Origin of the sequence: Streptomyces yokosukanensis, from assembly GCF_001514035.1 — a bacterium.
Taxonomy (GTDB): domain Bacteria; phylum Actinomycetota; class Actinomycetes; order Streptomycetales; family Streptomycetaceae; genus Streptomyces; species Streptomyces yokosukanensis.
The window spans coordinates 1-228205 of sequence record NZ_KQ948216.1; the positions used below are offsets into that span (position 1 = coordinate 1).

Sequence of the window (228205 nt, forward strand, 5' to 3'; positions counted from 1 at the left end):
CACTGCCCCCGTACGTCCGCTCCGCCTGTTCGGACCGACCTCCACTCGGATCCGACCATCATATGAAACGGCTTATGCGGAGTCAGAAACAGTCAGGCAACAAGTCGCCCCCGGGTGCGGGGTCCGCCATAGCTCGGGGCCGAGTCGGCGTCCATGTCCGCCGAGGCGTTGCCGTGGGCCCGTACGTCCCGTTCGGCTGTCTCCCGGGCCTCCCGGGAGACGGTGTCGGCTCGCGCGGCGTCTGCCGTGGCCAGTGCCCGTACCGCAGCTGCCAGCTGGGACCGGGCTTGCGGCCCCACCGCCGCCCGGTGCACCGTGACGAAGTCCTCCGCCCCGGCGACGGAACTCCGGGCCGTGAGCCACGCGGCGGCGTCCAGCACGCCGGAACCGCCCACCTCCAGGCGCTCGACGGCCCGGGTGATCCGGCGCAGGGCGTCCAACGGGTCGTACGGGCCCGAGGTCAGCTCCTCCCGTACGGCGGCCAGCACCCCGACCGCGTGCGCGAGCCGCGCGTGCTGTTCGCCGATGGTCAGCGGTGTCCGCGTCCGCCCCTGCCGGGCCTCCGCCAGCTTCGCCTCCGCGCCGGTCAGCGCGGCCGGTACCAGGTCCGCCGCCTCCCGCAGCTCCACCGCGAGGCGTTCCACCGCGCCGACCAGCACCGCGGCCTGGGCCACCGCCGCCTCGCCCGCCCGCAGCCGGCCCGCGGCCTCCGCCGTCCCGTCCGCGCCGTCCGACTCGCCCGCGCCGCCCGCACTGTCCGCGCTATCGGTCCTGTCCATCTTGTCCGCCTCGTCCATGTCGGCCGCCTGGCGGGCCTCGTTGAGGCGTGAGGTGGCGAACACCAGCCGGTCCTTGGCCTGTTCGAGCCAGCCGGTGACCGGCTCGGCGGCCGAGTGGGCGTACCGGTCGTGAAGCGCCGCCAGTGTGTCCTGCGCGGTGACCGTCTCGGCCGTCAGATCGCGAAAGCGGGTCTCGGCGATCTCCAGGGCCGGGCGCAGGCCGGCGCCGGCCAGGTCGCGGAGACGGTCCAGGGCCGGCGCCTCCGCGTCCAGTCGGCGCCCCGCCTCCGCGCACCGGCCGACCACCCCCACCAGTGCCTGGCGGCGGGCCACCGGATCCTGCGGCATTCCCTCCTCGTACCGCCGCCAGATCGCGTACGCGGCCGCCAGTTCGGTCTCGGCGGCCCGCAGGGCATGGACGAAGGGCTCGGTCCCGGTGTCCGTGAACCTCGCCTGGACGAAGGAGAGTTCCTCCCGGCTCGTGCGTACGCAGTCGTCGGCCAGGACCAGCGCCGCCCGGGCCTGGCGCTCGGAGTCGGCCGGGGTGGGGGTCGGCGGGGCGGCGGAGACGGTGCCGGGGGTCGTGCGGGTGCGGGCACGGCGGGTGCGGCGCAGATAGCCGTACCCGGCCAGCCCCACGGCCGCCACCAGCGCCACGAGGGGCAGCACCAGGTCCGCGGTGGACGTCCCGCCCTGCTGAGCGGCGGAGGCGGCGGAGGTGGCGGGGCCGGTGGCCGCGGTGGGAGCGCTCGCAGCCGTGACGACCGCCGCCACCGGAACCGGATCTTGCGCACCGACCGTCATCACCGGCAACACCAGCCCCCCTGTCCCGACCACGGCACCCAGCAGGGCATGCGTCACCCACACCCATATGTGCGCCGTGGCGCGCCGGGGTCGGCCGCGGATCCGGGAGGACGTCACATTTCGGAGCGTATGGGCAGGTAGACGCCTTCGCGAGCGGGACGGATACGGGTGGGGGACGAGACGGACAGGGGGTCAGGAATGGACGACAGGGGAATGGCCGAGGGAGGAAGGGCCGAGGGAGGAAGGGTCGAAGAGGGGGCGGTCGTCGAAAGCGAAGGCGACGGCGAGGGCGACGGCGAGGGCGAAGGTGAGCGCGAAGGCGACGCCGAGGCGACGAAGAGCCATCGGTGGCGCCACTGGTCCGGGCGCCGCCGCCTGCGCCGCACCGTCGCCGCCGCCCTCCTCGCCCTGCTCCTTCCCCTCCTCACCGCCGAAACAGCCCTCCGCGTCAACTACACCGGCACTCCGAAACCCGGCACCACCACCCGCCACCAGGACGCCCTGTGGCTCGGTCACGCCTGGGTCGACGGTCGCAAGAGCGAGCGCGACGTCCAGGCACTCGCCCGCCGCCTGAAGGACACCGGTGTCCGGGACCTGTACATCCACTCCGGCCCGCTGGAACACGACGGCACGCTGCCCGACTCCGCCTACCCGAAGGCCCGTTGGCTGATACCGGCCCTGCACCGTGCGGCGCCCGGCGTCCGTGTGCAGGCCTGGCTGGGTGACAAGCTGGCCTCCGAGGGGCCCGAGGGGATGCGTCTGGACCGTTCCGCCACCCGCGCCGCGATCCTCGCCTCCACCCGCCGCGTGCTCGCCGCCGGTTTCGAGGGGGTCCACTTCGACCTGGAGCCGCTGCACTCCGGCGACCGCGACTACCTCGCCCTCCTCGACGACCTGCGCGTCCTCACCCACGCCCGGCACGCCGTCCTCTCCGTCGCCGCCCACCAGATCGACCCGCTGCCCGCGTTCCACTCCTTCTGGGGCGCGACCACCGGTCACCCCAAGTGGTGGTCGCAGTCCTTCTTCGGGCAGGTGGCCCGCCGGGTGGACCAGATCGCCGTCATGTCGTACGACACCATGCAGCCGCTGCAGAGCCTGTACGGCGGCTACGTGGCCCAGCAGACGAGCCTCGCCCTGGAGGTCACCCCGGACACCACCGACCTGCTCATGGGGCTGCCCTTCTACCACGAGAACCGCTTCGGCCACTGGGCCCACGCGGAGACCGTCCCGGCCGCCGTACGCGGTGTCCGCCTCGGCCTGTCCCGCACCGACGCCGACCGTGTCCGCTTCGGTGTCGCCCTGTACGTCGACTTCGCGGCGACGGAGGCGGACTGGCGGGCCTACGAGGAAGACTGGGTCCGGTGAACGGGCTCCCTGGGGAAGACTGAGGCCGGTGCCCGAGACCCGACAGCCCCGGACCGTCGCCGACCTCGCCCCCCCTCGCCCGTGCCGCCTTCGGCCCGCGCCGCACGCTGAGCGCCCTCACCCGGCTGCGCGGCGGCTCCCACGCACGTCTCACGGCGGCGGGGGTCCGCACCCCGCGCCTGCTCCACATGGACCTGGAGGCCGGCGCGGCCGTCGTCGAGGACCTGACCGGCGGCAGTCTGGAGCAGGCCCTGCGGCGGGACCCGCAGGCGGCCGGCCCGGCGCTGCGACAGCCCGCCGAGGCCCTGCACGCCCTGCGCGGGTGCCGTTCCGCCGCCCATGGGCATGTGCGGGGCCGTGGCCGTCGTCACGGAGTGGGTGCCGCCGTTCGCCCGTCGGCGGGTGCTGCGGCCACGGCTGTGGGGGTACGGGACGCTGGTGAGCGCGGTCGGGTTCGCCCTGTTCATGTTCCTCGGGCCGCTCGCCGACGCGGGGCTGGACGTGCTTCCCGCCACCGGGTGGTGCCTGTGGATGGCGGGAATGGCGGTCCAGTACCTCGGCCGGCGTCCGGGCCGCACCGCTACGAGGACCGCCTCCTGATCTTCGAGCCGAGCCAGACCAGCGGGTCGTACTTGCGGTCGACCGCCCGTTCCTTCATCGGGATCAGGGCGTTGTCCGTGATGTGGATGCCCTCGGGGCAGACCTCTGTGCAGCACTTGGTGATGTTGCAGTAGCCGAGGCCGTGGTCGTCCTGGGCCGTGCGCCCCCGGTCCAGGCCGGATTCCGCCGCCGCGTCCAGGGGGTGCATGTCGAGTTCGGCGATCCGCATCAGGAAGCGCGGGCCCGCGAACGCGGCCTTGTTCTCCTCGTGGTCGCGCACCACATGGCAGGTGTCCTGGCACAGGAAGCACTCGATGCACTTGCGGAACTCCTGCGAGCGGTCCACGTCCTCCTGCGCCATCCGGTACTGCCCGGGGCCGAGTCCGGCCGGCGGTACGAACGCCGGAACCTCCCTGGCCTTCTGGTAGTTGAAACCGACGTCGGTCACCAGGTCCCGGACCACCGGGAAGGCGCGCAGCGGGGTGACCGTGATCGTCTCGGCGCGGTCGAAGACCGACATACGGGTCATGCACATCAGCCGGGGACGGCCGTTGATCTCCGCCGAGCAGGAGCCGCACTTGCCGGCCTTGCAGTTCCAGCGCACGGCCAGATCGGGCGCCTGGGTGGCCTGGAGGCGGTGGACGATGTCCAGGACCACTTCGCCGTCGTTGACCTCGACCGTGAAGTCCTCGAGGCCACCGCCCCGCACATCACCCCGCCACACCTTGAAACGGGCCTCGTAGCTGGTCACTCGTACAGCTCCTCTTCGGCGAGGTACTTGACCAGCTCCTCCTTCTCGAAGAGGGCGAGCAGGTCCGGGCGGATGGGGTCGGTGCTCTCCCGGGAGAGGCGGATCTGGCCGCGGCCGGGGTCGGTCACCGCGAGGCCGCCGGTGGGGTCGGCGAGCGTGCAGAGCAGGTTCACATTGCGCCAGGCGCGGTCCATCGTCGGATGGTCCTCGCGGGTGTGGCCGCCACGTGACTCGGTGCGCTCCAGCGCGGCCCGCGCCACGCACTCGCTGACCAGCAGCATGTTCCTCAGGTCGAGGGCGAGGTGCCAGCCCGGGTTGAACTGGCGATGGCCCTCGACGCCGGCCCGGCGGGCGCGCACCCGCAGCTCGCCGAGCCTGTGCAGGGCCTGCTCCATCTCGCCCTCGCGGCGGATGATGCCGACCAGGTCGTTCATGGTCTGCTGGAGTTCCTGGTGCAGGGTGTACGGGTTCTCGGACGGCCCCGCCACGCCCTCCCGCTCGGTCTCCGCGGAGAAGGGGCGCAGAGCCTCGGCGGCGGCCGTGTCGACCTGGGCGTCGGCCACCGGCGGGCGCTGCCCGGCGAGCCCCTGCGCGTGCTCCGCCGCGTGCCAGCCCGCGCGGCGCCCGAACACCAGCAGGTCCGACAGGGAGTTGCCGCCGAGCCGGTTGGAGCCGTGCATGCCGCCGGCCACCTCACCGGCGGCGAACAGCCCCGGCACCCCGCGCGCCGCCGCCGTGTCGGAGTCGACCGCGATCCCGCCCATCACGTAGTGGCAGGTCGGCCCGACCTCCATCGCCTCCGCCGTGATGTCGACGTCCGCCAGCTCCTTGAACTGGTGGTACATGGAGGGCAGTCGGCGCCGGATCACCTCGGCGGGCATCCGGGTGGACACGTCCAGGAAGACCCCGCCGTGCGGGGAGCCGCGGCCCGCCTTCACCTCGGAGTTGATGGCGCGGGCCACCTCGTCGCGGGGGAGCAGCTCCGGTGGCCGGCGGTTGTGCTCCGGGTCCTCGTACCACCGGTCGGCCTCCTCCTCCGACTCGGCGTACTTCTCCTTGAAGACGTCCGGGACGTAGTCGAACATGAACCGCTTGCCGTCGGAGTTCCGCAGGACCCCGCCGTCGCCGCGCACCGACTCGGTGACGAGGATGCCCTTCACCGACGGCGGCCAGACCATGCCCGTCGGATGGAACTGCACGAACTCCATGTTCAGCAGCTGCGCTCCGGCCAGCAGCGCCAGCGCGTGGCCGTCGCCCGTGTACTCCCAGGAGTTCGAGGTGACCTTGAAGGACTTGCCGATGCCGCCGGTCGCGACCACGACCGAGGGGGCCTGGAGGACGAAGAAGCGGCCCGTCTCGCGCTCGTAGGCGAAGACACCGCAGACGCGGTCGCCGTTCTTCAGGATCCTGGTGACCGTGCACTCCTGGAAGACCTTCAGACGGGACTCGTAGTCCCCGGTCTCCTCGAAGTCCTGCTGCTGGAGGGCGACGATCTTCTGCTGGAGGGTGCGGATCAGCTCCAGGCCCGTACGGTCGCCGACGTGGGCGAGGCGCGGGTACTCGTGGCCGCCGAAGTTGCGCTGCGAGATCCGGCCGTCCTTCGTACGGTCGAACAGCGCGCCCCAGGTCTCCAGCTCCCACACCCGGTCCGGGGCCTCCTGCGCATGCAGTTCGGCCATCCGCCACTGGTTGAGGAACTTGCCGCCACGCATGGTGTCGCGGAAGTGGACCTGCCAGTTGTCGTGCTCGTTGGCGTTGGCCATGGCCGCGGCGATGCCTCCCTCGGCCATCACCGTGTGCGCCTTGCCGAACAGCGACTTGCAGATCACCGCCGTACGGGCGCCCCGCTCGCGCGCCTCGATCGCGGCCCGCAACCCGGCGCCGCCGGCACCGACCACGACGACGTCCCACTCCTGCCGGTCGACCACGGACATCAATCAGTCCTCACTTGACTCACTAGAAGAAGCGCGGATCGTCGAAGACCCCGGACGCGACGAGATAGACGTAGAAGTCGGCGAGCGCCACGCTCAGCAGCGACGCCCAGGCCAGCTGCATGTGGCGGGCGTTCAGGCGGCCGACGAACTGCCACGCCTTGTAGCGCACGGGGTGTTTGGAGAAGTGCTTGAGCTTGCCGCCGACGATGTGTCGGCAGGAGTGGCAGGAGAGCGTGTACGCCCAGATCAGGGTGATGTTGACCAGGAAGACCACCGTGCCGAGGCCCATATGGCCCCAGCGGTAGTGGGTGTCCCGGAAGGACAGCACGGTGTCGTAGGACAACACGCCGGCGACCAGCAGGGCGGCGTAGAAGAAGTACCGGTGGACGTTCTGCAGGATCAGCGGGAAGCGCGTCTCACCGGTGTACTTCTTGTGCGGTTCGGCCACCGCGCAGGCGGGCGGGGACGCCCAGAAGCTGCGGTAGTACGCCTTGCGGTAGTAGTAGCAGGTCAGCCGGAAGCCGAGCGGGAAGATCAGGATGATGACGGCGGGGGAGATGCCCCACCAGCTGCCGAAGAGATCGGCGTTCGGGCCGGCGTGCATGGTCCGGCAGTTCTGCGCCAGGCACGGCGAGTAGAACGGCGAGACGTACGGCGCCGCGTAGTAGTGCGCGTTGGAGAAGGCCCGCCAGGTCGAGTAGACGACGAAGGCGAACAGACCGGCCGCGGTGACGGCGGGCGCCAGCCACCAGCGGTCGGTCCGCAGATGCGGGGCGGCGATCGCGGCGCGCGTACCGGTCCGTACGCCGCCGCTGTTCTGTTGGGGTTCCGTACCAGTGGCCAAGGGTTGACTCCGGTCGGTTCGGGTTGATTCAGGGTGCGCGGCGGTCCCGGGCGCCCAGGCCCTCGTCGTCCGAGTCCGTCCACAGGCTGATGTCGTACGGCGTGTCGGAGATGGTGACGAGTTCGGGTCGGCGGGGCGCGTCCGGGGCGGCGGCCGCCTCGCGCAGCAGCGCCAGGCTCTCGCGCAGATGGTCGGCGTCCAGCCGGACGCGGCGTATCTCCAGACCACCGCTGCCGATCCGGTGCTCCAGACGGCCCAGCGACCGGTACAGATCGTCGAGAGAGCGCTGGACCGAGGTGATGTCGTCGTGTACGGACATGACTTGCCCTCACTTCCGCGGGTCCGGCGGGCCCTGGGCAGCAACGTTCATGCGCCTTGGAGTGTTGCGCTTCGCACCTGCCGATGTGAAGGCATGTGCAGCGATTGGCGGAGGCGTACGGATGCACCACCGGTTGTGTTGCGCCACACGGGTGGGGTTACCACCCGTTGTCGTCGTGTCGCCCGCTGTCGCCGGATCCTTTCCTCTTCAGTGGGCCGCATAGATCTGATCAGCTCCATATACCGCCAAACGTGATCATAACGCTCGCGGCTTCCCGGAGGTAGCAGAGATGTCCCACGACGGCGTCGGCCCTCACCCGGCCACGGTCGGGCAGCGCCCCGAAGAAGCCCGGGGAACTGTGCGACCAGCCACGGCGGCGCCGCCCGCGCTCGACGGCACGTCGCGGCGCCACCGGCGTAGCGTCCTGCGCTCGGTCACCCTCCTCGCCGCGGGCGTGCTCGCCGTGCCGTCCCTCGCCGGCTGCGGCTCGGACGAGGACCAGGCGGGCAAGCCCCTCGCCGGGCCGGAGGTCGTCCCGGTCGGCCGGGACGTCGTCACCGACGGCGGGACCCTGAAGTGGGCCGTCGACGCCCTGCCCGAGACCCTCAACGCCTTCCAGGCCGACGCCGACGCCGGTACCAACCGCATCGCCCAGGCCGTACTGCCGTCTCTGTTCCGGCAGGACGCCGAGGGCCGGCCGGTGCCCAACCCGGCCTACCTGGAGTCGGCCAAGGTCATCGAGACCGAGCCGCGCCAGGTCGTGCAGTACAAGCTGAACCAGCAGGCCGTCTGGAGCGACGGCCAGGAGATCGGCGCCGCCGACTTCCTCGCCCAGTGGCGCGCCCTGTCCGGCCAGAACACCGCCTACTGGACCGCCCGCAACGCCGGCTACGACCGCATCGAGAAGATCGAGCGCGGCGCCAGCGACCTGGAGGTCCGGGTCACCTTCTCGCGCCCCTACGCCGACTGGAAGTCGCTGTTCTCGCCGCTGTACCCGAAGGACGTCATGGGCACCCCGGACGCCTTCAACGACGTGGCCCGCCGCAAGCTGAAGGTGACCGCCGGACCGTTCACGGTGGGCAAGATCGACACTGCCCGGAAGGACGTCGTCCTCACCCGCAACCCGCGCTGGTGGGGCAAGCCCGCCAAGCTGTCCGAACTGGTGCTGCACGCCGTACCCCGCGACAAGCGGGCCGAGGCGCTCGCCGCCGGCGCCGTGGACGTGGCCGACGTCGACCCCGGCGACGTCCAGCGGATCGGGCTCGCCGTCCGTGGCACCGCGAGTCCGCTGCAGGGCGCCGGCCGGACGTCCGTGAAGAAGCTGCGCGCCTGGGCGCTCGCGCACGACGTCGGCGCCGACGCGGCCAAGGCCGGCGGGGAGAAGCTGCGCAAGGCCATCGCCGCGTACCTGGACGAGCAGCTGGCACTGCGCGGCGTCGAGGTCCGCAAGTCGCTGGAGCCCGCCTACACCCAGCTCGCCCTCAACGGCGCCGAGGGCCCCCTCGCCGACGAGCGCGTGCGCCGTGCGGTCGCCCGCGCCCTGGACCGCAAGGAGCTGGCCAGGCTGGTGCTCACCCCGCTGGGCCTGCCCGCCGTCCCGGTCGGCAGCCATCTCGCCCTGTCCGGGCAGGCCGCCTACGCCGACAGCAGCGGCGCGGTCGGCGGCCCGGACACCAAGTCGGCCCAGGCGCTGCTCGCCGACGCCGGCTGGGTGCCCGGAGGCCCGATCAGAGAAGTGAAGAAGAAGGGCGGGAAGGCCGCCGGGCCGGAGAGCGACCACGAGGGGCGGCAGGGCAAGGCGAGCAAGTCCGACGGCGGCAGGGACGGCGAGTACATCGTCGGCGAGGACGACAACAGCGGGGACGGGAGCAGCGGGGACGGCAAGAACGCGGACGGCAAGAACGCGGACGGCAGGAGCGGGGACGACCGGCCCGGGGACAGCGAGCCCGGGGAAGGCACGGCCGAGGGCCGGGGCGACAGGCAGGGGGGCGCCCCCGGCGCCTACGCCCCCAAGGGCACGGCCGCGCCGGCCGCCGCACCGGCGGCCCCGCTCGCCAAGGACGGCAAGGCGCTCGCGCTGCGCTTCGTGCTTCCGTCCGGCCCCGGCTCCGAGACGCTGAACTCCGTCGCCGAGCGGATCTCGGCCATGCTGCAGCGGCTCGGCATCCGGACGACGATCACCAAAGTCTCGGACGAGAGCTACTTCAAGGATCACATCGCCTCCGGCGACTACGACCTCGCGCTGTACTCGTGGCCGTCCTCCGCGTTCCCGGCGACCGACGACCGGCCGGTCTTCGCGAAGCCGGTACCGGCCGCGGACGGCTCGGTGAACGTCGAGCAGAACTACACACGGGTGGGGACCGACCAGGTCGACCAGCTCTTCGACCAGGCCGCGGCGACGCTGGACGAGGACGAGGCGGTCTCGCTGATCCGCAAGGCGGACGCGCGGATCTGGGCGGCGGCGGGGTCGATTCCGCTGTATCAGCGGCCTCAGCTGGTGGCGGTGCGAAAGAATCTCGTCAACGTCGGCGCCTTCGGATTCCAGACGCCGGTCTACGAGGACATGGGGTTCTTGAAGAAGGGCGCGAAGGTCTCCGCCAGCCCGCAGGGGTAGCCGAGAACCGGCCCAGCGAGCCCCACTCAGCAAGGCCACGTAACATGGGGTGAGGCCGTGGCGTGTCAAGCCCGGCAGGCCCGCGTCACACGGACGTACGCAGCAGGGCCTTCTCACCACTCTGGGAGTTCGCCGCACTATGGCCACGCGCCACGACATCCGCAACGTTGCCATCGTCGCTCACGTCGACCACGGCAAGACCACCATCGTCGACGGCATGCTCAAGCAGGCCGGCGCGTTCGCCGCCCACCAGCTCGAAGGCGTCGACGACCGCATGATGGACTCGAACGACCTGGAGCGTGAGAAGGGCATCACGATCCTGGCCAAGAACACGGCGGTGAAGTACCACCCCAAGGATGGCGGCGACCCGATCACGATCAACATCATCGACACCCCGGGCCACGCCGACTTCGGCGGCGAGGTCGAGCGCGGGCTGTCGATGGTCGACGGCGTGGTGCTCCTCGTCGACGCCTCCGAGGGCCCGCTGCCGCAGACCCGCTTCGTGCTGCGCAAGGCGCTCCAGCAGCGTCTGCCCGTCATCCTGTGCATCAACAAGACGGACCGCCCGGACTCCCGGATCGACGAGGTCGTCAACGAGACGTACGACCTCTTCCTCGACCTGGACGCCGACGAGGACCAGATCGAGTTCCCGATCGTCTACGCCTGCGGCCGTGACGGCGTCGCCTCGCTGACGAAGCCGGACGACGGCACCGTCCCGGCCGACTCCACCAGCCTGGAGCCGTTCTTCTCCACGATCCTGGAGCACATCCCGGCCCCGACCTACGACGAGGACGCCCCGCTCCAGGCCCACGTCACCAACCTGGACGCCGACAACTTCCTCGGCCGTATCGCGCTGCTCCGTGTCGAGCAGGGCGAGCTGCGCAAGGGCCAGACGGTCGCCTGGATCAAGCGTGACGGCACCGTCAGCAACGTGCGCATCTCCGAGCTGATGATGACCGAGGCGCTCACCCGCAAGCCGGCCGAGATGGCCGGCCCGGGTGACATCTGCGCCGTCGCGGGTATCGCGGACATCATGATCGGCGAGACCCTCGCCGACACCGAGAACCCGATCCCGCTGCCGCTGATCACGGTCGACGAGCCCGCGATCTCCATGACCATCGGCACCAACACCTCGCCGCTGGTCGGCCGTGGCGGCACCGGCAAGGGCGCCGACAACAAGGCGGCCGTCAAGGACCGCAAGGTCACCGCCCGCCAGGTCAAGGACCGCCTCGACCGCGAGCTGATCGGTAACGTCAGCCTCCGGGTCCTGGACACCGAGCGCCCCGACGCCTGGGAGGTGCAGGGCCGCGGTGAGCTGGCGCTGGCCATCCTGGTCGAGCAGATGCGCCGCGAGGGCTTCGAGCTGACCATCGGCAAGCCCCAGGTGGTCACCAAGGATGTCGACGGCAAGACGTACGAGCCCGTCGAGCGCATGACGGTCGACGTGCCCGAGGAGCACATGGGCGCGGTCACGCAGCTCATGGGTGTTCGCAAGGGCCGGATGGACAACATGTCGAACCACGGCTCCGGCTGGGTCCGCATGGAGTTCGTCGTGCCGTCCCGCGGTCTGATCGGCTTCCGGACCGAGTTCCTGACCCAGACCCGCGGCACCGGCATCGGCCACTCGATCCACGAGGGCTTCGAGCCCTGGTTCGGCACCCTGCAGACGCGTAACAACGGCTCGCTGGTCGCCGACCGCTCCGGTGCCGTCACCGCCTTTGCGATGACGAACCTCCAGGAGCGCGGTGTGCTCTTCACGGAGCCGGGCACCGAGGTGTACGAGGGCATGATCGTCGGCGAGAACTCCCGCTCCGACGACATGGACGTCAACATCACCAAGGAGAAGAAGCTTACGAACATGCGGTCTTCGTCGGCCGACTCGTTCGAGGCGATCGTCCCGCCGCGCAAGCTCTCCCTGGAGCAGTCGCTGGAGTTCTGCCGCGACGACGAGTGTGTCGAGGTGACCCCGGAGGCCGTTCGCATCCGCAAGGTGAACCTGGACGCCCGCGAGCGGGCCCGCGCCGCGAGCCGCGCCAAGCACGGCTGATCCATCGGCAGTTGAGCCCGGGCGCCCCCATCTTGGGGGTGTCCGGGCTTTTTGCAACCCATTTTCTGGAAGCCCATGTCCGACATGCGGAGATCGTTGCCCGATACCCATGTAACAAGTCCGTTTCGCGCCTTCTTCCGTCGAACAGTTTGTCCAGATTTTGGAAGATGTAGCCGCAAGCCGTGACTGAATTGAGATCTACCGGCAGTGGTCGGTGGTCGACCCATGGCAGATAGTTAGCCGCACAGCGCTCGGGTCAATGGGTCTCGCACTGTGGGGACAGTGCGCCGACTCACGAGCACCAGGGGGTGTCTGCCTCTCCGTCAGGGGTGTCGGAGGGAAGACGGAAGCCCCTTCCAGATGGTGAACACGTGAAGTCATGAGGAGGGAATCCCAGCAACTACGCGCGTCCGACTGCGGTCACGCGCGTTCTCGGAGTACGCGGGTACCTCTCACACTCATATCTTGAAACGGACGAACCGTGACAAGTCCTATCGACATTGAGGGCGGCGGGACTTCGGTCGTCGTCGACGGCGAACCAGGGCCGGAGGCGAAGGGCGAAGCCGTCAAGCTCGAGGGCCGGTCCCCCGGCCAGCTGATGTGGGTGCGCTTCAAGCGCGACCGCACGGGCGTGATCTCGGCCTACGTCGTGGGCTTCTTCTTCCTGATCGGGGTTCTCGCCCCGCTGATATCCAAGCTGTACGGCAAGAACCCGTACACAGTGTACGCGGACGAGCGACCGGAACTCTTCGACAGCGCCGGCGTTCCCGTGCAGCCCAACGGCGGTATCAGCAGCGAGTTCTGGTTCGGCCTCGAACCCGGCAACGGCTACGACGTCTTCACCAAGCTGATCTACGGCATCCGCACCTCGCTGATGATCTCGGTGGCCGTCACCCTCGCCGTCGTCGTGACCGGCATCCTGCTCGGCGTCGCGGCCGGCTACATCGGCGGCAGGACGGACTACTTCATCGGCCGGCTCATCGACTTCCTGCTGGCCTTCCCTGCCCAGCTGTTCTTCATCGCGAGCATGCCGGTCGTGGTCTCCCTGTTCGTCAGTCCCCGTGACGAGACGCCCACCTACGTCCGGGTGGTGGCCCTGATCCTCGTCCAGTGGGTCCTGGGCTGGATGGGCCTCGGCCGTATCCTGCGCGGCACCGCACTCGCCCTGCGGGAGCGGGAGTTCATCGAGGCGGCCAAGGTCAGCGGGGCCTCGCCGTGGCGGATCATCCGCAAGGAGATCCTGCCGAACATCGTCACCCCGCTGCTGGTGCAGTCGACGTACATGCTGCCCAACTTCGTGACGGCCGAGGCCGGTCTGTCGTACCTGGGTGTCGGCATCGTCGAACCGACGCCGGACTGGGGGCAGATGTTCTCCAAGGCCTCCACCGAGCTGGTGATGCAGAACGACATCACCTACATGTTCTTCCCCGGCGTCTCGATGATCATCTTCGTCGTCGCGTTCAACCTGTTCGGGGACTCGGTCAGAGACGCCTTCGATCCCAAGACCGCGCGCTGACCGCAGTACGTCAACCACACGAAACGTCAGTTTTCAAGGATGGGTGGGAATTTCGTGATGAGTAGGGGCGGACGCCACGCACACGCCACGCTCACCGTGCTCGCCGTCGGAGCCCTCGTGCTCACCGGTTGCAGCAAGGGCGGCAGCGACTCAGGCACCAACGGCAAGAAGGACCAGCAGGACGCCAAGCGACAGCAGGCGTTGATCAAGTTCGGCAGTGCGGCCGACTCCACCGGCCCGGCGGCGCCCGTGCCCGGCGCCAAGTCCGGCGGTGCGATGGAGGTGCTGCAGCGGGACTCGTACGCACACCTCGACCCGGGCCAGATCTACGTCTCGGACATGATGTCCGTCGCACAGCTGCTGCACAGAGGCCTGACCGGCTACAAGGCCACGAGCGACGACGGCCACCAGCACGAGGTGGTCGGCGACCTCGCCACCGACTCCGGCACCACCACCGACGGCGGCAAGACCTGGAAGTACACGCTCAAGGACGGCATCAAGTTCGCGGACGGCACGCCGATCACGTCCACGGACATACGCCACACCTTCGAGCGGCTCTTCGCGCCGTTCATCAACCAGGGCCCCACCTACATCCAGCAGTGGCTCGCGAACACCTCCGGCGCCGCCTACCGCAAGCTGCTGCCGGACGGGCCGTACAAGGGCAAGCACCTGCCCGACTCCGTCCTGCAGACCCCGGACGAGAAGACGATCGTCTTCCACTTCAAGACCCCGCACCCCGACCTGCCGTACGCGCTGGCCATGGCCGGCTACTCCGCGGTCTCGGAGAAGGGCGACACGAAGGAGAAGTACGACAAGAACCCGCTTGTGACCGGCCCGTACAAGATCCAGTCCTTCAAGTCCGGCAAGTCGATGGTGCTGGTCAAGAACACCAACTGGGACCCGAAGACGGACCCGATCCGGCACCAGTACGTGGACCAGTTCAACATCACGTTCAACCAGCAGTTCGAGACGTCGACGAAGGCCCTGCTCGCCGACAGCGGCGCCGACCGGACCGGCCTCAGCTTCAACAACCAGGTCGACGCGGGCAACCTCTCCCAGGTCCTCAAGGACCCGAAGATGAAGTCCCGCACGGTCTCCGGCTATCAGCCGTACGTCGGTCAGATGAACATCAACATGAGCCACAAGGCCATGCAGGACAAGACGGTCCGCGAGGCCATCGCCTACGCGCTGCCCATCACCCCGTTCGTGCGCGCCTACGGCGGCACCGACGCCATGGAGGTCGCGGGCGGCCTGATCTCCCCGACCGTCTCCGGCTACGACCCCTCCTTCGACCCGTGGGGCAAGAAGAAGAACCCCGCCGGTGACCCGGCGAAGGCGCAGGCGCTGCTGAAGAAGGCCGGCAAGCTCAACATGAAGCTGACCTTCGGCTACATCAACACCCCCGAGGGCCAGCAGTACTCCACCGCCATGGCGGCGGGCCTGAAGAAGGCCGGCTTCGACGTCCAGCGCCAGGAGATCCCGGCCGAGACCTACTACGACCAGGTCTCCAAGCTGAACAACACCTACGACATCTTCCACACCGCGTGGGGTGCCGACTGGCCGTCCTCCTCGACCGTGATCCCGCCGCTGTACGACGGCCGGGTGATCGCCGACGGCGCGCAGAACTACTCCCAGGTCAACGACCCGAAGATCAACAGCGAGATCGACCGGATCAACAAGATCACCGACCCGGTCAAGGCGGCGGCCGAGTGGGAGAAGCTCGACGAGTACATCGTGAAGGACAGCGTCAACGTCGTCCCGACCGCGTACTACAAGCAGAGCCAGATCGCCGGTTCCAAGGTCGGCGGCCTCGTCTACGACGACGTGATCGGCGGCGTCGACCCGCGTCGCCTCTTCATCAAGTAACCGTCCCCGTCCGGTACCCGGCGCACCTCCGCGGAAGGGGGGCGCCGGGCACGGCCCAGGCCGCCGACGTCTGAGAGCTGCCCTGTCATGCTGCGCTTCCTCGTGCGCCGGTTCATCGGTGCCGTCGTCATTCTGTTCCTGCTGAGCATGGTCACGTTCGTGCTGTTCTTCGGGGTGCCCCGGGACCCGGCGCTGCTGATGTGCGGCAAGACCTGCAACCCGGACAGCATCGCGAACATCCACCATGTGCTCGGCCTGGACAAACCCATCACCGAGCAGTACGGGATCTTCCTGCACAACCTCGTCATGGGCAGCGACCAGTTCGCCCAGGGACCCTGCCCCGCCCCCTGCTTCGGGTACTCGTACCACACCAACGAGGCAGTCTGGGGCACCCTGATGGACCGGCTGCCCACCACGGTCTCCCTCACCCTGGGCGCCGCCGTGTGCTTCCTGCTCGTCGGCCTCGGCACCGGGCTGCTCGCCGCCTGGCGGCGCGGCACGCTGATCGACAAGACGGCCACCGCGGGCGCCATGGTCATCAGTGCCCTGCAGATCTACTTCCTCGGCCCGCTGGCCCTGGCGATCCTCGTCTACCAGACCCACTGGTTCGACAAGCCCGCCTACAACCCGGTCAGCCAGTCCCCGGTCAGCTGGTTCACCGGCCTGATCATCCCCTGGGTGGTGCTGTCCACGATCTTCGCCGCGCAGTACACCCGTATGGCGCGGTCCTCGATGATCGAACAGCTCCAGGAGGAACACGTGCGCACCGCCCGCGCCAAGGGCATGTCCAGGGCGTACGTCTTCTTCCGCTACGCCTGGCGCGGCTCGCTGATCCCGATCGTCACCATCTTCGGCATCGACCTCGGCTCGCTGTTCGGCGGCGCCATCATCACCGAGTACACCTTCTCCCTGCCGGGACTCGGTCAACTCGCCGTCCAGTCCGTCTTCTTCAGCGATCTGCCGCTGCTGCTCGGCGTGATGCTCTTCTCCGCCAGCATGATCCTGCTGTTCAACATCATCGTCGACGCCCTGTACGCCTTCATCGACCCGCGCGTACGGCTGTCCTAGGAGCACTGTCGTGACCACTCTGACCAAGGAAGCCGGTGCTCCGACCCCGGCCGGCGCCGGTCCCCTGCTCTCGGTGCGGGACCTGCACGTCAGCTTCAAGACCGAGGACGGCATCGTACGGGCCGTGGACGGGCTCTCCTTCGATCTGGAGCGCGGCAGGACGCTCGGCATCGTGGGGGAGTCCGGCTCGGGCAAGTCGGTGACCAATCTGACCATCCTCGGCCTGCACAACCCCATGTTCACCACGGTCGAGGGCGAGATCCTGCTCGACGGGCGGGAGTTGACGACCGCGCGCGAGTCCGAGCTGGAGAAGCTGCGCGGCAACAAGGTCGCCATGATCTTCCAGGACCCGCTCACCGCGCTCTCCCCCTACTACACCGTCGGCCGGCAGATCGCCGAGCCGTACATGAAGCACAACGGGGCCTCGAAGAAGGAGGCCTGGCAGCGTGCCGTGGAGATGCTCGGCAAGGTGGGCATCCCGAACCCCGTGGAGCGGGCGAAGGACTATCCGCACCAGTTCTCCGGCGGTATGCGCCAGCGCGCGATGATCGCCATGGCGCTGGTCTGCGACCCCGACCTGCTCATCGCCGACGAACCGACGACGGCCCTCGACGTGACGGTCCAGGCGCAGATCCTCGATCTGCTCAAGGACCTGCAACAGGAGTTCGGATCCGGCATCATCTTCATCACCCACGACCTGGGGGTGATCGCCGACATGGCCGACGACATCATGGTGATGTACGCGGGCGGTGCGGTGGAGCGGGGCACCACCGGCGAGGTGCTGCGCGCGCCCCGGCACCCGTACACCTGGGGCCTGCTGAACTCGATGCCGCGCCTGGACTCCGACCTCGGCGCCCCGCTGTCCCCGATCCCCGGCTCCCCGCCCTCGCTGCTCACCCCGCCGTCCGGCTGCCGCTTCCATCCCCGCTGCACCTTCCAGGACCGGGTCGAAGGCACGGGCCGCTGTGTGCGCGAGCGCCCGCTGCTGGCACCCGACCGCGCGTCGGCCTGCCATCTCACCGCGGACCAGAAGCGGACCATCTTCATCGAGGAGATCAAGCCCCGACTGGGCTAGTGGTCACGTCACCGTCACCGTCACTGTCACCGTCATCAGTCGTCCTAGGAGGACAACGTCATGACCGAGGACATCGTCCTCCCGGCCTCGCGCGAGAAGAACGCCGGCGTGGACGGGGAACCGCTGCTTCAGGTCTCGAAACTGACCAAGCACTTCCCCGTCAAGGGCGGCTTCCCGATCCGCCGGACGATCGGCGCGGTGCAGGCCGTGGACGGCATCGACATCACCGTGCACGCCGGGGAGAGCTTCGGCCTGGTCGGCGAGTCGGGCTGCGGGAAGTCGACCACGGGCCGGCTGATCACGCGTCTGCTGCAGCCGACGACCGGGACGATCTCGTACCGCGGCCAGGACATCAGCCACGCGAACCGCAAGCAGCTGGCGCCGATCCGCTCCGAGATCCAGATGATCTTCCAGGACCCGTACTCGTCGCTGAACCCGCGGCAGACGGTCGGCAAGATCATCTCCGGCCCGATGGAGATCAACGACATCAACCCGGAGGGCGGCCGCGAGAAGCGCGTCCGCGAACTCCTGGAGATCGTCGGCCTCAACCCGGAGCACTACAACCGCTTCCCGCACGAGTTCTCCGGCGGCCAGCGTCAACGTATCGGTGTGGCACGGGCGTTGGCCCTTGAGCCGAAGCTGATCGTGGCGGACGAGCCGGTCTCGGCGCTCGACGTCTCCATCCAGGCCCAGGTCGTCAACCTCCTCCAGAAGGTCCAGAAGGAACTCGGCATCGCGTTCCTCTTCATCGCCCACGACCTCGCGGTCGTACGGCACTTCTCGCAGCGCGTGGCCGTGATGTACCTCGGCAAGATCATCGAGGTCGGCGACCGCGACTCCATCTACACCCGGCCGCGCCACCCGTACACCCACGCCCTGCTGTCCGCCGTCCCCGAGGTGAACCTCACGGACGAGGACTCGGCCGGCGCCCGCGAGCGCATCCGCCTGGCCGGCGACGTCCCCTCACCCATCTCACCGCCCTCCGGCTGCCGCTTCCGCACCCGCTGCTGGAAGGCCCAGGACAAGTGCGCGGCGCAGGAGCCGCCACTGATCCAGATCTCCGGCAACCGCGCGGACCATCTGACGGCCTGCCACTTCCCGGAGGAGCCGACGATCGAGGGCCGGGACGAGGACATCGTGCTGGATCCGGCACTGGCGGCGCTGGAGGAGGGGCAGGCGGAGTAGGGGCCGAGAAGAGGGTTGGCGGGTTGGCGGAGCGGTGGGACCGGAGTCGGGGCATCAGCGGCGTTCGTACACCGTCACGCGCCGACCGCGGACCTGCTGGTCCGCCACCACGGTGAAGTGACGCCTCAGCACGTCGCTCTTCGTCCCGTCCCGTCGTGATGCTCGGACCGAAGCAGCTGAAGAGGCCGTGCATCAGCAGGTAGTAGAGCCCGGCCGCGCCAACCAGAGCGGGCTTCAGCTTCTCGAACCGTGCGATGTGCACGCCCTCGCCGAGCCGTGGCCGGGCATGCCGGGAATCTACCCCGGCGAGAAGGATCAAGGGCGAGTGATCAGCGGGTGTTCACCGTCACGGGCGCCGGAGGCAACCCTGCGGCACCCCCTAGGTCCGCCGGGCCACCGAGATGATCTCGGGGCTGGTGGGGGTGAGGGGCGTCCGTCGCCAGTCCCCGTACTGCTCCACGACGGTGAGACCGGACTCGGCCAGAAGGTTCGAGAGTGCCTCCGGCGCCAGGAAACGCAGGACGCTGTGGCAGACCCGAGGGACCGGCCAGTGTTCCCCGACGTAGGTCTCCGTGAACCGCACCCGGCCCCCGCGCAGCCCATTGCCCTGCACCTCGTGCCATACCCGTACCGGGGTGCCGTCGGCGGCGGTGATCTCGTGTACGCGCTCCGGGGTCCACCGCTCCCAGGCGCGGGCGGCCGGGTTGCGGGTCTCGAACACGAACCGTCCACCGGTGCCGAGAGCCGCGCGGACCGCGCGCAGGCAGCTCCGGATCTCCTCGTCCCCGACCAGCTCCTGGAACGCGTGCCCCGTCATGACGGCGAGGTCGAACTCGCCGTCCCACCGCCGCACTTGTGTGTCCCCGAGCACCCAGTCGACATCCGGCCGGGCCCGGCGGGCCTGTACGAGCATGGCGGCGGCCGGATCGAGCCCCATCAGCCGGCCCCGGTGCCCCTCCGCCCGGGCCCGCTGCAGCAGCCGCCCGGTGCCGCACCCGATGTCCAGCACTGAGCGGGCCTCCCGCACCAGACCGAGGTAGAAGTCGTCACCCGGTCCCCAGGGGTTGAGGCTGTCGTAGAGCGCGGCGAGCGTGAGATCGGTGAACGAATGATCTACCACCGCGGCAGTCTGACACACGATGCTGAACGGTGTGTCAGGTTCCGGTGCACTTCTTGAGGCTCTCTCAACTCTTGCTGGAACACACAGACTTCAGGGCCTGGATGGAGGGGGCGAAGGCGGCGAGGGGGAAGGTGAGGGTGGCGCTGGTGGGGGACTTTGAGTCGCGGATGGTTATGTGGGTGTCGAGGTCCGCGACTTCGACACATGCGTTGCCCTCGCCACCGCCGGAGTAGGACGACTTCCGCGGGTGGAGGGACCTGATGACCGCGATCCAGTACTTCTGGCGACACCCGCTGGCCGAGCAGGTACGCGAAGAAGGCCGGGAAGAGGGCCGGGAAGAGGGCCGCGTCCAAAAGAGCCGTGAGATGGTCCTCCATGTCCTGGAGTGGCGCGGTATCCCGGTTCCCGACTCTGTCCGTGAGTGTGTCGAAGCCTGCACGGACCCCGGCCAGCTGGAGGTCTGGGCCCAGCGCGCCGTGCGCGCCACGAACGCGGCGGAGTTGTTCGACACGGAGTGAGTGCGGGGCCGTTGGGCCACTCGCTTATCGGTCGGTGTCGGGCTTCCGCGAGGTGAGTCAAGGGCGCTTCCGTTCCGCTGCGCAAGCGAGCGAGCGAGCGGACCGCAAGGGTGATGGGCCTGGCCGGTACCGGGCTCTGAGGCAGCCGTTGTCCCGGCGCCGGGCGGTGGCGGCCGGGCGGGGGTGGGATTGGCAGGTTTGGGCCGGGGGGTGGGCGCCGGGGCGTGCCCTGGACGTGGCGCAGGTCTGCCAATCGTGACCGGATGGGGTGCCGGTGTCAGGCCGAAGGCCCGCGTCCGGGAAGACGCGGGCCTTCTTTCCCTGGAGCGGACGTTCAGGGGCTCGGGTCAATGGGCCGGTGAAAGTCCGTTCCGCGAGGGGCGGCTGACGGAAAAGGGGTGTGTCAGGCCGCTGCCTCGGGGTCCTTGGAGAGGCGGGGGGCCGGGACCGACTCCGTCGCCTCCGGGTAGTGGCACGCCGTGAGGTGGCCGGGCTTGTTGCCGTCCACCTGCACCAGCGGGGGTGCCTCCGACGCGCACTTCTCCATCGCCTTCCAGCAGCGGGTGCGGAAGCGGCAGCCGGAGGGCGGGTTGATGGGAGAGGGCACGTCGCCGGCCAGGCGGATGCGCTCGCGGGGCTCCGCGTCCACCGTGGCCTCGGGCACGGCGGAGAGCAGGGCCCGGGTGTAGGGGTGGCGCGGGTTGTTGTACAGGTCGTCGCGGTCGGCGATCTCGACGATCTTGCCGAGGTACATCACGGCCACGCGCTGCGAGAAGTGGCGGACGATCGCCAGGTCGTGGGCGATGAAGACGAAGGCGATGCCCAGTTCCTTCTGTACCTTCTGGAGGAGGTTGACGACCTGGGCCTGGATGGAGACGTCGAGCGCCGAGACCGGTTCGTCGGCGACGATGAGCTTCGGTTCCAGGGCGAGGGCGCGGGCCACGCCGATGCGCTGGCGCTGGCCGCCGGAGAACTCGTGCGGGAAGCGGTTGTAGTGCTCCGGGTTGAGGCCGACGATCTCCAGGAGTTCGCGGACGCGCTTCTCGCGGCCGCCCTCCGGGTTGATGTCGTTGATCTCCATCGGGCCGGAGATGATCTTGCCGACCGTCTGCCGCGGGTTCAGCGAGGCGTACGGGTCCTGGAAGATCATCTGGATCTCGGAGCGGATCGGCGCCAGCTGCTTGCGGTTCGCGTGGGTGATGTCCTGGCCGCGGTAGGTGACCTTGCCGCCGGTCGGTTCGAGGAGGCGGGTGATCAGCCGGCCGGTGGTCGACTTGCCGCAGCCCGACTCGCCGACGAGGCCGAGGCTCTCGCCCTCGGCGACCTGGAAGTCCAGGCCGTCCACGGCCTGCACCGCGCCGACCGTGCGGCGGATCGGGAAGCCGCCCTTGATCGGGAAGTGCTTTGTGAGCCCGGAGACGTCCAGGAGGGGGTTCGTGTTGCTCATGGTCGTGAAGTCCCGTCTGGTTTCCGTCAGTTGTGCCGGGTTGCGGCGAAGTCGGCGAAGAGGTCCCGCTTCTGGTCGGAGGTGAGGTGGCAGGCGGAGCCTCGGCCTTCGGTCACCTCGAGCTTCGGCTGCTCGGACGAGCACAGGCCGCCGGAGACCTTCTCGGCGAACGCGCAGCGCGGGTGGAAGCGGCAGCCGGTCGGCGGGTTGAGCAGCGAGGGCGGGGAGCCGGGGATGGGGGACAGCGGCACGTCGACCGGGCCGTCCAGGCTCGGCATCGAGTTCAGCAGGCCCAGGGTGTAGGGGTGGTCCGGGGCGCTCAGCACCTGCTTCTTGGTGCCGCGCTCCACGCACCGGCCGCCGTACATCACCAGCACGTCGTCCGCGATGTCGGCGATGACGCCGAGGTCGTGGGTGATGAAGATGATGGCGGTGCCGAACTCCTGCTGGAGGTCCTTGAGCAGGTCCATGATCTGGGCCTGGACCGTCACGTCGAGGGCCGTGGTCGGCTCGTCGGCGATCAGCAGCTCGGGGTCGCAGACCAGCGCCATGGCGATCATCGCGCGCTGGCGCATACCGCCCGAGAACTGGTGCGGGTAGTCGTCCACGCGGACGTCGGGCTGCGGGATGCCGACGCGGCGCAGCATCTCGATCGCACGGTCCCGGGCCTCCTTCTTGGAGGAGCCGGTGTGCTTGCGGTACGTCTCGGCGATCTGTGCGCCGATGGTGTGGTACGGCGAGAGAGAGGCCAACGCGTCCTGGAAGATCATGGACATCTTGTTGCCGCGGAGCTTCTCCAGCTCGGTCTCGCTGGCGCTGATCAGCTCCTTGCCGTCGAGCACGATCTCGCCGTCCATCGTGGTGTTCCGCGGGTCGTGCAGACCGAGGATCGCCATGTTGGTGACGGACTTGCCGGAGCCGGACTCGCCGACGATGCCGAGGGTCTTGCCCTTCTCCAGGTCGAAGGAGAGGCCGTCGACGGCCTTGACGACGCCGTCCTCGGTGGAGAAGTGGACCTTGAGGTCGCGCAGGGAGAGGAAGGGGGTGCTCATGATTCGCTCTCCTTACGCGAGGCGCACGCGCGGGTCGATGAGGGCGTACACCGCGTCGACGATGATGTTGAAGATGACGATTGCGGCCGCCGCGACGAGGACGACACCCAGCAGCATCGGCAGGTCGTTGGTGCCGACCGCCTTCACCGAGAGCCGGCCGATGCCCTGGAGGCTGAAGGTCGACTCGGTGATGATCGCGCCGCCGAGCAGCACGCCCAGGTCCAGGCCGAAGATGGTGATGATCGGGCCCATCGCACCGCGCCAGGCGAAGCGGAAGAACACCGTCCGGCGGGAGAGGCCCTTGGCGCGGGCCGTGCGGACGTAGTCCTCGCTGAGCGACTCGACCATCTGGGAGCGCGTCATACGGGTGTAGTTGGCGGTGAAGATCAGCGACAGCACCAGCCACGGCACCAGCAGACCGGTGAACCACTTGCCCGGGTCGTCGGTGAACGGCGTGTAGTTGGCCCGGTCCAGCAGATGCCACTGGTCCACGAGGAAGTACGTGGCGAGGACGCCGACGACGTAGATCTGCATCGAGGACGCGATCAGCGAGGCGGAGCTGGCGATCTTGTCCAGGGGCTTGCCCTGCTTCACGGCGGCGAGCATGCCGGTGCCGACACCGAAGATCAGGAAGACCACGGCGCTGCCGAGGGCGAGGGAGAGCGTGGTCGGGAAGCGGTCCTCGATGGTGGCGAGTACCGGCTCGCGGTTCTGGAACGAGTAGCCGAGGCACGGCGCGTCGCAGTGTCCGAAGGAGGCGTAGTCGCGCCCCACGAACATGCCCTTGAGCCAGTCCCAGTACTGCACGGGGAGCGAGTGGTCGATCCCCAGGTTCTTCTTCACCAGGGCCAGGGTCTCGGGGGTGCAGACCTTGCCGCACGCGATGCGGGCGGGGTCACGCGGAGCGGCGTAGAACAGGACGAACACCAGGGCGCTGATGATCAGCAGGATCACAGCGGCGCCGAGGGTCCGGCGGATGAGGAAGCGGAGCATGGCAGTTGGGTTTTCCTGACGGATGCCGGAGGGGGTGAGGCGGCGGGGCGGCACCGGGGCCGCCCCGCCAGGGGTCGTACGTCAGGCCTTCACGAAGGTCTTGTACAGCAGGGTCGCGGAGAAGTTCGGGTCGAACTGGGCACCGCCCACCTTCGAGCCGTACACGTAGAAGCGGCGGGTGAACGTCTCGGGGATGATCGGCGCCACCTCCTGCATGATCTTCTTGTCCAGGGCGGCCCAGGCCTTGCCGGCCTCGGCCTGGTCCGGGATCACCGCGTTCTTCTTGATCGCGTCGTTGATCCAGCTGATGTTGGTCTGGGAGACGTTGTTCTGGCCGTTGCCGATGGCGGCACCGTCGAACACCGGCTGGATCATCGTGTAGGCGGTCGGCCAGTCCGGGGACCAGCCGAACCACATCACGTCGTACTGGTTGTTGATCTGCTGGATCTGGTCGTAGTACGACGTGGAGTCGACCGGCTTCATGACCGGCGTGAAGCCGGCCGCCTTCAGCGCGTTCTCGATGACGACCTTGGTCTTGAGGTAGGTCGGGTCCTGCGGGAAGGCGTACACGATCTTCTGGCCCAGCTTGCCGGCTTCCTTCAGCAGAGCCTTGGCCTTCTCCGGGTCACCCTGCGGCTTGGTGAGCTTGCCGTAGAGGTCGTACTTCTCGTAGCCGATGATGTCGGGGCTGAGGATCGTGGTCGCGATGTCACCGGCGGACGGGCCGCCGTAGATCTGCCGGATCTGCTGCAGAGGCCAGGCGTGGATGAGGGCCTGGCGGACCTTGAGGTCGGTGATGCGCTTGGTGTTGATCGGGTAGTAGTAGGTGCCGGTGATCAGGCCGTTGAAGGTGCGCTTCTTCAGCTCCGGGTCGGTCAGCACCTTCTGGATGCGCTCGGCCGGGACGCCCTTGTAGATCGACACCGCGTACTGGTCGTTGCCCTGGTCGGCGATCAGGCGGTCGGTGCTGTCGAGAGTCTCGACACCGAAGATGAACTCGAAGCCGTCCGGGTAGGCGTTGCGGATCGAGTCGGTGGCCGGGTCCCAGTACTTGTTGCGGGTCAGCACCATCGACTTGTCGGTGGTGTGCGCCTTGATCTTGTACGGTCCGCTGGAGGCCGGGGTCTTGTCGTACTTCTCCTTGGTGTCCAGCTTCACCGAGGTGGCGGCGTACGAGTGCATCGCCAGCGTGAAGTTGAAGTCCGGCTTGGGCTCAGCCAGCTTGAAGGTGATCGTCCGCTTCGCCTTGTCGGTGACGACCGAGTCCAGGTGCTTGCCCTTGTAGGGACCCTCGTAGGCGTCACGCCACTTGGCGCCCTTGCCGGTCAGCGCCATCTGGACGTAGGTGGCGGACTCGGTGATGAAGGGGGCCCACAGGCGCTCGATGCCGTGGCGCACGTCGTCGACGGTCAGCTCGCTGCCGTCCTCCCACTTCAGACCCTCCTTCAGCGTGAAGGTCCAGGTCTTGTAGTCCTTGGAGGGGGTGCCGGTGTCGGTGGCGAGGTCGCCGACCAGCTTCTGGTGACCGGTGGAGTCGATCTTGTAGCTGGTCAGGCAGCGGTGCAGCAGCAGCGCCACCGTGGAGTTGTACGCGTAGTAGATGCGCTGCGGGTCCAGGTGCGAGAAGTCGTCCGGCGCGAGGCCGTAGATCGTGCCGCCCTTCTTCGCGCCGGGGATCTCCGGGGCCGGGCCGGTGGAGTCGGCCTTCGTGCCGATGGTGACCTTGGCGCCCGTGTAGCTGGTGGCGCCGGCGCTCGGGGTGCCGTTGCCGCCCCCGCCGCCGCTGCTGCACGCGGACAGCAGCGTCGAGCCCGCGGCCGCGACAGAGGTGGCGATGACGAAGTTTCTGCGGGAGAGAGACATGGCTGCCCCGTTCGTAGTGGATGACAAGAGATACGTGACCCCGGCCGAGCCCCGTCGCCGGGCCGGGGGCGGAACTCAGCGCTTGGTCTTCGGGTCCAGGGCGTCGCGGACCGAGTCACCGAGCAGGTTGAACGCGACGACGAAGATCACCATGGCCAGGCCCGGGAAGAGCATGAAGGTGATGTCGTTCTGGTAGACCTTGGCGCCGTTCTGGATCATCACGCCCCAGTCGGGGGTGGGGTCCGAGAGGCCGACGCCGACGAAGGCGAGACCCGCTTCCGCGGTCACGTAGGCGGGGAGGAGGAGTGTTGCCTGGATGAGGATCGGGGTCCACAGGTTGGGCAGCAGTTCCTTGAAGATGATGCGGGCCGGTGAGGCGCCGGTGACCTTGGCGGCCTCTACGAACTCCCGCTCACGCAGGGCGAGCACCTCGCCGCGCAGCAGACGGGCGATGGAGGCCCAGCCGAAGACGGTCATCACGATGATCAGGCTGGTGACGGTGAGCCAAACCGGGGTGTTGTCCGTCGGCGGGACGAAGATCAGCATGACCACGGGCCAGAAGGCGATGAAGAACAGCGTCTGCGGGAAGGCCAGCAGGATGTCGATCACGCGGCCGACGAAGTAGTCCGTCTTGCCGCCCAGGTAGCCGGCCGTGATGCCGATGACGACACCGAGCAGGGTCGTCAACAGCGCGGCGGCGGTGGCGATCAGCAGCGAGTTGCGGATGCCGTAGAGCAGGAAGGTGAAGACGTCCCGCCCGAGCTGCGGCTCGATGCCGAACCAGAAGTCGGAGCTGATGCCGCCGTTGGGCTTGACCGGGTAGTTGAACTCGTTGAACAGGCCCGGGATGTTCATGCCGTACGTCGTGTACGGGTCCTTGCCGTACAGCTTGGCGATCAGCGGCGCGCCGATGCCCACGACGAAGAAGAAGATCACCACGAAGGCGGATATGACGCCCGCCCGGTCCCGCTTGAAGCGGGTCCAGGCCAGCCGTCCCGGAGAGCGGCTCTCGGTGCCCTTGGGGTTGCCGGGCTTCGCCGATGTGGCGCTGTCCTCTTTGGTCACCTCGAGTGGGGCGGCCGAGGAAGGGGTTGCGGGGGTCATGATGCTCCGTGCCTTGTGGCGTCAAGGCTCCGCAGGGCGCTCCCCTACGGGCTACGCCGGACTTTTTCAACGCAATTCATTCAAGGTCAATAAATTCTCGACCCCCTTGGTTGCCTCTTTACCTTCTTTACTCGTACTTTGCCGTTCCGTAGCTACGCGGGTAGCACGCCGTAATCAATCTGTGCTTCACATCGGACTAACTGGACGAATCGGTCAATGAGTTCGATATGCGGACGGTGGTGTGCCGAAATGCGTACATCGGCACGTCGTAATCCAACGTTTCGGCATCGTTGCGTGGAGATCTGTTGCGCGGTCCTCCAGAGATCATCCAAGTGGCTCCCGCCGGTCGCCTGCATTCGGATGACGTGTCCCCCTAAAGGCCCCTCAATCCGGCAGCGGGCATGCGGTATGCGGCTCATGAGCCGATATTGGCCGGTATCGGATTCGTGATCGCGGACGAGTCTCGGACGAGCCCCGGAGGAGGCAGCCATGCGGGGAGCCACGCACGCCCGATGGGCCGCCTGTGTGATCGCCGGGGGGCTGCTGGCCACCGCCTGCGGGAGCGGTGGCGGCTTCGGCGGTGCCGGGGTGCTGACCTCCTCCTGGGGTGACCCGCAGAACCCGCTGGAGCCGGCCAACACCAACGAGGTGCAGGGCGGCAAGGTCCTCGACATGGTCTTCCGGGGCCTGAAGAAGTACGACCCGCGCACCGGCAAGGCCCAGAACATGCTCGCCGAGCGCATCGACACCCCGGACTCGCGGAACTTCACGATCCGGCTGAAGGGCGGCTGGACCTTCTCCGACGGCGAGAAGGTGACCGCCCACTCCTTCGTGGACGCCTGGAACTACGGGGCCGGCCTGAAGAACAACCAGAAGAACGCGTACTTCTTCGGCTACATCGACGGCTACGACAAGGTGCACCCCGAGAGCGGCGCGCAGAGCGCCGACACCCTGTCCGGACTGAAGGTGGTCGACGACCGCACCTTCACCGTCAAGCTCAACCAGAAGTTCTCCACCTTCCCCGACACCCTCGGCTACGCGGCCTACGCCCCGCTGCCGCGCGCCTTCTTCACCGACCACGCCGCCTGGCTGAAGAAGCCGGTCGGCAACGGGCCGTACCAGATCGAGTCGTACGCCAAGGGCTCCGCCATGTCCCTGAAGAAGTGGGACGCATACCCCGGCCCCGACCCGGCCCAGAACGTAGGGGTGACGCTGCTGGTGTACACCGACAGCAACACCGCCTACACCGATGTGCTGGCGGGCAACCTCGACCTGGTCGACGACGTGCCCGCCACCCAGCTCAAGAACGTCGACACCGACCTGAACGGCCGCTACATCAACACCCCGGCCGGCATCCTGCAGACCCTGGCCTTCCCGTACTACGACCCGAAGTGGAACACCGACGGGGCGCGGAAGGTCCGCACGGGCCTGTCCATGGCGATCAACCGCAAGCAGATCACCGAGACCATCTTCCGGGGCACCCGCACCCCGGCCACCGACTGGACCTCCCCGGTCCTCGGTGTGGCCGGCGGCTTCAAGGCCGGGCTGTGCGGCCCCGCCTGCGACTACGACCCCGCGCAGGCCAAGAAGCTGATCCAGGAGGGCGGCGGGATCCCCGGCGGGCGCTTGAGGATCACCTACAACGCGGACACGGGCTCCCACAAGCAGTGGGTGGACGCCGTGTGCAACTCCATCAACAACGCGCTCGACAACGACAAGGCCTGCGTCGGCAACCCGATCGGCACCTTCGCCGACTTCCGCAACCAGACCACCGGGCACAAGATGACCGGTCCCTTCCGGGCCGGCTGGCAGATGGACTACCCGTTGATCCAGAACTTCCTGCAGCCGCTGTACTACACGGGCGCCTCCTCCAACGACGGCCTGTGGTCCGACAAGCGGTTCGACGGGCTCGTCGACCGGGCCAACGCCGAGACCGACCGGGCCACCGCCGTCCGGCTCTTCCAGCAGGCCGAGGAGGTCGTCCGCGACAACATGGCGGCCATCCCGCTCTGGTACCAGAACGGCAGCGCCGGCTACACCGACCGGCTCTCCCACGTGGCCCTCAACCCCTTCAGCGTCCCGGTCTACAACGAGATCAAGGTCGGCTGATCCCCATGGGGCGCTATGTCGCACGGCGGCTGCTGCAGATGATCCCGGTGTTCATCGGGTCGACGCTGCTGATCTTCGTGATGGTGAACGTGATGGGCGATCCCATCGCGGGCCTGTGCGGCGAGCGCGCCTGCGACCCGGCGACGGCCGCCCAGCTGAAGCGGGAGTTCGGCTTGGACAAGCCGCTCTGGCAGCAGTACGCGACCTACATGGGCAACCTCTTCACCGGCGACTTCGGCACCGCCTTCAACGGCCAGAAGGTCACCGAGCTGATGGGCTCGGCGTTCCCCGTCACGATCCGGCTCACGATCGTCGCCATCCTCTTCGAGATCGTCATCGGCGTGACGCTGGGCGTGGTGACGGGCCTGCGCCGCGGGCGGCCCATCGACACCGGGGTGCTGCTGGGCACCCTCGTGGTGATCTCCGTGCCCACCTTCGTCACCGGCCTGCTGCTCCAGCTGCTGCTCGGCATCAAGTGGCAGTGGATCAGCCCCTCCGTCCGCTACGGAAGCTTCGACGAGCTGATCGTGCCCGGCCTGGTCCTCGCCTCCGTCTCCCTCGCCTACGTCACCCGGCTGACCCGGACGTCCATCGCGGAGAACAAGCGGTCCGACTATGTGCGCACGGCGGTCGCCAAGGGCCTGCCCGCGCGGCGGGTCGTCGTCCGTCATCTGCTGCGCAACTCGCTGATCCCGGTCGTCACCTTCATCGGCGCCGACATCGGCGCGCTGATGGGCGGTGCGATCGTCACCGAGCGGATCTTCAACATCCACGGCGTCGGCTTCCAGCTCTACCAGGGCATCCTGCGCCAGAACACCCAGACGGTCGTCGGCTTCGTGACCGTCCTCGTCCTCGTCTTCCTCGTCGCCAACCTCCTCGTCGACCTCCTGTACGCCGTACTCGACCCGAGGATCCGCTATGCCTGAGCAGCCGCACGAACCCGAGGGGGCGATCGCCGGGACCGGCATGGGCGCCGCGATGGACCTGGGCGTGAGCGAGGCGGAGACCCTGGAGGGGACTGCGGGCGGCCCCGGGGGCACGGGCCCGGCGGGCAGGCCGCACAGCCTCTGGTCCGACGCCTGGCGGGACCTGCGCCGCAACCCCGTCTTCATCGTGTCGGCGCTGGTCATCGTCTTCCTGGTCTTCATCTCCCTGTGGCCGGCGGCGATCGCCTCGGGCAGTCCCCTGAAGTGCGACCTCGCCAAGGCCCAGGACGGCGCGGGCCCCGGCGCGCCCTTCGGCTACGACGGCCAGGGCTGCAACGTCTACACGCGCACGGTCTACGGCGCCCGTACGTCCGTCACGGTCGGCGTGCTGGCGACGCTCGGGGTGGCCGTCGTCGGATCGGTGCTCGGGGCCCTGGCGGGCTACTTCGGCGGCGTCTGGGACTCGGTCCTGTCCCGGATCACCGACATCTTCTTCGCGATCCCGGTCGTCCTGGGCGGCCTCGTGCTGCTGTCGGTGGTGACGAGCAACACGGTCTGGCCGGTCATCGGCTTCATGGTGCTGCTCGGCTGGCCGCAGATCTCCCGTATCGCACGCGGCTCGGTCATCACCGTCAAGCAGAACGACTACGTCCAGGCCGCCCGCGCCCTCGGCGCCTCCGACTCCCGCATCCTGCTGCGCCACATCGCCCCGAACGCCGTGGCACCGGTGATCGTCGTGGCGACCATCGCGCTGGGCACCTACATCGCGCTGGAGGCGACCCTGTCGTACCTCGGTGTGGGGCTGAAGCCGCCCAGCGTCTCCTGGGGCATCGACATCTCCGCCGCGTCCCCCTACGTCCGCAACGCCCCGCACGCCCTGCTGTGGCCCTCGGGCGCCCTGGCCCTCACGGTGCTGGCCTTCATCATGCTCGGCGACGCGGTCCGCGACGCCCTGGATCCGAAGTTGAGGTGATGGGGTCGTGCTGCTCGAAGTACGGGATCTGCAGGTGGAGTTCCGGACGCGGGACGGGGTCGCGCACGCGGTCAACGGGGTGAGCTACCGCGTGGACGCGGGGGAGACCCTCGCCGTGCTCGGGGAGTCGGGGTCGGGCAAGTCGGTGACCGCGCAGGCCGTGATGGGGATCCTCGACATGCCGCCGGGGCGGATCACCGGCGGCGAGATCCTCTTCCAGGGGCAGGATCTGCTCAGGCTCAAAGAAGAGGAGCGACGGAGGATCCGGGGCGCCGGGATGGCGATGATCTTCCAGGACGCCCTGTCGGCCCTCAACCCCGTGATCTCCGTGGGGGATCAGCTGGGCGAGATGTTCGTCGTGCACCGCGGGATGTCGAAGAAGGACGCGCGGGCCAAGGCCGTCGAGCTGATGGAGCGGGTACGGATCCCGGCCGCCGCCCAGCGTGTGCGGGACTATCCGCACCAGTTCTCCGGCGGTATGCGCCAGCGCATCATGATCGCCATGGCGCTGGCCCTGGAGCCGGCGCTCGTCATCGCCGACGAGCCCACCACCGCCCTGGACGTCACCGTGCAGGCCCAGGTCATGGATCTGCTCGCGGAGTTGCAGCGCGAGTACCGCATGGGGCTGATCCTCATCACCCACGACCTGGGCGTCGTGGCGGATGTGGCCGACCGGATCGCCGTGATGTACGCGGGGAAGATCGTCGAGTCCGCGCCCGTGCACGACATCTACAAGGCTCCCGCCCACCCCTACACGCGCGGTCTGCTGGACTCCATCCCGCGCCTGGACCAGAAGGGCCAGGAGCTGTACGCGATCAAGGGCCTGCCGCCGAACCTGACGGACATCCCGCCCGGCTGCTCCTTCCATCCGCGCTGCCCGATGGCCCAGGACGTCTGCCGCACCGGCGAACCCCCGCTGTACGAGGTCTCCGAGGTGCGCGGCAGCGCCTGCCACTTCTGGAGGGAGTGCCTGCATGACCGCGACCAGTGAGCCGATCCTGGAGGTCGACGGGCTCGTCAAGCACTACCCGCTGACCCAGGGCGTCCTGTTCAGGAAGCAGGTCGGCGCGGTGAAGGCCGTCGACGGCGTCGACTTCACGCTCCACAGGGGCGAGACCCTCGGCATCGTCGGCGAGTCCGGCTGCGGCAAGTCGACGGTCGCCAAGATGCTCTGCAACCTGGAGCGTCCGACGGCCGGCTCCATCCGGTTCAAGGGCGAGGACATCACCCGGCTGTCCGGCCGCGCCCTGAAGGCCGTGCGCCGCAACATCCAGATGGTCTTCCAGGACCCGTACACCTCCCTCAACCCCCGGATGACGGTGGGCGACATCGTCGGGGAGCCGTACGACATCCACCCCGAGGTCGCGCCGAGGGGCGACCGCCGCCGCAGGGTCCAGGAACTGCTGGACGTGGTCGGCCTCAACCCGGAGTACATCAACCGCTACCCGCACCAGTTCTCCGGCGGCCAGCGCCAACGCATCGGCATCGCGCGGGGGTTGGCGCTGCGCCCGGAGATCATCGTCGCCGACGAACCCGTCTCCGCCCTGGACGTCTCGGTGCAGGCCCAGGTCATCAACCTGCTGGACCGGCTGCAGTCGGAGTTCGAGCTGTCGTACGTCTTCATCGCGCACGACCTGTCCATCGTGCGGCACATCTCCGACCGGGTCGGCGTCATGTACCTGGGCCGGATCGTGGAGATCGGCCGGGACGCCGAGATCTACGACCACCCCACGCACCCCTACACCCAGGCCCTGCTCTCCGCGGTCCCGGTCCCGGACCCGGAGGCCCGTGAACACCGCGAGCGGATCATCCTCACCGGAGACGTGCCGTCCCCGACGGACATCCCCTCCGGCTGCCGCTTCCGCACCCGCTGCTGGAAGGCGCAGGAGCGCTGCGCCCGGGAGGTGCCGGCCCTCGCGGTGCCGGCCGCCTTCCGTGACGTGTCCGGGCCGGCGGCCCATGACTCGGCCTGTCACTTCGCCGCGGAGGGGCAGATGGCCGCGGCGCGGGACGAGGACGGCAACGGGCCGGGATGACAACGGGCCGGGATGACATGGCGCACCCCGGCCCGTTCACGGCACCCGCACGGCCGTACGCGGATCAGCCTTCCGCGTCCGTATATCGGTGCCGATTCACCGAAGTTGCCCGTGTGTTAACGCGGTTGAGGGTCATTCGCCGCGCTGCGGAAGGGAACGCCGCAGGAAGTCCAGCTGCAGCCGCAGCAGGTTCTCGGCGACGGCCTCCTGCGGGGTCATGTGTGTCACTCCGGACAGCGGCAGCACCTCGTGCGGGCGGCCGGCGGCGAGCAGGGCGGAGGACAGCCGCAGGGAGTGGGCGACGACCACGTTGTCGTCCGCCAGCCCGTGGATGATCATCATCGGGCGGTGCGGTTCGGCCGGGTCGACCAGGCCCGCGTCGTCGATCACCGAGTTGCGGCGGTAGACCTCCGGCTGCTCGTCCGGGAGGCCGAGGTAGCGTTCCTGGTAGTGGGTGTCGTACAGCCGCAGGTCGGTGACGGGAGCGCCGACGACCGCCGCGTGGAAGACGTCCGGGCGGCGCAGCACCGCGAGGGCCGCCAGATAGCCGCCGAACGACCAGCCGCGCACGGCCACCCGGCCCAGGTCCAGCGGGAACTCCTCGGCGAGCGCGTGCAGCGCGTCCACCTGGTCCGCGAGGACGGTGGCGGCCAGTTCGTCCCGGACCGACTTCTCCCAGGTCGGCGAGTGCCCCGGGGTGCCCCGCCCGTCCGCCACGATCACCGCGAAGCCCTGGTCGGCGAACCACTGCGAGGTGAGGTGGGCGTTGTGCGCGGCGAGCACCCGCTGTCCGTGCGGGCCGCCGTAGGGGTCCATGAGGACGGGCAGGGGAGTGTCACCGGGGTAGTCCCGCGGCATAAGCACGGCGCACGGAATTCTGCGTGCGCCCCCATGGGTGAGCGTCACCCGTGGGGACATACCGGGATCTTCGGCGTACGACCGGACAGCCGACGCCGGTTTTCCGTCACGCAGCACCTGGACCCGGGTGCCCGGACGGTCCGGCGTCGCGGACACGAGCACCGTCACGCCCGCCGCCCGCACCGCCGTGTGCACGCCCGGCTCCTGGGACACGCGCTCCACGCCCAGTTCGTTCACCCGGTACACATGGACTTCGCCAATCTCGGGCTCCTCCGCCTCCGTGCCCGCCGAGGCGGAAACCAGCACGTCCTGCGCACCCACGTCCAGCACCGCACGAATGTGCAACTGAGCGCTGGTCAAAGGCCGTTCACCGACCGCCAGCACGCGGGCGCCACCCTCGTCCGCGATCCGGACGAGCTGCCCCGAGGGGCTCCAGCAGGGCACTCCAGGGAAAAGTTCCAGCCAACTTGGATCTTCGTCGGCGTGCACCATCCGGGTGGCCCCCGTGTCCGGGTCCACCGCCAGGAACAGCTGGCTGCGCTGGTCCCGCGCCTGGACGAGCAGCAGCGGCGCACCCGCCGCTGACCAGTGCGCATGGGCCAGATACGGATAGCGTGCCCGGTCCCACGCCACCTCCGTGCGCTCTCCGTCGAGGCCGATCACGAACAGCCGTACGTCCGCGTTCGGCGTGCCCGCCGCCGGGTACGCGATGTTGCGTGGCTCACGCCCCGGGTGGGCCGGGTCCGCGATCCACCACCGCCGTACCGGCGTGTCGTCCACGCGCGCGACGAGCAGCCGGCGCCCGTCGGGCGCCCACCAGAAGCCCCGGGAGCGCCCCATCTCCTCGGCCGCGATGAACTCCGCGAGCCCGTGGGTGATCTGTCCGGGCCCGTCCGCGGACTCCGGTCCGGCGAGCGCCCGGTCGTCCTCACCTGCGGCGCCCACGACCCGCAGCGCGCCCCGCGAGACGTAGGCGATGTGCCGGCCGTCGGGGGCGGGACGCGGGTCGATCACCGGTCCCGGGACCCGGAGTTCACGCGTCGTGCCGACCCGCAGATCGGCCGTGAAAAGCCGCCCTGACAAGGCGAAAGACGCCAACTCCAGGGCCGTGTCTGTGGCGTAGCCGACGATGCCCGCGCCGCCCTCGCGGCTGCGCTCGCGGCGCGCCCGCTCTTCGGTCGACAGCTCTTCGAAGGCGCCGCCGAGCAGGGCGCCGGCATCGGCCGCCAGGCGCTCTTCGCCCTCCGCAAGGTCCATGACCCAGAGGGAGTTGGTCCGGTCGGTGCCGGAGGCGGAACGCAGGAACGCGACACGCGAACCGTCCGGTGCCACGGTGAACGCACGCGGCGCGCCGAGCGTGAATCGCTGGGTCCGGGCGTGCCGACGGGGGAAGGAGTCAGACTCGGTCGTCATACCCCGACCATATTGGCCATGCGCCCCCTTGTGCGGCCGTGCGCCGAGCGATGCGCGAGCACGCATAGTTATGATCACTACCGCTGTGTGGGTATGAACCTGCCTGCGTCTGCGTGGACTTTGCTCAACTGATCTAGATCTGGCGATCTTTGGAGGTGAGCCGCCGTGGCACTCTCGATTTCGGCGGTGGTGCTGCTGGCGATCATCGTTTTCCTGTTGATCAAGAAGTCGGGGCTGAAAGGCGGTCACGCGGTCGTCTGCATCCTGCTCGGCTTCTATCTGGCCTCCTCCACCATCGCCCCCACGATCAGCGAGCTGACGACGAACGTCGCGAGCATGATCGGCAGTATCAAGTTCTGATCGGTGGCGCCGAGTTCCGAGATCGCCTCGCGCTCGGTTGGATAGTTGCACTATCTTCCAGCCGTGGACCAACTGCGCTCCGATGACCCGACTCGTATAGGCCCGTACCGACTGATCGCCCGGCTGGGCGAAGGCGGCATGGGGCTGGTCTATCTGGGGCGCGACGAGGGCGGACGCACCGTCGCCGTGAAGGTCGTCCAGGCCGACTACGCCGGGCACCACGAGTTCCGCAGGCGTTTCGCCCGTGAGGTGGCCGCCGCCCGGCGGGTGGGCGGAAGCTTCACGGCGGACGTGCTCGACGCCGACCCCGAGGCCGCCGTGCCCTGGGTCGCGACCCAGTACATTCCCGGGCCCGACCTGAGCACCGTGGTCGCCAAGGACTTCGGGCCGCTGCCCGAGCACTCGGTCCGCTTCCTCGCCAACCGGCTCGCCCTCGCCCTCCAGGCCGTGCACGCGGCGGGCCTGATCCACCGTGACCTCAAGCCCTCCAACGTGCTCGTCACCGTCGACGGCCCCCGCGTCATCGACTTCGGCATCGCACGGGCGATGGACAGCCTCTCCGGGGACAGCCTGCACACCCGCACCGGCATGCTGATCGGCTCTCCCGGCTTCATGTCGCCCGAGCAGGTCCGCGGCCTCGAACTCACCCCCGCCAGCGACGTGTTCTGCCTCGGCGCCGTCCTCGTCCACGCCGCCACCGGGCGCCTCCTCTTCGGCGCCTCGGAGACCGGCCTGAACGCCCACCTCTTCCGGATCGCCGAGGACGAGGCGGACCTGACCGGCGTACCCGAGTCGCTGATCGACCTCGTCCGCGCGTGCCTGCACAAGGACCCGGCCGAGCGGCCCACCCCGCAGCAGGTGGCCGAGCGCACGCAGACGGAACGGGACGGGGAATGGCTGCCGGGCGCGGTACTGGCCCAACTGGGCCGCCACGCCGCCGGGTTGCTGGACTTCGCCCCCGTGCCGCGCCCCGAGCCCGTCGCGGACGCGCCGGGCGCTCGGCCGGACCGCGCGCCGCGCTCGCCCAGCCCCAGGTCTGGGTCGAGCCACGGCCGCAGGCCCAGCCGCAACCCCAAGTCCCGCCTCAGCCGCAGGTGTCGGTTCCGCTGCCGCCGCCGCCCGGCTACACCCCGACGACTCCCGCCCCGGGCGTCCGGCCCCCCTCGGGCCCGCATCCTCGGCGCTGGTGGGGGCTCGCGGTGCTCGCGCTGGCGCAGCTGACCGTGCTCTTCCAGGCGCATCCGGGGTGGTGGCCGTTCGCCCAGGCCGACCTGCACCTGGGCGTCGGGGGGCCGGCGCCCCTCGCCTACGGGTTCTTCTTCGGTGGCCTGCTGCTCTTCGGCGGGCAGCTCGCCGACCGCGTCGGAGCGAGACGGACCCTGGTCGCCGGCCTGGTCGGATTCGCGCTGGCGTCCCTGCTCGGCGGCGCCTCCACCGCGGCCGGGATGCTGGCTGTCGCCCGCGCCCTGCAGGGCGTCTTCGCCGCGCTGGTCACACCGTCCGCGCTCGCCCTGGTCAACACCGCCTTCAGCGACCCGAAGGAACGCCGCAGGGCCTTCGGGATCTACGCCTCGGTCGGCGTCGGCGGTGCGGCGTGCGCGGTGCTGCCGAACACATGGCTGGCGGAGGCGACGGACTGGCGCCTGTGCCTCTTCGCCGCCGCCCCGGTGGCCACGGTCGCCCTGGTCGGCGTGCTCACCCTCGTGCACGACGCGCCGCGCCGCGCCGGCGCCCGCTTCGACGCGCTCGGCGCGCTGCTCGGTTTCGCCTCGGTCGCCGCGCTCACCTTCGGTCACTACCACGCCGAAGAACAGGACGCCTGGACGGCCCCTCTGGCCGTGATCCCGCTCGCGGGCGGCGCCCTCGCCCTGGTGACCTTCCTGTGGTGGCAGACGAGGACGTCGAGCCCGCTCATTCCGCCGTACGTCCTGCGGGACCGCGGTCGGATCGGCTGCTACCTGACCATGATCCTCTCGGGTGTCGGCACCTTCGGCCTCTTCGGGATCCTGAACTTCTACCTGCTGGCCCTGCGCGACTACGCCCCGACCGCGGCCGGAATGAACTTCCTGCTCCTCTTCATCGCGCTCGTCCTCGGCGCCACCCAGGTCTCCGCGCGCCTGCTGCACCGTGTCGCGCCCCGCGTCCTGGTCGTGGCGGGACTGCTGACGACGGCTCTCGGCCTGGTGCTCATGATCGCCACGGAGTCCGTCGACGGCCACGCGCCCGACCTGGTCGGCATGCTCGTCATCGGCTTCGGCCTCGGCACCGCCTTCATGCCGCTCTACGCTCTGGCGGCCGACGCCGTCGCCCCGGAGCACTCCGGCGCGGCGTCGGCGGCTCTCACCGTGACCCAGTACTTGGGCGGGACGATCGGTTCGGTCCTGCTCGTCACGGTTGACTCCCCCCGCATGCTCTGGGGCGCGACCGCCGCCGTCCTGCTCGCGGCCGTCCTCGCCGCCCCGCTGATCAGCGCGGGTACGCGTCCGACGCGTACGGCAGGAAGCGGGCCCACGCGTCCGGCGTGAGGGCGAGCTGGGGGCCGGTGGCGGTCTTGGAGTCACGGACGTGGATGGCGCGGGGTGCTATCGCGATTTCGACGCAGGAGTCACCGTCGGGGCCGCTGCTGTAGCTGCTCTTGAACCAGTCCAGGGCTACTTCGACGCAGGAGTTGCCGTCGTTGCCGCTGCTGTAGCTGCTCTTGAACCATGCCAGCTTCATTTCTCTCCTAGCAGGTGCTCGATGAAGGCCAGCGACTCTCGTGGAGAGAGCGCCTGAGCCCGGATCGTGCCATAGCGCAGCTCAAGGACGCGAAGCTGCCGTGGATCGGTGATCGGCCGCCCGTTGAACGCGCCGTCGGAGCGCCCCACCGCCGTACCGTCCGGGAACTTCAGCAGCTCGATCCGACCAACCAGCCCGGAGTGGGTTTCGCAGTCCAACGGCATTACTTGGAGTACGACGTTGTGCAGGCGGCCCACCTCCAGCAGGTGTTCAAGCTGGTGCCGCCACACCATTCTGCCGCCGAGGGGGCGGCGTAGCGCCGCCTCTTCCTGGACGAAACTAAGCGCGGGCGCGGGAGAACGCTCGAACACGGATCCACGAGCCGTGCGGGCGGCCACCATGCGAGCGACCTCGTCCGGCGAGTACGGGGGCTGCATGGCCTGGAACAAGGACCTGGCGTGTTCCGGTGTCTGCAACAGGCCGTTGATGCTGTGGCTCTCGTAGATGCCAATCTCCACCGCCTGAGCCTCGAGTTTCGCCAGTTCCCGAACCCTCTTCGGATACCGGACCTTGGCCACGTCCTCCTTCATGGCCGAGATGAGCCCACCCGCCCGCAACACCCTGTCGGCCTTGTCCAGATACTCCGGCCTGGGAATCCGCTTCCCGCCCTCGATCTTGTAGACCATGTCCTCGCCGTAGCCGACCGCCTTGGCGAAGTCACCGGCCTTCATCCCCACCGCTTCCCGGCGGAGCTTCAGCTGGCGTCCGACCGTGGCGATGACCGCGACACCCCACTCGTCGTCCGGATCCACCTCCCAACCCGGCTCGTCCGCCTCGCCCTTGACCTCGTCCGTCATCACCCCTCCTGACAAGCGCAGACACACCGGACAACCGCTGGACAGTCACCGTACGCAACGGCTTGGTCACTCATCACCGTAAGCGCCACCGGCCACTCTGAGTGACGTGAATCAGAAAATCGCCGAGGATCCGACCCAACTCGACGGCGGCATCCCCAACTTCACCGTCCTGCTGTCCTCCACCCCGCGAGGTGCCCGCCTGGCCCGGCTGCTCGCGGCGGACCAGCTCCGGAGCTGGGGGCTTCCGGCGGATCCCGCGACGCTGATCGTGGCCGAGCTTGCAGCCAACGCCGCGACCCACGGCCGGCTGCCCGGCCGCAGCTTCCGGCTGACGCTCTACGTCGTCGGCGCCGTCCTGCGGATCGAGGTCACCGACACGCGCGGTGAACGCCCGCCCAGACTCCAAGTGCCGGACGCGCAGGCCGAGTCCGGGCGCGGGCTGCTGCTCGTGGACGCGCTGGCGGACCGCTGGGACGTCGCCGAGGGCCGGTTCCCGCGCAAGACCGTCTGGGCCGAACTGGCCCTTCCGTCACCGGAACCCGCCCCCACGGGCTCCGGTGGCGCACGCGACTGAAAGCCAAGGACGGACCTGGGGAAAGAACCCCACCAAGCCCCACCCCTCCCGCCCGCGCCCCCATGCTCACTCGGCCGGGTGAATATGCCCGAGGCAGCTGGATTTCGCGGCCCCTGGCGGCTCTACGCTCAGCGCAACACGACACAACCGCAGACATGCGACGGCCCTCGCCGGGACTGGCATCCCAGTGCGAGGGCCTGACCACCGAGGAAGTAGGAGCTTCCCGATGGATACGCAGAACCCTAGCGTGCCCCCGTACGCCCAGCCCCCTGTCACGGGCGACAAGCACCCGAACCGGGGTCCCCGACCCCGGCATTCCGGCGGGCTCGTCCACGAGCACACCCGCCACACCGCGCGCTTCACGGTGATCGGCAACCACCTCACCCAGCACCCGGACCTCTCGCTCCTCGCGATCGGACTGGCCTGCCACATCCAGTCGTTGCCGAAGGGCGCCCGCGTCGACATCAAGAGCCTGGCCGTACGGTTCCCGGAGGGAGCGACCCGTATCGCCGCCGCGCTGCGCGAACTGGAGGCCCACGGCTACCTGCGCCGCGAGCGGGCGCGCGTCCCCGGCGGCCGTATCGTCACGCGGACGGTCTCCTGCAACCAGCCGATGGCCCGGCGCCACCCCTCCGGCAGCTCCGGCTGCCCGACCCAGCGGCCGGCCCGACCGGCGGCGGCACCGGCGACGCGCCAGCCCCGCGCCGCCCGCAAACCCCTCCCGGCCGTGCCGCAACCGTCCTGCGCGGCCCCGGCCCTCGTGCGGGCCGCCACCGACCTCCTCGCGGACCTGCGTCGCCACGACCCGTGCCTGCTCCTCTCGGCCGCCGACACGGCGCATCTGGCCCCCGGCGTCGCCGCCTGGCTGGAGCGGGACGTCAGCGCCGCCGCCGTACGGCAGGCGCTGACCGGCGACCTTCCACCCGAAGGGCCACGACGCCCGGCCGCCCTGCTGGCCCACCGGCTCGCCGCCCAGCTGCCGCCCCCACCGCCGTTCCGCGCACCGGCGGCCCCGCCGCCCGTACGCCACCCGCTCCAGACCTGCGACGGCTGCGAGCGCGTCTTCCGCTCACCTCACCCCGGCCGCTGCCGCGACTGCCGAACCGATCTCCTGGAGGCCGCCCGGCGTGAAGCCGACGAATTCCGGTCATCGGTACCGGGCCAAGTGTGACTTCGTACGTCACCATCGCCGACCGGACCATCCCGACGGACGGTCTGCCGCTCTACAAGGATGAGACGAGTGCCTCGTAGGGTGGTGCCCATGACGGAACTGCCCGCTCGGCGTCTGCTGCTGGTGCACGCGCACCCGGACGACGAGTCGATCAACAACGGCGCGACGATGGCCAGGTACGCGGCCGAAGGCGTGCACGTGACCCTGGTCACCTGCACGCTCGGGGAGCGGGGTGAGGTCATCCCGGCCGGGCTGCGGCATCTGACGGGGCCCGCGCTGGGCGCGCACCGGCGTGGGGAGCTGGCCGAGGCCGTGCGCGCACTGGGCGTCGGCGACGCCCGGCTGCTCGGCGGGGCGGGACGCTACGGCGACTCCGGGATGATGGGCATCGCGGACAACGACGACCCCGGATGCTTCTGGCAGGCCGACGTGGACCAGGCCGCGGGCCACCTCGCCGACGTGATCCTGGACGTCCGCCCCCAGGTCCTCGTCACCTACGACGACCAGGGAGGCTACGGCCACCCGGACCACATCCAGGCCCACCGCGTCGCCATGCGCGCCGTGGACCTCGCGGCCGAGCGCGGGCACCGGATCGACAAGGTGTACTGGAACCGCGTCCCGCGCACCGTCGTCGAGGCCGCCTTCGCCCGCCTGGAGGACGAGCTGCCCGTGCTGCCCTTCGACAAGAGCGCGTCCATGGACGACGTACCCGGCGTGGTCGACGACGAGCGGGTCACCACCGCCGTCGACGGCGCCGCCCACGCCGCCGCCAAGGCCGCCGCGATGCGCGCCCACGCCACCCAGATCGACGTGGCCGAGCCGTACTTCGCGCTCTCCAACGAACTGGCCCAGCCGCTGTTCACCACCGAGTACTACGAATTGGTGCGGGGCACGGCCGAGCCCGGGGAGAGCGACCTGTTCGCCGGACTCGACCTGGAGGGGACGTCATGACCGACGGGGGACAGGGCTCGCTGCTCGCCCAGCCACTGCAACGGCCCTCGGCCGCACGGGTCGCCGCACATGCCGGACTCTTCCTGCTCGGTGCCGTCACCGGTCTCGCCGGGACCCTGGTCCAGGCCGCCTGGTTCCCCGGCGGGCTGCTGCTCGCCCTCGTGGGCGCGGCCGGGCTGTTCCTCGGCGGGGCGTACGCGACCGGTGGCCGGGGCGGGGCGGTCGCACCCGTGGCGGGCTGGATCGTCGCCGTCGTCCTGCTCACCACCGCGCGGCCGGAGGGCGACTTCCTGTTCGCCGCCGGAGGCACCTCGTATCTCTTCCTGCTCGGCGGCATGGCTCTCGCTGTGATCTGTGCCACCCTTGGCGCCGGGCGGCAACCTCGCGGCGGTCCCGCCCGACTTGGCAAGTGACGTACCACTTCGCCGTGCGGCGCGCGTGCGAGTCCGGTGTGGGTTTCCTCGACGGTCCCGGGATGAGCGCCAGAAGTGGCCAGTATGGTGGTGCGCGCCGCCGAGCCTCCCGAGCAGTCAGGTCGTAACCGGCGGTGGAGCCAACTGGGAGAACCTGCCTTGAGTCGTGAAACTGACACTCCGTCCTCCGGGCCCAACGGGCACGGCGGAGCCGCGTACCCCTCCGGCACGCCGCCGTACGGGACCCCCATGGCTTCCGACGACGGTACGGACACCGGCCGTTCGGCCCCCCGGCCGGAGGAGAAGAAGACCGAGACCACGCTGACGACGCGGATCCGGATCAACATCCCCGGATCCCGGCCCATCCCGCCGGTCGTCGTGCGCAAGCCCGTCGGGGACGCCGACGGCGCCGGGGACGAGGCGCCCGCCGCCGACCCGCGGCCCGCGCCCGAGCGTACGTCCGCCCCCGCCGCCGAGGCGCCCGCCGAGCCCGGGGCCCCGGCCGGCGAGAAGACCAGCGACTGGTTCGCGCCCCGCAAGTCCTCGCCCGGCAAGGGCGGTCCGGGCGGCCCGGCGGCGAACGGGGGCGTGGGATCCGGCGGTTCGGGCGGTTCGGGCACTTCCGGCACTTCCGGCAGTTCGGGTGGTTCGGGCGCTTCCGCTCCTGGTTCCGGCGCGCCGGGCACCCGAACGGGTGGTTCGGGAGCATCCGGTGCCGCCGGTGGCACCGGCGCACGCTCCGGCGGCGGGCGTCCCGGCGGTGTGGTCGGCTCCATGAGCGTGCCGGGCGGCTCCCGCTCCGGCAGCACGAACGGCAAGGGGCTGCCCGCCGCCACCGGCGGCCCCGTCGCCCCCGGGCACGGCGGCGGCACCGGCTCCTTCGACGTCACCGAGGCGCTCGCCGCGGGACCGCTGGGCGGCGGCTCCCGCCCCGGCGCGTCCGGCGGCGAAGCGCGCCGCGACGACCTGCCGTACTTCTCGGAGAACGCCGGCCAGGACGGCTTCGGCGGCGCGGGCGCCCCCGGTGCGAACGGCCAGAACGGCTTCGCCGGTACCGGCGCGGGCGGCCCCGGCGGCCCCGGCGGTCCGGGCGGTCACGACGGCTTCGGCGGCGCGGCGGGCGCGGGCGGCACGAGCGGTCTGGGCGGCCCCGGTGGTCCCAGCGGCTTCAACGGCCCGCACGGGCGCGGCGGTCCCGGCGGCCCGCAGGGCCCGGCCGGACCCACCACCGGCCCGGTCACCGGCGACGGCCCGCTCGTCCCCTCGGGCACCGACCCCTTCGCCGACCTGCCCGGTCCGAGCGGCTCGCTCGGCACGGGCGGCTACGACGGCCCCGGCGGCCGGGGTGCCCGGGCCCCGCAGGCGCCCCACGGCGCCCTCTCGGACCTCGACCTCGAAGGCCCCGCCGGATCCGCCGGCCCGAGCGGTCTCGGCGGTCCTGCCGCCGGTCCCGCCGGCCCCGTCGGTCTGGGCCCCGGCGGCGGGCTCAGTGACGACACCGCGATCCTCACCCCGCAAAAGCCGGCCCCCGAACCGGGCACGCCCGGCTACCGCCGCGCCGACAACGTCTCCGGACACACCGTCACCAGTGGCATCCCGGTCGTCCCCGGCGCCGGTGCCGCCCCCTTCGGCGGCTCCGCGACCGACGGCAAGGCCCCGCAGTCCCCGGCCGAGCCGCAGCCGGCCCCCGCGCCCAAGGCGCAGGCCAAGCCGAAGAAGAAGGGCCGCAGCAAGGTGGTGCTGCTGGGCGTCGGCGTGGTCGTCGTCGCGGGCGGTGCCTACGGCGCCGGACTGCTGATGAACCACACCGATGTCCCCAAGGGCACCACGGTCCTCGGTGTGGACATCGGCGGCGGCACCCGTGACGACGCCGTCAAGAAGCTCGACGACGCCTTCGGCGGCCGGGTGAACAAGCCGCTGAAGCTCTCCGTCGGCGGCAGGACGGTCACCCTCACCCCGGAGAACGCCGGTCTCCAGTTCGACTTCCAGGCGACCGTGAGCAAGGCCGCGACCAGCGACTACAACCCGGTCCACGTCATCGGCTCGCTCTTCGGGCAGAAGCGCGTGATCGAGCCGGAGATGCCGGTGGACGAGGAGAAGCTCCAGGCGGCCCTCCAGCAGGCCGGCGGCGGCTCCGGCTCGGTCGTCGAGGGCGGCATCGACTTCCAGGCCGGCCGGGCCGTCGCCGTCTACGGCAAGGCGGGCAAGGCGATCGACGCGGGCCAGTCGACCCAGGCGGTCGAGCAGGCCTACCGCGCGCTGGTGGAGACGGACACGGCGGCCCCGGTCACCGTCCCGTCGGCCACCCGGCAGCCGACGGTGTCGAAGGTCGAAGTCGACCGCGAGATGAAGCAGTTCGCGGAGCCGGCGATGTCGGGCAAGGTCACGGTGCGGACGGACGCGGCGCACACGGTCCTGATGAGCCCGGAGAAATCGCTCTGGAAGTTCCTCAAGGTGGTGCCCACCTCGGACGGCAAGCTGGTCGACAAGCCCGACCTGAACGCCCTGAGGCAGCTGTACGGCAAGACCTTCGACGGTGTGCTCATCACCCGCGCCAACGGCAAGAAGACGCCGGTCACCCCGCAGGAGGTCTACATCGCCCTCCGCCAGGCCCTGATCAGCACGACGAACCGGGTCGCAGTCATCGACACGAACCCGAGCTAACCGGAACGCAGACACGGCGAAGGGGGCGTCCACCGTACGGCGGGCGCCCCTTCGCCGTGTCCGTCACCCGATCGGCATGACATCTGTCATCCGGCACTCAGGACCCCCGACACTGCCCCGCCGCGGGTCCCTGACGCGAACATGGTCACCATGACGACAACTGCGGCACCGGCCGCCACCACCCCGGTGGTCGGCTTCGATCAGGTGACCAAGACCTACGGCAGCGTGCGGGCCGTCGACGGGATCTCGCTCCGACTGCACCCCGGCGAGACCGTCGCCCTCCTCGGCCCCAACGGGGCCGGCAAGTCCACCACCCTCGACCTGCTCCTCGGCCTCAAGCACCCCGACGGCGGCACGGTGAGCCTCTTCGGCGGCACCCCGCGCGAGGCGATCGCCGACGGGCGGGTCGGCGCCATGCTGCAGAGCGGCGGCCTGATGGACGAGGTCACCGTCGCCGAGCTGGTGAAGCTGGCCTGCTCGCTGCACCCGCGGCCGTACAAGCCCGCCGAGGTGATGGCCCGCGCGGCCATCGAGCAGATCGCCGACCGCAAGGTCAACAAGCTCTCCGGCGGCCAGGCCCAGCGCGTCCGCTTCGCCCTCGCCACCGCCGGTGACAGCGACCTGATCATCCTGGACGAGCCGACCACCGGCATGGACGTCTCCGCCCGCCAGGCCTTCTGGGCCACCATGCGCGAGCAGGCCGACCAGGGCCGTACCGTCCTGTTCGCCACCCACTACCTCGAAGAGGCCGACGCCATCGCCGACCGGGTCCTGGTGCTGCACCGCGGCCGGCTCCTCGCCGACGGCACCGCCGCCGAGATCAAGGCCAAGGCTGGCGCCCGCCGGGTCGCCTTCGATCTGGAGGGCGACATCGACGGGGCCGCCCTGCGCGCCCTGCCGTTCCTCACCTCGATCGACATATCGGGCCAGACCGTCCGCATCCAGTCGTCCGACGCCGACGCCACCGTCCACGCCCTGTACGGCCTCGGCGTCTACCCCCGCAACCTCGAAGTCGCCGGCCTCGGCCTGGAGCAGGCCTTCGTCGCCATCACGGAGGCCGAGGAGGCCAAGCAGTCATGAACGCCCTGATCAAGCTCGAACTGGCCCGCGCCCTGCGCAACAAGAAGTTCCTGTTCTTCTCGGTGCTCTACCCCACGTCCCTCTTCCTGATCTTCTCCAGCAGCTCCGGCTCCGGCGAGAAGGTCGACGGCACCGGCCTGACCGTCGCCACCTACCTGATGGTCTCCATGGCCTCCTTCGGCGCCCTGACCGCCGTCCTCATGGGCAACAGCGAGCGCATCGCCAAGGAGCGCGAGAGCGGCTGGGTGCGGCAGCTGCGGCTGACCACGCTGCCCGGTCGCGGCTACGTCTTCGCCAAGATCGCCAGCGCCGCCGTGGTGAGCCTGCCGTCGATCATCGTGCTGTTCGCCGCCGCCGCCGCGATCAAGCACGTCCACCTGGGCGCCTGGCAGTGGCTGGCTCTCACCGGGGTCATCTGGGCCGGCAGCCTCGTCTTCGCCGCGCTCGGCGTCGCCATCGGCTACCTCGCCACCGGCGACGCGGTCCGCCCGATCACGATGATCATCTACTTCGGTCTGTCGATCCTCGGAGGCCTGTGGATGCCGTCCACCACCTTCCCGAAGACGCTGCAGGACATCGCGAAGTGGCTGCCCACCCACGCGTACGCTGCTCTGGGACGGGCGATCGAGCAGAGCCAGGCGCCCAGCGCGACGGACGTCGCCATCCTCGCCGTCTACTTCGTCCTCTTCGCGGGCGGCGCGGCCTGGCTGTACCGGAAGGACACGCTGAAGGCGTGAGCATGATGACGGAAGACCCGCGGACCGGCGAGGAGCCGCCGGAGACCCAGGTGCGCATCGGGCAGGCGCCTCGCAACTGGCGCGAGGCGATGGTCAAGGCGCTGTGGATCGGCGTCTGGCTGATCTTCCTCAACTCTCCGATCAAGGACCTGACCTCGGGCACCCACACCACGGGTGCCGTCGTGGCCGGCGCGCTCGGCCTGGCCGCCTTCGTCGGCACCTACCTGACGCTGGTCTTCCGGCAGATGGGCCGTCCCTTCACGCCGCGGGTCGTCGTCTCGATGCTGTCGGTCCTCGTCGTCCTCGCCCCCGTCCTGGCCTACAGCCTCGGCGGCTCCTGGCTCGGGCTCTTCGTCTACGTCTCGGTCGCCTGCGGGGCCACCCTGCCGCCCCGGGTCGCGCTCTGGGCGATCCTGTCGACGGCCGTGGCGATGTACCTGGTCGCGGTGCACGACGGCGATTCGGGCTGGGACGACTCCCTGCTCCTCGTCCCGCTCATCGGGTTCGCGATGGTCGGCGTCGGCCAACTCATCCGCACGACCACCGAGTTGCGCAAGGCCCGAGCCACCGTGGCCCATCTCGCGGCCAACGAGGAGCGGCTGCGGCTCGCCCGCGACCTGCACGACCTGCTCGGCCACTCGCTGTCCCTGATCACGCTGAAGAGCGAGCTGGCCGGCCGGATGCTGCCCGACCACCCCGACAAGGCGGCCCAGCAGGTCGCCGACATCGAACAGGTCAGCCGGCAGGCCCTGGTCGACGTCCGGGAGGCCGTCACCGGCTACCGGCGGCCCCGGCTCGTCGCCGAACTCGCCGGTACCCACGTCGCCCTGACCGCCGCCGGCGTCAGCGCCGAGGTGCCCGCCGAGCCCGATCTCACCGGCGTCCCCGAGGAGTCCGAGTCCGCGCTCGCCTGGGCGCTGCGCGAGGCCGTCACCAACGTGGTCCGGCACAGCGGCGCCGACAAGTGCCTGATCCAGCTCGCCCACCGCCAGACCCTGGACGGTCCGATGCTCGAACTCTCCGTCGAGGACAACGGATCCGGCGGCAGCGGCAACGGGCCGGGCAACGGCCTGACCGGCCTCACCGAGCGGCTGGAGAGGGCCGGCGGCACCCTGGAGGCGGGCCGGGTCAAGCACGGGTTCCGGCTGGTCGCCCGCGTCCCCGCGGTCCTGCCGGGGGACGTAGGATCCGGGGCATGACGAGCACGATCAAGGTCCTCCTCGCCGAGGACCAGTCGATGGTCCGCGAGGCCCTGGCCGCGCTGCTCGGCCTGGAGGACGACATCGAGGTCGTCGCCCAGGTCGCGCGCGGGGACCAGGTGCTGGCGGCCGTCGGCGCGCACGGCGTGGACGTGGCGCTGCTCGACATCGAGATGCCCGGCTGCACCGGCATCGAGGCCGCCGCCCAGGTCCACCGGGAGTTTCCGCGGGTCAAGCTGGTCGTCCTGACCACGTTCGGCCGCCCCGGCTATCTGCGCAGCGCCATGGAGGCGGGCGCCGACGCCTTCCTCGTCAAGGACGCCCCGGCCGCCCAGCTCGCCGAGGCGATCCGCAAGGTGCTGGCCGGCGAGCGGGTCATCGACCCCACGCTCGCCGCCGCCGCGCTCGCCGAGGGCGCGAATCCCCTCACGGAACGCGAACGCGAGGTGCTGCGCGCGGCGGCCGACGGCTCCACCAACGCCGAACTGGCCAAGTCCCTCCACCTCTCCCAGGGCACGGTCCGCAACTACCTCTCCACGGCCATCCAGAAACTGGCCGTCCGCAACAGGGCGGAGGCCGTACGGATCGCGCGGGAGAAGGGCTGGCTGTGAGCGCGCCGGGCCCGCGGCCGGGTCGGCTCAGTTGAGCATGGCCCGGGCGGTGTGCGCCTGCTGCCGCACCTTGTCCGCGGCCGGCTCGTCGACGACTTCGATCAGGTCGGCGTAGGCCTCCAGCTCCTCCGCGCCCGACATGAACGCGCCCCGCTGCACCAGCAGTTGGCCGCGTTCATAGCGCAGCCGCGCCGGATGCGCCGGCACCAGCAGCGCCAACTCCACGGCCCACAGCGCCACATCCGACCGCTCGGGCCGGGCGGTGGCCCACGCGCGGATGTTGTTCAGGATCCGCTGGACGACCTCCAGCGGCGCAGCGGGCTGCAGCATCGAGGTGTCCAGCGGCGCCCCCGTGGCCCCCACCACGAGCATCTCCGCATCGGCCCCGGTCAGCGCCCGCCCCCCGTCGAACGGATCGGCCAGCACCTGCTCGTCCGCCGCGCCGAACCCCACCACGAAGTGCCCGGGCAGCGCGACCCCGTACACCGGAGCCCCCGCGCGCCGCGCGACCTCCAGCCACACCACCGACAGCAGGATGGGCAGCCCGCGCCGCCGCCGCAGCACCTCGTGCAGCAGGGAGGACTCCAGCCGCTGGTAGTCGCCGGGCGTGCCGTGGAATTCGTAGCGGGCCCCGAGCAGCCGCCGTACGGCCTCCGCCCACTCGTGCGGCCCGCCCGGCCGGTACGGCAGCTCGCCCGCGAGCCGGTCCAGCTCCAGCTGCGCGACGTCGATCCCGGCCTCCTCCAGCGAGCCGTCCGCCGCGGCGCCGATCAGCAGGCACAGTGCCGACAGATCCGGCCGCTCGGACCGCGCCTCCTCGGCGAACCGCCGGCGCAGCTCGGCCGCCCGCTCCGGCGGGGGCGGATACGGCGGCGGCAGATACGGGTGACGCATGCGAGGCTCATGCCCTTCCACGACAGTTCTACGACAGACCCACACCGACCGCACCCGACGCCGGCCCCCGGCCGCCCGTCACGGGCCCCCGGACTCACCGCCCGCCCCCTGCGGGCCGCCGGCCGCTCCCACGGTCCGGTCCTACCCCTCGCGCTCGCTCCCCTCCCGACCGCGGTCCCGCGGGGCCCGGTAGTGGTGGTACGCGTGGTGTGGTGCGAAGCCCAGCGCGGCGTAGAGCGCACGGGCGCCCTCGTTGTCCGTCTCGACCTGCAGCCAGGCGGCCGACGCGCCCTCGTCCAGCGCGCGACGGGCCAGCGCGGCCATCACCTCCGTGGCGAGCCCCTGCCGGCGCCGCCCGGGATCCACCTCGACCGCCGCGAACCCGGCCCACCGGCCGTCCACGACACACCGCCCGATCGCCGCCGGAGGCTCGCCCGCCGCGCCGGGCACGGACGCGAACCACACCGACGGACCGCCGCCGAGCACCTTCAGGGCCACCTCGCTCACCCCCTTGCGCTGGTACCGGGCGAGCCAGGCCTCGTCCGCCCGCCGGGACAGCACCACACCCGCGCCCTCGGCCCGGTCCGCGACCGGCGCCAGGGCGCCGGTCCACACCTCGGCGGACACCTCCCGCACCCAGCCGCGCCGCTCCAGCTCGGCGCAGAGCAGCTCCTGCGTGCCCTCGCCTCCGGTGGCCGTCTGGACGTAGGCGGGCCGACCGCGCTCGCCGTACCAGCGTCGTACGGCCTGAAGGGCCGCGTCGAGCGGAAGGCCCGGATCGCCGAGCGGCAGCACGCTGTTGGCCCGCCGCGTGAAGCCGCCGGCCAGGCGCAGCTCCCAGTCGCCGAGCCGCTCGGTCTCAAGCGGCGGCCAGCCGCGCGAGGAGACGCGCGCCAGCTCCGGGTAGGTGGCGGCGGGCCCGCGGCGGCGTGCCGGGGCGGCCGGCACCACCTTGCCGGCGACCAGGGCAGATTCGACGATTCGGACACTCCGTCCGTCCCGCCGTGTGATCATGAGCACGCCATCGTTCCATGATGTGAGAACACCCACCGTGTCGGTGAACTTCTCCTGCGTTGCTCCATGTTCGCTCAAGCGCCGTACGGAGACACGTTTTCCCACGTCAGCAGGGGTGATGCGGACTTCCAGATGTCCTGTCGCCGAGATTTCCACTGGTCAGTTCACCCCTCCTGTTCGGATCATGCTCCGGAACGGAGATACTAGGGGCGGGCATCGACGACGCCGCGCTCCCGCGCGCCAGGCGGCGGAGCCTGACGAGGCCCGCCAGCGCCCTATCGAGGAGGAACGACAGCGTGACCTACGTCATCGCGCAGCCTTGTGTCGACGTGAAGGACAAGGCGTGCATCGAGGAGTGCCCGGTCGACTGCATTTACGAGGGCTCCCGGTCCTTGTACATCCACCCGGACGAATGCGTCGACTGTGGTGCCTGTGAGCCGGTCTGCCCGGTCGAGGCGATCTTCTACGAGGACGACGTCCCGGAGGAGTGGAAGGACTACTACAAGGCCAACGTCGAGTTCTTCGACGAGCTGGGTTCCCCCGGCGGTGCCAGCAAGCTGGGGCTGATCGAGCGCGACCACCCGTTCGTCGCCGCGCTGCCGCCGCAGGGCGAGTGACCGTCTAAGCACCAAGCGGCCGCCCGCAACAGCGCCGCCTCGGTCCCGTACGGCCCGATCGTCCCGATCGCCGCCGCACGGGACCGAGGCGTTTGCCGCACTGTACGAAAGTGAGCCTGATTCCCGTGTCCGCAGTCTCCGACCGGCTTCCCACCTTCCCCTGGGACAAGCTGGAGCCGTACAAGAAGACGGCCGCCACACACCCCGACGGGATCGTCGACCTGTCCGTCGGCACCCCGGTCGACCCGGTGCCCGAGCTGATCCAGAAGGCCCTGATCGACGCGGCCGACTCCCCGGGCTACCCGACCGTCTGGGGCACCCCGGCGCTGCGCGACGCGATCACCGGCTGGCTGGAGCGCCGCCTGGGCGCCCGCGGGCTCACCCACCGCCATGTCCTGCCGGTCGTCGGCTCCAAGGAACTGGTGGCCTGGCTGCCGACCCAGCTGGGCCTCGGCCCCGGCGACAGGGTGGCCTACCCGCGCCTCGCCTACCCCACCTACGAGGTCGGCGCCCGCCTCGCCCGCGCCGACTACGAGGCCTACGACGACCCCCGCGACCTCGACCCCGCCGGTCTGAAGCTCCTCTGGCTGAACTCCCCGTCCAACCCGACGGGCAAGGTCGTCTCGCAGCGGGACCTGACGGACATCGTCGCCTGGGCCCGCGAGCACGGCGTGCTGCTGTTCTCCGACGAGTGCTACCTGGAACTGGGCTGGGAGGCCGACCCGGTCTCGGTCCTGCACCCGGACGTCAACGGCGGCTCCTACGACGGCATCGTCGCCGTCCACTCCCTCTCCAAGCGCTCCAACCTGGCGGGCTACCGCGCGGCGTTCGTCGCCGGCGACCCGGCCGTCCTCGGCCCGCTGCTGGAGATCCGCAAGCACGGCGGCATGATGACCTCGGCGCCCACCCAGGCCGCCGTCGTGGCGGCGCTGGGCGACCACGCCCACGTGCAGGTGCAGCGCGAGCGCTACGCCGCCCGTCGCGAGGCCCTGCGGGCCGCCCTGCTGGGCCACGGCTTCCGCATCGAGCACAGCGAGGCGAGCCTCTACCTCTGGGCCACCCGTGACGAGTCCTGCTGGACCACGGTCGCCCACCTCGCCGACCTCGGCATCCTGGTCGCACCGGGCGACTTCTACGGCGAGGCGGGCGAGCAGTTCGTGCGCGTGGCCCTGACCGCGACGGACGAACGCGTCCGGGCCGCGGTCGGCCGCCTGTAGCCGCCACGACGCGACCGTCCGGCGGGCCCGCACCCACACGAACGCCGACGGGGCCCAGGGAACTCCCTGGACCCCGTCGGCGGTCAGCGCCTGCCGGTTAGCCGAGCGGCAGCCCACCCTGCACCGGAAGCTGCGGCAGCCCGCTCTTCGTCGTGGAGGAAGCGGCGTCTCCGACGACGCTTCCCGCCGCCCCGGTCGCTTCCCCGGCGGCCTTCCGCGCCACCGGCGCCGTCTTGTTCACGGCACCCGTGGCGGTCTTGGCAGCGCCGGGCACGGTCTTGCCGACCGCCGAGCCACCGGTGGTGGCCGCGAGAGAGGTGGCGTTCTGCGTGGCGCCGTCGACGGTGCCGCCGAGGTTCGCCGTGTCCGGGGTGGTCACACCACTCAGGTTCGGGGCCGCCGACGGCAGGGTCGTGGCCGCACCGGCGGAGCCGGCCGCACCGACCCCGGCTGCCGCTCCCGCTGCGACGAGCAGCGCGGCACGGGCGATCCGGCGGGTCAGAGGGAGGGACATGATGCTCCATTCGACGGGAGAGAACGGTGTCTGTGTCCGGACCCGGCTCCGGGCTCGGACGCCGTGACTACCGCTCGAGGCCCGCGAAGGTTGCGGACGCCCCAGGTAAAGAATGGATAACGCATCGCATTATCAGGTGTGGATAAAAACGGGCAAAGAACGTCGACAGGAAATCGCGCAGAATCCTTACGGCCCTTGATTTCCAAGGGATTCCGAAGACGACACGCGTCCGGCCCGGACAGTGCTCCGAGCCGGTGCCGCATCACCTGCCGGAGTGATGATCCGTACTACTGTCCGGTCACGATCTGCACGGCTCCAGCGGACTGCTCCGCGCCGCCGGCCCCGTCCGTGGCGGCCGTCCTCCACTGGCCGCCACCGCTCCCGGCCGTCCACTCCCGGCCCGCGTACGACACCCGCTGGATGTGCAGCGCCGAGGAGTTGGCCACGGCCCACTGCGCCAGCTGCCAGCCGCGCTCCCGCTCGCCGCGCCCGATCGCGTCGACCTTCGCGCCCTGGGGCACCGGCACGGTCACGGTCCGCCCCTGCGCGGTCGCGGTCACGCTCGGCGAGGGAGACGGCGACGGCACGGGCGTACCGCCCACCTCCGCACCGGTCTCCTGCAGTGCGTCCCGCCCGAAATCCCGGACCAGCGCGGCCCGTACCGCGTCCGGACCCGTCGCCGACGTCGTGGACCCCGTACGCCCGTCGCAGGTCAGCATGGCCGCCGCGCGCCCGGTCAGCGCCGCCGCCAGCAGCGTCGCGTCCGGCTCGTGCTTGGCGTACGCCTCCGGATAGCCGCTGCGCTGGACCTCCTGCGCCGCCTCGGTCAGCGGCAGATCGGTGTAATCCGGCACCTTGGCGAGGTGGGCGTAGAAGATGCCCGCCGCGTACGCCGGGTCCATGATCTGCCGCTGGGTGCCCCAGCCCTGGGAGGGCCGCTGCTGGAACAGGCCCAGCGAATCCCGGTCGCCGTGCTCCATGTTGCGCAGCCCGGACTCCTGCAGCGCGGTCGCCAGCGCGATGGTCACGGCCCGCTCGGGCATCCCGCGCCCGGTGCCGACGGCCGCGATCGTCGCCGCGTTCCCCGCCTGCTCCGGCGTGAACTCGTACGACGTCCCGTCGCCCGAGGCCGACATCACCTTGCAGCCGTGGGCTCCACCGCCTCCGGTGACGTACTGCACCACGAGGTACGCGGCGACGCCGCACAGGACCAACAGGGCCGCACTGAAACGAAGGAGGCGGCCGCGACGCTTGGGGCGGGTGGGGGACGGCTCTGGCACGCCTACAAGGTACTGGAGGCGCGCCCGGCCCTCGCGGGGGGCCCGGGCGTCGCGACGGGGCGAACGTCGCCTGCCGGGGCGCTAGGGTCGGATTCATGGCCGACACCTCGCTTGACCTCACGCTCGACGCCGCAGCGCTCACCGCGCAGCTCGTGGACTTCCCCTCCGAGAGCGGCACCGAGAAGCCGCTCGCGGACGCCATCGAGACCGCCCTGCGCGCCCTGCCGCACCTGACGGTCGACCGCCACGGCAACAACGTCGTCGCGCGCACGAACCTGGGCCGCGCCGAGCGCGTGATCCTCGCCGGCCACATCGACACGGTCCCGATCGCGGACAACGTGCCCTCGCGCCTGGACGAGGACGGCGTGCTGTGGGGCTGCGGCACCTGCGACATGAAGTCGGGCGTCGCGGTCCAGCTGCGCATCGCGGCCACGGTCCCCGCCCCCAACCGCGACCTGACCTTCGTCTTCTACGACAACGAGGAGGTCGCCGCCGAGCTGAACGGGCTCAGGCATGTCGCCGAGGCCCGTCCCGAGTGGCTGCAGGGCGACTTCGCGGTCCTGCTGGAGCCCTCCGACGGCGAGGTCGAGGGCGGCTGCCAGGGCACCCTGCGCATGCTGTTGAGGACCACGGGCGAGCGGGCCCACTCGGCGCGCTCCTGGCTGGGCTCCAACGCCGTCCACGCCGCCGCCCCCATCCTGGCCCGCCTCGCCGCCTACGAGCCCCGCCACCCGGTCATCGACGGCCTCGAATACCGCGAGGGCCTGAACGCGGTCGGCATCAGCGGCGGGGTCGCCGGCAACGTCATCCCCGACGAGTGCGTGGTGAAGGTCAACTTCCGCTACGCCCCCGACCGCACGGAGGAGGACGCGATCGCGCACGTCCACGAGGTGTTCGCGGACTGCGGGGTGGCGGAGTTCGTCGTCGACGACCACAGCCCGGGTGCGCTGCCCGGCCTCTCCCACCCGGCCGCGGTCGCCTTCATCGAGGCGGTGGGCGGCACCCCGCGGCCCAAGTACGGCTGGACGGACGTCTCCCGCTTCTCCGCGCTCGGCGTGCCCGCGGTCAACTACGGCCCCGGCAACCCGCACTTGGCGCACAAGCGCGACGAGCGGGTGGAGACCGCCAAGATCGTGGCGGGCGAGGAGCGCCTGCGCGACTGGCTCAGCGCGTAGAGCGCCCGCCGGTGAGCCGCACGCATGCCGGACATGCGCATGTCCCCCCGCCGTAACCTGCCTGGATCTAGTCTGAGATCGAACTACCGGCAAACGGAGGGAGCGCACATGGCTACCGGGAACCCCGAGGGGAAGAAGGTACCGCCGGACGAGCAGCGGCTCGGACCGGTCCTCCGACGGCGGGGACAGGTGACGGCCAGCACGACCGACCAGCGGCTGCTGGACGCGGGCGGCCCCTCGGACTGGGTGCACACCGACCCCTGGCGGGTGCTCCGCATCCAGTCCGAGTTCATCGAGGGCTTCGGCACGCTCGCCGAACTCCCGCCTGCCATCAGCGTGTTCGGCTCGGCCCGCACACCGGTGGACTCGGCGGAGTACGACGCGGGCGTCCGGCTCGGCCGCGGCCTCGTGGAGGCCGGCTGGGCGGTGATCACGGGCGGCGGCCCCGGGGCGATGGAGGCGGCCAACAAGGGCGCGTGCGAGGCGGGCGGCGTCTCGGTGGGGCTCGGCATCGAGCTGCCCTTCGAGCAGGGTCTCAACCCCTACGTCGACATCGGCCTGAACTTCCGCTACTTCTTCGTACGCAAGATGATGTTCGTGAAGTACGCGCAGGGCTTCGTCGTCCTGCCCGGCGGCCTCGGCACGCTCGACGAACTCTTCGAGGCCCTGACCCTGGTCCAGACCCAGAAGGTGACCCGCTTCCCGATCGTCCTCTTCGGCAGCGAGTACTGGGGCGGCCTGGTGTCCTGGCTGAAGAACACCCTGATCGCCCAGGGCAAGGCCTCCGAGAAGGACCTGCTCCTCTTCCACGTCACGGACGAGGTCGACGAGGCGGTCGCCCTGGTCTCGAAGGAGGCGGCCCGCTAGGGGGTGTCGTCAGATTCCCGCCTGCCGCGCTCCGGGCGGACGACGGGAATGTGACGACAGGTCCTAGGCCAGACCCCGCCGAGCCACCGCAGGGGCCCGGTGCCCGGCTATCGACGCGACCATCTCCAGTACCTGACGGGTCTCGGCCACCTCGTGCACCCGGTACACGTGCGCCCCGAGCCACGCCGACACCGCGGTCGTCGCGAGCGTGCCGATCAGCCGTTCCTTGACCGGCCGGTCCAACGTCTCGCCCACGAAGTCCTTGTTGGACAGCGACACCAGCACGGGCCACCCCGTCGCCACCATCTCGTCCAGCCGCCGTGTCACCTCCAGGCTGTGCCGGGTGTTCTTCCCGAAGTCGTGCCCGGGATCGATCAGCACCGACTCGCGCGGCACCCCGAGCGCCACCGCCCGCTCGGCCAGCCCCAGGGTCACGTCGAGGACGTCGGCCATGACGTCGTCGTACGTCACCCGGTGCGGACGCGTCCGCGGCTGCGCACCCCCCGCGTGCGTGCACACCAGTCCCACCCCGTACCGCGCCGCGACCTGCGCGAGGCGCGGGTCGGCGCCGCCCCACACGTCGTTCAGCAGATCCGCCCCCGCCTCGCACACCGCCTCGCCGACCTCGGCCCGCCAGGTGTCGACGCTGACGACCACGCCCGGGAATCGCCGCCGTACCTCCCTCACGAAGCCGACCGTCCGCCGCGTCTCCTCCTCGGCCGTCACCTCGTCGCCCGGCCCCGCCTTGACCCCGCCGATGTCGATGATCGCGGCGCCCTCGGCCACCGCCTGCTCCACGCGGGCAAGGGCCGGCTCGTCGCGGAACGTGGCTCCCTGGTCGTAGAAGGAGTCCGGAGTGCGGTTCACGATCGCCATGATCACCGGCTCATGGGGCCCGAATTCCCGCCCGCCCAGCCTGAGCATCCGCTGTGACCTCCCTCGGTACGTCCCGCAGTACGGCCGCCTGAGACCCTAACTGTCGGACCCGCATGGCACGATCGGTTCCTGAGAGATTCGACGGAGCGTCCGGCGGATCCGACCGGCGGAGACAATCGACGTCGGTGGTACGTCCGGCAGAGAGCGTGGGGCCCTGGCGATGGTGATGTTCTTGTTCCTGGTCGTCGCGCTGGCCGTCGTGGTCGCCGCGGTGACACTCGCCGTGGTGGGCGGCGGCGGCAGCGCCCCGCTGCCCGAGGTGGCCCCGGAGCGGCTGCAGGACCCGCTGCCCGCGGACCGCCCGGTGGACCGGGCGGACGTGGAGAGCCTGCGCTTCCCGGTCGCCCCGCGCGGCTACCGCATGGCCGACGTCGACGACGCCCTCGGCCGGCTCGGCGCCGAGCTGGCCGAGCGGGACGCCCGGATCACGGACCTGGAGTCGGCGCTCGCCGGAGCGCGGGCCGCCGCCGCGCACGCCCGTCTGGACAAGTCCGGGCAGGAGGACCAGCGATGAGCGACGGAGCCGCCCTCGCCGGGCCCGACGGCGCCCTGCGCTGCCCGTGGGCCCTGTCGACCGAGGACTACGTGGCGTACCACGACGAGGAGTGGGGCCGCCCGGTCCACGGCGACGACGCCCTCTTCGAGCGGATCAGCCTGGAGGCCTTCCAGTCGGGCCTGTCCTGGATCACGATCCTGCGCCGCCGACCGGGCTTCCGGTCGGCCTTCGCCGGCTTCCGCATCGAGAAGATCGCCGCGTTCACCGACGAGGACCGCGAGCGCCTCCTGGCGGACGCCGGCATCATCCGCAACCGCGCCAAGATCGACGCCACGCTCTCCAACGCGCGCGTGCTCGCCGACTGGGCGGACGGCGAGCTGGACGAGCTGATCTGGTCCCACGCGCCCGACCCGGCCACCCGACCGGTCCCGAAGACCCTCGCCGACATCCCGGCCGTGACCCCCGAGTCCACGGCCCTGTCCAAGGCCCTGAAGAAGCGCGGTCTCAGATTCGTCGGCCCGACCACCGCGTACGCCCTCATGCAGGCGTGCGGCCTGGTCGACGACCACCTGGAGAAGTGTGTCGCGAGAGGCGCGGGTTCCGGTTCCTGACGGCCAGGGCCCGGACCGGGCGGACCCCGGCCGACGGGTTCACCGGCCCAGGTACTTCGGCTTCTCCTTGTTCACGAACGCCTGCACCGCGATCGCGTGGTCCTCGGACTGGCCGGCCCGGGTCTGCAGCTCGTCCTCCTTCTCCAAGGTCTCGGCGAGGGAGTGCGCCAGCCCGTAGGCCACCGCCTCCTTGATCGCCGCGTACGCCACCGTCGGCCCCTCGGCCAGGGCCCGCGCCGTCTTCTCGGCCTCCGCGCGCAGTTCGGCGGCGGGTACGACGCGGTTCGCGATGCCCAGCTCCAGCGCGTCCTGGGCGCTGATGCTGCGCGGGAAGAGCAGCAGGTCGGCCGCCCGGCTCGGGCCGATCACCCGGGGCAGGGTCCAGGAGATGCCGGAGTCGGCGGTCAGTGCCACGCCCGCGAAGGAGGTGTTGAAGGCGGCCGTGTCGGCGACCAGCCGGTAGTCCGCGGCGAGCGCGAAGCCGAAGCCGGCTCCGGCGGCGACGCCGTTCACCGCGGCGAGCACCGGCTTCGCCGCTCCGGCCAGCGCCTTCACGATCGGGTTGTAGTGCTCCGCGACCGTGCTCATGGTCTGCCCGGACCCGGTCTCGCGGTCGGCCGCGAGGAGCCCGATGTGCTCCTTGAGGTCCTGGCCGACGCAGAACGCCCGGTCCCCGGCGGCGGTCAGCAGGATCGCCCGTACGGCCGTGTCCCCGGCCGCGGATTCCGCCGCCTCCCGGAGGGCGACCTTGGTCGCGATGTTCAGCGCGTTCATCGCCTCGGGGCGGTTGAGCGTGATCGTCGCGAGTCCGTCGCTCACCTCGTAGAGCACGGTGTCGGCCATGGTGCATCCCCTCCGATGTCGCGGATGACGTACCGCTCGGTACGTCCCTGCCTGAAGGACAGCATGGCGGAGATCGCCGGCCAAGGACCGGACCGGACGTGTGACCTGCGTCAAAGAAAACCTGAGCGGAGCTGTGCGACGGATGTCCGTGCGGCGGTGCAGTATCGCAGCCACTCGCCGAATTGGGTGGTTTTGCTCGCGCGCGTTGCCCAAGCGATGCCGACTGATGTTGGTCATCGGGTCGTGCGATGCGGGATAATGGCCTGGAAGCAATGTGTTCGATGCCGATGTCGCGTGTCCACCTCTGGAACCGCGGATGCCCTCCGGGGGCTCACGGCAGACGATGAGCTGGTTTCAGGAAGGGGAACGAGCATGGCGGCCATGAAGCCGCGGACGGGCGATGGCCCGCTCGAGGTGACCAAGGAGGGGCGGGGCATCGTCATGCGCGTTCCCCTCGAAGGCGGCGGTCGACTCGTCGTCGAGCTGACCCCTGACGAGGCCGAGGCACTCGGCGACGCCCTCAAGAAGGTCGTCGCCTGACGTCCCAGGGATCGTGACCTACCGGCTGCCCCGGCATCGTAAGCGGTGCCGGGGCAGCCGCGTCTCTCGCGCCGTGCGGGCCGGTCATCGCTTGACGGCGCAGAGCAGGCCGTCGCCGACCGGCAGCAGGGAGGGGACCAGCTCCTGGCTCTCGCGCACCGTGCGCAGCAGTTCCCGCAGCCGCAGCACCTCCGTGGGCTGCGGCCCCGAGTCGATCGTACGGCCGCCGGCGAAGACGCCCTCGAAGACCACCAGGCCGCCCGGCCGCAGCAGGCGCAACGATTCAGCGAGATAGTCCGGATACTCCAGCCGGTCCCCGTCGCAGAAGACGAGGTCGTATCCGGCGTCCGCGAGCCGGGGCAGCACCTCCAGGGCCCGGCCGGGGATGAAGCGGGCCCGGTTGCTGGCGAAGGCGCAGGCACGGAAGGCCTGCCGGGCGAACTGCTGGTGCTCCGGCTCCGGGTCGACCGTGGTGAGCACCCCGTCCGGGCGCATGCCGTGCAGCAGATGAATTCCGGACACCCCGCAGCCGGTGCCGATCTCGGCGACGGCCTTCGCGTCCACGGAGGCGGCGAGCAGTCGCAGCGCGGCGCCCGTGCCGGGCGACACCGAGCGCAGCCCTGCCTCGCGGGCCCGGTCACGGGCCCAGCGCAGCGCCTCGTCCTCGGCGACAAAGGCGTCGGCGAACGCCCAGCTCGTCTGCCGGTTGCCGGTAATGACCCTCTCCTGTCCCCGTGAATTCCTGGGCGTGACTGTATCCGTTGGCGTCGGGAACCCGCAGATGGGACCGGACGTTTACCGGGTTGAGACAGTGGCCGGATGCGTGACGGGGGGTAAGAGGTGGATGAGGGCGGCGAGCAACTGCTGACGCAGCCGCATGAGCCGTATCAGCGCGTATCAAATTCTCGTAAAACCGCTTATCCGGAGCTAACGGGCGAGGTGGCTATGGTAGGGGCTCCACTGGACACCACCAGAGCCGACAGGGGAGGTGCGGCTGCGCCCGGGGATCGGGGTGGAGTGCTGCGGCGCTTCCTCGGGTCGGCGGGCAGGCCGAAATCCGTGACCGACACCGCTGCTGACCACCACGCCGGTCTCGCCGCAGGCGAGGCCCAGACCGCGACCTTCTCCACCGACGCGGACGGGCAGGCGTGGACTCCGCCCACATGGGAGGAGATCGTCAGCACCCACAGCGCCCGTGTCTACCGCCTCGCCTACCGCCTGACCGGCAACCAGCACGACGCCGAGGACCTCACCCAGGAAGTCTTCGTCCGCGTCTTCCGCTCCCTGTCCACGTACTCGCCGGGCACCTTCGAGGGCTGGCTGCACCGCATCACCACCAACCTCTTCCTGGACATGGTCCGGCGCAAGCAGCGCATCCGCTTCGACGCCCTCGGCGAGGACGCGGCCGAGCGCCTGGCCAGCCGCGAGCCCACCCCGCAGCAGCTCTTCAACGACGCGCACTTCGACGCCGACGTCCAGCAGGCCCTCGACACCCTCGCGCCCGAGTTCCGTGCCGCCGTCGTCCTGTGCGACATCGAGGGACTGTCGTACGAGGAGATCGCCGCGACCCTCGGCGTGAAGCTCGGCACGGTCCGCTCCCGTATCCACCGCGGCCGCTCCCAGCTCCGCAAGGCCCTCGCGCACCGGTCTCCGGAGGCACGCGCTGCCGAGCGGCGCTCCTTCGTGGCCCGTGTGCCCGCTCTGGGGGGAGGAGGCGCGACCGCGTGAGTGGATCTCGGCCGAAACCTGCGGAGGCGCACCTCGCAGAGCAGCACCTGGGAGACCGACTCTCCGCCCTGGTGGACGGAGAGCTCGGTCATGAGTCGCGTGAGCGGGTCCTCGCGCACCTGGCCACCTGTGCCCGGTGCAAGGCGGAGGCGGACGCCCAGCGCCGGCTGAAGAACGTGTTCGCGGAGGCGGCCCCGCCGCCGCCCTCGGCGAGCCTGCTGGCCCGCCTCCAGGGCCTGCCCGGGGGCGGCGACCTGGACGGGGACGGCATGTCGCCGCCCGGAGGCGGACTCTTCGCGGGCGACCCCCACGACGGGACCGCCGCACCCGCCGACGCCTCCGGCGTCTTCGGGGGCTTCGGAGTCTTCGGGGCGCGGCGCGGCGACCGCTTCGCGTTCGGGTACGTCCCCGCCCGCCCGCACACCCCGGTCCGCCCCGACAGCCCGGTCCCCGCCGCCGAGGAGCGCGGCTTCCGCATCCATCACGTCGGCCGCCCGGACGACGGCCGCTCCGCCTCGCGCGGGCTGCGGTTCGCCGTCGCCGCCGCCGGCGCGGTGTCGCTGGCCGCGGTCGCCCTCGGCGGCATGACCACCGCCGTCCCCGGCGACACCACCGCGGACGCCCGCGGCGGCAGCGGTACCGGCAGCAACGTGCTCCCGGCGCGCTCGGCCGGCACCGGCGGGGGCAGCGTCGCCACGCCCGACAGCCAGCGCCGTCGTGCGCTGGGGCCGCTGAGCGTCCAGGGCGCCGCACAGTTCGCACCGACACCGGCCGCCCCCACGTCGATGTCCGCACCGCTGGTGCCCGGAATCCCGTCCCCCGGCACCGGCCAGAACCAGAGCGACGTCGTGCGTGGCCTGGCGGCGCCGGTCATGGCCGGTGCGGCCGCCGTCTCCCCGCTGATACGCCCGCTCGACGACACCGCGGTCTACCCCCTCAACGCCTGGTCCACGACCCCCGGAGCGACCGGCACCGGCCTGCTGCTGTCCGCCCCCGTCCCCGCCCCTGCCCCGACACCACCCCCCGCTGCCTCGCCGTCCCCCTTCGCGCCCCGGCAGACCCCCTGACCGGCCACTGCGCCTCGGCCCGCGAACCTGGTTGAATCCTGTGAGGGCCGTTCCCGCGGCGATGACCCGGGGACGTAGTCGACGTTCTGCGGCCGCCGCCGAAGCGCGCGGCCGCGGCCAGCCGTGGGGAGAGCATGAACGAGGGGAACCGTGTCCCGCCGGAGGAAGGCCCGGAGGAAGGCCCGGAGGGAGCGGCGGGGGTGACGGGCGGAACACCGGGCGGCACCGAGCGACCGGGGACCGAGCCGCCGGGGACCGAGCCGACGGGTCCGGCGTCGGCCGACTTCGAGTTGGCACGTCCGGCGCCCACGGCCGAGCCCGTGCGGACGGCCGAGGCGGAGACGGCGGACGCGGGGGCGGGCGACGCGGAAGGCGGGGAGAGCGCCGGAGCGCCCACGGCCCCGGCCGATCGGGACTTCGAGCTGGCCAAGCCGGTGTCGGTGCCGACGGACGGTGCCGGGGCGGGCGGGAGCACCGCGACCGTCGGGTCGCCCGAGCCCGGAGCAACCCCCTGGGCGGCCCCCGGCGAGCGGCCGAAGCCGCTGCACGACCCCGATCCCTACGGCACCCCGCCGTACGGCGAGCCGGGCCCCTGGGCCCCCGCACCGCCCGTCCAGCACCCCGCGACCACCCCGGCCCAGGGAACGCCTGTGCCCGCCCCCGACGCACCCGCGGCGGCGGCCCCGCCGCCCCCCGCTCCCGTCGGTTCCGCTGCCGGTCATCCCGCTGCCGGTCATCCTGTTCCCGGTCATCCTGTTCCCGGTCATCCTGTTCCCGCGCATCCCGTACCCGCGCAAGCCGTTCCTGGGTATCCGGTTCCTGGTCCTGTCGGTCTCCAGGGCTCGCCGGAAGCGTCCGGGGCGGGGGCCGTGGATCCGGCTCGGCGTTACGACCCCTGGGCCGCCGGTTCGCCCAAGGACCAGGTGCTGCAGCAGACCGGTGCAGGGGTGCTGACGGACGAGCAGCGCAACCGGCGGGCGAAGCGTTTCGTGCTCGCGTGGGCCCTGGTGATCGCCCTCGTCTCCGGCGGTATCGGCGGGATCATCGGCGCCTATGTCGAGAACGGCGGCCTCGGCGACGACGTGCATCTGCCGCAGGCCGCGGGCGTGCCCGCCGGACGTGCGCCGGGCAGCGTGGCCGGGATAGCCGCCCGCGCGCTGCCCAGCGTCGTCACCCTGCACGTGACCGGCACCGACCAGGCCGACACCGGCACGGGCTTCGTGCTCGACAGCCAGGGGCACATCCTCACCAACAACCACGTCGTCGCGCCCGCCGGCTCGGACGGCTCGATAACCGTGACCTTCAGCAGCGGCGACACCGTCAAGGCCAGGGTGGTCGGCCGGGACAGCGGCTACGACCTCGCCGTCGTCCAGGTCCATGGCGTGCGCGGACTCACCCCGCTGCCCCTCGGCAACTCCGACGACGTCCGGGTCGGCGACCCCGTCGTCGCCATCGGCGCCCCCTTCGACCTCGCCAACACCGTCACCTCCGGCATCATCAGCGCCAAGGAGCGGCCCATCACGGCCGGCGGCGAGAAGGGCGACGGGAGCGATGTGTCGTACGTCGACGCGCTCCAGACCGACGCTCCCATCAACCCCGGCAACTCCGGCGGCCCCCTGCTCGACTCCCGGGCCCAGGTGATCGGCATCAACTCCGCCATCCGCTCCGCCGACGGCGGTTCCGACTCGGACGGCGGCCAGGCCGGTTCCATCGGTCTCGGCTTCGCGATCCCCGTGAACCAGGCCCGGCGCGTCGCCGAGGAACTGATCAACGAGGGCCATGCCACCCACCCCGTGATCGGCGTCACCCTCGACATGGCGTACACCGGCGACGGCGCCCGTATCGACAGCAAGAACGCGAACGGCGGTCCGGCGGTGACCCGCGGCGGCCCCGGTGAGCGGGCCGGTCTGAAGGCGGGCGACGTCATCACCGACGTCGACGGGCAGCCCGTGCACACGGCCGAGGAGCTGATCGTCAAGATCCGCGCCCACCGGCCCGGCGACTCACTGCGGCTCACGGTCCGGCGCGGCGGCACCGACCGGGACGTGCTGCTCCGGTTGGGCGCGGCGGAGCAGAACTGACACAAGTCTCACCTCGGGACGGTACCGGTCGGACGGGAACGCCGGGTACCGTTGAGCGACCGAGGACATCGCAAGGAGCGTCAGGTGTTCAATGACATAGGACCACTCGAGCTGGTGACGATCATTGTGCTCGCCGTGCTCGTCTTCGGTCCGGACAAGCTCCCGAAGGTCATCCAGGACGTGATGCGCACGATCCGGAAGATCCGCGAGTTCTCGGAGAGCGCCAAGCAGGACATCCGCGACGAACTGGGCCCGGATTTCAAGGACTTCGAGTTCGAGGACCTCAACCCCAAGTCGTTCATCCGCAAGCAGCTGGACAACGACGAGCTGGGGCTGAAGGAGATCCGTAACGGCTTCGACCTGAAGAAGGAGATGGCCGAGGTCACGGATGTCGTGCACGGCCGGGAGAGCGAGTCGTCGTCCTCGTCCGCCTCGTCCTCCTCGACCGGTGGGCGCGTCGACATGACCAAGAAGCCCGAGGAGCCGGGCAAGGACGAGCGGCCGCCGTTCGACGCGGACGCCACCTGATCCCGTACACCACCTGATCTCGTAGACCACCTGATCCCGTACGCCTGTGACGCCGTGCGCCCCCCTGATCCGGGACGGCGCCCGGCCGGCGTCGACACGCGCGCGCGGGCATGATCCGCGCACGTGACGCGCGTCATAGCACGGACCCGTCGCACACGGCCTGATCAGGACGTTCACGCGACCCACGCATCCGGTGCCTGCCATGGGGCTCTCACCGGTGTGGATATGCTGCCGAGTTGTTGTGCGGACCGGACGAGTACGCCCGAAGGGGGGCGGGCCACCCCGGTCCGACGAGATCGAGGAGGCGTCCGGGCAGATGGACACGACGAGTCGGGTGGGCGCGCAGGCGCCGGTCGCGGAGGGCGGACAGCAGCTCCCCTTCGCCCGGCGCACGGTCGACGGTTACCTGCAGGCGCCCTTCCCGTGGTACGGCCTCGACGAGGCGTTCACCGGGCCGCGCTGGCTGATGCAGGTCGGTACGGCGGCCGACGGTGCCGTCGAGCACGGTTCGGTCGGGCACGGTGACGAGCCCTCCGTACGCGGCGAGGCCGGCTCCTCCGGGGAGCCGCGGGAGAGGTTCGCGGTGGTCGTCACCGTCGCCGCGCACCCGTCGCGCAGGAGCGCCGACGGTACGGGGCTGCTGGAGGCCACCTCGGTCTCCTCGGCCGCGTGGCTGGCCGGGGTGGGACTGCTGTCGTTCACGTGGCCGGGGCAGATGGACCACACCCTGCGGGACGACTGGCTGGAGCAGCAGACCGAGACGGCATGGGCTCTGGCCGACGATCTGGAGGGTCCGGAGTGGAGCAGGCTCTCCCTGCCGGTGGACGGGGTGGCGGCCTCGTTCCACTACCGGGAGTCGGAGTTCGGCTGGGTGCTCGCCGGGACCACCGAGACGGGGGTTCATCTGGGCGCGTACGGGCGGGGCATGAGCGCGTACGGTCTTGGCTTCGCCGTGGTGAAGGACGTCGCCGCCTACGCCTAGCGGCGCCGGGATGATCCATACGACACTCCTTGGTCGCCGTGTCCCCGGCCGCCGTGACCCCGCGGCGGCCCGGGACGGGCCTGCTAGCGGCGGGCCAGTTCGTGCCAGATGCCTACCGCCACCGCGACCTGGGCACCGATCCAGGCGATGTGGGCGGACAGGCCCCGTAGCTGGTAGATGGAGACCAGCAGTGTGAGGCGACTGGGCCAGTACTGCCGTTCCTCCCCGAAGGTCGATGCGTCGGTCCAGATGCTGGTGAGCGTCAGGATGATGAGCATGAGCACGGAGTAGAAGAGCAGGTCGCGAAAGTCCACGCCGGTGAACTTGTTGAGCAGCACGACCAGGCAGGCGGGCACGGCGTACGAGAAGGTCAGGCTCCATGCGCGAGCGGGGCTGCGGCGGCCGGGCAGCAGACGCCACAGCGCGCCCAGGACGAAACCGGCCCCGGCCCACGCCGTCTGGTAGGCGACGAAGCTTGCGACGATCCCCGGGATCGCGGTGGGCTCGAAGCTGAGCTGGATCCAGTCCCACTGATCCTTCGTGTCCAGGTAGAGCAGGGCGCCGCTGGCCGGAACTCCGAAACAGAAGGCCAGTCGCGCGGCGCGCACGCCGTTGGTCCACCAGTGGCCCTCCGGTCCCCAGGCCAGGGCCGCGTCCAGAACGGAAAGGTGGTCGGGTGGATTCTTCTTGCCGCATCCGTCCACCAGCCACTGGCGCAGCGCCCGTAGTTCCCCCTCCAGCTGCTGTTCGGTGACATCCCCGGCGCGTCCTTGGTCCAGCAACTGCAAATGGTGGTTGACGCCACGGTATTCATGGGCTTTTGCCATCAGCTCATGGCGACGCTTCTTGTTCCTCAGTCGCTTCACGCAGAAGGCATGGCCCAACTGGCTCAGCACCGACAGCCGTCGTCCTACGGCGAGAATCGCGAACAGCGAGCCCATGTTCAGGATGAGCCAGGCGCCGTACTGGGCGTTGGTGCCGGCGAAGGTGGCGCCCTGCAGCCCCACGGTGAAGACGAAGACCGACGCGGTGAGCAGCAGGTCGGGCCCTTCCGGGCCCAGAGCGGGTCTCTCCTGCCTATGGTCCGCATGTGCTCTCTGCGTCCTGACGCGAAAGTGCAGCAGGGCGAAGAGTGCGACACCTGTCAATACCCAGCTGTAGGTGAAAATCCATGACAGATCGGTGAAGGAGAAATTCGCCCGGGATGAGTTTACGTATTTCCCGTACTGGCCCCCGGTGATCCGGTCGGTGAGCCAGGTGACCCTTTTCCATTGGTTTTCGTTCACCCACCAGAAGCAGCCGAGCAGACCTCCGGCGACCCCCGTGAGCAGCGCGGAGACGACGGCGACGCAGCGCACCGGCGCCGTGTCCCATCTGCGGCCCCAGGAGGCGGGGACCAGCCCTCCCTCGCGTGCGAAGCGCCAGCACCAAGCGGCCATGGCGGCCAGCCACAACCACACGACCGCCAGGCCCATGAGCACATAGCCGACATCGCCGGAGAGGGTCGGCTCCGCACGTGACACGAGGTTGTGCGGCAGGCCGAACATCTGGGGCGCCAGGATCACCAGCAGGCCTGTCGCCGCCACCGCCGACGCCGCGCCGACCACGGCGTGCATCTGGCGGCGCCGTCGGTCGCCGACGACAGCGGGGTCATCGGTCGTGCCGTCCGGGATGGCGACGGGCATGCCATCGCACCAGGGGCGGGCGACGAGGACCAGGGCGAGTCCGGCGGCGACGCACATGAGGGCGCGCCACTGGGGACTGACCGGCCGCTGAGAGACGAGCAGCATCAGGGCGAATGCCCCACTGAGCAGCGCCCATTGGAGTACGGCCCGCGGCGGGCCGTCGCCGTCCGGGTTGCCGGGGTTTCCGGGCCGCGCCGAGGGGTTCGACGTCCCGGCCGTGGAGGCGGCACCGGCTCGTTGGGTGCGGAGCGCGGTCAGCGCGATCACGAGGGAGGCGCACACCCACCAGGCCGCGACTCCCACCTTGCTCCAGAACGACTGGCCGTAGCTCAGGATCCAGGAGCGCTGCCACGGCAGCTCGATCTCGAAGTCGATACGGGCGGGCTTCTGGTTCGTCCATTCCAGACTGTCCTCGTCGGAGGACGAGGCCAGCCCGGAGCGGTCGTTGAAATACATGCGGCTCATATCGGCCTCGACGGCCTGCCAGCGGGCATTCTGCAGCGTCTGCGGTCTGAGGCTGACCTGCCACGTTCTTTTCTGCCCTCTGGTGATGTGCCACGGGCCGATTCGAATCGGTCCGTAGTTCTTGATCCAGGCGAAGGAATCGTATTGGACCGTGACTTTCCGGCTGGTGGCGGTCACCACGGGGTCATGCGGGCGCCATTCCTCGGTCAGCTGTGAGGTGTCCCGTCCGCGCAGCAGGCAACGCATCGCGTGTTTGTATTCTGCGGACCTCTCGCTGAAGGTCAGCTGCCGCGCTTCGTGCCATTTGTCCAGAGGTACTGCGACCGTCATGTAAGAATAGATCTTGACGAAATTCTTGCTGTTCTGGTCGAATTGGATTCTGGCAGTCACGCTACTGGTGTCGAGCTGATCCGCCAGGCAGGTGTCACCGTTGTTCTGCCGCGCCTCCGCCGAGGGGGTCGACGCCCACAAAGCGGCAAAAATCATCAGCAGCAAAAGGCACCGCCACCGGATCCCCTGCATCGTCCCGACACCTCCTCTGCGAGAAGGCTAGGCCAGCGTCATATGCCATGCTCCTTGACGCGCGGAAGTCGGTGTGGCAGTCCACTCCATCGGCCTTTTTCTGTCGAATTGCAGGAAATAGGCCAGTGGTTGATAATGGAATCCGATGACAGTCAACTATTTGACGACGGAGGGGTCATGACGGACATCAACGTTTCCGCACCGAGGGCAGCCCTTCCCCGCTTCGAGGAGGCGGAGGGCCTCGGGCCCCAGGACGCGGAGTTCGTCCGGGATCTGGTGGGGGTGCTCGCGAAGCACGGGAATCTGAACCGTTTCGGCCTGTGCCTCCTGCACGACCACTTCCCGCTCGCCGCGGACGAGGTGCTCGTGGAGACCAACGACGTCAGTACCCGGACACTGCACGTTCAGGTTGAGAACGCGGGCACCACCCGGCACACCAAGGCGTCGCAATGGCGGTTCGTGCCGCATGACGGCCGCGAACCGGACGCGGGGCTCGACGGAGCCCCGTACCAGGAGATCATGCTGTGCACCACGCTCGACCTGTGCCCGGGGCGCGAGGACGGACCGGGCGACCGTTGACGTCGACCGCGGCCGGCGCAGGCCGCGCGGAGCGACGGGAAGGGCCTGCGCCGCAGCAGCCTAGAACTTGTTCTTCGGGGTGATCCCCAGCGACAGGCCCGACAGGCCCCGCTGGCGGCCGCCCAGCTTGCCGGCGATCGCGCGCAGCGCGCTGCCCGCCGGGGAGTCGGGGTCGGTCAGGACCACCGGCTTGCCCTCGTCGCCGCCCTCGCGGAGGCGGACGTCGATGGGGATGCTGCCGAGGACCGGGACCGTCGTACCGGTGGTGCGGGTGAGGCCGTCGGCGACCAGCTGGCCGCCGCCGGTGCCGAAGACGTCGACCATCTCGTCGCAGTGCGGGCAGGGCAGCCCGGACATGTTCTCGACCACGCCGACGATCTTCTGGTGGGTCTGTACGGCGATGGAGCCGGCGCGCTCGGCGACCTCGGCCGCCGCCTGCTGCGGCGTGGTCACGACCAGGATCTCGGCGTTCGGGACCAGCTGGGCCACAGAGATCGCGATGTCACCCGTGCCGGGCGGGAGGTCGAGGAGCAGGACGTCGAGGTCGCCCCAGTAGACGTCGGCGAGGAACTGCTGGAGGGCGCGGTGGAGCATCGGGCCGCGCCAGACGACCGGGGCGTTGCCCGGGGTGAACATGCCGATGGAGATGACCTTCACGCCGTTCGCGGACGGCGGCATGATCATGTTCTCGACCTGGGTGGGACGGCCGTCGGCGCCCAGCATGCGCGGCACGCTGTGGCCGTAGATGTCGGCGTCGACGACACCCACCTTGAGGCCGTCGGCGGCCATGGCGGCCGCCAGGTTCACCGTCACCGAGGACTTGCCGACGCCGCCCTTGCCGGAGGCGACCGCGTAGACCCGGGTGAGGCTGCCCGGCTTGGCGAAGGGGACCTCGCGCTCGGTCTGACCGCCGCGCAGGGCCGTCGCCAGCTCCTTGCGCTGCTCGTCGCTCATCACGTCCAGCGTGACGTCGACGCGGGTGACGCCCTCGACCCGGGAGACCGCCTCGGTCACCCGCTGGGTGATGGTGTCGCGCATGGGGCAGCCGGAGACGGTCAGGTACACGGTCACCGCGACCGCTCCGTCCGCACCGATCTCCACCGATTTGACCATCCCCAGTTCGGTGATGGGTCGGTTGATCTCGGGGTCGTTCACCGTCGCCAGCGCCTCGCGCACCGCGTCTTCCGTAGCCATAAGGACGATGGTACGGCGCCCTGCGGGCCCTTCGGGATGCCCCTCAGCGGTCGTCTGTGTCACGTCCCGGCGACCGTTCTGACCGTTCCGCCGGGAATACGACGTGCCCGTCGTGTCGCCGCCCGTCCTCCAGTTCCTTGATGAGGTCCTGCACCTCGGAACGGATCCAGTCACGGGTCGCGACCTCGCCCAGGCCCATGCGCAGTGCGGCGATCTCCCGGGTCAGGTACTCGGTGTCGGCGATGGAGCGCTCGTTCTGCTTGCGGTCCTGCTCCAGGTTGACCCGGTCGCGGTCGTCCTGTCTGTTCTGCGCGAGCAGGATCAGCGGGGCCGCGTAGGAGGCCTGGAGGGACAGCATCAGGGTCAGGAAGATGAAGGGGTAGTTGTCGAAGCGCAGGTGCGCCGGCGCGGCGATGTTCCACACCACCCACAGGATGATGACGACCGTCATCCAGACGATGAAGCGTCCCGTGCCCAGGAAGCGGGCGATCCGTTCCGACAGCCGGCCGAAGGCCTCCGGATCCCACTCGGGCAGGAACCGGCGGCGCGGTGGGCGCGGCTGGTCCAGGCGGAGCGCACGGGACCGGGTGGCCGCCGTGGCGCCCGCCGGAGTGCGCTCACGTGTGCTCTCGCGCTCAGGAGCCATGCGAGGCCGCCTCCTCTCCCTCGTCCAGATGGAACTCGGTCTCCCGCCAGTCGTCGGGGAGCATGTGGTCCAGTACGTCGTCCACGGTCACCGCACCCAGCAGCGCCCCGGCCTCGTCCACCACGGGCGCCGCCACCATGTCGTACGTGGCGAAGAACCCGGCGATGACGGGCAGGGCGGCGTCCGGGGCCAGGGTCTGCAGATCGTCGTCCACGAGCGAGCTGACCAGCGTGTAGGGCGGGTCGCGCAGCAGCCGCTGGAAGTGGACGGTGCCCAGGTACTTGCCGGTCGGGGTCTCGTCGGGCGGGCGGCAGACATAGACCTGGGCGGCGAGCGCGGGGGAGAGGTCGGGGTTGCGGACCCGGGCGAGCGCGTCGGCGACCGTGGCGTCCGGCCGCAGCACGATCGGCTCGGTGGTCATCAGACCGCCGGCCGTGTGCTCCTCGTACGACATCAGACGGCGCATGTCGGCCGCGTCGGCCGGCTGCATCAGGCTCAGCAGCCGCTCCTTGTCCTGCTCGGGCAGCTCGGAGAGCAGGTCGGCCGCGTCGTCGGGGTCCATGGCCTCCAGGACGTCCGCCGCGCGCTCCTCCTTCAGCTTGCCGAGGATCTCGATCTGGTCGTCCTCGGGCAGCTCTTCGAGCACGTCGGCCAGGCGGTCGTCGTCGAGCGCGGCGGCGACCTCGGCGCGCCGCTTGGCGGAGAGGTGGTGCAGGACGTTGGCGAGGTCGGCGGGGCGCAGCTGCTCGAAGGTGGCGAGCAGGCTCTCGGCGCCCTGCCCGTGCTCCTCCAGGGAGAACCCGGTGACGGCGGACCAGTCGACGGTCAGCGTCTCGCCCGCCCGTCTCCCCCCACCGCCCTTCCAGGGAAGCGCTACGCGCCTTTCGTCCCTGGCCCGCCGGAAGGCGCCCGCCTTCTTCCCCCGGCGCACGAAGACGCGGTCGACCTCCCAGTCCCGGCGGGCGGGCAGCTGCTGCACGGACAGGTCGAGGACGGTTACCTCCTCGCCGGTCTCCACCAGGGTCACACGCCGGTCCAGCAGCTCGCCGAAGACCAGCCGCTCGGTGGGTCGCTGCTCGAAACGCCGGACGTTCATCACGCCGGTGGTGATGACCTGCCCGGACTCGACGCCGGTGACCCGGGTCATGGGCAGGAAGATACGGCGCCGGGTGGTCAGTTCGACGACCAGCCCGAGCAGCCGCGGGGGCCTGCGGCCCACGCGCAGCATCACGACCAGGTCGCGCACGCGGCCCACCTGGTCGCCGTTCGGGTCGAAGGCGGGGACCCCGGCGAGGTGCGAGACGAAGATCCGGGGGGCGCCGGCTGCCATGGCTCTGCTTCCTCTGCTGATGTGGCGTGTGCTGATGTGGCCTGGGAATCGCCCTTTACTGGGTGTTCCGATTTCTTTGTCAATGGATCGGTGAATTGCAAGGATTTGCCCGCTCACGTGCGCTTCAGGCTAGCCCGTACCGGTCGGACACGCCCTGGTGGGGACTCCGGTGGACTGGCTCCGCCGGGCGGCCCGGGGCACCGGTACGCTGCGGTACGCCGTTCAGGAACCGTGAGAAAGGCGAGCCCACCCGTGACTGCGATTCCCCGGGGCCGTACCCGCAGGGCCGCGCTGGCGACCGCGATCTGCGCCTTCGCCGTGACGGGGACGGCGGTGCTGACCGGGTGCGGCGGCGAGGATCCGGACGCGGGGACGAACGGGGTGGGCAAGCTGCCCGCCGCCACGATCCAGTCGAAGACCCGGGCGGCCGCCCAGGGAGCGCCGGCGCTGCGGCTGTCCGGGACGGTGGTCACCAGCGGCCGGACCTACCAGTTGGACATGCAGCTGAAGGCCGACGGCGGGACCGGGTCGGTGACCTCGAAGGGGGCGACCTTCAAGCTGCTGCGGGTCGGTGAGCAGCTGTACCTGAAGGCCGACGCGGACTTCTGGAACCAGGCCGACGGCAAGGACGGCGGCGACGGCGCGGGCGGCAAGCTGAACGGCATGTACGTGAAGGTGCCGCAGGGGGATCCCGCGTACAAGAAGTTCAGCGGCTTCACCGACAAGGACGTCCTCCTCGACGGGCTGCTCACGCTGCACGGCGCACTGGCGACGGACGGCCACTACGCCGACGGGGGCACCCCCACCATCCGCATCACCGCGGGCAAGGGCTCCGGCGGCAGCCTCGACGTCTCCCTGCGGGGCACGCCGTACCCCCTCCGCCTGGTCCGTGCCGGCGGGGCCGGAACCCTCACCTTCTCCGACTGGGGCAAGGACTTCGCCGTGGCGGAGCCCGCACCGGACGAGACGGTGGACTACGGCAGGCAGCTGCCGACGTCCTAGCGTCCCTGGGGCCTCCGGCGGAGAGCGGTCCCTACTTCTTGCGGCGCTTCGCCAGCAGCCGCGGCAGTCCCGCGGGGATCGGTGTCCGTGTCGTCGCCGGTGTCGGCACCGGGGCCTCGGCCAGGCTGCCGTCGGGCAACGGCAGCACCGCCCCGGCCGGAACCAGGCGCAGCACCCGGCACTCGCGTGCCCAGCGCGCCGGCATCCGTTCGCCGTCGGGGGCGTTCAGGCGCTTGGTCTTCAGCTCGGCGACGGCCGCCTCCCACTCGGCCGAGCCGGCGGGCAGCTCGCTCACGGTCGCCGGGAACGTCACCAGCCGGCCGCCCTTGTCCTTGCTGCGCGCGGTCACCTCGGCGCGGCCTCCGTCGGCCAGCCCCTCCAGCGGCTGCTCACCGGGCCCGTCGCCGACCAGGCACACCGCGCCCTCGTGCCACACGTGCCACAGCGCACGCGCGGCGGGGCTGTCCGCGCCCCGGACCCAGATGAGGCCGGACTTCTTCGCGGCCTCCTCGATGAGGGCCCGGTCGAGCAGCTCGCTTGTCATGCGCCCAGCCTACCCAGCGCCTGCTCAGAGCCAGCCGTTGCGCTTCAGCGTGCGGTGGATGCCGAGACAGATCACGACCGTGATGCCCATGATCACCGGGTAGCCGTACTTCCAGTGCAGCTCGGGCATGTACTTGAAGTTCATGCCGTAGACACCGCACACCATCGTCGGCACGGCGATGATCGCGGCCCAGGCGGTGATCTTGCGCATGTCCTCGTTCTGCGCGACGGACGCCTGGGCGAGGTTGGCCTGGAGGATGGAGTTGAGGAGTTCGTCGAAGCCCAGCACCTGCTCCTGGACCCGGGCGAGATGGTCGGCGACGTCCCGGAAGTACTTCTGGATGTCCGGGTCGATCAGCCGCATCGGCCGCTCGCTCAGCAGCTGCATCGGGCGCAGCAGGGGAGCCACCGCGCGCTTGAACTCCAGTACCTCGCGCTTGAGTTGATAGATCCGCGCCGAGTCCACACCACGCGACACCCCGCCCTTGCGGCCCGGCGAGAAGACCTCGGTCTCCACCTCGTCGATGTCGTCCTGCACGGCGTCGGCGACCGCGATGTAGCCGTCCACGACATGGTCGGCGATCGCGTGCAGCACCGCCGAGGGGCCCTTGGCGAGCAGCTCCGGCTCGTCCTGCAGCCGGTGCCTGAGGGCGCGCAGCGAGCCCTGGCCGCCGTGCCGGACGGTGATGAAGAAGTCCCGGCCGGTGAAGCACATGACCTCGCCGGTCTCGACGACCTCACTGGTGGCGGTGAGCCGGTCGTGCTCGACGTAGTGGATGGTCTTGAAGACCGTGAAGAGCGAGTCGTCGTACCGCTCCAGCTTGGGCCGCTGGTGGGCCTGCACCGCGTCCTCGACGGCCAGCGGGTGCAGCCCGAACTCGCTCGCGATACCGGCGAATTCGGCCTCCGTCGGCTCGTGCAGCCCGATCCAGACGAAGCCGCCGTCGCGGCGCACCAGGCGCATCGCCTCGTGCGGGCTGAGCGGCCCCGCGCTCTCGACGCGGGTGCCGTCGCGGTAGACGGCGCAGTCCACTACGGCCGAGGGCGTGGCGGGGTCGCGCGTGGTGTCGTACGACGACGTGCTCGTGGTCTTGCGCAGCGAGACACGGGACGGACGGACCACGGCGCGCAGGTCGCGGATCATCGACATGGGCAGGCTCCTTCGCGACAGGCAGCGAGAGACCGCCGGCGACGGGTGGAACTACCCGGAATGGGGACGTCCTGACTGCGGGATGTTTGGTACGTCCACAAAGCGGGGAGCACCGCACCGTTGCGGTGGCGACTTCGCTACTGATGCAGAACTGATTCAGATCAGGCACAGCGAAATGAAGTGCTCTTCCGATGGGCGATACGCACGGGAAGGTGGCAGTCAGCCAGAAACCAGCCGGTGACCAGATCAGCGGGCGGAAGAGCGAGTGGTACTGCACGGTCGACTTCGATCCATGACAGCCCCACCTCCTCCTGCCGGTCCCTCGTAAGGGAGTCCTCGGTGTCGGGACTTGACGGCGCGCTATGCCTGCGTGCTGCCCCGAATCACCGGCTCAGCGTAGCAGTCGCCCGAACTGTCAAGGCGCCGCTTTGCCCGCTGCTGACGAGTTCTATGCTCACCGCATGGTTGATGTTCTTCCTCTGGTCGAGGCTCGGTTGACCACCGCACTGGGCGAACCGGACGCACGCGCCGCCGTCACCTTTCTCGGCACGGACCGCATCGAGGTGCTCCGGTTCCAGGAGGGGGACGTCGTGCGGTACGCCACCCTCGGTATGTCCGCGCACCCCATGACCGACCCCACCGCGATGCTCGCCGACCCGGTCAAGGGTCCCCGCGCCGAGCTGGTCCTCTCCGTCCGCGCGGGCCTCGCCGACACCGACAAGGTGCTCCGTCCGCTCGCCGCGCTGGCCGCGTCCCCACAGGTGGAGGGCTTGGTCGTGGCGCCGGGCGCCTCCCTGGACGTCGGTGACCCGCTGTGGCCCGGCGCCCCCTTCGCCTCGGTCCTGGTGGGTGAGCCCGGCGGTCTGGTCGAGGATCTGGACCTGGACGACCCGATGGAGCCGGTACGGTTCCTGCCGCTGCTGCCGATGACCCCGAACGAGGCCGCCTTCAAGCGGGTGCACGGCGCCCAGACCCTCCAGGAGCGCTGGCTGGCGAACGGGACGGACCTCAGGGATCCCGCCCGCAGATCCGTCCCGCTGGACTGAACGCCGGGTGGGCGCTGACGTGAGCAAGCTCACCAAGCCCCGGCCCCGACCGGCCAGTTGGCAAAGGTGCTGATGCCGCCCTCGGCGGTCCGCCTCGGATCCAGTCGGCTCGACTAATTGATGCATATTGCACCGAATTTGCCGGTCGGGTGATCGTCCTTGACGTGGGCGGGCAGGGGTAGGACCGTGGAGCCCTATGAGGGGCGAACCCAGTTGCCCGAGGTGTGGTGGCCGGGTCAGGGCTCCCGGTCTCTTCGCCGATTCGTGGCAGTGCGATGTGCACGGCACGGTGTATCCGCTGCAGCCCGTGATCCCGCCCAGCGTCGAAGCCCTCGGTGCCGTCGTGCACCGCACCCACGTCCCGCTGTGGATGCCGTGGCCGCTGCCGGTCGGCTGGCTCTTCACGGGTGTCACCTACGCGGGTGACGAACGCAGCGGCGGCCGTGCGACCGCGGTCGCCTGCTCCGGCCCCGGCCCGCTCGGCGGGCCCGGCGAACTCATCCTGGTCGCCGAGGAACTCGGCGTCGGCCTCGGTGCGCGGTACGCGGGCATCGACGGCCCCGACCCGGGGTCGTACATGAACATCGAGAAGCCGCCCCAGGCCAAGGTCCTCGCCGCCGGCCGTCCGACCCCGCTCTGGCACGTCTACCGCACCCCCGACGACCGCGCCGTCTTCGCCGGCGAGGCGCTCGGGATGTGGCTCTGGGCGGTGATGTGGCCCGAGCAGGCGGGCCTGCTCATGTACGACGAACTGGTCCTGACGGATCTGCGGGACGCGGGCGCTGAGCTGGACCTGGTGCCGTGCGGGGCGCTGTCGCCGCGCTTGCTGCGGCCGTAGCGCGGCGCGTGTGCCGGGCGGCGGTCGCGGATCGTCGTGGGCCGGGCGCGAGGTTCCCCGCACCTCTGGGGCCGGTCCGGTAAAGGGTGCTTCCCGGGTGCGGGTGTGACAGGCGGGCTCCAGGACCCCGCTATCCTTAGGTGTCCCCATCCGTAACGTCCCCGTCTGGAGTCACCGTGCGCATCGATCTGCACTGTCACTCCACGGCCTCCGACGGTACGGACACCCCCGCCGAGCTGGTGCGCAACGCCGCCGCCTGCGGGCTGGACGTCGTCGCGCTGACCGATCACGACACCACCCGCGGGTACGCCGAGGCGATCGCCGCGCTGCCCGGGGGACTCACCCTGGTCACCGGCGCCGAGTTGTCCTGCCGGGTCGACGGTGTCTCCATGCATCTGCTGGCCTACCTCTTCGACCCCGAGGAGCCCGCTCTGCTCGCCGAGCGCGAGCTGGTGCGGGACGACCGGGTGCCGCGGGCCAAGGGCATGATCGCCAAGCTCGGCGCGCTGGGCGTGCCGGTCACCTGGGAGCAGGTCGAGCGGATCGCCGCCGGCGGTTCCGTGGGGCGCCCGCACGTGGCGACCGCGCTGGTCGAGCTGGGCGTCGTGCCGACCGTGAGCGACGCGTTCACCGAGGAGTGGCTGGCCGACGGCGGCCGGGCCTACGTGGAGAAGCACGAGACCGACCCCTTCGAGGCGATCCGGCTGGTCAAGGCCGCGGGCGGGGTCTGCGTGTTCGCGCACCCGGCCGCCGCCAAGCGCGGTCGTACGGTCCCGGACTTCCGTATCGCGGAGTTGGCCGAGGCCGGCCTGGACGGCATCGAGGTCGACCACATGGACCACGACACCGATGCGCGCGAGCGGCTGAGGGGCCTCGCCAAGGAGCTGGACCTGCTGGTCACGGGCTCCTCGGACTACCACGGCAGCCGCAAGACCGTGTCGCTGGGCGCCTACACGACCGACCCCGAGGTGTACGGGGAGATCACCCGGCGGGCCACCGGCGCGTTCCCCGTCCCGGGAGCCGGCGGAGCCTGAGGCCCGCCCGGCTCACCGACAGGTGAGTCCGTACGACCCGACAGGCGAGTCCGCCGTGCCCGACAGGTGCGCTCGCTGTATCTCACAGGTGAGCCCGTCTCGCCCCCTCACGCCCGTATCACTTCTTCTGCAAGGCTTGCTGCGCAACCATGTTCGACATCGCCGTCTTCGGCTCCCTGTTCCTGACCCTCTTCGTCATCATGGATCCCCCCGGGATCACCCCGATCTTCCTCGCCCTGACCGCCGGCCGTCCGGCCAAGGTACAAAAGCGCATGGCCTTCCAGGCCGTGTGCGTGGCGGGCGGGGTCATCGCCACGTTCGGCGTCCTGGGCCACCAGATCCTGAACTATCTGCACGTCTCCGTCCCCGCGCTGATGATCGCGGGTGGTCTGCTGCTCCTGCTGATCGCGCTGGACCTGCTCACCGGCAAGACCGACGAGCCGAAGCAGACCAAGGACGTGAACGTGGCGCTCGTACCGCTCGGCATGCCGTTGCTGGCCGGGCCCGGCGCGATCGTCTCCGTGATCCTGGCCGTGCAGAAGGCCGACAGCGTGGCCACGCAGATCTCGGTGTGGTCCGCGATCCTCGCGATCCATGTCGTGCTGTGGCTGGTGATGCGCTACTCGCTGCTGATCATCCGGGTCATCAAGGACGGCGGTGTCGTGCTGGTGACGCGGCTCGCGGGCATGATGCTCTCCGCGATCGCCGTGCAGCAGATCATCAACGGTGTCACTCAGGTGATCCGGGGGAGCTGAGCCCTCGTCGGCTCGGCTCCCCCGGAAAGCTTGAGTGCCACGGCACGCGTGAGCGTTACGAGGCCTTGGCCTCGGCCGGGCGGATCCACAGGCGCTGTCCGATGGCGGCGGCCTGCTGAACGATCCGGTTGACGGAGGCGGCGTCCACGACGGTGCTGTCCACGGTCGTGCCGTCGACCTCGTCGAGTCGCATGATTTCGAAGCGCATGGGCTTCTCCCTTCGTCTGGTCATCCTCCTGCGGAGAACTACTCGTGTGACGCCTGGTCTCTCCGGCGTCACACGGTCCAACGCAGTGCACGTGGCAAACATTCCCTACGCTAAGGAAATTTTTCGAGCGCCTAATTACCGCGAGGTTAGAACCCCGTGACGGGACCGACGGGGACCAGTTGTGTTCGCAGCGTGACCACCGGGACAATGGAGGCGATGAACGACGACCTGGCGGCCCTGGGCGCCCGCATCGACCACACGAACGAGCTGCTGGAACGCATGCTCGCCGAAGTGGCGAAGACGCCCTCCACCCACGCGATCTTCGTCGACGCGGGGTATCTGTACGCGGCCGCCGGCCGACTGGTCGCCGGAACCGAGGACCGACGGGCCTTCGACCTCGACGCCGAGGGCCTGATCGAGGCCCTCATCGACCGGGCCCGCTCGGTCTTCGCGGACAGCCGCCTGCTGCGCGTCTACTGGTACGACGGCGCCCGCCGCCGCATCCACACCGCCGAGCAGCAGACCATCGCCGAACTGCCCGACGTCAAGGTCCGCCTGGGCAACCTCAACGCCAACAACCAGCAGAAGGGCGTCGATTCACTGATCCGCTCCGACCTGGAGTCGCTGGCCCGCCACCGCGCCATCAGCGACGCGGCGCTCCTCGGCGGCGACGAGGACCTGGTCTCGGCGGTCGAGGCGGCGCAGGGGTACGGCGCCCGGGTCCACCTGTGGGGCATCGAGGCCCCCGAGGGCCGCAACCAGGCCGAGCCGCTGCTCTGGGAGGTCGACAGCCAGCGCACCCTCGACCTCGACTTCTTCAAACCGTATGTCTCCCGCCGCACGGCCGCCGCCTACGAAACCACCGGCACCCGCCCCACCCGCGAGGACGTCCGCTTCGTCGGCGCCCAGATCGCCGCGAAATGGCTGTCCGCCCGGGGCCGCGAGGCCCTGGCCGACCTCCTGCCCGGCCACCCCTACCTCCCCGGCTCCGTCGACCAGGACCTGCTGGTCGAGGCCGAGGGCCTGCTCCAGTACTCCCTGCGCGGCCAGGCGGACCTCCGCCGTGCCCTCAGGGACGGCTTCTGGGACCATCTGCAGAGCCAGTACTAGTGCCGGGGCACTAGCTGGGGCAGCGGCGGGCCGTCGTCACATCCCGGCCGCCGTGCCCTCGTCCCAGAAGTCGGCGATCGCACGGGCCGTGGCCAGGGGCTGGTCGGTGTTGGGGGAGTGCTCGGCGTCCTCGATCACCGTCCGCCGCGCGCTCAGCCGTACCGCCATGTCGTCCAGCAGGGGCACCGGCCAGGTGTCGTCCCGTGAGCCGGACAGGACGTGAAACGGCAGCGGCAGGGCGACAAGTTCCGCGATCCGGTCCGGTTCCGTGCACAACTGGCGCCCGGTGGCGATGAGTTGGGCGGGTTTCGTGCCCAGCCAGCGGCGCCGCAGGTCGTCCCGGTCGTCGAGTCCGTCGTCGAGCGCCGCCGTCTCGGTCTCCTCGGGCGTCTCCATCGCCTGGATCGCCTCCCACACGTGCGCCATGCTCATCACCTCGAGCGCGTCCCGCAGCAGCTTCACGCGCTGCTGCTGGGATTCCGAGATCTGCGCGGGGCCGGAGGCCATGAGGGTCAGCGAGCGGAAGGGCGCGTGGTCGAGCAGTACGGCCGCGCGGGAGATCTGCCCGCCGAGGGAGTGGCCCAGCAGATGTACGGGCTGTCCGAGCGCCTCGGTCTGCGCCAGCACGTCACGCGCCAACTCCCCTTGCGCGTAAGCGGATTCGTCGCTCTCGGGGCCGTCCGACTCGTACTGTCCGCGCCCGTCCACGGCCACGGTCCGGTATCCGCGCCGCGCGAGCGGCACATGCAGCGGATTGAAGTCCTCCTTGCTCCCGGTGAACCCCGGCAGCAACAGCGCGACTCCCCGGGGCTCAACCCCGTCGGCCACGGGAGCGTCGACGACGGCGAACTCACCGCGCGCGGTCCGCAGGGAGTACGCACGGGCGCCGGGCGGCGGGACAAAGGTGACGGGCCTGCTCATGGGGAGAGGCTATCGGGCAGCGACGAACCGCAGCGAGGCGGCCGTGCCGGGCTGCGCCGGGCGGCGTTGCCGACCCGCCGGACGCGCGACGGCCCGGCCCACAGGAAGTGGGCCGGGCCGTCGGTGACGGGGTGCCGGATCAGCTCTCGGCGGCCTCGACGGCCGCCGCGGCCTTGCGGGTACGGCGACGCGGCTTGGCCTCCGGCTCCTCGGTGGCCTGCGCCGGAATCTCCGCGGCGACCGTCTCGGCGACGGCCTTGCGGGTCCGCCGCACCTTGGGCACGGCCACCTCGGCGGCACCGTCCACCTCGGCGACGGCAGCCGCCGTCTTCCGGGCGCGGCGCGGCTTGGCCTCGGCTTCGGGGGCCTCGGTGGTCGCTGCGGCCTTGCGCGTGCGGCGCGGCTTGGCTTCCGTGCCTTCGGCGGTCTCGACGGCGGCGGTGGCGGCCGTCTTGCGGGTCCGGCGCGGCTTGGCCTCGGCCTCGGGGGCCTCGGTGGGCTCCGGTGCGGTGGCGGCTGCCTTGCGGGTCCGGCGCGGCTTGGCCTCCGCCTCCGGGGCTTCGGCCGCCTCCGGTGCGGTGGCGGCCGTCTTCCGGGTCCGGCGCGGCTTGGCCTCGGCTTCGGGGGCCTCGGTGGTCGCTGCGGCCTTGCGCGTGCGGCGCGGCTTGGCTTCCGTGCCTTCGGCGGTCTCGACGGCGGCGGTGGCGGCCGTCTTGCGGGTCCGGCGGGGCTTGGCCTCGGCCTCGGGGGCTTCGGTCGCCTCCGGTGCGGTGGCGGCCGTCTTCCGGGTCCGGCGCGGCTTGGCCTCCGTCGCCTCGGCCGTGTCCACCGCGGCCTCGGCGGCTGCCGCCGCCTTCCGCGTGCGGCGCGGCTTGGCCGCCGGGGCGGGCTCCTCCGCGATCTCGACGGGCTCGGCCGCGGCGACGACCTTCTCCGCCGCGGGCTCGGCCGTCTTGCGGGTACGACGACGCGGCTTCGCCTCCGGCGCTTCCACGGCCGGCGTGCCGGACGCCGACACGGCCTCCGTCACCGTCGCGGTCTGCACCGGCGTGGCGGCCGGCTCGGCCACGGTCTCGACGACAGGCGCCGTCACCGTGGGCTCCGCCGACTTGCGAGTGCGGCGGCGGCGCGGCTTCTCCGGGGCCTCCAGGACCTCGGCGGCGGCCGGGGCCGCCACGGCCTCCACCGTCTCGACGACGGCCTCGGCGGCTGGCACCGACCCCGGCTGGGCCGCCGCTCCGCCGCGTGTACGGCGACGGCGGCGCAGGGTGCGGGACGTCGCCTGGGACTCCTCCGACGGGCCGGACTCGGCGGCCGGTGCCGGAGCCGTCGTGGCGGCCGGCGCGGCGGTGGCGTCCACGGGGGAGCCATTGCGCGTACGGCGGCGACGGCGCGGCGTACGGGACGGACGCTCGCGCTCGGCCGTGGCGGCACCGGAGTCGGGACGGTCACCGCGCTCACCGCGGTCACCGCGCTCGCCCCGGCCCCCGCGACCGCGCGCACCGCGGCCACCGGTCTCGCCCAGGTCCTCCAGCTCCTCCGCGTCCAGACCCGCGCGGGTCCGCTCCGAGCGCGGCAGGACGCCCTTCGTGCCCTCGGGGATGCCGAGGTCGGAGAACAGGTGCGGGGACGTGGAGTACGTCTCCACCGGGTCGTTGAAGTCCAGCTCCAGCGCCTTGTTGATCAGCTGCCAGCGCGGGATGTCGTCCCAGTCGACGAACGTGATCGCCGTACCCTTGGCGCCCGCGCGGCCGGTACGGCCGATGCGGTGCAGGTACGTCTTCTCGTCCTCGGGGGACTGGTAGTTGACGACGTGGGTCACGCCCTCGACGTCGATGCCGCGCGCGGCGACGTCGGTGCAGACCAGGACGTCGACCTTGCCGTTGCGGAAGGCGCGCAGCGCCTGCTCGCGGGCGCCCTGGCCGAGGTCGCCGTGGACCGCGCCGGAGGCGAAGCCGCGGCGCTGCAGCTGCTCGGCGATGTCGGCGGCCGTGCGCTTGGTGCGGCAGAAGATCATCGCCAGTCCGCGGCCCTCGGCCTGCAGGATGCGGGCGATCATCTCCGGCTTGTCCATGGAGTGACCGCGGTACACGAACTGCTTGATGTTCGCGACCGTCGCGCCCTCGTCGTCCGGCGCGGTGGCGCGGATGTGCGTGGGCCGGGACATGTAGCGGCGCGCGAGGCCGATGACCGCGCCCGGCATGGTGGCCGAGAACAGCATGGTCTGGCGCTTGGCCGGCAGCATGTTGATGATCTTCTCGACATCGGGCAGGAAGCCCAGGTCGAGCATCTCGTCGGCCTCGTCGAGGACCAGGGACTTGATGTGCTTCAGGTTCAGCTTCTTCTGGCCCGCGAGGTCGAGCAGCCGACCCGGGGTGCCGACGACCACGTCGACGCCCTTCTTCAGGGCCTCCACCTGCGGCTCGTAGGCCCGGCCGCCGTAGATCGCGGTCACTCGCACGTTACGGACCTTGCCGGCCGTCAGCAGGTCGTTGGTGACCTGGGTGCACAGCTCGCGCGTGGGGACGACGACGAGGGCCTGCGGGGCGTCGGTGAGCGCCTCGGGGGCGGCGCGTCCGGCCTCCACGTCGGCGGGGACGGTGACGCGCTCGAGGAGCGGGAGACCGAAGCCCAGCGTCTTGCCGGTGCCGGTCTTGGCCTGGCCGATGACGTCCGTGCCGGAAAGGGCGACGGGAAGCGTCATCTCCTGGATGGGGAAGGGATTGATGATGCCGACGGCCTCCAGGGCCTCGGCGGTCTCGGGGAGGATTCCGAGTTCTCGAAACGTCGTAGTCAGGGTCATGCCTCTTCTGTGTGCGCGGTGCGAGGCGAGCGCGGGGGTCATGACTGACCGTGCCGGGGACGTCGGCTGCCGTACGGGCGAACCACTTGGGCAAGCCGTAAAGCACGGGACCTCTGCCGACGCTCTAGCGCTCGTACCGCTGAGGGTGTCCCTCCGGTCGGTGTACGTACTGTGTCGTACGGCCACGGAGGGCTGTCGGGTCGGAGCCGATCGGGCCAACGACCGGGCATCCTCATGCGTGCGGCCTGTCGGGACACGTCGAACACCGTCGACGCACTCAGTCAGGCGCATTACCACCATACCCCGGAATCGCGCACATGCGATGGCCGATTTGGTCACGTCGTGGTGGTCACAGTGATCCAGCAGGGCCTTCCGGGGGCGCTCAAGCGGGCTATTGTGCGCCTCATGACTAGCTCTGACAAGCCTGAGAACGGCACCGCGGCGCCCACGGGCATCGCCGCCCAGAACTGGGCGCAGGCCTCCGCCGACCCGCAGTACCGAGCCGCCGTCGTGGACCTGCTCGGCGCGCTCGCGTACGGGGAGCTGGCGGCGTTCGAGCGGCTCGCGGAGGACGCGAAGCTGGCGCCGACCCTGGCGGACAAGGCGGAGCTGGCGAAGATGGCCTCGGCCGAGTTCCACCACTTCGAGCGGCTGCGGGACCGGCTGACCGAGATCGGCGAGGAGCCGACGGCCGCGATGGACCCCTTCGTCGCCGCCCTCGACGGCTTCCACAAGCAGACCGCGCCCTCGGACTGGCTGGAGGGCCTGGTCAAGGCGTACGTCGGCGACTCGATCGCGAGCGACTTCTACCGCGAGGTCGCGGCCCGACTCGATGCGGACACCCGTGAACTGGTTCTCGCCGTCCTCGACGACACCGGGCACGCCGGGTTCGCGGTGGAGAAGGTGCGGGCCGCCATCGACGCCGACCCGCGGGTGGGCGGCCGGCTGGCGCTGTGGGCGCGGCGGCTGATGGGCGAGGCGCTGTCGCAGTCCCAGCGGGTGGTCGCCGACCGGGACGCCCTCTCCACGATGCTCGTGGGCGGCGTGGCCGACGGGTTCGACCTCGCGGAGGTCGGCAGGATGTTCTCGCGGATCACGGAGGCGCACACGAAGCGAATGGCCGCGCTGGGCCTCGCGGCCTGAGCCCGGGAGCGGCGCGCCCTGCGGGGCGCGTACGGTGAGTCGCGCGGCCGCGGGTCCGTTGCCGCCGGTCGCGCAGATCCCCGCACCCCTGGGGTGCCGAGAGGTGCGTCCACCGCGAAGGCGTCGTCGCTACGCCGTCGCTGATCGGCGGAGGCGGCCCGCTGGGCGGAGCAGCAGGGACAGGGACGCGGCGGAGATGATCGCGGCGCCCAGGAGGCTCGGCCAGGCGGTGCCGGGGCCGAGTGCGGTGTGGGTGACGAAGTCGCCGAACAGGGCTCCGGCGATGCCCGTCGAGAAGACCAGGGGGCGGGTCGGCAGGCGGTGGGACAGGCGGTGCGCCGCCGCCCATGCCAGAACGAGACCGAGCACAGCGGATCCGAGTGCTTCCAGGATCATCTCGAGGTCCCTCCCACTGCAGGCCTGCCCTTGTCGGTCGTAGCCCGTCATACCCCTGACCTGCGGACGGCAATCCTCCGCTGTGCGGGAGTTGTGCGCTGTCCGTGTGCGAGACCCGCACAAAGACCGGCACGCAGAAGGGCCCGGCGGCCGATTGCCGCCGGGCCCTTCTCACTACGTCGGCCTACAGCGTGCCGAATCCCACCTTGCGCACGGTCGGCTCGCCGATCTCCACGTACGCCAGGCGGTCGGTCGGCACCAGGACCTTGCGGCCCTTCTCGTCCTTGAGGCTCAGCAGCTGCGTCTTGCCGGACAGCGCGTCGGACACCAGACGCTCGACCTCCTCGACGCTCTCACCGCTCTCCAGAACGATCTCGCGGGGCGCGTGCTGCACGCCGATCTTGACCTCCACGGCTTTGTCCCTCCGACGGTCAGTGATGAGCGCGATCTTCCGCGCCGTACGCAGCACACATTAGTCCGGTGAGGGGACGTACACGCTGCGGGCCCGCACGCCGTCAGCGAACAGCGTGCGGGAACAAAGCCAGCCGGTCAGGTGCCGTCAGTGGTGATCGTTGCCGTGCAGCGGGAACCCGGCGATGCCCCGCCAGGCCAGCGAGGCCAGCAGTTGCACCGCCTGATCGCGCGGCACGCTGCGGTCGCTGTGCAGCCAGGAGCGGGCCACCACCTGGGCGAGTCCGCCGAGTCCCGAGGCGAGCAGCATCGACTCGGCGCGCGACAGGCCCGTGTCCTCGGCGATGACCTCGCAGATGGCCTCGGCGCAGTCGTTCGTGACCTTGTCCACGCGCTCGCGGACCGCGGGCTCGTTCGTCAGGTCCGACTCGAAGACCAGGCGGAAGGCGCCGCCGTCGTCCTCGACGTACGCGAAGTAGGCGTCCATGGTGGCCCGGACGCGCTGCTTGTTGTCGGTGGTGGACGCCAGCGCCCCGCGCACGGACTGGATCAGCGCCTCGCAGTGCTGGTCCAGCAGGGCGAGATACAAGTCGAGCTTGCCGGGAAAGTGCTGGTAGAGCACCGGCTTGCTGACGCCGGCCCGCTCGGCGATGTCGTCCATCGCGGCCGCGTGATACCCCTGTGCGACGAAAACCTCCTGGGCCGCGCCCAGCAGTTGGTTCCGTCGGGCTCGGCGCGGCAGACGGGTGCCACGCGGGCGGGCCGCCTCAGTTTGCTCGATGGCTGTCACGCCGCCTCCCAAAGTCGTCCATTTCGCGGTGTCAGCCGCGCGGCCATCGTACTTTTCGGTAACCGTGGTGTGCGCGGTGCGAGCGCAGAATTTCACGTACCGGACGGCGGCGAAAGCGGCAGCGGTCTCCTTGCGCGGCCGCGGGACCCCGTCGATGTCAGCGGTAGTCGTCCTCGTCGAGTGAGACCACACGGGCCTGTTCGACCAGATCGGCCACGTTCGCCCGGTCCGGGTCCACGCCCGTCAGCGGGTCGTCACGGTCGGGCGCGATGTCGGCGTGCTGCTCGGCGGCGTCCACCTCGGGGGCCTCGACGTCGATCTCCACCGGGTCGACCTCCAGGTCGTCGGTCACGTCGGGCTCTGTGGGGTCGTAGGCCATGGTGGGCTCCCTTCCTGGTCATGTCCCTGGAGGCAGCAGGGGCCACTGCGGGTGCCCTCGGTACGAGCCTAGGAGAGTCCTGATCCGGACGCCATGCCGTGTCGTCCGTTCGTTGCCGTTGTCCACCGGCGTTCCGGATGCCCGCCGGTGTTCCGGACGCCCACCGGTCGCGTACCATCCGCCCGCGCTCGTCCGATTCGACCCTCACTCACGGTCACAATCGTCACTGACGGTGCATTCTGTGACGGCTGACACATGAATCTCGGCGTGATCACCTCGTAACATTGCCGCATGTCTTCGACCGAGTCGCCGTCCGTGTCGGCCGCCAGTGTGTTTCCCAGGGCGGCGTCCGTCAGGGTCGGTGAGGGCGAGCGGCTGCGGTCCGTGGGGCTGCCCGGAGTCACCCTGTCGATCCGTTCCCGCCGCCCCGCGAGCCAGGACCTGCCCCCCGCGCTGTACGTCCACGGGCTCGGCGGTTCCTCCCAGAACTGGTCGGTGCTGATGGCGGAGCTGGACGATGTCGTCCACAGCGAGGCACTCGACCTGCCGGGCTTCGGCGACTCCCCGCCCCCCGACGACGGGAACTACTCGATCACCGGGCACGCGCGCGCGGTGATCCGCTATCTCGACGCGGTCGGCCGCGGCCCGGTCCACCTGTTCGGCAACTCGCTCGGCGGCGCGGTCACCACGCGCGTGGCCGCCGCACGCCCCGACCTCGTCCGTACGCTCACGCTCGTGTCGCCCGCCCTGCCGGAGCTGCGCATCCAGCGCGCCGCGGCGCCGACCGCACTGCTCGGCGTGCCCGGGGTCGCCGCGCTGTTCACCCGGCTCACCAAGGAGTGGACGGCCGAGCAGCGGGTCGGCGGCGTCATGGCGCTCTGCTACGGCGATCCCTCGCGGGTCACGTCCGAGGCGTTCCAGGACGCCGTCGAGGAACTGGAGCGGCGGTTGCAACTGCCGTACTTCTGGGACGCGATGGCCCGCTCCGCGCGCGGGATCGTCAACGCCTACACGCTCGGCGGGCAACACGGGCTGTGGCGCCAGGCCGAGCGCGTGCTCGCGCCGACCCTGCTCGTGTACGGCGGTCGCGACCAGCTCGTCGGCTTCCGTATGGCCGCCCGCGCCGCCCGCGCCTTCCGTGACTCCCGGCTGCTGTCCCTGCCGGACGCCGGGCACGTGGCGATGATGGAGTACCCGGAGGTGGTGGCGACGGCGTTCCGTGAACTCCTCGCGGACACCGGGGAGTCGGGCACGGACACCGAGGGTGATGTCACCGACGTCACCGTCCCGGGCGCGGGGAGCTGAGGCCCGCGTGGGACGTCACAGCCGCCGCGGTCCGGCCCCCAAGGACGACTCCGCGGACATATCCGCCAAGCGCACGGCGCGACAACGGGGTGCCCGCTCGGGCGACGGCCGGGACTTTCCGGCACAGGGCAGTGGATCCGGGGCGCAGCATCGTGTGGACGCGCCGTACGCAGAGGGCGCGCGGGGCGCGCAGGGTGGTCCCGCGGGCGCTCTGTGGGCGCCGGGCGCGCCGGGTCCGGCGGGGGCGCCGGGTGTGCCGGGCGCCCCGGGCCGTGGGGGCGTGCCGGGTTCGTCGGGCGCTCCGGGGGCCCTGTCCGCGCCCGGTGCTGCCGCTGCGCGAGGCGGGCAGCCGCCGCTGTTGCCGGGGCAGCGACAGGCGCCGACGGGCGGCACGCCCGCGCAGGGGGTGCCGAGGTTCCCCGACGGCACTCCCGCGCACGGTGTTCCAAGGCCTCCCGACGGGACCGCGGCGCACGGCGTGCCGGGATTCGGCGCCGGTACTGCGGCTCATGGGGTGCCCCGTCTCCCCGATGGCACGCCTGCGCACGGTGTGCCCCGTTTCCCGGACGGAACCCCGGCTCATGGTGTGCCTCGTCTCCCCGACGGCACCCCTGCGCACGGTGTGCCACGTTTCGCCGACGGCACTCCCGCGCGCGGTGTCCCGACGCTTCCTGACGGCACTCCCGCGCGCGGTGTGCCCCGTCCGCATGAGGGTGGTTCCGCGCGTGGCGGGCATCCCGAGCAGCGGGAAGCCGGTGGTGGCTGGGGTGAGTTCCCGGGCGCGGCCGGGCCCGGGGTCGTGCTGCCGCGCCAGCGGACGGCGGGGCCGGGGGCCGGCGGCCCCCGGCAGGAGTACCTCGACGCCTTCTCCGGCGCGCGCGGCGGCACGGTAGGTGCCGACGACGATCTCGACGTCTTCGCGCCCCGCCCCGGGGAGCCCCGCCCCGCCGTGGAGAGCCCGGCCGACGCACCGGCGGCGGCCGGCGGCGACGCGCCTCCCGCGAGCCCGCCCGCCCAGCGCGCCGTCGGCCTGCCCGCGCAGCGTCCCGGCGGCAAGGGACGGGCGTTCACCGGTATCGCGGCGGCCGCCGTCACCACCGTGCTCGCGGTGGTCGTCGCCGGACAGGTGGCCGAGTCGCAGGACGGCGGCGGTACGCAGGCGCGCTCCGTGCCCGACCAGGCCGGTGACGCGAGCGCTCCGGGCGGCCCGAGCGCGTCCGCCTCGCCCGGCACCGTCGCGCTGTCGTACGAGCAGAAGATGGGCCGGACGTACCCGCTCAGCGCCACCCTGAAGGGCTCGGGGAAGTTCGAGACCGTGCCCGGTTTCGCCAAGGCGCCCGGCACCGGTCGGAAGTACACCTATCGCGTCGACATCGAGCAGGGCATGGGGCTGGACGGCGTGCTCTTCGCCGAGGCCGTGCAGAAGACCCTGAACGACGAACGCAGTTGGGCCCACAGCGGCGCCCGTACCTTCGAGCGGATCTCCTCCGGCAAACCCGACTTCGTGATCACGCTCGCGAGCCCCGGTACGACCGCCAAGTGGTGTGCCAAGTCTGGCCTGGACACCACGGAGGACAACGTCTCCTGCGACTCCGCCTCCACCGAACGAGTGATGATCAATGCATACAGATGGGCCCAGGGCAGCAAGACATACGGGGACAAAATCCACCCGTATCGGCAGATGTTGATCAACCACGAGGTCGGCCACCGGCTCGGGTACGGTCATGTCAGCTGCCAGAAGAGCGGCGAGCTCGCTCCCGTCATGCAGCAGCAGACCAAGTTCCTCGACCATGACGGAATCCACTGTCTGCCCAATCCCTGGCCGTATCCCAAGAGTTGACCGGCGCCACTTACGTCACATTGACATGAGTCGTAAGTTCGTTCATATTTCTGCGCATGTGGTCTAGTCATGCCGTCTCCGAGAGCGCAGCCATCGAGCTGGCGCTCATCGGCGTGACCGCACTCTGCGTGGCCGACATCGACTGTCGCTGACGCCGCCTCCCCGGCGTTCGCGTCGCGACCCTTCTTCGCCTCTTTCGTCCGTGACCGCGTCACGGACTTTTCGACGACCCGGCGCCGGGGCCGACGTCTGCTCGCAGTCGTCTCACTCCTCGTCCATTTGTCTCACTCCTTGAGAAGTCGTCATCTTCTCCTGGAGAGATCCCCCTTCGAGTAATCCTCGATCAGTTCCCCGAGAGGTCGTCATTCCGATGCGTCAACCGTCCGTCATCACGCGCCGCGTGGCAGCGGTATCCGTCAGCCTGGTCGTGGCAGCGGGCGCCGCCGCCTGCGGTCCGAAGGACAACGATGCCAAGGGCTCCGGTGGCGACTCCGCGCCCCGCAAGGGCGGCACCCTGACGGTGCTGAACTCCGAGCCGCAGACCGACTTCGACCCCGCCCGCCTCTACACCTCCGGCGGCGGAAACGTCCCTTCGCTGGTCTTCCGCACGCTCACCACGCGCAACCGCGAGAACGGCGCGGCCGGCTCCAAGGTCGTCCCCGACCTCGCCACCGACACCGGGCGCCCCAACAAGGACGCGACCGTGTGGACGTACACCCTGAAGAAGGGCCTCACGTACGAGGACGGCACGCCGATCACCTCGGCCGACATCAAGTACGGCATCGAGCGCTCCTTCGCCCCCGAGCTGTCCGGCGGCGCGCCGTACCTGCGCGACTGGCTGGTCGGCGCCGCCGACTACCAGGGGCCGTACAAGGACAAGAAGGGGCTCTCGGCGATCGAGACGCCGGACTCCCGGACCATCGTCTTCCATCTGGACAAGCCCGAGGGCGAGTTCCCGTTCCTCGCCACGCAGACGCAGTTCGCGCCGGTGCCCCAGGGCAAGGACAACGGCACCAAGTACGAGGCGCACCCGATCTCGTCCGGCCCGTACAAGGTCGTCAAGAACGAGAACGACGGCGAACATGTCGTCCTGGAGCGCAACACGCACTGGTCCGCGGCGACCGACGACGAGCGCAAGGCCTACCCGGACACCATCGACGTCCGCTCCGGCCTCGACTCCTCCGTGATCAACCAGCGGCTGTCCGCGTCCCAGGGTGCGGACGCGGCCGCGGTCACCACGGACACCAACCTCGGACCGGCCGAACTCGCCAAGGTCAGCGGCGACAAGCAACTCGCCGCGCGCGTGGGCACCGGCCACTTCGGCTACACGAACTACATCGCGTTCAACCCGACCGTGAAGCCGTTCGACAACCCCAAGGTGCGCCAGGCCGTCGCGTACGCCGTCGACCGGTCCTCGGTGGTCAACGCGGCCGGCGGCAGCGCGCTCGCCGAGCCCGCGACCACCTTCCTGCCCGACCAGAAGTCCTTCGGCTACACGCCCTACGACCCGTTCCCGGCCGGTGCCTCCGGCAACGCGGCCAAGGCCAGGGAACTGCTCGCCCAGGCCGGGTACAAGAACGGGCTCACGGTCACGCTGACCCACTCCAACGCCAAGGACTTCGAGACCAGCCCGGAGATCGCGACCGCCGTCCAGGACGCGCTCAAGAAGGCCGGTATCACGGTCAAGCTGCAGGGCCTGGAGGACAACGACTACCGGGACAAGATCCACAGTGTGAAGACCGAGCCCGGCCTCTTCCTCGCCCACTGGGGTGCCGACTGGCCCTCCGGCGGTCCCTTCCTCGCCCCGATCTTCGACGGCCGCCAGATCGTCAAGGACGGCGCGAACTTCAACACGGGCCTGCTCAATGACAAGTCGGTCAATGACGAGATTGACGCGATCAACAAGTTGACCGACCTTGACGCGGCCGCCAAGCGATGGGGTGCACTGGACCAGAAGATCGGCGACAAGGCCCTCGTCGTGCCGCTGTTCCACCCGGTCTACAAGCGCCTGTACGGCTCCGCCGTCAAGAACATCGTCATCAGCGACTGGACCGGTGTGCTGGACATCTCCCAGGTCTCGGTGAAGTGACGCCGTGAGCGAGGCACTTGTCGCCGTCGAGACCGCCGGGGCGGACACCGCCGCCCCGGCGGCCTCGGGGGCACGTCAGTTCTGGCGGCGGCTGCGCGCGCAGCGCGCCGCCCTGGTCGCCGCGGCCGTCGTCGCGCTGCTCGTCCTGATCGCACTCGGCGCGCCGCTGCTCACCGCGCTGGAGGGCCAGGACCCCACCACCTACCACCCGTCCCTGATCGACTCCGCGCGCGGGGGCGTGCCCATCGGCTCCTTCGGCGGTATCGGCGCCGACCACTGGCTGGGCGTCGAACCGCAGACCGGACGCGACATGTTCGCCCGGCTCGTCTACGGGGCGCGCGTGTCGCTGGGCGTCGCGCTCGCGGCCACGGCGGTCCAGGTGGTCCTCGGCGTCGCCATGGGCGTGGCGTCCGGCCTGGGCAGCCGCTGGGCCGATCTGGTCCTCAGCCGGATCACCGACATCTTCGTCTCGATGCCGTTGATGGTCATGGCGCTCGCGCTGCTGGCCATCGTGCCCGACGGCTTCCCGCGGCCCGTCCTGGTCGCGCTGATCATCTCCCTCGTCTCCGGCTGGAGCACGACGGCGAAGATGGTGCGCGCCCAGACCCTCACCCTGAAGAACCTCGACTACGTCGCCGCGTCCCGGCTCAGCGGCTGGAGCACCTGGCGCACCGCCGTGCGCGAGCTGCTGCCCGGGCTCGCCGCACCCGTCATCACGTACGCGGCGCTGCTGATCCCGTCGAACATCAGCGCCGAGGCCGCCCTGTCCTTCCTCGGCGTCGGCGTGAAGCCGCCCACGCCCTCCTGGGGGCAGATGCTCACCTCGGCCGACGTCTGGTACCAGGCGGCCCCGCAGTATCTGCTGCTGCCCGCCGCGGCCCTGTTCGTGACCGTGTTCGCGCTGACCGTCCTCGGCGACGGCGTCCGCGTCGCCCTCGACCCGCGCGCGGCCTCCCGCCTGCGCATCGGCACCGGCCGCAGGCGCGAGGCCCGCGCGGACAAGGCCGCACCGAAGGCCGGCACGGCGGCCACGGCCACACCGGCCACGGCCACATCGGCGAACGTGACCGCGGCGAAGAAGGAGGACCGGGCGTGAACGGCTTCACCGGCTTCGTCCTGCGGCGCGTCATCGGCGCCGTGGTCACCCTGTTCGCACTCTCGGTGATCATCTACGTCGTCTTCTACGTCACCCCCGGCAACGTCGCCCAGATCACCTGCGGCCCGCGCTGCTCCCCGGCCCAGGTCCACCAGGTGGCCCAGCAACTCCACCTCGACGACCCGCTGTACGTGCGCTACTGGCACTTCCTGCAGGGGCTCTTCGTGGGCCAGGACTTCTCCACCGGCACGTCCGTGGAGCACTGCTCGGCGCCGTGCCTCGGCCAGTCGTACCAGAGCGACCAGCAGGTCACCTCCATCATCCTGGCCAAGCTGCCGGTGAGCTTCTCGCTGGTCCTCGGGGCGATGGTGATCTGGCTGGTGCTCGGCGTCGGCACCGGTGTGCTGTCCGCCTGGCGGCGCGGCCGCTTCAGCGAGCGCGTCCTGACCGCCATCACCCTGGCGGGCACGGCCACCCCCGTCTTCGTCATCGGCCTGATCCTGATGATCGTCGTCTGCGGTGAACTGCAGCTGCTGCCCTTCCCGGAGTACGTGAACTTCACCGACGACCCCGAGCAGTGGGCGTGGAACCTGCTGCTGCCCTGGCTCTCCCTCGCCCTCGTCGAGGCGGCCGGCTTCGCGCGTCTCACGCGCGCGTCGATGCTGGAGACCCTGGCCGAGGACCACATCCGCACGTTCCGCGCGTACGGCGTCGGCGAGCGGGCGATCATCGCCCGGCACGCGCTGCGCGGTGCCACCGCCTCCGTCATCGCGCTCAACGCGGTCACCTTCGGCTCGGCCGTCGGCGGTGCCGTCCTCACCGAGACCCTGTTCGGCCTGCCCGGCATCGGCCAGGAACTGGTGCACGCGGTGAAGGTCGTCGATCTGCCGGTGGTCGTCGGCATGGTGCTGGTCATCGGCTTCTTCGTGGTCCTCGCCAACGCCGTCGCGGACGTCCTGTACGCGGTGGCCGACCGACGGGTGGTGCTCGTATGAGCCTGGTCGAAGTCACGGACCTGACGGTCGAGTTCGGCTCGCTGCGGGCCGTGGACGGACTCTCCTTCAGCCTGGCGAAGGGCGCCGCGCTGGCCCTGGTCGGCGAGTCCGGCTCCGGCAAGTCCACGGTCGCGGGCGCCCTGCTGGGCCTGCACCGGGGCACGGGGGCCGGGGTCACCGGCTCGGTGCGGGTGGCCGGCACGGACGTACAGGCCGCCACGGACGAGGAACTGCGGCGGCTGCGCGGGGCGAAGGCCGCCATGGTCTTCCAGGACCCGCTGTCCTCGCTCGACCCGTACCACGCGATCGGCGACCAGATCGCCGAGGTCTATCGCGTGCACACGCGCGTGTCCCGGCGCACCGCACGCGCGCGTGCCGTTCAGGTGCTGGAGCGGGTGGGCATTCCGGACGCGGTACGGCGGTCCCGGTCCCGGCCGCACGAGTTCAGCGGCGGCATGCGCCAGCGCGCCCTCATCGCCATGGCGCTCGCCTGCGAACCGGACCTGCTGATCGCCGACGAGCCGACCACCGCCCTCGACGTCACCGTCCAGGCGCAGATCCTCGACCTGCTGCACACGCTGCGCGAGGAGACCGGCATGGGCCTGCTGCTCGTCACGCACGACGTGGGCGTCGCCGCCGAGAGCGTGGACGACATCCTCGTGATGCGGCACGGCAGGGCCGTCGAGCGCGGGCCCGTCGGCACCGTCCTCGCGGCGCCGGCCGAGGCGTACACCCGCGAGCTCCTCGACGCCGTCCCGCGCGTCGACGCCCGCCGCACCGGCTCCCGGGCCACCGACGAGGTCGTGGTGGAGGCCACCGGGGTGCGGCGCGAGTTCGGGCGCGGCAGGCGCGCGTTCGCGGCCGTGGACGACGTCTCGCTGACCGTCCGCCGCGGCGAGACCCTCGGCGTGGTCGGCGAGAGCGGCAGCGGCAAGACCACGCTCGGCCGCATGCTGGTCGGGCTGCTGGAGCCGACCGCGGGCGCGTTCCGCTACGAGGACCGACCCCACACCGGCGTGAACCCGGCCGTCCAGATGGTCTTCCAGGACCCCGTCTCCTCCCTCAACCCCCGCCGCAGCGTGGGCGAGTCCATCGCCGACCCGCTCCGCGCGCGTGGAGACCGGGACGAGGAGCGCATCCGGGGGCGTGTGATCGAACTGCTGGAGCGCGTGGGGCTCGAAAGGGCGCACTACGACCGCTATCCGCACGAGTTCAGCGGCGGCCAGCGCCAGCGCATCGGCATCGCCCGCGCGCTCGCCGCCGAACCGCGCGTCATCGTCTGCGACGAGCCGGTCTCCGCGCTCGACGTGACCACGCAGGCCCAGGTGGTCGAGCTGCTCGGCGAACTCCAGCGGGAACTCGGGCTCGCGCTCGTCTTCATCGCCCACGACCTCGCCGTCGTACGGCAGGTCAGTGACCGGGTGGCGGTGATGCGCCAGGGCCGTGTCGTCGAGTACGGGCCGGCCGACGAGGTGTACGACAGCCCGCGCGAGCCGTACACGCGGCAACTGCTGGCCGCCGTACCCGCGCTCGACCCGGAACTGGCGGCCCGGCGGCGCGCGGCTCGGCGCGAGCCGGCCGTGGCGTAACGTTTCGTACATGGCCGATCGCCGTGTGACGCCCTAGCGCGGCCGAACGCGACCCGCACGCGAAAGTTACGACCGTTCACCCCTTTTGGTGGCGCGATGGACAACCGTCCGTCGCGCCACCGCCTTGTCCCCTTACGTTCTTCCCGCTGCGAGCCGCCGGGACAACGGCGGCTCCCCAGACGGGAGATCGGGGGTGCACACGTGCGCATCGGACTGCTTACGGAGGGTGGCTACCCGTATGTGGGCGGTGACGCCGGACTCTGGTGCGACCGGCTCGTGCGCGGGCTCGAACAGCACGAGTTCGACATCTACGCGCTCAGCCGCGACCGACGCCAGGAGGACGACGGCTGGGTCCCGCTCCCACCGCAGGTCGGCCGGGTGCGTACGGCGCCGCTGTGGACGTCCGAGGACGACGGGGTCGCCTACGGGCGGCGCACGCGCCGGCGCTTCACCGAGTACTACGGCGAACTCGTCGGAGCGATCTGCGCCGGCACCGGAGCCGATGTCACCCCAGGGGGTGGGGCCGCCGATCTGCCGGACCGTTTCGGCGCTGCGCTGTACGGACTGGCCGAACTCGCCCGTGAACAGGGCGGGCTGGTCGGCGCCCTGCGCTCGGACGCCGCCGTGCACACCCTCGAACGCGCCTGTCGCACCCCCGGCGCGCTGCGCACGGCGCACGAGGCGCGCGTACCCGACCTGCTCACCGTCACCGCGCACCTCGAACGCGCCCTGCGCCCCCTCTCGCTCGACTGGTACGGCGACGACGGCCTCGGCGCGGCCGACCTCTGCCACGCCGCCGCAGGGGGCTGCGCCGCCCTCCCCGGACTGCTCGCCCGGCACTTCTGCGACGTACCGCTGCTCGTCACCGAGTACGGCGTACAGCTCCGCTCGCACTATCTGACGCTCGGCCCCGACACCGCAGCCCCCGCCGTACGCGCGCTGCTCGGCGCCTTCCACAACCGGCTCGCCGCCGAGGTCTACCGGCGGGCCGAGATCCTCACGCCCGGCAACGCCCACGCCCGGCGCTGGCAGGAACGGTGCGGCGCCGACCGGGCCAGGATCCGCACGGTCCACCCGGGCATGGACGCCGCCCGCTTCGCGGAGGTCGGCGAGGCCCCGGACCGCGCCGACCCGGACACGCTGGTCTGGGTCGGACGCGTCGAACCCGCCAAGGACCTGATCTCGTTGCTGCACGCCTTCGCCGAGGTCCGCAAGGAGGAGCCCAAGGCGCGCCTCAGGATCGTCGGCGCGCCGTCCGGGCCCGAGGGCGAGGCCTACCTCGGCCACTGCCGGGCGCTCGCCGCCCAGCTCTTCCCGGACGAGGCGGAAGGCGCGCACGCCGTCGGCGACAACCCGGTCTCCTTCGAGGAGATCGGCGGCCCCGAGGCCCCCACGCTGCCCGACGTGTACGCCGCCGGTGCGGTCGTCGTGCTCTCCAGCGTCGTCGAGGGCTTCCCGATCGGGCTCATCGAGGCCATGCTCTGCGGCCGGGCCACGGTCTCCACCGACGTCGGCGCGGTGGTGGAGGTCATCGGGGGCACGGGACTGGTCGTGCCCCCGCGCAACCCTCGGGCGCTCGCCGAGGCGTGCGTGGCGCTGCTGCGCGACTCCGAGCGCCGTGAGCGCCTCGGCGCCGCCGCGCGCGCCCGCGCACTCGAACTGTTCACCGTCGAGCAGAACATCGCGGCATTTCACGGCATTTACCTGGAGATCGTCTCGCACTGCCCGGTGCGCCGGGTCGTCCTCGACGAGGGCGGCGCACCACTGCCCTTCGCGACCCCCGCCGAGTCCCGCGTCCCCGGCCGCTGGACCGGCCCCACGGCCCGCGTCCTGCCCCGGAGCGTCCCCGGCTGGGCCACGGCCCCACCGGTACGCGCGACACCGCTGGCCGTTGCCGAGGGGGCGTGATGAGCGGAGTTCGGGACGACCTCACCGACGGAGACGGCGAGGGCTGTGGCGGTGGCTACGGTCAGGACGCCCTCGGCGGGTCGAGCGAACGCGGGGCGGGTGCGCCGGGCGGGCTGGACCGGCCCGGGACGCCCGGTGGGGCCGAGCCCTGGGACCCGGTGCCGGGGGACCGGCCCGCGGGGGACCGCGGCGGCCAGGGAGCCCTGACCGGCGCAACGGCATGGGAGCGCACGAACTCGCCGGTGCCGTGGCCGTCCCCGGGCGTTCCGGGTTCGCCGACGCCGTGGCCGTCGCCGAGCGCTCCCGGGTCGTCGACGGCGCCCGACTCCGCGTCCGGCGCGGGCGGCTTCGCCGGCGTCCCCGAGCGGGACCGGCGGCGCGATTCCGCAGCGCTCGCCGCGAGCGCCGCGGCCGATGCGGGACCGGACGCCGCGCGGTGGCGCAACTCGCCTGCCTGGCAGGAGGATTCGGGTGGGTCCTTCGGACCGAGGGGTTCGAGCGGCCCTTCCGGGCCGAGGGGTTCGAGTGGCCCTTCCGGGCCGGAGGGAGCGGGCGGCCCGGAGTCGGACAAGCGGCGCGTCACCGCACCCCGGCGGGGGTCCGGCGACCCCGTGAAGGCGCTGCTGCACCGCCACCGTGACCTGTGCGAGCAGGCCGTGGACCCGCTGGAGATCGCCGCCGGGCTGGAGGCGCACGGCGTCACCGACCGGACCGCCGCCCGCTTCCGCCATCGTGACGTCTTCTCGCTCGCCGAGGAGCTGTACGCGCGCGTGCCGCGGGGCGGCGAGCCGGGCCCCAGGACCGAGCCCCTGCCCGTGCCCCGCGTCCGCGCCGACTGGATCCTGCTCTCCCTGCTGCCCGGCGCCCTCGGCGCGGCCACCGTGGCCGGACTGCGCCTCACCCACGGTCGGCCCCGCCTTCTGGTCGCCTTCGTCGGCGTCCTCGCGGTCGCCCTCGCCACGCGTGCCGCACTGCGCCGCGGTCCCCTCGCCGGGCCGCCCGGCACGCGCGCGTGGCGCACGGCGAACGCCACGCGTGCGTGGACCCTCTGGCTCCTCGGGTACGCCCTCCTCGGCGACGGCCTCCTCGCCGCCGCCGTCAGGGGCGGCCCCGACGCCCTGCCGACCGGTGCCCCTGGCGGCCCCTGGCCGACGGCCACCGCGCCCGTCCTGGCTCTCACACTGGCCTGCGCCCCAGCCGCCTGGTGCGCCCATCTGCTCACCGTGGGCGCCCGCCGCAGGCTTGCGGGCAGCCGTGGCCTCGAGGACTTCACGGCCGCCGTCAGACCCTTGCTGTTCGGCACGTTCGCCCTGTTCCTGGGCGTGCTCGCGGCACTGCTCCTGGTGTGCGGCACGGTCCTGCACGAGCCTACGGCCGCATGGCAGACCCTCGCCCTGGGCGCCCTGCTGCTGCTCGCCCGTCTGCTCACCGTGCACCACCACCGGCACGCGCCGACCGTGGTGCTCGGAGCCGCGGCGGTCGCGGAGGCGGTGGCCGTCGCGGCGCCGTCGGCCGCGAGACTGCCCGGCTGCGCCGCCCTCGCGGCCCCCGTACGGGCCCTCGTGAACGCCTGGGGCGCGGCCGCCGTCCCGGCCCTCGTCTGCGGCATCGCGGCGCTGGTCCTGCTGATCCACGCCGGCCGCACCCTCACCCAGGCCTCGGCACACGCGCCCACGGGAGCCCCCGAGTGAACCTTCCGCCACCGGCCCGCACCCCCGCCGGAGGCGGCCGCACCACCCCTTTTGAAGGAGAACGCCAGATGACCACCTCCCGACCCGGAGCGTCCGGAGCCCCCGGAACCGCCGGTGCGTCCGCTGCCGCAGCCGCGGGCGCGGACGCCGCCGGGACCGCCGGAGCCGGAGTCCGGGGAACCACCGGATCCGCCGGCACCGTGAGAACGGGCGGACCCACCGCACCTTCCTGTCCCACCACGGCTGCCCGTCATACCGGCGCCGTCGGTCCCGTGAGTCCTGTCGGCCACACCGGCGAGACCGCCCCCGTCGGTCTCCTGAGCCCCGTCGGCCACACCGGTCTCGCCCGCCACGCCCGTTCCCACACCCCGGGAGCCGCCCGATGAGGGTTCTGCTGATCGGAGCCAACGGATACATCGGCCGCTTCGTCGCCGACCGTCTGCTCGCCGACCCGGCCGTCCAGCTCACCGCGCTCGGTCGCGGCGACGACGCCGACGTCCGCTTCGACCTCGCCGCCGGCAGCCCCGGCGCACTCACCCGCTTCCTCGACGCGGTGCACCCCGGGGTCGTGATCAACTGCGCCGGTGCCATCCGCGGCGGCGCCCGCGAACTCACCCGGCACAACACCGTGGCCGTGGCCACCGTCTGCGAGGCGCTGCGCCGCAGCGGCTGCGGCGCGCGCCTGGTGCAGATCGGGTGCAGCGCCGAGTACGGCCCGAGCCAGCCCGGCTCCTCCACCGCCGAGGACGCCGTACCGCGCCCCGGTGGCCCGTACGGCGTCAGCAAGCTCGCCGCGACCGAACTGGTCCTCGGCGCCGGCCTGGACGCCGTCGTGCTGCGCGTCTTCTCCCCGGCCGGGCCCGGCACCCCGGCCGGCTCCCCGCTGGGCCGCCTCGCCGAGGCCATGCGGCGCGCCATGCAGTCCGGCGACGGCGAACTCAAACTCGGCGGCCTCGGCGTCCAGCGCGACTTCGTCGACGTACGCGACGTCGCCCGCGCCGTGCACGCCGCCTCGCTCTCCGCCGCCCAGGGCGTCATCAACATCGGCTCCGGCCGCGCCGTGCGCCTGCGCGACGCCGCCGCCGTCCTCGCGCGCGTGGCCGGCTACGGCGGTGCCCTGCACGAACTCGACGCCCCGCCCGGTCCGCTGCGCGGCACCATCGGGCATCCGCGCGGCGACTCCGACCACGCGGCCCCGGTGGCGTACCCGTACCCGGACGGCTGCGGCAGCTGGCAGCAGGCCGATGTGCGCACCGCACGCGATCGCCTCGGCTGGCGGCCCCGCATCAACCTCGAAGAGTCCCTGGCCGACATCTGGATGGAGGCGGCATGCCGCATCTGACCAGCACCACCGCGGGCGACACGAGCACGGGCCTGCGTACCGCCCTCGGCATCCCCGGCTACGCCCACCCGCTCGTCGCCCCCGCCCAGTGGGCCGAGCTGGCCCGCCCGGGCACCCCGCTGGACTGGGTGGTCCTCGACGTGGCCGCGGGCCCCGGCACCCGTCCGGACCCGCACTGCCTGGAAGCCGCGGGCCGGCTGCGGGGCGAGGGCGTGCGCGTCCTCGGCCACCTGGATCTCACCCATGGCGCCCGTGCCTTCGGCGACCTGCTCGCCGACGCCCACCGCCACCTCGACTGGTACCGGGTCGACGGCTTCCTGCTGGACCGCTGCCCCACCGACCGCGGCGCGCTCCCCGAGGTACGGCGGGCGGTCACCACGCTCCGGGCGATCAGTGACTCCGCCCACATCGTGCTCGGTCACGGCGGCCATCCGTACCCCGGGTACGCGGAGAGCGGCGACCAGTTGGTGACCTTCTCCGGCGCCTGGTCCGACTACCGCTGGTCCCAGGTCGCCGAGTGGACCGCCGACTATCCGCCGGACCGCTTCTGCCACTTCGTGCACAGCGTGCCCCGTGGTCATCTGGAGGAGGCGCTGCGCATCGCACGCTGGCAGGGGGCGGCGACGATCTACTTCACCGACCACACGGACCGCGGGGGCCGCACCGACCCCTGGGAGACGATGCCCGGCTACTGGGACGAAATCGTCTCGCGTGTCGGAACGGGTGTCTCGGAATGAAGAAGGCCGTGGCAGTGTTACGGGGAGAACAACTGTAGTGATTGACCGACCAACGGAGTCCCCGTGTCGCTGCCACCCCTGGTCGAGCCAGCTGCTGAGCTCACCGTAGACGAGGTCCGCCGGTACTCCCGCCACCTGATCATCCCCGATGTGGGCATGGACGGGCAGAAGCGGCTGAAGAACGCCAAGGTGCTCTGCGTGGGCGCCGGCGGCCTGGGCTCGCCCGCGCTGATGTACCTGGCCGCCGCGGGCGTGGGCACCCTCGGCATCGTGGAGTTCGACGAGGTCGACGAGTCGAACCTGCAGCGCCAGATCATCCACAGCCAGGCCGACATCGGCCGCTCCAAGGCCGAGTCCGCGCGTGACACCGTCAAGGGCATCAACCCGTACGTGAACGTGGTCCTTCACGAAGAGCGGCTCGAAGCCGAGAACGTGATGGACATCTTCAGCCAGTACGACCTGATCGTCGACGGCACCGACAACTTCGCGACCCGCTACCTGGTCAACGACGCGTGCGTGCTGCTGAACAAGCCGTACGTATGGGGTTCGATCTACCGCTTCGACGGCCAGGCCTCGGTCTTCTGGTCCGAGCACGGCCCCTGCTACCGCTGCCTCTACCCGGAGCCCCCGCCGCCCGGCATGGTCCCCTCCTGCGCCGAGGGCGGCGTCCTCGGCGTGCTGTGCGCGTCCATCGGCTCCATCCAGGTCAACGAGGCCATCAAGCTCCTCGCGGGCATCGGCGAGCCGCTGGTCGGCCGTCTGATGATCTACGACGCCCTGGAGATGCAGTACCGCCAGGTCAAGGTGCGCAAGGACCCGGACTGCGCGGTCTGCGGCGAGAACCCGACCGTCACCGAGCTCATCGACTACGAGGCCTTCTGCGGCGTCGTGTCGGAGGAGGCCCAGGAGGCCGCCCTGGGCTCGACGATCACTCCCAAGCAGCTCAAGGAGTGGATCGACGAGGGCGAGAACATCGAGATCATCGACGTCCGCGAGCCGAACGAGTACGAGATCGTCTCCATCCCGGGCGCCAAGCTGATCCCGAAGAACGAGTTCCTCATGGGCACCGCCCTGGAGGGTCTCCCGCAGGACAAGAAGATCGTCTTGCACTGCAAGACGGGTGTCCGCAGTGCGGAAGTCCTGGCCGTCCTGAAGTCCGCGGGCTTCGCCGACGCCGTGCACGTCGGCGGCGGCGTCATCGGCTGGGTCAACCAGATCGAACCGCACAAGCCGGTCTACTGATCGGCCCGCCGGCTGACCCGTACGACACCGAAGGCCCACGGCCCTGACCGAGTTCAGGGCCGTGGGCCTTTCGCGTTCCCGGCGGAGCGGTCGCGGGGAGATGCGAGGGTTTCGCACCCTGCGTCCGGCCCTGAGACATGCGCGTTGCAGTGTGATGATCGTGTCGGTTAGCGTGACATCAACATCACGCGCGAAACGGCGCGTTGACGTGGCGACCGTTGCCTGACCACGGTCACCGGGGCACCGGGCCGAAGGCGGGGCGTGACCACCCTCGCGGTCCTGTGCGGTCGCTGTCGCCACGATTCGGCAGAAGATACGGGGAGTTCCATGAACAAGCGCGTTCTCGGCAGGCTGGCGGTGGCGTTCCTCGCCCCGGCGGTGATCCTGGCAGGCGCCGGCGAGGCGTTCGCCGACGGGACCGTCACCTGGAAGAACAACCTCAACGGCAAGTGCCTGGGCTACATCCAGGGCAACGTCCAGGCGGCGGCCGACTGCGGCTCGAAGCCCTCCAAGTGGACCGAGACGAAGCAGTCCGACGGCACCTGGACGCTCAAGACGAACTACGGCGACTGCCTGGACAGCAACAAGGACGGCGACGTCTATCTGCGGCACTGCAACGGCGGTGACAACCAGAAGTGGTACGAGCTCAAGGACTCCTCGGGCTGGCGGCTGCAGGACAAGGCGACCAAGCTGACGCTCGGGCAGCACGACACCTTGCTCTACACGAACTACGACGGCGGTCTCAAGGCCCAGCGCTGGAGCTGAGCTTCGAAGGCGCTCCCGGTTGAGTCGTGGAGCGGGGGCCTCGGGCGCGACTCGCGCCCGAGGCCCCGTTCGCGTCAGGAGCAGACCGTGCCGCCCTTCGGCTCCTTCCCGTCCAGCAGATAGCCGTTCACCGCGCTCTGCACGCACTTGTCCTTGCTGTCGTACGCACCGTGCCCCTGGCCCTTGTACGTCAGCTCGACGCCGACGCCCTCGCCGAGCGCCTCGGCCATCTTCCGCGCGCCCTCGTACGGCGTGGCCGGGTCACCGGTGTTGCCGACGACGAGGATGGGCGCCGAGCCGGGCGCGCTGACATCGGGATGGTCGGCGGCGCCCGGTACGGCCCAGCCGGTGCAGCCGACCATGCCCCAGGCCAGATAGTCCCCGAACAGCGGGGAGGCGGACCGGAAGTCGGGCAGCTTCTGCTGGACGTACTCGGCGCTGTACCGCGGCTTCTCGTCGACGCAGCTGATGGCGATGTTCGCCGCCGTGAGGTTGCTGTACTCGCCGTCCTCGCTACGGCCGTTCAGCGAGTCGGACAGCAGCATCAGGACCCTGCCGTCGCCGTCGTAGGCCTGCTCCAGCCCCTCGGTGAGGTACTCCCAGAAGTCCTTGGAGTACAAGGACTGCGCGATGCCGTTGGTCGCGGCGGTCTGGGTGAGCAGGCGCGGCGGGATGCCGGAGATCGGCTTCTTGTCCAGGTCGTTCAGCAGTTTCGCGATGCGGTTCTTCACGTCCTGGGCGGTGTCGCCGACGGGGCAGTCCGTGGTCTTCGAGGTGCAGTCCTGGGCGAAGTTGTCGAGCGCGAGCTGGAAGCCCCTCGCCTGGCCGAGCGCGCTCTGTTCGGGGTTCTGCGTGGGGTCGACGACCGCGTCGAAGACGGCCCGGCCCACGTTCTTGGGGAACAAGTGGGCGTACACGCCGCCGAGTTCGGTGCCGTAGGAGATGCCGAAGTAGTGCAGCTTGTCGTCACCGAGGACCTGGCGCATCAGGTCCATGTCGCGGGCCGCGTCCGTGGTGGCCACACGCGGCAGGACCTTCTTGGAGTTCGTCTCACAGGCCGCGTTGAACTGCTTGGTGCGGTTCAGCAGCGCGGCCCGCTCGGCACTGTTGTCGGGCGTCGCGTCCTGCTGGAAGTAGGTGTCGAGCTGGGAGTCGCTCTCGCACTTGACCGGCGCGCTGCGGCCCACCCCGCGCGGGTCGAAGCTGACCAGGTCGTAGCGGGTGCGCAGGGCGGCGTAGTCCTCGCCGAACGCGGGCAGCGTGGTCACGCCGCTGCCGCCGGGCCCACCGAAGTTGAACACGAGCGAGCCGATCCGCCTGCTCGCCGGGCCGGTGGCCTTGGCGCGGATCAGGGCGATGCCGATCGTGTCGCCCTTCGGATCGTTCCAGTCCAAGGGCGCCTTCATGGTGGCGCACTGCCAGGTGGCGCCGCCCGCCAGCGGGGAGGGGGCGGTGCCGCCGCCCTCCGCCTGGGACGGAGCCGGGCAGTCCTTCCAGTCCAGCGTCTGCGCCGAGAGATCGCCGTCCTTGGTGCCGTCGCCACAACCGGCCGGCAGCGCGAACAGCAGCACGGCGGTGGTGGCCAGGGCGCAGGCGCGCAGCCGGGAGGGATTCGCCATGTCCCCCATCCTGGGGGCGTACACGCCGGTGCGCGCGGGGCGCGGGCCGTACGAGGTACGACGGGGTGCGCGGCGCGCGCCCCGCGCGGGTCGTGCGAGCCGCGGTACGCGCCCGGCGCGGGGCGCGCGAGCCCGCAGTACGCGCCCCGCGCGAGTCGCACAAGGCGTGCGCGCCCCTGCCTGGACGCACGCGCCGGCCCGCCCGGCCACGCGCGCGCCCTTGCCTACGCCTACAGGGCTCCCTTGCGGGTGAGGTGGTTGAAGGCCAGCCAGCCCGGCAGCACCGGCAGCCACAGCGTCAGCAGGCGGTACAGCAGCACGGCCGGGGCTGCGACCTCCTTGGGCAGACCGAAGGCGATCAGGCCGAGGGTGAGGCTCGCCTCCACCGCACCCACGCCGCCCGGGGTGGGCGCCGCGGACCCGAGCGCGTTGCCGGCGAGGAAGACGACGGCGACGCTGGCGATGCTCAGCGAGGAGGCCGTGCCGTCGCCGAACGCCCGGACGGAGGCGTCCAGGCACATCACGAAGCAGGCCGTCAGTAGGAGCATGCCGCCGATGCCGGTGACGAGCTTCTGCGGCCGCTGCAGCACGTCGAGCATGCGCGGTACGACACCGGCGAACAGCGACCGCACGCGCGTGACGACGAATTTGCGCAGGAACGGCACCGAGGTCACCACGAGCACCAGCACCGCCACCGTCAGCAGACCCGCGATGACCGTCCGGGACGGCGACAGCGACGGCGTCTTCTCGGTGCCGGTCAGATAGCCGAAGGACAACAGCATCAGGATGTGGCAGCCGAGCCCGAACAACTGTGACGCGCCGACGCTCGCCACCGCGAGCCCGGGGCGTACGCCGGTGCGCTGCAGGAAGCGCGTGTTGAGGGCGACACCGCCGACCGCGGCCGGCGCCACGATCTTCACGAAGGACCCGGCGACCTGCGCCGCCACCGTCCGCAGGAACGGCACCCGCTCCGGTACGAATCCGAGGAGCGCCATCGCCGCCGCGACGTAGCTGAGCGCGGAGAACAGCACCGCGGCGAGCACCCAGCCCCACTGAGCCTGCGCGAACAGCGTGCCGAACTCGATATGGGTCAGCTGCGTGAGCAGGTAGTACGCGCCGATCGCACCCGCGATGAAGCTGATGAGCGTGCGCGGTCGCACCCGCTCCAGCCGGGCGGGCTCCACGGGAGCCTGCGGCCTGATCAGCAGCACCTCGTGCCGGATCTGGGTGAGCAGGTCCTCCTCGCGGGCCTCTTCGAGGGCCTCGTCCATGGCCCGCCGCTCCGCGCGCTGCTCGGCACGGACTGTCTTCGTGCCGGGCTCGTCGAGGGCGGGCGGGCTGGTCTCGGCGGCCTCCTCCAGCCGGGCCTGCTTGGCCTGCCGGGACGCCTCCAGGACCGCTTCCCGTTCCCGCTGGGCACGCTCGCGGGCCAGCCGGCGCAGCGTCGCGCGCGTGGAGCGCGTCAGCGCGATCGGCTGGAGCATCGGCAGACAGTCGGCGACCGCGTCGGGCCCGAGCACGCCGACCGCCGAGGCCACCGCCCGCTCGGCGCCCACCCGCAGACCGAGCGTCGTGACCAGCTGCGCCACGTCCATGCGCAGCAGCAGCTCGCCGGCCGCGATCTCGCCGCCGCGCAGTTCGGTGAGGATCACCCTGCCGGAACGATCCACCAGAATCGCGTCACCCGCGAGTCTGCGGTGCGCGATACGCCGCGACTGCAGCGCCTGCACCTGGTGCCAGGTGTTGCGCAGCAGCTCGTCGGTGATCTCGTCGTCGGCCAGCGAGTCCAGCATGCGCCCGCCGGTGTGCTCGTAGACGAGCATGACCGCGTCGGGGCCGAGTTCGGAGGTGGCGATCAGCTTGGGCGCGTTGGCGCCGGCCGCGATCGCCGCGTACGCCAGCAGCGCCTCCTGTTCCAGTGCCTGGCGCAGCGACTGCAGGCTGGAGCGGGTGGCGAAGCCGCGCAGGGTGAGATTGCGCCACGCGCGGTAGAAGAAGCCCTGGGCCTGCTGCTCCCGGTCCACCACCGTGACGTCCAGCGGCGGGCCGTCCTCCAGGGTGACGAAGTAGCGGCGGCCCCGGTCGCCGTTCTCCGACTCCACGGCCTCCTCACGGGCGGCGCTGACGGGGTGGAAACCGACGTGCCTGAGGCCCGCCATCAGGGTCTGCCCGGTGGGGCGGACGTTGGGGGAGCCGACCGCGTACAGAGTGCCGTAGGCGATGGTCCAGCCGATCAGCACCGTCAGGATGATCGAGAACGGGGTCGTGTAGCCCGTGACGAGCATCGAGAACGCGTCGAGCAGCAGCACGATCCACAGCACCGCGCGCCATCTGGGCCTGCGGGACATGCCGACGGCCGTCATATAGGCGATGACGGGTGCCAGATAGCCGTGCACGGGGTCGGTCAGGGCGTGGATGTCGCCCGGCGAGGGCTGGGTGAGCGCCTCCTGGATCGAGTCCGGGGCGGCTCTCGCGACCCACAGATCGGTCGCGAGGGTCACTCCGTGGGCGAGGACGGCCGCGAGGACGCCGTCGGCGATGCGCAGCCCGTCCCGTTTGATCAGCCGCTCGATCGCGAAGGCGACCGGGACGAGCAGGATCGCGATGCTGGAGGCCAGTCCCGCGAATCTGATCAGCAGGTCGGGGGCCTGCCCGGTGCCCTTGTTGATGTCCTGTTCGAGGCCCGAGGTGGTGCCGTGCGCGAACGCGGCGATCGCGAGCAGTACGACGATGGCGAGCAGGCCCACCAGGCACCGCATGAGGTCGGAAGGGCGGTGCACGCGCGCGGGGAGCAGCGGTTCGTCGCCCTCCACGGCCTCGGCGTGCGGATCGTCGTCTGCGCCCGGACCGTGGCCAGGGGGCGGCGTGTTCTCCGGGACGTGCGCCCCCTCGTTCTCGTCGCGGCCGCTCTCACGCGCGCGCGTGCCGTTGCTCTTGCCTGCGCCGCCGGCGGTGTCGGCGCGCACGGCGGCGTCAGGAGTGCCTGCCCCGCCCTCGGGGTGCACGCCCTGCTGCTTCATGGTCTCTTCTTGGTCTCGTATCACCAGTCACCGCCCGCACGATGGTGGCATGCCCGACCGGCACACGCGGGCATCAGGGTGCGCAAGCGCGGGCGCACAGTCTGCCCGAAGCGCCGTCCCGGGGCGAGAGGGCCGCATCTCGCGGACCGCGCCGCGATGTCGGTGGGGTGCGGCAGGATGGGACGAATGAGCGAGCAGAGCCCTGCCGAGGACACCCGCGAGGAGTACGCGGAGGAGCTGCCGGAGTACGCCGAGCGGGTCCTCGAGGTCGCCGAGCGGATTCCGCCGGGGCGGGTCATGACGTACGGCGACGTCGCCGAGTGGCTCGACGGCGAGAGGGGCGAGCGCGAGGCGCTCTCCGGCAAGGGAGGCGGTGGGCGGCGGGAGGGCGGACCGCGCCAGGTCGGCCGGGTGATGTCCCTCTACGGCGGCGCCGTCCCGTGGTGGCGCGTCGTACGGGCCGACGGCGTGCTGCTGCCCGGCCACGAGCTGAGCGCGCTCGCCCGCTACCGCGCGGAGGGCACACCGCTGAAGGAGGCGGCCAGGAGCGCCGAGGGCCATCTGCCGCGACTCGACATGCGGCGGGCCCGGTGGGACGGCGGGGCGGGCGTGGAAGGTCACATCTGACAGCCTCCGCCACCGGATGCCGTCGGGGAGAGCCCGTGGCCCGTACGGGTGACATGGGGGACGTCCGTGGCATGACGTACGTTCGTGAGGTGGGGGACGCCGGTGGCGCGAGCGCCGCGAGGGAAGAAGCGGAAGCCCTGCTTCCGTCCGGCGCGGCGGCGTAGCGTCGGCGGCACGCGTCCTCCTCGCCCCGCGGCCACCGTCCTGCACGCGTGACCGCCCGCCCATCAGCACAACCACCAGGACCGGCCAACCACGTGAGCTCCTCTTCCTCCATCAGGCACCTGCCGCATCCCCCGGTGCGACAGGGGGGCCGTGGCGCTTACCGACTGGTCCGTACCCCGCCGGTCGCCGCAGACCCCCCTCGTCTGGACGCGGCACAGCGCACCGTGGTTGACCACTGCGGCGGCCCCCTGCTCGTCCTCGCCGGCCCCGGCACCGGCAAGACCACCACGCTCGTCGAGTCCGTGGCCGCGCGGATCGCCCGCGGCGCCGACCCCGATCGCATCCTGGTGCTGACCTTCAGCCGCAAGGCCGCCGTCGACCTGCGCGACCGCATGGCCCTGCGCATCGGTGCCGCCCGCGCGCCCCGGGCCACCACGTTCCACTCGTACTGCTACGCCCTGGTGCGCGCCCACCAGGAAAGCGGCCGGTTCGCCGAGCCGCTGCGCCTGCTGTCCGGCCCCGAGCAGGACGTCGCCGTCCGCGAGCTGCTCTCCGGCCAGCCCGAGCTGGAGCGGCTCGGGCTCACCCATGTGCGCTGGCCGGACGAGCTGCGCGCCTGCCTGACCACGCGCGGCTTCGCCGACGAGGTCCGCGCGGTGCTCGCCCGCAGCCGCGAGCTGGGCCTCGGCCCCGACGCGCTGGACGCCTTCGCCCGCCGGATCGGCCGCCCCGACTGGGGAGCCGCCGCCGCGTTCCTCGCCGAGTACCTCGACGTGCTCGACCTGCAGGGCGTGATCGACTACGCGGAACTGGTCCACCGCGCGGTCCTGCTCGCCCGCCGCCCCGAGACCGCCGCACGGCTCGCCGCCCGGTACGACGCCGTGTACGTCGACGAGTACCAGGACACCGATCCCGCCCAGGTACGGCTCCTGCACGCGCTGGCCGGCAACCAAGGGGTGCGGCCCGAAGGGCCTCTCCACGAGGGTGGCGGCGGGCGAGGGGCAGGCCGCACCCTGGTCGCCTTCGGCGACCCCGACCAGTCGATCTACACCTTCCGGGGCGCCGACGTGAACGGCATCCTCGACTTCCCGGCGGCCTTCCCGCGCGCGGACGGCCGCCCCGCCCCCGTCGCGGTGCTGCGCACCTCCCGCCGCTCCGGCGCCGCCCTGCTGGCCGCCACCCGCCTGATCACCCAGCGCATGCCGCTGCCCCGGCTGCCCGCCGACAAGGTCCGCGCCCACCGGGAGCCGGCCGCCGTACGGGACGGGGGCCGCGCCGAGGCCTACACGTACCCGACGGCCGGCACGGAGCTGGACAACATCGCGGACATCCTGCGCCGCGCACACCTGGAGGACGGCATCGCCTGGAGCGACATGGCCGTCCTGGTCCGGGCCGGGTCCCGCTCGCTGCCCACCATCCGCCGCGCCCTCACCGCGGCCGGCGTCCCGCTGGACATAGACGGCGACGACCTGCCCCTGCGCCACGAGCCGGCGGTGTCGCCCCTGCTGGCGGCCCTGCGCGCGGTGGCCACGGCGGAGGCCGGGCGGCACGCGGAGAAGCCCGTCGCGGCGGGCGAGCCGCCCACCCAGGACGTCGCCGACGCCGACGCCGACGCCGACGCCGACGCCGACGCCGTCGCCGACGACACGGCCGAGCCGGCCCCGGACGCCCCGGACACCTCCTGGCTCGACACCGACACCGCGCTCACCCTGCTCGCCTCCCCCCTCGCCGGCGTCGACCCGGCCGATCTGCGTCGCCTCGGGCGTGCCCTGCGCGAGGAGGAGCGGGCGGCGGGCAATCCGCTGCCGCCCCCCTCCGACGTACTGCTCGCGCGGGCGCTCGCCGAACCCGAGCGCCTGGTCGTGCACGACCAGGCGTACGCGCGCGGGGCGCAGCGTCTCGGCGCCCTGCTGCGCACGGCACGCGAGCGTCTGGCCGGCGGCGGTACGGCCGAGGAGGCGCTGTGGGACCTGTGGCAGGGCACGCCGTGGCCCGCGCGTCTGGAGCGGGCCGCCCGGCGCGGTGGCGCGGCCGGCCGCAACGCCGACCGGGACCTGGACGCCGTGTGCGCGCTGTTCGCCACCGCCGCGCGCGCCGAGGAACGCACCGGAGGCCGCGGCGCCCTGAACTTCCTGGAGGAGATCGAGGCCCAGGACATCGCCGCGGACACGCTCACACGCCGCGCGATGCGCCCCGACGCCGTCCGCCTGATGACCGCGCACCGCTCCAAGGGCCTGGAATGGCGGCTGGTCGTCGTCGCCGGCGTCCAGGAGGGCCTGTGGCCCGACCTGCGCCGCCGCGGCTCCCTCCTGGAGGCCGACCGCATCGGCCGGGACGGTCTCGCCGAACCGCTCACCCCGGGGGCGCTGCTCGCCGAGGAGCGCCGCCTGTTCTACGTCGCCGCCACGCGCGCGCGTGAACGCCTCGTCGTGACCGCGGTGAAGGCACCGGCCGACGACGGCGACCAGCCGTCCCGCTTCCTGACCGAACTCGGCGTCGAGCCGAAGGACGTCACCGGCCGCCCCCGCCGCCCGCTGTCCGTGGCCGCGCTCGTCGCCGAGCTGCGCGCCACCACGGTCGACCCGCGCGCGTCCGCCGCCCTGCGGGAGGCCGCCGCCCGCCGGCTGGCCCGGCTCGCCGCCCTCGCCGACGAGGACGGCCGTCCGCTGGTGCCGTCCGCGCACCCCTACCGCTGGTGGGGCATGTACGACCCGACCGAGAGCAAGGTGCCGCTGCGCCACCGCGACCGTCCGGTCGTGCTCTCCGGCAGCGCCCTCGACCAGCTCGCCAACACCTGCGCGCTCCAGTGGTTCCTGGGCCGTGAGGTGAAGGCCGACGCCCCGGCCACGGCCGCGCAGGGCTTCGGCAATGTCGTCCACGTCCTCGCCGACGAGGTCGCCTCCGGCCGCACCCCCGCCGACCTCGACGTCCTGATGGAACGGCTGGACTCGGTGTGGAACGCGCTCGCCTTCGACGCCCCCTGGAAGTCGCAGCAGGAGAAGGACAACGCGCGGGTGGCGCTCGAACGCTTCCTGAACTGGCATGTGCTGGACCGCACCGGGCGCACCCCGGTGGTGAGCGAGCAGGACTTCGACGTCACCCTGGAGGCGGGCGACTACCAGGTCCGCATCCGCGGCCAGATGGACCGCGTGGAGGTGGACGGCGAGGGCCGCGCCTACGTGGTCGACTTCAAGACCGGCAAGCAGGCGCCGAGCGCCGCCGAGGTGTCCCGCCACCCCCAGCTCGCTGTCTACCAGCTCGCCGTGGACGAAGGCGCCGTGGACGAGGCCTTCGACGGCGTGCGGCCCGAACCGGGCGGCGCGGAACTGGTGCACCTGCGGCAGGGCGCCGCCAAGCGTGACGGCGGCGAGGACCTGCCCAAGGTGCAGTCCCAGGAGCCCCTGTCGGGGGAGTGGGTCGGCGAGCTGCTGGCCACCGCCGCCGGCAAGGTCCTCGACGAGCGGTTCGCGCCGAACACCGGCCAGCACTGCGCACACTGCGCCTTCCGCGCCTCGTGCAGCGCCCGGCCCGAGGGGCGGCACGTGGTGGAGTGAGCCGGCGAACCAGGCACGGGAAGCACCGCAGTGACGTAAGTGACGTACGGCACCACCGGCGCTGACCTGCGCCTCTTCCACCCCGGACGGCCGTTCCGTGCCCGGTTGTCAGTCCTCGCCGCTAGCCTTTTCCGACATGCCCGCCCGTATCACCGACCCCGAACAGCTCAAAGAGCTTCTCGACATCCCGTTCACCCCGGAGCAGACGGCCTGCATCACCGCGCCGCCCGCCCCGCAGGTGATCGTGGCCGGAGCCGGATCGGGCAAGACCACCGTGATGGCCGCGCGCGTGGTCTGGCTGGTCGGCACCGGACAGGTCGCCCCGGAGCAGGTCCTGGGCCTGACCTTCACCAACAAGGCCGCAGGCGAGCTGGCCGAACGCGTCCGCAAGGCGCTGATCAAGGCCGGCGTCACCGACCCCGAGGTCATCGACCCCGACAACCCGCCCGGCGAGCCGGTCATCTCGACGTACCACGCCTTCGCCGGCCGGCTGCTCACCGACCACGGCCTGCGCCTCGGGCTGGAGCCCGCCTCCCGGCTGCTCGCCGACGCCACCCGCTACCAGCTCGCCGCACGCGTACTGCGCGAGGCCCCCGGCCCCTACCCCGCGCTGACCCGCTCCTTCGCCGACCTCGTCAGCGACCTGCTCGCCCTCGACTCCGAACTCGCCGAACACCTCGTCGAGCCCGAGGAGCTGCGCACCTGGGACGCCGATCTGCTGCACACCCTGCAGAGCGCCAAACTCACCAACGCGGACCTGCGCAAGGTCCCCGAGACGGCCACCGCCCGCCGTGCACTGGCCGACCTCGTGCGGCGCTACCGGACCGCCAAGCGCGAACGCGACCTCCTCGACTTCGGCGACCAGATCGCCCTGTCCGCCCGGCTCGCCCGCATCCCCGAGGTGGGCCGGCTGCTGCGCGAGGAGTTCCGGGTGGTGCTCCTGGACGAGTACCAGGACACCTCCGTGGCCCAACGCGTCCTGCTGGCAGGCCTGTTCGGCGACGGCACGGGCCATCCGGTGACCGCGGTCGGCGACCCCTGCCAGGCCATCTACGGCTGGCGCGGCGCCTCCGTCGCCAACCTGGACGACTTCCCCGCGCACTTCGCGCACGCCGACGGCCGCCCCGCCACCCGGCAGGCGCTCAGCGAGAACCGCCGTAGCGGCGGCCGTCTCCTCGACCTCGCCAACGGCCTCGCCGAGCCCCTGCGCGCCCTGCACGCGGGCGTGCAGGCCCTGCGCCCGGCCCCCGGCGCCGAGTACGACGGCACGGTCCGCTGCGCCCTGCTGCCCACCCACGCCGAGGAGATCGACTGGATCGCCGACTCCCTCGCCCACCTCGTGCACACCGGCACGGCACCCGGGGAGATCGCCGTGCTGTGCCGTACGGCGACCGACTTCGCCGAGATCCAGGGCGCCCTCGTGGCCCGGGACATCCCCGTCGAGGTGGTCGGCCTGTCCGGGCTGCTGCACCTGCCCGAGGTCGCCGACCTCGTCGCCGTCTGCGAGGTGCTCCAGGATCCCGGCGCCAACGCCTCCCTGGTGCGCCTGCTGACCGGCCCGCGCTGGCGCGTCGGCCCCCGCGACCTCGCCCTGCTGGGCCGCCGCGCCCGCCGGCTGGTCGCCCACGCGCGCGCGGGCGACACCGACGACGCGGACCGGCGGCTCGCGGCAGCCGTGGAAGGGGTCGACCCGGCCGAGGTGATATCGCTCGCGGACGCCCTGGACACCTTCCTGGAATCGCCCGTGGAGGCCGACGGGGAGGACGACGGACTGCCGTTCTCACCGGACGCGCGCGTGCGCTTCGCGCGCCTGGCCGCCGAGCTGCGCGACCTGCGCCGCTCGCTGTCCGACCCGCTGATGGACGTCCTGCACCGCGTCCTCGCCGTCACCGGCCTGGAGGTGGAGCTGTCGGCGTCCCCGCACGCCCTGGCCGCCCGCCGCCGCGAGACCCTGTCCAACTTCCTGGACGTCGCCGCCTCCTTCGCGGCGAACGACGGCGAGGCCGGCCTGCTCGCCTTCCTCGGGTTCCTGCGCACCGCCGCGCAGTACGAGAAGGGCCTCGACAACGCCCTGCCCGGCGGCGAGAACACCGTCAAGGTGCTCACCGCCCACAAGTCCAAGGGCCTGGAGTGGGACGTCGTGGCCGTCCCCGGACTGGTCAAGGGCACGTTCCCCAGCGCACAGGGCCGCGAGAAGTGGACCGCGCAGGCCAAGGTGATCCCACACGCCCTGCGCGGAGACACCGACACGCTGCCCGACGTCGGAGGCTGGGACGCGCGCGGCATGAAGGCCTTCCACGAGGCCATGAAGGACCACCAGCACACCGAGGAACTGCGCCTCGGCTACGTCACCTTCACGCGCCCGCGTTCCCTGCTGCTCGGCTCCGGCCACTGGTGGGGGCCCAGCCAGAAGAAGCCGCGCGGCCCCTCCGACTTCCTCCGGGCCCTGTACGACCACTGCGCCGCCGGACACGGCGAGATCGAGGCGTGGGCCGAGGAGCCCGCCGAGGGCGAGGAGAACCCCGCCCTGCACACGGCCGCCGCCGACCAGGTGTGGCCGCTCCCGCTGGACGCCGCCGCCCTGGCCCGTCGCCGCGCGGCCGCCGAGACCGTTCTCGCCCGCCTGGACGCCCTCACCGCCCAGGACGCGGGCCGCCCGCAGGCCGCGCACGACCCCGCCGCCCTCGACGACCCCGACTGGCCGACGCCACCGGAGGACGAGTCCTACGAGCCCTACGACGACGACTTCCCGTACGGCGAGGACGCCTTCCACGACCGGGAGTCCCCGCACGACCCGCAGACGCCGCCCCCGGGCGATCCGGACGATCTCACCGACTTCGACGCCTGGGCCCCCGACCGGCCGACGGTCCCGCACCAGGCCCCGGCCCCCCGGCACGACCACTCCGGCTCCACCGAGCCGCAGCCGCAGCCGCAGTTGCGCCTCACACCGGAGGAGCTGCGCGCCGTCGCCTCCTGGGACCGCGACCTGGACGCGCTCAGCGGAGAGCTGATGCGCGCCCGGCAGGCCGTCACCGACGTCCCGCTGCCCGCCACCCTCAGCGCGTCCCAGTTGCTGCGCCTGGCCGAGGACCCGGACGGGCTCGCGCAGGAACTCGCGCGCCCCATGCCGCGCCCCCCGCAACCGGCCGCGCGCCGGGGCACCCGATTCCATGCCTGGGTGGAATCCCGCTTCGAGGAGCTGACGCTGCCCCTGCTGGAACCGGACGAGCTGCCCGGCGGCGACGCCGAGATCGCCGACGAGGAGGATCTGGAAGCACTGAAGGAGGCCTTCGAACGCAGCGAGTACGCCCGGCGCACCCCCTACCGGGTCGAAGCCCCCTTCCAGCTCACCCTCGCCGGCCGCGTCGTACGGGGCCGGATCGACGCCGTCTACAAGCACGGCGACGGAGACGAGGCCACGTTCGAGATCGTCGACTGGAAGACCAACCGCGCCCGTACCGCCGATCCGCTCCAGCTCGCCGTGTACCGGCTGGCCTGGGCCGAGCAGCAGGGCGTGCCTCCCGAGTCGGTCACGGCCGTCTTCCTGTACGTCCGTAGCGGGGAGGTCGTACGACCTCCGGACCTGCCGGACCGGGCCGCCCTGGAACGGCTCCTCACGGAAGACTCCGAAGTGGCACACGCGACAGCCTGAGTGTGACGAACCGCCCGCCGAGGATGTCAGTGCGGGCCGATAGGCTCGTGAGCATGAGCCAGACCCCGGACAGCGCCGTCCGCACGTACATCGAGCAGCACCGCGCCGCCTTCCTCGACGACCTCGTGGCATGGCTGCGCATCCCGTCCGTGTCGGCCCAGCCCGACCACGCGCTCGACGTACGGCGCAGCGCCGACTGGCTCGCCGCCAAGCTCAAGGAGACCGGCTTCACGACCGCCGAGGTCTGGGAGACCCAGGGTGCCCCGGCCGTCTTCGCCGAGTGGCCCTCGGACGAGCCCGAGGCGCCCACCGTCCTCGTCTACGGCCATCACGACGTGCAGCCCGCCGCCCGCGAGGACGGCTGGGACAGCGACCCCTTCGAGCCGGTCGTCCGCGGAAACCGTCTCTACGCGCGCGGGGCGGCCGACGACAAGGGCCAGGTGTTCTTCCACACACTCGGCGTCCGCGCCCACCTCGCCGCCACCGGCCGCACTGCCCCCGCGGTCAACCTCAAGCTGCTGATCGAGGGCGAGGAGGAGTCCGGCTCCCCACACTTCCGAGCCCTGGTGGAAGAGCGCGCCGGACGGCTCGCCGCCGATGCCGTGATCGTCTCCGACACCGGCATGTGGTCCGAGGACACCCCCACCGTCTGCACCGGCATGCGCGGCCTCGCCGAGTGCGAGATCCGGATGTACGGCCCCGACCAGGACATCCACTCCGGCTCCTTCGGCGGCGCGGTGCCCAACCCGGCCACCGCGGCCGCCCGCCTGGTCACCGCCCTGCACGACGAGCACGCGCGCGTGGCGATCCCCGGCTTCTACGACGACATCGTGGAGCTGACCGACGAGGAACGCGCGCTGTTCGCCGAGCTGCCCTTCGACGAGGAGCGTTGGCTGCGCACCGCCAAGTCCCACGCCACCCACGGCGAAGCCGGATTCAGCACCCTCGAGCGCATCTGGGCCCGCCCGACCGCCGAGGTCAACGGCATCGGCGGCGGCTACCAGGGCCCGGGCAGCAAGACGATCATCCCGTCCTCGGCCATGGTGAAGCTGTCCTTCCGGCTGGTCGCCGGCCAGGACCCCGACCGCGTCGAGAAGGCCGTCCGCGCCTGGGCCGAGGCCGAGGTGCCCGCCGGGATCCGGCACGAGATCAGCTTCGCCGCGGCCACGCGCCCGTGCCTGACCCCGCTCGGTCACCCCGCTCTGCAGTCCGTGGCCCGCGCCATGGGCCGCGCCTTCGAGAAGCCGATCCGCTTCACCCGCGAGGGTGGCTCCGGACCCGCCGCCGATCTCCAGGACGTCCTCGGCGCCCCCGTGCTCTTCCTGGGCATCTCCGTCCCCTCCGACGGCTGGCACGCCCCCGACGAGAAGGTCGAGCTGGACCTCCTCCTCAAGGGCGTCGAGACCAGCGCCTACCTGTGGGGTGACCTGGCTGAGCACTGGCGTCCCATGCCCTGACCAGCAGGCGCCGTACGGAAGGGCTCGGCGCGCGGGGCACACTGGAGGGACTGCCCCGCCCCGCCCGGACCGGTGCCTGCCGTTGTACGTCCCGTCGAACCGACCGCCGAACGAACCGCTGCACTGGGGGAGTTGGAAGCACCCGTGACCACCTGGACCGACGACACAGCCGATCGCCCCATCTCGCTGACCGCACCGAGCGGCATCGACCGCGCCGCCCACCACCGGCTCGACGAAGCCTGGCTCGCAGCGGCGTGGAGCCACCCCACGACCCGCTGCTTCGTGGTCTCCGGGGGCCAGGTGCTCATCGACGAGACACCGGACGGCCGGACCGAACTCGTCATGACGCCCTCCTTCGAGGCCCCGCTCACCGAGGCGCACCGCTACTTCCTCGGCATCGACGAGGAGGGCGTCAGCTACTTCGCGCTCCAGAAGGACTCGCTGCCCGGCCGTATCGACCAGTCCGCGCGCCCCGCCGGCCTGCGCGAGGCCGGACTGCTCCTGTCGCCGAGGGACGCCGGCCTCATGGTGCACGCGGTCGGTCTGGAGAACTGGCAGCGCACCCATCGCTTCTGCTCCCGCTGCGGTGAACGCACGGTCATCGCCGCCGCCGGTCACATCCGCCGCTGCCCGGCCTGCGGCGCCGAGCACTACCCGCGCACGGACCCGGCCGTCATCATGGCGGTGACCGACGCGGACGACCGCATCCTGCTCGGCCGCCAGGTGCACTGGCCCGAGGGCCGCTTCTCCACGCTCGCCGGTTTCGTCGAACCCGGCGAGTCCATCGAGCAGGCGGTGCGCCGCGAGGTGTGCGAGGAGGTCGGCGTGAGCGTCGGCCCCGTGGAGTACGTGGCCAGCCAGCCCTGGCCGTTCCCGTCCAGCCTGATGCTCGGCTTCCTCGCCCGCGCCACCTCGACCGAGATCGACGTCGACGGCGACGAGATCCACGAGGCCCGCTGGTTCTCCCGCGAGGAACTCCACGAGGCCTTCGAGTCCGGCGAGGTGCTGCCGCCCTACGGCATCTCCATCGCCGCCCGACTGATCGAGATGTGGTACGGAAAGCCGCTTCCGACGCGCAGCTTCGTCTGAGGCGCCCCGGGTGGCGGGCGACCCGTACCGGAGCCACAACGCCCACCACCACCGGGCCGGGCCACGACCCGACGGCACGCGCGCAGGGCTGTGACGGTCGCGGCACACGAAACCCCCGATCGGCGCGGGGCCGGTCGGGGGTCGTGCGTCGAAGAAGTCGACGAGGTCAGGCGCTGAGCGCCTGCTTCACCTGGGCAAGGCTCGGGTTCGTCATGACGACCTCGGTGCCTCCCTCGGTGGGAAGCACCCGAACGGTCGGGACCGTCTGGTTTCCGCCGTTCGCCTTCTCGACGAAGGCGGCGGACTCGGGGTCCTGCTCGATGTTGATCTCGGTGTAGGCGATGCCCTCCCGGTCCAGCTGGCTCTTCAGCCGCCGGCAGTAGCCGCACCAAGTCGTGCTGTACATCGTCACAGTGCCCTGCATGTCTCTCGCGCTCCTCAGGCAGCTCGAAAAGGTCGTCCGGGGTCTGAACGTACGCGAGCCGTCCGCCATTCCCGCCCGGGGTATCCACAGGCGACTGTGACACCTGCCGCATTCATACGACTATCGATGCTCGCCTGTGGACAACCGGCACGGCAGCCCCGGGCGACCTGGCAGCATTGCGGTGTGACAGCAGCAACGCACTCCACCCTCTTCCCGCAGGGCCCCGGCGGTTCTCCGCACGCGGCTCCGCCGCGTGGGGCCGACGCGGTGCTCGAAGGGCTCGACCCCGAGCAGCGCGCGGTCGCCACCGCCCTGCACGGCCCGGTGTGCGTCCTGGCGGGAGCGGGCACGGGCAAGACCCGGGCGATCACCCACCGCATCGCCTACGGAGTGCTCGCCGGCATCCTCCAGCCGTCCAGCGTGCTCGCCGTCACCTTCACCAACCGCGCCGCCGGAGAGATGCGCGGCCGACTGCGCCAGCTCGGCGCCCAGGGCGTCCAGGCCCGCACCTTCCACTCGGCCGCCCTGCGCCAGCTGCAGTACTTCTGGCCGAAAGCGATCGGTGGCGGCATGCCCCGGCTCGTCGACCGCAAGATCCAGCTCGTCGCCGAGGCGGCCGCGACCCAGGGCACCCGACTCGACCGGGGCGAGCTGCGGGACGTCACCGGCGAGATCGAATGGTCCAAGGTCACCCAGACCATCCCCGCGGAGTACGCGTACGCGGCTGCGAAGGCCGGTCGCGAGGCCCCGCGCGACCCCACCGAGATCGCCCATCTGTACGCGGCCTACGAAGACCTCAAGCGCGACCGCTCGGTGATCGACTTCGAGGACGTCCTGCTGCTGACCGTCGCCATCCTCCAGGACCGGCACGACATCGCCGAACAGGTCCGCGCCCAGTACCAGCACTTCGTCGTCGACGAGTACCAGGACGTCAGCCCCCTGCAGCAGCGGCTGCTGGAGCTGTGGCTCGGCGACCGTGACAGCCTGTGCGTCGTCGGCGACGCCAGCCAGACGATCTACTCGTTCACGGGAGCAACGCCCGACCATCTCCTCGACTTCCGCGCCCGGCACCCCGGCGCCACCGTCGTCAAACTCGTCCGTGACTACCGCTCCACCCCTCAAGTGGTCCACCTCGCCAACGGCCTGCTCGCCCAGGCCCACGGCCGTGCCGCCGACCACCGGCTGGAACTGGTCTCCCAGCGTGCCGCCGGCCCCGAGCCGGTCTACGCCGAGTACACCGACGAGCCCGCCGAGGCCGAGGGCGCCGCCCGCCGCATCCGCGAGCTGGTCGACGCGGGCGTCCCGGCCGCCGAGATCGCCGTCCTGTTCCGTACGAACGGCCAGTCCGAGACCTATGAGCAGGCCCTCGCCGACGCCGGTGTCCCCTACCAGCTGCGCGGCGCCGAGCGCTTCTTCGACCGGCCCGAGGTGCGCAAGGCCGGCATCGCCCTGCGCGGCGCGGCCCGCTTCGGTGGCAACGACTCCTTGCTGGACGAGGCCGTGGACCTGCCCTCCCAGGTGCGTGCCGTGCTCTCCGGAGAGGGCTGGACCACCGAGCCCCCGGCCGGCTCCGGCGCCGTCAGGGAGCGCTGGGAGTCCCTCGCCGCCCTGGTCAACCTCGCCCACGACCTCGCCGCCGCCGACCCCGGCGCCACCCTGGGCGACTTCGTCGCGGAACTCGACGAGCGGGCGAACGCCCAGCACGCCCCGACCGTCCAGGGCGTCACCCTCGCCTCCCTCCACGCCGCCAAGGGCCTGGAGTGGGACGTCGTCTTCCTCGTCGGCATCGCCGAGGGGATGCTGCCCATCACCTACGCCAGGACCGACGAGCAGATCGAGGAGGAGCGCCGGCTGCTCTACGTCGGCGTCACCCGTGCGCGGGAACGGCTCCATGTTTCTTGGGCCCTGTCCCGCTCACCGGGCGGCCGCCCGAGCCGCCGCCCGAGCCGCTTCCTCGACGGGCTGCGTCCCGGCACCACCGCCACCGTCGGCCGCACCGGCGCCGGCGCCGGCGGAGGCGTCGAGCGCGGAACCCCCCAGGGCCCCGGCGCCGTTCCCCGGCGCGCCCAGCGCGTCCCCGCGCGCTGCAGGGTCTGCGGCCGCACGCTCACCGACGCGGGTGAGATGAAGCTGATGCGCTGCGAGGACTGCCCCTCGGACATGGACGAAGGGCTCTACGAACGGCTGCGGGAGTGGCGGGCGGTCCAGGCCGCGCGCAGCGGACAGCCGGACTTCTGCGTCTTCACCGACCGCACCCTGATGGCCATCGCCGAGGCGCGGCCCGAGACCCCCGCCGAACTCTCCCGCATCCCCGGCGTCCTCAGCCGCAAGCTGCGCAGCTACGGAACCGATGTTCTGGCCATCTGCGCAGGCCACGAGGGAGCAGAGGTCGACGAGGACGACTGATACGAACTCGTCGAAAAAATAGTTTGCGCATGCCCCAGCAATCCCCATAGGTTCTAGGCACGGATGCAGCGGCCTTCTCGAAGGGCCCGACTCCGTGTTGTACTTGCATATCCGAGTGGACTGGCTCACCCCAGTCCCTGAGACGCCGAGAGGAGGCGAGTCCAGTGATCAGCATCAAGACGAACATCAGCACGGCCAAACTGACCGATCGCTCGGCCGTCTCCCTGTGCATGCTCGGCGCCTCTCACCAGGGCACCGGTCTGTCCGGCATTCGTGCCGCCCGTCCGGCGTCCTCTCTCGCTCTCACGGGTCTGCCCGTCAGCGAGCGCAATGAGCGACCGACCAAGGCACTGGAAGCGGTAGAGGCACAGGCGCAGGCCTATGCCTTTGCGGCGGCCGGTGCCGGATTCCGGAAGCAGACGACGCAGCACCACCTGATGTGGGCCTTCCGTGGGCCAAAACCCTGGAGTGATCCAGCCTGATCCGATCAGGCCGGCGCCTTCAGGGCCGCGGAACCCCATCCGGGATCCGCGGCCCTTCTGTTTGTCCCGAACAGGGGCAGCGAAGCGAAGGGGCCTCGGGACAAGAGAACCCGGTACCAAGCCGACACCCGGTCAACCGGCCGGACCGACCAGACGAGGAAGACCAAACCGTGCAACTCGAAGCGCACGCCCCGTCCGTACCGCCTTCACAGACGATCCCCCCGCCCGGCCTCACGGAGGACTCCACCTTGATCCCCCTCACCGCGCTCACCGCGCTCGACGACGCCATCGAGAACCTCGGCGTACCCGTCCCCTGCCGCTCCTACGACCCGGAGGTCTTCTTCGCCGAGTCGCCGGCCGACGTCGAGTACGCCAAGTCCCTCTGCCGCACCTGCCCGCTGATCGAGGCCTGCCTCGCCGGCGCCAAGGAGCGGCGTGAGCCCTGGGGCGTCTGGGGCGGCGAGCTGTTCGTCCAGGGTGTCGTCGTTGCCCGGAAGCGGCCGCGTGGTCGCCCGCGGAAGAACCCGGTCACGGCATGAACACCGCAGGAACGATCGATCGCCCCCTCACGCACGACCCCAAGAAGCAGGCCCCGATGAAGCCGTCCACCAGCGAGCCCGCCGGCTCCGCGAATCCAGACGTCACCACCTCCGGCGCGACCGAAGCGCGCCAGAACAGGACCCGAGAGATGCAACTCATGCAAGAAGCCCTGGCTCGTGCGCATATGCACGAGCGACTCCATGACGCCGTGCGGGAACGCCAGGCCGTGAGCCTGGCGGTCGCCCAGCGGATGCAGCGCCGGGCCGAGCGCGCCTCGATGCGCGCCCGCCGCGCGCTCGCCATGGCGGTCATGCAGTAACGATCACGCTTGAGAAGCGGCGGTCTCCCGGTCCAGGGAGGCGAAGTCTTCCGCGCGGGGCCCGGTCCGTCCGAACGGACCGGGTCCCGCGGTGCGTTGCGCACGGCGATCCGCCGCCCACGGAGTTATCGTCAGCGGGTGACGAGTCTTCCCGGAGGAAGTGATCAGGGCGGCTCCACCGCGGGGCGCCGTGTGCTCGTGTGTGCCCGCTGCGGCACCCCCGCCGACGACCCCCAGCCGGCCACCTGGACCTGTTCCGTGGAGAACGGCGTCCGCCAGTACTTCTGCGACGCCTGCTCCCGCGAGAACCTTCGTGCGATCGAGGGCCGGCTGGACTCCGGCTGGTGGTGAGCCCCTCTCCGCCCCGGTCAGGCCTCCGCCGCCGTCTCCTCCTCGGCCGGCTCGTCCTGCGTGACGAAGCCCGGTAGCCACTCCTCCAGTTCCTCGCGCAGGCGTACCGTGGCGCCCAGCTGGCACAGGACGCCGATCGTGCTCAGGGTCACCCGGTGGATCAGGAGGTAGGCCGGGGGCAGGTTGAGGCGCTTGCCCAGCTGGTAGGCGGGGGAGCGGGGGTCGGCGATGCGCGCGGCCTGGCTGCGCATCCAGGTGCGGGTGAAGGTGAACGCATCGACCCGGGCCGGTTCGATGATCGGCAGCAGATAGTCGAGCACCGCGTCCGGATCCAGCTCTATGGACTCCTTCACGAACCCTTCGGTGCACAGGAGTTCGTAGACCGGCTCGGCCTCGCCGTCCAGCGTCATGCGCAAAGAGGTGCCGATCGGTGTCGGCAGACCGCCGGGCAGCCGGTCGACCGTGCCGAAGTCCAGGACGCCGAGACGCCAGTCGTCCTCGCCGTCCGGGCCGCCGGGCAGCAGCCGGAAGTTGCCGGGGTGGGGGTCGGCGTGGAGCAGGCCGGTGCGGGCCGGGCCCGAGAAGAGGAACCGGGCCAGCAACTGCCCGGCGCGGTCGCGCTGCTCCCGGGTGCCGTCCGAGATCACCTCCGACAGCGGGACGCCGTCGATCCACTCGGTCACCAGGACCTGCTCGCACTGGTGCACCACGGCCGGGACCACCACGTCCGGGTCGTCCGCGAACTCCTCCGCGTGCACGGACTGGGCCTGCGCCTCCAGCCCGTAGTCGAGTTCCTCGGAGACGCGGTCCTTCAGTTCCGTGATGAGCGGCTTGATGTCCATGCCGGGAATCAGGGGCCCCAACAGGCGTGCGAAGCGGCTCAGTTGGCTCAGGTCGGAGAGCAGGGCGTCACCGGCACCCGGGTACTGCACCTTGACCGCCACCTCGCGGCCGTCGTGCCACACGGCCCGGTGCACCTGCCCGATCGAGGCCGCGGCGGCCGGCTTGTCCTCGAACTCCTCGAACAGCTCGTGCCAGTCCGGACCCAGCCGCTGCTCGAGCACCGCGTGCACCGTGCGGGTCGGCATCGGCGGCGCCGCCTCCTGGAGCTTGGTGAGGGCCGCGCGATAGGGCCCGGCGACCTCCTCGGGCAGCGCCGACTCGAAGACGGACAGGGCCTGCCCGAACTTCATCGCACCGCCCTTCAGCTCGCCGAGTACCTTGAACAGCTGCTCCGCCGTGCGCTGTTGCAGTTCCCGGCCGACGATCTCCGCGGACTCGCCCACGATCCGCTTGCCCAGCCCCCAGGTCGCCCGGCCGGCGAAGCCGAGCGGGAGCGCGGCGAGCTTGGCGGTCCGGGTGACCGCCTTCCGGGGAAGATCAGACATGCGCCCTCCAAGTCCCAGTCGGCCGCGCCGCGCCTGCGTTGCGTCGCTCCGTCGACGGCCGTTGCACCGCCATTGTCTCGCGCGGTTCGCCGTCGGTTGCGGAGTGCTCCGGTTTAGCTCTGTCCGCATCTCTCCGCGCCGCTGCGCACCCGCAGGCCGGATGCGGCCGGACCGGCAGGGCACGCCAGTCCAGGCCGGGCACGGACGCTTCCCAGCGGGTGCCCGCGCTGGACGGCGAACCGCCGTCGAGGAAGGCCAGCGCATGCGCCGCGGCCAGCCCGGCGACCGCCGTGGCCAGCGTCAGGTCGCAGGCCCCGACCCGGCGGGCCCGGGGGCAGCGCCACTGTGCGATGAGCCGCGCCCAGTCCGGGTCCCGGTCCATGCGGTCGAGATGCAGACAGCCGGCGCACCCCGACTCGCCGGGCAGGACGAACGGACCGACGACACCGGTGCCCTCGACGACACCGGCGTACAGATGCGGCGTTCCGGACGCCATGAGCTGCTCGGCGTCGGCCGGGTCGGGTGCGTGCACGGCCACGTCGTCCCGGGGCGTGAGGATCACCAGGCAGTGCCCCGCGTCCTGGGCGCCGGATCCGGGGGAGTGGGCGTGGCGCGGTGGGCGGTCGGGTGCCGCGCGGCGCACGGCGGACCGCGCCGCCGCCTCCCGGCGCTCGCCGAGCGACTCGGCACCGAGCCCGCCCGGAGCCACGTCCCACGGCTCCACGCGTCCCACGTCGCGCACGTCGACCTCGCCGACTCCGGCGCCCGACAGCACCGACGCCAGCACGGCGCCGACCCGACCCGCGCCGCGCACCTGCACGCGCAGTGCGCGGCGGGCGGCGAGCCGGGCGAGCGCGCCGCCCGGCTCGGCCGTGGTCAGGGACAGAGCGGCGAGGTCGGGGCGCAGCCGCCGCAGGACGTGCTCCTTCGCGCGCAGCGCGCCTGCGGCCGGTCCGCCGCCGCGCGCGTCGTCGACGAGTCCCGCGCGGGTCAGCCGCTCCAGCAGGGTGTCGACCCGGCCGGCCGGCAGATCCATGCGGCGGCCCTCCTCGCGCAGCAGCGGCAGCCCGCGGGTGCCGTTGAGCAGATCCAGGAAGCCGCGTGTCGCCGAGTCCAACGGACCGAGCGTCAGCGCGTGCGCCGGGGTCATCCCGAACTGCACGGTGTCGCGATCACGCCAGCCGCGCCGCAGCGCGGGTTTCATCACCGGATGCATCACTGTCCCCCGTATCCGTCGAAGGCATCCCCGGAACCTCGCGTCGCCGGTGGAGCCGGTCACGCTCCGCCGACGTCTGCCAGCATGCCGCGCCCGCCGTTTCGGCGCCGAGAGTTGTCCACAGGCTGAGGATCTTTGTCATATAAATCGGTCGGGCGAAGCCTGCTCAATCGGTTGAAAAGCCGGTCGAGCGGAGCCCGGTAAACCAGATGTGCGGATCAGTCGTAGGAATCATAGGAATCAGACGCATGGTGGGGGATCGGCATCGAACCGTTCCGGAGCCGGGACTTTGGCCATGTCCAGCGGGTAACGTCGGGGCGTGCCCGCCGACCCACTGCACCGAGCCGGAAAGCCACAGCGCAGCACGACCAGCCAGCCGCCCGGCGGCTCGGGGGCGAGCGCGATCGAGGTCCGCAGGAGTGCCCGGCGCCGCCGGACGGTCTCCGCGTACCGCGAGGGCGATCGCACCGTCGTACTGATCCCCGCCCGGATGTCGAAGGCGGAGGAGCAGCGCTGGATCACCGTCATGCTCGACAAACTCGCCGCCCAGGAGAGCCGGCGGGTCCTCGGCGACGCCGAGTTGGCCGAGCGTGCCGAGCGGCTGTCGGAGCAGTACTTCGACGGCCGGGCGCGCCCCGCCTCCGTGCGCTGGGTCACCAACCAGAACACCCGCTGGGGTTCGTGCACCCCGGCCGAGGGCAGCATCCGGCTCTCGCACCGGCTGCAGGGGATGCCCGAGTACGTCGTCGACTACGTCCTCTGCCACGAGCTGGCCCATCTGCTGGTCCCCGGGCACGGGTCCGACTTCTGGCTGCTGCTGGAGGCGTACCCGCGCACCGAGCGGGCGCGCGGCTACCTCGAAGGGGTCGTCGCCGCGGAACGGCTGCCGCATCTGCCCGGGGCGCGCGGGGAGTGAACCGGGCGCCGCGCGTCCGCCTCCGGGCGCGGTTGTGTACCGGGTCTGTACCGGCTGCGGCCGATGTCGGTCTTTGCCGTTAGCCTGGCGCGACGCACTCGCATTCGGGATGGGGGACGGTCGTAACGCATGGCCAGGGAATTCCAACGCGGCCACAAGGCCAAGATCAGTGACCTCACGGCGGGCACGGATCTGTACGTAGGCGTGCAGATCTCCGCCCCCGGGCTGACCTTCGACATCAGCTGCTTCGGTCTGGACGCCGACGAGCGCCTCTCGGACGACCGGTACTTCGTCTTCTTCAACCAGCCGAAGTCGCCGGAGGAGTCCCTTCAGCTGCTGGGGGCGCAGGCCGGGGACACGGAGTCCTTCCGGGTCACGCTGGACCGGATCCCGTCGCACATCCGCAAGTTGTCCTTCACCGCGACCTTCGACGGCGCCGGGCAGATGTCGCAGGTCGCTCCCGGATATCTGCGGATCGTTGCGGGTGGCGAGGAGGTCGCGCGGTACTCCTTCAGCGGCGCGGAGTTCTCCACCGAGCGGGCCGTGATGCTCGGCGACATCTACTTCAAGGACGTGTGGCGGTTCGCCGCCGTCGGACAGGGCTTCGACGGCGGTCTGGAGGCGCTGCTGAAGAACTTCGGCGGCGAGGCACTGGAGGAGGAGGCGCCCGCCGCCCCGCCGCAGCCGCAGACCGGCGCCACGCCCGGATTCGCCCCGCCCGCGTTCGCCGCCCCTGCCGTGCCCGCCCCGACGCCGCCCCCGGCTCCCGCGCCGCAGCCCGCCGCCCAGAACTTCGCGCCGCCCGCCGGTGGCACGCCCGCGCAGGGCTTTCCCCCGCCCGCCGGTGGCACACCGCCGCACGGCTTCACGCCGCAGTCGGGCGCCACGCCCCCGCAGGGCTTCACGCCGTCCCCCGGCCACACGCCGCCCGGCCAGACGCCGCCCCCGGCGCCCGCGCCGAACGTGCACGGCGCGCCGACGGTCATCGCCCCCCTGGCCCCGCCCGCGGGCGGCACCGTACCGCCGCCGGCCCCGGCCCCCGCGCCGTACGGTCAGCCGCCCGGACAGCCCTACGGCCAGCCGCCCCAGCAGCCGGCGTACGGCGGTCAGCCCGGTGCGCCGATGCCCCCGGGCTACGGCCAGCAGCCGCCCGCCTACGGCGGCCAGGCCACCGCGCCCATGCCGCCCGGCTACGGGCAGCTCCTCGGCCAGCAGCCCGCCGGCTACGGCGTGCCGCAGGGCGCCCCGCAGGGTGGTGCCGGTGTGACGGCCGCGCTCCAGGCGTTCAAGGAGACACCGACCGGGCAGCGCTGGACGCAGCAGAACAAGAAGCTCATCCGCGTCGACCTCGGCATCGGCGGACAGCCCGTGCTGGCCCGCCAGGGCAGCATGGTGCTCTACCAGGGCAAGGTCGACTTCAGCTACAAGGGCGCCGGTTTCGCCGGCCGGATCGTCGGCAACGCCACCGGCCAGGAGATGCAGTTGATGCGCTGCACCGGCCAGGGCCAGGTGTTCCTCGCCGAGAACTCCACCCATCTGCACCCGGTGGAGCTGCAGGGCGACGCGATCTGCGTCTCCGCTGAGAACGTCCTCGCCTTCGACGAGAGCCTGCAGCACGAGGTCCGCCGCATCGAGGGCCACGGCATCCCCGGTGGCGCGCTGTTCACCATGCAGTTCCAGGGCACCGGCACGATCGTCGTCAAGACGCACGGCACGCCCGTGGTCCTGCCGGTCACGCCGACCACCTTCGCCGACTGCAACGCCGTCGTCGCCTGGTCGGCCGCCTCCCAGGTGATCGTCTCCAGCCAGGTCCGCATGCGCCGCAACGCCTACCCGGGCGACACCGGCGAGAGCGTCAACCTCCAGTTCCGGGGCGCGCCCGGCAACTTCATCGTCGTCCAGCCGTACGAGGTCTAGAGGGAGCCCGTCATGAACCAGCCGCTCGCGGGCTACGCCCCCGCACCCGTCACCGCCCGCATGGAGAACCACGGCAGCCACATGCTGAAGGTCGCGATGCAGACCGGGAACGACCTCCTCGCGCGCGTGGGCTCGATGGTCGCCTACGAAGGCTTCATCCAGTACGAGCCCAACCCGCCGGCCGTCCGCCAGATCGCCCGCGACTGGATCACCGGCGAGGGCGCCCCGCTGATGAAGTGCACCGGCGACGGGCTGCTCTACCTCGCCGACTACGGCGCGAACGTCGTCGTGATCAACCTCAACGGCGACGGCATCTCCGTCAACGCCACCAACCTGCTCGCCTTCGACGCCCACCTCAGCTGGGGCGTCGAGCGGGTCAAGGGGCTCGCCAAGTTCGCCGGGCAGGGCCTGTGGAACACGAGGATCTCCGGGCAGGGCTGGGTCGCGCTGACCTCCCGGGGCAAGCCGATCGTCGTCGACTGCGGCGGCGGCGAGGACGAGACGTACGTCGACCCGGACGCGCTCGTCGCCTGGTCGCCGAACCTGAAGGTGAAGGGCAAGCGCAGCTTCAAGGCGCAGTCGCTGATCGGCCGGGGCAGCGGCGAGGCCTACCAGATGGCCTTCTCCGGCCAGGGCATCGTCGTCGTCCAGCCCAGTGAGGACAGCACCGACCGCATCCGGATCCGGGGCTGAGGGGGAGCCAGAAAGTCATGCAGAGCCCACTTTTCGCACACAACGACCTCCAGACGCAGGAGCGTTGGAGTCTGCAGAACGCGCAGCTGCTCCGGGTCGTCATGGAGGGCCACGACGACATCCTGGCCCGCAAGGGCACCATGGTCGCCTACCAGGGCCTGGTGGAGTTCGACGCCGAGTACCGCAGCAACAACCAGGCACGCGCGCAGGCCTACACCGGCGAGGGCCTGGACCTGATGCGCTGTCACGGGCAGGGCACGGTGTATCTCGCCAACCTCGCCCAGCACGTGCACATCATGGACGTCGAGCAGGACGGGCTGACCGTCGACAGCTCCTACGTCCTCGCCATGGACTCCTCGCTGCACTACGAGGTCGTCGCCGTCGACAGCCTCTACGGCGTCTCCGGCTCCGGGAAGTACCAGCTGAACATCACCGGCCGCGGCAGGGTCGCCCTGATGACCTCGGGCGCGCCGCTGCTGATGCAGGTCACGCCCGACAAGTACGTCAACTGCGACGCGGACGCGATCGTCGCCTGGTCCACCGGGCTGCGTGTGCAGATGCAGGCCCAGACGCATTCGTCCGGGGTGTGGCGCCGGCGTGGGAACACCGGTGAGGGCTGGGAGCTGAGCTTCATGGGGTCCGGGTTCGCGCTCGTACAGCCCAGTGAGCTGCTGCCGCCGCAGAACGCGGTGATCGGGCAGGGCCTCGCCGCCCAGTTCGGCATGGGCCAGCACGGGGCGCGTGCGCAGAACCAGGGGAACGTCTGGAGCTGAGCGGCCGGCACGCACATGCAGCGTCCGGCAAGCACATGTAAGGGGCGCCCGACCCGTGCGGGCGCCCCTTACATGTGCCTCGGTTCAGAGGAGCGCGCGGGTCGCGTCGAGCAGTCGCACGACCGACTCGTCCGCTACGTCGCCCACCTCGTCGTAGGCGAACCAGCGCAGATCGAGGGACTCGTCGCTGATCGCCTCCACGGCCCCGCCCGGCGCGACGGCGGCGTACTGGACGTCCAGGTGCCAGGCACAGGGGGTCCGGTGGCGGTCCAGGCGGACCGGGGTGCTCCGCAACAGCTGCAGGGAGGGGATGCCCGACTCCTCCGCGGCCTCCCGCATGGCCGCTCCCGCGAGGGTGGTGTCGGTCCGCTCGCAGTGGCCGCCCATCTGCAGCCACATGCGGAGCTTCCGGTGCAGAGTGAGCAGGACGCGCCCGCCCTCCGGGTCGATCACCAGCGCGCTCGCTGTGATGTGCCCGTCGGCGCAGGCCTTCCACATGCCGTCCGGGTGGGCCGCCAGATGATCCAGATAGGTCTGGCGCAGATCGCTCTGGTCCTCGTACCCCTTCAGGACGAGGACCGCGTCGTCGTACAGGCTCACTCGGTGTCGTCGTCCTTGCCGTCGTCGTCCTTGCGCAGGTCAGGCTTGTGCGGGTCCGGCTTGTCCGTGGAGCTGCCGGCCGCCTCGCCGAGCATCTTGTCCAGCTCGGAGAAGTCCAGCTGCTCGCGGTGCACGAAGCCGTCCGGGTCGTCCAGATCGGTGGCCGTCGGCAGCATGTCCGGGTGGGCCCACAGGCCGTCCCGGCCGTCGACACCGCGCGCGTCCGTGAGCGAGGCCCACAGCCGGGAGGCGTCGCGCAGCCGACGCGGGCGCAGCTCCAGGCCGATCAGCGTGGCGAACGTCTGCTCCGCGGGGCCGCCGGTCGCGCGGCGGCGGCGCAGGGTCTCACGCAGCGCGTCCGCGGACGACAGACGCGGCTTCGCGGCCGAGTGGACCACCGCGTCCACCCAGCCCTCGACGAGCGCCAGAGCGGTCTCCAGACGGGCCAGGGCGGCCTTCTGCTCGGGCGTGTCCTCCGGCTGGAACATGCCCTGCTGGAGGGCGTCCTGCAGCTGCTCGGGGTTCTGCGGGTCGAACTGGCCGACCACGTCCTCCAGCTTGGCCGTGTCGACCTTGATCCCGCGCGCGTAGCCGTCGACCGCGCCGAACAGGTGCGAGCGCAGCCACGGCACGTGCGCGAACAGACGCTGGTGGGCGGCCTCGCGCAGGGCCAGATAGAGCCGCACCTCATCCAGCGGTACGCCGAGGTCCTTGCCGAAGGCCTCCACGTTGGCCGGGAGCAGCGCGGCCTTGCCGGCCGGGCCGAGCGGCAGGCCGATGTCGGTCGAGCCGACGACCTCGCCCGCGAGCACACCGACGGCCTGCCCGATCTGCGTACCGAACATGGCGCCGCCCATCGAGCGCATCATGCCGATCAGCGGGCCCGCCATGGCCTGCATCTCCTCCGGCAGGACGTCGCCCATGGCCGCGCCGACCCGCTCGGCGACCGGGTCGACCAGCTCCTGCCAGGCGGGCAGGGTCGCCTCGACCCACTCCGCGCGGGACCAGGCCACCGCCGACGCGGAGCCCGACGGCAGGGACGTCGCGTCGTCCAGCCACAGGTCGGCCAGCCGGACGGCCTCCTCGACCGCCTTGCGCTCGGCCGGGCCGACGCTCGCGTCCTTCGTGCCGTCCGAGGTGCCCTGGGCGACCGTCTGGCGGGCGATCTGCTTGGCCATGTCCCAGTTCACCGGGCCGCCCTCGTAGGAGAGCATCTGGCCGAGCTGCTGGAACGCGGCGCCCAGGTCGGTGGGGTTCAGGGAACCGAACATCGCTGCGAGCGGATTGTCGGCGCCCGGGCCGCCCAAGCCTCCGGCTCCGGGCAGGCCGCCGAAGCCGAACGGGTTGGCCGGTCCCTGCCCACCACCGCTCTGCTGGTCCTTCTTCTTGCCCTCGTCGCCGTCGTCCGGCTCCTCCGGCGGAAGGCCGAAACCGAATGGGGTGTCACTCACGGGATTCCTCGGCTGGTAAGGCCACCGGTCTGTCTCCGGCGGCGCGGCTGCCCGACAACACCACCCAGCGTAGACACCCGGACCCGATCGGGCCTCGGTGCTTCGCCCACGCAAGCCCTGCGGCAGGATGGATGCACCTGGTACGTACGCGTCACTCGCGCTCGTATTGAAGACAACCGCTGGAGACGCCCGGTGAGTTCCCCAGATCCACAGGTTCGCGCAGCGCGAAACCGTTCAACCCCTCCCGCCGTGCGCGGGCCCGTCGTCGCGGTCACCGGTGCCGCCGGAGGGGTCGGTGCCCTGCTCACCGAGCGGCTCGCGGCCTCCGAGGAGATCAAGCAGGTCGTCGCCATCGACGAGCGGCGCGGGGAGTGCGCGGCCGCCACGTGGCACATCCTCGACGTGCGCGACCCCGCCATCGCGGACAAGCTGCGGGGCGCCGACGCGGTCGTCCACCTCGCGCTCGACCTCGATCTGGAGACGGATCCGGCGGCTCGCACCGCTTACAACGTCCGGGGGACACAGACCGTCCTCACGGCCGCCGCGGCGGCCGGCGTGCACCGGGTCGTGCTGTGCACCTCGTCGATGGTCTACGGCGCGCTGCCGGACAACGAGCTGCCTCTTTCGGAGGACGCCGAGCTGCGCGCGACCGCCGAGGCCACCGGGGTCGGGGACCTGCTGGAGATCGAGCGGCTGGCGCGCCGGGCGCCGCGGGCGCATCCGGGGCTGAACGTGACCGTCGTACGGCCGGCCGTGCTGGTCGGAGGCACGGACACCGCGCTGACCCGGTACTTCGAGTCGCCTCGGCTGCTCGTCGTCGCCGGTTCGCGGCCCGCGTGGCAGTTCTGCCATGTCGAGGACCTGTGCAGCGCTCTGGAGTACGCCGTCCTGGAGAAGGTCGACGGGGAGCTGGCCGTGGGCTGCGACGGCTGGCTGGAGCAGGAGGAGGTCGAGGAGCTGAGCGGGATCCGGCGGATGGAGCTGCCGTCGGCGGTCGCGCTCGGCGCGGCGGCTCGGCTGCACCGGATCGGGCTCACCCCGTCTCCGGCCGGCGATCTCGCGTACACGATGTACCCCTGGGTGGTCAGCGGGAGCCGGCTGCACGACGCCGGGTGGCGGCCGGGGTGGACCAACGAGGAGGTGCTCGCGGAGCTGCTGGAGGAGGTTTCCGGGCGGCACACGGTCGCCGGGCGGCGGCTCGGCCGCAAGGACGCCACGGCCGCGGGCGCCGCCGGGGCGACGGTCGCCCTGCTGGGCGCGGCGGCGGTGGTACGGCGGGCGCGGAAGGCGCGGCGGCGCGTGTAGCGGCGCCGAGGGGCGCAGACCTTCGCAGGGGGCGCTTGCGTGGTCCTTCGGACGGGCCTGTAGAAGACTCCAAACCCGTCCGCGCGTGTGCCTGGTGAATCTCGTATTCCCCGCTGTCACGCGCGTGCGGCACGATGGGGGCATGGCGAACGCGAACGAGCACCCCGGTGAGCAGGCGGCGCAGGATCCCATCAAGCTGATCGGCGTCCGGGAGAACGCGCTCTCCGTGGACGAGGTGTTCCAGGCGGTCGGGGACGACGCGGCCGGGGGCATGGCGCTGTTCGTGGGGACCGTGCGCAACCACGATGCAGGAGCCGACGTGGACGCCCTCGGGTACTCCTGCCACCCCAGTGCCGAGGCCGAGATGCGGCGGATTGCCGAGAAGGTCGTGGCCGAGTACCCGGTGCGGGCGCTGGCCGCAGTGCACCGGGTGGGAGATCTGCGCGTCGGGGATCTCGCCGTGATCGTCGGCGTGTCGTGTCCGCACCGCGCGGAGGCCTTCGACGCCTGCCGCAAGCTGATCGACGACCTCAAGCACGAAGTGCCGATCTGGAAGCACCAGAGGTTCTCCGACGGCACCGAGGAGTGGGTCGGAGCCTGCTGAGGTCCCTCACCTGGAGCACCCTCGTCCCTCCGGTTGCGTAACCGACCCCCTGGCGTGAGCGTTGTCAGTGCGGATGGTTAATCTGCTGATCAGTCAGTGCGGACGCTCATGAGCGTTGGGAGGTCGGCATGGGGGCGCTTGTCTGGCTGCTGATTCCGCTTGTGGCCGCGATCGGCGGCGGGCTGTGGGGCAGTTGGGCCAATCGGACCCGCAGGGTGCGCGGCGACGGCCCGGAGCTGGACGGCTATGCCCGGTTCCGCGAGGCCATGGAGAAGCCCCACACGGGCGCCGGGGGCGCGTGACGGGGTGCCCTCACGGTGCGCCGACAGAGGCGTCCCGTACTGTCGTGCCATGCCACGCCGCACCGCGACGATGCTCGCCTCCACCCTGATGCTGATCGCGCTCCTGTGCGCGGGAGTGCTCATCCCCGTGCCGTACGCGGAGATGTCCCCCGGCCCGACCGTGAACACGCTGGGGGACCACGACGGCGAGCCGGTGCTGCAGATCACCGGGCACCAGACGTACAAGGCCGACGGCAACCTGAACATGACGACGGTCCGTGTGACCAGTGCGGACTACCGGATGAACCTGGTGGAGGCGGTCTACGGCTGGCTGGACCACGACACCAAGGTCGTCCCGCACGACACGCTGTACCCGAACGGCACGACGGAGCAGCAGTCCACGCAGCAGAACGCCGAGGAGTTCAGCGAGTCCCAGGAGAGCGCCAAGGTCGCCGCCCTGAAGGCGCTGGGCGTCCCGGTGAAGTCCTGGGTGATCGTCTCCACCGTGGTCAAGGACTCGCCGGCCGAGGGCAGGCTGCACGCCGGTGACGTGATCAAGGCCGTGGACGGTACGGCCGTGAAGCAGCCCTCCGACGTCGCCACGTTCGTCACCAAGCACAAGCCCGGCCAGAAGGTCGTCTTCACCGTCGTCCCCGTCAAGGAGCAGGCAGCCGCCGTGAAGGCGCACCGGACGGCGACGAAGACACAGGACGTCACCATCACCACGGCGACCTCCCACGACAGCGGCGCCAAGCGCGCCATCGTCGGGATCTCCGCCGGGACCGACCACACCTTCCCGTTCACCATCGACATCAAGCTCGCCGACGTCGGCGGGCCGAGCGCCGGTCTGATGTTCGCCCTGGGCATCTACGACAAGCTGACGCCGGGCAGTCTGACCGGCGGCAAGTTCATCGCCGGTACCGGCACGATCGACGACAACGGCACCGTCGGGCCGATCGGCGGCATCGAGATGAAGACGGTCGGCGCGCGCGACAAGGGCGCCCAGTACTTCCTGACCCCCGCCGACAACTGCGCGGCCGCCGCCAAGGACACCCCGAGCGGGCTGCGGCTGGTGAAGGTCAAGACGATAGGGGACGCGCTGGACGCGCTGAAGGACATCCGCAGCGGGAACACCGCGGCGCTGCCCCAGTGCACCACCAAGGGCTGAGCGGCTCATGACACGACTGGGGGCGCCCCTCGGGCAGGGACGCCCCCCGGCGCCGTGCGGGGAGGGACGCCCCCCGGCGCCTTACCGGAAGGGGCGCCGCAGGGACGTAGGACGTCAGGCCTCGAACGTCGACGCCAGGGCCTCCGCCAGGCCGGGCACCAGGTCAGGGCCGGTCAGGACGTCCGTGGCGGAGTCCTTCTCCCGCAGGCGCAGCGCCGACTCGCGGCCGCCGTCGCGCAGCACCGCGACCGTCATGCGCACCTCCTGGCGCTCGGGGTGCTCGGCGACCCACTTGGCCAGCTTGGCCTCGCTCAGGTTCTGCGGGACCTGTGCCTCGGCGGACGGCGGCAGCATCATGCGCTCGACGGAGAGCGCGCAGCCGGCCACCGCGTCGGGCCAGGCGATGGTGCCGAGGAACTCGTCCAGCGGCTTGCCGGACGGTAGCTCGTCCTGCTCGATCGGGGTGAGACCGGCGGACTCGGACTCGGCCTCAAGGCCCAGCTGGGCCGCGAGCGCGGGTTCCTGAGTCCGCAGCCGTGCGGTGTCGACAAGGGCGAAGAGACGAGCGGGCTGGTCCCAGCCGAGGCCGGAGACGTACTCGTCGATCTCGAGTACGGCCCGGGTGAGCGGGCTCGCTGCCATGGGAGTGTTGGACATGGTCACAATCCTGCCTCGTTCCCCGCCCGAATCGGGAACCGAGCACAGCGTGAGTAAGTTGCATAGATGTTGGCCCGCGATCACGGGGGGCCACGGCGGGTCCGCGAACACGAGGACCTGAGGGATCGACAGCGAACTTCGAGGTGCGCACCTTGGCTTTCCAGATGCCGGACCGCGGCGGAGGCCCGACGGGGCCGCGGATCAGAGCGGGCCGCCCGTCCCGGCGGGTGAGGACCCTGCTCATGACACTGGGCGTCCTGGCCGTCCTCGGCATGGCGTTCACCATGTTCGCGGGCTTCTGGACGGACTGGCTGTGGTACCGGTCGGTGCACTACTCGTCCGTGTTCACCACCGTGCTGTGGACCAAGATCGGCCTCTTCTTCGTCTTCGGTCTGCTGATGGCGGCCGCGGTGGGGGTCAACATCTGGCTGGCGCATCGGCTGCGTCCCCCGCTGAGCGCCATGTCCATGGAGCAGCAGAGTCTCGACCGCTACCGGATGGGCATCGCGCCGTACAAGAAGTGGCTGCTGCTCGCCGTCACCGCGCTCGTCGGCCTGATCGCCGGTGCCTCGGCGGCCGGCCAGTGGCGGACCTGGCTGATGTGGGTCAACGGCGTGCCCTTCCACCAGAAGGACCCCCAGTTCCACCTCGACGTCTCCTTCTACGCCTTCGATCTGCCCTGGTACCGCTTTCTGCTCGGCTTCGGCTTCGCCGCCGCCATCCTGTGCCTGATCGCCGCCGCGCTCACCCACTACCTGTACGGCGGGCTGCGTGTGACGAGCCCGGGTGCGAGGGCGACCGGCGCCGCGACCGGGCATCTGTCGGTGCTGCTCGGCATCTTCGTCGCCCTGAAGGCGGTGGCCTACTGGCTCGACCGGTACGGCCTGGCCGTCAAGTCCAGCGACTTCAAGGCGACCGGCGACTGGACGGGCCTGCGCTACGTCGACGCCAACGCCTATCTGCCGGCCAAGACGATCCTGTTCTGCATCGCCGTCATCTGCGCGCTGCTGTTCTTCGCCACGCTGTGGCGGCGCACCTGGCAGCTCCCGGTCATCGGCTTCGGCCTGATGGTGCTCTCGGCGATCCTGATCGGCGGCCTGTACCCGGCGATCGTGCAGAAGTTCCAGGTCCAGCCCAATGAGCAGGCCAAGGAAGCTCCGTACGTCCAGAAGAACCTCAAGGCCACCCGCGAGGCGTACGGCATCGACGACGCCAAGGTCACCGAGTACTCCGGTCAGTCCACGACGAAGGACAAGACCAAGCTGCGCGGCGACGCCGGCGACGCGGCGAGCATCCGGATCATGGACCCGAACGTCGTCTCGCCGACGTTCCAGCAGGCGCAGCAGATGAAGAACTACTACGCCTTCCCGACCAACCTGGACGTCGACCGGTACCCCGCGAAGGACGGCAAGGACAAGGACCAGGACACGGTCATCGGCCTGCGCGAGCTGAATCTGGACGGCATCCCGAAGAACAACTGGATCAACGACCACTTCCGCTACACGCACGGCTTCGGCGTGGTCGCCGCCAAGGGCACCGAGGCAGACGACCAGGGCCAGCCGGTCTTCACCGAGTCCAACCTGCCGTCCAAGGGCGACCTCGGCACCTACGAGCAGCGCGTCTACTACGGCGAGAAGACCACCACGTACTCCATCGTCGGCGGGCCCCAGAAGGAAGTCGACTACTCGGCGGACAACGGCGACGAGAAGACCACCAGCTACGACGGCAAGAGCGGCGTCAACCTCGACAATCCGATCAACCGGGCCGCGTACGCGGTGGCGTTCAACGAGCCGCAGATCCTCTACTCCGGCGCGATCGGCAAGAACTCGCGGATCCTGTACAACCGCACGCCCAAGGAGCGCGTGGAGGCGGTCGCCCCCTGGCTGACGATCGACGGGGACGCCTATCCGGCGGTCGTGGGCAAGCGGATCCAGTGGATCGTCGACGCGTACACGACGTCGAACGGCTACCCGTACTCCTCCCGTACGACTCTGGGCGACACGACGGCCGACTCGCTGACCGCCGCCAACAACAACCGCGCGGTGGTGGCCCAGCAGAACCAGGTCAACTACATCCGCAACTCGGTGAAGGCGACCGTCGACGCGTACACCGGCGAGGTCAAGCTGTACCAGTGGGACACCCAGGACCCGGTGCTGAAGACCTGGATGAAGGCGTTCCCGGGCACGGTGCAGCCGAAGACGGCCATCTCCTCGGACCTGATGTCCCATCTGCGCTACCCGCAGGACCTGTTCAAGGTCCAGCGCGAGCTGCTCAGCCGCTACCACGTGACGGACGCGCAGACGTTCCTCACCGGCAGCGAGGTCTGGCAGGTGCCCGACGACCCGACCAACGACTCGGGCAGCGCGGTGCCGCCGTACTACCTGAGCATGAGGATGCCGGACCAGAGTGAGCGGTCGTTCTCGCTGACGACGACGTTCACGCCGAACGGACGTGACAACCTCAGCGCGTTCATGGCGGTCGACTCCGACCCGGGCACCAGCGACTACGGCAAGATCAGAATCCTGAAACTGCCGACCAGCACGACGGCCGACGGTCCCAAGCAGGTGCAGAGCCAGTTCAACTCCCGGCCGGACATCGCGGAGACGATCAGCCTGCTCACCCGCGGGCATTCCAAAGTCCAGTACGGCAATCTGCTGACCGTGCCGCTCGACGGCGGACTGCTGTACGCGGAGCCGGTCTACGTCCTCGGCGGCAAGCTGAAGTACCCGTTGCTGGGCAAGGTGCTGGTCACCTACAACGGCAAGACGGCGTTCGAGAATACCCTCGACGAGGCGCTCGACAAGGTGTTCGGCGTGGCGGGTTCGACCACCACACCGCCGGACACCGGCACCACCAAGCCGCCGTCGTCCGACAACCCGACCGTCCAACAGGCACTGGACGACGCCCAGAAGGCGTTCGACGCGGGCCAGCAGGCCCTGAAGGGGCCGAACGGCCCGGACTGGACCGCGTACGACAAGGCCCAGAAGGATCTGAAGGCCGCGCTGAAGCGGGCCGAGGACGCACAGGCCAAGGCCGCCCAGTCCGGCGGCGGCAAGAACGCCGACAAGAGCGGTGCCGACAAGAGCGGTACGGACAAGGGCGGCGGTCAGAGAAGCGGTTGATCAACGCCGTCCCGCGCCGTGGTACGGTTACCAGGCAAACGGCGCGGGGTGGAGCAGCTCGGTAGCTCGCTGGGCTCATAACCCAGAGGTCGCAGGTTCAAATCCTGTCCCCGCTACTGCGATCGAAGGCCCGGATCCCAAGGGATCCGGGCCTTCGTGGTGTGCGAACTCATGTACTGAGGGGAGGAGCGGCCGCGCCGCGGTGGGGAGTTGAGCGGTCTGTGTTTGACTTGTCTCCCTGTGGGCATGTCGACAAAACGCTGAAGTGACCTCACAGGCTGCGGTATACCGGGTGTACCCAGGTTGCAGGTGGTGCGACGATGGACGTTATGGGGGACAAGGCAACTCTGTTCGAGTCAGGGCGATTTGTGCAGACTTCCGGTGAGGAGCCGACCCGCGACGAGTTGAGCGACATGGCGGACGCCGAGGAGGAGGTGCGCCTCGGGCTCGCCGCGCAGAGCGGTGACGCCGAGGCGGCGAGCGTCCTCGGAGCCGTGCTGCTGCGCCGTGGCGACCTCGACGGAGCCGAGTCCCATCTGCGGGCTGCCACCGCGGCCGGTGACCGGGCCGCCGCCAACAACCTCGGTGTCCTGCTGCACCAGCGCGGCTACCCCGAGGAGGCCGCCGGCTGGTGGCGTATCGCCGCCGTCGCCGGCTCGGCCGCCGCCGGGCACGCGCTGGGCCGCTACCACCGTGAGCGCGGGGACGAGCCCGCCGCCGAGTACTGGTTGCGCCAGTCCGCCGAGCAGGGCCATGTCCTCGGCGCCTACGCGCTCGCCGATCTGCTGGAGCACCGTGGAGACGTCGGCGCCGCGCACTGGATGCGGGCAGCCGCCGAGCGCGGCCACCGGGAGGCCGCCTACCGGCTGGCGCGCTCGCTCGACCGCGCCGCCGGGAACGAGGAGGGGGACGGCTCCGACAACGCTGTCGCCGAGGTCGAGCAGTGGTACCGACAGGCCGCCGCGCGCGGTCACCGGCGCGCCGCGCTGCACCTGGGCGCGATCCTGGAGAAGCGCGGGGAGCTGAAGGAGGCCGGGCGCTGGTACCTGACCTCCGCCAAGGACGGGGAGGCCCGCGCCGCCTGCGCGCTCGGCTTTCTGCTGCGCGACGCCGGGGACACCGAGAGCGCGGCCGTGTGGTGGCTGCGCGCCGCCCAGGACGGCGACGGCAACGCGGCCAACGCGCTCGGCGCGCTGCACGCCGAGCGCGGGGAGACCCAGACCGCCGAGCGCTGGTACCGGGCGGCGCTGGACGCGGGCGACGACAACGGCGCCTACAACCTCGGGCTGCTCTGCGCCGAGCAGGGGCGGACGGCGCAGGCCGAGCAGTGGTACCGGCGCGCCGCCTACGCCGGGCACCGGGAGGCCGCCAACGCCCTCGCCATCCTGCTGCTCCAGGGCGGCGACACCACCGGCGCCGAGCCGTGGTTCTCCAAGGCCGCCGAGGCCGGCAGCGTGGACGCCGCGTTCAACCTCGGGATCCTCCACTCCGGGCGGGACACCGCGCAGGACGCGCGGATGGCGCTGCGGTGGTACGAGCGGGCGGCCGCCGCCGGGCACACGGAGGCCGCGCTGCAGGTCGGCATCGCCCGGCTGCGCGAGGGCGACGAGCAGGAGGCCGAGCGGCATCTGCGGTGCGCGGCGGGCGGCGGCAGCGCGGAGGCGGCGTACCGGCTCGCCACGCTGCTCGACGCGCGCCGGCCGCCGGAGCCGGCGCACGAGCTGGGCGAGATCGTGCACGAGAAGACCGAGTGCGAGGAGTGGTACGAGCGAGCCGCCACCCAGGGGCACCGGCGGGCCCAGGTGCGGGTCGGCATGCTCGCGGCGGCGCGGGGGGACGTGGTCGAGGCGGCTCGGTGGTACCGGACGGCGGCGGAGGCGGGGTCCCGCAACGGCGCCTTCAACCTCGGGCTGCTGCTGGCACGGGAGGGGAGCGAGCCGGAGGCGGCCATGTGGTGGACGCGCGCCGCGGATGCCGGTCATGGCCGGGCGGCGCTTCGGCTGGCCCTGGTCTACGCGCGTCGTGGCGAGCTGGCGGAGGGGCAGCGGTGGGCCGACTGCGCGGTGGCGCTGGGGCCGGCTGAGGTCTCGGAGCGGGCGGGGCGGCTGAGGGATGCCCTGCGCGAGGAACTGTCCGCCTGACGCCCCTCCGGGGTCCCCTGACGCCCCTCCGGGCTCCGCCGGACCTCACCCACCCACCTCCCACCCGCCGACCCGTCTCCGTCGGCCGTGAAGTGGCCCTGGTCACGTGCCCCCCAGGCGATTTGCTTCCGTCGGCTCCTCTCGCGTAATGTTCAGTTCACCGACGCGGGGTGGAGCAGCTCGGTAGCTCGCTGGGCTCATAACCCAGAGGTCGCAGGTTCAAATCCTGTCCCCGCTACTGAAGGCCGAGGGCCGGAATCCAGAGATGGATTCCGGCCCTCAGTCGTTTCCGGATGTCGGGGCAGCGAAAAGAGGGGGCTCGCGCCCCCTCCTGCTAAGCGGCTCACGTCCTGCTCAGCGGCTCACGCGCCCGTGCAGTCCGGGCACACTCCGCGGTAGGTGACCTCGACGTCCGACACCGTGAAGCCGAAGCGCTCCGTGTCGGGGAGATCGGCGAGCGGGTTGCCCGTCGGGTGGACGTCGCGGATCGCGCCGCAGCGGGCGCAGACCAGGTGGTGGTGCGGGCGGTGCGCGTTCGGGTCGTAGCGCTTGGCGCGCTTGTCCGTCGACACTTCCAGCACCTCGCCGAGCGAGACCAGTTCACCCAGCGTGTTGTAGACGGTCGCCCGGGAGATCTCGGGCAGCTTCGCGACAGCCCGTGCGTGGACCTCGTCGGCCGTCAGATGGACGTGTTCGCCGTCGAGGACCTCGGCCACGACGCGCCGCTGCGCGGTCATCCGCCATCCGCGTCCACGCAGCCGTTCCAGAAGGTCGCTCATGGCTACCAGCCTAACAGCTAGGGGGACCAGGACGGGAATAGGTGTGAGATTGGATTGCAAGTTGACTTAGACCTTGTCCAATGTAGGATCGAGAATGCTTTGAGTTCAGGACAGGACTGGGACAGGACGAGTCAGCAATGACGCAGGAGGCGCACGTGACGCAGGGACCGCTCACCACGGAGGCCGGTGCCCCGGTCGCCGACAACCAGAACAGCGAGACGGCGGGCGTCGGCGGGCCGGTCCTCGTCCAGGACCAGCTGCTGCTGGAGAAGCTCGCCCACTTCAACCGGGAGCGCATCCCGGAGCGGGTCGTGCACGCCCGCGGCGCCGGCGCGTACGGCACCTTCACGGTGACCGCCGACGTCACGCCGTACACCCGGGCCGCCTTCCTCTCCGAGGTCGGCAAGGAGACCGAGGTCTTCCTGCGCCTGTCGACGGTGGCGGGGAACCTCGGCGCGGCCGACGCGGTCCGTGACCCGCGCGGCTTCGCGCTGAAGTTCTACACCGAGGAGGGCAACTACGACCTCGTCGGCAACAACACCCCGGTGTTCTTCATCCGGGACGCGATCAAGTTCCCGGACTTCATCCACACCCAGAAGCGCGACCCGTACACCGGCAGCCAGGAAGCCGACAACGTGTGGGACTTCTGGTCGCTGTCGCCGGAGTCGACCCACCAGGTGACCTGGCTCTTCGGTGACCGCGGCATCCCGGCGTCGTACCGGCACATGAACGGCTACGGCTCGCACACCTACCAGTGGAACAACGAGGCCGGCGAGGTCTTCTGGGTCAAGTACCACTTCAAGACCGACCAGGGGATCAAGAACCTCACCGCGGCCGAGGCGGCCCGGATCGCCGGCGCGGACCCCGACTCGCACCAGCGCGACCTGCGGCAGGCGATCGAGCGCGGCGAGTTCCCCAGCTGGACCGTGCAGGTGCAGATCATGCCGGCGGCGGACGCGGCGGCGTACCGCTTCAACCCGTTCGACCTCACCAAGGTGTGGCCGCACGAGGACTACCCGCCGATCGAGATCGGCAGGCTGGAGCTGAACCGCAACCCGCAGAACATCTTCGCCGAGGTCGAGCAGTCGATCTTCAGTCCCGCGCACTTCGTGCCGGGCATCGGCCCCTCGCCCGACAAGATGCTCCAGGGCCGGCTCTTCGCGTACGGCGACGCGCACCGCTACCGCGTCGGCATCAACGCCGACCACCTGCCGGTGAACCGCCCGCACGCCACCGAGGCGCGCACGAACTCGCGCGACGGCTTCCTGTACGACGGCCGGCACGGCGGCGCGAAGAACTACGAGCCGAACAGCTTCGGCGGGCCGCAGCAGACGGGCCGACCGCTGTGGCAGGCCACCTCCGTCGACGGTCCCACGGGTGGCCACGCCACCCCGGCGCACGCCGAGGACGACGACTTCACGCAGGCGGGCGCCCTCTACCGGCTGATGTCGGAGGAGGAGAAGGAGCGGCTGGTCGCCGGCCTCGCCGGGGCGATCGCACCGGTCTCGCGCGAGGACATCGTGGAGCGGGCGATCGGGAACTTCGGCAAGGCGGACGCCGACTTCGGCAAGCGGCTCCAGGCCGCGGTGCAGGCGCTGCGCGGCTGAGCCGACGGCGCGGCGCCCGCGCCTCCCTCGGCGTCCGAAGGGCCTGGGGGACACCCCCAGGGCGGGCCGGACCCCATGGTGCTCGGGGTCCGGCCCGTTCCGTCAGCCCGGACCGCCGGCCCGGCGCGGCCCCGGAGCGGCTCACAGCGCCGGTACGGGCTCGCGGGCCGGCGCCCAGCAGCGGATGATGTCGCGGACCGAGACGATGCCGACGACCTCGCCGCGGTCGAGGACGACCAGGTGCCGGAAGCCGCCGTGGGCCATGGCGCGGGCGGCCTGCTCCAGCGTCCAGACGGGGGCGGCGAAGACGACGTCGGTGGTGGTGTGGGCCTGGGCGCGTTCGATGTCGGGGTTCTGACCGAGGCCGACGGAGTTGAGGATGTCCCGTTCGGTGAGGATGCCGATGCCGCCCGCGTCCGGGTCGAGCACGACGGCGGCGCCGATGCGGCGGGCGGACATCAGGGCGGCTGCCTGGCGGAGAGTGTGGGCGGGGCCGACGGTGAGGATCACCGTGCTCATGGCGTCACGTACGAGCATGGATGGGGCCACCTCCTCGGAATCCTGCGCTTGCGCCTGGATTCACATGTTCACAAGTGGGGGTGGTCCCAGACTGCCAGGTAAAAGGCGGGTCAACAAGGGGGCGCGTGGAGCCTGTTGAGGGGCGTACCGGGAGTACTCCCGTTCCTCAGTGACGCTGGTTGAGGTACCCCAGCAACTCGTCGTGCAGCAGGCCGTTGGAGGCCGTCGCGTTGCCGCTGTGCGGGCCCGGGCGGCCGTCGAGGCCGGTGAAGGTGCCGCCGGCCTCCGTGACGATGATCGCGTTGGCCGCCATGTCCCAGAGCGACAGCTCAGGCTCCGCGCAGATGTCCACCGATCCCTCGGCGACCATCATGTAGGGCCAGAAGTCGCCGTACGCGCGCGTGCGCCACACCTGCCGGGTGAGGTCGAGGAAGCCGCCCAGGCGGCCCTTCTCCTCCCAGCCGGACAGGGAGGAGTACGCGAAGGAGGCGTCCGACAGTTCGGCGACGCGCGAGACATGGATGCGGCTCGCGGAGCTGAGGCTGCGGCCGGTGAACGCGCCGTGGCCCTTCGCGGCCCACCAGCGGCGGCCGAGGGCGGGGGCGGAGACGATGCCGACGACCGGTTCGTAGCCCGTCTCACCCGCCTCCATCAGCGCGATGAGCGTCGCCCAGACCGGGACGCCGCGGACGTAGTTCTTCGTGCCGTCGATGGGGTCGATCACCCAGCGGCGGGGGCCGGTGCCTTCGACGCCGTACTCCTCGCCGATGATCGCGTCCCGCGGGCGGGCGCGCTGGAGCTGGCCGCGGATGAGTTCTTCCGCCGCCTTGTCCGCCTCGCTCACCGGGGTCATGTCCGGCTTCGTCTCGACCTTCAGGTCGAGGGCCTTGAAGCGGTCCATGGCGGCGGCGTCGGCGGCGTCCGCGAGGACGTGGGCGAGTCGCAGATCGTCGAGATAGTCCGGCATGTAGGGCACGGTATCCGTAGGGGTCGGTACGGGGCCAGCACAGGCGCCGTGGCGGTACGTCGTCGGGGTGCCCGGGGTAGGGCCGTTTGCCCGCGTCGGCAGCGTTCCGGGGCCGGGACGGTCCCCGGCGTGTCCGGCGCAAAGCCGTACCCCCGACCCCACGCGAACCCTTGACAGTGCATACCGGCGCGTCAAATCTGGGCGCAGAGTCGTTCCGCCCAGGGAGGCGATGATGCCTGCTGCCCGGGAGTCCCTGCTGGACGCAGCCTGTACGGCCCTCGCGCGCCGGCCGTGGTCCGCGGTGCGGATGGTCGACGTCGCCGCGGCGGCCGGAGTGTCCCGGCAGACCCTGTACAACGAGTTCGGCAGCAAGGACGGGCTGGCCCGGGCGCTGGTGCGACGGGAGGCCGACGGCTACCTCGCCGGGGTCGAACGGGCGCTCGCCGCTCCGGGCGAGCCGAGGGAGCGGCTCACGGCCGTGGTCGAGTGGACCAGCTCCCTCGCCGGGGGGAACGCGCTGATACGGGCCATGCTCACCGGCTGCTGGAGCGAGTGGCTGCCCGCCCCGCCGCTCGCCGCCGTGCGGTCCGCCTCCTCGGTGCCGGCGCAGCGCCGCGCGGACGGGGCGCTGCCGACGCCGCGCGACTTCGTACGGATCGTGCGGGACCGCGCGGTCACCGCCCTGACGGGGCCCGCCGCCACCGCCGCCGAGCTGACCCGCCCCTGCGAACTGGTCGTACGCCTCGCGCTGTCCTGCGTCGCGGCACCACCGGCCGAGGGCGGCGGCATGGCGGAACTGGTCCGCGCGGTCGTCCCCGGCCAGGCGGTGTGAGCCTCGGGCGCGAGGGGGCCCTGCGATGCCCGTCCGCGCCGTTCCGGCCGGCGGGGCGGCGTCAGTGCGCCGAGCCCGACAGCTGCAGGCCGATCACGCCGACGATGACCAGGCTGATCGAGACGATCTTCAGGGTGGAGACCAGGTCGCCGAGGAAGATCATGCCGTAGATCGCGGTGCCGGCCGCGCCGATGCCGGTCCACACCGCGTAGGCGGGACCGACGTCGAGTTTCTTCAGGGACAGGGTCAGCAGGCCGAAGCTGCCGAGGGCGAACGACGCGAAGGCGACCGTCGGCCAGAGCCGGGTGAACCCGTGCGAGAGCTTCAGACACACGGCGAAACCGGTCTCCAGAATCCCGGCCACGACGACCAGCAGCCACGCCATGCGCTGTCCTCCCGTTGATCCGGATCTCCGGCTCGGTGCGATTATGCACTTACCGTGCCGGGGCCCCGGCAAACAAGGCGGAACGACGGGGAGCGGTGCGCAGGCGCTCAGTCGCCGTCCCTGCGCTCTCGCGTGGCCAGCAGCCGGCGCAGCGAGTACAGCCGCGAGGGGTCCGCGTGCCCCTGCTCGACGAAGGCGTCCAGCGCGCAGTCCGGCTCGTCGTGGCTGCACGCGCGCGGGCAGCCCTCCGTGCCGGGTTCGAGGTCGGGGAAGGCGTTGATGACCCGGGACGGGTCGACGTGGGCGAGACCGAAGGAGCGGACGCCCGGGGTGTCGATGACCCAGCCGTCCATCACCGTCAGCGGCAGTGCGAGCGCCGACGTGGTGGTGTGCCGGCCGCGGCCCGTCACCGCGTTCACATGGCCCGTCGAACGCCGCCGGTCCTCCGGGACCAGCGCGTTCACCAGCGTCGTCTTGCCGACGCCCGAGTGGCCCACGAACGCGGTGATCCGGCCGTCCAGGTACTCGCGCACCCGGTCCGCCGCGTCCCCGTTCTCCAGCTCGTCGCGGCTGGTGACGACGTGCGGGATGTCGAGGGCGCCGTACAGCTCCAGCAGCTCGTCGGGCGGGGCCAGGTCCGACTTGGTCATCACCAGCAGCGGCTCCAGGCCACCGTCGTAGGCGGCGACCAGGCAGCGGTCGATCAGGCGGGGCCGGGGTTCGGGATCGGCGAGGGCCGTGACGATGGCCAGCTGGTCCGCGTTGGCCACGACCACCCGCTCGAAGGGATCGTCGTCGTCGGCCGTGCGGCGCAGCACCGAGCTGCGCTCCTCGATCCGGACGATCCGGGCGAGCGTGTCCTTCCTGCCCGACAGATCGCCCACCAGGGCCACCCGGTCCCCGACCACGGCCGCCTTGCGGCCCAGCTCACGGGCCTTCATCGCCAGCACGGTCCGGTCCTCGACCAGGCAGGTGAGCCGACCGCGGTCGACCGTGAGGACCAGCCCCTCGGCCGCGTCCTCGTGCTTGGGCCGGATGTTCGTCCGCGGCCGGTTGCCCTTGCGGTTGGGACGGGTGCGGATGTCGTCCTCGTCGGTGTGCTTGCCGTAGCGGCGCATGGCGTGTCCCTACTGCCCGAGCATCCCGGTCCACAGCTCCGGGAAGTCCGGCAGGGTCTTCGCCGTCGTCGCCACGTTCTCGATCTGAACGCCCTCGACCGCCAGGCCGATGATCGCACCGGCGGTCGCCATGCGGTGGTCCTCGTAGGTGTGGAAGACGCCGCCGTGCAGCCGGCGCGGGCGGATGTGCAGGCCGTCGGCGGTCTCGGTGACATCACCGCCCAGCTCGTTGATCTCCTTGGTGAGCGCGGCCAGCCGGTCCGTCTCGTGCAGCCGCAGATGCGCCACGCCCCGCAGGGTCGAGGGGGAGTCGGCGAGGGCCGCGACGGCCGCGATGCCGGGGGTCAGCTCGCCGACGTCGCCCAGGTCGACGTCGATGCCGTGGACGGTGCCCGAGCCGGTGAACTCCAGTCCGTACTCGGTGAGTTCGCAGGAGCCGCCCATCTCGGTGAAGATCTCCCGCAGCCGGTCACCCGGCTGGGTGGTGCGCTCCGGCCAGTCCGGGACCAGCACCTTGCCGCCGGTGACGAGGGCCGCCGCCAGGAACGGCTGGGCGTTGGACAGGTCCGGCTCGACCGTCAGGTCCCGGCCGAGCAGCGCGCCCGGCGCCACCCGCCACACGTCGGGCTCGCCGCCCGACTCCGGGGTGTCGACCTGGGCGCCGACCGCGCGCAGCATGTCGACGGTCATCCGGATGTGCGGCAGGGAGGGCAGGGTCGCGCCGGTGTGCCGGACCTCGACGCCCTGGTTGAAGCGCGGGCCGGACAGGAGCAGGGCCGACACGAACTGGGAGGACGAGGAGGCGTCGACCGACACCGGGCCGCCGTCCAGGGCCCCGGCGCCGTGCACGGTCAGCGGCAGCGTGCCCCGGCCGTCGTCGTCGATCCGGGCACCGAGCTGCCGCAGCGCGTCGATCACGCCGTGCAGCGGACGCTCGTACGAGCGCGGGTCGCCGTCGAACCGGACGGGGCCGTCGGCCAGCGCGGCCACCGGCGGCAGAAAGCGCATCACCGTGCCGGCGTTGCCGACGTCGACCGTGGCCGGGCCGGTGAGGCCCGTCGGCAGCACTCGCCAGGCCTCCCCGGTGCCGTCGGGGCCGACCCCTTCCTCGATCTCCACGCCCATGGCCCTGAGGGCGCCCGCCATCAGCAGGGTGTCGCGGGAGCGCAGCGGGCGGCGCAGCCAGCCGGGCTCGGAGGCGAGGGCGGCCAGCACCAGCGCGCGGTTGGTGACCGACTTGGACCCGGGCACGTGAACGGTCGCGTCGACGGCTCCGCTCGCGTGCGGGGCGGGCCAGAGGGCGGTGGAAGCGGTGTCTGGGGCCATGGGCCCCACTTTATAGGGGCGGCCGGGGGTCGTTCTTCGGCTGCGGCCGAGTGGGGCGCCTCCTCACGCCTCCTCACGCCTCCAGCAGCCACCCGCCTCCGCCGATCAGCGAGCACAGGGTCACCGCGTGGAACAGGAACAGCCACAGGCCCGCCGGTACGTGGGTGAGCCGCGACAGCTGGTCGGCGTCGGAGTCGCCCGCCCCACCCCGTGACCGCTTCATCTGCAGCTCGAACGGCGGCCGTACCCCGCCGAGCAGCAGGAACCACACCACCGCGTACGCGAACGCCGCCTGCACCTGCGCCCCGGCCAGCCAGGACACCAGCAGGAAGGCGCCCCCGGCCAGCACCACGGTCAGGACGCCGTACGCGTTGCGGATCATCACCAGCATCGCCACGAGCAGCGCCGTCGCCACCCACAGCAGCAGCGTGATGCGCCCCGCCGCCAGCAGCGCGGCGCCGCCGAGGCCCAGCAGCGAGGGCGCCGTGTAGCCCGCGGCGGCCGTCAGGATCATGCCCAGTCCGTACGGCTTGCCCCGGCTGACCGTGAGGCCGCTGGTGTCGGAGTGCAGCCGGATGCCGGTGAGCTGGCGGCCGGTGAGCAGGGCGACCAGTCCGTGGCCGCCCTCGTGCGCGATGGTGATCGCGTTGCGCGATATGCGCCACAGCGGGTGCGGCGAGACGACGGCGAGCGCGGTGGCCAGGGTGGCGATCACCACCCACAGGGCGGGGTCGGGCTGGGTGCCGGTGAGCCGGTCCCAGAGGCCGGTCAGCGAGGTGGCGGCGAGGCTGTCCATCTGTCCGAGTGGCTCCCGGTCGTGGTGCGGAATCTGGCAGTGTGGCACGTATGTGCGGACGGTATGCATCGAGTCGTAGGCCCGAGGATCTCGCAGGAGTCTTCGAGATCGAGAAGTGGGGGGCCGAAGAGAGCCTCGAGCCGGACTACAACGTGGCTCCGACCAAAGAGGTCTACGCCGTCCTCGACCGTCCCCTGAAAGACGCGGACTCCCCCCGTCCGGTTCGCCAGCTGCGCAAATTGAAGTGGGGACTGGTGCCGTCCTGGGCCAAGACGCCCGAGGGCGGCGCCCGGATGATCAACGCGCGCGCGGAGACCGTGTACGAGAAGCCGTCCTACCGGCGCGCCTTCGCCGCCCGGCGCTGCATCCTGCCCGCCGACGGCTACTACGAGTGGGTCACCGCGGCGCAGGAGCGCGAGCTGGAGGTCGAGGGCAGGAAGAAGCGGCCGCGCAAGCAGCCGTACTTCGTGCTGCCGGCCGACGGCTCGGTGTTCGCGATGGCCGGGCTGTACGAGTTCTGGCGCGACCGGACCCTGCCCGACGACCATCCGCAGGCCTGGTGGGTCACCTGCTCGGTGATCACCACGGAGGCGGAGTCGACCCCGCTGGCCGTGGCCCCCGCCGAGGGCGGCCCGCACTCCCTGGCCGACATCCACCCCCGGATGCCGCTGATGCTCACCCCGGACCGCTGGGACGCCTGGCTCGACCCGGGCCGCACCGACCCCGACGGCCTGCGCGAGCTGCTGGCCCCGCCCCCGCCCGGTCTGATGCGCGCCTACCCGGTCTCCACGGCCGTCAGCAATGTCCGCAACAACGGCCCGGAGCTGCTGAAAGAGCTGGCGGCGCCGGAAGAGGGCACACTCTTCTGACGTGACTACAGAGATCGTCGGTACGGATGCAGGGGACGCCCGGATCACCTGGCACCGGGCGGAGAAGGCCCGGCTGGTGCTGGCCGCGGGCCATGGTGCCGGCGGCGGCGTCGAGGCGCGCGACCTCCAGGCGCTCGCACGGACGCTGCCCGCGCTCGGGGTGACCGTCGCCCTCGTCGAGCAGCCCTGGCGGGTCGCGGGCAAGAAGGTCGCGCCCGCCCCGAAGACCCTGGACGTCGGCTGGCGCGGGGTGTGGCCGACGCTCGCGAAGCCGGGGCTGCCGGTGATCTCCGCGGGCCGCAGCGCGGGGGCCCGGGTCGCCTGCCGTACGGCCGTGGAGCTGGGCGCACACGCCGTGCTCGCGCTGAGCTTCCCGCTGCACCCGCCGGGCAAACCGGAGAAGTCCCGCGCCGAGGAGCTGCTCGGCGCCGGGGTGCCCACGCTCGTCGTACAGGGCGGCAACGACCCCTTCGGAAAGCCGGCGGAGTTCCCGAAGGGCGACTTCGAACTGGTCGAGGTGGCGTACGGGGACCATGGCTTCGCGGTCCCCAAGCGCGCGGAGACCAGCCAGGAGCGAGCCCTGGAGGTCATCACCGAGGGCGTCGCGAAGTGGGTCGGGTCACTCGGGTGACCCCCGGGAATGCCGCGCCGCGGACCACTGTTGTGGCGGACAGAAGTGCTGAGGCCTCGGCACCGACGTCGTGGGGAAGGAAGTCCGCCGCATGGGTTCGACCATCTGCCAGAGCCGTGAACGCAGCGCCGACCTGGACTGGACGGTGCTGCACACGGCCAAGACCGGTCCTATTCGAGCGGCGGCGGGACCGGGTCGTGTTCTATCCTCCGAAACGAGTGGGACCGCTCTCGGTCCTGCCCGGGATCTTGAGGAGGTGGGTCCGGTCACCGGTACCGACGCAGGGACCGACAACGGCCAGGCGGAGCAGCCCGAGGGCCAGGGCGTGGGCGCGGAGGCGACTGCCGAGTCCACCGCGGAGCGCAGTGCGCGCTTCGAGCGGGACGCGCTCGAGTTCCTCGACCAGATGTACTCGGCCGCGCTGCGCATGACGCGCAACCCGGCCGACGCCGAGGACCTGGTGCAGGAGACGTACGCCAAGGCGTACGCGTCCTTCCACCAGTTCCGCGAGGGCACCAACCTCAAGGCGTGGCTGTACCGGATCCTCACCAACACCTTCATCAACTCCTACCGCAAGAAGCAGCGTGAGCCGCAGCGCTCCGCCGCGGAGGAGATCGAGGACTGGCAGCTCGCGCGCGCCGAGTCGCACATGTCGACGGGTCTGCGCTCCGCCGAGTCGCAGGCGCTCGACCACCTGCCCGACTCGGACGTGAAGGAAGCGCTGCAGGCGATCCCCGAGGAGTTCCGCATCGCCGTCTATCTCGCGGACGTAGAGGGCTTTGCGTACAAGGAGATCGCGGACATCATGGGGACACCCATCGGTACGGTGATGTCCCGGCTGCACCGGGGCCGCCGTCAACTGCGCGGCATGCTGGAGGACTACGCCCGTGACCGCGGGCTGGTCCCGGCGGGCGCGGGAGAGTCGAACGAAGCGAAAGGCTCGGGCTCATGAGCTGCGGAGATCCGCACGAGACGGACTGCAGTGAGGTCCTCGACCACCTGTACGAGTTCCTCGACAGCGAGATGCCGGACATCGATCGTGACAAGTTCCAGCACCACTTCGAGGAATGCTCTCCGTGCCTGGAGAAGTACGGCCTGGAGCAGGCCGTGAAGAAGCTGGTCAAGCGGTGCTGCGGGCATGACGACGTGCCCTCCGACCTGCGCGCCAAGGTCATGGGTCGGATCGACCTGATCCGCTCCGGCCAGACCGTTCCGGAGCACGACGTGACCGCCACCCCGCAGGACAGCTGAACGCCCCGGCGGAGCCGCGCACCGCGCCGTATCACCCGAACGTGCTAATCCTCAGGTCATAAGCCCCGCGTCCACTCCATTCCGCTCTAGGCTCCAGCCTGGTCAGGCGGGTCCGGGAGGGGCGCGATGGAGGCGGTTCCGGCGAGAGCGCACGGCTGTGTGGCCGCCGTCGCCCTGCTGGCGCTGCTCTGCCTGCTGCCGCTGCCGACGGTACGCGCCCCCTGGTGGGCGCTCGGCCTGCTCTGCGCGCTGTACGCCGTCTGCGAGCACGTCGTGCGCCGACGCTTCGGCGGCACCTTCTACCCCGTCCTGCTCGCCGGGGCGTTCCTGCTGCCCCCGCCGGCCGCCGCGCTCGTCGCGCTGCCCGCGGCCCTGCTCTCCCCGGTCGAGCACCGGCCCGCGCTGCCGCGGCGCGTGTGGCGGGCCGCCCGGCCCGCGCTCGCCGTGTGGGGCGCCGCCGAGGTCAACTGGGCGCTCGGCGGCCGGGACGCGGTCGTCGCCTCCGACTTCCCGTACGCGCTGCTGCCCGCCGGCGCGGCCGTCCTCGCCTTCTGCCTGGTCCTCACCGCCCTCGACGGCGGCATCCGCGTGCTCGCCCTGGGCGTCCCGCCGCGCCGGGCCTGGCACGGGCTGCTGTCCCGCTCGCTCGCGCCGGTCGCGGTCCACGGACTCGCCGGGCTGATGATGGCCGTGCTGTGGCGCAGCCCGTACGGCCCGGTCGCCGCGCTGCTCGTGCTGCTGCCGATGTGGGTGTCCTGGTGGATCTTCGCCCAGTACCACCGTGAACGCGCCGCCCACCAGGCCACCATCCGCGCCCTCGTGCAGGCCGTCGACATCAAGGACGGCTACACCCGCGGCCACAGCGAACGCGTCGGACAGGCCTCCGTGATGATCGCCCGGGAACTCGGCATGGACGAGGACCGCGTCGAGGTCCTGCGCTTCGCCGGCATCCTGCACGACGTCGGCAAACTCGGCGTCCCCACCCGGCTGTTGCGCAAGGACGGCCCGCTGACCCCCGAGGAACGCCGGATCATCGAACTGCATCCCGAGTACGGCCATGAGATGGTCCGCGGGATCTCCTTCCTCGGCGAGGCCCGCGCCGCGATCCTGCACCACCACGAACGCCTCGACGGCAGCGGCTACCCGTACGGTCTCGTCGGCGCCCAGATCCCCGAGTGCGCCCGGGTCGTCGCCGTCGCCGACGCCTTCGACGCCATGACCTCCACCCGCTCCTACCGCAGGGCCCGGCCCGTCGAGGCGGCCGTCACCGAGCTGGAGCGCTGTGCGGGCGCGCAGTTCGACCCCCGTATGGTCGCCGCGCTCGCCCGTGCGCTCGCCCGATGGGGGTGCCCCCGTTCCAGCGAGGGCGGGAGCGGGGGAGAGCGGCAGCCCACGGACACCACCGACGAGACGCCGCTGCGGGCCCCGGGCCGGCAGCCGGCCACCGGAACACGCCGGTGACCGCGCTGCGGCTCATCCACGGCGCCGCCGCCCTCGCCGCCGCCGGCTCCCTCGCCGGCACCCTGTGGACCGGCCTCGCGGACCGGGGCGTCGCGCTCGCCTTCGCCGTGCTCATCGCCGTCGGCGAGCTGACCCGCTGGAGCGGCGCCGGGACCCGGCAGGCCGCCCCCCTCGCCACCGCCGGCTCGCTGTCGTACGCGCTGCTCGGAGCGGACGCCGGGCGGCCCGCACAGGCCGGTCCGGCGCAGGTCGCGACCGTCGTCCTCGCCGCCACCCTGCTCGGCGCCCTGCCGCACATCTGGTCCGGGCGCACCACCACCCTCGACCACCTGGCCCGCCGCGTGCTCACCGTCGGCTTCACCGCCGTCTGCTTCCAACCCCTGTACGACAAGGGCCTGTTCGCCTCCTGGGGCGGCCCCCTCTACGCCCTCCTGCTGGTCGCCCTGCTCGGCCTCACCGCTCTGTGCGACGCCGTCCTGGCCGCCGCGCTCGCCCACTGCCGCGCCGGCTGGCCCTTCGGTCCGCTGCTGCGCGAGGAGCTGCGCGGCCTGCTCGGCATCGGCTCCGCGGTCTGCGCGACCGGCGCGGTGATGGCCCTCGCGGTGGCCGTCGTCGGGCTGTGGGCGCTGCCCGTGTTCTGTCTGCCCCTGCTGCTCACCCAGTTGTCCGAGCGGCGGTACGCGGCCGTCCGCGACACCTACCGGCAGACCATCGCCTCCCTCGCCCGCGCCACCGAGATCGCCGGATACACCCCCGCGGGGCACGCCCGCCGAGTCGCCTCCCTCAGCCTCGCCGTCGGCCGGGACCTCGGGCTGACCGAGGGTGAACTGACCGTCCTCGAGTACGCGGCCCTCATGCACGACATCGGCCAGCTCAGCCTCGTCGACCCGGTCCCGGCCGGCGCCACCGCCGGCCTGCCGGCCGCGCAGCAGCGGCGCATCGCGCTGCTCGGCGGGGCCGTCGTCCGGCAGACCGGGGTGGCCGCGGCCGTCGCCGTGATGGTGGAACGGCAGGCGGACCCCTACCGCGAACAGCCGGTCGCCGCGCGCATCGTCCGGGCGGTCAACGCCTACGAGGAGAAGACCCGGGACGCCGGCCCCGAGGCGCCGCTGCGGGCACTGGAGGACCTGCGCCTCGGCACCGCCGGTGACTACGCTCCCGAGGTGGTGGAGTCCCTCGCCCGGGTGCTGGCCCGGCCGCGGGCCCGGCGGGTGGTCGCGCAGGTGGGCGACGGCGGGTCGGGCACGTCACTGTCTGACCCCGCCCGCCGCTGGGTAACCCATGGGTAATGAGCGCCTTTCCCGCCGTACGTGGTTGGATGCGAGGGAGAGGGTGTCCGGGGGCACAAGCCAGCCCACTGTGCGGAAATGGAACTGGCAGGCGGGAATCGTGAGGATCTTCGGCAAGGGACGGCACCGGCCCTCCGCCTCCTGGCGGCAGGCCACCGACCGCGCGTTCACGCTGATCGGCGACGGCCGGTACGAGGACGCGGGCGAGCTGCTGACACGGGCCGCCGACCTGGAGCCCTGGCTGTCGGAGTCCTGGTTCAACCTCGCCCTGCTGCACAAGTTCCGGCACGACTGGGAGCAGGCCCGCGCGGCCGGGCTCCGCGCGGTCGCCCTGCTCGACCGGGAGGCCGGGGCGCCCGACTGGTGGAACGTCGGCATCGCCGCCACCGCCCTGCAGGACTGGCCGCTGGCCCGCCGCGCCTGGCAGGCGTACGGCCTGAAGGTGCCCGGCGGCACCACCGTGGCCGCGGAACCGGCCGGCATGGAGCTGGGCAGCGCGGCCGTACGGCTCTCCCCGGAGGGCGAGGCCGAAGTCGTCTGGGGCCGCAGGCTGGATCCGGCGCGGATCGAGGTGCTGTCCATTCCGCTTCCCTCGTCCGGGCGGCGCTGGGGCGAGGTCGTGCTGCACGACGGTGTCCCGCACGGCGAGCGCACGACGTCCGCCGGCCACGCCTACCCGGTCTTCGACGAGATCGAGCTGTGGGCGCCCTCACCCGTGCCGACCTGGGTGGTCCTGCTGGAGGCGGCCACGGAGGCGGACCGGGACGCGCTGGAGCAGCTGGCGGCCGACGCCGGGTTCGCCGCGGAGGACTGGTCCTCCTCGGTACGGCTGCTGTGCCGGATGTGCTCCGAGTCCCGGATGCCGTCCGACGAGGGCGACGGGATGCACCTGGATCCGCACGATCACAGTGAGCCGGGGCACCCCGGGCCGCTGGGGCATCGCACGGACGGGCAGCTGTGGGTTCCGGAGCGGGAGTGCGGGGTGTCCGCGCCCGCCTCGCTGGTCAGGGGGCTGCTGGACGGGTGGGTCGCCGACAGTCCGGACTCGCGGGACTGGCGGGACCTCGAAGAGGTTTGCTGAGCCATCGACGACCAGCCGCCTTTAGGCTGTACTCGCAGAATTTTCCAGGCTTGCAGGAAGGCGTACGTCGGTCATGGCGCAGCAGGACACCGATCAGCAGCACGCGGGCGTGCTCCCCGTCGACGACGAGGGCTATGTCGTCGACACGGAGGACTGCGAGGAGCGCGAGAAGGCCTGGCGGGAGCGGGGGACCTCGCGGCCGATCACGGTCGTCGGCAACCCGGTGCTGCACAAGGAGTGCAAGGACGTCACCGAGTTCGGTGAGGAGCTGCAGCAGCTGATCGCCGACATGTTCGCCAGTCAGCGCACCGCCGAGGGCGTGGGCCTGGCCGCCAACCAGATCGGTGTCGACCTGAAGGTCTTCGTCTACGACTGCATGGACGACGAGGGTGTCCGGCACGTCGGCGTGGTGTGCAACCCGAAGGTGGTCGAGCTGCCGGCCGACAAGCGCCGGCTGGACGACAGCAACGAGGGCTGCCTGTCCGTGCCGACGGCGTACGCGCCGCTCGCCCGCCCCGACTACGCCGAGGTCACCGGCCAGGACGAGCAGGGCAACCCGATCAAGGTCCGCGGCACCGGATACTTCGCACGGTGTTTGCAGCACGAGACCGACCACCTCTACGGCTACCTGTACATCGACCGGCTGTCCAAGCGGGAGCGCAAGGACGCGCTGCGGCAGATGGCCGAGAACGAGCCACGTTACCCGGTGGTCGCCAACGACTAGCCTCCACCGTCTCGCCGAGCGCCCGGCCGGGATCACTCCCGGTCGGGCGCCCTTCGTATGGCCGCGGCTCGCTCGTCCGTGCGTCGTACAACCGGTCCCTTCTGCGCGCGTTGTGATCCCTAATCGGTCATGTGAGGGGGGAATCTCGGCACCTTGGGGTAGTGAGTGGAGCAAATCCGTTCCCATGGCGGTCAGTTGTGGTGCTGAATGGAGAGGGCGGGGATACGCAACGGCGCACGCCCGGCACACCCGAGGGGTGTGCGCTTCAGGCGGCTGAGAGGGGTTTGTTCGTGCAAGCTCTCCCACACAGCACCACCGCAACGCCGACGGCGGTCGTCGTGCCACCCTCACTGGCACTCCCGGTGATCGAGTCCGCCTTTCCTCGGCAACTGCATCCGTATTGGCCGCGGCTCCAGGAGAAGACGCGCCGCTGGCTGCTGGAAAAGCGGTTCATGCCCGCGGACAAGGTGCATGAATATGCCGATGGACTTTGCTACACGGACCTGATGGCCGGCTACTACCTCGGCGCCCCCGAGGAGGTACTGCAGGCCATCGCCGACTACAGCGCATGGTTCTTCGTCTGGGACGACCGCCACGACCGCGACATCGTCCACGGCCGGGCCGGCGACTGGCGGCGGCTGCGGCACCGCCTGCACGCGGCACTCGACGCGCCCCGGCACCATCTGCACCATCCGGACCCGTTGGTCGCCGGGTTCGCGGACAGCGTGGTGCGGCTGTGCGGCTTCCTGCCGCGCACCTGGAACCAGCGGTTCACCCGTCACTTCCACACGGTGATCGAGGCCTACGACCAGGAATTCCGCAACCGAACCGAAGGATACATACCCGGCGTCGAAGAATATCTCGCCCTGCGCCGGCACACCTTCGCGCACTGGATTTGGACCGACCTGCTCGAACCGAGCGCCGGGTTTGAACTCCCGGATGCCGTAAGGGAAAACCCGGCCTATCGTCGACCGGCGCTGCTCAGCCAGGAATTCGCCGCCTGGTACAACGATCTCTGCTCGCTGCCGAAGGAAATTGCGGGCGATGAGGTCCACAATCTCGGAATCAGTCTCATCACCCATGAGGGGCTGAGCCTCGAGGAAGCGGTCGATGAAGTCAGGCGGCGCGTCGAGGAGTGCATCAGTGAATTCATCGAGGCCGAGCAGGAAGCCCTGCGGTTCGCCGACGGTCTCGCCGACGGAACGGTCCACGGAAAGGAATTGAGCGCCGCGGTGCGCGCCTGCATCGGCAATATGCGGAACTGGTTCAGCTCCGTCTACTGGTTCCACCACGAGTCCGGCCGGTACATGGTCGACACCTGGGACGACCGGTCCACGCCCCCGTACGTGACGAACGAAACGGCAGGTGAGAAATGACCGTCGAGTCTGTGCAGCCCCTGACCCCCGAGACCACCGAACTGCGCGAACCGCCCCTCGCGGGCGGTGCCGTACCGGGCCTCGGGCACGGCCTGAAACTGGCCCGCGACCCGCTGGCCTTCATGTCCCGGCTCCGCGACCACGGCGACGTCGTACGCCTCAGGCTCGGCCCCAAGACGGTGTACGCCGTCACCACGCCGGCCCTCACGGGCGCGCTCGCGCTCAACCCCGACTTCAAGATCGACGGCCCGCTGTGGGAGTCCCTGGAAGGGCTGCTCGGCAAGGAGGGCGTGGCCACCGCCAACGGGCCCCGGCACCGGCGTCAGCGCCGCACCATCCAGCCCGCGTTCCGACTGGACGCCATCCCGCACTACGGGCCGGTCATGGAGGAGGAGGCGCATGCGCTGACCGAGCGCTGGCGGCCCGGCGAGACCATCGACTGCACCTCGGAGTCCTTCCGGGTCGCCGTCCGCATCGCCGCTCGCTGCCTGCTGCGCGGCGAGTACATGGACGAGCGCGCCGAGCGGCTCAGCATCGACCTCGCCACCGTCTTCCGCGGCATGTACCGCCGGATGGTCATCCCGCTCGGGCCGCTGTACCGGCTGCCGTTTCCGGCCAACCGCGAATTCAACCGGGCCCTGGCCGATTTGCATCTGCTGGTCGACGAGATCGTCGCCGAGCGGAGGGCATCTGGTCAAAAGCCGGACGATTTGCTGACGGCATTGCTGGAGGCGAAGGACGACAATGGCGACCCCATCGGGGAACAGGAGATCCACGACCAGGTCGTCGCGATACTCACCCCCGGCAGCGAAACAGTCGCCTCCACGATCATGTGGCTGCTCCAGGTCCTCGCGGAACACCCGGAACACGCCGAGAAGGTACGGACCGAGGTCGAATCCGTGACCGGCGGTCGACCGGTCGGATTCGAGCACGTCCGCTCACTCACGCACACCAACAATGTCGTCGTCGAGGCCATGCGGCTCAGGCCCGCCGTATGGATATTGACGCGGCGCGCGGTCACCGACACCGAACTCGGTGGCTATCGCATTCCGGCCGGGGCGGACATCGTCTACAGCCCGTACGCGATCCAGCGTGACGCCCGCTCCTACGACCGACACCTCGACTTCGACCCCGACCGATGGCTGCCGGAGCGGTCCAAGGACGTACCGAAGTACGCCATGAGCCCCTTCAGCGTCGGCAACCGCAAGTGCCCCAGCGACCACTTCTCCATGACCCAGCTGAGCCTGATCACCGCGGCGGTCTCGGCGAAGTACCGCTTCCAGCAGGTCAGCGGGTCGAACGACACGACCCGGGTGGGCATCACCCTGCGCCCGCACGACCTGCGACTGCGGGCGATGCCCTGGTAAGTCACCTGTTACCGGCGTGCGCTCGGGCGGCCGACAGGCCCCGGAACGCACGCCGGTAGGCGTTTTTGGGCGGTGCCGAGCGCCCGGACGAACTGCAAGCAGGCTCAGAAGTCCTCGTCCAGGTCGACGGTGCCCTCGACCGCGACCTGGTACGCCGACGGGCGGCGCTCGAAGAAGTTCGTCAGCTCCTGAACGCCCTGCAGCTCCATGAAGGAGAACGGGTTCTCCGAGCCGTACACCGGGGCGAAGCCGAGACGGGTGAGCCGCTGGTCGGCGACGCACTGAAGGTACTGGCGCATCGACTCGGTGTTCATGCCCGGCAGACCGTCGCCGCACAGATCGCGGGCGAACTGCAGCTCGGCCTCGACGGCCTCCGCCAGCATGTCGGTGACCTGCTGCTGAAGCTCGCCGTCGAAGAGGTCCGGCTCCTCCTTGCGGACGGTGTCGACCACGTCGAACGCGAAGGACATGTGCATCGTCTCGTCGCGGAACACCCAGTTGGTGCCGGTGGCGAGGCCGTGCAGCAGGCCCCGGCTGCGGAACCAGTAGACGTAGGCGAACGCGCCGTAGAAGAACAGGCCCTCGATGCACGCGGCGAAGCAGATCAGGTTGAGTAGGAAGCGACGGCGGTCCGCCTTCGTCTCCAGCCGGTCGAGCCGCTCCACCGAGTCGATCCACTTGAAGCAGAACTCGGCCTTCTCGCGGATGGAGGGGATGCTTTCGACCGCCGCGAAGGCCGCCGCCCGGTCCTCGGGGTCGGGCAGGTAGGTGTCCAGCAGGGTCAGATAGAACTGGACGTGCACCGCCTCCTCGAAGAGCTGACGGCTCAGGTACAGCCGCGCCTCGGGGGAGTTGATGTGCTTGTACAGCGTCAGGACCAGGTTGTTCGCGACGATCGAGTCGCCCGTCGCGAAGAACGCGACCAGCCGGCCGATGAGGTGGTGTTCCTCCGGCGTCAGCTTCGCGAGGTCGGCGACGTCCGAGTGGAGGTCGACCTCCTCCACGGTCCAGGTGTTCTTGATGGCGTCCCGGTAGCGCTCGTAGAAGTCCGGGTAGCGCATCGGACGGAGAGTCAGTTCGAAGCCCGGGTCGAGCAGATTGGTGTTACGGGTGGTGCTGGTCATTACTGGCAGGCCTCGCAGGACTCGGGGTTCTCAAGGGAGCAGGCGACCGCGTCGGGGTCGGTGGCCTGCTGGACGGGGATGGTGGCCGGGGCCTGCGCCTGGGCGGCACGGGCGATCCGGGTCGCCGGGCGGGAGCGCAGGTAGTACGTCGTCTTCAGGCCCGCCTTCCAGGCGTACGCGTACATCGACGAGAGCTTGCCGATGGTCGGCGTCTCCAGGAACAGGTTCAGGGACTGCGCCTGGTCCAGGAACGGGGTGCGGGCCGCCGCCATGTCGATCAGACCGCGCTGCGGGATCTCCCACGCCGTGCGGTACAGCGCGCGCACGTCCTCGGGGATCCACACGAAGTCCTGCACCGAGCCGTTCGAGTCGCGCAGCGCCTCCCGGGTGCGCGCGTCCCACACGCCGAGGTTCTTCAGATCCTGCACCAGGTACGAGTTGACCTGAAGGAACTCACCGGACAGCGTCTCTCGCTTGAACAGGTTCGACACCTGCGGCTCGATGCACTCGTACACGCCCGCGATGGAGGCGATGGTGGCCGTCGGGGCGATGGCGAGGAGCAGCGAGTTGCGCATGCCGACGGACGCGATACGACCGCGCAGCGCCTCCCACCGCTCGGGCCAGGTCGGCTCGACGCCGTAGTGGTCGGGGTGCAGCACACCCTGGGCCGTACGGGTCTTCTCCCAGGCCGGCAGCGGGCCGCTGCGCTCGGCGAGGTCGGTGGAGGCCTCGTACGCGGCGAGCATGATCCGCTCGGCGATCCGCGTGGACAGGGCCTTGGCCTCCGGCGAGTCGAAGGGCAGGCGCAGCTTGAAGAAGACGTCCTGCAGCCCCATCGCGCCGAGACCCACCGGGCGCCACTTGGCGTTGGAGCGGCCCGCCTGCTCGGTCGGGTAGAAGTTGATGTCCACGACACGGTCGAGGAAGGTGACGGCGGTGCGGACCGTCTCGTCCAGCCGCTCCCAGTCGATGTCGTCGGCCGCCGGGTCGACGAAGGCGCCCAGGTTGACGGAGCCCAGGTTGCAGACCGCCGTCTCACCGTCGTCCGTGACCTCCAGGATCTCCGTGCAGAGGTTGGAGGAGTGGACCACATGACCCGGCAGGGCCGTCTGGTTGGCGGTGCGGTTGGCGGCGTCCTTGAAGGTCATCCAGCCGTTGCCGGTCTGCGCCAGGGTGCGCATCATCCGGCCGTACAGCTCACGGGCCGGCATGGTCTTCTTCGCCAGGCCCGCGGCCTCGGCCGCGCGGTAGGCGGCGTCGAACTCCTCACCCCACAGGTCCACCAGCTCGGGCACGTCGGCCGGGGAGAACAGCGACCACTCGGCGTCGGCGTTCACCCGGCGCATGAACTCGTCCGGGATCCAGTGCGCGAGGTTCAGATTGTGCGTACGGCGGGCGTCCTCACCGGTGTTGTCCCGCAGCTCCAGGAACTCCTCGATGTCGGAGTGCCAGGTCTCCAGGTAGACGGCGGCGGCCCCCTTGCGCCGGCCGCCCTGGTTCACCGCCGCGACGGAGGCGTCCAGGGTCTTCAGGAACGGCACGATGCCGTTGGAGTGCCCGTTGGTGCCCCGGATCAGCGAACCGCGGCTGCGGATCCGGGAGTACGACAGGCCGATGCCGCCGGCGTGTTTCGAGAGCCGGGCCACCTGGTGGTAGCGGTCGTAGATGGAGTCCAGCTCGTCCAGCGGGGAGTCGAGGAGGTAGCAGGACGACATCTGGGGGTGCCGGGTGCCGGAGTTGAAGAGGGTGGGTGAGGACGGGAGGTAGTCGAGGCGGCTCATGAGGCTGTAGAGCGACGCGACTTCGTCGGCGGAGCGAGGGGTGTCGTCCTCGGCCAGGCCGCTCGCCACCCGCAGCATGAAGTGCTGGGGCGTCTCGATGACCTTGCGGGTGATCGGGTGCCGCAGGAGGTAGCGGCTGTGCAGCGTGCGCAGGCCGAAGTAGCCGAAGCGGTCGTCGGCGCGGGTGTCGACGAGCGCGTCGAGGCGTGCGGCGTGCAGCCGCGCGAACTCCGCGGTGCGGTCGGCGATCAGACCCTCGCGGTGGCCCACGGTGATCGACTCGGTGAAGGACGTCACACCCTGCGAGGCGGCCTCGGCGCGGATGGAGAGGGTCAGCAGCCGGGCGGCCAGCTTCGAGTAGGCGGGGTCCTCGGAGATGAGCCCGGCGGCGGCCTCGGTGGCCAGTTCGCGCAACTCCGCCTCGTCGGCGCGGGCGGACCGGCCGCGCAGCGCGGCGCCGGCGACCCGGCCGGGGTCGGCGTCGGGGAGGTCGGCGGTCAGCTCGGTCAGGGTCCGCAGCAGCGCGGTACCGGGACCGTCGGTCTCCAGGCCGGTGGCTGAAGCCGGATCTGCTGGCGCGATGGTCACGTGGGGCTCTCCCTCGCTCGGCACGGGGGCCTTGCGGAGGGCAGGGGCAGCCACGAGCGCACAGGGCGTCGCGTCCACCGGCCCATTCCACGAGGCCCGGACGTCTCAGGGCACCCGGACCGGACGGCCGGGCGCGCTGCGGCAGGTCCTCGGACTGACTCCTGTGCGATGCGCTCCGTTTCGGGGGCGGACATGCACAAGTACACCGTTGCGGGACAGTTCCGGATTCGCACCGGATTCCCCTGCGACGACAGCGAGGACGAGCATACATCTAGTGCCGGGCTGTCGTGGCACCCCCAGATGTTGTGTCGCGCCGGTCTCAGAGCGTCAACTGATAGGTGAGCAGAGTGATGTCGAGCAGCTCGGGCATCGGATTCCAGTCGCGCTCGGGTGTGCGAACGAAGCCGAGGCGTTCGTAGATGCGGTGGGCGGCGTGCATGGTGCGCTGCGTCGACAGCACGACGGCCCGACAGCCCTCGACGGCCCGCGCGCGCTCGACGCACGCCCGCACGAGGGCCTCGCCGGCACCGCGGCCGCGGCCCGCGCGCGCCACGGCCAGCATGCGGATCTCGGCCTCCTCGGGGCGGGCGATGTCGGCCATGGGGCCGGGGCGGGGGACGAAGGTGACACCGCCGAGGAGGATGCCGTCGCGCGTGGCCACGAGGACGTCCGAGGCGGCGGCCCGCTTGGCCACGTCCCGGAGTTCGGCGAGGTACACGTCGCCTTCGCCGAAGTCGAGGAGGCCGTCCTGGAGGTAGGCCTGGGCGGTGATCTCGCCGAGTTCCGCGTACTCGGCGGGAACGGCGGGGCGGATCAGTATGTCCATGGTGCGAGTGTGCACGACAGCGGGCCGCCGGAGGTGCTCGATCCCGGCGGCCCGCTGCGGACGGTGACGGGCTACGCGGTCGGTGCCAGCTCCTTCTGCACGCGCGGGGCGCCCGCGTCCGCCGTGTAGTCGTCCGGACGCGTCTCGTCGATGCCCTCGGGGGCCTTCACGGCCTTGAGGACGAAGGTGAGGACCACGGTGACCGCGATGTTCAGGACGAACGCCGTGAGGCCGATGTAGCCGATCTCACCGATGCCGGGGATCTCCTTCGCCGACCCGCCGAAGTGCTGCTGGGTCGGGGAGGCGACGCCGTACGCGGCGACGGTGCCGTACGCCATGCCGACCGCCCAGCCGGCGAGCAGGGCCCAGCGGTGGAACCAGCGGGTGAACAGGCCGCCGACCAGGGCCGGGAAGGTCTGCAGGATCCAGATGCCGCCCAGCAGCTGGAAGTTGATCGCGACCGTCTTGTCCATGGTGAGGACGAAGACCAGGGCGCCGACCTTGACCAGCAGTGAGACGATCTTGGAGACCTGGGCCTCCTGCCGCGGTGTGGCGTCCGGCTTGATGAAGTCCTTGTAGATGTTGCGCGTGAAGAGGTTCGCCGCCGCGATCGACATGATCGCCGCCGGTACGAGCGCGCCGATGCCGATCGCCGCGAAGGCCACGCCCGCGAACCAGTCCGGGAACATGTCCTCGAACAGCTGCGGGATCGCCAGCTGTCCGTTGGTCACCTTGACCCCGGCCGCGATCGCCATGAAGCCCAGCAGGGCCAGCAGGCCCAGCATCAGGGAGTACAGCGGCAGGATCGTGGTGTTGCGGCGGATCACCTCGCGGCTCTTGGAGGACAGGGTCGCGGTGATCGAGTGCGGGTACATGAACAGGGCCAGTGCGGAGCCCAGCGCCAGCGTGGCGTACGTCCACTGGCCCGCCTCCGGCGGCACGAGCGCCCCGCGCGGCTTGCCGGTGGCCGGGCTGACCTGGCTGAACGCGTGGCTTGCCTTGGCGAAGATGTCGTCGAAGCCGCCCAGCTTGATCGGGATGTAGATGATCGCCACCGCGATGACGATGTAGATCAGCGCGTCCTTGACGAACGCGATCAGCGCGGGCGCGCGCAGCCCGGAGGAGTAGGTGTACGCCGCCAGCACGCCGAAGGCGATGAGCAGCGGCAGGTCCTTCACGAACCAGTTGGTGTTCTCGCCGCCGCCGACACCCATCACGTCCAGCACCGCCTGGATGCCGACGAGCTGGAGCGCGATGTACGGCATGGTCGCGAGGATGCCGGTCAGGGCCACCGCGAGCGACAGCCCCTTCGAGCCGAAGCGGCCGCGGACGAAGTCCGAGGTCGTCACGTACCCGTGGCGGTGCGAGACCGACCACAGGCGCGGCAGGAAGGTGAAGATCAGCGGGTAGACCAGGATCGTGTACGGCACCGCGAAGAAGCCGGACGCGCCCGCCGCGTAGACCGCCGCCGGTACGGCGACGAAGGTGTACGCCGTGTACAGGTCGCCGCCGAGCAGGAACCAGGTGATCCAGGTGCCGAACGACCGTCCGCCCAGACCCCATTCGTCCAGCGAGTGCTCGTTGTCGGCCCTGCGCCAGCGGGCGGCGAGGAAGCCCATGACCGTGACGGCCAGGAAGCAGAAGATGAAGACGCCGAGCGTGACGCCGTTGACGCCGTCCTTCACTTCGCCTCACCGCCCTTCTGGGACGTGCGGCCGCGCTGATCGCGCAGCCACAGCTTGTACGCGATCATGGTGAGTGCGGCGGAGATCAGCACCCAGAGCATCTGGTACCAGTAGAAGAACGGGATCCCGATGAAGGCGGGGTCCGTCTTGGCGTAGGAGCCGACCCAGAGCAACGCCACGAAGGGTGCGACGAGACAGAAGGTGATGATCACCCGGACCGGTGTGACGACCGGTGGTCTCACTTCAGGTGTTTCGGACATGCCACGGCTCTCCGTCCCCTCGCTGATCACCTGTGTAATGCGCAGGCAATCTAGGTGACGGTGTCGCGGCAGTGGAAGACCTCGTCCGCATATCGGTATACCGATTCAGCGAACGTCCACGGGCCGCGCCCGTGGCGGGACTTACTCGGCGGGCCGCTTCAGCCGTGCCACGAACTTGTAGCGGTCGCCCCGGTACACGGAGCGCACCCACTCCACCGGCTTGCCCTCGTGGTCCAGGGAGTGGCGGGAGAGCATCAGCATCGGCAGACCGACATCGGTGCCGAGCAGACCGGCCTCGCGCGGGGTGGCCAGCGAGGTCTCGATGGTCTCCTCGGCCTCGGCGAGATGGACGTCGTAGACCTCGGCGAGGGCGGTGTAGAGGGACGTGTACTTCGCCAGGGAGCGGCGCAGGGCAGGGAAGCGCTTGGCGCTCAGATGCGTGGTCTCGATGGCCATCGGCTCGGCGTTCGCCATGCGCAGCCGCTCGATGCGCAGCACGCGTCCGCCGGCACTGATGTCGAGCAGCTCGGCGAGCCGGTCGTCCGCGGTGATGTAGCCGATGTCGAGCAGCTGCGAGGTCGGCTCCAGGCCCTGGGCGCGCATGTCCTCGGTGTAGGAGGTGAGCTGGAGCGCCTGGGAGACCTTGGGCTTGGCGACGAAGGTGCCCTTGCCCTGGATGCGTTCGAGCCGCCCCTCCACGACCAGCTCCTGCAGGGCCTGGCGGACGGTGGTGCGGGAGGTGTCGAACTCGGCGGCCAGCGTGCGCTCAGGGGGGACCGGCGTGCCCGGAGCCTGCGTCTCCGTCATGTCGAGCAGATGCTTCTTCAGGCGGTAGTACTTGGGCACGCGCGCGGTACGGACGTTCGTCCCGGTCTCGTTCTCCGCACTGCTGACGTCGGTGCTCATGCTCTGCCTTCCCGGCTCCGGATGCCGAAAGCGACCGACCTGGCATCGGCCACGGTTCACATCGTGGCACGGCTTCGAGGGGCAGGAGTCCCCCGCACGCTCCGTGATCCCCTCTATATACCGTCGCACCCGCTTTTGGTCTAGTCCATCGGGCGGGCAAGGGGTGCGGCGCGCCCCCCTGCCCGGATCCGGGAGACAGGCCCTAGATTCCCTGCCAGTCCGGCTTGTTGGCGTAGGTGTGCCGGAAGTAGTCGGCCAGCTTCAGCTTGGACGCGGCCGCGTCGTCGACGACCACCGTGGCGTGCCGGTGCAGCTGCAGCGCGGAGGCCGGGCAGACGGCCGCGACCGGTCCCTCGACGGTCGCGGCGACCGCGTCCGCCTTGCCCTCGCCCGTCGCCAGCAGCACCAGGTGCCGGGCCTCCAGGATGGTGCCGATGCCCTGGGTGATGACGTGGTGCGGCACCTGGGCGATGTCACCGTCGAAGAAGCGGGCGTTGTCGACGCGGGTCTGCTCGGTCAGCGTCTTGATCCGGGTGCGCGAGACGAGCGAGGAGCACGGCTCGTTGAACCCGATGTGCCCGTCGGTGCCGATCCCGAGCAGCTGCAGGTCCACCCCGCCGGCCTCGGCGAGCGCACGGTCGTACGCCTCGCACGCCGCCTGGATGTCCTCGGCGGTGCCGTCGGGCCCGAAGAACGCGTCCATCCCGACGCCGAGCGGCTCCAGCACCTCCCGGCGCAGCACCGAGCGGTAGGACTCGGGGTGGTCGGCGGGCAGCCCCACGTACTCGTCGAGCTGGGCGATGCGGGCTCGGGAGGTGTCGACGGCGCCGGAGCGCGCCTTCGCGGTCAGCGCCTGGTAGATGGGCAGCGGGGTGGAGCCGGTGGCCACGCCGAGCAGGGCGTCGGGCTTGCGTCGCAGCAGCTGGGCCATTGCCTCGGCGATCAGCTCGCCGCCCGCCGCGGCATCCGGAACGATGACAACTTCCACGCTGGGCCTGCCGTTCTGAAGTGGGCTCTGTGCGTCTCTGTGTGGTTTAGACCAATCTAACAGAAGCGGGGTGCGGCAACCCAGGAACGAAAAGGTGAAGAGAGGGAGAAAGGGAAGGGAGAGGGATGGGAGAGAGAGGGGGGCGGCTGCGGGAGGTGCCGATGTCCGCGTCCGCGTGCGGGCGTATCGCCGACAATTCTCTAGGGTCCGCTATAAAATGCGCCCATGGTGCAGGGGCAGGACGCGAAAGCGCAGGTCGGCACGGCCAGGGCCCGAGGCCGGCCGCGATCCTTCGACCGGGCCACCGCACTCCGGAAGGCACTCATGGCCTTCTGGGCGCACGGCTACGAGGCCACCTCGGTCTCCGACCTGACCCGGATCATGGGCATCGGGGCCCCGAGCCTGTACGCGGCCTTCGGCGACAAGCGGACCCTGTTCGAGGAGGTCGTCCGGGTCTATGCCGACACGTACGGCGCCTTCGGTGACCGCGCGATCGCCGAGGAGGCCACGGCCCGCGCCGCCGTCGTGCGCATGCTCCACGAGGCTGCCGCCGCGTACACCGACCCCGCGCACCCGTACGGCTGTCTGATCGTGCACGCCGCCACCAACTGCGCGAGCCCCGAGGTCGAGCGGCCGCTGCGCGAGCGGCGCAACGCGAACATCGCCGCCGTCGAGTCCCGGATCCGCGCGGACCTCGCGGCCGGGCTGCTCCCTGCCGGCACCGATGCCGCCGCCCTCGCCCGGCACACCGGCGCCATGATCCAGGGCATGTCCCAGCAGGCGCGCGACGGAGCGAATCGGGAGCAACTGGAAGCACTCGCGGAAATTGCCATGGCCATCTGGCCCCGTGGCTGACCGAGGCGGGCTAGGCTTCGTGGCATCGGGTGCCATACGTCGTGCATGCCGACAAGACCGTGGACACACGCTTGTGGTCTAGTCCACAATCGAACTGAACAAGCCTCCGTCTTCCCCGCACAGGAAGGCGGATCGAGGAACCGGCGCTCTCTGCCCTGACTGCCCCGGCTCCTCGACCTTCGGCCGACCGGGACCGCACACCCCACGGCCGATGATGCTCCGGGCTGCGGTGCCGGGAGGGTTGAGGGTCCCTCCCAGGCGCCGCGGCCCGCGGGTGTTTTCGGCCACCGCAGGCCCGCGGGTACGCTCGCACCGTGCCCTCCATGAACGAGCTGGTCCGACAGCACACCGCCCTCGACGACTCCGACCTCGAGTGGCTCCATCTGCTGGTCTCGGAGTGGCAGCTGCTCTCCGACCTCTCCTTCGCCGACCTCGTTCTGTGGGTACCCACCCGGGACGGCACCCGCTACGTCTCGGTCGCCCAGATGCGCCCCAACACCGGCCCCACCTCCTACCAGGACGACATGGTCGGCCACCTCGTCCCGCGCGGCCGCCGGCCCATGCTGGACGCGGCGCTGGACGAGGGCCGGATCGTGCGTGAGGGCGACCCGGAGTGGCGCGAAGAGGTCCCCGTACGGGTCGAGTCCATCCCCGTACGGCGCGAGGGCCGGGTCCTCGGGGTGATCGCCCGCAACACCAACCTGCTGACCGTCCGCACCCCGAGCCGGCTGGAGCTGACCTATCTCCAGAGCGCCTCCGACCTCGCGCAGATGATCGCGGCAGGATCGTTCCCCTTCCCCGGGCAGCAGGTCGACATGGACGCCTCGCCGCGCGTCGGCGACGGCCTGATCCGGCTGGACGTCGACGGCGTGGTCCAGTACGCGTCCCCGAACGCGCTCTCCGCCTACCACCGGCTCGGCCTCGCCGCCGACCTGCTCGGCCACCACCTCGGGCAGACCACCGCCGAACTCGCACCGACCCGTGGCCCGGTGGACGAGGCGCTCGCCAAGGTGGCCAGCGGCTGGGCGCCGCGCGAGTTCGAGATCGAGGCCAAGGACGGGGTGATCCAGTTCCGGACGATCCCGCTCAAGCCCAAGGGCACCCGGATCGGCTCGCTGGTGCTGTGCCGGGACGTCACCGAACTGCGGCGCCGCGAACGCGAGTTGATCACCAAGGACGCGACCATCCGGGAGATCCACCACCGGGTGAAGAACAACCTTCAGACCGTCGCCGCCCTGCTGCGTCTGCAGGCCCGGCGCATCGAGTCCGAGCGCGGCCGGGAGGCGCTGGAGGAGGCCGTGCGCCGGGTCGGCTCGATCGCCATCGTGCACGAGACGCTGTCTCAGAACCTGGATGAGCGCGTGGAGTTCGACGACATCGCCGACCGTGTGCTGGCGATGGTCGCCGAGATCTCACCGGGCAAGGTGACCGGCCGGCGCACCGGCCGCTTCGGGATACTCGACGCCGAGGTCGCCACGCCGCTGTCGATGGTCCTCACCGAGATCCTGCAGAACGCCCTGGAGCACGGCTTCCGCGAGGGCGACACCGGCACGGTCGAGGTCTCCGCGGTCCGCGGCGGCACCACCAAGGAGGCCCGCCTGCTCGTGACCGTCCAGGACGACGGCGTCGGACTGCCCGAGAACTTCGACCCGCACCGCTCGGGCAACCTCGGCCTGCAGATCGTGCGCACCCTGGTCGAGGGCGAGTTGGGCGGTTCCTTCGACATGGTCCCGGCACCGGAGCGGGGGACCCGGGTGATCCTCGACATTCCGGTGCGGGCGCAGAAATAGCCGACAGCCCGGTGACGAAAGGGCGTTGGGCAAAGACGCGCCGAGCGCAGCAAAAAGCCCCGGACCGCCATGGGTCCGAGGCTTGTGCTCGTTGCTGCTCTGCTTGAATCGCGATGGGGGTCCCCCCGGCTCGAGCACAGCCGAGAGTTGGGGGAGCATCGGGGGATACTGCGCGCTGCGGCTCGGGGGCGGGAGATGCGTGCGTGCTGCACGCGCCGCCAAGCTCAGGCTGTCAGCAGGGGTGGGTATGTCAGGCGGAGGCCTGACGAGCCCGGTTGCGGGCGGCGCGGCGCTTCATGGCGCGGCGCTCGTCCTCGCTGAGACCACCCCAGACGCCGGAGTCCTGACCGGACTCGAGCGCCCACTGCAGACACTGCTCGATCACCGGGCAGCGACGGCAGACGGCCTTGGCTTCCTCGATCTGCAGCAGCGCAGGACCGGTGTTGCCGATGGGGAAGAAGAGCTCGGGGTCTTCCTCGCGGCAAACGGCGTTGTGACGCCAGTCCATGGCTGCTACCTCTCCTTGGTTCCTCTGAACGTATTACGTACAGGTTGCTTGTGAATGTGAACGCTTTCACGAATCCCTCAACAAGTGAAGGGCCGACCGCCGAGTGTTCCCCGGCGTGGTCCTTGGTTTGAAGAGGGGTTCTGGTGATCAGTGGAGGCCGGTGTTGCGGGCCGTCCCGATCGCCACGTAGAGACTCGCAAACCTCAGCGACGGATACAACCCCTTCCGGAAAGTTTTTTTTGATTCCTCGGTGTCGACTAGGTCACAGCCGTACTTCCATGGGGTGGATCCTGGCCTAAACGTTCGAGTGAAAGGACTTTAGCCCGTTCCGCTCACACAATCACACGCAGTGCACGGCGTACGCCTGTGAACGTCACGCTCGTACGCAGCCCGAGGTGGTCACCGTCCATCTGCAGGGGTAGGGGCGCCTTCGAATGCAAGGTGAACTGGTCCAGATCGTGCAGTGAGAGCACGTGCCTGCCATGGGGGCCGTGCTCGGGGGACGAAGTGAGCAACTGGGTGCCATACCGGGCAACGGAGGCCGTCGACAGCCGGCTCAAGCCCAGTACGTCGACGCCGGTGTCGAACGAGGCCTTAGGCGATGTGTACATGGGGCGATTGCCGAGATACGTCCAAGGGGACGTGTTCGAGACTATGGCCACCACAAGATCACCGATCGGGTCCTCGCCGGGCCGCTCCAGCGTGATCGCCCCGCGCCGGCGGTTCTGCTCGCCGACGAACTGCCGGATCACCTGCCGCACGTACAGCGCGTGTGTCGACTTCTTGCCGCGCTCGCGCTGCTGCTCGACCCGCCCGACCACGCCCGCGTCGAAGCCGAGTCCGGCGTTGAAGGTGAACCACCGGTCGGGGACCGCCTCGTCCTCGGTGCCGGGCGTGCCCGACGCCAGACCGAGGCCGACGACCCGCTCGCTGCCCTCGCGCAGTGCGTCCAGCAGGGCGCCGGTGGCCTCCACCGGATCATTGGGCAGGCCCAGGGCGCGGGCGAAGACGTTGGTGGATCCGCCGGGCACGACGGCGAGGCCGGGCAGGCGGTCCAGGTCGGGGCCCGCGTGCAGAAGGCCGTTGACGACCTCGTTGACGGTGCCGTCGCCACCGAGGGCCACCACGAGGTCGATGTCGTCGCTGTCCGCCGCCTGCCGGCCGAGGTCGCGCGCGTGGCCGCGGTACTCGGTGGTGACCGCCTCCAGCTTCATCTCGCTCGCCAGCGCGTGGATCAGGACGTCGCGCCTGCGTGCGCTTGTGGTGGTTGCCGCCGGATTGACCACGAGAAGTGCACGCATGGATGGCAGCGTACCTACTGGGGGGTACCGGGCCCACACCGAGGTAGGGATCAGGTAAGAGGCAGGCACGTGAGCCTGAACACGTGGCGCTGCCGCAGGCCGTCGCCGTGGGGGCCGCGTGCGGTGCCCGGCCGCGGACCCGCACCCCTCGGCCGCCCTCGGGGCCCGACGGCTACCCTGCTGGGGTGAGCAGTGAGCAGAACCCGAGCCCGGACGCCGCCGAAGCGGCCGCAGCCGACGGCCCCCGGCCCCGTCGGCTGACGTACGCCGCCGTGCTGGCCGCCCTGGAAGGCCTCGCGCTGGTGGCCGGTGGGCTGTGGGTGCTCGTGCTCGGGGTCACCGGGGACCCGGACGGCCGGCAGCAGGCCGTGACCCTGGGCGTCACGCTGGTCGTGCTGGCGCTGCTGCCGCTGCTCGCCGCGCGCGGACTGCTGCTGCGGCGCGGCTGGAGCCGCGGCCCGGCCGTGATCACCCAGCTCATGGCGCTGCCGGTGGCCTACAGCCTGCTCCAGGCCGACAGCATGGCGATCCCGGCCGGGATCGCCCTCGCGGTGATCGCGGTGGCCGCGCTCGTGCTGCTCGTCAACGGCGAGACGACCCGGGCCCTCGGCATCAAGGGGCCGGGCCGCGCCGAGTAGGCGGGCGCTGCGCCCTCCCGCCCACTCCTGATCACTCCTCGACGAGGAGCTTCTCTCGCAGCTGGGCCAGCGTGCGGGCCAGCAGCCGGGAGACATGCATCTGGGAGATGCCGACCTCCTGCGCGATCTGCGACTGGGTCATGTTCCCGAAGAAGCGCAGCAGCAGGATCCGCTTCTCGCGCGGCGGCAGATCCTCCAGCAGCGGCTTGAGGGACTCGCGGTACTCCACGCCCTCCAGCGCCTCGTCCTCCGCGCCCAGGGTGTCGGCGACCGCCGGCGACTCGTCGTCGGTGTCGGGGACGTCCAGGGACAGCGTGGAGTACGCGTTGGCGGACTCCAGGCCCTCCAGGACCTCCTCCTCGGAGATCGCGAGCTTCTCGGCCAGCTCGTGGACCGTGGGGGAGCGGCCGTGCAGCTGGGACAGCTCGGCCGTCGCCGTGGTCAGCGCGAGCCGCAGCTCCTGCAGCCGGCGCGGCACGCGGACCGCCCAGCCCTTGTCCCGGAAGTGCCGCTTGATCTCGCCGACCACCGTCGGGGTGGCGTACGTGGAGAACTCCACGCCGCGCTCCGGGTCGAACCGGTCGACGGACTTGATCAGACCGATCGTGGCGACCTGCGTGAGGTCGTCCAGCGGCTCGCCGCGGTTGCGGAACCGCCGTGCCAGGTGCTCCACGAGCGGCAGATGCATACGGACCAGCCGATTGCGCAGCTCCGCGTACTCCGGGCTGCCGTCCTTCAGCCCGCGCAGCTCCACGAACATCGCCCGCGCGCCGCTGCGGTCCTGGGGGTCGTGCTGTGCGGCCTGCACGGCCTCCGCGCCCAGCGCGTGGTCCTGCGCGTTTCGCTCGTGCTCGCTCATCGTCCCGCCCGTAGCCCTTCCCCGAGCCCTGGCCCCCGTGCGGACGGCGGGCCCGGCGTCGCCGGGTTCCTCCGGCCGCACGTCCTGCACGGCACCGTCACCTCCGGCACACGCGGATTCGTCCTCCGGGTGCGGCCTGGCCTGCTCGGGGATGCCGTCGATGCCGTCCGCCATGCGCCGGGAACCGTCCCGAGGGGTCTCCCCGGAGATCTCGCCCGCTCCCCCACTCTCGGCTCCGCTCGAGCGGGGGGACCCCCATGAACCGGGGACACCCCCGTCCCCGGCCGGCAGCTCCCGTGTGCCGCGCTCTTCGTCCCGCACCGGACCGTCCCCGTTCCTCACGCCGGGCCGGGGCCCGCGCCGCGCTGTTTGTAGAGGCTGATCGACACGGTCTTGTCCTCGTCGACGGCGGACGAGACCTTGCCCGCGAGGGCCGACAGCACGGTCCAGGCGAAGGTGTCCCGCGAGGGGGCGTGACCGTCCGTGGTCGGCGCCGAGACCGTGACCTCCAGCGAGTCGTCGACGAGCCGGAAGACACAGCTGAGCACGGAGCCGGGCACGGCCTGTTGGAGCAGGATCGCGCAGGCCTCGTCCACGGCGATGCGCAGGTCCTCGATCTCGTCCAGGGTGAAGTCCAAGCGGGCCGCGAGACCGGCCGTGGCCGTCCGCAGCACCGACAGGTAGGCACCCGCGGCCGGCAGCCGGACTTCCACGAAGTCCTGATTCGCCGCGGGCTCGCCTGCGATCTGGGACACCCTCACCTCCATGGTGGTACAAGCTTTACGGGGCCGAGGGTCGCCCCCCGGGGGTAACGCGTACGTGGTTCGGCGGTGACGCTATCGCGCTCCGAACGTTCCTGTCCCGGGACCCCAACCCCCCTGGCGTCACTCACAGTAAAGCTGTGTATACGCTCCGTGTCTAGAGGGTTTGCGAGCCCAAATGGGAAGAGCGTGCGCCGGGTTGACGTACCCAGACGTCAGACGCTCGAACCGTCGTGCGGCCGCCGCCGCATGCAGTGTCACACGAGAACACGGTCAGACGGGAACACGACCACGCCAGAACCCGCTCGGACGAGACATCGGCCGGGGCATCGGTCGGGACATCAACCGGGCTCTGCGACGAGAACGTGGTCCACGAAGCACCATCGCCACTCCTCGCCGGGTTCGAAGGACCGCATGACCGGGTGACCGGACGTCTCGTGGTGCTGCGTCGCGTGCCTCCCGGGAGAGGAGTCGCAGCACCCGACGTGGCCGCAGGTGAGACACAGCCGCAACTGCACCGGGTGCGTGCCGTCCCGCCGGCACTCCGGGCAGGTCGCGTCGAGGGGGTCCGGTTCCGGGTGCGGCAGCGCGTCGGCGTGCGTGCACTGTTTCATGATTGCCAGATTACGACGGGTGTGCGGGTGGCCGCGCGGAAAACGAGGGTGGGCGAGGATCATGGACGTGATGCCGCTGCTGTTGCTGGTGGCGGGCAGTGCGGGGATCGCGGGTGTCGCCCGGCGCACCCCGGTACCGGCCCCGCTGCTGCTGGTCGCCGTGGGCCTCCTGGTCTCGTACGTCCCGGGGATCCCGCACTACACCCTGGACCCGGACGTCGTCCTGCCGCTGGTGCTGCCCCCGCTGCTGTACAAGGAGGGCACCGAGAGCTCGTACCTCGATCTGCGCGCCCAGATGCGGCCCGTGGGGCTGCTGTCGATCGGGTACGTGCTCTTCGCGACCTTCCTCGTCGGCTGGGCCGCCTATCTCGTCGTACCGGGGCTGCCGCTGCCCGCCGCGCTGGTGCTGGGCGCGGTGGTCGCGCCGACGGACGCGGTGGCGGCCGCGGCCATCGCGCGCAGGGTCGGGCTGCCGTCCCGGATCACCACGATCCTCCAGGGCGAGTCCCTGCTGAACGACGCCACCGCGATCACCGCCTACAAGGTGGCGCTCGCCGCGGCCGTCGGCGAGGGTGCCACCTGGGCGGGCGGGATCGAGGAGTTCCTGCGGGCCGCCGTCGGCGGTGTCGTCGTCGGACTGGTGCTCATGGTGCCGATCCACTGGCTGCGCACCCACCTGACGGAGGCGCTGCTGCAGAACACCCTCTCGCTGCTGATCCCGTTCGTCGCCTACGGCGTGGCCGAGCAGTTCCACGGCTCCGGCGTCCTCGCGGTCGTCGTGGTCGCGGTGTATCTCGGGCACCGCGCCTGGGAGGTCGACTTCGCCACCCGGCTCCAGGAGGACGCGGTGTGGCGGATGGTCGCCTTCCTGCTGGAATCGGCGGTGTTCGCGCTGATCGGCCTGCAACTGCCGACCGTCCTGAAGGGGTTGGGCGCGTACCAGGGCGCCGACGCGGCCTGGTACGCGATCGCGATCTTCCTCGTGGTCGTCGCGGCCCGCTTCGCATGGGTGTTCCCGGCGACCTTCTGGCCCCGTCTGCTCTTCCGCCGGATCAGGGAGCGCGAGGACAACCCCACCTGGCGGGCGCCGGTCGTGACCGGCTGGGCCGCCATGCGGGGCGTGGTGTCCCTGGCCATCGCCTTCTCGATCCCGCTCACGGTGCACGGCGGTGCCCCCTTCCCGCAGCGCAACCTGATCCTCTTCCTGACCTTCACCACGGTCATCGGCACGCTGGTCGTACAGGGCCTGACGCTCGCGCCGCTGATCCGCCTGATGCGGTTCCCCGGCCGCGACCAGCAGGCCGAGACGCTCGCCGAGGCCAACGCCCAGGCGCAGGCCTCCCGGGCCGCCGAGAGCCGCCTCGACGACCTCCTCGCGGACGAGCGCAACGCCCTGCCCCCACCACTCGCCGACCGCCTGCGCACGGTCCTGGAGCGCCGCCGCAACGCCGTCTGGGAGCGCCTCGGGCAGACCAACCCGGTCACCGGGGAGTCCGTGGACGAGACCTACCGCCGACTGTCCCGCGACATGATCAGCGCCGAGCGCGAGGTCTTCGTCAAACTCCGCGACCACCGCTACATCGACGACGAGATGCTGCGCGACCTGCTCAGACGCCTGGACCTGGAGGAGGCGGCGGCCTACCGGGAGGCGGGCTAGCCAGGTCCTGATCAGCCGGACACTCCTAGGGGAACGGCCGCCCGGTGACGACGGCGGCGATCGTCGTCCCGCGCGCGAAGGCGCCCTCGTCCGCGAGGGCGACAAGCCCGTAGAGCAACTTGGCGACATAGAGACGTTCCACGAGCAGCCCGTGACGGTCCTCGAAGTCCTCCGCGAACGCGTGCAGTTCGGGTGTCGTACGGGCGTAGCCGCCGAAGTGGAAGCGCTCGTCGAGGGACCAGGAGCCGGTACGGCCGCCGAAGGCACGTTCCTGCAGTGTCTGTATGTCGCGTTCCAGGAAGCCGCCCCTGAGGACCGGTACGCCGAGCGCCCGCTGCCCTGCCGCCAGCCCGGCGGCCAGCCCCGCCAGCGTCCCGCCGGTGCCGCAGGCGACCGCGACGACGTCGGCCCGCCCGCGCAGTTCCTCTCCCAGGGCCCGGCAGCCGTGGACGGCCGCGCCGTTGCTGCCGCCCTCGGGCACGACGTACGCCTCCTCGGCGCCGGCCGCGCCCAGGATCGCGGCCAGAGCCCCGGGCTCGGCCTTGCGCCGGTACGTCGACCTGTCGACGAAGTGCAGCCGCATGCCGTCCGCCGCGCACCGGGCGAGGGAGGGGTTGAGCGGACGGTCGGCCAGTTCCTGGCCGCGGACCACGCCGACGGTCGGGACGCCGAGGAGGCGGCCCGCGGCGGCGGTGGCGCGCAGATGGTTGGAGTAGGCCCCGCCGAAGGTGACCAGCGGCCGACCCCTCGCCGCCTCGATGTTCGGCACGAGCTTGCGCCACTTGTTGCCGATGAGGTGGGGGTGGATCAGGTCGTCGCGCTTGAGCAGCAGCCGCAGGCCGTGCCGCTCGAACCGGCCGTCCGTCACCTCTTGAAGAGGGGAGGGAAGCCGGGGCGCGAGCGGATCGAGGCTGGTCACGGCTTCATTGTCGCCCGGCGCTACCCCGCCAGCCGCTCCCCGACCCGATCCCGCAGCCACGCCATGTCGAACCCCTTGGGATCCACCTTCCCCGGCTGCCACTCCAGGTGGCCGATGACCGACCGTTGCGACCATCCGTGCCGTCGGCACATCGCCGCGGCGACCCGCTCGATCGCCTCCAGCTGGGCCTGCGGCCACGGATCCGCCCCGTCGCCGAGGTTCTCGCACTCGAAGCCGTAGAAGTGCCGATTGCCGTCGGTGTTCGCCTCGTCGTCCGGCGGCAGCGCCCTCTCGGCGATCACCGCGCGCAGGACGTCGTCGTCGCCGAGACCGGCGTGGTTGGCGCGGCCGTAGCCGACCAGGTGGACGGTGCCGTCCTTGGTGATCACACCGTGGCACAGCGGGCCGGGCAGCGCCGGACGGCCGTCCCGGCAGACCTGCACCGTGTGCGCGCTGCCCAGGGTCGCCGTGTGGTGGATCATCACGCCGTGGACCGGCCCCCAGGGGCCCTTGTGGTTGCGGTTGTGCTCGCGCCAGTCGCCGACCTCGACGACGGTGACGCCCTCGTCCCGTAAAGCATCCAGAAACCCGCTCGCGGACATGGGTGGGGCCACGCCGTCTCCTTCGTGCCGTGCCGATCTCCCACGACACCTCTACCGAAACCGGCGGACCTGGACCACACCCCTCGCACACTGTGCGAGCCGATCCGGACAACCGGCACCGGCCGGCCGGTGCGGCGGGAGTGGACAGGGTCCCTCTTTGTGCCCAGTGGTGCGATGATCCATTCCCGCTCTTTCGGGTAATGGTGCGGCCACGATCCGTGATGGAAGGCTCGGGTGCCGAGACCGGTGTCCCTCGCTATTCGGCGCCGGGCATACCTGGGAGGCAATTCTCTATGTCGGTAGGCGAAGAGGTCCGCACGGATCAGGGCAAGCCGCAGCAGTCCCTCGGGACGGCGGCAGCGCGGAACCTGGCCACCACCACCAAGTCCGTTCCGCAGATGCAGGAGATCAGCTCCCGCTGGCTGCTGCGCACGCTCCCGTGGGTCGACGTACAGGGCGGCACATACCGGGTGAACAGGCGACTGGCGTACACCGTCGGCGACGGTCGCATCACCTTCGTGAAGACCGGGGACCAGGTCGAGGTCATTCCGGCCGAACTCGGCGAGCTGCCGGCCCTGCGCTCGTACGAGGACGACGAAGTGCTGACGGAGCTGGCCCGGCGCTGCCGTCAGCGCGACTTCGCCCCCGGCGAGGTGATCGCCGACTTCGGCAACCAGACCGGCGAGGTGTACCTGCTGGCGCACGGCAGGGTCGAGAAGATCGGCACCGGCCCCTACGGCGACGACTCCGTCCTCGGAGTCCTCGCCGACGGCGCCTACTTCGGCGAGCAGGCGCTGCTGGACCCGGACGCCATCTGGGAGTTCACCGTCCGCGCGGACACCGCCACGACCGTGCTGATCCTCAGCCGTCAGGACTTCGAGCAGGTCGCGGAGCGCTCGGACACCCTGCGCGCACACCTCGAACAGCTCCGGGCGATCCCCGAGCAGCGGACCAACAAGTACGGAGAGAAGGAGGTCGAGCTGGCGGCCGGTCACTCCGGCGAGCCCGACATCCCGCACACCTTCGTCGACTACGAGCCCCGGCCGCGCGAGTACGAGCTGAGCATCGCCCAGACCGTGCTGCGCATCCACTCGCGCGTGGCCGACCTGTACAACCAGCCGATGAACCAGACCGAGCAGCAGCTGCGGCTCACCGTCGAGGCGCTCAAGGAGCGCCAGGAGCACGAGCTGGTCAACAACCGCGACTTCGGCCTGCTCCACAACTGCGAGTACGACCAGCGGCTCCAGCCGCACGACGGCGTGCCCAGCCCCGACGACATGGACGAGCTGCTCAGCCGCCGGCGGAGCACCAAGCTGTTCCTCGCCCACCCGCGTGCCATCGCGGCGTTCGGGCGCGAGCTGAACAAGCGGGGACTGGTCCCGGAGTCCGTCGAGATCGGTGGCAACCGCATCCCGACCTGGCGCGGTGTGCCGATCTACCCGTGCAACAAGATCCCGGTCTCCCCGGAGCGCACGACCTCGATCATCGCGATGCGTACCGGCGAGTCGGACCAGGGTGTCATCGGCCTCAGGCAGTCGGGCATCCCGGACGAGATCGAGCCGAGCCTGTCCGTGCGCTTCATGGGCATCAACGAACAGGCGATCATCAACTACCTGGTGACGGCCTACTACTCGGCCGCCGTGCTGGTGCCCGATGCGCTCGGTGTGCTGGAGAACGTCGAGATCGGCCGGTGGAGGTGACGTTTCCGCACTTCGCGGCCGTGTCCCCGCTCGCCCCTGAGGGTAGACCCTCGGGACATGCGTCCGGCCGAGCCGGCGACGCCGGTGTCCGCGGACCTGGCGAGGGGGAGACATGGCCGAGTTCATGACGGAGACCGAACAGCCTTCCCCCGCCGTGCCGCACCCCGGCACGGCGGGGGAACGGCAGGGGCGGACCGGTGACAGCGCCGGTCCGCTCGACGGCCAGGAGGCGGCGGCGCTGCTGGAGCGCACCCGCGACCTGGTCGACCCGGAGCTGCGGGCGGCGCTGGAGTCGCTGCCCGGCTCCATGCGCCGGATCGCGCTCTACCACTTCGGCTGGCAGCACGCGGACGGCACCCCGGCGAGCGGCAACGCCGGCAAGGCGATCCGGCCCGCGCTCGTCCTCGCGGCGGCTTCGGCCCTCGGTGGACCGGCGGCCCGTACCGCGGCGCTCCGGGCGGCCGTGGCGGTCGAACTGGTCCACAACTTCACGCTGTTGCACGACGACGTGATGGACCGGGACACCTCCCGTCGGCACCGGCCCACGGCCTGGACCGTGTTCGGCTCCGCCGACGCGATCCTCGCCGGTGACGCCCTTCAGGCGCTGGCCCTGCGGCTGCTCGCCGAGGATCCGCACCCGGCCTCCGGCCCGGCCGCGGCCCGGCTCGCGGACTGTGTCGTGGAGCTGTGTGCCGGACAGCACGCCGACACGGCCATGGAGCGTCGCGCCCCGGGCGAGGTCACCCTCGACGAGGCGCTCGCCATGTCCGAGGCCAAGACCGGCGCGCTGCTGGGCTGTGCCTGCGCCCTCGGCGCGCTCTACGCCGGCGCCGACGGCGAGGACGTGGCGGCGCTGGACGGCTTCGGCCGCCAGGCGGGGCTCGCCTTCCAGCTGATCGACGATGTCATCGGCATATGGGGCGATCCGCGGCACACCGGGAAGCCCGCCGGCGCGGATCTCGAGGCCCGCAAGAAGTCGCTGCCCGTGGTGGCGGCCCTGTCCTCCGGTACGGAGGCGGCGGCCGAACTCGCCCAGCTGTACGGCGAGGCGCATGTGTCCGGTGACGCCGAGGGCATCGCGCGTACGGCACTGGTGGTGGAGCGGGCCGGCGGCCGGGACTGGGCGCAGGCCGAGGCGGCCGACCGGATGGCTCGCGCCGTGCAGGAGCTGTCCCGTGCGCTTCCCGCCCCCGAGTCGGCGGGCGGACTGCTGGCACTCGCCGAGTTCGTCACCCGGCGCACCAGCTGAGGACTGCCGGCACCGGCGGCCGAGAAGAACCCGGAGCACCGGCCCGTGCGGCTCCTGACCCCGCACAGGCACCGAGGCTCCGGCCAGGCGGCCCCGCACACCCCCACAGTGTGCGGGGCCCGCCGCTGTCCGGTGCTCGAAAACACTTGAACCACGACAGTCGGAGTACTATAAATAAAGCACTACACGCGAAGTGGTACGACGGACCGTCTGACGAAAAGAGACCAGCTTGCGCAAGCTCACGTACGTCGTCGCCTGCTCGCTCGACGGCTTCATCGGTGACGAGCAGGGCGACGCCTCCGCGATGCACCGCTTCCTGGACGAGGAGTACTTCGCGTTCCTCGGAACGGAGCTGCCGGAGACTCTGCCCACTCACGTCCGTCGGCAGATCGGCCTCGACGGTCAGCCGAAGAAACGGTTCGACACCATCATTCAGGGCAGGGTCAGCTATGACCTGGCCCTCAAGGAGGGCATCACCAGCCCCTACGCCCATCTGCGCGAGTACGTCGCCTCCCGCGGCATGGCCGAGTCCCCCGACCCGAACGTCGAGATCATCTCCGACGACCTGGTCGGCAGGGTCCGCGCGCTGAAGGCGGAGGAAGGCGGCCTGGACATCTTTCTGTGCGGTGGTTCGCACCTCGCCGGAGAGCTGCTGGACGAGATCGACGAACTCGTCATCAAGACCTACCCGATCGTCTACGGCACCGGCATGCCCATGTTCGGCTCCGGCCTCGACATCAAGGAGTTCACCCTGGACGGGGTGCGCACCTTCACCAACGGCGCGCTCGTGCGGACGTACACGCGCAAGAGCTGAGCCCGCCGCCGAGGCCGTAGCGTGGGCGCATGCCGAAACTGCCCCGCATCTTCCACATCACCGAACGCTCCCTGTGGGAAACGGCCCGAGAGCGCGGCGCCTATGAGCTGTCGACCCGCGGCCGCACCCTCCAGGAGGAGGGCTTCATCCACTTCTCCACCCGCGAACAGCTCCCGCGCATCGCCGCGTTCCTCTACGGCGACTACGACGGCCCGGACGAACTGGTCGTCCTGGTCGTGGACCCGGCCCTGGTCGGCGCGCCGGTGAAGTACGAGGCCATGGAGCCGGGCGGGGAGGAGTTCCCGCATGTGTACGGGCCGCTGCCGGCCGACGCCGTCGTCGAGGTGGAGCCCTGGGGGTGACCGGCGAGGGGGCACGCGCCACCGGCGGTGGTGGCGCCGGGCGTTGATGCTCCACGCCCTCGCCGGGCCGGGCGGACACGCGCCTGGCAGGGCGGTCGTGCGGCGGGCCCGGCCAGGGGGACGGCGGGCCCGGCCGGTGGACGGCAGGGCACGTGCCCGCCGAGTGCGCCGTACGCCCCCTGGTGCCGCAGTCCTGTGCGGCTACGCGACGACCGCGCGTCGACCGGCGTCCGGCAGCGCCCCCGTCCGGGGATCCCGGCCGGTCAGGCAGTAGGTGCCGCCGGCCGGGTCGCGCATCACCGTCCAGTGCGGGCCCTGGCGCACCAGGACGGCCCCGTGCTTCTCGTGCCGGGCGCGGACGGCGGCGGTGTCCGCGCAGGCGAGGTCGAGATGGGCGCCGGCGGGGCGTTCCGTGTCGAGCCGCTGGAGCAGGATCCGCACCGCAAGCCCCGCCGGCGGCTTCAGCACCTCGAACTCCGGTCGCGAACCGGTGAGCCGCTCCCAGCCGGTGAGCCCGGCCCAGAAGCCGCACTCCGCGGCGTACGCGGACGGCGGGATGTCGAGGCACACCTGGTCCAGCCGGCTGCCCGCGGCGACCGGCGGCCGCACCGACTCGCCGTGCCAGGGCACGGCACAGAACGGCTGCCCGGCCGGAGAGCGCAGCACGGCCCGGTCGCCGTGGTCCGCCACCAGCTCCGCACCGCGTTCCCGGGCCGCTCGGGTCAACGCCCGTACGTCCTCCACGCAGAGGTCGAGATGGGCGCCGCCGTCGCCCTCGGCGACGCCCTGGAGCTTCACGCACGCGTCCGTCCCGGCCGGTTCGTCGGGCAGCAGGGTCAGGAACTCGGCCTGTTCACCGCGGGGTTCGGACGCATGGGTGCCGGTGACGGCCGTCCAGAAGGCGCGCGCCTCGGACAGCCGGCCGACGGGCCGGTCGGCGAAGGCGTACGTCCAGCGAATGATCATGTCGGGAGTGTAGGTGTGAACTCCCCGGCGGGACCGGGGAATTCACGTGTGCCCGAAGGGGGCACGCGCGAGCTGCCCGGGACCTCGCGCGGGGCTGCTCGGGGGCGGCGCGCGGGCCGCCTCACTCCGCCGGGCGCTGGAGGAAGCGCAGCTGGTTGCCGGCCGGGTCGCGGAAGGCGCAGTCGCGGACGCCGTACGGCTGGTCCGTCGGCTCCTGGAGCACATCGGCGCCGGACTCCCGCACCCGCTCGAACAGCGCGTCGCAGTCCTCGGTCGTGAAGAGGACACCCCGCAGCATGCCCTTGGCGAGCAGTTCGGCCATCGCCTGCCGGTCGGCGGGGGAGGCGTCCGGGTTCGCGCCGGGCGGCTCCAGCACGATCTCGACGTCCGGCTGGAGCGGCGAGCCCAGGGTCACCCAGCGCATGCCCTCGAAGCCCACGTCGTTGCGGACCTCCAGGCCGAGCACGTCGCGGTAGAAGGCGAGCGCCTTGTCATGGTCGTCCACCGCGATGAAACACGTCTTGAGTTTCACGTCCATGCAGTCACGCTAGGCCCATCCGGCCTGAAGCGCGCGCGACTCGGCAGGACGGGCGGCGTGGGCAGGCGAGGCGGGGGTCAGTAGGGCCGACGGCGCGGGCGGGTGAACGTACGGGCCACGCAGGACGGGATCACCGCGCTCTCCCGGTGGTCGCGGGCCCGGTAGGCGCTCGGTGTCTCGCCGACCAGCTCGGTGAAGCGGGAGCTGAAGGAGCCGAGCGACGTACACCCCACGGCGAGGCACACCTCGGTCACCGTGAGGTCGCCGCGGCGCAGCAGCGCCTTGGCCCGCTCGATCCTGCGGGTCATCAGATAGCTGTACGGCGTCTCGCCGAAGGCCTTGCGGAAGCTGCGCTGGAAGTGGCCCGGCGACATATGGGCGCCGTGGGCCAGCTCGGTCATGTCGAGCGGCTCGGCGTACTCACGGTCCATGCGGTCGCGCAGGCGACGCAGCCTTCTGAGGTCCTCCAGGGTGCTCACCTCCACAGGGTGGCACAGGGCACCGACATCCCGGGATGGAACGATTTCGCACAGGAATGCACATCAGGGTCCCCCATCTTCGACACGTCGTTCGCCTCCAGTTCGCCGCGCATTGACCTGCCCTTGCTTGCCTTGGGGAATGGACCACATCACGTTCCTCGTGGCGGTCGTCATCGTCACGGCACTGGCGTTCGACTTCACGAACGGGTTCCACGACACCGCGAACGCGATGGCGACCTCCATCGCCACCGGCGCGCTCAAGCCGCGCACCGCGGTTCTGGTCAGCGGGATCCTCAACATCGTCGGCGCCTTTCTGTCCACCGAGGTGGCCAGGACGATCTCCGGCGGAATCGTGGACGACACTCTGGTCAGCCCGGCCATGATCTTCGCCGGACTGGTCGGGGCGATTCTGTGGAACCTGGTGACCTGGCTCGCCGGGCTCCCCTCCAGTTCCTCCCACGCCCTCTTCGGCGGTCTGATCGGTGCCGTCTGGGTGGGTGCGGGCTCCGACGGCGTGCACTTCGACAAGGTTGTCGAGAAGGTGCTGATCCCGGCCGTGGCCTCTCCGGTGGTGGCCGGTGTGGCCGCCCTGGTCGCCACCTACCTCGCCTACAAGCTCAGCGCCCGCGCCCGCCAGGACTCGGTGACCAAGGGCTTCCGCATCGGCCAGATCGCCTCCGCGTCCCTCGTGTCCCTCGCGCACGGCACCAACGACGCCCAGAAGACCATGGGGGTCGTCACGCTGACCCTGATCTCGGCGGGCGCCCTCCACCATGACGCCGGCCCGCCGGTGTGGGTGATCGGCTCGGCGGGCGTGGCCATCGGCCTCGGCACCTACCTGGGCGGCTGGCGGATCATCCGCACCATGGGCAAGGGGCTGGCGGAGATCCAGTCGCCGCAGGGCTTTGCCGCCGAGACGGCCTCCACGACGGTGATCCTCACCTCCGCCCACCTCGGCTTCGCGCTGTCCACCACGCAGGTGGCCTCGGGCAGCATCCTCGGCGCCGGCCTCGGCCGCCGTCTGGCGGAGGTCCGCTGGGGCGTGGCCGGACGCATGGTGCTGGCCTGGCTGATCACCCTGCCGGCAGCCGCCCTGGTCGGCGGTCTCGCGGCGAGCGTGGTCAAGCACGGCGGCAACGTCGGTACGGCGGTCATCGCCCTGGTCGCCCTGGCCATCGCCGCCGTCATCGTCGCCGCGTCCCGCCGCAACCCGGTGCGCGCCGACAACGTCAACGACCACCACGAGGTCACCCTCAGCAACCCGGCCCCGACGAACGTCGGCACGGCCGCCTGAACCTCCGGGAGTCCCTCATGCATGTCGACTGGTCCGCCCTCGGCAAGGTGGCCGCGGTCAGCCTCGGTGTCACGGTCGCCGTGGTCGTCGTCTTCACCTTCGGCGTCCTCGGCCTGTCCCGCGCCGAAGCCGGCAACTCCGGATCCGCCGCCGGCCGATCCCAAGCAGCCCTGTGCTTCCTCGCCTGCGCGGCGGTGGTGGCGTACGGGATCTATCTGATCGTGCCGCAGTTCCACTGACCCCGGCGGTGCAGCAGCAGGGGCCCGGCCGGCGAGACCGGCCGGGCCCCATCTTTTCGTTCGACTCCTTTCAATCGACCTCTTCATGCGACGGATACGTCACTCGACAACATATGCCGGTCGCCGATATATATAGATGACATGAGTGATCGACCGCTTCAGGAGCCGACGCTGCTCCTGCTCACCGCCCTGGCCGACGAGCCCAGGCACGGGTACGGACTGATCCAAGAGATCGAGGCGATCTCCCAGGGCCGCGTGCGGATACGCACCGGCACCCTCTACGGCGCGCTGGACCGGCTGCTGCAACAGGGCCTGATCCAGGTCGAGCGCGAGGAGGTCGTCGACGGCCGCGCCCGCAAGGTCTACGCCCTCGCCGAGGAAGGCCGCCGTGCGCTGGCCGCCGAGACGCAGCGGCTGCGTGCCGTCGTCGCCGAGGCCGAGCGCCGCATGGCCGCCCGCCGTGTGCTCGCCGTCCGCCCGAAGGGAGCCCCGGCGTGACGCAACAGCATCCGCCGCGCGCCCTGCGCTGGGCGCTGCGCTGCCACCCGGCCGCCTATCGCGCCCGGCACGAAGCCGAGTTGACCGCGATCTACGCCGAGGTCACGCGGGGCGCAGGCCGGCTCGGCCGGCTGCGTGAGGCGTTCGACATCGCCGGGCACGGGCTGCGGCAGCGCACCGGGCTGGGGTCCGACCGGACGGCCGGTCAGATCCTGGCGCAGGCGGCGCCGTCGGCCATCGCCGTCGCGGCGGGGGGCAGCGTGGTGAACCTGCTGTGGCTCTTCGCCCCCGGTGTCCGGACCCTGTCGTGGTCCTCGTTCCCGGAGGCGGTCGTCCTCGCCGACCAGGTTCTCGTGCCGCTGCTCTGGCTGGCGGCGCTCGCGGGCGCCTGGACCGGGCGCTGGACGGCGGCTCGGACGCTGGCGGTACCGGCGACGGTGCTGCGGCTGGCCGATGTCCCCCTGCTCCTGCTTGCGCACCCCGGCGGCCAACCCGCCTACCCGGCCGCGGTGTTGAGCCTGATGGTGCCGCTGCTCACCGGCGCCGTCGTCCTCGCCGCGCCCAGGGATCTGCTCGGCCCCTGCCGGCACCGGCATGCCGCGATCGCGGGCGCCGGGGCCCTGGCCGTCCTGCTGTGGGGAGCGCAGTTCTGCAACCTGTACTACGCCCTGCCGGGCGGCCCCCGTGCTGTCCACACACTCTGGGCCGGGGCCCTCGCCCTCGCGCTGCTGCTCAGCGGGCGCGATCGGCCGGCCGCCGCGGGTCTGGCGGTTGCCCTGCTGCCCACCGCGGTGCAGATGACGGTGCCGCTGCTGTACCCGCTCTCGCCCGCGGGCGCACTCGCCTTGCTCGCCCTGCTGATCGGCGCCGCGGTGTCCGTCCTGCGCGCACGCCGCCACCGCGCCGGGGCAACCCCGCCGAGCGCGGCGTAGTCAGAAAAGAGACCGCACCCGGACCGCCATGGACGCCATGCTGGGCGGCCTGTGGTCCGGGTGCGGGCAACAAACACCTGCGAGTGAATAAACTCGCAGGTCAGAAGGCGTAAGAGAAGGTCAGGCCTTCTTGGTCTCCTAGTAATGGGCCAGGTTGGTGACCTGCGGCGATCTTTCCTGTGGGGCGCTGACCTGGTCTTTTGGTGATGGGTGGCGATGGGGTGCGACGGTCTTGAGCGGGTGTCTTGCGGACTGTGTGCGGACCGCTGGAGCTCGGTTGTGGATCATCGGGTACCTGAAGTCGCCACGCGAGTGGCCGGTCCGCGGAGCTTCGTCGGGAGCATGCTCCGCGGACCTCCGGAAGCCGGAGACTGCCCCCTATGCGTATCCCCTCAGGGAGTAACTACTTCGAGGTGGTGCTGCGCCCGCAGCAGTGCTTGAACTTGCGTCCGGTGCGCATCATGCATGGGCAGGGGCGGTTCCTGCTGGGCCGAACCACGGTGAGCGGAACGGCGCCGCCAACCGCGTTTCCCGAGGCCATGGCGCGCACCAGGTAGGAGGGATCATCGGCTGCCATCCCCTGTAGGTTCCTTCCCACCACAACGATCAGCGATCCCTCGGCCGCTCTCCGGTACCAGCGGGGGAGGAAGTTCAGCGGCATTCGGTGCAGGAGCTGGCTATCGGGGCCAGTGATCGCGAGGTAGTTGTCTTCGAGCCGAGCCTGAATGCCACCATCGACACCAGGGAGGTCACGCAGGTCCAGCGGCTTACTGTCCTCCATCTGGAACAGGGTCTGAAGGTCGGTGAATCCGTCCTTGCGGTAGCTTGCGAGGACGAGGTCCTGGAATTGCCCGTCACTGTGTGAGCCCCAACCGCCGTAGCAATCAGCGATGATCCCGGCGCGGTCTCCGCCGAATAGAATGCATTCCACTTCGAAGATGACCTTCGGTTCCTTCGGCGCCTTGCCCTTCAGCTGGACCACTTTGGAGGCTACGCAGTGGGGGTGTGCCAGCCGCAGCATGAGGTGGTCCATCCTCGGGTGGTTCATCAGGAGTAGTTCGGCTTTTCCTGTCTCGTCGATCAAGAGATTGCAGGCCGCGCACGTCTGCCGGGAGTTCCCAAGGTGGGCGGTGAGCTGTTCGATGTTGATCCCGGCTAGTGCCTGTCGTACGGCATCCGAGACGTTGATCTTCCTTCCGGCGGTGATGGCGGCACTGGAACGGCTGACCTCGTGAGTGGCCTTCGCGACAGATCCGTTGCTGACAGCCTGGAGACGAGAGCCGATGGCCTCCAGGACACGGTCGTCGACCTTCTGCTCGGTGCCAACTAGCTCGTCGAGCGTTGGCTCTTTGGGGTCGTCCGATGTTGTGTCCAAGTGCAGCCCCCTGAGCAAGACAAGCGCCTCGCCGGCGTCTGACCAGCTGCCGAGTTCGTGATGGACAGCGAAGGCTGTGCGTGCATGCGCCCGGGATCGCTCACTATCGCCGAGTGCTCGGTAGGAGCGAGCCAGGTTCAGTAAACAGGGAGCGCGCAGGGTGTCGTCATTGAGCTGCTCGATGAGGCCCAACGCCTTGCAGAATTCAGCGACCGCCTTCTCGTGATCTCGGGAGTGTGCGTGGTGTGCTCCGACGTTGACATGCAGGGCTGCCTTGAGTGACTGCATCCCCAACTGCTCGGTGATGGGTACGAGCTTGGCGATCTCGGCGACGGCCTGCTCCTTCTCCTCGCCGTGCAGTTGGCACACCGCGGCCATACCGCGGGCGGTGAGGAGCACATGAAGGTCCTTCTGCTCCATAGCAAGATCGGTGGCTTTGTCGTACTGATCGAGTGCCTCGCTCCACTCCTCGTTCCGGGCGTGCACATTGGCCAGGGCCATCCTGCAGTGCAGGACGGCCGACTTGTCGCCAGCCCGCTCGCACTGGTCGAGTGCCTTGGTGATCGTCGACATGGCCTCCCTGTGGAGGCCCCGGCGCGAGTAGAGCACGGCGAGCGCACGGGACGCCTGAGCTCTGGTGGCGGGAGATGCATCGTCCGACATCACGGAGACCACCGACTCCAGGGCCTGAGCGCCCTCCTGCCATCGACCCGCAACGAGAAGGGCTTCTCCCAGCGCAGTCCTGGCCTGGGCCAAGCCGCTTTTCTCCTCGGTCCCTTCCAGTAGTCGAACCGCCTCTGTCAGATAGGTGACCGCCTCACCGATTCGGCCTCGGTGCCACAGATATTCGGCGTTCTTCTGTAGAGTCTGGGCGATAACAATGGGGTTGCCGAGGTGGTTGGCCATGTCCCGGGCGTCGGCAAAGTACGTTTCCGCCTCATCGAGATGACCGACGCCGCCGTGGTAAGAAGCCAGGTAGGCCAGTGCCCGAGCTGCATGTTCGTAGTCGCCGATCCCGGCAGCGAGATTGGCGCATTCGCGGAGGTATTGGGCTGCCTCGTGGATATCTGCTTGCTTCGCAGCCCGAGTACCGAGTCGAAACAGAGCCCGAACCTGTCCCTGAACGTCGCCGGTGTCCCTGTAGATGGCCAGTGCGGTCTCAAGGGGTTGACTGGGCGCAGAGTCCGGCCGTTCCTCCAGGGGGGTTTCGGCGAGTTCCATGAGCGCCTTTGCCTCCCAATCCCGGCTCCCGACAGCTCGTGCCCGCTCGATGTCCAGGGATGCTTCCTGGGCAGCCTCAGAGAACCGGCCCGTCCTGCGCAGCAGTGCCGCGAGTGCTCCGCGATTCCACAGGTCCGCACGATCGTCGGTACGGGACAGGTTCGTGCTGTTCTGGAGGTATAGCTCGGCTCGCCGCAGCTGACCGATGGCCAGGTGCGCCTGACCCAGGTTCCCCAGAGCATGCGCTAGCATCTGGTTGTCTTTGATGATCCGCCAGAATGGCAATCCGTTGCGCAGGTACGGAATCGCGTCGCGAGCCCGCCCGAGGTTGATGAGCAATGATCCCAGCGCGAGCTGCGCCATATGCATCTGGTACGGGTGGTCGGCCTTGTGAGCGGTCTCGGCGCTGCGCTGGTACAGGTCGGCGGCGCGCTGTGTGTCGCCAAGGTGACTGGCAACCATGCCCAGGTTGTACAGAGCCGACGCCGTCCACTCAGCGTTGTCGGACTGGGCGCCGGCTTCAAGGACAGACTGATAGACGCGATCCAGGTCCTTCCAGTGGCTGCCATGCCACAGCGCGGCAGTGAGGTTCGAAACGAGAAGGACAAGTGGCCCCCACATCTGGTGGCACCGAGCCATCTCGATCAGGGAAACAGCCCCTGGGCGATCTGAATTCAACTGGTGCAGGGCGCCTGCATTACCCTGTGCAGGCACTTTCGCTTCCTTGTCCACGAAGCCGATCGACTCCGTCGCGGATTGAGCCCGAACAGCCAGCATGAGGCAGGTCTGCCGAATTACGGTCTCCCGACGCTCGGTTGTGATCGAGGCTGATTTGAGACGGGCAAAGCGGTGCAGGATCTCGTGAAACACATACCGGTCCTCGTCAATCTGCTCGATGAGGCTTAGCTCGAACAGCGAGTCCAACAGCTCAGTTGAGGCATCGAGCTGGACCTCGTCGAGTTCAGCCTCGGGCGTGGTGGCCACCGTGACCACGTCCGAGGTGACGGACATGTGCGGCAGGATCCCAAGAGTGGTGAAGAGTTCTGCCTGTTCCGGGCTGAGTGCGGCATAGCTACGCTCCAGGACGGGCTCCACTGCGGTCTGGCCCGCCCGCAGAGCTCTCACACCCCGATCAGGGTTGGAGATGTCGTCGAGGAATCGGTCGACATTGACCTTGGGGCGACGTGCCAGATGAGCGGCCGCGACATGCAGCGCGAGAGGATGTCCGGCACACGCTTGCCCAAGCGAGGACGCTTGTTCATCGGCCAGCCGAGAAGCTCCAGCGACGGCCCTCACCAGCTCTTCGCTGTGGCGGTCCGGCAGCGGACCGATCTCGATAAGCTGGACCAGCCCGGTCAGGCCGCTGAGCTTTGCCCTGCTGGTGCACACCAAGGCGAAAGGCCCGTCCATCTGGATGACGTCCAGAAGCGCCTCTTCGGAGACCACGTCGTCGATTAGCAGCAGGACCTTGCTGCTGGACAGCGCAGCGCGAAGCGCAGCGAGTTGCTGTGCACGGTTTTCGGGAAGCGGTTCTCCGGGGCGGAGTGTGCGCAGGAGTGCCAGCACGAGATCGGCGGGTTCCCCGTCCCCGGCAGCCAGGGCGAGATCGATGTGGAACTGCCCATCCAGGTAGATGTCTGCGACGAGCCGGGAGAGACGCAGTGCGACGGCGCTCTTTCCGATCCCGGGTGGACCGGTGACCACAACTGCTGGCCTGCAGCCACCATCTGGCCTCTCCAGCAGCCTTCGCCCCTCGTCGATCTCCGCCTCGCGCCCGAACAGAGGGCGCAACTCTCTCGGAAGGCCCGGAACTGCCTGCACACCGGGCAGAGGATGGCCGGCTTCGATCTGCTGGACGTGCTCGTGCAGGCGTGCAAGGACATCGCCGGACAGTACGGCGTCGGCGTGGGCGTGCCGAACGTCCTCGTTGTTGTCCAGTAGTCGGCAGATCTTGTCGTAGTGCCAGATCTCCCACCCTTTGAGGGGGAGTTGTAGCTCTTGCACACGCTCCTGCAGTGCCTTCTTGACGCGGTCGATGCCTCCGCTGCCTGGAACCGAGGAGAGGACGACGTTGCTTGTGATCAACAAGTACTCCGGCAGACGCCCCTTGCGGACGCGATTCGAGTGTGGATTGGCCCACGCGCGAAGCTCTGAGTCGATCTGATTGATCAGCCACTCGGCGTCCTTGGCAGTGCCTTCCGGGCGCTTGCGGAACTTGGCTTGTAGCACCCCGTAGCCCCTCCAGGGCGCATCGGGCGTAGGAAAGTGGGTCAGGCCCTGAAACGAGGCTTCGCGTCCACCGTCAGGGCCGTCCCCGAAGATTTCCACGGTCGGCCCAAGCGCCTTGAGGGCAAGAGCCTGGGACAGTTCCTCGAACCGGTGCGGCCCAAGCGGCGTGAGGGCGTAGTCAGTCATGGCCAGCATGGTGAGGCATGGCACTGACAGTGAGACGCCACGTCTCGCGGCGGGTGCGAGGTCCGCGCTGGCTATGCCTGCCCGAACCGAGGTTAAATAGTTCTATTTTGCTGTCGTGTGACCTTTAGGTGAGAGTTTTGGGGTGTGAGAGTTCGATCTCGATGGCGAGGGCGCCGAGGGCTTCCTTTTCCTGCGGGTAGATGGAGCGGATGTTAGTCACTTGCTCGTCGCGGGTGGCGGTCGGGTTGACATTCGCTGGCCCCTCGCCGTCGAGCAGAGATTCGAAGTTTGGATACTCGGTGACGCGTTTGACCTTGACCTCGCAGGTCTCGTCCGTGCTCTTGATGCGGAAGCGGACGATGTCGCCTGCGGCGAGGTCGGCAAGGTGCGGGTATTTGACCCGCACCTCGATGGTCTTGGTGCCCGCGGCGACGAGGTCGAAGTACTGGCGGTAGAGGTTGAGCTCGTGGACGCGGGCGGTGGTGTCGGTCATGGGGCGGGAACGCTCCTGGTGGCTGGTGCGGTCATCATGCGGCCGATCTCGGCGGCCGAGTACGAGCGGAAGAAGTGTCGGGGGTCGGACAGCAACGTATCTGTCATGGCCAGCAGTTGCTCGGCATACTCTGCGACGGTGCCGGGCCACTGTCGGGTGTCGAGCATCCAGTCGTCTGCACCCTCGGGCAAGGGAGCGCGGCCCTCACGGATCAGCGACTTGGACAGCTTGGCGCCGGTGTCGGTGACGACCTGTGGGCAGAACAAGCGGGCGGGGAGCTGGGCGCGGGTGAGACCGACGGCCTGGAGGGCCTCGTCGACCAGATGGGAGCCGAAGACCCAGTCGCCGCCCTTGACCATCACGTGCAGCGTGCCGTGCGGGTTCGACAGGGCCAGCTCCTTGACCAGGTTGCGATACAGGGTGGCCAGATCGAGGTAGGCGCCTCCGGTCGGGGTGATGGTCGCCTGGTAGGGGCCGTGGTAAAGGCAGACTGCAGTCACTTGAGCGGACTCGCGGTCGGTGAGGCGGACGCGCGTGCGCTCGGCGCGCTTCTCGGCCCAGCCGCAGTCGGGCTGCGGGCAGGGGATGCGCAGGTGTGGTGTGCCGGTGGAGGGGGCGAGCCACCAGCGGGCGGCGTCGAGGCGGTGCAGGAGGCGGAGCCAGGAGCGGCGGAAGTGTTCGCCGGCCTGCTGCTGGCTGTAGGTCTCGATCCGGTGAGGGATGCCCAGGCGCCGAGAGAGCGCGGTGAACAGGGGTTGGTAGAGGGCGGTGACGAGGTCGCTCAGGGCCTCGTGATCGAGGGCTTGGGCGTAGGCGAGCTGGTAGCGGTGACCGCTGACCGGATCGGTGGTCAGCTCGTAGGGGGCGTTGTCGAGGGCGCTGAACAGGACCTCGGTAGGGATGCCGAAGCGGTCGCGTAAGCGGGCGGCCATGGCGAAGGCCAGGGACTGGACGAGCGAGGTGCCGATGTGCGGGGCGCCGTTGATCTGGGTGCCTACGACCAGCACGATCCGCTCGGGTGGGGTGGTCAGGATGCGTGGGGTCAGGACGTCCTCGGCGCGGTGGAGGGCGTTGGCCAGGACGGTGTTCGGTGAGACGGGGTGGGTCGTCACGGGATGTCCCCCTGGGGTGGGTTGGGGTTCATTCGGTTCGGGTGTGGCCGAAGAGGAGGCACTGATGGAGCGTGGCGCGGTCCAGGTAGGCGTCGATCTCTGCTGGTGTGGCGCTGCGGGAGAGCGGGGCGAGGCCCAGGACCAAGGCCACCGGGGTCCCTTGACCGAGTAGGAGGGACCAGGGGCGGCCGGTGGGGATGCGTTTGCAGTAGAGGGTGCCGTCGAAGCGCAGAGCCACCTCGGTCGGGGTGATCTGACGCAGGCGTGGACCGATGTCCGGCGGGGGTGTCGTGGCGGGGCCGAGGCGCAGAGCTTTGGCGACTGCGCGCATGCGTTGCTCGATGACGGCCGGCGTCGCGTAGAAGCTGCGGGGCGGTTGGGGCACCAGAAGGAGGCAGCCAAGAGTGGCGCCGGTTGGAGTGGTGTCCAACCAAGTGGTGGTGGCGAGGGACGCGATCAGACCAGCGGACGTCATGAAGGACTCTGTGCGGGCAGACGTCAGCATGTGGGCACCGCGTTGTGGTGGAAGGCGGCCCAGACGCACTTGCCTGGGCCCTGGCGGTCCATCACTCCCCAGTGGTCGGCGACTGCGGACACCAGCTGCAGGCCGCGGCCGCCGTCGGTGGTGCCCCGTGACTCCCGCTTGGCGGGTGTGCCGTTGCCGCCGTCGTGCACTTCGATGCGCAGCACGGTGAGGTGCAGCTCGACGCGCACCAGGACCTGACCGCCTGCAGGGGCTCCGTGCAGGACGGCGTTGGTGGCCAGTTCGGAGGTGCACAGGCGGATGTCGTCGAGGCGTTCGGTCCGGCTCCATTGGGTAAGGGTCTCGGCGACGAAGGAGCGGGCGGCGCTTGGGGTGGTTCGGCGCCGGTCGAAGAGCATAGTTTCGTGCTCGACGGCGCCGTCGAAGGCTTGGTCCGGTGCGAGGGTGTCCGGCTCGGCGGGCAGTCTGCTGGGCATGTCAACAGCCAACCTCCGTCGCTCGTTTGGGTCGGGAGCCAGCGTGGGGGCCATGTAGGGGGCCACTATGGGGGCCAGAGTTCGCATGCTCCGGGGAGAGCGGATGGGCGACACGGGGATCGGCGCGGTGCTCATCCGGCTGCGCGCTGGGCGCGGTTGGACCCAGCAGCGGGTGGCCGACGAGTACAACGCTCTGGAAGGGCGATCCGCCAAGACCGGTAAGGAGATCGGGCGTTACGAGCGCGAGGTGCGCATCCCGATTCCGTACACCCGCAAGTACCTGGCGCGGGTGTTCGGCGTCGATGTGGCGGTGCTCGATCGGGCTGTGGCGGTCAGCAAGAGCCCCGTGGGAGAAGAGCACAGCGCCGTAGGGGTCTTACAGGAGGGGCCACTTGGGCCCGCCGCGCCTTTACGCTCCGGCGTGGGTGCCGTGTCGGCAGACGCGGTGATGTCAGCCGACTTCGCCCGGTTCATCGCGCAGCGCAACGCTGATGAGTTCGTCGTCGAGCAGTTGGAAGCCGATGTCGCCCGGCTCGCCCGCGCCTACGTCAGCCATCCGCTGCTGGAGCTGTACGTCGAGATCAAGCGGCTGCGGGACGGGGCGTTCGAGTTGCTGCGTGGGCGCCAGCATCCCAGGCAGACCGCTGATCTGTACGTCGCGACCTCACGACTGTGCGGCCTCTCCGCCCATGTGTGCTTGGACATGGGCGACTATGACTCCGCGGCCACCCACGCCCGCACTGCCCGAGCGTGTGCTGAGGAGGTCGGGCACGAAGGGATGCTGGCCTGGGTAAGGGCCGTGGAGTCCCTGATCGCCTATTGGACCGGGCGGTACGAGCAGGCGGCGCGGCTGGCGCAGGCTGGCCGTCACCATCGGGCGCACGGCAGCATCGGAGCTCGGCTGGCCAGTCTGGAGGCGCGGGCATTGGCCATAGTTGGAGACCGGGCGGGCGCAGTGGCTGCTCTGGTGGACGCTGAGCGATCCCGCGAGGCGATGCCCGGCCACGACGACGTACCGGGGATCTTCGCCTTCCCGACTGCCAAGCAGTTCGCCTACGCCGGGACGACCAACCTGGCCGTGGGCGGGCGGGAGCACGTCCAGCAGGCCATCGTCAGCGCGGACACCGCGATCCGGCTCTACCGCAGCGCCGAGGACGACGACCAGTCGGTCGGGGACTTGTTCGCTGCCCATGTCGATCTCGCCCGTGGGCACCTGCTCCTGGGCGACCTGGACGGCACCGAGGCGATGCTCGGATTCGTGCTCGAATCCCCGCCCGAGCGCATGTCGGCCAGCATCGTGCGCCGACTCACTGCTCTGGGCCGGGAGCTGAGCGGGCCGCAGTACGGTGGAGCCGCGCAGGCCACATACCTTCGCGAACGACTCCAGCACACGGCCGTCCTCGCGGCCTCACCCGCCGCCCACTCACCGGAGCTGCCGACGTGACCGAACTGTCCGCCGCACGCGACGCCGCCGTCACCGACCGGAGCCGCCTCGCCGGAAGCGCCTACAACAGCGACCGGGACCTGGCCGCCCGCCAGTCGCTCTACCAGTGGCAGACACCCCGTTACGACCTGCCTGGCATCGTCGCCGAACAGCTAAGCGGCGTACGCGGGCGCGTGGTCGATGTCGGCTGCGGCAACGGCAAGTTCATTCAGCGGCTCCGCGACGACCGGCCCGAGCTGGCTCTGCTCGGACTGGACATCGCGCCCGGCATCCTCGCCGGCGTGCCCGGCCCGGTCGCCGTGGCGGATGCCACCCGCCTGCCGCTGGCCGCGGCGAGCGTCGACGCTGCCTTGGCGCTGCACATGCTGTACCACGTCCCCGACATCGCCCAGGCAGTGCGGGAGCTGTCCCGCGTCGTCGCCCGTGACGGTCTGGTGATCGCCTCCACCAACAGCGACCAGGACAAGGCCGAACTCGACGACCTATGGCAGCGAGCCGCGGGCGACGTCCTCGGTACCGGACGCGGCCCGGCCCGCATCTCGCTCAGCGCCCGCTTCTCTCTGGAGAAGGCCCCGGCCTTCCTGGGGGAGGAGTTCGGCCGGGTGGAGACGATCGAACTGCCCGGCACCATCACGGTCCACGATCCCGAGCCGGTCATCGCGCACTTGGCCTCTTACCGGGCGTGGGCGGACCAGCACGACGTGCCCTTCGAGGCCACGATCGAGCGGGCCCGCACGATCCTTGTCGATCACATCGCTCGACACGGGGCCTTCGAGGTCACGTGCCTGGGCGGCATCCTCGTCTGCCGTCGCTGAGAGCCGACTTGGCTATCGCCGTCGGCCGCGCTCCGTAGGCAGTTCGCTCATCGTCGTGGGCGTGGACGTGGGCTGTGGTGTGGGCGTCACGCGTGTGGTGATGAGGGTGCTCCGGCTGCGAGCTGCCTGGGCTCGCGTGTTCGGCTGCACGGTGATGCGCCAGTTGAGGACCTCGGCGGGGCGCTCGGCACTGTCGAGTTCTCGCCGAGCGGCGATTTCAGCCAAGAGGCGTCGGGGGTTGTGGCCGGCGGTCTCGGCACGGGCGAGGGTCGTGGTCAGGGCTGGCCAGGCGGGATCGGCGAGGACGCGGTCGGCGTGGTCGGGGAGGACTGCGCGCAGGTCCTGCTCGAAACGGCTGGCGGTTGCGGCGCGCGGTGCGCGACGGGTGAGATCCGCCAGGACTGGCTGGGCGGTCTGCTGGTAACCGGCCTGTAGATGGCGGAAGGCTTCTTCGGCCGCTGCGGCTTGCGGCTCGTGGCCGCGCTGCTCATGCCACTTGGCGGCGGCGCGCGTCACATGGAGCGCGGCGAAGATCAGGGCGATGGCGAGTCCGCCCGGATCGTGTGTGGCGTAGGCGAGTTCCTTGGCGGCTTCCCGCAGGGCTGTGGCCGCTTGGTGGTCGGCCCGGATCGCCGAGCGGCGTGCGCGGTTGAACTTCCTTGCTGCTGCTTGCAGTTCGGTCCGGTGCTCGCCCTTGGTGGTGAGGGCCAGATTGTGGAGGGCGTCGCCGAAGGCGTCCAGATGCCCCTGGGCCACGGCGTTGTCGCCTGAGTCGAGGACGGCCTGGGCATCACGGATGGCGCTCTCGGCGCGGTGCCACGGTTCGGCCGGGTCCGTCGTCTGCTGAGGGCGGTCGGCCAGGTCCTGGGTGGGAAGGCGTTCGCAGAGGCGGTTGCAGGACAGGTCGGGGGCGAGCTTTGAGCCGCCATACCAGATCGGCTCGCCTTGGGCGGTGTCGTCGGGCGCGGACAGGCTGTAGCCGGTCACCTCGCCGGTCTCGGGGCCGATGCGCGGCTTGACCTGGATGCCGAGGGAGCGCAGCACGGTGAAGTACTCGTCGATGCTGCGTACGGCGGCGGCGACCGCGTACGCCTGCTCGCGCAGCCACTCCCGCGCGGTCTCCTCCCGGCCCTGGCGTTCCGCCTTCGCCCGCTCGGCGCCGGTCGGGGCACGCGGGGCGGTGAGGTCACCGGACTTCAGGCGGCGCAGCCCGAACTCGGCCTCGATCTTGCGGCATTCCAGCTGTGCCCGCCAGCCGTCCCGGTTCGTACGAGGGCGGCGGCCGTCGGCTCGGACGGTGGTGGCCATGATGTGGATGTGGTCGTCGGCGTGCCGGACCGCGATCCAGCGGCACGCCTTGTCGTCTCCCTCGGGGGCGATGCCCGTGGCGGCTACGACGCGGCGGGCAACCTCGGCCCACTCGGCGTCGGTGAGGTAGCGGTCGCCGGGCGCGGTGCGCACCGGGCAGTGCCACACATGCTGCGGTGGCTGCTTTCCGCCGAGCTCCCGGGTGCGCAGGTCGACGTGGTGGTCCAGACGCCGGGCGAGCTGGGTGTAGGTGGCCTCGGGGTCGCGGCCGGGGTCAGGGGCGCCGGCCATGTCCCAGGCGGCCACGATGTGGGGGTCGGTGTGCTCGTCGCGCCGCCCCTTGCCGAAGAGGTAGTTGATCAGGCCGAGCGTGCTGGAGCCGGTGGAGACGTCAGGCACCATGACCGGCTCCTTCCGCGTGGAGCCGGTCCATGAGTGCGTAACTGGCCTGGGCGGCCTGCTCAATGCGGTCGAGGACGGCCTCGGCGCGCTCGGGTATCGCGCCGGAGTGGATGGCTGCCGTGACCTGGTTCAGGTTGGTGCCGATCCGGTTCAACGCCTTGGTGTGCGCATCGATGGCCTCCACCAGAGGGCGGATGGGGTCGTCCTCTGGGCTGCCGACCATGCCCGCCTTGCCGAGCGCGACGGCGAGGGCGGCGTCGCCGACGAAGCCGGCGAACTTCTGGTGGCGCCGCCTGGCCTCGGCATCGATGAGGCGGACCGCGGTCGGGGTAAAGCGGATCTTCTTCTCCTGGTCGCGTTTCTCAATGGTGCGCTTGCGGTTCATCCGCGCGCGCAGTGCGGGGGCATCGGGCTCACGCCACGAGAGCTGCTCAACGGCGGCAGGCGGTTGACGGGCAGAGGGCTCGGCGTGTGGGGTGATGGAGTCGGCGACGGGCTGCTCGGCGCTGTCGGCGGTAGACGCAGTGCGGGGCTCGTTCACCCCCTCATCAGGCTCGGGCGCCCGCTGGCGCCCGGCCCCCTCTCCCTCCGCCGCTCCAGGGGCGGGGGCAAGCGCGGACGAAGCCTCCTTAGGGGCTCGTTCGCTCCAGCTTGCTGCTGTTCGTCGGTCCCGGCTGAACCAACCCCAGCGTCGGGAAGAAGAGGGGTTCATGTCGTTTGCAGTGTCCATGGTGGTGCTCCGGTGCAGCGGGGGATGGGGCTGTGTCACGTCCGTCGCATCCGTCGCATGCCTGGTCAGCACAGGTACGGAAACCTGTGCAGGTACGGAGAACTCCGTCCCGGCGAGTGAGTCCGTCCCCGCGCTGACCTGCGCGGGGACGGATGCGACGAAGTGATACGGATCCCGGTGGGATCAGAGAGCGCGCTTCGGCCCGGCGGGGCCACCGGGCGGGCCGACAGGCAGCGTCCCCGCCGGGGCGGCGGGCGGCCTGCCCTGCGGCATGCGGGCAGGGGCAGCGCCGTGTTCGGGCTCGGGTGCCGCCTCGACGAGGTCCGGGCAGTTGCGGGCCCAGGCGTCCAGGAACCGGTTGCGCATGTACGCCTTGGCCTGCCTGCCCTTGTCGAACCGGTAGTTGGCCGGGCTGATGTTGAAGTCCCGCAGCAGGTTGCTCAGGTGGTACGCGTTCAGCCCTTTGGTGCCGTACTCCGCCCAAGGGGCCTCAGCGTCCTGGAGGAGCGAGGCGACCAGATCCTGAGTGGCCAGGGCCTCGGGGTTGTCCGCCTGCGCGAAGATGCGGTGGATGTCGCGCAGGAGCCGCGTCTTCAGGCTGCTCTGCTCGTCCTGGGCCGCCTCGTGGCGGGTCATGGCCAGGCAGGCGACACGGGCCTGGGCGGGCCACTGGCCGCCGGCGAGGTCGGCGATGATGACCAGCGGCTCCCAGGTGCTCTTCAAGAGCCTGTCCGAGCTGCTCGGCCCCGGCAGCGTGCGCAACGTCTACGACGTCCTCGTACGCCTCATGACCGCGGCCGTGGAGGACAAGGTCATCGCCTCCAGCCCGTGCCGTCGGATCACGCTCCCGCCCATGCCGGACGAGGAGGTCACCCCGCCCACGGTCGCTCAGGTCGAGGCCATGGCCCGCGTGATGCCGCCGTACATTCGCGCGGCGATCGTCACGCTCGCCGGATCAGGCTTGCGAATAGGCGAGTTGCTCGGCCTCAAGGTGTCGGACGTCGACTTCAAGGCGGGCACTATTCGCGTCGAGCGCCAGCGCCTTCAGTCCGGGAAGATCGGGCCGCCGAAGACCGCAAAGTCCAGGCGGACTGTCCCGGTCGGTGAGGTCGTTGCTGACGCGCTTCTCACGCACCTCGCCGCACGCCCCTCCAAGGAGTGGCTGTTCACGATGCAGGAGGGTGAACCGCTCAACTACCGCCGCTGGAAGACCGAATGGAACTGCGCTCGTAAGGAGCTGCAGAAGGCGGAGAACGACGCGGCCGAACGCGAGGGCCGCAAGCCCGTCGAGCTGCCACACATGGTGACTCACGACCTGCGCCACTTCTACGCCTCCGCCCTCATCGCCGGCGGAGCGAGCGTCAAGCAGGTCCAGCTGGTCCTCGGCCACGCGTCCGCCGTCATCACGCTGCGGATCTACGCGCACCTGTGGCCGGGCGAAGAAGACCGCACCCGGACCGTCATGGACGCCGTTCTCGGCAGCCTGCGGACCGGGTGCGGACTGGATGACCGAGCGACCAAGGAAATCGCAGGTCAAACGGCATGATCGAAGATCAGGCCTTCTTGGTCTCCCAGAAGATCTTGTCGATCTGGGCGATGTAGTCCAGCGCCTTCTGGCCCGTCGCCGGGTCGGTGGACGCCTTGGCGGCCGAGAGGGCCTTCAGGGCGTCGTTGACCAGCTGGTGCAGCTCGGGGTACTTCTCGAAGTGCGGGGCCTTGAAGTAGTCGCTCCACAGCACGGAGACGTGGTGCTTCGCGAGCTCCGCGCGCTGCTCCTTGATGACGGTGGCGCGCGCCTGGAAGTGGGGGTCGTCGTTGGCGGCCATCTTCTCCTGCACGGCCTTGACCGACTCCGCCTCGATGCGGGCCTGGGCCGGGTCGTACACGCCGCAGGGCAGGTCGCAGTGGGCGCTGACCTTGACCTTGGGGGCAAACAGGCGGGAAAGCATGGAGCATTCCTTCCTCGTGATCGTCTTCTCAGGTGCGACATTACTCCCTGAGGAAGGCGATTTCTCGGGTGCCCCCTAGGGCTTAGGACAAAAGTCCAGGGTCAGACTGAGACTGGTGGAGGAACGGACCGGGGAGGTGCCGGGGATGCCGGAGCTGTCGCAGGAGACCGAGCGGGGGAGGGCAGTGGCGCCGTTCGGACTGGCCGAGGTGACCGGCCCGTCCATGGTGCCCACGCTCCGTCACGGGGACCGGCTGCTGCTGCAGTACGGCGCCGCGGTCCGGCCGGGGGACGTCGTGGTCCTGCGTCATCCGTTCCAGCAGGACCTGCTGGTCGTCAAGCGTGCCGTGGAGCGGCGCGACGGCGGCTGGTGGGTGCTCGGGGACAACCCGTACGCGGGTGGGGACAGCACGGACTACGGGGTGGTGCCGGACGAGCTGGTGCTGGGCAAGGCGCGCTTTCGGTACCGGCCGTTCCCCGCCGGTCAGCGCTCGCCGCTCACGCTGGTGCGCTGGGCGCTCTCGGCCGCGAGGCCGTTGCTGCCGGACCGGTCGGCCTCCAGGCGCTTGCGGGCCCGGTAGGCGGCCACGTTGGCGCGGGTCGCGCAGCGGTCGGAGCAGTAGCGCCGGGAGCGGTTGGTGGAGGTGTCGAGGTAGGCGTTGCGGCAGGGCGCGGCCTCGCACAGGCCGAGGCGGTCGACGCCGTACTCCGTCAGATGGAAGGCCAGGCCCATCGCGGCGATGGCTGCGTAGCCCGCGGTGGCGTTGGAGGGGTGGTCGGCCAGGTGCATGTGCCACAGCGGGCGGCCGTCCTCGTCCCGGTGGTCGTGGCCGGAGATCTGGGGGCTGACCGGGAACTCCAGGAGCAGTGAGTTCAGCAGGTCCACGGCGAGCGTCTCGTCGCCCTGGTCGGCCGCCTCGAAGACCGAGCGCAGCCTGGCCCGTACCGAGCGGAAGCGCGTGACGTCGGCGTCGGCGGCGCGCCGGGCCGCGGAGGAGTTGACGCCGAAGAGGTCGCGGATGGCCTCGACCGAGGTGAGCGAGTCCTTGCCCCGGGCCGGTTCCTCGCTGTTGACGAGGCGTACGGCGTAATCCGAGTAATAGGCCAGTTCCACTTGTAGTCCTTACGGGGGCGCTTTATGGTCGTGTCTGCGGTCGAGTAACAGCCGGTCGTGCTTCCAGGGTATTACGCATCATGAGGGGAGTGGGCGCGCCATGACCACGAGTACCGGAACGGACTGGGCGGCCTGGCAGGAGAGCTGGGACCGGCAGCAGGAGTGGTACATGCCGGACCGGGAGGAGCGGTTCCGGGTCATGCTCGACATGGTCGAGGCGTTCGCCGGGACGGCGCCGCGCGTCCTCGACCTCGCCTGCGGCACCGGCAGCATCACCGCCCGCCTGCTGAAGCGCTTCCCGGAGGCCACCAGCACCGGCGTCGACCTCGATCCGGCCCTGCTCGCCATAGCGCGCGGCACCTTCGAGGGCGACGACCGCGTCTCCTTCGTCACCGCCGATCTGAAGGACCCCGAGTGGCCGGCGGAGCTGCCGTACGACTCCTACGACGCCGTCCTGACCGCCACGGCCCTGCACTGGCTGCACAGTGAACCCCTCGCGGCCCTCTACGGCCGGATCGCGGAGCTGGTCCGCGACGGCGGTGTCTTCATGAACGCGGACCACATGATCGACGAGAGTACGCCCCGGATCAACGCGGCGGAGCGTGCGCAGCGCCATGCGCGCATGGATCAGGCCAAGCGGCAGGGTGTCCTGGACTGGGCCGAATGGTGGCAGCTCGCGGCCGAGGACCCGGTCCTCGCCGGGCCCACCGCCCGCCGCTTCGAGATCTACGGCGAGCACGCCGACGGGGACATGCCCGCGCCGGGCCGGCATGCGCGCATGCTGCTGGCGCAGGGCTTCAGCGAGGCGCGGGCGGTGTGGGCGTCGCCCTCCGACACGTTGGTGCTGGCGCTGAAGTGAGCGGGGCGGCGCGCTTGCGGCAAAGCGCGTAGGGCAAAGCGCGTAGGGCGGTACGGGGGTGCCGTACCGCCCTACGCGTGAGGAGAAACGTCGCAGAACACCGGGCGGGGTGCCGGGCGGGGGGTCAGAGGACCTTGGACAGGAACGACTGCGTCCGCTGGTGCTGCGGGTTCGTCAGGACGTCACGCGGATGGCCCGATTCGACCACCACGCCCTCGTCCATGAACACCAGGCTGTCACCCACCTCGCGGGCGAAGCCCATCTCGTGGGTGACGACGACCATCGTCATGCCGGACTCGGCGAGGTCGCGCATGACGTCCAGGACGTCGCCGACCAACTCCGGGTCCAGGGCCGAGGTCGGCTCGTCGAACAGCATCAGCTTCGGGTCCATCGCCAGGGCCCGCGCGATCGCCACCCGCTGCTGCTGGCCGCCGGAGAGCTGCGAGGGGTAGTGCCCGGCCCGGTCGGCCAGCCCCACGCGCTCCAGCAGCTGCATGGCCCGCTCCCGGGCCTGCGTCCTGCTTGCGCCCTTGACCTGCACCGGCGCCTCCATGACGTTCTCCAGCGCCGTCATGTGCGGGAACAGGTTGAAGCGCTGGAAGACCATGCCGATGTCCCGGCGCTTGCGCGCGACCTCGCTGTCCTTCAGCTCGTACAGCTTGTCGCCCTTCTGGCGGTAGCCGACCAGCTCGCCGTCGACGTACAGCCGCCCGGCGTTGATCTTCTCAAGATGGTTGATGCAGCGCAGGAACGTCGACTTGCCGGAGCCGGAGGGGCCGATCAGGCAGAACACCTCGCCCGGCTTCACCTCCAGGTCGATGCCCTTGAGCACCTCGACATGGCCGAAGGACTTGTGCACGCCCTGCGCCCTGACCATCGGCACCGAGCCCTCGGGCGGAGCGTCCTCGGTCTTGCTCAGCTTGCCGGTCATGCGCTCACCGCTCCCTTCGGCCGGCCCAGGGAGAACATGTTGGCCCTCACCTTCTGCCACGGGGTCGGTGGCAGCTGGCGGCTGGAACCGCGGGCGTAGTAGCGCTCGATGTAGTACTGGCCGACGCTCAGCACCGAGGTCATGATCAGGTACCAGGCCGCGGCGAGGAAGTACATCTCCACCGGGGCACCGGAGTTCTGGCCGATGTCCTGGGCGTAGCGGAACAGCTCGGGATACTGGACGGCCGCCACGAGCGAGGTCGTCTTCAGCATGTTGATGACCTCGTTGCCCGTCGGCGGCACGATCACGCGCATCGCCTGCGGGATGATCACCCGGCGCAGTGTCCTGCTGTGGCTCATGCCGAGCGCGTGGGCCGCCTCGGTCTGGCCCTCGTCCACCGCGAGCAGGCCCGCCCGGCAGATCTCGGCCATGTACGCCGCCTCGTTCAGACCCAGGCCGAGCAACGCCGTCAGCAGCGGCGTCATGAAGTTCGACCAGTAGTCCTTGTAGATCGGCATCAGGTTGATGTAGTGGAAGACCAGGCCCAGGTTGAACCACAGGAACAGCTGGACCAGGACCGGGGTGCCGCGGAAGAACCAGATGTAGAACCAGGCGATCGACGAGGTCACCGGGTTCTTCGACAGCCGCATGATCGCGAGGACGATGCCGCCGGTGATGCCGATCAGCATCGACAGGACCGTCAGCAGCAGGGTCTTGTAGACACCGGTGATGATCCGGTGGTCGAAGAAGTAGTCCGGCACCGCGTGCCAGTTGATGTCGCCCTGGCTGAAGGCGTAGACGGTCGCGACGAGGATCGCGATGGCGACGAGGGCGGAGACGTAGCGTCCGTAGTGGCGGACCGGGATGGCCTTGATGGCCTCCGGGCCGGCCGGGGGAGTGGAGTACCCCCCGGGGTTCTCCCCGAGGTTCTCCCTGGGGTTCTCCCCGGGGTCCCCGGCCGTCTTCTCGATGTCATTCACGGGTGTGCCTCTCAGTGGCCGCTTTGGCGTCCGCGGGTCACTTGCCGCCGTTGATCACGGACTCCTTGACGGCGCCGTCCTGGGCGCCCCACTTCTCGAGGATCTTCTGGTACTCGCCGCTCTTGATGACCGCGTTCATCGCGGCCTGCAGCGCGTCACGCAGCTGGGTGGCCTTCTTGGAGACCGCGATGCCGTACGGCGCCGCCTCGACCTGCTGGCCGACCAGCTGGAAGTCCTTGCCGCCGCCCGAGGTCTTCACCGCGTACGCGGCGACCGGGAAGTCGGAGGAGGCCGCGTCCACACCGCCGGAGCGCAGCCGGGTCTGCGACTGCTGGTCGTCGTCGAACGGCTCGATGGTGAGCTTCTTGCCGCTCGGACACTTCTTGGCCTCCTGCTTGGCCAGGTCGTTCGAGACGGTGCCGCGCTCGACCGCGATCTTCTTTCCGCACAGGTCCGACCAGCCGTTGATGCCCTGGGTGTCGCCCTTGCGGGTGTAGATCGAGACACCGGCGGTCAGGTAGTCGACGAAGTCGACGCCCTCGCCGACCTTCTTGCCCGTGTCCGGGTCGACACCCTGCTGGCGGTTCTTGTTGTCGGTCATCGCCGACATCGCTATGTCGTAGCGACCCGAGCGCAGACCGGTGAGCAGACCGTCGAAGGTGCCGTTCTGGAACTCGAGCGTCACACCGAGCTGCTTGCCCATGGCCGCCGCGAGGTCCGGGTCCAGTCCGACGGCGTTGCCGGAGGAGTCCTTGAACTCCACCGGGGCGTACGCGATGTCCGAACCGACCTCGATCTTGCCCTTGTCCCTGATGTCCTTGGGCAGCTTGCCGGCCAGTGGGGCTCCGCCCACGCTGCCGGAGTCCTTGGTCTTGTCCTTCGTCTGGTCACCGCAGCCGGTGAGCAGCAGGGTGCCCGCGACCGCGATCGCACCGGCCGCTGCCAGACGGGAGTGCGCGGCGTTCCTACGACGGGTGGAGCTTGCGGTCATCGTGGTTCCTCCGGCGGGTGGGAAGACGTGCCGACGGGGTCGACGAGAGCACACACCTTCGAGTGTCGCGACCTCGTGGGTTTACGGCATCCTGCCATTCGGACTACGCCGTTCAGGGGCGTCGCCATGTCAAAATCGCATAACGGGTGACCCCCGAACCGCGTCAGCCCGGCACTTCCTCGGCCCTTCACCGCCGAACCATCTGCGGGAATCCAGCCTTCCGGCCGGAAAATCTTCGGCGCGTCTCAGGACGCGGTCGGCGCGAGAGCCCGCGGGGCCGGCGTCTTCGGGCGCCTGCCGCGCTTGTCAGCCGCGTGTCATCTCACGGTGGCTTTGTGGTTCCTAGATGTGACCTTGCACCTAATGGACTCGCCGTGGGCGCCGTCCGTCGGGTAGGAAGGTTCTTTACACCCCTCATCCGGGGCTCAGGGCGCGTGTGCGGCGCGCCCGTCGCGTATGTGCTCGTCCGTATCAGCAATCGGGCCTTACGCGGTGCCCGCCCACCCCTCACCAGGAGTGGTCGACCCTCAAACCATGCATAGCTAAGGGGTAAGACAAAGTGGCAGCGGAGATCGTCAATCCTCGCAGCGACAGCAATACGGACCAGGACGGTGGGGCCGAGCCCCTCGATTCCTTCGATCCGGTGTTCGCGCTGCACCGCGGCGGCAAGATGGCTGTGCAGGCCACCGTGCCGGTCCGCGACAAGGACGACCTTTCCCTCGCGTACACGCCCGGCGTCGCGCGCGTGTGCACCGCGATCGCGGAGCAGCCGGAGCTGGTCAACGACTACACGTGGAAGTCGTCCGTGGTCGCCGTCGTGACCGACGGTACGGCCGTCCTCGGGCTCGGGGACATCGGTCCCCAGGCCTCCCTCCCCGTGATGGAGGGCAAAGCGATCCTGTTCAAGCAGTTCGGCGGTGTCGACGCGGTGCCGATCGCGCTCGACTGCACCGGCGTGGACGACATCGTCGAGACCGTCGTCCGGCTCGCCCCCTCCTTCGGCGGAGTGAACCTGGAGGACATCTCGGCGCCCCGGTGCTTCGAGATCGAGCGCCGGCTGCAGGAGCGCCTCGACATCCCGGTCTTCCACGACGACCAGCACGGTACGGCCGTCGTGACCCTCGCGGCGCTGCGGAACGCGGCGCGGCTCAGCGGGCGGGGCATCGGGCAGCTGCGGGCCGTCATCTCGGGCGCCGGCGCGGCCGGTGTCGCCATCGCCAAGATGCTGGTCGAGGCCGGCATCGGGGACGTGGCCGTGGCGGACCGCAAGGGCGTCGTGTCCGCCGACCGGGAGGACCTCACCCCCGTCAAGCGGGAGCTGGCCGGCCTCACCAACAAGGCGGGCCTCACTGGCACGCTGGAGGACGCCCTCGCGGGCGCGGACGTCTTCATCGGCGTCTCCGGCGGTACGGTCCCGGAGGAGGCCGTGGCCTCCATGGCGGAGGGCGCCTTCGTGTTCGCGATGGCCAACCCGAACCCCGAGGTGCACCCGGACGTCGCCCACAAGTACGCGGCGGTCGTCGCGACCGGGCGTTCGGACTTCCCGAACCAGATCAACAACGTGCTGGCGTTCCCGGGCATCTTCGCGGGCGCGCTGCAGGTGCGGGCCTCCCGGATCACCGAGGGCATGAAGATCGCCGCGGCGGAGGCGCTGGCGGCGGTGGTCGGGGACGACCTCGCAGCCGACTACGTCATTCCGTCGCCGTTCGACGAGCGGGTCGCTCCCGCGGTGACGGCGGCGGTCGCGGCGGCGGCGCGCGCCGAGGGCGTCGCTCGTCGCTGACGTCGCGTGGAATGGCCCCGTCCGTCTGGACGGGGCCATTTCTTTTCCGCCTGCTGCCTGCTGCCTGCTGCCCGTCGGCCACGACCCGCCGCCCGTTGGCCAACGCCCCCCGCCGACCGGCGCCCTCCCGGCTCCGGTGCCGGAAGTCCGCCCTGCGTGGCGTCGGTGTCCGGCTGCGCCGCACGGGTACCGGTGCGCAAGAGGGTATGTGTCACAGGGGCGCCTGGTTCCGTCGGCTGATCCGCGCACCTATCGTCGGGCTCATGTTCGCCGTCTACGCCGCCCGAATCGACCGCGACCAGCCGCTCACCGGCCTTGAGTTGGGAGAGCGACCGGCTCCCGAGGCCCGTCCCGGCTGGAGCACCATCAACGTACGGGCCGCTTCCCTCAACCACCACGACCTCTGGTCCCTGCGCGGTGTCGGTCTGCCCGAGGACCGGTTGCCGATGATCCTCGGATGTGACGCCGCCGGCATCGACGAGGACGGCAACGAGGTCGTCCTGCACTCCGTCATCGGCCAGACCGGCCACGGCGTCGGCCCGCACGAGCCGCGCTCCATCCTCACCGAGCGCTACCAGGGGACCTTCGCCGAACAGGTCGCCGTGCCGACCTGGAACGTCCTGCCCAAGCCCAAGGAGCTGTCCTTCGCCGAGGCCGCCTGTCTGCCGACGGCCTGGCTGACGGCGTACCGGATGCTGTTCACCAACGCCGGGGTACGGCCCGGTGACTCGGTCCTCGTGCAGGGCGCGGGCGGTGGCGTGGCCACGGCCGCGATCGTGCTCGGCAGGGCGGCGGGGCTGCGGGTCTTCGCCACCAGCCGGGACGAGGCGAAGCGGAAGCGTGCGCTGGAGCTGGGGGCCGTGGAGGCGGTGGAGTCCGGGGCGCGGTTGCCGCAGCGGGTGGACGCCGTCATCGAGACCGTGGGCGCGGCCACCTGGTCCCACTCGGTGAAGTCGCTGCGGCCGGGCGGCACGATCGTCATCTCCGGTGCCACGAGCGGTGACCGGCCCTCGCACGCCGAGCTGACCCGGATCTTCTTCCTGGAGCTGAAGGTCGTCGGCTCCACGATGGGCACCAAGGAGGAGCTGGAGGACCTCCTCTCCTTCTGTGCCGCGACCGGGGTGCGGCCCGTCATCGACGAGGAGCTGCCGCTGGACCGGGCCCGTGACGGCTTCGAACGGCTCGCGTCCGGGGAGCAGTTCGGGAAGATCGTGCTCACCAACGCCTGAGGTCTTCCCGCGGGAGGGCTGTCGTGGGGCGGGTCCGGGGGTCCGGGCCCGCCCTTTCCGCACCTGTCATGTCAACCATGGTTGACAGGAGTGCTGGTGTCAACGTAGGTTGACATCATGACCGAGGCAACCGATCTCGCCGAGCGCGCCGGCGACCGTGATCCGCGCATCGGGCTGCGGGCCGTGGCCGCGCTGCGCAGGCTGCTGGAGCAGCTGGAGGCGGTACAGGTGCGCAGTGCGCGCAATCAGGGCTGGTCGTGGCAGGAGATCGCCGCGGAGTTGGGTGTCAGCAGACAGGCCGTGCACAAGAAGTACGGGAGGCAGTGATGTTCGAACGCTTCACCAAGGACGCGCGCGAGGTCGTGCAAGGCGCGGTCGCGGACTCCCGGCGCGCCGGGACCCGGACCGTCGACGCCGAGCATCTGCTGCTCGCCCTGCTGGAACGCGAGGGCAGCCGCGCCTCCTTCGCCCTGGCCGCGCTCGGGCTCGCGGAGCGCCGGGAGCCGGTGCGGGAGGCCTTGTCCCGGGCGCGGCGGCATGCCGGGCTCACCCGGGCCGAGTCGGACGCGCTGGCGGGGCTGGGGATCGACGTGTCGGAGATCGTGGCGCGCGTGGAGGAGGTGCACGGGGTCGGGGCGATGGCCGGCGACCGGAAGGACGCGGGCCGGTGGTCGGGGCGCCGGGTGAGCTTCGGTCAGGGTGCGAAGGACGTGCTGGAGAAGGCCCTGCGGATCGCTCTCGCCCACCGCGACCGCCACATCGGCGACGAGCACCTGCTGCTGGCGCTCACCGCCCTGCCGGGCGTGGCGGCCGAGGTGCTCGCCGACCACGGGGTGACGTACGGGACGGTGACGCGGGTGCTGTACGGCGACGGGGGCGAGGCGGCGAAGGCCGGCTGAGAACGGAACGGCCGGCTCGGCACCACCCCGCCGCCCCGGGCCTCTGTCAGGTCCTCGGGGAGCGCAGGAGCGCGCCGATGTGGGCTGCTGCTGTGGACAGGTGGTCGCGGGCGTCGCGGAGTTGGGTCGGGGTGACGCCGTGGTCGCGGGCCGCGTCGCGGATGTCGTCCCGGAAGCGGTCGAGGAGGCGGTCCAGGTCGCGGGGCGGGTCGCCGGTGAAGTCCTCGTGCGCCCAGGAGGGTTCGTATTCGACGGGGAAGTCCTCCGCGGGCGGGGCGTAGTGCGGTGCCGAGGAGGGGGTGGCGGGCTTGGGGGCCGGCTGCTCGGAGGTGCGGGCGGAGTTCCAGCTCTTGCCGAAGTCGCCCAGTTCCCTGGCCAGTTCGGACAGGCCCTCGCGCACGCCCGTCGGCCAGTCGCCGTGCGTGAAGTGGTCCTGGACGCGGTCCTGGACCTGGCGGGCGATGCGCTGCATCTCCTCCTGGGCCTGCGCCCGCGCCCGCGCCTGTGCCTCCTGGGCCTGGTGGCGGGCCCGCTGGGCCTCCTCGCGGGCCCGGCGGCTCTCGTCCTTGGCGCGGCGGGCCTGCTCCTTCCACTCCTGCTTGACCCGGCGCATCTCCTCCTTGGCGGCCCGCCAGGACTCCTTGTCGGTGAGGTCGCCGAACTCCCCGGAGGGGCCCGGTGCGCCCGTCCCGGCGCTCCGGCGGGCCTCGGACGCCGCCTCGCGCATCTCCCGGCGCAGATCGCCCGCCGCGCCCCGCACGTCGGCCCTGATCTCGGCGGCCAGTTCCGCGACGGACTCGCGGATCTCCAGCTCCAGGTCGGCCAACTCGCCGCTGCGGTCCGCCAGTTCGGCCCGTCCCGCGTCCGTGATGGCGTACACCTTGCGGCCGCCCTCCGTGGTGTGCGTGACCAGGCCCTCCGCCTCCAGCTTGGCCAGACGGGGGTAGACCGTGCCCGCCGAGGGGGCGTACAGCCCCTGGAAGCGCTCTTCGAGAAGCCTGATCACCTCGTAGCCGTGGCGCGGGGCCTCGTCGAGCAACTTGAGCAGGTACAGCCGGAGGCGGCCGTGGGCGAAGACGGGGGGCATGTCAGAGCACCTTCTTGTCGGTCGTGCCGTCGGCCTCGTCGGTCCTACGGTCGGCCCTGTCGATCGTACGGTCGGCGTCGTCCTCGTCCGACGGGCGGCGCAGCAGGGCGATCGAGCCGGAGACCGTGGTGGCCCGGAGGCTGCCCGTGCCCGCGCCGAGCCGGCCGGTGATCTTGTGGGCGCCCCATTGGCCGTGCACCCGCAGTCCGTCGAAGGCGTTGGAGATCGTGCCGCTCGCGGTGTTCGCCTCCACCTCGGCGTCTGCCGGGTGCGGCAGACGGATGGCGATCTCGCCGGAGACGCTCGTGAGTCTGACCTCCGTGGGGCCGTCCGGGTCCAGGTCGACGATCATGGAGCCGCTGACCGAGTCCGCCCGGACGGAGCGGCCGGAGCCCTCGACGACCGTGAGGTCCCCCGAGACCGACTTGAACCGAAGATCGCCGGTGACCGCCTGGGCCTCCAGATTCCCGGACACGGTGTCCGCCTGGACCGGGCCCGAGACGCCGACCAGGGTCGTGTCGCCGGTCACTCCCTTGACCACGGCGGGGCCCCGGATGCCGGAGACGACCGCGGCGGCGTCGACCACGCCCACCTCCACGCGCGTGCCGGCGGGGACCGCGAGGGAGACGACGGCGCCGCGCCGCCAGCCCTTGCGGTCGAGCCATTTGAGGAAGCCCTTCCAGGGCAGGTCCTCGTAGGCCACCGTGAGGGTGCCGCCCTGGTGGGAGACGAGGAGGGGCGGGCCCTCGACCTCGGAGACGTGCAGGCGGGCGGAACCTTCTTCGGTGCCCACGACGTTGACCGTTCCGCTGACGATGCGGACGTGGAGGTCGGTCACGGGGGCGTCGAACGTCAGCTTCCGGGGTTCGGTGATGGACCACTCGGGCATGGGGGACCTCCTCGGGCAGGCACGGCCGCGACACGCCATATCGCGTCTGCTGAGAAACACGATATATCGTGGCTGTCGGAAGTCAAGGTGCCCATTCGGGGGAGCGGCCCCGAGCGTTGCATAGGCTGTCCACAAAGCCACCACCGGCATGAATGCTCACGCAGGAGACGAACCCCATGTACTTCACCGACCGCGGTATCGAGGAGTTGGAGAAGCGGCGCGGCGAGGAAGAGGTCACCTTCGAGTGGCTCGCCGAGCAGCTGCGCACGTTCGTGGATCTCAACCCCGACTTCGAGGTGCCCGTGGAGCGGCTGGCCACGTGGCTCGCCCGGCTCGACGACGAGGACGACGAGTAGTTCCCGGCCGCACCCTCCGGTTCCCAGCCGTATCGCCCGTTGCCCCTCCCCCTCCCCTTCCTCGGGAGTTAGCCTTCTCCTCCCATCGGCGAACGGGGGCGTCATGGCTGGCGGAGTCGAGCGGATTCGGCTGGACGACGGGACCGTCGTCTGGGCCAGGGTCGGTGCGGGCGACGAGGAGGCGTGGGGCGGGGGGTACGGCGCGGGGTACGACGAGGGGTACGAGGACACCGGACTCGGTGGCCGGATCATCGACATGGCCGGCGGGCTGGCCGGCGCGGTCGGCGGAGTCGTGCGCTCCCTGCGCGCCGGTCTGGACGCACCGGCCCCCGTCGAGGTCTCCGTCAGCTTCGGAATCGAACTGACGGCGCAGGCCGGAAAGATCGTGAGCGCCATTGCCGAGGGCGGCGGCAAGTCCTCCCTCACCGTGTCCCTGACCTGGACCGAACCGGCCGCAGCGGTCGGCGGCGCGGATCCCGCGGCGACCGGCGCCGGGGTCGTACCGCCGCGTTCCCCGGCCTCCGGCGCCGTATGAGCGACGTCGTCGAGATGGTGCGCCCCTCGGTCGCACGCATCGGCGCACCGGGTGACGGGTATGCAACGGACCGTGACCCGTACTGGGGATCGGGCTTCTTCATAGCCCCGGGCTGGCTGTTGACCTGTGCCCACGTCGTGGGGACGGGCGGCGCCGCGGTGTGCCGAGGGGAGCGCGCCATGACCGTGACCTGGCTGGAGCCCGTCCCCGGCGGCTGGGCGGAACGCACCGGTTCCGGCACGGCCCGGCTTCTCGCGCCCCGCCCCGAGGCCGCGCGGACGGTGCCGAGCCGCTGGCCGTTCCCCGATCTCGCGCTCGTCCGCGTCGCCGGCGCCGACGACGTGCCCTGTCTGTGGCTCGCCGACCGCGAAGCGGGCCCCCGCACCCGGGTCGGGCTCTTCGGCTGGTCCGTGCAGACCGGCGAGCTGGGCATCCGGTACGGCGAGGGCGAACTCGCCGGCGCCGACGCGCAGGCCCTGCTGCTCGCCGGGAACCTGCCGGTCGGCGGACTGTCCGGCGGCCCGGTGCTCGATCTGCGGCACGGCTGTGTCATCGGCGTGATCAAGGGCCGGGGCGCGCAGGACGGCGTCGCCGCCCCGGTCACCGCGCTGTACGAACTGCTCGACCTGCAAGGCGGCGGCGAGACGGTGCGCGAGGTGCTGCGCGCGCACGATCTGCATCATCTGCGCAGGCTCGACGACGCCTCGTCACCCGACCCGGCGTCCTCCGCAGCCCCACCCGCCCCGTCCTCCGCCGCCTCTCCCGCCCCCCGCCCGGCGCCGTCCTCGGCTCCTTCTGCGGCCCCCTCCCCGTCGTCCCCCGACTGGACCACCTACCAGGCCGAACTGCCCGGCTACGCGCCCTCGGTGTCCGGGATCGACGTGGCACTGCGCACCCGGCTGTACGGTCACCTCGCGCAGCTGCCGCCGCCGCGCGGCGCGGGCGAGGTCGGGCATCTCGTGGAGGACGTGAAGGCGCAGGTGCGCGGCGAGCGCCTGGTGTCGCTGGTGCTGCGCACGGCGCGGACCTGGCGCGAGGGCGCCGGGCTGCTGTGCGGGCTGCGCACGCTGCAGCCGGGCGGCGGCGGGACGCTGGTCGATCTGGACGCCGTCCTGCTCTACGCGGCGGAAGTGGTCCGCAGGAGCGCGCGGGAGCATCCGGACGAGGTGGATCCGGCCCGGCTGGCCGCGTTCACCGCCTGGATCTCCGGGCAGGCCGCGGGGCACCGGCACTGGGCCGTCGGCGGGGCGATCCGCGCGCTGGTCGAGGGTGTCGACCGCGCCGAGGCCGGGCCCGATGCCGAGGGCCGGGGCGGCGACGGCGGTGCGGGCGGCGCGTCCGTGCCAGGGCCCGCCGCGTCGGCCACCGGGGCTCCCGGCGCCGGTACGGACGTCCTCGTCAAGGTCGGCTCGCAGATGTACGACGGCCGCTACCCCTGGAGCGTGCAGCTGATCTACGGCGGCCGGGACATCACCCCGGTCGCCGCCGACGACCTGGGTGCGCGCGCCGACGAGCTGGTGCGGGTGCTGCGCGAGCCGCTGGCCCTGGCGCTGAGCCAGGGCGACCACGGGGAGCATCTGGCCGCGATCGAGGTGTTCCTGCCCCGCAGGCTGTTCGATCTGCCCGTGGACGAATGGCAGTTGCTGCCCGAGCGCCCCGGCGGCGGACCCGGTGAGCAGGGGGGCGCGGACGACGAGGACGAGGACGACTTCGCGGACGAGCGGGCCATGCCGCTCGGCATGCGCCGGACCGTCGTGGTCCGGTTCGGGCCGCGCAACGGCCGGGAGCCCTCCCCGGAGTGGCGTCGGCGCTGGAAGGGCGTGCAGTGCGGGCCGCTGGCGAACGGGACGCTGCACGGGCGGCCGGTGGCCGAGGGGCATCCGCCCGGTGCCCGCCCGGGTGGCCGCTTTCCGTACTACGGCGCCCTGTCCGCGATGGGCGAGGCATGTGTACCGGTCTACTGCGGGCCGGTCGGCAGCGGAGAGGGGCTGGCCGCGATGAACGACGCGTTGCGGGCCGGGCACTCGGTGGTGCTGTGGCGCCGGGACGGGCACGAGCACGAGGAGTGCGGGGCCTTCCACCGGCAGGCCGCGGATCTGCTGGCGGCTGCCGGGCACGCGTGGGGGCTGCACGGTCCGGTGCGCGATCTGCGGATCCGCCTCGCCGACCCGGACACCGCCCGCGCTCAAGGGCTGCGCGGGAAGATCGCCGTACTGTTCGACCCGCCGGACCGGCCGCCGCTCGGCGCGGAGGCGATGCGGCCACCGCCGGCCGCGCCCGGCGCCTGACCCGCCGTCCGGGCCGGCCCGCCTCCGGACGTCCCGTCAACTCCCTTGATCGACAAGGGTGTTCGCACGGCCGGAAGTGAACGCCGGTCGGCCTGAAGCTCGGCAGGTACGGCCCGCTGGCGGTAGCCTCGTAGGCCGGACCGGGACCCGCTGCATGATCACCAGAGCCGGGAGGAGCCCAAGGTGAACGACTGGCGGATCTACCGCGGAGTGGGTCAGCCGCACGACGGCGTACGGCGGTTGCCGGCGCCGCCGCCCTGGCGCGACTTCGCGGCGTCCCGGGAGAACGGGGAGTCCGGCCCCGAGGACCCGAGCAGCGCCCGCCGGCTCGGGGTGCGCCGTCGGCTGGTCGAGAGCTACGCGCCCCGGCCCGCCGAGGTCGACGCCGTCAACGCGGCCCTCTATCTGCGCCGGCCGCTGCTGGTGACCGGCAACCCGGGCACCGGGAAGTCGACCCTGGCCTATGCGATCGCCCATGAGCTGGGCCTCGGCCGAGTGCTGCGCTGGCCGATCGTCAGCCGTACGACGCTGCAGGACGGCCTGCACCGCTACGACGCGATAGGCCGCCTCCAGGACGTCCAGCTGGAGCGCGCCCGGGGCGAGGCGGAGGCCGCGGCGAGCGCCTCCGGGATCGGTTCGTACATCCGGCTCGGACCGCTCGGCACCGCGCTGCTGCCCGCCGACGAGCCGCGCGTGCTGCTGATCGACGAACTCGACAAGAGCGATCTCGACCTGCCCAACGACCTGCTGAACACGCTGGAGGAGGGCGAGTTCTCGATTCCCGAGCTGGAGCGGCTGGCCGAGCGCGAGCCCGTCGTCGAGGTGCTCACCGACGACGGCGAGCGGGTGGCCGTGCGCAGCGGACGCATCGCCTGCACCGCCTTCCCGGTGATCGTCCTGACCTCCAACGGCGAACGCGACTTCCCCGCCCCGCTGTTGCGGCGCTGCATCCAGCTGGAGCTGGAGGCGCCCGGCGAGGAGCAGCTCACCGCCATGGTCGAGGCGCATCTGGGCCCGGAGGGCGTCGCCGCGGGCACCGATCTGATCCGCCGCTTCCTGGCCCGCGAACCGGGCGAGGTGCTCGCCGCGGACCAGCTGCTCAACGCCCTCTTCCTCACCCGGCACGACCCGCGCGCGCAGAGCCTCACCCGGGAGCGCATCGCCGAGATGCTCATGCAGCCGCTCGACCGTACGAGGTGATGGCCGGATGCCCGGCATGGGTCTGGACGAGCTGATCGGCAAGCTGCGCCAGGGCGGGCTCGACCTCACGGCCGAGGACGTGGCGGACGCGCTCTGGCTGGCCCGGCGGCTCGACGCGGGCCCGGCGCGCGACGCCGCGGAGCCGCCCGCGGCGCCAGCCGCGCCCGCCCGTCCGCCCGAGGCCGGCTCGTCCGGGCCTCAGCCGGCACAGGCCCCTCCCGCCCCGCCGCCCGCTTCGAGCGGCACGGGCCCGCCGCGCCCGGAGACCGCCACCGCCCCCGTCCCGCTGCACACGCGCACGCCGGGCCCCGGCCCCTTACGCCCGCAAGCCGAGGGCGCCCCCGCCGCGTTCCCCGTCCGCGCGCCCGCCGCCGGGGCGCTGCCCGGACTGCTCGGCCTGGAGAAGGCGCTGCGCGCCCTCGGCCGCTACCGCACTGCCGCGCCCCGCGGCCGGGACGAGCGGATCGACGAGGAGGCCACCGCCGACCGCGCCGCCGCCAGCGGCATCCTGCTCCCCGTCACCCGGCCCGGCCGCCGTCGGCGCTGCGACGTCCAGCTGCTGATGGACACCGGGCCCGCGATGGCCGTCTGGGGGCAGATGGTGGAGGAACTGCGCCAGGCCTGCCAGCAGTCCGGCGCGTTCGCCTCCGTCCGCGTCCACCACCTGTACGCCGGCGACGACGGCGTCCCGCTCGTCGGTACGACCGCCGGTCCCGGTCGGCACACCCGGCTGCGCCCCGCCGAGGAGCTGCACGACCCCAGCGGTCGCCGGGTCACCTTCGTCATCAGCGACTGCGTGGGCCCGCTCTGGCAGAACGGCAGCGCCCAGCGGCTGCTGCACGGATGGCCGCGAGGTGCCCCGCTCGCCGTCGTCCAGCCGCTGCCGCCGCGCCTGTGGGGCCGTACCGCGCTGCCCGCCGAACCCGGACGGCTGGCGCGCGGCGCCGAGACCGGCGGGCGCCTGGCCTTCGTCCCCGACGACGAGCCCTGGGAGGAGCCCGCCGCCGACGCCCGGCCGGTGCCGGTCCTGCAGCCCACCCCGGACGCCTTCGGCGCCTTCGCCCGGCTGCTCGCCGGGACCGGGCCCACCAGCGAGCGCGCCTGGGCCGCGCTCACCGGCCCCGGTACGGCCGCGTCGTCCGCGTCGGACGCCGCCGCCCGGCCCGGCGACGACGATCTGGTGCGCGCCTTCCGCGCCGGGGCCTCACCGGGTGCGCTGCGCCTCGCGGTCTACCTCGCCGCGGCCCCGCTCACGCTGCCCGTGATGCAGCTGGTGCAGCGGGCGATGCTGCCCGACACCGGGCCCATGGAGCTGGCCGAGGTCCTGCTCGGCGGGCTGCTGACCCAGCTCCCGGGCACCGCCGACCAGCCCTGCTTCGCCTATCCGGGCCGGGTGCAGGACCTGCTGCTCGCCTCCCTCGACCAGGACACCGCCGGACTCGTCCTCAAGCACTGCTCGGCCTATGTGGAGCGGCACTTCGGCCGGGGCACCCGGAACTTCGCCGCGCTCGCCGCCGCCCGGCTCACCGACCGTGACCCGGACGGCGGCACGGGGCCGCTGCCCGAGGGTGCCGGGGCGCAGGAGGAGGGCGGGAGCGTCGAGGCCGAGCTGTTCGCCCGGGTCCCCGCCCGCGTGCTGCGCTTCTACCAGCCCGAGAACCCGGCCCGCGATCCGCTCGCCGAGGGCGACCGGCTGTTCGAGGAGTGGCGGCGCCACGGCGACCCCGAGGTGCTGCGGCGGGCCCGCGACCTCGCCCGCGCCGCGGCCACCGACTCCGACGCCGCGCCGGGGAGCGTCGTACGGGCCCGGCTGCTGCTCGGCCGGGTGCTGCGCGCCGAAGCGGGCACGGCAGCCGTTCGGGGGGAGGGGCGGCGCGAGGGGCTGTTGCGCGAGGCCGTCACCGAACTCGCCGCCGCCCATGGGGCGGCAGCCGCCGACGGCCGGGAGCGCGCCGAAGCCGCCCTTGAACTCGCCGCCTGCCAAAGGGAGTTGTGGCAGCTCTCGACCGAGGCCGGTCATCTCGCGGCCGCGCTGGAGGCGCTCGAACCCGACCACGCCCCCTGGCGGGCCGTGGCGGACACGGCCCGTGCGTGGGCCCGGGGGCGGCAGCGGCCCGGCGACGCCCCGGACACCGCGGAGACGCCCTGGGCCGTCGGTGCCCATCGGGCCCGGCTGCTGCTGCGTGGCCGGATTCTGCTGGAGCTGCGGCACGCCGGAGCCGCCGTGCCCGAACTCGAGGAAGGCTGCGACCTGTTGGACCTCGAAGCGGCCACCGACGCCGTACGGGCGCCGGCCCTGCTCGATCTGGCGCGGGCGCTGCGGGCCGCCGGGGCCGAGGACGCCGAGACGCACCGGGCGCTGGAGCGGGCCGAGCGGGCCGCCGGGGACGATCCCGCCCTGCTGCTGCCCGCACTGGCCCAGCTGGCCGCCTTCCACGACGAGACCGGGCAGAGCCGCCGGGCCGACGCGGCCTACGAGCGGGCCGTGCTGCTCGCCCCCGCCGACAGTGCCCTGCGGTGCCGGCTGCTCACCGCCTGGGGCGAGTCGCTGCTGCGCCGGGCCGCGGCGCCAGGCGGCGCGGGGATCGTGGACCGCGCCGAGTACGTGCTGCGCGAGGCGCTGAAGGTGCTGCCGGCCCGCTCGGGCCGGCGCGGTCGGCTGCAGGGGCTGGTCGGCAGCGCGCTCGCCCAGCGGTTCCGCCACCTCGGCTTCCTGCCCGATCTGTTCGAGAGCCGCCATCTGCTCGGCCAGGCCCTGCGCGCCGCCGCCGACGCGGCCGTACGCGCGGAGGTGTGGCTGCAGCTGGGCCGGGTGCGGCTGGAGGGCTGGTACCGCGCCGGTGCGCCGATGCTGGTGGACGCCCTGCAGGCGTACGAGAACGCGGGCCGCGAGGCGAGGGCGGCCCACGGCGCCGATCCCGGCTCGGTGACCGCCGCCCGGGCCTGGCACGGCAGCGCCACGGTGCTGGCCCTGATGGGGCGGACGGCGTCCGCGCACGGCGCCTACCGCGCGGCCCGGGAGCAGTGGCAGCGACTGGCCGCCGCGCTGCGCGAGGTGGACTGGGCGGACGTCGAGGCGACCAGGGAGGCGGAGACGCGTCTCGGCTCGGAGGGGGCTGGGTGGGATGAGGCACGGGGGATGCCGGAGGCGGAGTGGGGGCGGCTGGCGCCACCGTGGTACCCCTGGACCGAGGAGTGGTCGAACTGGTCCGATCGTGACCGGAGTTGATCGAGTCGGTGTTTCTGGCTCCCTCCCCTCGGGAAGAACTGGGCAGCCGCTGTGGCCGTGCGGGGCGGGTACCGGCAGGGAGGAGCCGAGGGTGGCGGAGCAGAGGAAAGGAGCGGCCGGTCCCGGTGAGGACCGCGGAACGACCGCGCTCCTGCCCGACCTCACCGACGTCGACCTGCGGACATTGCGTGCCATGGACGACCCCGTGCTGCTGACGGTGGTGGGTGACGTCCTGCGCCGGTCCCGGGAGTTCGACGAGGTCTGGTACGTCGGCGACGAACTGCCCGGGGGCGGCGACAGAGCCGTGACCGCGCCCGGCGACCGTACGTTTTTGGCCGGAGTGGAGGCGCCGCCCCCTGGTGAGGACGACCGGGGATGACCCTGGCGCCCGGGTCCGCCGAGATCATCGGGGAACTCGCGACCACCCGCCCCGCGCCCGCAGGCACCGCGGCACTGCGTGCCGCACTCCACGCGCGTCGCATGCTGCTCCTGAAGGCGGTCCTGGTCCGGGTCGAGCGCTCCGGAGCCTCGCTCGACACCGCCGTCCGGGCCCGCTTCGAGGCCGACTGGGCGCTGCTGGAGCGGGCGGAACGGGCCGACCCCGCGGCGGTCCGCGCCCTGCTCGACTACCCCATGACCGGCGGCTGGCTCGGCGCGGCCCTCGCCGCCGACGAGGGCCCCGCCCTGGCGGAGCAACTGCCGTATCTCACCGGGCTCGCCCTGGCCGCCGCCGTGCTCGCGGGTTGCCCGGTCGACGGCGAACGCGCGGTGCCCTCGGGCCGCCTGGTGCTCCCCGGGCTCGGCGCGCTGTGCTGCCCGTCCGGACGCGTGCTGCTCGGCGGCCGGCCCGGAGCCCTGCGCATCGCCGACTCCGCCGGTGCCGCCGAGGTGCTGCTCGCCCGCCCCGGCCCCGGCGGTCGCAGGCCGGTACCCGACGGCACCGGCTGGCTCGCTCTGCGCGAGCTGCCCGGCAGCGCCGTACTCCTCGACGACCTCGACCCCTACCGGGTGCCCGCGCCCGGGATAGGCCCCGAGGCGCTGCCCGCCGGCGAACGCCCGCACTCCGCCCCGCGGGAGTGGGCCGCGCGGTGGCGCGCGGCACGGGCGCTGCTGTCGGCGACCGATCCGCCCCGGGCCGCGGAGACCGGCGCGGTGCTGCGCGCGGTGGTACCGCTGGCGCCGTCCGGGCGGCCCGGCGGACCGCCGATGAGCGCCACGCTGCGAGCCGCCCCCGGCGCACTGCTCAGCCAGCTCCCGCAGGACCCGGGCGACCTGGCCGAGACCCTCGTCCACGAGACCCAGCACACCAAGCTGGCCACCCTGCACGAACTGCTCCCGCTGTACCGGCCGGGGGGCGCCCGGTACCGGGTGGGCTGGCGCCCCGACCCGCGGCCCGTCCCCGGAGTGCTGCAGGGTGTCTACGCCCATCTCGCGCTCGCCGATCTGTGGCGGCGGGCCGGTCGCGGACCCGTCGTGGCGTACGGCTGGCGGGACCGCGCCGAGCGCCAGTTCGACACCCGCTGGGATCACGTGGGCGAAGCCTTGTCCATCCTCCGAGAATCCGATGAACTGACCGTTGCCGGACGGGAGTTGGTCCATGCGATGGAACGGCACCACGTGAGTCTCGGCGTGGCGGCCCGAAGTCCGGGGTGACGGCTCGTACATGGTGTGTTGCGCTAGGTTGTGCGGGCGCTCGTCCGGAGGTCGGGCACGGGAACAGGAGCGGGGCGATGGTGGAACAGCGGCGGTCGGAGACGGACGGTACGGCCCAGCACTTCCTGGTGGTCTTCCCGGGCTACCACCGCTCATGGGCGGCCTGGATCGCGCAGACGCTGGAACGCCACGGACACCGGGCCACCCTGCAACGCTGGGACCCGCCGCGCGAGGTGCCGCTCGAGGACTCGCTCGGCGACCTGCTGCTCTCCAGCGGCACGGTGCTGCTGGTGCTCAACGACTGGTTCTTCGAACTCGGACCGCGCCCCGCCGGCGAGTGGAACGACGCCCTGCGCGGCTTCGTCGCCCACCACGCCGACCGGTTCGCCGCCGTCAACCTCACCAACCGCCCGCTGCTGCCCGCCACGGCCGTCCTCGAACCGGCCAGCCTCTGGGCGCTCAGCGCGGAAGCCGCCGAGGAACGCCTGCTCAGCCGCCTCGGCCTGGACCGCGCACGCACCCCGCGCACCTTCCCCGACCGGGTCCGCTACCCGGAGACCCGCTGCGAGATCTGGGGCGAGGTGCCACGCCGCAACCCGCGCTTCACCGGCCGCGACGACCTGCTCAACGAGATCCACCAGCGGCTGTCCGACGCCGAACGCGGCGCCTCCGCCTGCACCCTGCTGGGCATGTCCGGCATCGGCAAGACCCAGCTGGCCGCCGAGTTCGCGCACCGCTTCAGCACCGACTACGACCTCGTGTGGTGGGTCAACTCCGACGACCGCAACATCCAGCGCGACCGCTTCGGCGAACTCGCCGTCGAACTCGGCCTGCCCATCGGCAGCGAGCCGGGCGAGCGCATCCGGGCCGTCCGGGACGCGCTGCGCCGCGGCGAGCCGTACACCAACTGGCTGCTCATCTTCGACGGCTGGGACGACTCCGAGGGCATCAACGCACTCCTGCCACAGGGCTCCGGCCATGTCCTCGTCACCTCCCGCAACCGGGCCTGGACCGAGTACACCGACGTCCTGGAGGTGCCGGCGTTCCTGCGCGCCGAGTCGACCGGCTACCTCCTGCGCCGCGCCCCGCACATCACCTCGGCCGAGGCGGACGAGGTGGCCGCCGAGTTCGGCGACGTACCGCTGCCCCTGGTGCAGGCCGCCTCCTGGCTCGGCGAGTCCCGCATGGAGGTGCCCGAGTATCTACGGATGGTGCGAGAGCGCCGGCTGTCCACCGTCGACGAGCCCGCCACCGGCGAGGGCTTCCCGCAGTCCTCCATGACCTCCTGGTCGATACTGCTCAACCGGCTGCGCCGCTCCCAGCCCCAGGCCATCGACGTCCTCGGCCTGTGCACCTCCTTCGCGCCGGGCCGTATCCCGCTCGGTCTGATCCGCGCCTATCCGCAGACGGACCTCCCGCAGGAGCTGCGCTGGATGGCCGCCGACCTGCCGGCCTGGACCCGGGCCCTGGACACTCTCGTCAACTACTCCGTGCTCACCCGGGAGACCCGCGGCCCGCTCGGCGCGGAGATGGGCCCGCACCAGGAGTCCGTGCACATGCACCGGCTCGTCCACGACATCGTCTCCAAGCTGACCAGCGAGGAGAACCGGGCCATCCACCGGCACGCGGTGCGCACCCTGCTGGCCGAGGCCGACCCAGGCAACCCGGTGGACAGCAGGAACTGGCCGCGCTACGCCGAACTCCTGCCGCATCTGGAACCCTCCGGCGCGCTCGGCAGCACCCGGCCGCGCATCCAGGCCACCGTCCTGAACTGTCTGCAGTACTGCCTGCGCAGCGGCGAGTACAACAGCGGTCTGGAACTCGCCCAGAAGATCCGAGACCACTGGTCACGGATGATGGACCCGCTGGCCCAGCCCATGCTCGACCTGACCAACCAGGAGAGCTACATCCTGCGCTCCAGCGGCCGCTTCCGCGAGGCCTACGACCTGGACCGCCGCTTCCTGGAGCGGGTGCAGGCCGCCGAGCGGGGGGACGGGCTCGCCGAGCTGATCACCCAGGGCTCCGTCGCCGGCGATCTGCGCTTCCTCGGCCGCTACGAGGAGGCGTACACCCTCCAGAGCCAGGTGCTGGAGGGCAACGAACGCCTGCTCGGCCCCGACGAGCCCGCGACTCTGGTCGCCCGGCACAACCTGGGCGTCGGACTGCGGCTGCTCGGCCGGTACACGGAGGCGTACGAACTGGACCTGGAGACCCTGACCCGGCGCGAGAACGTACTGCGGCCCCGGCACATCAGCACGCTCAACTCGGGCAGCGCGGTCGCCCACGACCTGCGGCTGCTCGGCCGGTACCGGGACGCGCTGGCCCGCCAGGAACCACTGGTCCGCCTCCATGTGCAGGTGCTCGGCCCACAGCACCCGCAGACCCTGGAGGCCCGCGTCCAGCTGGCCCTGTGCCGGCGCCGCGAGGGCGGGCACAGCCAGGACATGAGCAGCGCGATGGCCGACCTCCTCGACCAACTCGCCCGGTTGCACGGCCGGGAGCACTACCGCACCCTGTCGTTCCTCACCGCCTACGGCAACTATCTGCGCGAGCACGGGGATCTGAGCCGGGGCCGCGAGCTGATCGACGAGGCCGAGGCCGGCTACCGGTCCCTGCTCGGACCCGCCCACCCGGTCGCCACCGGCATGCTCTCCAACACCGCGCTCGTCATGCAGGCCGCAGGCGAGCGGGCCGATGCGCTGGCCATGTCGGAGGCCGCGCTGGCCGGGCTCACCGCCACCCTCACCGCCGAGCACCCCTGGGTGCTCGGCTGCGCTCTCAACACGGCCGCCGCGCGCAACTTCAACGGCCGGATCACCGAGGCCACCGAACTGAGCCGGGAAACCCTGCGCCGGGCCCGGCACACCCTGGGCCACGAGCATCCGCTCACCCTGTCCTGCCAGGTGGCCCTCGCCGCGGATCTGCGGGCGGTGCGCGAGCAGGAGGAGGCCGGGAAGCTGGAGGAGGACGCGCTTCTCGCCCTCACCCGCACCCTGGGCGCCCAACACACCCACACCATCTCCGCCCGCCAACGGGTGCGCCCCTACTGGGACTTCGAGGCGTACCTGGGCTGAAGCGCGCCCCAAAGGGGCGCGGGGAACTGCGCGACAGGCCACGACGCACCCGCAGTCGCGTACATCCGTGACCGCCCCTGAGAATGGGCGAAGGGCCCGGTACCGAGCAGGAACTCGGCACCGGGCCCAGACGTTCGGCGCAACCGCCGGAGGCCTACGCGTCGAAGACCTCACGCACCAGCTGCTCCTGCTCGGCCTGGTGCCGCTTGGCCGAACCCACCGCAGGGGACGAGCCGTGCGGACGCGAGATGCGCCGCAGCCGCTCACCGTGCGGGACGTCCGCGCCGACCGCGAGGTCCAGGTGGTCGATCAGGTTGAGCGCGATGAACGGCCAGGCACCCTGGTTCGCCGGCTCCTCCTGCGCCCACAGGTACTTCTCGGCGTTCGGGTACTTCTTGATCTCCGCCTGCAGCTCGGCACCCGGCAGCGGGTACAGCCGCTCGATGCGGATGATCGCCGTGTCCGTGACGCCGCGCTTCTGGCGCTCGGCCTCCAGGTCGTAGTACAGCTTGCCGGCCACGAAGACGACCTTGCGGACCGCGGCCGGGTCCGCCGTCGCGTCTCCGATGACGGGGCGGAACTGACCCGACGTGAACTCCTCCGTCTTCGACGCGGCGGCCTTGAGACGCAGCATCGACTTCGGGGTGAACACCACCAGCGGCTTGTGGTGCGGGTTGTGCACCTGCCACCGCAGGAGGTGGAAGTAGTTCGACGGGAGGGTCGGCATGGCGACCGTCATGTTGTTCTGGGCGCAGAGCTGGAGGAAGCGCTCGACACGGGCCGAGGAGTGGTCCGGGCCCTGGCCCTCGTAGCCGTGGGGGAGCAGGAGCGTCACGCCGCTCATCTGGCCCCACTTCTGCTCGGCCGCCGAGATGTACTCGTCGACCACCGTCTGCGCGCCGTTGACGAAGTCGCCGAACTGCGCCTCCCACATCACGAGGGCGTCGGGGCGGGCCAGCGAGTACCCGTACTCGAAGCCCATGACCGCGTACTCGGACAGGAGGGAGTTGTAGACGTTGTAGCGCGCCTGGTCCTCGGAGAGGTACTGGAGCGGGGTGCGCTCCTCGCCCGTCTCACGGTCGATGAGCACCGCGTGGCGCTGGCCGAAGGTGCCCCGCTGGGAGTCCTGCCCGGACAGGCGGACCGGGGTGCCCTCCAGCAGGAGGGAGCCGACCGCGAGGGTCTCGCCCATGCCCCAGTCGATCGTGCCGTCCTCGACCATCGCCGCCCGGCGCTGCAGCTGCGGCAGCAGACGCGGGTGCACGTGGAAGGAGTCGGGGATGTTGACCTGGGACTCGGCGATCCGCTTGACGACCTCCGCGGAGACGGCGGTCGGCACCGCGACCGGGAAGCCGTCCTGCGGCTCCTCGACGCCCGCCGCGGCCGGCTGCGAGGTGGCCTCACGGACCTCCGTGAAGACCTTCTCCAGCTGGCCCTGGTAGTCCTGCAGGGCCTGCTCGGCCTCTTCCAGGGTGATGTCGCCGCGACCGATCAGGGACTCGGTGTAGAGCTTGCGCACCGAGCGCTTCTTGTCGATCAGGTCGTACATCAGCGGCTGGGTGAAGGCCGGGTTGTCCGACTCGTTGTGACCGCGGCGGCGGTAGCAGATGAGGTCGATCACCACGTCCTTGTTGAACGCCTGGCGGAACTCGAAGGCGAGCCGCGCCACGCGCACGACGGCCTCCGGGTCGTCGCCGTTCACGTGGAAGATCGGGGCCTCGATCATGCGGGCCACGTCCGTCGCGTACATGGAGGAACGCGAGGACTCGGGGGCCGCGGTGAAGCCGACCTGGTTGTTGATGACGATGTGGACCGTGCCGCCGGTGCGGTAGCCGCGCAGCTGCGACATGTTCAGGGTCTCGGCCACCACGCCCTGGCCCGCGAAGGCCGCGTCGCCGTGCAGCGCGACCGGCAGGACCGTGAAGTCCGTGCCGCCCTTGTTGATGATGTCCTGCTTGGCGCGGGCGATGCCCTCGATGACCGGGTCGACCGTCTCCAGGTGGGACGGGTTGGCGGCCAGCGAGACCGTGATCTGCTCGCCGTCCAGGCCGGTGAAGGTGCCCTCGGCGCCCAGGTGGTACTTCACGTCGCCGGAGCCGTGCATCGACTTCGGGTCGAGGTTGCCCTCGAACTCGCGGAAGATCTGCGCGTACGACTTGCCGACGATGTTGGCGAGGACGTTCAGGCGGCCGCGGTGGGCCATGCCGATGACGACCTCGTCCAGACGGGACTCGGCGGCGGAGTCGATCACCGCGTCGAGCAGCGGGATGACGGACTCGCCGCCCTCCAGCGAGAACCGCTTCTGGCCGACGTACTTCGTCTGCAGGAAGGTCTCGAAGGCCTCCGCCGCGTTCAGCCGGCGCAGGATCCGCAGCTGCTCCTCGCGCTCCATCTTGGAGTGCGGGCGCTCCACGCGGTCCTGGATCCACTTGCGCTGCTTGGGGTCCTGGATGTGCATGAACTCGATGCCGGTGGTGCGGCAGTACGAGTCGCGCAGCACGCCGAGGATGTCGCGCAGCTTCATCATCGACTTGCCGGCGAAGCCGCCGACCGCGAAGTCGCGCTCCAGGTCCCACAGGGTGAGCCCGTGCTCGGTGATGTCCAGGTCGGGGTGCTTGCGCTGCTTGTACTCCAGCGGGTCGGTGTCGGCCATGACGTGGCCGCGGACCCGGTAGGAGTGGATCAGCTCGAAGACACGGGCGGCCTTGGTGACGTCGTCGTCGTGCGACGCGTCGATGTCCCGCAGCCAGCGGACCGGCTCGTACGGAATCCGCAGCGCCTCGAAGATGTCGTCGTAGAAGCCGTTCTCGCCGAGGAGGAGGTTCGCGACGGCGCGCAGGAACTCGCCGGAGGCGGCGCCCTGGATCACCCGGTGGTCGTAGGTCGACGTGAGCGTCATGACCTTCGAGATGCCGAGCTTGTTCAGGGTGTCCTGGCTGGTGCCCTGGAACTCCGCCGGGTAGTCCATGGAGCCGACGCCCATGATCACGGACTGGCCGGGCATCAGCCGCGGCACGGAGTGGACGGTGCCGAGGCCGCCGGGGTTGGTCAGGGAGGCGGTGACGCCGGTGAAGTCGTCCATCGTCAGCTTGTTGTCGCGGGCGCGACGGACGATGTCCTCGTAGGCCTGCCAGAACTCGAAGAAGTTCAGCGTCTCGGCCTTCTTGATGGCGGCCACGACGAGCTGGCGGTCGCCGTTGGGCTTCACCAGGTCGATGGCCAGGCCGAGGTTGACGTGGGCCGGCTTGACGAGGGTCGGCTTGCCGTCCTTCTCGCCGAACGCGTAGTTCATCGCCGGCATGGCCTTGATGGCCTGCACCATCGCGTACCCGATCAGGTGCGTGAAGGAGATCTTCCCGCCGCGGGCGCGCTTGAGGTGGTTGT

Annotated in this window: 201 protein-coding genes, 2 tRNA genes, 3 pseudogenes and 1 riboswitch (1 of these 207 cut by a window edge); of the genes and pseudogenes, 123 read left to right on the plus strand and 83 right to left on the minus strand. The window is 71.1% G+C overall.

The window, feature by feature from the left end; all coding sequences use genetic code 11:
- Positions 1-92: 92 nt before the first annotated feature.
- Positions 93-1700, minus strand: a complete 1608-nt coding sequence (locus AQI95_RS26065; RefSeq protein WP_244188855.1) for a hypothetical protein — start codon at positions 1698-1700, stop codon at positions 93-95.
- Positions 1701-1781: 81 nt separating this feature from the next.
- Here AQI95_RS26065 and AQI95_RS26070 point away from each other — a divergent pair, with 81 nt between their 5' ends.
- On the plus strand, positions 1782-2948 hold the full coding sequence (locus tag AQI95_RS26070; protein WP_244188856.1) for a glycoside hydrolase family 18 protein: 1167 nt from the start codon (positions 1782-1784) through the stop codon (positions 2946-2948).
- 357 nt (positions 2949-3305) lie between these two features.
- The gene (locus AQI95_RS47455; protein WP_159056586.1) at positions 3306-3548 is read left to right on the plus strand and encodes a hypothetical protein; all 243 of its coding nucleotides are present in this window, start codon (positions 3306-3308) and stop codon (positions 3546-3548) included.
- Here the strand turns inward: AQI95_RS47455 and AQI95_RS26080 are convergent.
- From AQI95_RS26080 to AQI95_RS26095, 4 genes are read right to left on the minus strand one after another with little or no spacing between them, the layout of a single operon-like run.
- Entirely contained in the window at positions 3529-4299 is a 771-nt protein-coding gene (locus AQI95_RS26080) for a succinate dehydrogenase/fumarate reductase iron-sulfur subunit (protein WP_067128632.1), read from the minus strand. The genes AQI95_RS47455 and AQI95_RS26080 overlap by 20 nt on opposite strands.
- Entirely contained in the window at positions 4296-6233 is a 1938-nt protein-coding gene (locus tag AQI95_RS26085) for a fumarate reductase/succinate dehydrogenase flavoprotein subunit (protein WP_067128635.1), read from the minus strand. Before AQI95_RS26085 ends, AQI95_RS26080 begins: the two co-directional genes overlap by 4 nt.
- A gap of 22 nt (positions 6234-6255) precedes the next feature.
- Positions 6256-7077, minus strand: a complete 822-nt coding sequence (locus AQI95_RS26090) for a hypothetical protein (RefSeq protein WP_067128638.1) — start codon at positions 7075-7077, stop codon at positions 6256-6258.
- A 28-nt stretch (positions 7078-7105) separates the two neighbouring features.
- Positions 7106-7396, minus strand: a complete 291-nt coding sequence (locus AQI95_RS26095) for a hypothetical protein (RefSeq protein WP_067128641.1) — start codon at positions 7394-7396, stop codon at positions 7106-7108.
- A gap of 358 nt (positions 7397-7754) precedes the next feature.
- On the opposite strand from AQI95_RS26095, the gene AQI95_RS26100 reads away from it, so the two are divergent.
- From AQI95_RS26100 to AQI95_RS26130, 7 genes are all read left to right on the plus strand, one after another.
- Entirely contained in the window at positions 7755-10010 is a 2256-nt protein-coding gene (locus AQI95_RS26100) for an ABC transporter family substrate-binding protein (protein ID WP_244188857.1), read from the plus strand.
- A gap of 139 nt (positions 10011-10149) precedes the next feature.
- Entirely contained in the window at positions 10150-12057 is a 1908-nt protein-coding gene (gene typA, locus AQI95_RS26105; RefSeq protein ID WP_067128648.1) for a translational GTPase TypA, read from the plus strand.
- Between the two features lie 481 nt (positions 12058-12538).
- The gene (locus AQI95_RS26110; protein ID WP_067128651.1) at positions 12539-13573 is read left to right on the plus strand and encodes an ABC transporter permease; all 1035 of its coding nucleotides are present in this window, start codon (positions 12539-12541) and stop codon (positions 13571-13573) included.
- Between the two features lie 57 nt (positions 13574-13630).
- Complete coding sequence (locus tag AQI95_RS26115; RefSeq protein WP_067128654.1) at positions 13631-15439, plus strand: ABC transporter substrate-binding protein; 1809 nt, start codon at positions 13631-13633, stop codon at positions 15437-15439.
- Between the two features lie 87 nt (positions 15440-15526).
- Complete coding sequence (locus AQI95_RS26120; protein WP_067128656.1) at positions 15527-16507, plus strand: ABC transporter permease; 981 nt, start codon at positions 15527-15529, stop codon at positions 16505-16507.
- Positions 16508-16517: 10 nt separating this feature from the next.
- On the plus strand, positions 16518-17582 hold the full coding sequence (locus AQI95_RS26125; protein ID WP_067128660.1) for an ABC transporter ATP-binding protein: 1065 nt from the start codon (positions 16518-16520) through the stop codon (positions 17580-17582).
- Between the two features lie 60 nt (positions 17583-17642).
- Positions 17643-18767 carry an ABC transporter ATP-binding protein gene (locus AQI95_RS26130; protein WP_067128664.1) on the plus strand — a complete coding sequence of 375 codons (1125 nt, stop codon included), beginning with the start codon at positions 17643-17645 and terminating at the stop codon, positions 18765-18767.
- Between the two features lie 379 nt (positions 18768-19146).
- Here the strand turns inward: AQI95_RS26130 and AQI95_RS26135 are convergent, their stop codons facing one another.
- Both AQI95_RS26135 and AQI95_RS45220 read right to left on the minus strand, forming a co-directional pair.
- A complete protein-coding gene (locus tag AQI95_RS26135; RefSeq protein ID WP_067128667.1) occupies positions 19147-19887 on the minus strand; it encodes a class I SAM-dependent methyltransferase in 741 nt (246 codons plus the stop codon).
- A 64-nt stretch (positions 19888-19951) separates the two neighbouring features.
- Positions 19952-20254, minus strand: coding sequence for a DUF397 domain-containing protein (locus AQI95_RS45220; RefSeq protein ID WP_425264904.1), 303 nt, complete (start codon positions 20252-20254; stop codon positions 19952-19954).
- Here AQI95_RS45220 and AQI95_RS26145 point away from each other — a divergent pair.
- A pseudogene (locus AQI95_RS26145) lies at positions 20136-20405 on the plus strand (hypothetical protein); the annotation flags it as partial. The gene AQI95_RS45220 and the pseudogene AQI95_RS26145 sit on opposite strands and share 119 nt — an antisense overlap.
- Positions 20406-20808: 403 nt before the next feature.
- On the opposite strand, the gene AQI95_RS26150 reads toward AQI95_RS26145, so the two are convergent.
- From AQI95_RS26150 to AQI95_RS26170, 5 genes are all read right to left on the minus strand, one after another.
- Positions 20809-21852 carry an ABC transporter ATP-binding protein gene (locus AQI95_RS26150; protein ID WP_067128676.1) on the minus strand — a complete coding sequence of 348 codons (1044 nt, stop codon included), beginning with the start codon at positions 21850-21852 and terminating at the stop codon, positions 20809-20811.
- A 26-nt stretch (positions 21853-21878) separates the two neighbouring features.
- Positions 21879-22904, minus strand: coding sequence for an ABC transporter ATP-binding protein (locus tag AQI95_RS26155; protein WP_107121746.1), 1026 nt, complete (start codon positions 22902-22904; stop codon positions 21879-21881).
- A 12-nt stretch (positions 22905-22916) separates the two neighbouring features.
- Entirely contained in the window at positions 22917-23897 is a 981-nt protein-coding gene (locus AQI95_RS26160; RefSeq protein ID WP_067128681.1) for an ABC transporter permease, read from the minus strand.
- Positions 23898-23978: 81 nt separating this feature from the next.
- Positions 23979-25760 carry an ABC transporter substrate-binding protein gene (locus AQI95_RS26165; RefSeq protein ID WP_067128684.1) on the minus strand — a complete coding sequence of 594 codons (1782 nt, stop codon included), beginning with the start codon at positions 25758-25760 and terminating at the stop codon, positions 23979-23981.
- Positions 25761-25835: 75 nt separating this feature from the next.
- The gene (locus AQI95_RS26170) at positions 25836-26864 is read right to left on the minus strand and encodes an ABC transporter permease (RefSeq protein WP_067128687.1); all 1029 of its coding nucleotides are present in this window, start codon (positions 26862-26864) and stop codon (positions 25836-25838) included.
- Between the two features lie 489 nt (positions 26865-27353).
- Here AQI95_RS26170 and AQI95_RS26175 point away from each other — a divergent pair, with 489 nt between their 5' ends.
- The 5 genes from AQI95_RS26175 to AQI95_RS26195 are packed head-to-tail and all read left to right on the plus strand — an operon-like array spanning position 27354 to position 32908.
- Positions 27354-28973 (plus strand): peptide ABC transporter substrate-binding protein, encoded by a 1620-nt coding sequence (locus AQI95_RS26175; protein ID WP_067128690.1) that lies wholly within the window; start codon positions 27354-27356, stop codon positions 28971-28973.
- Between the two features lie 5 nt (positions 28974-28978).
- Positions 28979-29899 carry an ABC transporter permease gene (locus AQI95_RS26180; protein WP_067128693.1) on the plus strand — a complete coding sequence of 307 codons (921 nt, stop codon included), beginning with the start codon at positions 28979-28981 and terminating at the stop codon, positions 29897-29899.
- Complete coding sequence (locus AQI95_RS26185; RefSeq protein WP_067128696.1) at positions 29892-30872, plus strand: ABC transporter permease; 981 nt, start codon at positions 29892-29894, stop codon at positions 30870-30872. Before AQI95_RS26180 ends, AQI95_RS26185 begins: the two co-directional genes overlap by 8 nt.
- A gap of 7 nt (positions 30873-30879) precedes the next feature.
- Positions 30880-31863: an ABC transporter ATP-binding protein gene (locus tag AQI95_RS26190; RefSeq protein ID WP_067128700.1), complete on the plus strand. Its 984-nt coding sequence runs from the start codon at positions 30880-30882 to the stop codon at positions 31861-31863.
- Positions 31847-32908, plus strand: a complete 1062-nt coding sequence (locus AQI95_RS26195) for an ABC transporter ATP-binding protein (RefSeq protein WP_067128703.1) — start codon at positions 31847-31849, stop codon at positions 32906-32908. Before AQI95_RS26190 ends, AQI95_RS26195 begins: the two co-directional genes overlap by 17 nt.
- A 132-nt stretch (positions 32909-33040) precedes the next feature.
- Here AQI95_RS26195 and AQI95_RS26200 read toward each other — a convergent pair whose 3' ends face one another.
- Complete coding sequence (locus AQI95_RS26200) at positions 33041-35179, minus strand: S9 family peptidase (RefSeq protein WP_067128706.1); 2139 nt, start codon at positions 35177-35179, stop codon at positions 33041-33043.
- A gap of 165 nt (positions 35180-35344) precedes the next feature.
- Between AQI95_RS26200 and AQI95_RS26205 the strand changes: the two genes are divergently transcribed.
- The 3 genes from AQI95_RS26205 to AQI95_RS26215 all read left to right on the plus strand — a co-directional run bounded on the left by AQI95_RS26205 (position 35345) and on the right by AQI95_RS26215 (position 38064).
- Positions 35345-35539, plus strand: coding sequence for a hypothetical protein (locus AQI95_RS26205; protein ID WP_067128709.1), 195 nt, complete (start codon positions 35345-35347; stop codon positions 35537-35539).
- A 63-nt stretch (positions 35540-35602) separates the two neighbouring features.
- Positions 35603-36760: a serine/threonine-protein kinase gene (locus AQI95_RS26210; RefSeq protein ID WP_107121747.1), complete on the plus strand. Its 1158-nt coding sequence runs from the start codon at positions 35603-35605 to the stop codon at positions 36758-36760.
- Positions 36739-38064, plus strand: a complete 1326-nt coding sequence (locus AQI95_RS26215) for an MFS transporter (RefSeq protein WP_067128715.1) — start codon at positions 36739-36741, stop codon at positions 38062-38064. The genes AQI95_RS26210 and AQI95_RS26215 overlap by 22 nt, the downstream gene beginning before the upstream one ends.
- Here the strand turns inward: AQI95_RS26215 and AQI95_RS26220 are convergent.
- On the minus strand, positions 38006-38257 hold the full coding sequence (locus tag AQI95_RS26220; protein WP_067128718.1) for a DUF397 domain-containing protein: 252 nt from the start codon (positions 38255-38257) through the stop codon (positions 38006-38008). The genes AQI95_RS26215 and AQI95_RS26220 overlap by 59 nt on opposite strands.
- On the minus strand, positions 38254-39114 hold the full coding sequence (locus tag AQI95_RS26225) for a helix-turn-helix domain-containing protein (RefSeq protein ID WP_067128721.1): 861 nt from the start codon (positions 39112-39114) through the stop codon (positions 38254-38256). Before AQI95_RS26225 ends, AQI95_RS26220 begins: the two co-directional genes overlap by 4 nt.
- Positions 39115-39220: 106 nt before the next feature.
- Here AQI95_RS26225 and AQI95_RS26230 point away from each other — a divergent pair, with 106 nt between their 5' ends.
- From AQI95_RS26230 to AQI95_RS26270, 9 genes are all read left to right on the plus strand, one after another.
- Positions 39221-39688: an ATP-binding protein gene (locus tag AQI95_RS26230; protein ID WP_067128724.1), complete on the plus strand. Its 468-nt coding sequence runs from the start codon at positions 39221-39223 to the stop codon at positions 39686-39688.
- 226 nt (positions 39689-39914) lie between these two features.
- Positions 39915-40859: a helix-turn-helix domain-containing protein gene (locus AQI95_RS26235; protein WP_208614267.1), complete on the plus strand. Its 945-nt coding sequence runs from the start codon at positions 39915-39917 to the stop codon at positions 40857-40859.
- 90 nt (positions 40860-40949) lie between these two features.
- Positions 40950-41810: an N-acetyl-1-D-myo-inositol-2-amino-2-deoxy-alpha-D-glucopyranoside deacetylase gene (mshB, locus tag AQI95_RS26240; protein WP_067128730.1), complete on the plus strand. Its 861-nt coding sequence runs from the start codon at positions 40950-40952 to the stop codon at positions 41808-41810.
- Positions 41807-42223, plus strand: coding sequence for a DUF6113 family protein (locus tag AQI95_RS26245; protein WP_067128734.1), 417 nt, complete (start codon positions 41807-41809; stop codon positions 42221-42223). Before mshB ends, AQI95_RS26245 begins: the two co-directional genes overlap by 4 nt.
- A gap of 159 nt (positions 42224-42382) precedes the next feature.
- Positions 42383-44887, plus strand: a complete 2505-nt coding sequence (locus tag AQI95_RS26250; RefSeq protein WP_067128737.1) for a hypothetical protein — start codon at positions 42383-42385, stop codon at positions 44885-44887.
- 150 nt (positions 44888-45037) lie between these two features.
- Positions 45038-45967, plus strand: a complete 930-nt coding sequence (locus tag AQI95_RS26255) for an ABC transporter ATP-binding protein (RefSeq protein ID WP_208614268.1) — start codon at positions 45038-45040, stop codon at positions 45965-45967.
- Complete coding sequence (locus AQI95_RS26260) at positions 45964-46704, plus strand: ABC transporter permease (RefSeq protein WP_067128743.1); 741 nt, start codon at positions 45964-45966, stop codon at positions 46702-46704. The genes AQI95_RS26255 and AQI95_RS26260 overlap by 4 nt, the downstream gene beginning before the upstream one ends.
- A gap of 5 nt (positions 46705-46709) precedes the next feature.
- A complete protein-coding gene (locus tag AQI95_RS26265; RefSeq protein WP_067129433.1) occupies positions 46710-47903 on the plus strand; it encodes a sensor histidine kinase in 1194 nt (397 codons plus the stop codon).
- The gene (locus AQI95_RS26270) at positions 47900-48514 is read left to right on the plus strand and encodes a response regulator transcription factor (protein WP_067128746.1); all 615 of its coding nucleotides are present in this window, start codon (positions 47900-47902) and stop codon (positions 48512-48514) included. Before AQI95_RS26265 ends, AQI95_RS26270 begins: the two co-directional genes overlap by 4 nt.
- A gap of 27 nt (positions 48515-48541) precedes the next feature.
- On the opposite strand, the gene AQI95_RS26275 is transcribed toward AQI95_RS26270, so the two are convergent.
- Positions 48542-49408: a transglutaminase family protein gene (locus tag AQI95_RS26275; RefSeq protein ID WP_067128749.1), complete on the minus strand. Its 867-nt coding sequence runs from the start codon at positions 49406-49408 to the stop codon at positions 48542-48544.
- A gap of 141 nt (positions 49409-49549) precedes the next feature.
- Entirely contained in the window at positions 49550-50578 is a 1029-nt protein-coding gene (locus tag AQI95_RS26280; RefSeq protein WP_079071479.1) for a GNAT family N-acetyltransferase, read from the minus strand.
- Between the two features lie 140 nt (positions 50579-50718).
- Between AQI95_RS26280 and fdxA the strand changes: the two genes are divergently transcribed.
- Positions 50719-51039 carry a ferredoxin gene (fdxA, locus tag AQI95_RS26285; protein WP_023546973.1) on the plus strand — a complete coding sequence of 107 codons (321 nt, stop codon included), beginning with the start codon at positions 50719-50721 and terminating at the stop codon, positions 51037-51039.
- Between the two features lie 125 nt (positions 51040-51164).
- Entirely contained in the window at positions 51165-52256 is a 1092-nt protein-coding gene (locus tag AQI95_RS26290; RefSeq protein ID WP_067128755.1) for a bifunctional succinyldiaminopimelate transaminase/glutamate-prephenate aminotransferase, read from the plus strand.
- Positions 52257-52353: 97 nt separating this feature from the next.
- Here AQI95_RS26290 and AQI95_RS26295 read toward each other — a convergent pair whose 3' ends face one another.
- Both AQI95_RS26295 and AQI95_RS26300 read right to left on the minus strand, forming a co-directional pair.
- Positions 52354-52770 carry an ATP-binding protein gene (locus tag AQI95_RS26295; protein WP_067128758.1) on the minus strand — a complete coding sequence of 139 codons (417 nt, stop codon included), beginning with the start codon at positions 52768-52770 and terminating at the stop codon, positions 52354-52356.
- Positions 52771-53057: 287 nt separating this feature from the next.
- Complete coding sequence (locus AQI95_RS26300) at positions 53058-54050, minus strand: VldE C-terminal domain-containing protein (protein WP_208614269.1); 993 nt, start codon at positions 54048-54050, stop codon at positions 53058-53060.
- Between the two features lie 95 nt (positions 54051-54145).
- Here AQI95_RS26300 and dapE point away from each other — a divergent pair, with 95 nt between their 5' ends.
- Positions 54146-55225 carry a succinyl-diaminopimelate desuccinylase gene (dapE, locus tag AQI95_RS26305; RefSeq protein WP_067128764.1) on the plus strand — a complete coding sequence of 360 codons (1080 nt, stop codon included), beginning with the start codon at positions 54146-54148 and terminating at the stop codon, positions 55223-55225.
- 108 nt (positions 55226-55333) lie between these two features.
- Positions 55334-56092, plus strand: a complete 759-nt coding sequence (locus AQI95_RS26310) for an LOG family protein (RefSeq protein ID WP_067128767.1) — start codon at positions 55334-55336, stop codon at positions 56090-56092.
- A gap of 63 nt (positions 56093-56155) precedes the next feature.
- Here the strand turns inward: AQI95_RS26310 and folP are convergent, their stop codons facing one another.
- Positions 56156-57016 (minus strand): dihydropteroate synthase, encoded by an 861-nt coding sequence (gene folP, locus AQI95_RS26315; RefSeq protein WP_067128770.1) that lies wholly within the window; start codon positions 57014-57016, stop codon positions 56156-56158.
- A gap of 172 nt (positions 57017-57188) precedes the next feature.
- Between folP and AQI95_RS26320 the strand changes: the two genes are divergently transcribed.
- Positions 57189-57542, plus strand: coding sequence for a DivIVA domain-containing protein (locus AQI95_RS26320; RefSeq protein WP_067128773.1), 354 nt, complete (start codon positions 57189-57191; stop codon positions 57540-57542).
- Positions 57539-58135: a DNA-3-methyladenine glycosylase I gene (locus AQI95_RS26325; RefSeq protein WP_067128776.1), complete on the plus strand. Its 597-nt coding sequence runs from the start codon at positions 57539-57541 to the stop codon at positions 58133-58135. Before AQI95_RS26320 ends, AQI95_RS26325 begins: the two co-directional genes overlap by 4 nt.
- A 39-nt stretch (positions 58136-58174) precedes the next feature.
- Here the strand turns inward: AQI95_RS26325 and chcB are convergent, their stop codons facing one another.
- A complete protein-coding gene (gene chcB / locus AQI95_RS26330) occupies positions 58175-58978 on the minus strand; it encodes a 2-cyclohexenylcarbonyl CoA isomerase (protein ID WP_067128779.1) in 804 nt (267 codons plus the stop codon).
- A gap of 372 nt (positions 58979-59350) precedes the next feature.
- On the opposite strand from chcB, the gene AQI95_RS45225 reads away from it, so the two are divergent.
- Positions 59351-59518: a DUF3117 domain-containing protein gene (locus AQI95_RS45225; protein ID WP_107121748.1), complete on the plus strand. Its 168-nt coding sequence runs from the start codon at positions 59351-59353 to the stop codon at positions 59516-59518.
- Positions 59519-59602: 84 nt separating this feature from the next.
- Here the strand turns inward: AQI95_RS45225 and AQI95_RS26335 are convergent, their stop codons facing one another.
- A complete protein-coding gene (locus AQI95_RS26335; RefSeq protein ID WP_079071481.1) occupies positions 59603-60301 on the minus strand; it encodes an O-methyltransferase in 699 nt (232 codons plus the stop codon).
- 234 nt (positions 60302-60535) lie between these two features.
- Between AQI95_RS26335 and sigE the strand changes: the two genes are divergently transcribed.
- The 5 genes from sigE (at position 60536) to AQI95_RS26360 (ending at position 65904) form a co-directional block, all read left to right on the plus strand.
- Positions 60536-61246 carry an RNA polymerase sigma factor SigE gene (gene sigE / locus AQI95_RS26340; RefSeq protein WP_079071482.1) on the plus strand — a complete coding sequence of 237 codons (711 nt, stop codon included), beginning with the start codon at positions 60536-60538 and terminating at the stop codon, positions 61244-61246.
- Positions 61243-62313: a zf-HC2 domain-containing protein gene (locus AQI95_RS26345; RefSeq protein WP_079071483.1), complete on the plus strand. Its 1071-nt coding sequence runs from the start codon at positions 61243-61245 to the stop codon at positions 62311-62313. The genes sigE and AQI95_RS26345 overlap by 4 nt, the downstream gene beginning before the upstream one ends.
- A gap of 134 nt (positions 62314-62447) precedes the next feature.
- Positions 62448-64394 carry a trypsin-like peptidase domain-containing protein gene (locus AQI95_RS26350; RefSeq protein WP_107121749.1) on the plus strand — a complete coding sequence of 649 codons (1947 nt, stop codon included), beginning with the start codon at positions 62448-62450 and terminating at the stop codon, positions 64392-64394.
- Between the two features lie 84 nt (positions 64395-64478).
- Positions 64479-64922: a sec-independent translocase gene (locus AQI95_RS26355; RefSeq protein WP_067128790.1), complete on the plus strand. Its 444-nt coding sequence runs from the start codon at positions 64479-64481 to the stop codon at positions 64920-64922.
- A gap of 316 nt (positions 64923-65238) precedes the next feature.
- Positions 65239-65904 carry a hypothetical protein gene (locus AQI95_RS26360; RefSeq protein ID WP_067128791.1) on the plus strand — a complete coding sequence of 222 codons (666 nt, stop codon included), beginning with the start codon at positions 65239-65241 and terminating at the stop codon, positions 65902-65904.
- 83 nt (positions 65905-65987) lie between these two features.
- On the opposite strand, the gene AQI95_RS26365 is transcribed toward AQI95_RS26360, so the two are convergent.
- Positions 65988-68576: a DUF6185 family protein gene (locus tag AQI95_RS26365; protein ID WP_067128794.1), complete on the minus strand. Its 2589-nt coding sequence runs from the start codon at positions 68574-68576 to the stop codon at positions 65988-65990.
- Between the two features lie 177 nt (positions 68577-68753).
- Here AQI95_RS26365 and AQI95_RS26370 point away from each other — a divergent pair, with 177 nt between their 5' ends.
- Positions 68754-69155: a hypothetical protein gene (locus AQI95_RS26370; RefSeq protein ID WP_067128797.1), complete on the plus strand. Its 402-nt coding sequence runs from the start codon at positions 68754-68756 to the stop codon at positions 69153-69155.
- Between the two features lie 60 nt (positions 69156-69215).
- On the opposite strand, the gene AQI95_RS26375 is transcribed toward AQI95_RS26370, so the two are convergent.
- The 3 genes from AQI95_RS26375 to AQI95_RS26385 are packed head-to-tail and all read right to left on the minus strand — an operon-like array spanning position 69216 to position 72325.
- Complete coding sequence (locus tag AQI95_RS26375) at positions 69216-70349, minus strand: Mrp/NBP35 family ATP-binding protein (RefSeq protein ID WP_067128800.1); 1134 nt, start codon at positions 70347-70349, stop codon at positions 69216-69218.
- 43 nt (positions 70350-70392) lie between these two features.
- A complete protein-coding gene (locus AQI95_RS26380) occupies positions 70393-70995 on the minus strand; it encodes a DUF1003 domain-containing protein (RefSeq protein ID WP_067128803.1) in 603 nt (200 codons plus the stop codon).
- Complete coding sequence (locus tag AQI95_RS26385) at positions 70985-72325, minus strand: magnesium transporter MgtE N-terminal domain-containing protein (protein WP_067128806.1); 1341 nt, start codon at positions 72323-72325, stop codon at positions 70985-70987. Before AQI95_RS26385 ends, AQI95_RS26380 begins: the two co-directional genes overlap by 11 nt.
- Before the next feature lie 252 nt (positions 72326-72577).
- Between AQI95_RS26385 and AQI95_RS26390 the strand changes: the two genes are divergently transcribed.
- Entirely contained in the window at positions 72578-73327 is a 750-nt protein-coding gene (locus AQI95_RS26390; RefSeq protein ID WP_167361965.1) for a hypothetical protein, read from the plus strand.
- 31 nt (positions 73328-73358) lie between these two features.
- Here the strand turns inward: AQI95_RS26390 and AQI95_RS26395 are convergent, their stop codons facing one another.
- Positions 73359-73871, minus strand: coding sequence for a hypothetical protein (locus AQI95_RS26395; RefSeq protein WP_067128809.1), 513 nt, complete (start codon positions 73869-73871; stop codon positions 73359-73361).
- 24 nt (positions 73872-73895) lie between these two features.
- The gene (locus tag AQI95_RS26400; protein ID WP_067128812.1) at positions 73896-75020 is read right to left on the minus strand and encodes a magnesium and cobalt transport protein CorA; all 1125 of its coding nucleotides are present in this window, start codon (positions 75018-75020) and stop codon (positions 73896-73898) included.
- Positions 75021-75481: 461 nt separating this feature from the next.
- Here AQI95_RS26400 and AQI95_RS26405 point away from each other — a divergent pair, with 461 nt between their 5' ends.
- The 4 genes from AQI95_RS26405 (at position 75482) to AQI95_RS26420 (ending at position 78693) form a co-directional block, all read left to right on the plus strand.
- Entirely contained in the window at positions 75482-76066 is a 585-nt protein-coding gene (locus AQI95_RS26405; RefSeq protein ID WP_067128815.1) for a suppressor of fused domain protein, read from the plus strand.
- 196 nt (positions 76067-76262) lie between these two features.
- Positions 76263-76904 (plus strand): DUF6758 family protein, encoded by a 642-nt coding sequence (locus AQI95_RS26410; RefSeq protein ID WP_067128818.1) that lies wholly within the window; start codon positions 76263-76265, stop codon positions 76902-76904.
- Between the two features lie 176 nt (positions 76905-77080).
- Complete coding sequence (locus tag AQI95_RS26415) at positions 77081-77938, plus strand: PHP domain-containing protein (protein WP_067128821.1); 858 nt, start codon at positions 77081-77083, stop codon at positions 77936-77938.
- 149 nt (positions 77939-78087) lie between these two features.
- Positions 78088-78693 carry a MarC family protein gene (locus AQI95_RS26420; protein ID WP_067128824.1) on the plus strand — a complete coding sequence of 202 codons (606 nt, stop codon included), beginning with the start codon at positions 78088-78090 and terminating at the stop codon, positions 78691-78693.
- Between the two features lie 55 nt (positions 78694-78748).
- On the opposite strand, the gene AQI95_RS48060 is transcribed toward AQI95_RS26420, so the two are convergent.
- Positions 78749-78901, minus strand: coding sequence for a hypothetical protein (locus tag AQI95_RS48060; protein ID WP_167361966.1), 153 nt, complete (start codon positions 78899-78901; stop codon positions 78749-78751).
- A gap of 216 nt (positions 78902-79117) precedes the next feature.
- Between AQI95_RS48060 and AQI95_RS26425 the strand changes: the two genes are divergently transcribed.
- Positions 79118-80011, plus strand: a complete 894-nt coding sequence (locus tag AQI95_RS26425) for an NYN domain-containing protein (protein ID WP_067128827.1) — start codon at positions 79118-79120, stop codon at positions 80009-80011.
- A 36-nt stretch (positions 80012-80047) separates the two neighbouring features.
- Here the strand turns inward: AQI95_RS26425 and AQI95_RS26430 are convergent, their stop codons facing one another.
- Both AQI95_RS26430 and AQI95_RS26435 read right to left on the minus strand, forming a co-directional pair.
- Positions 80048-80932 carry an alpha/beta fold hydrolase gene (locus tag AQI95_RS26430; RefSeq protein WP_079071485.1) on the minus strand — a complete coding sequence of 295 codons (885 nt, stop codon included), beginning with the start codon at positions 80930-80932 and terminating at the stop codon, positions 80048-80050.
- Between the two features lie 139 nt (positions 80933-81071).
- Entirely contained in the window at positions 81072-83735 is a 2664-nt protein-coding gene (locus AQI95_RS26435) for a DEAD/DEAH box helicase (RefSeq protein ID WP_244188858.1), read from the minus strand.
- Positions 83736-84140: 405 nt separating this feature from the next.
- Between AQI95_RS26435 and AQI95_RS26440 the strand changes: the two genes are divergently transcribed.
- Positions 84141-84878 (plus strand): ferritin-like fold-containing protein, encoded by a 738-nt coding sequence (locus tag AQI95_RS26440; protein ID WP_067128830.1) that lies wholly within the window; start codon positions 84141-84143, stop codon positions 84876-84878.
- Between the two features lie 129 nt (positions 84879-85007).
- On the opposite strand, the gene AQI95_RS26445 is transcribed toward AQI95_RS26440, so the two are convergent.
- The 4 genes from AQI95_RS26445 to AQI95_RS26460 all read right to left on the minus strand — a co-directional run bounded on the left by AQI95_RS26445 (position 85008) and on the right by AQI95_RS26460 (position 86854).
- On the minus strand, positions 85008-85274 hold the full coding sequence (locus tag AQI95_RS26445) for a hypothetical protein (protein WP_067128833.1): 267 nt from the start codon (positions 85272-85274) through the stop codon (positions 85008-85010).
- 184 nt (positions 85275-85458) lie between these two features.
- The gene (locus AQI95_RS26450) at positions 85459-85686 is read right to left on the minus strand and encodes a DUF3107 domain-containing protein (RefSeq protein ID WP_067129457.1); all 228 of its coding nucleotides are present in this window, start codon (positions 85684-85686) and stop codon (positions 85459-85461) included.
- Between the two features lie 147 nt (positions 85687-85833).
- Complete coding sequence (locus AQI95_RS26455; protein WP_067128836.1) at positions 85834-86475, minus strand: TetR/AcrR family transcriptional regulator; 642 nt, start codon at positions 86473-86475, stop codon at positions 85834-85836.
- Between the two features lie 157 nt (positions 86476-86632).
- Positions 86633-86854 carry a hypothetical protein gene (locus AQI95_RS26460; RefSeq protein ID WP_067128839.1) on the minus strand — a complete coding sequence of 74 codons (222 nt, stop codon included), beginning with the start codon at positions 86852-86854 and terminating at the stop codon, positions 86633-86635.
- Positions 86855-87145: 291 nt separating this feature from the next.
- Between AQI95_RS26460 and AQI95_RS26465 the strand changes: the two genes are divergently transcribed.
- From AQI95_RS26465 to AQI95_RS26520, 13 genes are all read left to right on the plus strand, one after another.
- Positions 87146-88159, plus strand: coding sequence for an alpha/beta fold hydrolase (locus AQI95_RS26465; protein ID WP_067128842.1), 1014 nt, complete (start codon positions 87146-87148; stop codon positions 88157-88159).
- Between the two features lie 694 nt (positions 88160-88853).
- The gene (locus tag AQI95_RS50175; protein WP_341849478.1) at positions 88854-89999 is read left to right on the plus strand and encodes a DUF3152 domain-containing protein; all 1146 of its coding nucleotides are present in this window, start codon (positions 88854-88856) and stop codon (positions 89997-89999) included.
- Between the two features lie 56 nt (positions 90000-90055).
- Positions 90056-90151, plus strand: coding sequence for an Ms4533A family Cys-rich leader peptide (locus AQI95_RS50180; protein ID WP_341849479.1), 96 nt, complete (start codon positions 90056-90058; stop codon positions 90149-90151).
- A gap of 218 nt (positions 90152-90369) precedes the next feature.
- Positions 90370-92088 (plus strand): ABC transporter substrate-binding protein, encoded by a 1719-nt coding sequence (locus AQI95_RS26475; RefSeq protein ID WP_067128848.1) that lies wholly within the window; start codon positions 90370-90372, stop codon positions 92086-92088.
- Between the two features lie 4 nt (positions 92089-92092).
- Entirely contained in the window at positions 92093-93184 is a 1092-nt protein-coding gene (locus AQI95_RS26480) for an ABC transporter permease (RefSeq protein ID WP_067128851.1), read from the plus strand.
- Positions 93181-94179 (plus strand): ABC transporter permease, encoded by a 999-nt coding sequence (locus AQI95_RS26485; RefSeq protein ID WP_067128854.1) that lies wholly within the window; start codon positions 93181-93183, stop codon positions 94177-94179. The genes AQI95_RS26480 and AQI95_RS26485 overlap by 4 nt, the downstream gene beginning before the upstream one ends.
- Entirely contained in the window at positions 94176-95768 is a 1593-nt protein-coding gene (locus tag AQI95_RS26490; protein ID WP_067128857.1) for a dipeptide ABC transporter ATP-binding protein, read from the plus strand. Before AQI95_RS26485 ends, AQI95_RS26490 begins: the two co-directional genes overlap by 4 nt.
- Before the next feature lie 201 nt (positions 95769-95969).
- Positions 95970-97676, plus strand: coding sequence for a DUF3492 domain-containing protein (locus AQI95_RS26495; RefSeq protein ID WP_244188859.1), 1707 nt, complete (start codon positions 95970-95972; stop codon positions 97674-97676).
- Entirely contained in the window at positions 97676-99367 is a 1692-nt protein-coding gene (locus AQI95_RS26500) for a hypothetical protein (RefSeq protein ID WP_341849480.1), read from the plus strand. The genes AQI95_RS26495 and AQI95_RS26500 overlap by 1 nt, the downstream gene beginning before the upstream one ends.
- A 382-nt stretch (positions 99368-99749) precedes the next feature.
- Positions 99750-100709, plus strand: coding sequence for an NAD-dependent epimerase/dehydratase family protein (locus tag AQI95_RS26505; RefSeq protein WP_067128863.1), 960 nt, complete (start codon positions 99750-99752; stop codon positions 100707-100709).
- The gene (locus AQI95_RS26510; protein WP_067128866.1) at positions 100697-101446 is read left to right on the plus strand and encodes a spherulation-specific family 4 protein; all 750 of its coding nucleotides are present in this window, start codon (positions 100697-100699) and stop codon (positions 101444-101446) included. Before AQI95_RS26505 ends, AQI95_RS26510 begins: the two co-directional genes overlap by 13 nt.
- 63 nt (positions 101447-101509) lie before the next feature.
- Positions 101510-102688 (plus strand): adenylyltransferase/sulfurtransferase MoeZ, encoded by a 1179-nt coding sequence (gene moeZ / locus AQI95_RS26515; RefSeq protein WP_067128869.1) that lies wholly within the window; start codon positions 101510-101512, stop codon positions 102686-102688.
- A 327-nt stretch (positions 102689-103015) separates the two neighbouring features.
- The gene (locus tag AQI95_RS26520; protein WP_067128872.1) at positions 103016-103453 is read left to right on the plus strand and encodes an RICIN domain-containing protein; all 438 of its coding nucleotides are present in this window, start codon (positions 103016-103018) and stop codon (positions 103451-103453) included.
- A gap of 74 nt (positions 103454-103527) precedes the next feature.
- Here the strand turns inward: AQI95_RS26520 and AQI95_RS26525 are convergent, their stop codons facing one another.
- Positions 103528-105072, minus strand: coding sequence for an alpha/beta hydrolase (locus AQI95_RS26525; RefSeq protein WP_067128877.1), 1545 nt, complete (start codon positions 105070-105072; stop codon positions 103528-103530).
- 230 nt (positions 105073-105302) lie between these two features.
- Positions 105303-108092, minus strand: coding sequence for a lysylphosphatidylglycerol synthase domain-containing protein (locus tag AQI95_RS26530; RefSeq protein WP_067128879.1), 2790 nt, complete (start codon positions 108090-108092; stop codon positions 105303-105305).
- Positions 108093-108278: 186 nt separating this feature from the next.
- Here AQI95_RS26530 and AQI95_RS26535 point away from each other — a divergent pair, with 186 nt between their 5' ends.
- The 5 genes from AQI95_RS26535 (at position 108279) to nudC (ending at position 118636) form a co-directional block, all read left to right on the plus strand.
- Positions 108279-108719 carry an MGMT family protein gene (locus AQI95_RS26535; RefSeq protein ID WP_067128882.1) on the plus strand — a complete coding sequence of 147 codons (441 nt, stop codon included), beginning with the start codon at positions 108279-108281 and terminating at the stop codon, positions 108717-108719.
- Positions 108720-108976: 257 nt separating this feature from the next.
- Positions 108977-112438: an ATP-dependent helicase gene (locus AQI95_RS26540; protein ID WP_079071489.1), complete on the plus strand. Its 3462-nt coding sequence runs from the start codon at positions 108977-108979 to the stop codon at positions 112436-112438.
- A gap of 136 nt (positions 112439-112574) precedes the next feature.
- Positions 112575-116090, plus strand: a complete 3516-nt coding sequence (locus tag AQI95_RS26545; RefSeq protein ID WP_067128888.1) for a UvrD-helicase domain-containing protein — start codon at positions 112575-112577, stop codon at positions 116088-116090.
- A gap of 53 nt (positions 116091-116143) precedes the next feature.
- Complete coding sequence (locus tag AQI95_RS26550; protein ID WP_067128891.1) at positions 116144-117547, plus strand: dipeptidase; 1404 nt, start codon at positions 116144-116146, stop codon at positions 117545-117547.
- A gap of 144 nt (positions 117548-117691) precedes the next feature.
- Positions 117692-118636 (plus strand): NAD(+) diphosphatase, encoded by a 945-nt coding sequence (nudC, locus tag AQI95_RS26555; RefSeq protein ID WP_067128894.1) that lies wholly within the window; start codon positions 117692-117694, stop codon positions 118634-118636.
- Positions 118637-118802: 166 nt separating this feature from the next.
- Here the strand turns inward: nudC and AQI95_RS26560 are convergent, their stop codons facing one another.
- The gene (locus AQI95_RS26560; RefSeq protein ID WP_067128897.1) at positions 118803-119060 is read right to left on the minus strand and encodes a mycoredoxin; all 258 of its coding nucleotides are present in this window, start codon (positions 119058-119060) and stop codon (positions 118803-118805) included.
- A 126-nt stretch (positions 119061-119186) separates the two neighbouring features.
- Here AQI95_RS26560 and AQI95_RS26565 point away from each other — a divergent pair, with 126 nt between their 5' ends.
- The 5 genes from AQI95_RS26565 to AQI95_RS47460 all read left to right on the plus strand — a co-directional run bounded on the left by AQI95_RS26565 (position 119187) and on the right by AQI95_RS47460 (position 123158).
- Positions 119187-121466 carry an ATP-dependent DNA helicase UvrD2 gene (locus tag AQI95_RS26565; RefSeq protein WP_244188860.1) on the plus strand — a complete coding sequence of 760 codons (2280 nt, stop codon included), beginning with the start codon at positions 119187-119189 and terminating at the stop codon, positions 121464-121466.
- 164 nt (positions 121467-121630) lie between these two features.
- Positions 121631-121948, plus strand: a complete 318-nt coding sequence (locus AQI95_RS26570; protein ID WP_067128903.1) for a hypothetical protein — start codon at positions 121631-121633, stop codon at positions 121946-121948.
- Positions 121949-122118: 170 nt separating this feature from the next.
- On the plus strand, positions 122119-122487 hold the full coding sequence (locus tag AQI95_RS26575) for a WhiB family transcriptional regulator (protein WP_053664703.1): 369 nt from the start codon (positions 122119-122121) through the stop codon (positions 122485-122487).
- A complete protein-coding gene (locus AQI95_RS26580; RefSeq protein ID WP_067128906.1) occupies positions 122484-122807 on the plus strand; it encodes a hypothetical protein in 324 nt (107 codons plus the stop codon). Before AQI95_RS26575 ends, AQI95_RS26580 begins: the two co-directional genes overlap by 4 nt.
- Before the next feature lie 138 nt (positions 122808-122945).
- Positions 122946-123158 carry a hypothetical protein gene (locus tag AQI95_RS47460; RefSeq protein ID WP_159056587.1) on the plus strand — a complete coding sequence of 71 codons (213 nt, stop codon included), beginning with the start codon at positions 122946-122948 and terminating at the stop codon, positions 123156-123158.
- A 17-nt stretch (positions 123159-123175) separates the two neighbouring features.
- On the opposite strand, the gene AQI95_RS26585 is transcribed toward AQI95_RS47460, so the two are convergent.
- Positions 123176-124546 (minus strand): ABC1 kinase family protein, encoded by a 1371-nt coding sequence (locus AQI95_RS26585; RefSeq protein ID WP_067128909.1) that lies wholly within the window; start codon positions 124544-124546, stop codon positions 123176-123178.
- On the minus strand, positions 124539-125762 hold the full coding sequence (locus tag AQI95_RS26590) for a TOMM precursor leader peptide-binding protein (protein WP_067128912.1): 1224 nt from the start codon (positions 125760-125762) through the stop codon (positions 124539-124541). The genes AQI95_RS26585 and AQI95_RS26590 overlap by 8 nt, the downstream gene beginning before the upstream one ends.
- Before the next feature lie 319 nt (positions 125763-126081).
- Here AQI95_RS26590 and AQI95_RS26595 point away from each other — a divergent pair, with 319 nt between their 5' ends.
- The 4 genes from AQI95_RS26595 to AQI95_RS26610 all read left to right on the plus strand — a co-directional run bounded on the left by AQI95_RS26595 (position 126082) and on the right by AQI95_RS26610 (position 130061).
- Complete coding sequence (locus tag AQI95_RS26595; protein WP_067128915.1) at positions 126082-126678, plus strand: M48 metallopeptidase family protein; 597 nt, start codon at positions 126082-126084, stop codon at positions 126676-126678.
- Positions 126679-126807: 129 nt separating this feature from the next.
- Entirely contained in the window at positions 126808-128595 is a 1788-nt protein-coding gene (locus AQI95_RS26600; protein ID WP_067128918.1) for a TerD family protein, read from the plus strand.
- A 12-nt stretch (positions 128596-128607) separates the two neighbouring features.
- Positions 128608-129288 carry an AIM24 family protein gene (locus AQI95_RS26605; protein WP_067128921.1) on the plus strand — a complete coding sequence of 227 codons (681 nt, stop codon included), beginning with the start codon at positions 128608-128610 and terminating at the stop codon, positions 129286-129288.
- 17 nt (positions 129289-129305) lie between these two features.
- Positions 129306-130061 (plus strand): AIM24 family protein, encoded by a 756-nt coding sequence (locus AQI95_RS26610; protein ID WP_067128923.1) that lies wholly within the window; start codon positions 129306-129308, stop codon positions 130059-130061.
- Positions 130062-130145: 84 nt separating this feature from the next.
- Here AQI95_RS26610 and AQI95_RS26615 read toward each other — a convergent pair whose 3' ends face one another.
- Positions 130146-130661 carry an NUDIX hydrolase gene (locus AQI95_RS26615; RefSeq protein ID WP_067128926.1) on the minus strand — a complete coding sequence of 172 codons (516 nt, stop codon included), beginning with the start codon at positions 130659-130661 and terminating at the stop codon, positions 130146-130148.
- A complete protein-coding gene (locus AQI95_RS26620) occupies positions 130658-132112 on the minus strand; it encodes a zinc-dependent metalloprotease (protein ID WP_067128929.1) in 1455 nt (484 codons plus the stop codon). Before AQI95_RS26620 ends, AQI95_RS26615 begins: the two co-directional genes overlap by 4 nt.
- A 192-nt stretch (positions 132113-132304) precedes the next feature.
- On the opposite strand from AQI95_RS26620, the gene AQI95_RS26625 reads away from it, so the two are divergent.
- From AQI95_RS26625 to AQI95_RS26635, 4 genes are all read left to right on the plus strand, one after another.
- A complete protein-coding gene (locus AQI95_RS26625) occupies positions 132305-133417 on the plus strand; it encodes an SDR family oxidoreductase (RefSeq protein WP_067128932.1) in 1113 nt (370 codons plus the stop codon).
- Between the two features lie 142 nt (positions 133418-133559).
- Complete coding sequence (locus AQI95_RS26630) at positions 133560-134021, plus strand: molybdenum cofactor biosynthesis protein MoaE (RefSeq protein ID WP_067128935.1); 462 nt, start codon at positions 133560-133562, stop codon at positions 134019-134021.
- Positions 134022-134149: 128 nt separating this feature from the next.
- Positions 134150-134323, plus strand: coding sequence for a hypothetical protein (locus tag AQI95_RS48065; RefSeq protein ID WP_167361967.1), 174 nt, complete (start codon positions 134150-134152; stop codon positions 134321-134323).
- Between the two features lie 49 nt (positions 134324-134372).
- Positions 134373-135470, plus strand: a complete 1098-nt coding sequence (locus AQI95_RS26635) for a YlbL family protein (protein WP_208614270.1) — start codon at positions 134373-134375, stop codon at positions 135468-135470.
- 114 nt (positions 135471-135584) lie between these two features.
- On the opposite strand, the gene AQI95_RS26640 is transcribed toward AQI95_RS26635, so the two are convergent.
- Positions 135585-136127: a PPA1309 family protein gene (locus AQI95_RS26640; protein ID WP_067128938.1), complete on the minus strand. Its 543-nt coding sequence runs from the start codon at positions 136125-136127 to the stop codon at positions 135585-135587.
- Between the two features lie 164 nt (positions 136128-136291).
- Here AQI95_RS26640 and AQI95_RS26645 point away from each other — a divergent pair, with 164 nt between their 5' ends.
- The 4 genes from AQI95_RS26645 to AQI95_RS26660 all read left to right on the plus strand — a co-directional run bounded on the left by AQI95_RS26645 (position 136292) and on the right by AQI95_RS26660 (position 141628).
- Positions 136292-139249, plus strand: a complete 2958-nt coding sequence (locus tag AQI95_RS26645; protein WP_107121754.1) for a UPF0182 family membrane protein — start codon at positions 136292-136294, stop codon at positions 139247-139249.
- Between the two features lie 42 nt (positions 139250-139291).
- Positions 139292-139365, plus strand: a tRNA-Met gene (locus AQI95_RS26650).
- A 204-nt stretch (positions 139366-139569) separates the two neighbouring features.
- Entirely contained in the window at positions 139570-141390 is a 1821-nt protein-coding gene (locus tag AQI95_RS26655) for a tetratricopeptide repeat protein (protein WP_208614271.1), read from the plus strand.
- 164 nt (positions 141391-141554) lie between these two features.
- A tRNA-Met gene (locus AQI95_RS26660) sits at positions 141555-141628 on the plus strand.
- A 124-nt stretch (positions 141629-141752) separates the two neighbouring features.
- Here the strand turns inward: AQI95_RS26660 and AQI95_RS26665 are convergent.
- Positions 141753-142169, minus strand: a complete 417-nt coding sequence (locus tag AQI95_RS26665) for a Fur family transcriptional regulator (protein WP_067128946.1) — start codon at positions 142167-142169, stop codon at positions 141753-141755.
- A 137-nt stretch (positions 142170-142306) separates the two neighbouring features.
- On the opposite strand from AQI95_RS26665, the gene AQI95_RS26670 reads away from it, so the two are divergent.
- Positions 142307-143776, plus strand: coding sequence for a catalase (locus tag AQI95_RS26670; protein WP_067128949.1), 1470 nt, complete (start codon positions 142307-142309; stop codon positions 143774-143776).
- 141 nt (positions 143777-143917) lie between these two features.
- On the opposite strand, the gene AQI95_RS26675 is transcribed toward AQI95_RS26670, so the two are convergent.
- Both AQI95_RS26675 and hisN read right to left on the minus strand, forming a co-directional pair.
- Positions 143918-144313 carry a CBS domain-containing protein gene (locus AQI95_RS26675; protein ID WP_067128952.1) on the minus strand — a complete coding sequence of 132 codons (396 nt, stop codon included), beginning with the start codon at positions 144311-144313 and terminating at the stop codon, positions 143918-143920.
- Positions 144314-144461: 148 nt separating this feature from the next.
- Complete coding sequence (hisN, locus tag AQI95_RS26680; protein ID WP_067128955.1) at positions 144462-145262, minus strand: histidinol-phosphatase; 801 nt, start codon at positions 145260-145262, stop codon at positions 144462-144464.
- 229 nt (positions 145263-145491) lie between these two features.
- On the opposite strand from hisN, the gene AQI95_RS26685 reads away from it, so the two are divergent.
- Positions 145492-146094, plus strand: a complete 603-nt coding sequence (locus tag AQI95_RS26685) for a TetR/AcrR family transcriptional regulator (protein ID WP_208614272.1) — start codon at positions 145492-145494, stop codon at positions 146092-146094.
- A 61-nt stretch (positions 146095-146155) separates the two neighbouring features.
- Here the strand turns inward: AQI95_RS26685 and AQI95_RS26690 are convergent, their stop codons facing one another.
- The 4 genes from AQI95_RS26690 to AQI95_RS26705 form a co-directional block, all read right to left on the minus strand.
- A complete protein-coding gene (locus tag AQI95_RS26690) occupies positions 146156-146479 on the minus strand; it encodes a DMT family transporter (protein WP_067128958.1) in 324 nt (107 codons plus the stop codon).
- A 107-nt stretch (positions 146480-146586) separates the two neighbouring features.
- Positions 146587-147597 (minus strand): ribosome small subunit-dependent GTPase A, encoded by a 1011-nt coding sequence (rsgA, locus tag AQI95_RS26695; protein ID WP_067128961.1) that lies wholly within the window; start codon positions 147595-147597, stop codon positions 146587-146589.
- Positions 147598-147606: 9 nt separating this feature from the next.
- The gene (gene aroA / locus AQI95_RS26700; protein ID WP_067128964.1) at positions 147607-148923 is read right to left on the minus strand and encodes a 3-phosphoshikimate 1-carboxyvinyltransferase; all 1317 of its coding nucleotides are present in this window, start codon (positions 148921-148923) and stop codon (positions 147607-147609) included.
- A gap of 73 nt (positions 148924-148996) precedes the next feature.
- A complete protein-coding gene (locus tag AQI95_RS26705) occupies positions 148997-149719 on the minus strand; it encodes a M50 family metallopeptidase (RefSeq protein WP_067128966.1) in 723 nt (240 codons plus the stop codon).
- A gap of 50 nt (positions 149720-149769) precedes the next feature.
- Here AQI95_RS26705 and AQI95_RS26710 point away from each other — a divergent pair, with 50 nt between their 5' ends.
- The 10 genes from AQI95_RS26710 to AQI95_RS26755 all read left to right on the plus strand — a co-directional run bounded on the left by AQI95_RS26710 (position 149770) and on the right by AQI95_RS26755 (position 159768).
- Positions 149770-150588, plus strand: coding sequence for an SOS response-associated peptidase (locus AQI95_RS26710; protein WP_067128969.1), 819 nt, complete (start codon positions 149770-149772; stop codon positions 150586-150588).
- Between the two features lies 1 nt (position 150589).
- Positions 150590-151219, plus strand: a complete 630-nt coding sequence (locus AQI95_RS26715; protein WP_067128972.1) for an alpha/beta hydrolase family protein — start codon at positions 150590-150592, stop codon at positions 151217-151219.
- Between the two features lie 256 nt (positions 151220-151475).
- Positions 151476-152171 (plus strand): RNA polymerase sigma factor SigR, encoded by a 696-nt coding sequence (gene sigR, locus AQI95_RS26720; protein WP_067128974.1) that lies wholly within the window; start codon positions 151476-151478, stop codon positions 152169-152171.
- The gene (gene rsrA, locus AQI95_RS26725; protein ID WP_067128977.1) at positions 152168-152470 is read left to right on the plus strand and encodes a mycothiol system anti-sigma-R factor; all 303 of its coding nucleotides are present in this window, start codon (positions 152168-152170) and stop codon (positions 152468-152470) included. The genes sigR and rsrA overlap by 4 nt, the downstream gene beginning before the upstream one ends.
- 126 nt (positions 152471-152596) lie before the next feature.
- Positions 152597-153931: an HD-GYP domain-containing protein gene (locus AQI95_RS26730; protein WP_079071491.1), complete on the plus strand. Its 1335-nt coding sequence runs from the start codon at positions 152597-152599 to the stop codon at positions 153929-153931.
- Positions 153928-155220, plus strand: a complete 1293-nt coding sequence (locus tag AQI95_RS26735; protein ID WP_067128980.1) for an HD-GYP domain-containing protein — start codon at positions 153928-153930, stop codon at positions 155218-155220. Before AQI95_RS26730 ends, AQI95_RS26735 begins: the two co-directional genes overlap by 4 nt.
- Before the next feature lie 100 nt (positions 155221-155320).
- Complete coding sequence (locus AQI95_RS26740) at positions 155321-156301, plus strand: hypothetical protein (protein ID WP_067128982.1); 981 nt, start codon at positions 155321-155323, stop codon at positions 156299-156301.
- 73 nt (positions 156302-156374) lie between these two features.
- Positions 156375-157025, plus strand: a complete 651-nt coding sequence (gene def, locus AQI95_RS26745) for a peptide deformylase (RefSeq protein WP_067128985.1) — start codon at positions 156375-156377, stop codon at positions 157023-157025.
- 290 nt (positions 157026-157315) lie between these two features.
- Complete coding sequence (gene cyc1, locus AQI95_RS26750) at positions 157316-158401, plus strand: epi-isozizaene synthase (protein WP_107121759.1); 1086 nt, start codon at positions 157316-157318, stop codon at positions 158399-158401.
- Positions 158398-159768, plus strand: a complete 1371-nt coding sequence (locus AQI95_RS26755; RefSeq protein WP_067128991.1) for a bifunctional albaflavenone monooxygenase/terpene synthase — start codon at positions 158398-158400, stop codon at positions 159766-159768. The genes cyc1 and AQI95_RS26755 overlap by 4 nt, the downstream gene beginning before the upstream one ends.
- A gap of 104 nt (positions 159769-159872) precedes the next feature.
- Here the strand turns inward: AQI95_RS26755 and AQI95_RS26760 are convergent, their stop codons facing one another.
- The 7 genes from AQI95_RS26760 to nagB all read right to left on the minus strand — a co-directional run bounded on the left by AQI95_RS26760 (position 159873) and on the right by nagB (position 167926).
- Positions 159873-160892 (minus strand): ribonucleotide-diphosphate reductase subunit beta, encoded by a 1020-nt coding sequence (locus AQI95_RS26760; RefSeq protein WP_067128994.1) that lies wholly within the window; start codon positions 160890-160892, stop codon positions 159873-159875.
- Entirely contained in the window at positions 160892-163261 is a 2370-nt protein-coding gene (locus AQI95_RS26765) for a ribonucleoside-diphosphate reductase subunit alpha (protein WP_067128997.1), read from the minus strand. The genes AQI95_RS26760 and AQI95_RS26765 overlap by 1 nt, the downstream gene beginning before the upstream one ends.
- 123 nt (positions 163262-163384) lie before the next feature.
- A riboswitch (cobalamin riboswitch) is annotated at positions 163385-163529 on the minus strand.
- Between the two features lie 51 nt (positions 163530-163580).
- Positions 163581-164087: a GNAT family N-acetyltransferase gene (locus AQI95_RS26770; protein WP_067129000.1), complete on the minus strand. Its 507-nt coding sequence runs from the start codon at positions 164085-164087 to the stop codon at positions 163581-163583.
- A gap of 71 nt (positions 164088-164158) precedes the next feature.
- Positions 164159-165772: a monocarboxylate uptake permease MctP gene (gene mctP / locus AQI95_RS26775; RefSeq protein ID WP_067129003.1), complete on the minus strand. Its 1614-nt coding sequence runs from the start codon at positions 165770-165772 to the stop codon at positions 164159-164161.
- The gene (locus AQI95_RS26780; protein ID WP_067129006.1) at positions 165769-166032 is read right to left on the minus strand and encodes a DUF3311 domain-containing protein; all 264 of its coding nucleotides are present in this window, start codon (positions 166030-166032) and stop codon (positions 165769-165771) included. The genes mctP and AQI95_RS26780 overlap by 4 nt, the downstream gene beginning before the upstream one ends.
- A gap of 141 nt (positions 166033-166173) precedes the next feature.
- Positions 166174-166938, minus strand: a complete 765-nt coding sequence (locus AQI95_RS26785) for a GntR family transcriptional regulator (RefSeq protein ID WP_067129009.1) — start codon at positions 166936-166938, stop codon at positions 166174-166176.
- 202 nt (positions 166939-167140) lie between these two features.
- Complete coding sequence (gene nagB, locus AQI95_RS26790) at positions 167141-167926, minus strand: glucosamine-6-phosphate deaminase (protein WP_067129012.1); 786 nt, start codon at positions 167924-167926, stop codon at positions 167141-167143.
- Between the two features lie 225 nt (positions 167927-168151).
- Between nagB and AQI95_RS26795 the strand changes: the two genes are divergently transcribed.
- Together AQI95_RS26795 and AQI95_RS26800 are read left to right on the plus strand one after the other, a co-directional pair.
- Positions 168152-168781, plus strand: a complete 630-nt coding sequence (locus AQI95_RS26795; RefSeq protein ID WP_067129015.1) for a TetR/AcrR family transcriptional regulator — start codon at positions 168152-168154, stop codon at positions 168779-168781.
- Positions 168782-169095: 314 nt separating this feature from the next.
- On the plus strand, positions 169096-170571 hold the full coding sequence (locus AQI95_RS26800; protein WP_079071492.1) for a sensor histidine kinase: 1476 nt from the start codon (positions 169096-169098) through the stop codon (positions 170569-170571).
- A 250-nt stretch (positions 170572-170821) separates the two neighbouring features.
- Here AQI95_RS26800 and AQI95_RS26805 read toward each other — a convergent pair whose 3' ends face one another.
- Positions 170822-171079 (minus strand): WhiB family transcriptional regulator, encoded by a 258-nt coding sequence (locus AQI95_RS26805; protein WP_003992873.1) that lies wholly within the window; start codon positions 171077-171079, stop codon positions 170822-170824.
- A gap of 332 nt (positions 171080-171411) precedes the next feature.
- Positions 171412-172380, minus strand: a complete 969-nt coding sequence (locus tag AQI95_RS26810; protein WP_067129020.1) for a diacylglycerol/lipid kinase family protein — start codon at positions 172378-172380, stop codon at positions 171412-171414.
- Positions 172381-172565: 185 nt separating this feature from the next.
- Here AQI95_RS26810 and AQI95_RS26815 point away from each other — a divergent pair, with 185 nt between their 5' ends.
- The gene (locus AQI95_RS26815; RefSeq protein WP_067129023.1) at positions 172566-173018 is read left to right on the plus strand and encodes a hypothetical protein; all 453 of its coding nucleotides are present in this window, start codon (positions 172566-172568) and stop codon (positions 173016-173018) included.
- A 31-nt stretch (positions 173019-173049) separates the two neighbouring features.
- Here AQI95_RS26815 and AQI95_RS26820 read toward each other — a convergent pair whose 3' ends face one another.
- The 3 genes from AQI95_RS26820 to AQI95_RS26830 form a co-directional block, all read right to left on the minus strand.
- A complete protein-coding gene (locus AQI95_RS26820; RefSeq protein ID WP_208614273.1) occupies positions 173050-174198 on the minus strand; it encodes an RNA polymerase sigma factor SigF in 1149 nt (382 codons plus the stop codon).
- A 17-nt stretch (positions 174199-174215) separates the two neighbouring features.
- Complete coding sequence (locus AQI95_RS26825) at positions 174216-174632, minus strand: ATP-binding protein (protein ID WP_009190566.1); 417 nt, start codon at positions 174630-174632, stop codon at positions 174216-174218.
- A gap of 347 nt (positions 174633-174979) precedes the next feature.
- Entirely contained in the window at positions 174980-175252 is a 273-nt protein-coding gene (locus tag AQI95_RS26830; protein WP_067129029.1) for a UBP-type zinc finger domain-containing protein, read from the minus strand.
- Between the two features lie 61 nt (positions 175253-175313).
- Between AQI95_RS26830 and AQI95_RS26835 the strand changes: the two genes are divergently transcribed.
- Positions 175314-176909 (plus strand): Na+/H+ antiporter, encoded by a 1596-nt coding sequence (locus AQI95_RS26835; RefSeq protein ID WP_067129032.1) that lies wholly within the window; start codon positions 175314-175316, stop codon positions 176907-176909.
- 25 nt (positions 176910-176934) lie between these two features.
- Here the strand turns inward: AQI95_RS26835 and AQI95_RS26840 are convergent, their stop codons facing one another.
- A complete protein-coding gene (locus tag AQI95_RS26840; protein WP_067129035.1) occupies positions 176935-177828 on the minus strand; it encodes a 1-aminocyclopropane-1-carboxylate deaminase/D-cysteine desulfhydrase in 894 nt (297 codons plus the stop codon).
- Between the two features lie 20 nt (positions 177829-177848).
- Positions 177849-178442, minus strand: coding sequence for an N-acetylmuramoyl-L-alanine amidase (locus tag AQI95_RS26845; RefSeq protein WP_079071493.1), 594 nt, complete (start codon positions 178440-178442; stop codon positions 177849-177851).
- 281 nt (positions 178443-178723) lie between these two features.
- Between AQI95_RS26845 and AQI95_RS26850 the strand changes: the two genes are divergently transcribed.
- The 4 genes from AQI95_RS26850 to AQI95_RS26865 all read left to right on the plus strand — a co-directional run bounded on the left by AQI95_RS26850 (position 178724) and on the right by AQI95_RS26865 (position 182555).
- On the plus strand, positions 178724-180130 hold the full coding sequence (locus AQI95_RS26850) for a family 2B encapsulin nanocompartment shell protein (RefSeq protein WP_067129041.1): 1407 nt from the start codon (positions 178724-178726) through the stop codon (positions 180128-180130).
- A 112-nt stretch (positions 180131-180242) separates the two neighbouring features.
- Positions 180243-181379, plus strand: coding sequence for a family 2 encapsulin nanocompartment cargo protein polyprenyl transferase (locus tag AQI95_RS26855; RefSeq protein ID WP_067129045.1), 1137 nt, complete (start codon positions 180243-180245; stop codon positions 181377-181379).
- Positions 181380-181608: 229 nt separating this feature from the next.
- Positions 181609-182193 carry a dihydrofolate reductase family protein gene (locus AQI95_RS26860; RefSeq protein ID WP_067129048.1) on the plus strand — a complete coding sequence of 195 codons (585 nt, stop codon included), beginning with the start codon at positions 181609-181611 and terminating at the stop codon, positions 182191-182193.
- Positions 182194-182222: 29 nt separating this feature from the next.
- Positions 182223-182555: a DUF952 domain-containing protein gene (locus AQI95_RS26865; RefSeq protein WP_067129051.1), complete on the plus strand. Its 333-nt coding sequence runs from the start codon at positions 182223-182225 to the stop codon at positions 182553-182555.
- Positions 182556-182756: 201 nt separating this feature from the next.
- Here the strand turns inward: AQI95_RS26865 and AQI95_RS26870 are convergent, their stop codons facing one another.
- The 3 genes from AQI95_RS26870 to AQI95_RS26880 form a co-directional block, all read right to left on the minus strand.
- Positions 182757-183521 carry a VOC family protein gene (locus AQI95_RS26870; protein ID WP_067129054.1) on the minus strand — a complete coding sequence of 255 codons (765 nt, stop codon included), beginning with the start codon at positions 183519-183521 and terminating at the stop codon, positions 182757-182759.
- A gap of 121 nt (positions 183522-183642) precedes the next feature.
- Positions 183643-184059, minus strand: coding sequence for a VOC family protein (locus AQI95_RS26875; RefSeq protein ID WP_067129055.1), 417 nt, complete (start codon positions 184057-184059; stop codon positions 183643-183645).
- Between the two features lie 77 nt (positions 184060-184136).
- A complete protein-coding gene (locus AQI95_RS26880; RefSeq protein WP_067129464.1) occupies positions 184137-184490 on the minus strand; it encodes a helix-turn-helix transcriptional regulator in 354 nt (117 codons plus the stop codon).
- A gap of 187 nt (positions 184491-184677) precedes the next feature.
- Between AQI95_RS26880 and AQI95_RS26885 the strand changes: the two genes are divergently transcribed.
- The 4 genes from AQI95_RS26885 to AQI95_RS26900 all read left to right on the plus strand — a co-directional run bounded on the left by AQI95_RS26885 (position 184678) and on the right by AQI95_RS26900 (position 187501).
- The gene (locus AQI95_RS26885; RefSeq protein ID WP_067129059.1) at positions 184678-185832 is read left to right on the plus strand and encodes an inorganic phosphate transporter; all 1155 of its coding nucleotides are present in this window, start codon (positions 184678-184680) and stop codon (positions 185830-185832) included.
- Positions 185833-185849: 17 nt separating this feature from the next.
- Positions 185850-186071 carry a hypothetical protein gene (locus AQI95_RS26890; protein WP_067129061.1) on the plus strand — a complete coding sequence of 74 codons (222 nt, stop codon included), beginning with the start codon at positions 185850-185852 and terminating at the stop codon, positions 186069-186071.
- A 141-nt stretch (positions 186072-186212) separates the two neighbouring features.
- On the plus strand, positions 186213-186569 hold the full coding sequence (locus AQI95_RS26895) for a PadR family transcriptional regulator (protein ID WP_067129064.1): 357 nt from the start codon (positions 186213-186215) through the stop codon (positions 186567-186569).
- Positions 186566-187501: a hypothetical protein gene (locus AQI95_RS26900; protein ID WP_067129067.1), complete on the plus strand. Its 936-nt coding sequence runs from the start codon at positions 186566-186568 to the stop codon at positions 187499-187501. The genes AQI95_RS26895 and AQI95_RS26900 overlap by 4 nt, the downstream gene beginning before the upstream one ends.
- Before the next feature lie 403 nt (positions 187502-187904).
- Here AQI95_RS26900 and AQI95_RS26905 read toward each other — a convergent pair whose 3' ends face one another.
- From AQI95_RS26905 to AQI95_RS26925, 5 genes are all read right to left on the minus strand, one after another.
- On the minus strand, positions 187905-192512 hold the full coding sequence (locus tag AQI95_RS26905; RefSeq protein ID WP_159056588.1) for a tetratricopeptide repeat protein: 4608 nt from the start codon (positions 192510-192512) through the stop codon (positions 187905-187907).
- 124 nt (positions 192513-192636) lie between these two features.
- Positions 192637-193005: an ASCH domain-containing protein gene (locus tag AQI95_RS26910; protein ID WP_067129072.1), complete on the minus strand. Its 369-nt coding sequence runs from the start codon at positions 193003-193005 to the stop codon at positions 192637-192639.
- On the minus strand, positions 193002-194117 hold the full coding sequence (locus AQI95_RS26915) for a hypothetical protein (RefSeq protein WP_067129075.1): 1116 nt from the start codon (positions 194115-194117) through the stop codon (positions 193002-193004). Before AQI95_RS26915 ends, AQI95_RS26910 begins: the two co-directional genes overlap by 4 nt.
- A 28-nt stretch (positions 194118-194145) precedes the next feature.
- The gene (locus AQI95_RS26920; protein WP_244188862.1) at positions 194146-194592 is read right to left on the minus strand and encodes a hypothetical protein; all 447 of its coding nucleotides are present in this window, start codon (positions 194590-194592) and stop codon (positions 194146-194148) included.
- A 23-nt stretch (positions 194593-194615) separates the two neighbouring features.
- Positions 194616-195077: an ATP-binding protein gene (locus AQI95_RS26925; RefSeq protein WP_067129081.1), complete on the minus strand. Its 462-nt coding sequence runs from the start codon at positions 195075-195077 to the stop codon at positions 194616-194618.
- 103 nt (positions 195078-195180) lie between these two features.
- On the opposite strand from AQI95_RS26925, the gene AQI95_RS26930 reads away from it, so the two are divergent.
- Together AQI95_RS26930 and AQI95_RS26935 are read left to right on the plus strand one after the other, a co-directional pair.
- A complete protein-coding gene (locus AQI95_RS26930) occupies positions 195181-196521 on the plus strand; it encodes a helix-turn-helix domain-containing protein (protein ID WP_067129084.1) in 1341 nt (446 codons plus the stop codon).
- Positions 196518-197336 carry a class I SAM-dependent methyltransferase gene (locus AQI95_RS26935; protein ID WP_067129088.1) on the plus strand — a complete coding sequence of 273 codons (819 nt, stop codon included), beginning with the start codon at positions 196518-196520 and terminating at the stop codon, positions 197334-197336. Before AQI95_RS26930 ends, AQI95_RS26935 begins: the two co-directional genes overlap by 4 nt.
- Before the next feature lie 12 nt (positions 197337-197348).
- Here the strand turns inward: AQI95_RS26935 and AQI95_RS26940 are convergent, their stop codons facing one another.
- The 3 genes and pseudogenes from AQI95_RS26940 to AQI95_RS26950 form a co-directional block, all read right to left on the minus strand.
- On the minus strand, positions 197349-199046 hold the full coding sequence (locus tag AQI95_RS26940) for a relaxase/mobilization nuclease domain-containing protein (RefSeq protein WP_067129091.1): 1698 nt from the start codon (positions 199044-199046) through the stop codon (positions 197349-197351).
- Positions 199036-199587, minus strand: coding sequence for a hypothetical protein (locus AQI95_RS26945; protein ID WP_079071494.1), 552 nt, complete (start codon positions 199585-199587; stop codon positions 199036-199038). The genes AQI95_RS26940 and AQI95_RS26945 overlap by 11 nt, the downstream gene beginning before the upstream one ends.
- Before the next feature lie 372 nt (positions 199588-199959).
- Positions 199960-200499, minus strand: a pseudogene (locus AQI95_RS26950) (DUF3631 domain-containing protein); the annotation flags it as partial.
- On the opposite strand from AQI95_RS26950, the pseudogene AQI95_RS26955 reads away from it, so the two are divergent.
- Positions 200483-201322: pseudogene (locus AQI95_RS26955) on the plus strand (tyrosine-type recombinase/integrase); the annotation flags it as partial. The pseudogenes AQI95_RS26950 and AQI95_RS26955 sit on opposite strands and share 17 nt — an antisense overlap.
- Before the next feature lie 7 nt (positions 201323-201329).
- Here AQI95_RS26955 and sodN read toward each other — a convergent pair.
- A complete protein-coding gene (gene sodN, locus AQI95_RS26960) occupies positions 201330-201725 on the minus strand; it encodes a superoxide dismutase, Ni (RefSeq protein WP_067129094.1) in 396 nt (131 codons plus the stop codon).
- Between the two features lie 145 nt (positions 201726-201870).
- Here sodN and sodX point away from each other — a divergent pair, with 145 nt between their 5' ends.
- Positions 201871-202305, plus strand: coding sequence for a nickel-type superoxide dismutase maturation protease (gene sodX / locus AQI95_RS26965; protein ID WP_079071501.1), 435 nt, complete (start codon positions 201871-201873; stop codon positions 202303-202305).
- Here the strand turns inward: sodX and AQI95_RS26970 are convergent.
- The gene (locus AQI95_RS26970; RefSeq protein ID WP_067129099.1) at positions 202209-202838 is read right to left on the minus strand and encodes a CGNR zinc finger domain-containing protein; all 630 of its coding nucleotides are present in this window, start codon (positions 202836-202838) and stop codon (positions 202209-202211) included. The two genes, sodX and AQI95_RS26970, sit on opposite strands and share 97 nt — an antisense overlap.
- Before the next feature lie 100 nt (positions 202839-202938).
- Between AQI95_RS26970 and AQI95_RS26975 the strand changes: the two genes are divergently transcribed.
- Entirely contained in the window at positions 202939-203697 is a 759-nt protein-coding gene (locus AQI95_RS26975) for a class I SAM-dependent methyltransferase (RefSeq protein ID WP_067129102.1), read from the plus strand.
- Between the two features lie 124 nt (positions 203698-203821).
- Here the strand turns inward: AQI95_RS26975 and AQI95_RS26980 are convergent, their stop codons facing one another.
- Genes AQI95_RS26980 through AQI95_RS26990 form a run of 3 tightly spaced genes read right to left on the minus strand, consistent with a single transcriptional unit; the run spans position 203822 to position 206599 of the window.
- Positions 203822-204628, minus strand: a complete 807-nt coding sequence (locus AQI95_RS26980; protein ID WP_341849481.1) for an amino acid ABC transporter ATP-binding protein — start codon at positions 204626-204628, stop codon at positions 203822-203824.
- On the minus strand, positions 204625-205608 hold the full coding sequence (locus AQI95_RS26985) for an amino acid ABC transporter permease (RefSeq protein WP_425264901.1): 984 nt from the start codon (positions 205606-205608) through the stop codon (positions 204625-204627). The genes AQI95_RS26980 and AQI95_RS26985 overlap by 4 nt, the downstream gene beginning before the upstream one ends.
- Before the next feature lie 37 nt (positions 205609-205645).
- Complete coding sequence (locus AQI95_RS26990; RefSeq protein ID WP_067129104.1) at positions 205646-206599, minus strand: ABC transporter substrate-binding protein; 954 nt, start codon at positions 206597-206599, stop codon at positions 205646-205648.
- Between the two features lie 559 nt (positions 206600-207158).
- Here AQI95_RS26990 and AQI95_RS26995 point away from each other — a divergent pair.
- The 4 genes from AQI95_RS26995 (at position 207159) to AQI95_RS27010 (ending at position 210510) form a co-directional block, all read left to right on the plus strand.
- Positions 207159-208382 carry an NAD(P)-dependent malic enzyme gene (locus AQI95_RS26995; RefSeq protein ID WP_067129106.1) on the plus strand — a complete coding sequence of 408 codons (1224 nt, stop codon included), beginning with the start codon at positions 207159-207161 and terminating at the stop codon, positions 208380-208382.
- A gap of 263 nt (positions 208383-208645) precedes the next feature.
- Entirely contained in the window at positions 208646-209611 is a 966-nt protein-coding gene (locus AQI95_RS27000) for a zinc-binding dehydrogenase (RefSeq protein WP_067129109.1), read from the plus strand.
- Between the two features lie 117 nt (positions 209612-209728).
- Positions 209729-209938: a helix-turn-helix domain-containing protein gene (locus AQI95_RS27005; protein WP_040248424.1), complete on the plus strand. Its 210-nt coding sequence runs from the start codon at positions 209729-209731 to the stop codon at positions 209936-209938.
- Positions 209938-210510 carry a Clp protease N-terminal domain-containing protein gene (locus AQI95_RS27010; RefSeq protein WP_067129112.1) on the plus strand — a complete coding sequence of 191 codons (573 nt, stop codon included), beginning with the start codon at positions 209938-209940 and terminating at the stop codon, positions 210508-210510. The genes AQI95_RS27005 and AQI95_RS27010 overlap by 1 nt, the downstream gene beginning before the upstream one ends.
- A gap of 46 nt (positions 210511-210556) precedes the next feature.
- Here the strand turns inward: AQI95_RS27010 and AQI95_RS27015 are convergent, their stop codons facing one another.
- On the minus strand, positions 210557-211597 hold the full coding sequence (locus AQI95_RS27015; protein WP_067129115.1) for a PadR family transcriptional regulator: 1041 nt from the start codon (positions 211595-211597) through the stop codon (positions 210557-210559).
- A 1-nt stretch (position 211598) separates the two neighbouring features.
- Complete coding sequence (locus AQI95_RS27020) at positions 211599-212486, minus strand: DUF4097 family beta strand repeat-containing protein (RefSeq protein WP_079071495.1); 888 nt, start codon at positions 212484-212486, stop codon at positions 211599-211601.
- Between the two features lie 176 nt (positions 212487-212662).
- Between AQI95_RS27020 and AQI95_RS27025 the strand changes: the two genes are divergently transcribed.
- The 8 genes from AQI95_RS27025 to fxsT all read left to right on the plus strand — a co-directional run bounded on the left by AQI95_RS27025 (position 212663) and on the right by fxsT (position 224821).
- Positions 212663-212842, plus strand: coding sequence for a DUF6104 family protein (locus tag AQI95_RS27025; protein ID WP_003992906.1), 180 nt, complete (start codon positions 212663-212665; stop codon positions 212840-212842).
- Positions 212843-212945: 103 nt separating this feature from the next.
- Positions 212946-213377: a CU044_2847 family protein gene (locus AQI95_RS27030; RefSeq protein WP_244188863.1), complete on the plus strand. Its 432-nt coding sequence runs from the start codon at positions 212946-212948 to the stop codon at positions 213375-213377.
- Positions 213378-213391: 14 nt separating this feature from the next.
- Positions 213392-215665 carry a VMAP-C domain-containing protein gene (locus AQI95_RS27035; protein WP_079071502.1) on the plus strand — a complete coding sequence of 758 codons (2274 nt, stop codon included), beginning with the start codon at positions 213392-213394 and terminating at the stop codon, positions 215663-215665.
- A gap of 183 nt (positions 215666-215848) precedes the next feature.
- Positions 215849-216865 carry an AAA family ATPase gene (locus tag AQI95_RS27040; RefSeq protein ID WP_067129118.1) on the plus strand — a complete coding sequence of 339 codons (1017 nt, stop codon included), beginning with the start codon at positions 215849-215851 and terminating at the stop codon, positions 216863-216865.
- A gap of 7 nt (positions 216866-216872) precedes the next feature.
- Complete coding sequence (locus tag AQI95_RS27045; RefSeq protein WP_067129121.1) at positions 216873-220094, plus strand: SAV_2336 N-terminal domain-related protein; 3222 nt, start codon at positions 216873-216875, stop codon at positions 220092-220094.
- 91 nt (positions 220095-220185) lie between these two features.
- Positions 220186-220473, plus strand: a complete 288-nt coding sequence (locus AQI95_RS46640) for a hypothetical protein (RefSeq protein ID WP_067129124.1) — start codon at positions 220186-220188, stop codon at positions 220471-220473.
- Positions 220470-221747, plus strand: a complete 1278-nt coding sequence (locus AQI95_RS27055) for an aKG-HExxH-type peptide beta-hydroxylase (RefSeq protein WP_067129128.1) — start codon at positions 220470-220472, stop codon at positions 221745-221747. Before AQI95_RS46640 ends, AQI95_RS27055 begins: the two co-directional genes overlap by 4 nt.
- A gap of 77 nt (positions 221748-221824) precedes the next feature.
- Complete coding sequence (fxsT, locus tag AQI95_RS27060) at positions 221825-224821, plus strand: FxSxx-COOH system tetratricopeptide repeat protein (RefSeq protein ID WP_067129131.1); 2997 nt, start codon at positions 221825-221827, stop codon at positions 224819-224821.
- 154 nt (positions 224822-224975) lie between these two features.
- Here fxsT and AQI95_RS27065 read toward each other — a convergent pair whose 3' ends face one another.
- Positions 224976-228205, minus strand: the 3' portion of a protein-coding gene (locus AQI95_RS27065; RefSeq protein WP_067129134.1) for a multifunctional oxoglutarate decarboxylase/oxoglutarate dehydrogenase thiamine pyrophosphate-binding subunit/dihydrolipoyllysine-residue succinyltransferase subunit. The gene runs 583 nt beyond the window's last position; 3230 of the gene's 3813 nt are visible here — the last part of the coding sequence; the start codon falls outside the window, past its right edge — the gene reads right to left on this strand; it ends in the stop codon at positions 224976-224978.

Bases quoted from the DNA above. Each gene is read 5' to 3' on its own strand.
- AQI95_RS26070 (WP_244188856.1), top strand. From the start codon at position 1,782: ATGGACGACAGGGGAATGGCCGAGGGAGGAAGGGCCGAGGGAGGAAGG.
- AQI95_RS26085 (WP_067128635.1), bottom strand. From the start codon at position 6,233: ATGTCCGTGGTCGACCGGCAGGAGTGGGACGTCGTCGTGGTCGGTGCC.
- AQI95_RS26095 (WP_067128641.1), bottom strand. From the start codon at position 7,396: ATGTCCGTACACGACGACATCACCTCGGTCCAGCGCTCTCTCGACGAT.
- typA (WP_067128648.1), top strand. From the start codon at position 10,150: ATGGCCACGCGCCACGACATCCGCAACGTTGCCATCGTCGCTCACGTC.
- AQI95_RS26115 (WP_067128654.1), top strand. From the start codon at position 13,631: ATGAGTAGGGGCGGACGCCACGCACACGCCACGCTCACCGTGCTCGCC.
- AQI95_RS26120 (WP_067128656.1), top strand. From the start codon at position 15,527: ATGCTGCGCTTCCTCGTGCGCCGGTTCATCGGTGCCGTCGTCATTCTG.
- AQI95_RS26130 (WP_067128664.1), top strand. From the start codon at position 17,643: ATGACCGAGGACATCGTCCTCCCGGCCTCGCGCGAGAAGAACGCCGGC.
- AQI95_RS26150 (WP_067128676.1), bottom strand. From the start codon at position 21,852: ATGAGCAACACGAACCCCCTCCTGGACGTCTCCGGGCTCACAAAGCAC.
- AQI95_RS26155 (WP_107121746.1), bottom strand. From the start codon at position 22,904: ATGAGCACCCCCTTCCTCTCCCTGCGCGACCTCAAGGTCCACTTCTCC.
- AQI95_RS26160 (WP_067128681.1), bottom strand. From the start codon at position 23,897: ATGCTCCGCTTCCTCATCCGCCGGACCCTCGGCGCCGCTGTGATCCTG.
- AQI95_RS26165 (WP_067128684.1), bottom strand. From the start codon at position 25,760: ATGTCTCTCTCCCGCAGAAACTTCGTCATCGCCACCTCTGTCGCGGCC.
- AQI95_RS26170 (WP_067128687.1), bottom strand. From the start codon at position 26,864: ATGACCCCCGCAACCCCTTCCTCGGCCGCCCCACTCGAGGTGACCAAA.
- AQI95_RS26175 (WP_067128690.1), top strand. From the start codon at position 27,354: ATGCGGGGAGCCACGCACGCCCGATGGGCCGCCTGTGTGATCGCCGGG.
- AQI95_RS26180 (WP_067128693.1), top strand. From the start codon at position 28,979: ATGGGGCGCTATGTCGCACGGCGGCTGCTGCAGATGATCCCGGTGTTC.
- AQI95_RS26185 (WP_067128696.1), top strand. From the start codon at position 29,892: ATGCCTGAGCAGCCGCACGAACCCGAGGGGGCGATCGCCGGGACCGGC.
- AQI95_RS26195 (WP_067128703.1), top strand. From the start codon at position 31,847: ATGACCGCGACCAGTGAGCCGATCCTGGAGGTCGACGGGCTCGTCAAG.
- AQI95_RS26200 (WP_067128706.1), bottom strand. From the start codon at position 35,179: ATGACGACCGAGTCTGACTCCTTCCCCCGTCGGCACGCCCGGACCCAG.
- AQI95_RS26220 (WP_067128718.1), bottom strand. From the start codon at position 38,257: ATGAAGCTGGCATGGTTCAAGAGCAGCTACAGCAGCGGCAACGACGGC.
- AQI95_RS26225 (WP_067128721.1), bottom strand. From the start codon at position 39,114: ATGACGGACGAGGTCAAGGGCGAGGCGGACGAGCCGGGTTGGGAGGTG.
- AQI95_RS26235 (WP_208614267.1), top strand. From the start codon at position 39,915: ATGGATACGCAGAACCCTAGCGTGCCCCCGTACGCCCAGCCCCCTGTC.
- mshB (WP_067128730.1), top strand. From the start codon at position 40,950: ATGACGGAACTGCCCGCTCGGCGTCTGCTGCTGGTGCACGCGCACCCG.
- AQI95_RS26245 (WP_067128734.1), top strand. From the start codon at position 41,807: ATGACCGACGGGGGACAGGGCTCGCTGCTCGCCCAGCCACTGCAACGG.
- AQI95_RS26255 (WP_208614268.1), top strand. From the start codon at position 45,038: ATGACGACAACTGCGGCACCGGCCGCCACCACCCCGGTGGTCGGCTTC.
- AQI95_RS26260 (WP_067128743.1), top strand. From the start codon at position 45,964: ATGAACGCCCTGATCAAGCTCGAACTGGCCCGCGCCCTGCGCAACAAG.
- AQI95_RS26265 (WP_067129433.1), top strand. From the start codon at position 46,710: ATGACGGAAGACCCGCGGACCGGCGAGGAGCCGCCGGAGACCCAGGTG.
- AQI95_RS26270 (WP_067128746.1), top strand. From the start codon at position 47,900: ATGACGAGCACGATCAAGGTCCTCCTCGCCGAGGACCAGTCGATGGTC.
- AQI95_RS26275 (WP_067128749.1), bottom strand. From the start codon at position 49,408: ATGCGTCACCCGTATCTGCCGCCGCCGTATCCGCCCCCGCCGGAGCGG.
- AQI95_RS26295 (WP_067128758.1), bottom strand. From the start codon at position 52,770: ATGTCCCTCCCTCTGACCCGCCGGATCGCCCGTGCCGCGCTGCTCGTC.
- dapE (WP_067128764.1), top strand. From the start codon at position 54,146: ATGGCCGACACCTCGCTTGACCTCACGCTCGACGCCGCAGCGCTCACC.
- AQI95_RS26310 (WP_067128767.1), top strand. From the start codon at position 55,334: ATGGCTACCGGGAACCCCGAGGGGAAGAAGGTACCGCCGGACGAGCAG.
- folP (WP_067128770.1), bottom strand. From the start codon at position 57,016: ATGCTCAGGCTGGGCGGGCGGGAATTCGGGCCCCATGAGCCGGTGATC.
- AQI95_RS26320 (WP_067128773.1), top strand. From the start codon at position 57,189: ATGGTGATGTTCTTGTTCCTGGTCGTCGCGCTGGCCGTCGTGGTCGCC.
- AQI95_RS26325 (WP_067128776.1), top strand. From the start codon at position 57,539: ATGAGCGACGGAGCCGCCCTCGCCGGGCCCGACGGCGCCCTGCGCTGC.
- chcB (WP_067128779.1), bottom strand. From the start codon at position 58,978: ATGGCCGACACCGTGCTCTACGAGGTGAGCGACGGACTCGCGACGATC.
- AQI95_RS45225 (WP_107121748.1), top strand. From the start codon at position 59,351: ATGGCGGCCATGAAGCCGCGGACGGGCGATGGCCCGCTCGAGGTGACC.
- AQI95_RS26350 (WP_107121749.1), top strand. From the start codon at position 62,448: ATGAACGAGGGGAACCGTGTCCCGCCGGAGGAAGGCCCGGAGGAAGGC.
- AQI95_RS26360 (WP_067128791.1), top strand. From the start codon at position 65,239: ATGGACACGACGAGTCGGGTGGGCGCGCAGGCGCCGGTCGCGGAGGGC.
- AQI95_RS26365 (WP_067128794.1), bottom strand. From the start codon at position 68,576: ATGCAGGGGATCCGGTGGCGGTGCCTTTTGCTGCTGATGATTTTTGCC.
- AQI95_RS26370 (WP_067128797.1), top strand. From the start codon at position 68,754: ATGACGGACATCAACGTTTCCGCACCGAGGGCAGCCCTTCCCCGCTTC.
- AQI95_RS26375 (WP_067128800.1), bottom strand. From the start codon at position 70,349: ATGGCTACGGAAGACGCGGTGCGCGAGGCGCTGGCGACGGTGAACGAC.
- AQI95_RS26380 (WP_067128803.1), bottom strand. From the start codon at position 70,995: ATGGCTCCTGAGCGCGAGAGCACACGTGAGCGCACTCCGGCGGGCGCC.
- AQI95_RS26385 (WP_067128806.1), bottom strand. From the start codon at position 72,325: ATGGCAGCCGGCGCCCCCCGGATCTTCGTCTCGCACCTCGCCGGGGTC.
- AQI95_RS26395 (WP_067128809.1), bottom strand. From the start codon at position 73,871: ATGACAAGCGAGCTGCTCGACCGGGCCCTCATCGAGGAGGCCGCGAAG.
- AQI95_RS26400 (WP_067128812.1), bottom strand. From the start codon at position 75,020: ATGTCGATGATCCGCGACCTGCGCGCCGTGGTCCGTCCGTCCCGTGTC.
- AQI95_RS26405 (WP_067128815.1), top strand. From the start codon at position 75,482: ATGGTTGATGTTCTTCCTCTGGTCGAGGCTCGGTTGACCACCGCACTG.
- AQI95_RS26410 (WP_067128818.1), top strand. From the start codon at position 76,263: ATGAGGGGCGAACCCAGTTGCCCGAGGTGTGGTGGCCGGGTCAGGGCT.
- AQI95_RS26420 (WP_067128824.1), top strand. From the start codon at position 78,088: ATGTTCGACATCGCCGTCTTCGGCTCCCTGTTCCTGACCCTCTTCGTC.
- AQI95_RS48060 (WP_167361966.1), bottom strand. From the start codon at position 78,901: ATGCGCTTCGAAATCATGCGACTCGACGAGGTCGACGGCACGACCGTG.
- AQI95_RS26425 (WP_067128827.1), top strand. From the start codon at position 79,118: ATGAACGACGACCTGGCGGCCCTGGGCGCCCGCATCGACCACACGAAC.
- AQI95_RS26430 (WP_079071485.1), bottom strand. From the start codon at position 80,932: ATGAGCAGGCCCGTCACCTTTGTCCCGCCGCCCGGCGCCCGTGCGTAC.
- AQI95_RS26435 (WP_244188858.1), bottom strand. From the start codon at position 83,735: ATGACCCTGACTACGACGTTTCGAGAACTCGGAATCCTCCCCGAGACC.
- AQI95_RS26440 (WP_067128830.1), top strand. From the start codon at position 84,141: ATGACTAGCTCTGACAAGCCTGAGAACGGCACCGCGGCGCCCACGGGC.
- AQI95_RS26445 (WP_067128833.1), bottom strand. From the start codon at position 85,274: ATGATCCTGGAAGCACTCGGATCCGCTGTGCTCGGTCTCGTTCTGGCA.
- AQI95_RS26460 (WP_067128839.1), bottom strand. From the start codon at position 86,854: ATGGCCTACGACCCCACAGAGCCCGACGTGACCGACGACCTGGAGGTC.
- AQI95_RS26465 (WP_067128842.1), top strand. From the start codon at position 87,146: ATGTCTTCGACCGAGTCGCCGTCCGTGTCGGCCGCCAGTGTGTTTCCC.
- AQI95_RS50180 (WP_341849479.1), top strand. From the start codon at position 90,056: ATGTGGTCTAGTCATGCCGTCTCCGAGAGCGCAGCCATCGAGCTGGCG.
- AQI95_RS26475 (WP_067128848.1), top strand. From the start codon at position 90,370: ATGCGTCAACCGTCCGTCATCACGCGCCGCGTGGCAGCGGTATCCGTC.
- AQI95_RS26490 (WP_067128857.1), top strand. From the start codon at position 94,176: ATGAGCCTGGTCGAAGTCACGGACCTGACGGTCGAGTTCGGCTCGCTG.
- AQI95_RS26500 (WP_341849480.1), top strand. From the start codon at position 97,676: ATGAGCGGAGTTCGGGACGACCTCACCGACGGAGACGGCGAGGGCTGT.
- AQI95_RS26505 (WP_067128863.1), top strand. From the start codon at position 99,750: ATGAGGGTTCTGCTGATCGGAGCCAACGGATACATCGGCCGCTTCGTC.
- AQI95_RS26510 (WP_067128866.1), top strand. From the start codon at position 100,697: ATGCCGCATCTGACCAGCACCACCGCGGGCGACACGAGCACGGGCCTG.
- AQI95_RS26520 (WP_067128872.1), top strand. From the start codon at position 103,016: ATGAACAAGCGCGTTCTCGGCAGGCTGGCGGTGGCGTTCCTCGCCCCG.
- AQI95_RS26525 (WP_067128877.1), bottom strand. From the start codon at position 105,072: ATGGCGAATCCCTCCCGGCTGCGCGCCTGCGCCCTGGCCACCACCGCC.
- AQI95_RS26530 (WP_067128879.1), bottom strand. From the start codon at position 108,092: ATGAAGCAGCAGGGCGTGCACCCCGAGGGCGGGGCAGGCACTCCTGAC.
- AQI95_RS26535 (WP_067128882.1), top strand. From the start codon at position 108,279: ATGAGCGAGCAGAGCCCTGCCGAGGACACCCGCGAGGAGTACGCGGAG.
- AQI95_RS26545 (WP_067128888.1), top strand. From the start codon at position 112,575: ATGCCCGCCCGTATCACCGACCCCGAACAGCTCAAAGAGCTTCTCGAC.
- AQI95_RS26550 (WP_067128891.1), top strand. From the start codon at position 116,144: ATGAGCCAGACCCCGGACAGCGCCGTCCGCACGTACATCGAGCAGCAC.
- AQI95_RS26560 (WP_067128897.1), bottom strand. From the start codon at position 119,060: ATGCAGGGCACTGTGACGATGTACAGCACGACTTGGTGCGGCTACTGC.
- AQI95_RS26565 (WP_244188860.1), top strand. From the start codon at position 119,187: ATGCTCGCCTGTGGACAACCGGCACGGCAGCCCCGGGCGACCTGGCAG.
- AQI95_RS26580 (WP_067128906.1), top strand. From the start codon at position 122,484: ATGAACACCGCAGGAACGATCGATCGCCCCCTCACGCACGACCCCAAG.
- AQI95_RS26585 (WP_067128909.1), bottom strand. From the start codon at position 124,546: ATGTCTGATCTTCCCCGGAAGGCGGTCACCCGGACCGCCAAGCTCGCC.
- AQI95_RS26590 (WP_067128912.1), bottom strand. From the start codon at position 125,762: ATGCATCCGGTGATGAAACCCGCGCTGCGGCGCGGCTGGCGTGATCGC.
- AQI95_RS26600 (WP_067128918.1), top strand. From the start codon at position 126,808: ATGGCCAGGGAATTCCAACGCGGCCACAAGGCCAAGATCAGTGACCTC.
- AQI95_RS26605 (WP_067128921.1), top strand. From the start codon at position 128,608: ATGAACCAGCCGCTCGCGGGCTACGCCCCCGCACCCGTCACCGCCCGC.
- AQI95_RS26610 (WP_067128923.1), top strand. From the start codon at position 129,306: ATGCAGAGCCCACTTTTCGCACACAACGACCTCCAGACGCAGGAGCGT.
- AQI95_RS26630 (WP_067128935.1), top strand. From the start codon at position 133,560: ATGGCGAACGCGAACGAGCACCCCGGTGAGCAGGCGGCGCAGGATCCC.
- AQI95_RS48065 (WP_167361967.1), top strand. From the start codon at position 134,150: ATGGGGGCGCTTGTCTGGCTGCTGATTCCGCTTGTGGCCGCGATCGGC.
- AQI95_RS26635 (WP_208614270.1), top strand. From the start codon at position 134,373: ATGCCACGCCGCACCGCGACGATGCTCGCCTCCACCCTGATGCTGATC.
- AQI95_RS26640 (WP_067128938.1), bottom strand. From the start codon at position 136,127: ATGTCCAACACTCCCATGGCAGCGAGCCCGCTCACCCGGGCCGTACTC.
- AQI95_RS26645 (WP_107121754.1), top strand. From the start codon at position 136,292: ATGCCGGACCGCGGCGGAGGCCCGACGGGGCCGCGGATCAGAGCGGGC.
- AQI95_RS26655 (WP_208614271.1), top strand. From the start codon at position 139,570: ATGGACGTTATGGGGGACAAGGCAACTCTGTTCGAGTCAGGGCGATTT.
- AQI95_RS26665 (WP_067128946.1), bottom strand. From the start codon at position 142,169: ATGAGCGACCTTCTGGAACGGCTGCGTGGACGCGGATGGCGGATGACC.
- AQI95_RS26670 (WP_067128949.1), top strand. From the start codon at position 142,307: ATGACGCAGGAGGCGCACGTGACGCAGGGACCGCTCACCACGGAGGCC.
- AQI95_RS26675 (WP_067128952.1), bottom strand. From the start codon at position 144,313: ATGCTCGTACGTGACGCCATGAGCACGGTGATCCTCACCGTCGGCCCC.
- hisN (WP_067128955.1), bottom strand. From the start codon at position 145,262: ATGCCGGACTATCTCGACGATCTGCGACTCGCCCACGTCCTCGCGGAC.
- AQI95_RS26685 (WP_208614272.1), top strand. From the start codon at position 145,492: ATGATGCCTGCTGCCCGGGAGTCCCTGCTGGACGCAGCCTGTACGGCC.
- AQI95_RS26690 (WP_067128958.1), bottom strand. From the start codon at position 146,479: ATGGCGTGGCTGCTGGTCGTCGTGGCCGGGATTCTGGAGACCGGTTTC.
- rsgA (WP_067128961.1), bottom strand. From the start codon at position 147,597: ATGCGCCGCTACGGCAAGCACACCGACGAGGACGACATCCGCACCCGT.
- aroA (WP_067128964.1), bottom strand. From the start codon at position 148,923: ATGGCCCCAGACACCGCTTCCACCGCCCTCTGGCCCGCCCCGCACGCG.
- AQI95_RS26705 (WP_067128966.1), bottom strand. From the start codon at position 149,719: ATGGACAGCCTCGCCGCCACCTCGCTGACCGGCCTCTGGGACCGGCTC.
- AQI95_RS26710 (WP_067128969.1), top strand. From the start codon at position 149,770: ATGTGCGGACGGTATGCATCGAGTCGTAGGCCCGAGGATCTCGCAGGA.
- rsrA (WP_067128977.1), top strand. From the start codon at position 152,168: ATGAGCTGCGGAGATCCGCACGAGACGGACTGCAGTGAGGTCCTCGAC.
- AQI95_RS26730 (WP_079071491.1), top strand. From the start codon at position 152,597: ATGGAGGCGGTTCCGGCGAGAGCGCACGGCTGTGTGGCCGCCGTCGCC.
- def (WP_067128985.1), top strand. From the start codon at position 156,375: ATGGCGCAGCAGGACACCGATCAGCAGCACGCGGGCGTGCTCCCCGTC.
- AQI95_RS26755 (WP_067128991.1), top strand. From the start codon at position 158,398: ATGACCGTCGAGTCTGTGCAGCCCCTGACCCCCGAGACCACCGAACTG.
- AQI95_RS26760 (WP_067128994.1), bottom strand. From the start codon at position 160,892: ATGACCAGCACCACCCGTAACACCAATCTGCTCGACCCGGGCTTCGAA.
- AQI95_RS26770 (WP_067129000.1), bottom strand. From the start codon at position 164,087: ATGGACATACTGATCCGCCCCGCCGTTCCCGCCGAGTACGCGGAACTC.
- AQI95_RS26780 (WP_067129006.1), bottom strand. From the start codon at position 166,032: ATGTCCGAAACACCTGAAGTGAGACCACCGGTCGTCACACCGGTCCGG.
- AQI95_RS26785 (WP_067129009.1), bottom strand. From the start codon at position 166,938: ATGAGCACCGACGTCAGCAGTGCGGAGAACGAGACCGGGACGAACGTC.
- AQI95_RS26795 (WP_067129015.1), top strand. From the start codon at position 168,152: ATGGTGCAGGGGCAGGACGCGAAAGCGCAGGTCGGCACGGCCAGGGCC.
- AQI95_RS26805 (WP_003992873.1), bottom strand. From the start codon at position 171,079: ATGGACTGGCGTCACAACGCCGTTTGCCGCGAGGAAGACCCCGAGCTC.
- AQI95_RS26810 (WP_067129020.1), bottom strand. From the start codon at position 172,380: ATGCGTGCACTTCTCGTGGTCAATCCGGCGGCAACCACCACAAGCGCA.
- AQI95_RS26830 (WP_067129029.1), bottom strand. From the start codon at position 175,252: ATGAAACAGTGCACGCACGCCGACGCGCTGCCGCACCCGGAACCGGAC.
- AQI95_RS26835 (WP_067129032.1), top strand. From the start codon at position 175,314: ATGGACGTGATGCCGCTGCTGTTGCTGGTGGCGGGCAGTGCGGGGATC.
- AQI95_RS26850 (WP_067129041.1), top strand. From the start codon at position 178,724: ATGTCGGTAGGCGAAGAGGTCCGCACGGATCAGGGCAAGCCGCAGCAG.
- AQI95_RS26855 (WP_067129045.1), top strand. From the start codon at position 180,243: ATGGCCGAGTTCATGACGGAGACCGAACAGCCTTCCCCCGCCGTGCCG.
- AQI95_RS26865 (WP_067129051.1), top strand. From the start codon at position 182,223: ATGCCGAAACTGCCCCGCATCTTCCACATCACCGAACGCTCCCTGTGG.
- AQI95_RS26870 (WP_067129054.1), bottom strand. From the start codon at position 183,521: ATGATCATTCGCTGGACGTACGCCTTCGCCGACCGGCCCGTCGGCCGG.
- AQI95_RS26875 (WP_067129055.1), bottom strand. From the start codon at position 184,059: ATGGACGTGAAACTCAAGACGTGTTTCATCGCGGTGGACGACCATGAC.
- AQI95_RS26880 (WP_067129464.1), bottom strand. From the start codon at position 184,490: ATGGACCGTGAGTACGCCGAGCCGCTCGACATGACCGAGCTGGCCCAC.
- AQI95_RS26885 (WP_067129059.1), top strand. From the start codon at position 184,678: ATGGACCACATCACGTTCCTCGTGGCGGTCGTCATCGTCACGGCACTG.
- AQI95_RS26890 (WP_067129061.1), top strand. From the start codon at position 185,850: ATGCATGTCGACTGGTCCGCCCTCGGCAAGGTGGCCGCGGTCAGCCTC.
- AQI95_RS26895 (WP_067129064.1), top strand. From the start codon at position 186,213: ATGAGTGATCGACCGCTTCAGGAGCCGACGCTGCTCCTGCTCACCGCC.
- AQI95_RS26905 (WP_159056588.1), bottom strand. From the start codon at position 192,512: ATGACTGACTACGCCCTCACGCCGCTTGGGCCGCACCGGTTCGAGGAA.
- AQI95_RS26910 (WP_067129072.1), bottom strand. From the start codon at position 193,005: ATGACCGACACCACCGCCCGCGTCCACGAGCTCAACCTCTACCGCCAG.
- AQI95_RS26920 (WP_244188862.1), bottom strand. From the start codon at position 194,592: ATGACGTCCGCTGGTCTGATCGCGTCCCTCGCCACCACCACTTGGTTG.
- AQI95_RS26925 (WP_067129081.1), bottom strand. From the start codon at position 195,077: ATGCCCAGCAGACTGCCCGCCGAGCCGGACACCCTCGCACCGGACCAA.
- AQI95_RS26930 (WP_067129084.1), top strand. From the start codon at position 195,181: ATGGGCGACACGGGGATCGGCGCGGTGCTCATCCGGCTGCGCGCTGGG.
- AQI95_RS26940 (WP_067129091.1), bottom strand. From the start codon at position 199,046: ATGGTGCCTGACGTCTCCACCGGCTCCAGCACGCTCGGCCTGATCAAC.
- sodN (WP_067129094.1), bottom strand. From the start codon at position 201,725: ATGCTTTCCCGCCTGTTTGCCCCCAAGGTCAAGGTCAGCGCCCACTGC.
- sodX (WP_079071501.1), top strand. From the start codon at position 201,871: ATGCCGGAGCTGTCGCAGGAGACCGAGCGGGGGAGGGCAGTGGCGCCG.
- AQI95_RS26975 (WP_067129102.1), top strand. From the start codon at position 202,939: ATGACCACGAGTACCGGAACGGACTGGGCGGCCTGGCAGGAGAGCTGG.
- AQI95_RS26980 (WP_341849481.1), bottom strand. From the start codon at position 204,628: ATGACCGGCAAGCTGAGCAAGACCGAGGACGCTCCGCCCGAGGGCTCG.
- AQI95_RS26990 (WP_067129104.1), bottom strand. From the start codon at position 206,599: ATGACCGCAAGCTCCACCCGTCGTAGGAACGCCGCGCACTCCCGTCTG.
- AQI95_RS27000 (WP_067129109.1), top strand. From the start codon at position 208,646: ATGTTCGCCGTCTACGCCGCCCGAATCGACCGCGACCAGCCGCTCACC.
- AQI95_RS27005 (WP_040248424.1), top strand. From the start codon at position 209,729: ATGACCGAGGCAACCGATCTCGCCGAGCGCGCCGGCGACCGTGATCCG.
- AQI95_RS27010 (WP_067129112.1), top strand. From the start codon at position 209,938: ATGTTCGAACGCTTCACCAAGGACGCGCGCGAGGTCGTGCAAGGCGCG.
- AQI95_RS27015 (WP_067129115.1), bottom strand. From the start codon at position 211,597: ATGCCCCCCGTCTTCGCCCACGGCCGCCTCCGGCTGTACCTGCTCAAG.
- AQI95_RS27020 (WP_079071495.1), bottom strand. From the start codon at position 212,486: ATGCCCGAGTGGTCCATCACCGAACCCCGGAAGCTGACGTTCGACGCC.
- AQI95_RS27025 (WP_003992906.1), top strand. From the start codon at position 212,663: ATGTACTTCACCGACCGCGGTATCGAGGAGTTGGAGAAGCGGCGCGGC.
- AQI95_RS27030 (WP_244188863.1), top strand. From the start codon at position 212,946: ATGGCTGGCGGAGTCGAGCGGATTCGGCTGGACGACGGGACCGTCGTC.
- AQI95_RS27035 (WP_079071502.1), top strand. From the start codon at position 213,392: ATGGTGCGCCCCTCGGTCGCACGCATCGGCGCACCGGGTGACGGGTAT.
- AQI95_RS27045 (WP_067129121.1), top strand. From the start codon at position 216,873: ATGCCCGGCATGGGTCTGGACGAGCTGATCGGCAAGCTGCGCCAGGGC.
- AQI95_RS27055 (WP_067129128.1), top strand. From the start codon at position 220,470: ATGACCCTGGCGCCCGGGTCCGCCGAGATCATCGGGGAACTCGCGACC.
- fxsT (WP_067129131.1), top strand. From the start codon at position 221,825: ATGGTGGAACAGCGGCGGTCGGAGACGGACGGTACGGCCCAGCACTTC.